General features: G+C 62.9%; 185 protein-coding genes and 6 pseudogenes. 116 read left to right on the top strand and 75 right to left on the bottom strand.

The genetic code is table 11. From position 1 onward, the window contains the following. Positions 1–10 precede the first annotated feature (10 nt). Complete coding sequence (locus ASG57_RS35855; RefSeq protein ID WP_082529128.1) at positions 11–1,198, top strand: cytochrome P450; 1,188 nt, start codon at positions 11–13, stop codon at positions 1,196–1,198. Positions 1,199–1,263: 65 nt separating this feature from the next. Then, positions 1,264–2,400 (top strand): nitronate monooxygenase, encoded by a 1,137-nt coding sequence (locus ASG57_RS35850; RefSeq protein ID WP_057199303.1) that lies wholly within the window; start codon positions 1,264–1,266, stop codon positions 2,398–2,400. A 55-nt stretch (positions 2,401–2,455) separates the two neighbouring features. Here the strand turns inward: ASG57_RS35850 and ASG57_RS37420 are convergent. From ASG57_RS37420 to ASG57_RS35835, 3 genes and pseudogenes are all read right to left on the bottom strand, one after another. After that, a pseudogene (locus tag ASG57_RS37420) lies at positions 2,456–2,743 on the bottom strand (IS5/IS1182 family transposase); the annotation flags it as partial. Between the two features lie 499 nt (positions 2,744–3,242). Beyond that, positions 3,243–3,453: pseudogene (locus ASG57_RS37415) on the bottom strand (SOS response-associated peptidase); the annotation flags it as partial. A gap of 74 nt (positions 3,454–3,527) precedes the next feature. Then, positions 3,528–4,160, bottom strand: coding sequence for a TetR/AcrR family transcriptional regulator (locus tag ASG57_RS35835; RefSeq protein WP_162250102.1), 633 nt, complete (start codon positions 4,158–4,160; stop codon positions 3,528–3,530). A gap of 193 nt (positions 4,161–4,353) precedes the next feature. On the opposite strand from ASG57_RS35835, the gene ASG57_RS35830 reads away from it, so the two are divergent. From ASG57_RS35830 to ASG57_RS35780, 11 genes are all read left to right on the top strand, one after another. Then, the gene (locus ASG57_RS35830; RefSeq protein WP_057199239.1) at positions 4,354–5,541 is read left to right on the top strand and encodes an ABC transporter substrate-binding protein; all 1,188 of its coding nucleotides are present in this window, start codon (positions 4,354–4,356) and stop codon (positions 5,539–5,541) included. Between the two features lie 67 nt (positions 5,542–5,608). Next, positions 5,609–6,466 (top strand): branched-chain amino acid ABC transporter permease, encoded by an 858-nt coding sequence (locus ASG57_RS35825; RefSeq protein ID WP_057199238.1) that lies wholly within the window; start codon positions 5,609–5,611, stop codon positions 6,464–6,466. Next, positions 6,463–7,413: a branched-chain amino acid ABC transporter permease gene (locus tag ASG57_RS35820; protein WP_057199237.1), complete on the top strand. Its 951-nt coding sequence runs from the start codon at positions 6,463–6,465 to the stop codon at positions 7,411–7,413. Before ASG57_RS35825 ends, ASG57_RS35820 begins: the two co-directional genes overlap by 4 nt. Further along, positions 7,410–8,168 (top strand): ABC transporter ATP-binding protein, encoded by a 759-nt coding sequence (locus ASG57_RS35815; protein ID WP_057199236.1) that lies wholly within the window; start codon positions 7,410–7,412, stop codon positions 8,166–8,168. The genes ASG57_RS35820 and ASG57_RS35815 overlap by 4 nt, the downstream gene beginning before the upstream one ends. Continuing rightward, complete coding sequence (locus tag ASG57_RS35810; RefSeq protein WP_057199235.1) at positions 8,165–8,866, top strand: ABC transporter ATP-binding protein; 702 nt, start codon at positions 8,165–8,167, stop codon at positions 8,864–8,866. Before ASG57_RS35815 ends, ASG57_RS35810 begins: the two co-directional genes overlap by 4 nt. 9 nt (positions 8,867–8,875) lie before the next feature. Then, complete coding sequence (locus tag ASG57_RS35805) at positions 8,876–10,111, top strand: thiolase family protein (RefSeq protein ID WP_057199234.1); 1,236 nt, start codon at positions 8,876–8,878, stop codon at positions 10,109–10,111. Positions 10,112–10,120: 9 nt separating this feature from the next. Then, on the top strand, positions 10,121–11,671 hold the full coding sequence (locus tag ASG57_RS35800) for an AMP-binding protein (protein ID WP_057199233.1): 1,551 nt from the start codon (positions 10,121–10,123) through the stop codon (positions 11,669–11,671). A 15-nt stretch (positions 11,672–11,686) separates the two neighbouring features. Next, positions 11,687–13,195, top strand: a complete 1,509-nt coding sequence (locus ASG57_RS35795; RefSeq protein ID WP_057199232.1) for an AMP-binding protein — start codon at positions 11,687–11,689, stop codon at positions 13,193–13,195. Between the two features lie 23 nt (positions 13,196–13,218). Beyond that, positions 13,219–14,397: a lipid-transfer protein gene (locus tag ASG57_RS35790; protein WP_057199231.1), complete on the top strand. Its 1,179-nt coding sequence runs from the start codon at positions 13,219–13,221 to the stop codon at positions 14,395–14,397. A 24-nt stretch (positions 14,398–14,421) separates the two neighbouring features. Next, positions 14,422–15,216, top strand: a complete 795-nt coding sequence (locus tag ASG57_RS35785) for an SDR family NAD(P)-dependent oxidoreductase (RefSeq protein ID WP_057199230.1) — start codon at positions 14,422–14,424, stop codon at positions 15,214–15,216. A gap of 22 nt (positions 15,217–15,238) precedes the next feature. Then, a complete protein-coding gene (locus ASG57_RS35780; RefSeq protein WP_024343234.1) occupies positions 15,239–16,030 on the top strand; it encodes an enoyl-CoA hydratase in 792 nt (263 codons plus the stop codon). A 96-nt stretch (positions 16,031–16,126) separates the two neighbouring features. On the opposite strand, the gene ASG57_RS35775 is transcribed toward ASG57_RS35780, so the two are convergent. Both ASG57_RS35775 and ASG57_RS35770 read right to left on the bottom strand, forming a co-directional pair. After that, positions 16,127–16,771 carry a TetR/AcrR family transcriptional regulator gene (locus tag ASG57_RS35775; protein ID WP_057199229.1) on the bottom strand — a complete coding sequence of 215 codons (645 nt, stop codon included), beginning with the start codon at positions 16,769–16,771 and terminating at the stop codon, positions 16,127–16,129. 96 nt (positions 16,772–16,867) lie between these two features. Beyond that, complete coding sequence (locus ASG57_RS35770; protein ID WP_057199228.1) at positions 16,868–18,025, bottom strand: acyl-CoA dehydrogenase family protein; 1,158 nt, start codon at positions 18,023–18,025, stop codon at positions 16,868–16,870. Between the two features lie 537 nt (positions 18,026–18,562). Between ASG57_RS35770 and ASG57_RS35765 the strand changes: the two genes are divergently transcribed. The 6 genes from ASG57_RS35765 to ASG57_RS35740 are packed head-to-tail and all read left to right on the top strand — an operon-like array spanning position 18,563 to position 25,414. After that, the gene (locus ASG57_RS35765) at positions 18,563–19,387 is read left to right on the top strand and encodes an ABC transporter ATP-binding protein (protein WP_349510078.1); all 825 of its coding nucleotides are present in this window, start codon (positions 18,563–18,565) and stop codon (positions 19,385–19,387) included. Continuing rightward, positions 19,387–21,351 (top strand): AMP-dependent synthetase/ligase, encoded by a 1,965-nt coding sequence (locus ASG57_RS35760; protein WP_057199227.1) that lies wholly within the window; start codon positions 19,387–19,389, stop codon positions 21,349–21,351. The genes ASG57_RS35765 and ASG57_RS35760 overlap by 1 nt, the downstream gene beginning before the upstream one ends. Continuing rightward, positions 21,348–22,232, top strand: a complete 885-nt coding sequence (locus tag ASG57_RS35755; protein ID WP_057199226.1) for a branched-chain amino acid ABC transporter permease — start codon at positions 21,348–21,350, stop codon at positions 22,230–22,232. Before ASG57_RS35760 ends, ASG57_RS35755 begins: the two co-directional genes overlap by 4 nt. A 3-nt stretch (positions 22,233–22,235) precedes the next feature. After that, a complete protein-coding gene (locus ASG57_RS35750; protein WP_057199225.1) occupies positions 22,236–23,288 on the top strand; it encodes a branched-chain amino acid ABC transporter permease in 1,053 nt (350 codons plus the stop codon). A gap of 44 nt (positions 23,289–23,332) precedes the next feature. Further along, a complete protein-coding gene (locus ASG57_RS35745) occupies positions 23,333–24,562 on the top strand; it encodes an ABC transporter substrate-binding protein (RefSeq protein ID WP_057199224.1) in 1,230 nt (409 codons plus the stop codon). A 60-nt stretch (positions 24,563–24,622) separates the two neighbouring features. Next, entirely contained in the window at positions 24,623–25,414 is a 792-nt protein-coding gene (locus ASG57_RS35740; protein WP_057199223.1) for an ABC transporter ATP-binding protein, read from the top strand. 22 nt (positions 25,415–25,436) lie between these two features. On the opposite strand, the gene ASG57_RS35735 is transcribed toward ASG57_RS35740, so the two are convergent. Beyond that, entirely contained in the window at positions 25,437–26,657 is a 1,221-nt protein-coding gene (locus ASG57_RS35735) for a phenylacetate--CoA ligase family protein (RefSeq protein ID WP_024343243.1), read from the bottom strand. Between the two features lie 35 nt (positions 26,658–26,692). Beyond that, entirely contained in the window at positions 26,693–27,469 is a 777-nt protein-coding gene (locus tag ASG57_RS35730) for an enoyl-CoA hydratase/isomerase family protein (RefSeq protein WP_230646578.1), read from the bottom strand. A 72-nt stretch (positions 27,470–27,541) separates the two neighbouring features. Between ASG57_RS35730 and ASG57_RS35725 the strand changes: the two genes are divergently transcribed. Genes ASG57_RS35725 through ASG57_RS35715 form a run of 3 tightly spaced genes read left to right on the top strand, consistent with a single transcriptional unit; the run spans position 27,542 to position 30,772 of the window. Beyond that, entirely contained in the window at positions 27,542–28,687 is a 1,146-nt protein-coding gene (locus ASG57_RS35725; RefSeq protein WP_063997039.1) for a CaiB/BaiF CoA transferase family protein, read from the top strand. 44 nt (positions 28,688–28,731) lie between these two features. Further along, positions 28,732–29,970, top strand: a complete 1,239-nt coding sequence (locus ASG57_RS35720; protein WP_057199221.1) for a thiolase family protein — start codon at positions 28,732–28,734, stop codon at positions 29,968–29,970. A 28-nt stretch (positions 29,971–29,998) separates the two neighbouring features. Further along, entirely contained in the window at positions 29,999–30,772 is a 774-nt protein-coding gene (locus tag ASG57_RS35715) for an SDR family NAD(P)-dependent oxidoreductase (protein ID WP_057199220.1), read from the top strand. Between the two features lie 56 nt (positions 30,773–30,828). Here the strand turns inward: ASG57_RS35715 and ASG57_RS40180 are convergent. Together ASG57_RS40180 and ASG57_RS38305 are read right to left on the bottom strand one after the other, a co-directional pair. Continuing rightward, a pseudogene (locus ASG57_RS40180) lies at positions 30,829–30,879 on the bottom strand ((2Fe-2S)-binding protein); the annotation flags it as partial. A 283-nt stretch (positions 30,880–31,162) separates the two neighbouring features. Next, entirely contained in the window at positions 31,163–31,465 is a 303-nt protein-coding gene (locus ASG57_RS38305) for a hypothetical protein (RefSeq protein WP_156402923.1), read from the bottom strand. Positions 31,466–31,657: 192 nt separating this feature from the next. Between ASG57_RS38305 and ASG57_RS39590 the strand changes: the two genes are divergently transcribed. Next, the gene (locus tag ASG57_RS39590) at positions 31,658–31,804 is read left to right on the top strand and encodes a hypothetical protein (RefSeq protein ID WP_230646577.1); all 147 of its coding nucleotides are present in this window, start codon (positions 31,658–31,660) and stop codon (positions 31,802–31,804) included. Between the two features lie 652 nt (positions 31,805–32,456). Here the strand turns inward: ASG57_RS39590 and ASG57_RS35710 are convergent. The 5 genes from ASG57_RS35710 to ASG57_RS35690 all read right to left on the bottom strand — a co-directional run bounded on the left by ASG57_RS35710 (position 32,457) and on the right by ASG57_RS35690 (position 42,005). Next, on the bottom strand, positions 32,457–33,878 hold the full coding sequence (locus ASG57_RS35710; RefSeq protein ID WP_057199219.1) for an HlyD family type I secretion periplasmic adaptor subunit: 1,422 nt from the start codon (positions 33,876–33,878) through the stop codon (positions 32,457–32,459). Further along, positions 33,865–36,051 carry a type I secretion system permease/ATPase gene (locus tag ASG57_RS35705; protein WP_082529114.1) on the bottom strand — a complete coding sequence of 729 codons (2,187 nt, stop codon included), beginning with the start codon at positions 36,049–36,051 and terminating at the stop codon, positions 33,865–33,867. Before ASG57_RS35705 ends, ASG57_RS35710 begins: the two co-directional genes overlap by 14 nt. A gap of 224 nt (positions 36,052–36,275) precedes the next feature. Beyond that, positions 36,276–39,437, bottom strand: a complete 3,162-nt coding sequence (locus ASG57_RS35700) for an AIDA repeat-containing protein (protein ID WP_057199218.1) — start codon at positions 39,435–39,437, stop codon at positions 36,276–36,278. 320 nt (positions 39,438–39,757) lie between these two features. Beyond that, positions 39,758–41,143: a hypothetical protein gene (locus ASG57_RS35695; RefSeq protein WP_057199217.1), complete on the bottom strand. Its 1,386-nt coding sequence runs from the start codon at positions 41,141–41,143 to the stop codon at positions 39,758–39,760. A 229-nt stretch (positions 41,144–41,372) separates the two neighbouring features. Beyond that, positions 41,373–42,005 (bottom strand): transglutaminase-like cysteine peptidase, encoded by a 633-nt coding sequence (locus tag ASG57_RS35690; protein WP_057199216.1) that lies wholly within the window; start codon positions 42,003–42,005, stop codon positions 41,373–41,375. Between the two features lie 306 nt (positions 42,006–42,311). Between ASG57_RS35690 and ASG57_RS35685 the strand changes: the two genes are divergently transcribed. Next, a complete protein-coding gene (locus ASG57_RS35685) occupies positions 42,312–42,881 on the top strand; it encodes a prepilin peptidase (protein ID WP_230646576.1) in 570 nt (189 codons plus the stop codon). Between the two features lie 6 nt (positions 42,882–42,887). Here the strand turns inward: ASG57_RS35685 and ASG57_RS35680 are convergent, their stop codons facing one another. Next, complete coding sequence (locus ASG57_RS35680; RefSeq protein ID WP_230646575.1) at positions 42,888–43,367, bottom strand: tetratricopeptide repeat protein; 480 nt, start codon at positions 43,365–43,367, stop codon at positions 42,888–42,890. Between the two features lie 52 nt (positions 43,368–43,419). Then, positions 43,420–45,771: a type II secretion system secretin GspD gene (gene gspD, locus ASG57_RS35675; protein ID WP_057199214.1), complete on the bottom strand. Its 2,352-nt coding sequence runs from the start codon at positions 45,769–45,771 to the stop codon at positions 43,420–43,422. A gap of 314 nt (positions 45,772–46,085) precedes the next feature. Between gspD and ASG57_RS35670 the strand changes: the two genes are divergently transcribed. Genes ASG57_RS35670 through gspM form a run of 9 tightly spaced genes read left to right on the top strand, consistent with a single transcriptional unit; the run spans position 46,086 to position 53,530 of the window. Next, positions 46,086–47,768 carry a GspE/PulE family protein gene (locus ASG57_RS35670; protein ID WP_082529111.1) on the top strand — a complete coding sequence of 561 codons (1,683 nt, stop codon included), beginning with the start codon at positions 46,086–46,088 and terminating at the stop codon, positions 47,766–47,768. Positions 47,769–47,772: 4 nt separating this feature from the next. Then, complete coding sequence (locus tag ASG57_RS35665) at positions 47,773–48,981, top strand: type II secretion system F family protein (protein WP_057199213.1); 1,209 nt, start codon at positions 47,773–47,775, stop codon at positions 48,979–48,981. A gap of 39 nt (positions 48,982–49,020) precedes the next feature. Further along, complete coding sequence (gspG, locus tag ASG57_RS35660; protein ID WP_057199297.1) at positions 49,021–49,467, top strand: type II secretion system major pseudopilin GspG; 447 nt, start codon at positions 49,021–49,023, stop codon at positions 49,465–49,467. After that, positions 49,412–49,918: a prepilin-type N-terminal cleavage/methylation domain-containing protein gene (locus tag ASG57_RS35655; protein ID WP_082529109.1), complete on the top strand. Its 507-nt coding sequence runs from the start codon at positions 49,412–49,414 to the stop codon at positions 49,916–49,918. Before gspG ends, ASG57_RS35655 begins: the two co-directional genes overlap by 56 nt. 4 nt (positions 49,919–49,922) lie before the next feature. Next, the gene (locus ASG57_RS35650; RefSeq protein ID WP_230646574.1) at positions 49,923–50,303 is read left to right on the top strand and encodes a prepilin-type N-terminal cleavage/methylation domain-containing protein; all 381 of its coding nucleotides are present in this window, start codon (positions 49,923–49,925) and stop codon (positions 50,301–50,303) included. Next, the gene (locus ASG57_RS35645; protein ID WP_057199211.1) at positions 50,303–50,974 is read left to right on the top strand and encodes a PulJ/GspJ family protein; all 672 of its coding nucleotides are present in this window, start codon (positions 50,303–50,305) and stop codon (positions 50,972–50,974) included. The genes ASG57_RS35650 and ASG57_RS35645 overlap by 1 nt, the downstream gene beginning before the upstream one ends. After that, a complete protein-coding gene (locus ASG57_RS35640; protein ID WP_057199210.1) occupies positions 50,974–51,921 on the top strand; it encodes a type II secretion system minor pseudopilin in 948 nt (315 codons plus the stop codon). The genes ASG57_RS35645 and ASG57_RS35640 overlap by 1 nt, the downstream gene beginning before the upstream one ends. Then, entirely contained in the window at positions 51,918–52,985 is a 1,068-nt protein-coding gene (locus ASG57_RS35635; RefSeq protein WP_057199209.1) for a PilN domain-containing protein, read from the top strand. Before ASG57_RS35640 ends, ASG57_RS35635 begins: the two co-directional genes overlap by 4 nt. Positions 52,986–53,023: 38 nt before the next feature. After that, entirely contained in the window at positions 53,024–53,530 is a 507-nt protein-coding gene (gene gspM / locus ASG57_RS35630) for a type II secretion system protein GspM (RefSeq protein WP_162250100.1), read from the top strand. 5 nt (positions 53,531–53,535) lie between these two features. Here gspM and ASG57_RS35625 read toward each other — a convergent pair whose 3' ends face one another. Both ASG57_RS35625 and ASG57_RS35620 read right to left on the bottom strand, forming a co-directional pair. After that, positions 53,536–54,741 carry an O-antigen ligase family protein gene (locus ASG57_RS35625; RefSeq protein WP_156402921.1) on the bottom strand — a complete coding sequence of 402 codons (1,206 nt, stop codon included), beginning with the start codon at positions 54,739–54,741 and terminating at the stop codon, positions 53,536–53,538. Further along, entirely contained in the window at positions 54,732–57,086 is a 2,355-nt protein-coding gene (locus ASG57_RS35620; RefSeq protein ID WP_057199206.1) for an O-linked N-acetylglucosamine transferase family protein, read from the bottom strand. The genes ASG57_RS35625 and ASG57_RS35620 overlap by 10 nt, the downstream gene beginning before the upstream one ends. 266 nt (positions 57,087–57,352) lie before the next feature. Here ASG57_RS35620 and ASG57_RS35615 point away from each other — a divergent pair, with 266 nt between their 5' ends. After that, a complete protein-coding gene (locus tag ASG57_RS35615) occupies positions 57,353–58,042 on the top strand; it encodes an FkbM family methyltransferase (protein WP_082529107.1) in 690 nt (229 codons plus the stop codon). A 29-nt stretch (positions 58,043–58,071) separates the two neighbouring features. Next, entirely contained in the window at positions 58,072–59,007 is a 936-nt protein-coding gene (locus ASG57_RS35610) for a class I SAM-dependent methyltransferase (RefSeq protein WP_162250099.1), read from the top strand. Between the two features lie 5 nt (positions 59,008–59,012). Here ASG57_RS35610 and ASG57_RS35605 read toward each other — a convergent pair whose 3' ends face one another. Next, positions 59,013–59,942: a glycosyltransferase family 2 protein gene (locus ASG57_RS35605; RefSeq protein ID WP_057199203.1), complete on the bottom strand. Its 930-nt coding sequence runs from the start codon at positions 59,940–59,942 to the stop codon at positions 59,013–59,015. A gap of 216 nt (positions 59,943–60,158) precedes the next feature. Here ASG57_RS35605 and ASG57_RS35600 point away from each other — a divergent pair, with 216 nt between their 5' ends. Next, positions 60,159–61,517, top strand: coding sequence for an MATE family efflux transporter (locus ASG57_RS35600; RefSeq protein WP_156402919.1), 1,359 nt, complete (start codon positions 60,159–60,161; stop codon positions 61,515–61,517). A gap of 3 nt (positions 61,518–61,520) precedes the next feature. Here ASG57_RS35600 and ASG57_RS35595 read toward each other — a convergent pair whose 3' ends face one another. From ASG57_RS35595 to ASG57_RS35575, 5 genes are all read right to left on the bottom strand, one after another. Then, complete coding sequence (locus tag ASG57_RS35595) at positions 61,521–62,930, bottom strand: WcaI family glycosyltransferase (protein WP_082529127.1); 1,410 nt, start codon at positions 62,928–62,930, stop codon at positions 61,521–61,523. A gap of 310 nt (positions 62,931–63,240) precedes the next feature. After that, positions 63,241–64,410 (bottom strand): glycosyltransferase, encoded by a 1,170-nt coding sequence (locus ASG57_RS35590; protein WP_057199201.1) that lies wholly within the window; start codon positions 64,408–64,410, stop codon positions 63,241–63,243. 9 nt (positions 64,411–64,419) lie between these two features. Next, the gene (gene asnB / locus ASG57_RS35585; protein WP_057199200.1) at positions 64,420–66,204 is read right to left on the bottom strand and encodes an asparagine synthase (glutamine-hydrolyzing); all 1,785 of its coding nucleotides are present in this window, start codon (positions 66,202–66,204) and stop codon (positions 64,420–64,422) included. Between the two features lie 53 nt (positions 66,205–66,257). Then, the gene (locus tag ASG57_RS35580; protein WP_057199199.1) at positions 66,258–67,232 is read right to left on the bottom strand and encodes an aldo/keto reductase; all 975 of its coding nucleotides are present in this window, start codon (positions 67,230–67,232) and stop codon (positions 66,258–66,260) included. Further along, entirely contained in the window at positions 67,229–68,878 is a 1,650-nt protein-coding gene (locus ASG57_RS35575) for an FAD-dependent oxidoreductase (RefSeq protein ID WP_057199198.1), read from the bottom strand. The genes ASG57_RS35580 and ASG57_RS35575 overlap by 4 nt, the downstream gene beginning before the upstream one ends. Before the next feature lie 426 nt (positions 68,879–69,304). On the opposite strand from ASG57_RS35575, the gene ASG57_RS35570 reads away from it, so the two are divergent. From ASG57_RS35570 to fcl, 4 genes are all read left to right on the top strand, one after another. Then, on the top strand, positions 69,305–70,312 hold the full coding sequence (locus tag ASG57_RS35570; protein WP_162250098.1) for a hypothetical protein: 1,008 nt from the start codon (positions 69,305–69,307) through the stop codon (positions 70,310–70,312). After that, on the top strand, positions 70,312–71,745 hold the full coding sequence (locus ASG57_RS35565; RefSeq protein ID WP_057199196.1) for an MBOAT family O-acyltransferase: 1,434 nt from the start codon (positions 70,312–70,314) through the stop codon (positions 71,743–71,745). Before ASG57_RS35570 ends, ASG57_RS35565 begins: the two co-directional genes overlap by 1 nt. Positions 71,746–71,872: 127 nt before the next feature. Further along, entirely contained in the window at positions 71,873–72,943 is a 1,071-nt protein-coding gene (gmd, locus tag ASG57_RS35560) for a GDP-mannose 4,6-dehydratase (protein WP_057199195.1), read from the top strand. Further along, positions 72,924–73,877 carry a GDP-L-fucose synthase gene (gene fcl, locus ASG57_RS35555; RefSeq protein WP_057199194.1) on the top strand — a complete coding sequence of 318 codons (954 nt, stop codon included), beginning with the start codon at positions 72,924–72,926 and terminating at the stop codon, positions 73,875–73,877. The genes gmd and fcl overlap by 20 nt, the downstream gene beginning before the upstream one ends. A gap of 63 nt (positions 73,878–73,940) precedes the next feature. On the opposite strand, the gene ASG57_RS35550 is transcribed toward fcl, so the two are convergent. From ASG57_RS35550 to ASG57_RS35540, 3 genes are all read right to left on the bottom strand, one after another. Then, complete coding sequence (locus ASG57_RS35550) at positions 73,941–75,710, bottom strand: carbamoyltransferase family protein (RefSeq protein WP_057199193.1); 1,770 nt, start codon at positions 75,708–75,710, stop codon at positions 73,941–73,943. Positions 75,711–75,842: 132 nt separating this feature from the next. Then, a complete protein-coding gene (locus ASG57_RS35545; protein ID WP_082529106.1) occupies positions 75,843–78,029 on the bottom strand; it encodes a glycosyl hydrolase family 28-related protein in 2,187 nt (728 codons plus the stop codon). A 65-nt stretch (positions 78,030–78,094) separates the two neighbouring features. Next, complete coding sequence (locus tag ASG57_RS35540; protein ID WP_057199191.1) at positions 78,095–79,027, bottom strand: peptidylprolyl isomerase; 933 nt, start codon at positions 79,025–79,027, stop codon at positions 78,095–78,097. A gap of 507 nt (positions 79,028–79,534) precedes the next feature. On the opposite strand from ASG57_RS35540, the gene ASG57_RS35535 reads away from it, so the two are divergent. The 7 genes from ASG57_RS35535 to ASG57_RS35505 all read left to right on the top strand — a co-directional run bounded on the left by ASG57_RS35535 (position 79,535) and on the right by ASG57_RS35505 (position 99,200). Further along, complete coding sequence (locus ASG57_RS35535) at positions 79,535–81,043, top strand: substrate-binding domain-containing protein (protein WP_057199190.1); 1,509 nt, start codon at positions 79,535–79,537, stop codon at positions 81,041–81,043. 552 nt (positions 81,044–81,595) lie between these two features. Then, positions 81,596–82,447 (top strand): hypothetical protein, encoded by an 852-nt coding sequence (locus ASG57_RS35530; RefSeq protein WP_057199189.1) that lies wholly within the window; start codon positions 81,596–81,598, stop codon positions 82,445–82,447. 237 nt (positions 82,448–82,684) lie between these two features. Further along, on the top strand, positions 82,685–95,821 hold the full coding sequence (locus tag ASG57_RS35525; RefSeq protein ID WP_057199188.1) for a filamentous hemagglutinin family protein: 13,137 nt from the start codon (positions 82,685–82,687) through the stop codon (positions 95,819–95,821). A gap of 263 nt (positions 95,822–96,084) precedes the next feature. Then, entirely contained in the window at positions 96,085–96,297 is a 213-nt protein-coding gene (locus ASG57_RS35520; RefSeq protein ID WP_057199187.1) for a hypothetical protein, read from the top strand. Between the two features lie 288 nt (positions 96,298–96,585). Then, positions 96,586–97,794: a polysaccharide biosynthesis/export family protein gene (locus ASG57_RS35515; protein WP_230646573.1), complete on the top strand. Its 1,209-nt coding sequence runs from the start codon at positions 96,586–96,588 to the stop codon at positions 97,792–97,794. Between the two features lie 162 nt (positions 97,795–97,956). Further along, positions 97,957–98,373, top strand: a complete 417-nt coding sequence (locus ASG57_RS39580; RefSeq protein ID WP_230646572.1) for a hypothetical protein — start codon at positions 97,957–97,959, stop codon at positions 98,371–98,373. Between the two features lie 74 nt (positions 98,374–98,447). Then, positions 98,448–99,200: a lytic transglycosylase domain-containing protein gene (locus tag ASG57_RS35505; protein WP_244490953.1), complete on the top strand. Its 753-nt coding sequence runs from the start codon at positions 98,448–98,450 to the stop codon at positions 99,198–99,200. 54 nt (positions 99,201–99,254) lie between these two features. Here ASG57_RS35505 and ASG57_RS39575 read toward each other — a convergent pair whose 3' ends face one another. Together ASG57_RS39575 and ASG57_RS39570 are read right to left on the bottom strand one after the other, a co-directional pair. Then, the gene (locus ASG57_RS39575; protein WP_230646571.1) at positions 99,255–99,518 is read right to left on the bottom strand and encodes a FecR/PupR family sigma factor regulator; all 264 of its coding nucleotides are present in this window, start codon (positions 99,516–99,518) and stop codon (positions 99,255–99,257) included. After that, complete coding sequence (locus ASG57_RS39570) at positions 99,469–100,128, bottom strand: RNA polymerase sigma factor (RefSeq protein ID WP_057199186.1); 660 nt, start codon at positions 100,126–100,128, stop codon at positions 99,469–99,471. Before ASG57_RS39570 ends, ASG57_RS39575 begins: the two co-directional genes overlap by 50 nt. Positions 100,129–100,372: 244 nt before the next feature. Between ASG57_RS39570 and ASG57_RS35495 the strand changes: the two genes are divergently transcribed. The 9 genes from ASG57_RS35495 to ASG57_RS35455 all read left to right on the top strand — a co-directional run bounded on the left by ASG57_RS35495 (position 100,373) and on the right by ASG57_RS35455 (position 110,964). Beyond that, positions 100,373–102,238, top strand: coding sequence for a ShlB/FhaC/HecB family hemolysin secretion/activation protein (locus tag ASG57_RS35495; protein WP_082529105.1), 1,866 nt, complete (start codon positions 100,373–100,375; stop codon positions 102,236–102,238). Then, positions 102,239–104,167 carry a DUF2341 domain-containing protein gene (locus ASG57_RS35490; RefSeq protein ID WP_057199185.1) on the top strand — a complete coding sequence of 643 codons (1,929 nt, stop codon included), beginning with the start codon at positions 102,239–102,241 and terminating at the stop codon, positions 104,165–104,167. Positions 104,168–104,171: 4 nt separating this feature from the next. Next, positions 104,172–104,576, top strand: coding sequence for an ExbD/TolR family protein (locus ASG57_RS35485; RefSeq protein ID WP_057199184.1), 405 nt, complete (start codon positions 104,172–104,174; stop codon positions 104,574–104,576). 9 nt (positions 104,577–104,585) lie between these two features. Then, positions 104,586–105,308, top strand: coding sequence for an energy transducer TonB family protein (locus tag ASG57_RS35480; protein ID WP_057199183.1), 723 nt, complete (start codon positions 104,586–104,588; stop codon positions 105,306–105,308). 41 nt (positions 105,309–105,349) lie between these two features. Then, complete coding sequence (locus tag ASG57_RS35475) at positions 105,350–107,164, top strand: putative porin (protein ID WP_057199182.1); 1,815 nt, start codon at positions 105,350–105,352, stop codon at positions 107,162–107,164. 2 nt (positions 107,165–107,166) lie between these two features. Further along, a complete protein-coding gene (locus ASG57_RS35470; protein ID WP_057199181.1) occupies positions 107,167–107,760 on the top strand; it encodes a hypothetical protein in 594 nt (197 codons plus the stop codon). Next, positions 107,757–108,782: a peptidylprolyl isomerase gene (locus ASG57_RS35465; RefSeq protein WP_057199180.1), complete on the top strand. Its 1,026-nt coding sequence runs from the start codon at positions 107,757–107,759 to the stop codon at positions 108,780–108,782. The genes ASG57_RS35470 and ASG57_RS35465 overlap by 4 nt, the downstream gene beginning before the upstream one ends. Positions 108,783–108,917: 135 nt before the next feature. Continuing rightward, positions 108,918–110,375 carry an undecaprenyl-phosphate glucose phosphotransferase gene (locus ASG57_RS35460; RefSeq protein WP_057199179.1) on the top strand — a complete coding sequence of 486 codons (1,458 nt, stop codon included), beginning with the start codon at positions 108,918–108,920 and terminating at the stop codon, positions 110,373–110,375. A 223-nt stretch (positions 110,376–110,598) separates the two neighbouring features. Next, a complete protein-coding gene (locus ASG57_RS35455; protein WP_057199178.1) occupies positions 110,599–110,964 on the top strand; it encodes a helix-turn-helix domain-containing protein in 366 nt (121 codons plus the stop codon). A 32-nt stretch (positions 110,965–110,996) separates the two neighbouring features. Here the strand turns inward: ASG57_RS35455 and ASG57_RS35450 are convergent, their stop codons facing one another. From ASG57_RS35450 to ASG57_RS35435, 3 genes are all read right to left on the bottom strand, one after another. Next, complete coding sequence (locus ASG57_RS35450; protein WP_200948600.1) at positions 110,997–113,303, bottom strand: GNVR domain-containing protein; 2,307 nt, start codon at positions 113,301–113,303, stop codon at positions 110,997–110,999. A 1,753-nt stretch (positions 113,304–115,056) separates the two neighbouring features. After that, positions 115,057–115,791 (bottom strand): SDR family NAD(P)-dependent oxidoreductase, encoded by a 735-nt coding sequence (locus tag ASG57_RS35440; RefSeq protein WP_057199175.1) that lies wholly within the window; start codon positions 115,789–115,791, stop codon positions 115,057–115,059. 10 nt (positions 115,792–115,801) lie between these two features. Then, positions 115,802–116,842 carry a LacI family DNA-binding transcriptional regulator gene (locus ASG57_RS35435; protein ID WP_057199174.1) on the bottom strand — a complete coding sequence of 347 codons (1,041 nt, stop codon included), beginning with the start codon at positions 116,840–116,842 and terminating at the stop codon, positions 115,802–115,804. Between the two features lie 192 nt (positions 116,843–117,034). On the opposite strand from ASG57_RS35435, the gene ASG57_RS35430 reads away from it, so the two are divergent. The 8 genes from ASG57_RS35430 (at position 117,035) to ASG57_RS35395 (ending at position 125,360) form a co-directional block, all read left to right on the top strand. Next, the gene (locus tag ASG57_RS35430) at positions 117,035–118,333 is read left to right on the top strand and encodes an ABC transporter substrate-binding protein (protein WP_057199173.1); all 1,299 of its coding nucleotides are present in this window, start codon (positions 117,035–117,037) and stop codon (positions 118,331–118,333) included. Between the two features lie 61 nt (positions 118,334–118,394). Continuing rightward, entirely contained in the window at positions 118,395–119,282 is an 888-nt protein-coding gene (locus ASG57_RS35425; protein ID WP_057199291.1) for a carbohydrate ABC transporter permease, read from the top strand. Between the two features lie 4 nt (positions 119,283–119,286). Next, complete coding sequence (locus ASG57_RS35420) at positions 119,287–120,114, top strand: carbohydrate ABC transporter permease (RefSeq protein WP_057199172.1); 828 nt, start codon at positions 119,287–119,289, stop codon at positions 120,112–120,114. 7 nt (positions 120,115–120,121) lie between these two features. Further along, on the top strand, positions 120,122–121,126 hold the full coding sequence (locus tag ASG57_RS35415) for a zinc-dependent alcohol dehydrogenase family protein (RefSeq protein ID WP_057199171.1): 1,005 nt from the start codon (positions 120,122–120,124) through the stop codon (positions 121,124–121,126). A 6-nt stretch (positions 121,127–121,132) separates the two neighbouring features. Beyond that, a complete protein-coding gene (locus ASG57_RS35410) occupies positions 121,133–122,206 on the top strand; it encodes an ABC transporter ATP-binding protein (protein ID WP_057199170.1) in 1,074 nt (357 codons plus the stop codon). After that, positions 122,203–123,162, top strand: coding sequence for a sugar kinase (locus ASG57_RS35405; RefSeq protein WP_057199169.1), 960 nt, complete (start codon positions 122,203–122,205; stop codon positions 123,160–123,162). The genes ASG57_RS35410 and ASG57_RS35405 overlap by 4 nt, the downstream gene beginning before the upstream one ends. Continuing rightward, positions 123,159–124,196 (top strand): tagatose 1,6-diphosphate aldolase, encoded by a 1,038-nt coding sequence (locus ASG57_RS35400; RefSeq protein WP_057199168.1) that lies wholly within the window; start codon positions 123,159–123,161, stop codon positions 124,194–124,196. Before ASG57_RS35405 ends, ASG57_RS35400 begins: the two co-directional genes overlap by 4 nt. Positions 124,197–124,235: 39 nt before the next feature. Continuing rightward, positions 124,236–125,360 carry a mandelate racemase/muconate lactonizing enzyme family protein gene (locus ASG57_RS35395; protein WP_057199167.1) on the top strand — a complete coding sequence of 375 codons (1,125 nt, stop codon included), beginning with the start codon at positions 124,236–124,238 and terminating at the stop codon, positions 125,358–125,360. Between the two features lie 40 nt (positions 125,361–125,400). Here the strand turns inward: ASG57_RS35395 and ASG57_RS35390 are convergent, their stop codons facing one another. From ASG57_RS35390 to ASG57_RS35360, 6 genes are all read right to left on the bottom strand, one after another. Beyond that, complete coding sequence (locus tag ASG57_RS35390; RefSeq protein ID WP_057199166.1) at positions 125,401–126,759, bottom strand: tyrosine-type recombinase/integrase; 1,359 nt, start codon at positions 126,757–126,759, stop codon at positions 125,401–125,403. A 775-nt stretch (positions 126,760–127,534) separates the two neighbouring features. After that, positions 127,535–127,711, bottom strand: coding sequence for a hypothetical protein (locus ASG57_RS38910; RefSeq protein WP_200948599.1), 177 nt, complete (start codon positions 127,709–127,711; stop codon positions 127,535–127,537). Positions 127,712–128,235: 524 nt separating this feature from the next. Further along, entirely contained in the window at positions 128,236–128,880 is a 645-nt protein-coding gene (locus ASG57_RS38295) for a hypothetical protein (RefSeq protein WP_156402915.1), read from the bottom strand. Between the two features lie 427 nt (positions 128,881–129,307). Further along, positions 129,308–130,858 carry a PQQ-dependent sugar dehydrogenase gene (locus ASG57_RS35370; RefSeq protein ID WP_057199162.1) on the bottom strand — a complete coding sequence of 517 codons (1,551 nt, stop codon included), beginning with the start codon at positions 130,856–130,858 and terminating at the stop codon, positions 129,308–129,310. Beyond that, positions 130,851–131,285 (bottom strand): DUF2231 domain-containing protein, encoded by a 435-nt coding sequence (locus tag ASG57_RS35365; RefSeq protein ID WP_502690832.1) that lies wholly within the window; start codon positions 131,283–131,285, stop codon positions 130,851–130,853. The genes ASG57_RS35370 and ASG57_RS35365 overlap by 8 nt, the downstream gene beginning before the upstream one ends. Before the next feature lie 410 nt (positions 131,286–131,695). Continuing rightward, a complete protein-coding gene (locus ASG57_RS35360; RefSeq protein WP_063997046.1) occupies positions 131,696–132,739 on the bottom strand; it encodes an AI-2E family transporter in 1,044 nt (347 codons plus the stop codon). A 650-nt stretch (positions 132,740–133,389) separates the two neighbouring features. On the opposite strand from ASG57_RS35360, the gene ASG57_RS35345 reads away from it, so the two are divergent. Continuing rightward, a complete protein-coding gene (locus tag ASG57_RS35345; RefSeq protein ID WP_082529103.1) occupies positions 133,390–134,268 on the top strand; it encodes a cytochrome c oxidase assembly protein in 879 nt (292 codons plus the stop codon). Positions 134,269–134,283: 15 nt separating this feature from the next. On the opposite strand, the gene ASG57_RS35340 is transcribed toward ASG57_RS35345, so the two are convergent. Genes ASG57_RS35340 through coxB form a run of 4 tightly spaced genes read right to left on the bottom strand, consistent with a single transcriptional unit; the run spans position 134,284 to position 139,577 of the window. Further along, positions 134,284–135,348 carry a sodium:calcium antiporter gene (locus ASG57_RS35340; RefSeq protein ID WP_057199157.1) on the bottom strand — a complete coding sequence of 355 codons (1,065 nt, stop codon included), beginning with the start codon at positions 135,346–135,348 and terminating at the stop codon, positions 134,284–134,286. 30 nt (positions 135,349–135,378) lie between these two features. Further along, complete coding sequence (locus tag ASG57_RS35335; protein WP_057199156.1) at positions 135,379–135,738, bottom strand: hypothetical protein; 360 nt, start codon at positions 135,736–135,738, stop codon at positions 135,379–135,381. Positions 135,739–135,744: 6 nt separating this feature from the next. Continuing rightward, positions 135,745–138,270 (bottom strand): cbb3-type cytochrome c oxidase subunit I, encoded by a 2,526-nt coding sequence (locus ASG57_RS35330; RefSeq protein ID WP_156402930.1) that lies wholly within the window; start codon positions 138,268–138,270, stop codon positions 135,745–135,747. A gap of 50 nt (positions 138,271–138,320) precedes the next feature. Further along, the gene (coxB, locus tag ASG57_RS35325; protein WP_230646569.1) at positions 138,321–139,577 is read right to left on the bottom strand and encodes a cytochrome c oxidase subunit II; all 1,257 of its coding nucleotides are present in this window, start codon (positions 139,575–139,577) and stop codon (positions 138,321–138,323) included. A gap of 903 nt (positions 139,578–140,480) precedes the next feature. On the opposite strand from coxB, the gene ASG57_RS35320 reads away from it, so the two are divergent. Further along, entirely contained in the window at positions 140,481–141,572 is a 1,092-nt protein-coding gene (locus tag ASG57_RS35320) for a c-type cytochrome (protein WP_057199154.1), read from the top strand. A gap of 152 nt (positions 141,573–141,724) precedes the next feature. Here the strand turns inward: ASG57_RS35320 and ASG57_RS35315 are convergent, their stop codons facing one another. The 4 genes from ASG57_RS35315 to ASG57_RS35300 all read right to left on the bottom strand — a co-directional run bounded on the left by ASG57_RS35315 (position 141,725) and on the right by ASG57_RS35300 (position 145,675). After that, entirely contained in the window at positions 141,725–142,270 is a 546-nt protein-coding gene (locus ASG57_RS35315) for a DUF421 domain-containing protein (RefSeq protein ID WP_057199153.1), read from the bottom strand. An 811-nt stretch (positions 142,271–143,081) separates the two neighbouring features. After that, the gene (locus ASG57_RS35310) at positions 143,082–144,077 is read right to left on the bottom strand and encodes an ABC transporter substrate-binding protein (RefSeq protein WP_024342135.1); all 996 of its coding nucleotides are present in this window, start codon (positions 144,075–144,077) and stop codon (positions 143,082–143,084) included. 21 nt (positions 144,078–144,098) lie between these two features. Beyond that, positions 144,099–144,908, bottom strand: coding sequence for an ABC transporter ATP-binding protein (locus ASG57_RS35305; protein WP_057199152.1), 810 nt, complete (start codon positions 144,906–144,908; stop codon positions 144,099–144,101). Then, on the bottom strand, positions 144,905–145,675 hold the full coding sequence (locus ASG57_RS35300; protein ID WP_057199151.1) for an ABC transporter permease: 771 nt from the start codon (positions 145,673–145,675) through the stop codon (positions 144,905–144,907). Before ASG57_RS35300 ends, ASG57_RS35305 begins: the two co-directional genes overlap by 4 nt. Positions 145,676–145,780: 105 nt before the next feature. Here ASG57_RS35300 and ASG57_RS35295 point away from each other — a divergent pair, with 105 nt between their 5' ends. Genes ASG57_RS35295 through ASG57_RS35285 form a run of 3 tightly spaced genes read left to right on the top strand, consistent with a single transcriptional unit; the run spans position 145,781 to position 149,254 of the window. Then, entirely contained in the window at positions 145,781–146,908 is a 1,128-nt protein-coding gene (locus ASG57_RS35295) for a mandelate racemase/muconate lactonizing enzyme family protein (RefSeq protein ID WP_057199150.1), read from the top strand. After that, positions 146,908–148,503, top strand: coding sequence for a GMC family oxidoreductase (locus ASG57_RS35290; RefSeq protein WP_057199149.1), 1,596 nt, complete (start codon positions 146,908–146,910; stop codon positions 148,501–148,503). The genes ASG57_RS35295 and ASG57_RS35290 overlap by 1 nt, the downstream gene beginning before the upstream one ends. A 28-nt stretch (positions 148,504–148,531) precedes the next feature. Then, on the top strand, positions 148,532–149,254 hold the full coding sequence (locus tag ASG57_RS35285) for a GntR family transcriptional regulator (RefSeq protein ID WP_024342131.1): 723 nt from the start codon (positions 148,532–148,534) through the stop codon (positions 149,252–149,254). A 5-nt stretch (positions 149,255–149,259) separates the two neighbouring features. On the opposite strand, the gene ASG57_RS35280 is transcribed toward ASG57_RS35285, so the two are convergent. The 4 genes from ASG57_RS35280 to ASG57_RS35270 form a co-directional block, all read right to left on the bottom strand. Further along, a complete protein-coding gene (locus ASG57_RS35280) occupies positions 149,260–151,050 on the bottom strand; it encodes a chloride channel protein (RefSeq protein WP_057199148.1) in 1,791 nt (596 codons plus the stop codon). Position 151,051: 1 nt separating this feature from the next. After that, positions 151,052–151,360, bottom strand: coding sequence for a formylglycine-generating enzyme family protein (locus tag ASG57_RS40175; RefSeq protein ID WP_200948598.1), 309 nt, complete (start codon positions 151,358–151,360; stop codon positions 151,052–151,054). A gap of 203 nt (positions 151,361–151,563) precedes the next feature. Further along, positions 151,564–152,298: an SDR family NAD(P)-dependent oxidoreductase gene (locus ASG57_RS35275; RefSeq protein WP_024342129.1), complete on the bottom strand. Its 735-nt coding sequence runs from the start codon at positions 152,296–152,298 to the stop codon at positions 151,564–151,566. Between the two features lie 10 nt (positions 152,299–152,308). After that, on the bottom strand, positions 152,309–153,361 hold the full coding sequence (locus tag ASG57_RS35270) for a LacI family DNA-binding transcriptional regulator (protein ID WP_057199147.1): 1,053 nt from the start codon (positions 153,359–153,361) through the stop codon (positions 152,309–152,311). Between the two features lie 190 nt (positions 153,362–153,551). Here ASG57_RS35270 and ASG57_RS35265 point away from each other — a divergent pair, with 190 nt between their 5' ends. Genes ASG57_RS35265 through ASG57_RS35235 form a run of 7 tightly spaced genes read left to right on the top strand, consistent with a single transcriptional unit; the run spans position 153,552 to position 160,710 of the window. Then, complete coding sequence (locus ASG57_RS35265; protein WP_057199146.1) at positions 153,552–154,850, top strand: ABC transporter substrate-binding protein; 1,299 nt, start codon at positions 153,552–153,554, stop codon at positions 154,848–154,850. A gap of 60 nt (positions 154,851–154,910) precedes the next feature. Then, positions 154,911–155,798, top strand: coding sequence for a carbohydrate ABC transporter permease (locus ASG57_RS35260; protein ID WP_057199145.1), 888 nt, complete (start codon positions 154,911–154,913; stop codon positions 155,796–155,798). Positions 155,799–155,802: 4 nt separating this feature from the next. Further along, a complete protein-coding gene (locus ASG57_RS35255; RefSeq protein ID WP_024342125.1) occupies positions 155,803–156,630 on the top strand; it encodes a carbohydrate ABC transporter permease in 828 nt (275 codons plus the stop codon). Positions 156,631–156,635: 5 nt separating this feature from the next. Then, positions 156,636–157,640: a zinc-dependent alcohol dehydrogenase family protein gene (locus tag ASG57_RS35250; protein ID WP_024342124.1), complete on the top strand. Its 1,005-nt coding sequence runs from the start codon at positions 156,636–156,638 to the stop codon at positions 157,638–157,640. 6 nt (positions 157,641–157,646) lie between these two features. Beyond that, entirely contained in the window at positions 157,647–158,720 is a 1,074-nt protein-coding gene (locus ASG57_RS35245; protein WP_057199144.1) for an ABC transporter ATP-binding protein, read from the top strand. Beyond that, positions 158,717–159,676, top strand: a complete 960-nt coding sequence (locus ASG57_RS35240; RefSeq protein ID WP_024342122.1) for a sugar kinase — start codon at positions 158,717–158,719, stop codon at positions 159,674–159,676. Before ASG57_RS35245 ends, ASG57_RS35240 begins: the two co-directional genes overlap by 4 nt. Next, positions 159,673–160,710: a tagatose 1,6-diphosphate aldolase gene (locus tag ASG57_RS35235; protein WP_057199143.1), complete on the top strand. Its 1,038-nt coding sequence runs from the start codon at positions 159,673–159,675 to the stop codon at positions 160,708–160,710. Before ASG57_RS35240 ends, ASG57_RS35235 begins: the two co-directional genes overlap by 4 nt. Positions 160,711–160,877: 167 nt before the next feature. Here ASG57_RS35235 and ASG57_RS35230 read toward each other — a convergent pair whose 3' ends face one another. The 6 genes from ASG57_RS35230 to ASG57_RS35195 form a co-directional block, all read right to left on the bottom strand. Then, a complete protein-coding gene (locus ASG57_RS35230) occupies positions 160,878–161,333 on the bottom strand; it encodes a PaaI family thioesterase (RefSeq protein WP_024342120.1) in 456 nt (151 codons plus the stop codon). 171 nt (positions 161,334–161,504) lie between these two features. Next, positions 161,505–161,828 (bottom strand): hypothetical protein, encoded by a 324-nt coding sequence (locus ASG57_RS35225; RefSeq protein ID WP_024342119.1) that lies wholly within the window; start codon positions 161,826–161,828, stop codon positions 161,505–161,507. Positions 161,829–162,820: 992 nt separating this feature from the next. After that, complete coding sequence (locus tag ASG57_RS35210; RefSeq protein ID WP_024342116.1) at positions 162,821–164,032, bottom strand: ABC transporter substrate-binding protein; 1,212 nt, start codon at positions 164,030–164,032, stop codon at positions 162,821–162,823. Between the two features lie 74 nt (positions 164,033–164,106). Continuing rightward, positions 164,107–165,279, bottom strand: a complete 1,173-nt coding sequence (locus ASG57_RS35205) for an NADH:flavin oxidoreductase/NADH oxidase (protein ID WP_028146008.1) — start codon at positions 165,277–165,279, stop codon at positions 164,107–164,109. 51 nt (positions 165,280–165,330) lie between these two features. Next, positions 165,331–166,542, bottom strand: coding sequence for a CaiB/BaiF CoA transferase family protein (locus ASG57_RS35200; protein ID WP_057199142.1), 1,212 nt, complete (start codon positions 166,540–166,542; stop codon positions 165,331–165,333). 16 nt (positions 166,543–166,558) lie between these two features. Then, positions 166,559–167,404: an amidohydrolase family protein gene (locus ASG57_RS35195; protein WP_057199141.1), complete on the bottom strand. Its 846-nt coding sequence runs from the start codon at positions 167,402–167,404 to the stop codon at positions 166,559–166,561. A gap of 83 nt (positions 167,405–167,487) precedes the next feature. On the opposite strand from ASG57_RS35195, the gene ASG57_RS38290 reads away from it, so the two are divergent. Further along, on the top strand, positions 167,488–167,682 hold the full coding sequence (locus tag ASG57_RS38290; RefSeq protein WP_155248698.1) for a hypothetical protein: 195 nt from the start codon (positions 167,488–167,490) through the stop codon (positions 167,680–167,682). A gap of 190 nt (positions 167,683–167,872) precedes the next feature. Then, a complete protein-coding gene (locus tag ASG57_RS35190; protein ID WP_230646568.1) occupies positions 167,873–168,610 on the top strand; it encodes an IclR family transcriptional regulator in 738 nt (245 codons plus the stop codon). A gap of 392 nt (positions 168,611–169,002) precedes the next feature. On the opposite strand, the gene ASG57_RS35185 is transcribed toward ASG57_RS35190, so the two are convergent. Together ASG57_RS35185 and ASG57_RS35180 are read right to left on the bottom strand one after the other, a co-directional pair. Further along, positions 169,003–169,590, bottom strand: a complete 588-nt coding sequence (locus ASG57_RS35185) for an ANTAR domain-containing response regulator (RefSeq protein ID WP_057199139.1) — start codon at positions 169,588–169,590, stop codon at positions 169,003–169,005. Next, positions 169,587–170,759 (bottom strand): transporter substrate-binding domain-containing protein, encoded by a 1,173-nt coding sequence (locus tag ASG57_RS35180; protein ID WP_057199138.1) that lies wholly within the window; start codon positions 170,757–170,759, stop codon positions 169,587–169,589. The genes ASG57_RS35185 and ASG57_RS35180 overlap by 4 nt, the downstream gene beginning before the upstream one ends. A gap of 411 nt (positions 170,760–171,170) precedes the next feature. Between ASG57_RS35180 and ASG57_RS35175 the strand changes: the two genes are divergently transcribed. The 9 genes from ASG57_RS35175 to ASG57_RS35135 all read left to right on the top strand — a co-directional run bounded on the left by ASG57_RS35175 (position 171,171) and on the right by ASG57_RS35135 (position 180,629). Further along, complete coding sequence (locus ASG57_RS35175) at positions 171,171–172,571, top strand: amidase (RefSeq protein WP_057199137.1); 1,401 nt, start codon at positions 171,171–171,173, stop codon at positions 172,569–172,571. A gap of 17 nt (positions 172,572–172,588) precedes the next feature. Beyond that, positions 172,589–173,584: an acetamidase/formamidase family protein gene (locus tag ASG57_RS35170; RefSeq protein ID WP_057199136.1), complete on the top strand. Its 996-nt coding sequence runs from the start codon at positions 172,589–172,591 to the stop codon at positions 173,582–173,584. A gap of 34 nt (positions 173,585–173,618) precedes the next feature. Then, positions 173,619–174,860 carry an urea ABC transporter substrate-binding protein gene (locus ASG57_RS35165; RefSeq protein ID WP_057199135.1) on the top strand — a complete coding sequence of 414 codons (1,242 nt, stop codon included), beginning with the start codon at positions 173,619–173,621 and terminating at the stop codon, positions 174,858–174,860. Positions 174,861–174,955: 95 nt separating this feature from the next. Continuing rightward, positions 174,956–175,822: an ABC transporter permease subunit gene (locus ASG57_RS35160; protein WP_057199134.1), complete on the top strand. Its 867-nt coding sequence runs from the start codon at positions 174,956–174,958 to the stop codon at positions 175,820–175,822. 12 nt (positions 175,823–175,834) lie between these two features. After that, the gene (locus tag ASG57_RS35155) at positions 175,835–176,905 is read left to right on the top strand and encodes a branched-chain amino acid ABC transporter permease (RefSeq protein ID WP_024342105.1); all 1,071 of its coding nucleotides are present in this window, start codon (positions 175,835–175,837) and stop codon (positions 176,903–176,905) included. A 2-nt stretch (positions 176,906–176,907) separates the two neighbouring features. Next, positions 176,908–177,627, top strand: coding sequence for an ABC transporter ATP-binding protein (locus ASG57_RS35150; RefSeq protein WP_024342104.1), 720 nt, complete (start codon positions 176,908–176,910; stop codon positions 177,625–177,627). Further along, positions 177,617–178,342 (top strand): ABC transporter ATP-binding protein, encoded by a 726-nt coding sequence (locus ASG57_RS35145; RefSeq protein WP_029674454.1) that lies wholly within the window; start codon positions 177,617–177,619, stop codon positions 178,340–178,342. The genes ASG57_RS35150 and ASG57_RS35145 overlap by 11 nt, the downstream gene beginning before the upstream one ends. 45 nt (positions 178,343–178,387) lie before the next feature. Further along, positions 178,388–179,149, top strand: coding sequence for an SDR family NAD(P)-dependent oxidoreductase (locus ASG57_RS35140; RefSeq protein ID WP_024342102.1), 762 nt, complete (start codon positions 178,388–178,390; stop codon positions 179,147–179,149). Between the two features lie 76 nt (positions 179,150–179,225). Then, positions 179,226–180,629 (top strand): amidase, encoded by a 1,404-nt coding sequence (locus tag ASG57_RS35135; protein WP_024342101.1) that lies wholly within the window; start codon positions 179,226–179,228, stop codon positions 180,627–180,629. Positions 180,630–180,686: 57 nt separating this feature from the next. On the opposite strand, the gene ASG57_RS35130 is transcribed toward ASG57_RS35135, so the two are convergent. Continuing rightward, on the bottom strand, positions 180,687–181,466 hold the full coding sequence (locus tag ASG57_RS35130; protein WP_057199133.1) for an IclR family transcriptional regulator: 780 nt from the start codon (positions 181,464–181,466) through the stop codon (positions 180,687–180,689). Between the two features lie 180 nt (positions 181,467–181,646). Between ASG57_RS35130 and ASG57_RS35125 the strand changes: the two genes are divergently transcribed. The 10 genes and pseudogenes from ASG57_RS35125 to ASG57_RS35085 all read left to right on the top strand — a co-directional run bounded on the left by ASG57_RS35125 (position 181,647) and on the right by ASG57_RS35085 (position 193,156). Beyond that, positions 181,647–182,798 (top strand): ABC transporter substrate-binding protein, encoded by a 1,152-nt coding sequence (locus ASG57_RS35125; protein WP_024342099.1) that lies wholly within the window; start codon positions 181,647–181,649, stop codon positions 182,796–182,798. 67 nt (positions 182,799–182,865) lie between these two features. Further along, complete coding sequence (locus ASG57_RS35120) at positions 182,866–183,741, top strand: branched-chain amino acid ABC transporter permease (RefSeq protein WP_024342098.1); 876 nt, start codon at positions 182,866–182,868, stop codon at positions 183,739–183,741. Positions 183,742–183,751: 10 nt separating this feature from the next. Further along, positions 183,752–184,726: a branched-chain amino acid ABC transporter permease gene (locus ASG57_RS35115; RefSeq protein WP_162250097.1), complete on the top strand. Its 975-nt coding sequence runs from the start codon at positions 183,752–183,754 to the stop codon at positions 184,724–184,726. After that, positions 184,723–185,460 (top strand): ABC transporter ATP-binding protein, encoded by a 738-nt coding sequence (locus ASG57_RS35110; protein WP_024342096.1) that lies wholly within the window; start codon positions 184,723–184,725, stop codon positions 185,458–185,460. Before ASG57_RS35115 ends, ASG57_RS35110 begins: the two co-directional genes overlap by 4 nt. Then, positions 185,447–186,154: an ABC transporter ATP-binding protein gene (locus ASG57_RS35105; protein ID WP_024342095.1), complete on the top strand. Its 708-nt coding sequence runs from the start codon at positions 185,447–185,449 to the stop codon at positions 186,152–186,154. The genes ASG57_RS35110 and ASG57_RS35105 overlap by 14 nt, the downstream gene beginning before the upstream one ends. A 21-nt stretch (positions 186,155–186,175) precedes the next feature. Then, positions 186,176–187,492, top strand: a complete 1,317-nt coding sequence (locus ASG57_RS35100) for an aspartate aminotransferase family protein (RefSeq protein ID WP_024342094.1) — start codon at positions 186,176–186,178, stop codon at positions 187,490–187,492. An 84-nt stretch (positions 187,493–187,576) separates the two neighbouring features. After that, the gene (locus ASG57_RS35095) at positions 187,577–189,235 is read left to right on the top strand and encodes a hydantoinase B/oxoprolinase family protein (protein WP_024342093.1); all 1,659 of its coding nucleotides are present in this window, start codon (positions 187,577–187,579) and stop codon (positions 189,233–189,235) included. Then, the gene (locus tag ASG57_RS35090) at positions 189,235–191,292 is read left to right on the top strand and encodes a hydantoinase/oxoprolinase family protein (RefSeq protein ID WP_057199132.1); all 2,058 of its coding nucleotides are present in this window, start codon (positions 189,235–189,237) and stop codon (positions 191,290–191,292) included. Before ASG57_RS35095 ends, ASG57_RS35090 begins: the two co-directional genes overlap by 1 nt. Positions 191,293–191,543: 251 nt before the next feature. Then, positions 191,544–191,723, top strand: a pseudogene (locus ASG57_RS40170) (SCO family protein); the annotation flags it as partial. A 251-nt stretch (positions 191,724–191,974) separates the two neighbouring features. Then, complete coding sequence (locus ASG57_RS35085; RefSeq protein WP_057199131.1) at positions 191,975–193,156, top strand: acyl-CoA dehydrogenase family protein; 1,182 nt, start codon at positions 191,975–191,977, stop codon at positions 193,154–193,156. Positions 193,157–193,216: 60 nt separating this feature from the next. Here ASG57_RS35085 and ASG57_RS35080 read toward each other — a convergent pair whose 3' ends face one another. The 3 genes from ASG57_RS35080 to ASG57_RS35070 form a co-directional block, all read right to left on the bottom strand. Beyond that, positions 193,217–194,428: an ABC transporter substrate-binding protein gene (locus tag ASG57_RS35080; protein WP_057199130.1), complete on the bottom strand. Its 1,212-nt coding sequence runs from the start codon at positions 194,426–194,428 to the stop codon at positions 193,217–193,219. A 32-nt stretch (positions 194,429–194,460) separates the two neighbouring features. Next, the gene (locus tag ASG57_RS35075; protein WP_057199129.1) at positions 194,461–195,987 is read right to left on the bottom strand and encodes an acyl-CoA synthetase; all 1,527 of its coding nucleotides are present in this window, start codon (positions 195,985–195,987) and stop codon (positions 194,461–194,463) included. A 103-nt stretch (positions 195,988–196,090) separates the two neighbouring features. Then, a complete protein-coding gene (locus tag ASG57_RS35070) occupies positions 196,091–197,155 on the bottom strand; it encodes an AraC family transcriptional regulator (protein WP_057199128.1) in 1,065 nt (354 codons plus the stop codon). A 141-nt stretch (positions 197,156–197,296) separates the two neighbouring features. Here ASG57_RS35070 and ASG57_RS35065 point away from each other — a divergent pair, with 141 nt between their 5' ends. After that, positions 197,297–198,286: an NADPH:quinone oxidoreductase family protein gene (locus ASG57_RS35065; RefSeq protein ID WP_024342087.1), complete on the top strand. Its 990-nt coding sequence runs from the start codon at positions 197,297–197,299 to the stop codon at positions 198,284–198,286. 241 nt (positions 198,287–198,527) lie between these two features. On the opposite strand, the gene ASG57_RS35060 is transcribed toward ASG57_RS35065, so the two are convergent. The 4 genes from ASG57_RS35060 to ASG57_RS35045 form a co-directional block, all read right to left on the bottom strand. After that, on the bottom strand, positions 198,528–199,343 hold the full coding sequence (locus ASG57_RS35060; RefSeq protein WP_024342086.1) for an IclR family transcriptional regulator: 816 nt from the start codon (positions 199,341–199,343) through the stop codon (positions 198,528–198,530). A 113-nt stretch (positions 199,344–199,456) separates the two neighbouring features. Further along, entirely contained in the window at positions 199,457–200,551 is a 1,095-nt protein-coding gene (locus tag ASG57_RS35055; RefSeq protein WP_057199127.1) for an extracellular solute-binding protein, read from the bottom strand. A gap of 32 nt (positions 200,552–200,583) precedes the next feature. After that, positions 200,584–202,374, bottom strand: coding sequence for an ABC transporter permease subunit (locus tag ASG57_RS35050; RefSeq protein WP_057199126.1), 1,791 nt, complete (start codon positions 202,372–202,374; stop codon positions 200,584–200,586). Beyond that, positions 202,371–203,525, bottom strand: coding sequence for an ABC transporter ATP-binding protein (locus tag ASG57_RS35045; RefSeq protein WP_024342083.1), 1,155 nt, complete (start codon positions 203,523–203,525; stop codon positions 202,371–202,373). Before ASG57_RS35045 ends, ASG57_RS35050 begins: the two co-directional genes overlap by 4 nt. A 243-nt stretch (positions 203,526–203,768) precedes the next feature. On the opposite strand from ASG57_RS35045, the gene ASG57_RS35040 reads away from it, so the two are divergent. The 8 genes from ASG57_RS35040 to ASG57_RS35005 all read left to right on the top strand — a co-directional run bounded on the left by ASG57_RS35040 (position 203,769) and on the right by ASG57_RS35005 (position 211,518). After that, on the top strand, positions 203,769–204,578 hold the full coding sequence (locus ASG57_RS35040) for a CoA transferase subunit A (RefSeq protein WP_028146011.1): 810 nt from the start codon (positions 203,769–203,771) through the stop codon (positions 204,576–204,578). Further along, positions 204,578–205,336, top strand: a complete 759-nt coding sequence (locus tag ASG57_RS35035) for a CoA transferase (RefSeq protein WP_057199125.1) — start codon at positions 204,578–204,580, stop codon at positions 205,334–205,336. The genes ASG57_RS35040 and ASG57_RS35035 overlap by 1 nt, the downstream gene beginning before the upstream one ends. Beyond that, positions 205,333–207,645: a molybdopterin-dependent oxidoreductase gene (locus tag ASG57_RS35030; protein ID WP_057199124.1), complete on the top strand. Its 2,313-nt coding sequence runs from the start codon at positions 205,333–205,335 to the stop codon at positions 207,643–207,645. Before ASG57_RS35035 ends, ASG57_RS35030 begins: the two co-directional genes overlap by 4 nt. Positions 207,646–207,659: 14 nt before the next feature. Continuing rightward, complete coding sequence (locus tag ASG57_RS35025; RefSeq protein WP_057199123.1) at positions 207,660–208,229, top strand: peroxidase-related enzyme; 570 nt, start codon at positions 207,660–207,662, stop codon at positions 208,227–208,229. 124 nt (positions 208,230–208,353) lie between these two features. Next, on the top strand, positions 208,354–209,013 hold the full coding sequence (locus ASG57_RS35020) for a hypothetical protein (protein ID WP_349510076.1): 660 nt from the start codon (positions 208,354–208,356) through the stop codon (positions 209,011–209,013). Positions 209,014–209,032: 19 nt separating this feature from the next. Further along, a complete protein-coding gene (locus tag ASG57_RS35015) occupies positions 209,033–209,725 on the top strand; it encodes an L-fuculose-phosphate aldolase (protein ID WP_057199121.1) in 693 nt (230 codons plus the stop codon). Positions 209,726–209,757: 32 nt separating this feature from the next. Next, positions 209,758–210,720 carry a carbohydrate kinase family protein gene (locus ASG57_RS35010; RefSeq protein ID WP_024342076.1) on the top strand — a complete coding sequence of 321 codons (963 nt, stop codon included), beginning with the start codon at positions 209,758–209,760 and terminating at the stop codon, positions 210,718–210,720. Positions 210,721–210,771: 51 nt separating this feature from the next. Further along, entirely contained in the window at positions 210,772–211,518 is a 747-nt protein-coding gene (locus ASG57_RS35005) for an SDR family NAD(P)-dependent oxidoreductase (RefSeq protein ID WP_057199120.1), read from the top strand. A gap of 363 nt (positions 211,519–211,881) precedes the next feature. Here the strand turns inward: ASG57_RS35005 and ASG57_RS34995 are convergent, their stop codons facing one another. Next, positions 211,882–212,694, bottom strand: coding sequence for a DUF2478 domain-containing protein (locus ASG57_RS34995; protein ID WP_156402914.1), 813 nt, complete (start codon positions 212,692–212,694; stop codon positions 211,882–211,884). Then, positions 212,694–212,915 (bottom strand): annotated as a pseudogene (locus ASG57_RS34990) (molybdate ABC transporter permease subunit); the annotation flags it as partial. The pseudogene ASG57_RS34990 and the gene ASG57_RS34995, both read right to left, overlap by 1 nt. Before the next feature lie 9 nt (positions 212,916–212,924). Here ASG57_RS34990 and modD point away from each other — a divergent pair. From modD to ASG57_RS34960, 6 genes and pseudogenes are all read left to right on the top strand, one after another. Continuing rightward, positions 212,925–213,659, top strand: a pseudogene (gene modD, locus ASG57_RS34985) (ModD protein); the annotation flags it as partial. Between the two features lie 102 nt (positions 213,660–213,761). Then, positions 213,762–215,123, top strand: coding sequence for a hypothetical protein (locus tag ASG57_RS34980; protein ID WP_057199117.1), 1,362 nt, complete (start codon positions 213,762–213,764; stop codon positions 215,121–215,123). A gap of 12 nt (positions 215,124–215,135) precedes the next feature. Continuing rightward, complete coding sequence (locus ASG57_RS34975) at positions 215,136–215,645, top strand: DUF2249 domain-containing protein (protein ID WP_057199116.1); 510 nt, start codon at positions 215,136–215,138, stop codon at positions 215,643–215,645. Further along, positions 215,642–215,965 (top strand): metal-sulfur cluster assembly factor, encoded by a 324-nt coding sequence (locus ASG57_RS34970; RefSeq protein WP_057199115.1) that lies wholly within the window; start codon positions 215,642–215,644, stop codon positions 215,963–215,965. The genes ASG57_RS34975 and ASG57_RS34970 overlap by 4 nt, the downstream gene beginning before the upstream one ends. A gap of 141 nt (positions 215,966–216,106) precedes the next feature. Beyond that, positions 216,107–216,424, top strand: coding sequence for a hypothetical protein (locus ASG57_RS34965; protein ID WP_057199114.1), 318 nt, complete (start codon positions 216,107–216,109; stop codon positions 216,422–216,424). Between the two features lie 60 nt (positions 216,425–216,484). Beyond that, a complete protein-coding gene (locus ASG57_RS34960; protein WP_057199113.1) occupies positions 216,485–217,342 on the top strand; it encodes an SDR family oxidoreductase in 858 nt (285 codons plus the stop codon). 82 nt (positions 217,343–217,424) lie between these two features. On the opposite strand, the gene ASG57_RS34955 is transcribed toward ASG57_RS34960, so the two are convergent. After that, a complete protein-coding gene (locus ASG57_RS34955) occupies positions 217,425–217,940 on the bottom strand; it encodes a YciE/YciF ferroxidase family protein (protein WP_057199112.1) in 516 nt (171 codons plus the stop codon). A gap of 87 nt (positions 217,941–218,027) precedes the next feature. Here ASG57_RS34955 and ASG57_RS34950 point away from each other — a divergent pair, with 87 nt between their 5' ends. The 4 genes from ASG57_RS34950 (at position 218,028) to msrA (ending at position 222,219) form a co-directional block, all read left to right on the top strand. Beyond that, positions 218,028–218,222: a hypothetical protein gene (locus ASG57_RS34950; RefSeq protein ID WP_057199111.1), complete on the top strand. Its 195-nt coding sequence runs from the start codon at positions 218,028–218,030 to the stop codon at positions 218,220–218,222. A gap of 484 nt (positions 218,223–218,706) precedes the next feature. Beyond that, on the top strand, positions 218,707–221,028 hold the full coding sequence (locus ASG57_RS34945) for a molybdopterin guanine dinucleotide-containing S/N-oxide reductase (RefSeq protein WP_057199288.1): 2,322 nt from the start codon (positions 218,707–218,709) through the stop codon (positions 221,026–221,028). A 114-nt stretch (positions 221,029–221,142) separates the two neighbouring features. Continuing rightward, the gene (locus ASG57_RS34940) at positions 221,143–221,565 is read left to right on the top strand and encodes an OsmC family protein (protein ID WP_024342064.1); all 423 of its coding nucleotides are present in this window, start codon (positions 221,143–221,145) and stop codon (positions 221,563–221,565) included. A 138-nt stretch (positions 221,566–221,703) separates the two neighbouring features. Next, on the top strand, positions 221,704–222,219 hold the full coding sequence (msrA, locus tag ASG57_RS34935) for a peptide-methionine (S)-S-oxide reductase MsrA (protein WP_057199287.1): 516 nt from the start codon (positions 221,704–221,706) through the stop codon (positions 222,217–222,219). On the opposite strand, the gene ASG57_RS34930 is transcribed toward msrA, so the two are convergent. The 6 genes from ASG57_RS34930 to ASG57_RS34905 form a co-directional block, all read right to left on the bottom strand. Beyond that, positions 222,216–223,370: an MFS transporter gene (locus ASG57_RS34930; RefSeq protein ID WP_057199110.1), complete on the bottom strand. Its 1,155-nt coding sequence runs from the start codon at positions 223,368–223,370 to the stop codon at positions 222,216–222,218. The genes msrA and ASG57_RS34930 overlap by 4 nt on opposite strands. A 57-nt stretch (positions 223,371–223,427) precedes the next feature. Next, positions 223,428–224,753 (bottom strand): ATP-binding protein, encoded by a 1,326-nt coding sequence (locus ASG57_RS34925; RefSeq protein ID WP_057199109.1) that lies wholly within the window; start codon positions 224,751–224,753, stop codon positions 223,428–223,430. After that, the gene (locus ASG57_RS34920; protein ID WP_024342060.1) at positions 224,750–225,463 is read right to left on the bottom strand and encodes a response regulator; all 714 of its coding nucleotides are present in this window, start codon (positions 225,461–225,463) and stop codon (positions 224,750–224,752) included. Before ASG57_RS34920 ends, ASG57_RS34925 begins: the two co-directional genes overlap by 4 nt. 90 nt (positions 225,464–225,553) lie before the next feature. After that, positions 225,554–227,518 (bottom strand): MacB family efflux pump subunit, encoded by a 1,965-nt coding sequence (locus ASG57_RS34915; RefSeq protein ID WP_024342059.1) that lies wholly within the window; start codon positions 227,516–227,518, stop codon positions 225,554–225,556. A 1-nt stretch (position 227,519) separates the two neighbouring features. Then, on the bottom strand, positions 227,520–228,749 hold the full coding sequence (locus ASG57_RS34910; RefSeq protein WP_057199108.1) for an efflux RND transporter periplasmic adaptor subunit: 1,230 nt from the start codon (positions 228,747–228,749) through the stop codon (positions 227,520–227,522). Further along, on the bottom strand, positions 228,746–230,233 hold the full coding sequence (locus tag ASG57_RS34905; protein WP_057199107.1) for an efflux transporter outer membrane subunit: 1,488 nt from the start codon (positions 230,231–230,233) through the stop codon (positions 228,746–228,748). The genes ASG57_RS34910 and ASG57_RS34905 overlap by 4 nt, the downstream gene beginning before the upstream one ends. Positions 230,234–230,686: the final 453 nt, after the last annotated feature.

The raw sequence follows: 230,686 nt of genomic DNA, 5'->3' as shown, positions 1-230,686 counted from the left end.
GGAGGCAAAATTGAGTATCCGTCCACCTGTCGAGGATTGGGCAACAGACTTCGATCACCTCGATCCACGATGGATCGAGGACCCCTTTCCGATCTGGGCCGAGTTGCGCAGTTCTTGTCCCGTTGCGCATACCAATCGGTTTCAGGGGGTATACTTGCCTACGCGCTACAAGGACATTCGCGAGATCGCATATGACACGCAAGCCTTCTCCTCGCGCCGTGTGCAAGTACGCGCGACCCCGCCGCCCATAAAATCGCCGGCACCGCCCATCACCTCCGATCCCCCACACCATCGCCTGGCGCGGATGGTGTTGCTGCCGCCTTTCACGCCGGCAGCCATCGACAAGCTAATTCCCGAAACGCGCGTCATCTGCAACGAGCTAATCGACCGGTTCGCCGGCAACAACGAGTGCGACGCGGCGCTCGACTATGCCCAACATATTCCCGTGCGCGTGATAGCAAAATTGCTTGGATTACCGGCGGATCATGGTCAAAAATTCCGCGACTGGGTGCATGGAGTGGTCGAAGCGGCAGTTCTTGATGACGAAGCGATGGTGCGCACGCTGGAGGAAATGACCACCTACTTCCTTGACCAGGTGCAACGGCGGCGAAGGGCCCCATCTGAAGATCTCATCAACTATCTTGTTGCCGCTCGTGTCGACGGGCAACCTCTTACGGACAATCACATTCTGGGAACTCTGCGACTGCTCCTTATTGCCGGCATTGACACGACGTGGAGCGGGATCGGGGCTTGCTTGTGGCATCTTGCCAAGACACCTGAAGACAGGCGCCGGCTTGCAGTGGACCCTTCCCTGATGCCGACGGCGATCGAAGAATTATTGCGAGCTTACTCACCCGTGACGATGGCCCGCATGGTAACCAAGGATACCGTCGTTGAAGGCTGTCCGTACAAGGCAGGTCAGATGGTCCTCCTTTCGTTCCCCGCAGCCAATCGCGATCCTGCAATGTTTCCGGACGCCGACACGGTCATCATCGATCGCAAGGAAAATCGACATGCCGCCTTCGGCCTCGGCGTCCATCGTTGCATAGGATCGAATCTAGCTCGAATGGAGCTTAGAGTGGCCGTCGAGGAGTTTCTCAAGCGAGTTCCCGAGTTTCATATGGCAGATCCCAAGGCGGTGAAATGGTCCGAAGGAGCCGTAAGAGGGCCCCGCGCGCTGCCCTTGAAGCTTGGATAGAATATGGCCGTGAGAATCGTAAGAGCTGTGTCGTGGTGTGATTGACCATAGACGAGAAGAAAAACATGAACTCCGAATTGTGCGACAAGCTCGGTATAGAGTTTCCACTGTTTGCATTTACCCACTGCCGCGATGTCGTTGCGGAAGTGACCAACGCGGGAGGCTTTGGCGTCCTCGGCGCGGTCGGTTTAACACCGGATAGTCTTGAGATCGAGATGGACTGGATCGACAAGAAGGTCCAGGGCAAGCCGTATGGTATTGACTTGCTCATCCCAACCAGGATGGAGGATAAGGCAGGTGTACTAACCGACGACAAGCTCCGCGAGCAGATCCCTATGGGTCACCGCAAGTTCGTTGAAGAACTTCTCGATCGGCATGGAATCGACTCAACTGATTTGTGGAACGGCGAATACGACGGCCGCTCTTCGGACAACATGCGGGAAGTTGGTGCTCTAAAGCTCATTGACGTTGCTTTCAATCATCCGATCAAGCTCTTCGTGAACGCGTTGGGTGTGCCGCCAAAATCGGTGATGGAGCGCGCTCGAGAGAGGGGCATCATGGTTGGCGCGCTGACTGGTGCAAGAGAACACGCTGTCAAGCACGCGCAAGCTGGAGTCGATATTCTAGTGGCCGCTGGCGGGGAGGCTGGGGGTCATTGCGGAGAGATCGCAACGATGGTGCTGATTCCGGAAGTGCTTGAAGCGATCGAAAGTTACAAGGATATCTATGTCTTGGCGGCGGGCGGCATTGCGACTGGCCGGCAGATGGCGGCTTGCATGGCCATGGGGGCTGCGGGTGCCTGGACCGGCTCCGTGTGGCTGACGACGACAGAGGCGGAGACGACACCCACCGTCAAAGAGAAGATGCTGAAGGCGACCTCACGTCAGACGGTCCGTTCTCGCAGTCGAACCGGCAAGCCCACGCGCCACCTGCAGTCAGCATGGTCGGATGCCTGGGCTACAAAAGATGCGCCTGATCCGCTGCCCATGCCACTGCAGGGACTGCTCAGTCGCCCCCCGTTTTCGAAGATCGATAAGCTTGCGGCCGGCGGGCACAGCGGTGCAAAGGAGCTTGCTGCCTATTTCGTCGGTCAGGCAGTCGGTCTGATGAATGCCGAGCAGTCGGCGCGATCCGTAGTTTTGGATTTCAAGCGAGATTTTGCGGAGGCGGTCGAGCGGCTATCCGCAACGTTGGCTGACTGAGCTCTTACGATTGGGAAGACTTCGTACAGTGCTCCCGACCCAAGGTGGTCGTCCGTTAAGAAGCCGAATTGAGCGGGGCTGGACAGGCCAGCGTGCGCCATAGAGCTGACAGGAACAGGCACCAGAGTTCTCTCAGCCAGGCGAGGATGCGGCGGAGGCCCACGGCTGAGAGGACGACGTTGGCGGCGTCGCCGGCGCGGTCTTTGAGGAAGCTGCGGCCGAGATGGCCTTCGGCCTTCATGTGACCGATGATGAGCTCGATGGCGGAGCGACGGGGCAGCTCGCGCTTGATGACACCAAAGACGTCGCGCTTCTGGCCGGAGATGAAGACGCGACGGGGGTTTGCCTGAAAGGCGCTCCCGAAAAACCAGCTCCATAACTGTCCGCGATTTAGCGGAATCCTTGTCCCGCAATTACTGAAATCACTGTCCGCGAATTACCGAAATCGGTGTCCGGGAATTGCCGAAACACGTAAACAGAAGTGCCAACAAGCTGACGGGCGGTATTAGCTGGCTAAAATAAGTCAGCAGGCTCCCAAGCGGCAGGCGCGCCCCATGCCGTTCCGGTATCCACAATGGCTCGGACCGGAATCGAACCGGGTCTGACTCGGAAGCCCGATGGGGTTGACCGACTATAATATCGCGAGGTCAAGGGAGGGCCTTGATGCGTACCCTCATCCATTGTGCTCCATGATGCCGAGCGAGACACTTACCTCGGGCTGGGCGACTTCGGGGGCAACTCGGTTGCGCTGGACGCTGCGATTGTGGGCTGCGATAATGGCACCGGCGGCGATCACCGCGCGCACGGCTTCTGCTTGAGCGCGTCGACCCTGCTCAACGAGGAGGCTTCGATTTTGCGTCACGATCGCCCTTGAACTCAGCACAGCAAAGCACGTGAGCGGCCGATTATCATCGATCGCGAACCAGACGACGTCCTTTTTCTTGGTCTCGAGGTTCGGCTCGGGCGCGTACTCGGCCAACCTATTGGATGGCCCCAGCATCGGTTTTTCGGCTTCAGTCATCCGCGCCAGCGTGGTGACGACGTGTTGCGGATACCCATGGCAATTGTATGCCAGTATTGCTTTCCGTGTTGGTCAGTCCAGCCAGCGCTTTTTCAATTGCCCTGCTTTACCGAGCCGCAGCGCTGCGAAATACATGGAACATCGCAGCCGTGACTTCGTCCGGAGTGGATGCGCCTGTGTTCGAGAACCACTGCGGAGCCCAATTGAACGCACCAAAGATGGCAAATATGAACATTTTCGGATCGTCCACGCAGATGGTGCCATCTTTGCTGCCTTCTTCGAGAATTTTCCGAACGGTGATCTCAAATTGCTTCTTGAGCGAGCGAAGCTTGCGTCGTGACTGCGCGTTAAGCGAGCGGTCGCTGACCAGAGCCAGGCACACCCCGAACTCGGACAGTATGAGTCTGCCATACATCGTGAAGAACTGTTCGAGGCGGTCGATTGCGGGAAGCTTCGCGTCTTGATCGCGAGACAAGGCCTCATTGAGGTCGACGAGAGCCGTATGCGCCACCTGATAGAGCAGGTCTTCCTTACTCTCGATGTAGTAGTAGATCGTCGGCTTGGTTACATTGAGAGCTTCGGCGATCTGATCGATCGTTGTTTCGTGAAAGCCGCGATCCGCGAACAGAAGTGCTGCCTGTTTAAGGATTAGACGACGCTTGGCCTCGTGCTGCTCCTGGCGCAGGTCGACGCTTTCCCAAACATTGGGACGCTTTCTCCCCACTGGTTTTTTCGTCATCCCTGTACTTCCCCAAGTTGCGGCACGATGCAGGAAGCGACACACCGTCGCGCCCTGTCTCCAATGCACATTTCTCCGCCTGCGTTCAAGCCGCAGGTCGCAAGCCGCTCCGCGGCTTGACATTTACCTGGAGGTCAGAGATAGCCTACTCCTCAGTAAGATACATCTAAATGACAGGTTTTTGGGAGGTTTTATGCATCGTCGTACATTTTTGCTGAGCTCGGCCGGTGCGGCGCTGTCGGCCTTTGCTCCGGCGACAGGTGTTCTCGCTGCGGATGAGCCGGCTGATTTTCATATCGCCGGTATCCTGGCGTTTTCCGGCGCTTACGGCATCATCGGCAAGGACATGCGGCAGGGCGTCGAACTCGCCATCGCCGACCGCGGCGGCAAGGTGCTCGGCAAGCCGATCCGGGTGTCGTGGGAAGACGACGAGACCAAGCCGCAGCCCGCCGTTCAGAAGGCGACGCGCCTGCTGGCGGGTGGCGCGCAGATGATGTTCGGCGCAGTCGGCTCGGCATCGACGCTGGCGCTGCAGGGCCTGGCCGACCAGCGCAAGATCCCGCTGCTGGTGACCATTTCCGCCGACGACAAGATCACGCGGCCGAACGGTTCGCGCTACACGTTCCGCACCTCGAACACGCTCGGCATGGAAATCCGGATGTGCATCGAGTTCGCGAAGGTCAAGGGGCTGAAGAAGATCTACGGCGTGACCGCCGACTACCAGGCGACCCGCGACGGCTGGGAGCTGTTTGCCGCCGAAGCCAAGAAGGCCGGCATCGAGATCGTCGGCAATGACTACGCGCCGCTCGGCAACCGCGATTACTCCGTGATCGTCGACAAGATGGCGAAGTCCGACGCCGACGGCATCGCGGTCATCGTCACCGGCAATGACGCGGTCACCTTCCTCAAACAGTCCGGCCAGGTCGGCCTCAACAAGACCAAGACCCAGTTCGGTCCGGTGCTGCAGGACGAGACCCTCGCTGCGGCGGTCGGCCCGGCAGCGGTCGGCGTCTATTCGGGCGTGCGCTACCACTTCACGGTCGATAATCCCGCCAACAAGAAGTTCGTCGAGGCCTACCGTGCCAAGTACAACGAGTGGCCCTCGAGCTTTGCCGGCGAGGCCTATGACGGCATCAGCTGGTGGCTCGATGTCGTCGAGTCGACCAAGAGCTGGGACCGCGAAACGTGGGTCGATGCCTTCGCCAAGAGCACCCGCGAGAATTCGCTCGAGGGCAAGAAGGTCATGCGCGGCTGCGATCACCAGGCGGCGCAGGTCGGCCTGTGGGGTGTCGTGACCGAAGGCCAGGCGCCGTTGCCGCCGCTGACCATGAAGATCACCGACGTGTTCGACGCCTCCAAGCTGTTCGACGTCTGCTCGTGAAACGAGGCGCGTCCCGGGCCGGGACGCGCCTCACTCCTCGTCTTTCCAACCCCCGGATCTCCCTGGCGTGTCGACGATCGTCATCGGCCTGAGCTTGAGCTTTCTGCTGTTCCTGCTGGCGGCGGGCCTGACGCTGATCTTCGGCATGCTGGGCGTGATCAACTTCGCCCACGGCGCCCTTTATATGCTGGGCGCCTATGTCTGCTACCAGATCGTGCACTGGACCGGCTCGTTCTGGATCGGGCTGGCGCTCGCGCCGCTGGTCGTTGCGGCGCTCGGCGCGGCGATGGAGGTGATCACGCTGCGGCCGGTCTACAACCGCGATCACATCTATCAGCTGTTGCTGACCTTCGGCTTCATCCTGGTGATCGAGGAATCGGTTCGCCTGATCTGGGGACTCGATTACAAGCAGGTGCCGACGCCGGCCCTGTTTTCGCAGCCGATTGCACTGTTCGGCAGCCAGATCCCGTCCTATCGCCTGTTCATCATCGGCTTCGGCGCGCTGGTCTCCGTCCTGCTGTTCCTGCTGCTCGATCGCAGCAAGCTCGGCATGGTGATCCGCGCCGCGAGCTCCGATTCCGAAATGGCACAGACGCTCGGCGTCGACGTGGCGCGGGTGCGCACCGCGGTGTTTGCGCTCGGCTCCGGGCTTGCTGCGCTCGGCGGCGTCGTCGCGGCGCCGCTGGTGCCGATCGAACTCGGCATGGGCTTTAGCGTGATCATCGATTGCTTCGTGGTGGTGATCATCGGCGGCCTCGGCAATATCAAGGGCGCGATCTTCGCCGCGCTGTTGCTCGGCATGGCGCGCGCGGCCGGGTTCACCTATGCGCCGGAGTGGGTGGAACTGATTACCTTCGTGCTGCTGATCGTCACCCTGTTGACCCGCCCGTCAGGCCTGTTCAGCCGCAAGGGACGTGCGGCATGAGCATGTTCCGTCTCGACCAGATCCTGATGGCGGCCGCCATCGCCGCCATGATCGTCTTTGCGATGGTTTCGACCAGCGAGGAAAGCCTGAACCTGATCAGCCTGATCCTGATCTGGGGGCTGTTCGCGATCGGCTTCGACCTGATCTTCGGCATGGCCGGCATGCTGTCCTTCGGACATGCCGCCATGTTCGGCGCTGGCGGCTATGCGCTGGCGCTGCTGGCGCCTCAGTTCGGCTTCCTGCCCTCGCTGCTGGTGGCGGCCGTCGCCGGCGCGGCGCTGGCCTTCCTGCTCAGCGTGTTCGCATTGCGTGTGTCGGGCCTGTTCTTTTCGCTGCTGACGCTGGCGCTGGCGCAACTCGTCTACATCCTAGCCAGCACGAAGCTGCGGGCCTTCACCGGCGGTCTGGACGGTATTCCCGGCGTGCTGCGGCCGGCCCTCTTCGGCGTCGATTTCTACAACAACCGCAACTATTTCTACTTCCTTGTCGCGGTGTTCGTGATCGGCTTGGCGATCATGGCGCTGTTGCGCGTCTCGCCTTTCGGCAGCGCGTTGAAGGCGGTGCAGGCCAACGACGTCAGGGCCGAGCAGATCGGTTACAACGTGCAGCGGCTGCGCCAGTGCGCCTTCATGATCTCGGGTGCCTATGCCGGCGTCAGCGGCGCGCTGCTGGCCTCGCTGATGTTCTATGTCAGCCCGCAGATGCTGCACTGGAGCACCTCCGGCGATGTGCTGATCATGACGCTGCTCGGCGGCAAGGGCACCTTGCTCGGTCCGGTGCTGGGCGTCGCGGTGTTCGAGGTCCTCAAGGAGGAACTGAGCCAGTTCACCGAGCACTGGTACGGCATCCTCGGCATCGTCTTCATTCTCTGCACAATCTTCCTGCCGAAGGGAATCGCCGGTCTCTTTGCCGTGTTCGGACGCATCGGGAGAGGTGCGTCGAAATGAGCACCGGCGCCGGCGTTTCCCTGCAGTGCGAGAACATCCAAGTCGCGTTCGGCGGCCTCAAGGCCGTCGCGGGCGTCAGCCGCAGCTTCCTGTCCGGGCGGATCTATGGGCTGATTGGGCCCAACGGCGCCGGCAAGACCACGCTGATGAATGCACTCTCTGGCCACGCGACGCTGGCCGCCGGGCAGGTGACCCTGAACGGGCGGGACATCACGAAACTGTCCATCCATGCGCGGACGCGGGCCGGCCTCGGCCGCAGCTTCCAGATCACCAAGATATTCTCCGGCATGACCGTGCTGGAGAACCTGAAGCTCGGGGCTTTCGCCCACCGCTATCGCGTGCAGCCGTTCTGGATGCCGGCCGGCCGCTTCGCCGAGATCCGGCAGGATGCCGAACGGGTGCTCGAACAGATCGGGCTTGAGCGGCTGGCGCATGCACCGGCCGAGAACCTCTCGCACGGCGACCAGCGGGCGCTCGAGGTCGGCCTCGCGCTGCTCAGCGATCCCAGCGTGCTGCTGCTCGACGAGCCGCTCGCCGGCGTCGGCCATGAGCGCCTCGAGCAGGCCATCGACCTGATCCGGCGGATCGTGGCGGGACGAACCGTCCTGCTCATCGAGCATAACATGGACGTCGTGATGCAGATCTCCGACGAGATCGTCGTGATGGTGCAGGGACAGTTGCTGGCATCCGGTTCACCGGCGGAGATCAAGGCGAACCCGGCGGTGCGCGCCGCCTATCTCGGGAACGACGAATGAGCGCGCTGGCCCTGCAGGATTGCGACGTTTTTTACGGCAAGGCGCAGGCCCTGCATCACGTCTCGATCGACGTGGCGGCCGGCGAGGTCGTGTCCCTGATCGGCCGCAACGGCGCCGGCAAGAGCACACTGCTGAAGGCGGCCATTGGCCTCAATGCCGTTCACAGCGGGCGACGGCTGATCGGCGATCGCGACGTCACGGCGCTGAAGCCCCATCAACTCGGGCGGCTGGGGCTTGCCTTCGTTCCGGAAAACCGGCGCATCTTCCCGAACCTGACGGTCGAGGAAAACCTGAAGATCGCGACCGTAATGGGCCGCAAGGGGCCGTGGTCGCTGCAGCGCATCTACCAGCTGTTTCCGCGGCTGCAGGAGCGCGCGGCGCAGGGCGGCGATACGCTGTCCGGCGGCGAGCAGCAGATGCTGGCGGTCGGCCGCGGCCTGCTGACCAATCCGGAGGTACTGCTGCTCGACGAGCCGACCGAGGGACTTGCGCCGCTGATCGTCGACCAGCTCATCGAGTCCATGCGCGTCATCAATGCCGAAGGTATTGCCATGCTGCTGGTCGAACAGAACCTGAAGGTACCGCTGAAGCTGGCGCGCCGGCAATTTGTTATCGATAATGGCCGGGTCGTCTGGTCGGGCACTACCGCAGAACTGCAGGCGGATCGCGCCCGCATTGAGTCTCTCATCAGCGTCTAGGAGGAAGTCATGGCCGACGTCTACATCATCGGGGTTGGCATGACGCGGTTCGGCCGCTACCTCGACGATCGGCTCGAAACGATCGCGCGCGGCGCGGTGGAAGAGGCGCTCACCGATGCCGGCATCGCGCGGAGTGATGTCCAGGCTGCGTTCTTCGCCAATACCGCGCAGGGCGTCGTGGAGGGCCAGCATCTGGTGCGCGGCCAGCTGGTTCTCAGGGCGCTCGGCTTCGAAAGCATTCCGGTGACGAACGTCGAGAATGCCTGCGCCAGCGCCTCGACGGCGCTCAACGCCGCCTTCGCTTATATCGCGTCGGGGCAGGGCGACATCGCGCTGGCGATCGGCGCGGAAAAGATGAACGCCAATGACCGGGAAAAATCCTTTGCGATCTTCGACGGCGCCTGGGACGTGCATGACGTCGACGGCAGCGTTCGGCGCTTGACGGCGCTTGGCAAGGATCTCGCGCTGCCGCCGGGCGCCGGCCAGAACAGCGGCAAGCGCAGCGTATTCATGGACGTCTACGCCTCGCTGGCGCGCTATCACATGCATCGCTTTGGAACGACGCAGCGCGACATCGCCGAGGTTTCCGCGAAGAACCACCGGCATTCGTCGCTCAATCCGAAGGCGCAGTACCAGGACGCGATGACCGCTGACGACGTGCTGGCGGCGCGCGAAGTGTCGTGGCCGCTGACGCTGCCGATGTGCGCGCCGATCAGCGACGGCGCGGCCGCCGCGATCGTCTGTTCGGCGGAGAAGGCGCGCGCGCTCGGCGCCACGCGGGCGATCCGGATCGCCGCCTCCGTGCTGGCTTCCGGCTCCGACCGCGAGGCCAACGACCTCGAGCGACATCTGTGCCGGCTCGCCTCCAACCGCGCCTACGAGATCGCCGGTGTCGGCCCCGCCGACATGTCGGTGGCCGAAGTGCATGACGCCAGCGCCTTCGCGGAACTGCACCAAGCCGAACTGCTCAGCTTCGCACCGCTTGGCGATGGCGGCCGGCTGGTGCGGGACGGCGACACGGCGCTCGGCGGCCGGATTCCGATCAACGTCTCCGGCGGGCTCGAATCCCGCGGTCACCCGATCGGGGCGACCGGCCTCGCGCAGATCTACGAGCTCGTGAGCCAGCTTCGCGGCGAGGCGGGGGCGCGGCAGGTCGAGGGCGCGCATCACGCCATTGCCGAGAACGGTGGCGGCTTCCATCACTATGAGGAAGCGACCGCCTGCATCACGATCCTGGAACGCTGAGGGCCATTCATGCGGCTGATCGATTTCTTTGACCGCGGCGTCGGCATCAATCCGTCCCGCATCTGCCTGAAGGATGCAACGGTGTCGCGGACGTTCCGCGAAGTGCAGTTCCGCAGCTACCGGATCGCCAACGCGCTCGCGGCAACCGGCCTCAAGCCGGGCCAGATGGCCGCGGTGTATAGCCCGAATGGCGCGACGGCGTTCGAGTGCATTCTCGGCATCATCCGCGGCGCCAATATCTGGGTGCCGATCAACGCCCGCAACTCCGCGGAAGACAACGCCTACATCCTCGATAATTGCGACGTCGAGGTGCTATTCTATCACAGCGAATTCGAAGCCAATGTGCAGGTGTTCCGCAAGGAGTGCCCGAAGATCCGCCACTATGTCTGCATCGACAAGGCGGGCGCGGATGCGCCCTTCCTGCTGGACTGGATTTCGGATGCGCCTGAGACGGATCCCGATATCCCCGAGGATCCCGGCAAGCCGATTTCGGTTTTCTCTTCGGGCGGCACCACCGGCCGGCCTAAGGGCGTGCTCTGGACCAACCTGGTCTGGGAAACCATGATCTCGAACTTCTTCACCTCGATGCCGGTGAAGAAGCCGCCGGTTCATCTCGTCGTGGCGCCGATGACGCATGCGGCGGGCGGCGTCGGCATCATGCTGATGGCGGCAGGAGCAACGCAGATCATCCTGCCGGGCTTCGACGCCGCCAAGGTGGTGAACGCCATCGAGACCGAGGGCGTCACCCACATGTTCCTGCCGCCGACGGCGATCTACATGCTGCTCGCCCATCCCGCCATCAAGCAGCACGACTTCTCCTCGCTCGAGCATTTCATCTATGCTGCCGCGCCGATGTCGGTGGACAAGCTGAAGGAATGCCTTGAGGTGTTCGGGCCGGTGATGACGCAGACCTTCGGCCAGGCCGAAGCGCCGATGCTCTGCACCTTCCTCTCACCGCAGGAGCACATGGTGATCGGCGATCCCGACAAGGAAAAGCGCCTGGCGAGCTGCGGCCGGCCGACGCTGCTGACGCCGGTCGAGATCATGGACGACGACGGCAACCTGATGCCGGCCGGCGAGCGCGGCGAGATCGTGGTGCGCGGCAACCTGGTGATGCCCGGCTACTACAAGAATCCGGAAGCGACCGCGGAGGTGTCCACCTTCGGCTGGCACCACACCGGCGACATCGGCTTCAAGGACGAGGACGGCTACGTCTATATCGTCGACCGCAAGAAGGACATGATCATCTCCGGCGGATTCAACGTCTATCCGAGCGAGATCGAGCAGATCATCTGGGGCCACCCCGCGGTGCAGGATTGCGCCGTCATCGGCGTGCCCGACGAGAAATGGGGCGAGGCGGTCAAGGCCGTCATCGAACTCAAGCAGGGTTCGAGCACCAATTCCGATGAGATCATTGCGCTGTGCAAGGCGAAGCTCGGCAGCGTGAAGGCGCCGAAGTCGGTGGATTTCTGGGACAGCCTGCCGCGCAGCGCGGTCGGAAAGGTCCGTAAGAAGGATATTCGCGAGACGTTCTGGAAGGGACGCACGCGCGCCATCTGAACGGGGAAGAAGCCCATGAATATCGCCATGGTACTCGCCAATGCGGCGAAAGCGTTTGCGGATCGCCCGGCGGTCTGTCTCGGCAGCGCGACGATCCATAGCTATGCGCAGCTTCTGCAGCGCAGCGCGGCGCTCGGCCAGGCCTTGCGCAACAAGGGCTTTGCGCCGGGCTCGCGGGTCGGCGTCTTCCTGTCCAATCGCCCTGAATATTTCGAGATCCTGTTCGGCGCCTGGTTCGCTGGGCTGGCGGTGGCGCCGATCAATGCCAAGCTGCATCCGAAGGAACTGGCCTACATCCTCGACAATTGCGCCGCCTCGGTGCTGTTCACCGACATCGAGGGCGGACTGTCGCAGCCGGGCAACGTCGTCGATGTCGACGGCGAGGCGTATCGCGCGATGCTTGCGACGGTGCCGTCCGATCTTCGGCCGGCACCGGCCGCGCCCGGCGACAATGCGTGGCTGTTCTACACCAGCGGCACCACAGGTTATCCAAAGGGCGCGATGCTGACCCATCGCAACCTTTACAACATGACGATGAGCTTCCTCGCCGATATCGGCCCGGTCGACGAAACCGACGCGTCGCTTTATCCGGCGCCGCTGTCGCACGGCGCAGGGCTGCTTGCGCTCGCGCACCTGGTACGCGGCGCCGCCAATGTCGTGCCGGAGAGCGGCGGCTTCGAGCCGGCCGAAATCGTCGACCTCATCAATCGATACCCGGGCAGCTCATTCTTCGCCGCTCCGACCATGGTGAACCGGCTCGTCCTCTCGCCGTCCATGGCCGACCTCACGGTGGAGCACCTCGATCACATCTTTTACGGCGGCGCGCCGATGTATGTGGAGGATCTCAAGCGCGCGCTGTCGGCGCTTGGCCCGCGGCTGTGGCAGGCCTATGGCCAGGGCGAGTCGCCGTGCACGATCAGCTACCTGCCGCCCCACATGCATCTCGACAATGGCGACGGCCGTCTCGACGACCGGCTGTCATCGGTCGGCATCCCCCGCACGGGCGTCGCGGTCCGCGTCGTCAATGCCGACCGCAACGACATGCCGCCGGGCGAGAACGGCGAGGTCATCGTATCAGGCGATGTCGTGATGGCCGGCTACTGGAACAATCCGGCCGCCACCGCGCAGGCGCTGCGCGACGGCTGGCTGTGGACCGGCGATGTCGGCACGTTCGACGCGCACGGTTTTCTCTATCTGAAGGATCGCTCGAAAGACGTCATCATCTCCGGCGGCTCCAACATTTATCCGCGGGAAGTTGAGGAGGTGCTGCTGCGCCATCCCGCCGTGGCGGAGGTCAGCGTGATCGGTCGCCGCCATCCCGACTGGGGCGAGGAGGTCATCGCCTTCGTGGCGTCGTCGGCGCCGGTGACGGCCGCGGAACTGGATGCCTTCTGCATCGAACATATCGCCCGCTTCAAGCGGCCGAAGTCCTACCGGTTCCTGCCGAGCCTGCCGAAAAGCAACTACGGCAAGATCCTCAAGACCGAAATCCGGAAAATCATCGAAAGCGAAACGGCCGCGTAATCGGCGAACACAAGGAGCGCACAATGACCACGATCGTTGCAGGTGTCGGCATGATCCCGTTCGCAAAGCCGGGCGCATCAGCGCCCTATGACGCGATGGGCGAGGAGGCGGTCAAGCTGGCGCTTGCGGATGCCGGCCTCGGCTACGACGCCATCGAGCAGGCCTATGCCGGTTTCGTCTACGGCGACTCCACCGCCGGCCAGAAGGTGCTCTACCGGGTCGGCATGACCGGCATCCCGATCGTCAATGTCAACAACAACTGCTCCACCGGCTCGACCGCGCTCTATCTGGCGCGGCAGGCGGTCGAAAGCGGCGCGGCGGATTGCGTGCTGGCCGTCGGCTTCGAGCAGATGCGCCCGGGTGCGCTGGGGTCGATCTTCGAGGACCGGCCGTCGCCGTTCTCGGAATTCGACCGCGTCACCGATGAACTTGTCGGCCATGGCGAGATTCCGCTGGCGCTCCGTTATTTCGGCGGCGCCGGCAAGCAGCACATGGACAAGTACGGCACGCAGCTCTCGACGTTCGCGAAGATCCGCGCCAAGGCCAGCCGCCATGCCGCGCGCAACCCGCTGGCGCTGTTCCGGAAAGAAATGACCGAAGGCGATGTGATGCAGGCGCCGGTGATCTGGGAGGGCGTGATGACGCGCTCGATGGCGTGTCCGCCGACCTGCGGCGCCGCCGCCGCCGTGCTCGTCTCCGAGGCGTTCGCCAGACGCCATAACCTGAACGACACAGTTCGCATCCGCGCGCAGGCCATGACGACGGACCGTCCCAGCACCTTCGAGACCCGCGACATGATGCGCGTCGTCGGCTTCGACCTGTCGAAGTCGGCGGCCGAAAAGGTCTACGAGAAGGCCGGCATCGCCCCCGACGATGTCGATGTCGTCGAACTGCATGATTGCTTCGCGCAGAACGAACTCATCACTTACGAGGCGCTTGGCCTCTGCGGCGAGGGCGAGGCCGAGAAGTTCGTTCTCGATGGCGACAATACCTATGGCGGACGTTTCGTCACCAACCCGTCCGGCGGCCTGCTGTCCAAGGGACACCCGCTCGGCGCGACCGGCCTCGCGCAGTGCTACGAACTTGTCCATCAGTTGCGCGGCACCGCCGAGGCCCGCCAGGTCGACGGTGCGCGGCTGGCGCTCCAGCACAACCTCGGCCTCGGCGGCGCGGCCGTCGTGACGCTCTACGAAAAGAACTGAACCAGAAGCGGGAGTAATTCACCGATGTCGCAGCGGCTCAAGGACAAGATCGCGTTCGTCATGGGAGCCGGCTGCGTCGGTGAAGGCTGGGGCAATGGCAAGGCCACGGCCGTCCTGTTCGCGCGCGAAGGCGCGACGGTGATCTGCGTCGACCGCGATCTAGCATCGGCGGAGCGCGCCGTCGCGATCATCACGGAAGAAGGCGGCAGGGCCGAGGCCCTGCGCGCCGACATCACGTCGGCCGCGGACATCGATGCGGCCGTCGGTGCGGCCATCAGCCGTCATGGCCGCATCGACATCCTGCAGAACAATGTCGGCATCGCCGAGCCCGGCGGTCCCGAGCATATCGACGAGGCGAGCTGGGACCGCGTCATGGCGGTGAACCTGAAGGGGTTCTTTCTCACCTGCCAGCGCGTCCTCCCGGAAATGGTCAAGCAGGGCGGCGGCGCGATCGTCAACGTGTCATCGGTCGCATCGATCACCACGATCAGCGTGCCGATGATTTCCTATTATTCCTCGAAGGCCGGCGTGAACCACTTCACCCGCGCCGTAGCGGTCGAATATGCGCCGAAGGGCATCCGCTGCAACGCGGTGTTGCCGGGCCTGATGAACACGCCGATGATCGTCGAGCCATACAAGCACGTTTACGATTCCGTCGACGACATGATTGCCCGGCGCGATGCGATGGTGCCGATGGGCAAGATGGGCACCGCCTGGGACGTGGCGCATGCCTCGCTGTTCCTGGCGTCGGATGACGCGAAATACGTCTCCGGCGTGCTTCTTCCTGTCGATGGTGCGCTCACGTGCCGAACTGGCTAACGAGACTTTCTGGGAACGTGTCATGAGCGAAGAAAAAGAACTTGTTATCCGCGATGATCGGGGTGCGGTATCGTACATTTCCTTGAACCGTCCGCGTAGCGGCAACAGCCTTTCCTTGTCGACAATCGATGAATTGACCCGCCATCTGATGGACCTCCGGGGGCAGCCGTCGATCGCGGTGATCGTCCTGACTGGGATCGGCAAGAAGATCTTCTGCGCGGGGCATGATCTTACCGAATTTGACGGGGAGACGGATCCCGAATTCTTCAAGACGGTGTCGACGCGCTGTTCGGCTCTGATGCAGACGATGCGGGATCAACCGCAGGTCATCATTGCCAGCGTCGCAGGCGTGGCCTCGGCCGCCGGTTGCCAGTTGGTCGCCAGTGCCGATCTCGCGATCGCCTCCAGCGAGGCGCGGTTTGCGACACCGGGCGTGAACATTGGCTTGTGGTGCCTCACGCCCATGGTGGCGTTGTCGCGCGCCGTGATGCCGAAACACGCGATGCAGATGCTCACCACGGGGCGCCTCTACGACGCGGCGTTTGCGCTACGCATCGGGCTGATCAACGATGTGGTCACGCCCGAGCAACTCGAGCAAACGGTCGAGTCGCTGGCAGCGGAGATCGCCTCGAAATCGACCTACACGTTGGCGCTCGGCAAACAGGCGTTCTATCGCCAGCTGCAAATGCCCATCTCCGATGCCTACGAATATTCCGGCGAACTCGTGGTGAGGAACATGGCCCACGCTGATGCGCGCGAGGGCATTGCTGCCTTCGTACAAAAGCGCAAGCCGCTCTGGAAGGGACGAAAGTAACATTGCTCTTGCGCCTCCGTCCGGCGGATCGTTTTCGTGGGTTCCAGGCGTCTTTTGCGAGCAGCGTTTCGGCTCCGCTGGGGCGGCGAGGCGCGATCAGCGGCTCCGCAGAGCTCCCTCTACGAGATCGACAAGTTGCCGGGCGACCTGCTCGCCGGTGAGCGGTCCTTCAGTCGTGAACCATCGCGTCATCCAGTTGATCGACCCCATGAAGAAGAACACCGTCAGCTTGGGATCGACGGCACGCACCGTCCCGTCGGCAATACCTTCAGAGATCAATTTCCGGAAGCCGCGGTCAAACTTGTCGCGACGCTTGCCGATGATCGCCTTGTTCTGCGACTCCAGCGCGTCGTACTCGCCGAGCACCGCGAAAGAGCCCATCTCGCTGGTGATGGTTTTGACGTACTTGTCGATAAGCAGGAGAATTTTTTCAAGCCCGGTCTTGCCATGCTCTTCGCTGTACTTCATCGCCTCGTCGCCGAAGTCGAGCGACATCATGTGGCATTCGAAGAGAATTTCCTGCTTGTTCGTGACGTAGTAGTAAAGCGCGGCCTTGGTGACGTCCAAGGTCTTCGCCACATCCTCGAGCGAGGTGTTGTGATAGCCGCGAAGGCTGAATGCGCGGCCCGCCTCGCGAAGCAGCGCGCCCCGCTTCAGCGAGAACTGCTGTTCCCGGTTGAGGACTACGCTTTTCCAGGCGGAGGCATGGCGGCCGCGCCTTGCTGTCGATGCCTTCTTCATGAGAGCATGCCGAATATCCGGAGCATATAGGGAACGATTCCCTATGCTTGAGGCCCCATAGTCAAAATTATTGCCTCGAAGTCAATTTCTGGAACCTCAGGCCGAAAGGCTGCGCGCGATGATTTGCTTCTGGATATCGCTGGTTCCCTCATAGATCTTGCAGACTCGAACGTCACGATAGTAGCGCTCGACCGGAAAATCCTTCAGGTAGCCGTAGCCGCCGTGGATCTGCAGGGCGTCCGAGCAGACCTTCTCCCCCATCTCCGAAGCGACGAGCTTGGCAATGGCCGCTTCCTTGGCGCAGGACGCTCCGGCCTCGAGGAGCCGCGCGGCGTGGATATAATATTGCCGCGCGACGTCGACCTGAGCGGCCATCTCCGCGAGATGGAAGCTCACCGCCTGCAGTTCAACGATCGGCTTGCCATAGGCCTCGCGCTCGTTGGCGTAGCGGATCGCAGCGTCGAGCGCTGCCTGGGCAACGCCGACGGCCTGCGCGGCGATTGCAATCCGACCGTCAGACAGGCCACCCATGACGATCCGGTAGCCAGCGCCGACTTCGCCGAGCACGTTCTCCGCCGGAACACGAAGATTGTCGAGCTGAATCTGAGCGACATGGGCCGTCCGCTGGCCGAGCTTGTCCTCGACGCGCGCAACATTGTAGCCGGGTGAGGTCGGGTCGACGATGAACGTCGTAAATCCACTTTTACCGGCCTGCGGATCGGTGCGAGCGAGCACGATCGTTGTACCAGCCTCGCTCCCGTTGGAAATGAACTGCTTGGTGCCGTTGAGAATGAAGTGATCGCCTTCGCGGCGCGCGGTGGCACGAAATGCGGCGGTATCCGATCCGGCCTGCGGCTCAGTGAGAAGAAACGCGCCGATCTTTTCGCCGCGCAGCATCGGCGGCAGATACTTCTGCTTCTGTTCCTCGTTGCCGCGCAAGGCGATGGTGAAGGCGGTGACGTTGTGGACGTGGAAAATGGTGCCGACACCCGCGTCGGCCGCAGCGATCTGCTCCAGCGCCAGACAATAGGCGACGAACCCCGCGTTCGAGCCGCCATATTGTTCCGGCGGCAGCATGCCCATGAAGCCAAGATTCGCGAGAGCCTTCAATTCGGCGTGCGGCCACGTCGCGGTGCGATCGCGTTCCGCTGCCGTGGGGGCGATCGCGTCGGTCGCAACCTTGCGCGCGACGTCCCGAACCATCGTTTGCTGGTCGGTTAGGAACGAAAAAGATTTGCTCTCGGCTCCTGCCATCCCGGATTCTCCTCCTGCCTGTCCTTACCGGAAATTGGCAGCGTTGCTGGAGCGACGCGGTTTCGCGAGCGCGCGAAACCGGTGACAGACGTTGCTCACGGAGAGCTGCAGATCTTCCGTATTCGACCACATATTAGGATATTTGACGTTATGGTCAATTCATATTCGAGGCTTTGCCTTTTCGGTTTGGTGCCATTGCAGGTCGAAAAGTCGAGGCCGCTTCGTCGAAAGGCGCGCCTGAATGCGCCCAATCACGAGCTTCCTCCAAAGCGGGAAGTGCCTGCTGCCTGCTGCAACCGGAATCCGTGCCTCTTGATGCGTTCGCGCCGGAGTGTTCGATCTGCCTGTTTCGTCGTGGTGTGTTGCAGGCGCCCGAATGGGCTTGACCGAAATTGACCGTCGAGTTAAAAATAATGCTCATCGGTCATAAAAATCCGCAGAGGATGGGTCGATTTGAGGGTGGGGCGCTGTTCGGTCGAAATGCCGCATACCGTGGGGAGGATGAATGTCGCAGGACTGCGTTGGTGAAGGGGGAGCGTGTTGAGCGCTGTTTCGCCTCTCTATTCAGCATCGCAGAGCCGTGCGGCGCAGAATGCCGCGGTTCTCGTCGCCGACGGTATCCGGATGGCTTTCGGTGGCGTTGTCGCGCTTGACAATGTGTCCATCGCGGTCGGGGTGGACGAGTTGCTCGCGGTGATCGGGCCGAACGGTGCCGGCAAGACCTCCCTGATGAATTGCCTCAGCGGCTTCTATCGGCCGCAGCAGGGCGAGGTACGATTCAATGGCTCGCTGCTGTCCGGCATGGGCGTCCACCATATCGTGAAGGCCGGCCTGGCCCGGACCTTCCAGGGGACGCATATCTTTTCGAACATGACCGTGATCGAAAACATCATGGTCGGCCGTCACATTCACATGAAGAGCTCGATTCCGTCGGCATTCTTTTACTTCGGGCCTTGCAGACGCGAGGAGATCCGGCACCGCGAGGTCGTCGAGGAAATCATCGAGCTGCTCGAAATCGAATCCATCCGCCATCAGCCGGTCGGCAGCCTCGGCTACGGCTTGCGCAAACGCGTCGATCTCGGTCGGGCACTGGCTCAGGAGCCGAGCATCCTGCTGATGGATGAGCCGATGGCCGGGATGAATACCGAGGAGAAGGAGGACCTCGCGCGATTCATTCTCGACGTTCGCGAGGCGCGACAGATCCCGGTGGTGCTCGTCGAGCACGACATGGGTGTCGTCATGGATCTAGCGGACCGGATCGTGGTGCTCGACTTTGGCCGCAAGATTGCAGAGGGGACTCCGCTGGAGGTTCAGAAGAATCCTGCGGTGCTCAAGGCATATCTGGGCGAAGGAAATCGCTGATGCTGCCGATGCGTACCATTCCGCAACTGTTGCTCGAGCGCGCCAGCGCGGCGCCGGACCGGCTCGTTGAGCGGCACAAGTATCGCGGCATCTGGCGCGAATACACCTATGGTGATGTTCTCGAGAAGGTGCGTTCCTTCGCCCTTGGCCTTGACGCGATGGGTATTCGCCGCGGCGAGACCGTGGCCATTATCGGCGAGAACGAGCCGGAGAACTTCTGGAGCGAGTTTGCGGCGTTCTCGATCGGATGCAAGATCGTCTCGCTCTATCCTGACATCACTGCGGACGAAATCGAATACCTCCTCAACGATAGCGATGCGGTCTGTCTGGTAGCGCAGGATCAGGAGCAGGTGGACAAGGGGTTCGCGATTCTCGATCGCGTTCGGCACCTTCGCCAGATGATCTACTGGGACGATACCGGGATGTGGTCCTATCGTCACGAGCGCCTGACGCCGTTCGAGAAGGTGGTTGAGGTCGGACGCGCGCGCCACGCCGAGGATACCGATCTGTTCCGGCGCCTGGTCGAGACAGGCCGACCCGACGACGTGGCCGTGCTGTCTTATACCTCCGGCACCACCGGGCGGCCGAAGGGCGTGGTGCTGACCCACCGCTATCTCGTCGACAACGCGCATCGCGTCATCGCGGCGACCGGCATCAAGCCCGGCATGGAGTATCTCACCTATATCGCCCCGGCCTGGGCGACGGAGCAGTTCTTCGGCGTCACTATCGGCCTCCTGCTGCCGCTGGTGGTGAATTTCCCGGAATCGCCTGAGGAGGTTCTCAACAATATCCGCGAACTCGCAGTCGAGGTGATGGTATTCGCTCCCCGCCAGTGGGAGAGCCTCGCCGCCACCATCCAGGGCCGGATGCTCGATGCCGGCCGGACGCGCAGGGCGATCTATGCCTGGGGTGTCGATATCGGCCACAAGGTCCATGTCGCGCGTCTTGAAGGCAGGCCCGTCCCGCTCGGCGCGCGGCTTGCGCTGCCGCTTGCGGAGATGCTGGTATTGAAGCCGCTGCGGGACAAGCTCGGCCTCACGCGCATCAAGCTCGCATTGTGCGGCGGCTCCACGATGGCGCCGGATGTGTTTCGCCTGTTCCATGCCATCGGCGTGCCGTTACGCAATATCTATGGCGCCACCGAGATCGGACTCCTGACCCTGCATCAGGGGAATCGGTACAATCTCGAGACGGTCGGGCACTGGCTGAGCTCGCACCCCGAATCCGGTGCGGCGCTGGAATGGAAGGTGTCGGAGCAGGGTGAATTGCTCGTTCGTGGCGGCAGTGTCTTTCAAGGCTATCACAAGAAGCCCGACAGCGTCGCCCAGCGCGTTGAGGACGGATGGTATCGCACGGGCGATGCCGTGTCGGTCACCGACAGCGGCGAGCTCGTATTCCTCGAGCGCCTCGACGATCTTCGACAGCTTCGCTCCGGCGAACGGTTTCCGCCTCAGTTTATCGAGACCCGGCTGCGTTTCAGCCCGTTCATCAAGGACATCATGACGCTTGGCGACGATACGCGCGACTATATCGGCGCGCTGATCAATATCGACATGAGCGTGGTGTCGCGTTGGGCGGAGGATCGAAACATCAGCTTCTCCACCTTCACCGACCTTTCGCAGAAGCCAGAGGTGGCCGAATTGATGCGCGGCGAGATTGCGCGCGTCAACACGTTCCTGCCCGAGCACGCGAGGGTCCGTCGCTTTGCCAACTTCCCCAAGGAGCTCGATCCGGATGAAGGCGAATTGACCCGCACACGCAAGCTGCGACGCGAATTCCTCGCCGAACGCTATGCCGTGCTGATCGAGGCGATGTACGGCAGTCGGGATCATCAGAAGCTCGACATCGCGGTGACATATCAGGACGGGCGAAAGGGCGCGCTGTCTGCTCACGTCGCCATCCACGACGTCGTCAAGGCAGGCAAGTCGGCAAACGCCGCTGAACCGTTGCGGGCCATCGCATGATCGATTTCGTCAACTACTTCATCAACGGTGCGCTGGTCGGGCTGCTCTATGCCCTCATCGCCATGGGCTTCGTGGTCATCTATCGGGCGTCGAAGGTCTTCAATTTCGCCCAAGGCGAACTCGTCGTGTTCGGCGGCTTCATCGTCTGGTGGATGGTCGCCTCGCTGGGCCTGCCGCTCTCGATCGGCATTCCGCTCGCGTTCGTTGCGGCGGCGCTGTTCGGACTCCTCATCGAGCGGGTGTTCTTTTCCCGCCTCGCCGGTGAGTCGGTGTTCGCCATGGTCATGGTCACGATCGGACTTTTGATCCTGATCCGCGGCCTGATCCTCGTGCTGTTCGGCCCGCAGGTGCGCTCGTTCCCGATCATCTTTCCGCTTCAGCCGGTGATCATCGGGGAGATCCTCATCCCTCGCTCGCTTCTCATCGGCGGCGCAATCACGGTCATCGTCGGTTTCGGCCTGTCGTGGTTCTTCAACCGCACGCGGGCCGGGCTGCGCATGACAGCGGTTGCCGAAGATCATCAGGTGGCGCTGTCGATGGGAATTTCAGTGAAGCGCTCCATTGCGTTCGCCTGGATTCTCGGTGCCGTGCTGTCGACGCTTGGCGCCATCATCTTCCTCAGCGGAAAGTCGCTGAACTTCCTCGCCTCCGACATCGGCCTTGCGGCGTTGCCGGTGGCGCTGCTGGCGGGTTTCGAGGCGATCGCCGGGGTTCTGCTGGCCGGCCTTATCGTCGGTATCATTCAGGGGCTCGTGACCGCCTACCTCGATCCGATCGTGGGCGGCGCGATCGGCACCGTGTTTCCGTTTATCATCATGCTGCTCATCCTCTTTATTCGGCCGACCGGAATGTTCGGCTGGAAGACCATCGAAAGGGTGTGACCGATGGATCCGGCAGGCGTATTCGCCACCAGCTTCGAACGCGATCAGGCGTTGATCCGCACCCGCGGACAATGTGTCGCGCTCGTTCTGCTTTTCGTCGCGCTGGTCATCCTGCCCCATGTTCTGGGACCGCGGCTCGTCGCCATCTCGACCAATATGCTGATCATGGCCGTGGTCGTGATCGGCCTGCAGATCAACATGGGATATGCGGGCCAGATCAATCTCGGCCAGGCTGCGTTCATGGGAGTCGGCGCCTACGCCACCGGAGCGCTGGCGATCAAATTCAATCTGCCGTTCTGGCTCAGTATTCCGTTCGGGGGCTGCGCCGCCGCGGTGTTCGGGTTCATCTTTGGCTTGTCGGCGGTTCGCATCAAGGGCTTTTACCTGGCGCTCACCACCATCGCGGCACAGACCCTGTTTCATTTCCTCATTCTCAATCTGCCGCAGTCGTGGTTCGGCGGGTCGAACGGGTTGACGCTGGAGCCGGCACAGATTTTCGGCTTCAGTTTCGTCAGTGAGACCTCGATCTACTATCTCTGCCTGGCCGTGACCGCGGCGATGGTGTTCGGCGCCTATGGCATCGTGCGCAGCCGGCACGGGCGCGCCTTCGTCGCAGTCTGCGACGACGACGTCGCTTCCGGGCTGATGGGAATCAACGTCGTGCGGACCAAGGCAACCGCCTTCCTGATCGGTGCGTTCTACGCGGGGATCGGCGGGGGGCTGTGGGCCTACTACGTGCGTTTCGTCGCCGTCGATCAATTCACGCTGTTCCATTCGATCTGGTTCATCGCAATGGTCATCGTCGGAGGCCTCGGTTCGATCACCGGAGCGTTGATCGGCGTCTTCGTCATCAAGGCAATTCAGGAAAGCTTCGTTACACTTGGGCCCAGCATCGTCGCGCAATTTCCCTCGCTCGGTGGCGATGTGGTGTTTGCGATGATGAACGTGTTTCTCGGCGGGATCATCGCAGCGTTCCTGATTTTCGAGCCGCGCGGGCTGATGCACCGCTGGAATATCCTGAAACGATCCTATCGCCTTTGGCCATTTCCCTATTGATGCCTGGGCGATCGGAATTAGAACATTCATGGGAGGAACTGAAGATGACAATCTTGAAGCACATCAAGATCTTTGGGGCGGCCGCTGCGCTCGGTTTGCTGACGATCTCGGCGCCGGCCGGTGCCCAGACGACCTACAATGTGGCGTCGCTTGCCGATTTTACCGGTCCTTATGCGGATGTGATGAAGGACCTGATCGGTGCGCGCCGGCCGGTCATCGAATGGTGGAATGCCGAAGTCGGCAAGAAGATCGGCGTCAAGCTCGGCACCAAGGATTACGATCACCGCTATGATGCGGCGCAGGTGGCGAGCCTGTGGCCCGGCATCAAGGCCGAGCTAAATCCGATTATCGTGCTTGGGGTCGGCGGACCCGACGTCGCCGCGCTTCAGGGGCGGCTGCCGTCCGACAAGATCCCGATGGTGATGTCGACTGCCGCGTATGGCTTTGCCTGGAAGCCCGATCCGTGGATCTTCAACCAGCGCCCGACCTACAGCCATGAGGCCACTGCGTTCTTCGAGTGGTTCCGCCAGAAGCGCGGAGGCAGCGGGCCGCTGAAGGTCGCGATCATCTCGTCGGAAGCCTCGCCGGCCTATGTCGACCAGCACAAGGGTGTCCAGCGATATGCCTCCGACAATCCGGACAAGGTCGAAGTCGTCGAGGTTGTGTTCACGGAAGTTCAGCCCACCGATTTGACCACCCAGGTCAACCGCGTGACCCGTAAGGGAGCCGAAGTGATCATGGTCATGACGAACACGGCCGCCGTGGTCGCCACCAAGCGGGCGCTGCAGTCGCTCGGCAAACAGGTGCCGATTGTCATGAGTTCGCACAACGGACTGGCGGAATCCGGCCGCGCGATCGGCGACGTCAAGCAGATGGAGGGCGATTACGAAGTTTATGCGATGGCTGCGCCCACCGACACAAAGACGCCTGGCCGCGAGTTCTTCGAGATGCTTCAGAGCAAGTACGACCTCAAGGCCAAATGGACGGTTTCGGCTGTCCAAGGTCTTGGTCAGGCGCTGATTGCGATGCGGGCCATCGAAGCTGCGGCCAAGAAGGTCGGCGCGGACAAGGTCACGGGCGAAGCTGTCCGCGAGGCGCTGATGTCGACGACGATCTCCGCGGATGAGACCTACAAGATTCTCGGCAACACCAAGTTCTCGAACGACGGGCCGTTCCCGACGCAGGGGCTGGTCGCGAGTATCGTCACCATCAAGGACGGCAAGTACACGGAGGCTGCTGCCAACGTGCCGGTGCCGTCCATTAACAAGTGGTGAAGTAACGCCATCCGGCCGGGTCCCGCGGGCCCGGTCGGATCCCCTCGGGAGGCTTGCGTTTTGCTCGAGCTGAACAACGTTGAAGTCATCTACAGCGACGTCATTCTGGCGGTGAAGGGCATTTCGCTCGCCGTGCCGGATGGCAAATGCGTTGCGTTGCTCGGCGGCAATGGGGCCGGCAAGTCGACGACGCTGAAAGCGATTTCCGGCATCATACGCGTCGAGGACGGCCGGGTGACCTCCGGCAATATCGGTTTCGACGGCAAGAGAATCGACAGGGCGGACCCGACCGAAGTCGTTCGAGGCGGCATTATCCATGTGATGGAGGGCCGCCGCGTGTTGCGCCATCTGACCGTCGAGCAGAATCTGCTGGTCGGCGGCCACATGGAATCGTCGGGGCGTGAGGTACGCAAGCGCCTTGATCATGTCTACGATCGCATTCGCCGGCTTGCGGCGCTCAAGGATCGGATAACCGGCTATCTGTCCGGCGGCGAACAGCAAATGGTCGTGATCGGGCGCGCGATGATGGCCAATCCCAGGCTGATCATGATTGACGAGCCGTCGCTTGGCCTAGCGCCGTTGATGATCGACGAGGTGTTCGAGCTGCTGAAGGACCTCAAGGCAAGCGGGACCACGCTTCTGATCGTCGAACAGAACACGCGCGTCGCGTTGGATATCGCCGACTACGGCTACGTCATGGAGAATGGACGCATCGTCCTCGAAGGCGCCGCGGAAGAGCTGCGAAACAACGAGGACGTGCGGGAGTTCTACCTCGGGCTTGACCTTAAGGGCGAGCGCAAGAGCTACCGCGACATCAAGCATTATCGACGCCGCAAGCGGTGGCTCGGCTGAGGCGCTGCGTGCCGGTGCGGGGTCAGGCGTCCTTCCGGTCGACGACGAATGGAGCGTCGGCCGGCAGTTCGTCTGTTCCTACCACCTCGATACGGTCGGCCTTCAGACGAGACAGCGCGTTGAAGCGGGCCGGCGCCGCCGCCAGGACGGCGTCGCGGTCCGCATCCGGAAGCAGCGAAAGCCGCACCGTGATCTCTTCCCGCTGTTGCGGGCGGGTGACGATGGCCTGCGCGCGGCCGATTCCCGGAATGGCAATGGCGAGGTCTTCGAGCTGGCGCGGATAGATGAATATCTCGCGCGCCTTCACCGCCTGCCCGACGCGTCCCTGCAGCATGCCGATCCTGCGCACCGTGCCATCGGCGTTCATAGCCGTGGCGACGGCGACGTCGCCGGTACCGAACCGGATCAGCGGCCAGCCCGGCGTCAGCGTGGTAACCACGATCTCGCCGGGCTCGCCGTGCGGAAGCGGAGCCCCCGTCGTCGGGTCACAGATTTGCACGATGCGGTCCTGGTGAACCTCGTAGCCGCCGTCCTGCGCGCCATTTTCGAAGGCGATCACGCCGAAGTCCGCCGTCGCATAGACTGCGAAGGTGCGAACGCCGTACCTGGCTTCCAGGCGACGGCGCTTGCCGAGCCAGTCGCCGAGTTCGCCGCCGAGCAACGCAGTTCTGACCTTCCAGCCACCGGGCAGCGAATGACCCATCGCCTCGATGGCTTCCGCTAGCGTGATGAAGAAGGCGGTCGAGGCGCAGATGCAGGTCACGCCAAGGTCGGTCACCAGCTTCGCCTGCAACTCGCTGCCGCCGGTGCCGGCTGGAATCACCGTCGCGCCGACCGAGCGCAGGCCCTCGTCGAGCAGAAGGCCGGCAGGCACGAGATGATAGGACCAGGTGTTGAGCACGCGATCGCCGGGGCCGAGGCCGGCGGCGGCAAAGGCCGTGCCGAAGCCGCATCCGTCGCGGTCGTGCCTCAGTTGAGGTTCGTTGATGGGGCCGGGAGAGACGAAGATACGGACGATTTCTTCATCCTTTGCTGCAAGGAAACCCCCGAATGGCGGCCGCTGGCGTTGTAACTCGACCAGCGACTCCTTTTTGAATACGGGCAGCCGCGACAGGTCGTCCACGGTCTTGAGATCGGCTGGAGCGAGGCCTGCGCGATCGAACATCTCCCGAATGGCGGGTGCGAGCTGGTGGGCCGCACGCTGGATCTGTTGCAGGACCGTGAAGCGCGTCTCCTGGCTCATTACCGTCTCCTCTTGGCATTCCCGACTTGCTTTTCCTATTTGCCGGTGAAGCGTGGTTTGCGTTTTTCCTCGAATGCGGCAAGTCCCTCCTTCAGGTCGTTGCTGCGGGCGTGGACTTCGCTGGCGAGCAGTTCTTGTCGCAGTGCTATCGCACAAGGTTGCTCGAGGCCATCATCGACCAGCACCTTCATGCGCCGAAGCACGAGCGGGCTCTTGTTGACGAGCTTGGCGACCAGCGCCTCGGTCGCCGGGATCAGCATGTCGTCATCGACGACCTCGTTGACCAGTCCGGCGGCAACGAGCTGTTCGGCTGGCACGAACTCGCCGGTGTAGAGCAGATATTTTGCGCGGGTCGGGCCGATCTTACGCGGCAGCCGCACCGAGCTGCCGCCGCCGGGCAAGAGCCCAAAATTTGCATGGGCGTCGCCCAGCTTGGCCGAGCGCGCCGCGACGACGAGATCGCAGCACAGCATCAGTTCCAAGCCGCCAGCCAACGTCAATCCGTTCAGCGACGCGATCACCGGCATGGGAAACGTCTCGAGCCGGTTCATGACAAGGAGAACGGTATCGAGAAGGCGGCTCAGCGACGTTTCGTTCCCGGCTTCGCCGCGTACGAATTTGAGGTCGGCGCCGGCGCAGAATGCGCGCCCCGTTCCGGTCAGCACTACTGCGCGGACGTCTGACAGCTGAGCCTTGTCGAGCGCCGCGTTGATGCCCGAAATCACCGCGGGAGTGATGGCATTGAGTGCATCCGGCCGGTTCAGCGTGATCCACATCGCGCCACCCCGAATTTCAGAGATAACCGATTCCACCGGACTTTCCTCGGAATTGACTTTCGAGTTAGTTGATTATTCGTAAGGTTATGTTACAGACTGTCGGGATTAATGCAAGTCAAGCCGCTGCCGGAAAGAGCGATCGAGATGAGTCTTCCCCTCGCTGGAATTCGGGTGATCAGTCTGGCTGAGCAGTATCCCGGGCCTTACGCAACCTTGTTGCTAAGTGATCTTGGCGCCGACGTGATCCTGGTGGAACGTCCGGGCGCGGGAGATCCTGCACGGCAGTTTCCGGCCTTTCACGGCGCGCTCAATCGCGGCAAGCGCTCGGTGGCGCTGGATCTCAAGAGCGTTGAAGGCAAGCTGAACCTGCGCAGGCTGGTCGCTTCCGCCGACGTGCTGATGGAAGGATTTCGTCCGGGCACCATGGCGCGTCTCGGCTTCGGCCATGAGGCGATGGCGGAGCTCAACCCAAGGATGGTCTATGTCTCGATCTCCGGCTTCGGGCAGGACGGGCCGTATCGCGATCGCCCCGCCCACGACATCTCCTATCAGGCACTTGCCGGGTTTCTCTTTCGTCACGCCGAGCAAGGCTCGGTGGAGGATCCGGGAAGCATCGCGATCGGCGACCTGTCCTCCGGCATGTTCGCTGCCGTCGGCACGTTGGCGGCGCTGTTCGAGCGCGCACGTACGGGAGAAGGAAAATATGTCGACGTCTCGATGACGGACGGCCTGGTGTCCTGGATGTCGGTGATGCTCGGTCCGGTGATGAACGGTGCGCCGCTCGCCGACATCGGCGCCGAGCCGGCCTATGGCGTCTTCAAGTGTGCCGATGGCCGTCTCCTCACGTTGTCGATTGCTCATGAAGACTGGTTCTGGCGGCCGCTGTGCGAGTTGCTCGGCATGCCTGATGCGGCCGGCTTCAATCGCAGCGAGCGGGTCGCGCGCGGCGATGCCTTGCGAGGCAAGGTCGCTGCCGTGCTGGCGACGCGCGATCGCACCGATTGGGCGCAGAAGCTGGATGCCGCCGGGATTCCATGGGGGCCGGTGAACTCGTTGAGCGAGGTGACCGCCGATCCGCATTTCCGGGCGCGCGGGCTGTTCCGCGAGGTGGCGGATGGGAACGGCGGGCGGAGCCACCATGTGGCGCAGCCGTTGATTTTTTCCGGCGAGCATCCCGGTCCGCGCTCCGGCGTGCCCGGCCTTGGCGAGCATACGGAGCAGGTGCTGCGTGCACTGCCGGAGCTCAAGGACTAGCAGGTAGAGACCAGAGAAGATTCCAATCCTCAAGGGAGGGCGCGATGAGCGACATCTATGTGGTCGGTGTTGGCATGACCCCGTTTGGGCGCATGCTCGATATCGATATGAAGACCCTGTCGCGCAGCGCGGTGGATGCCGCGCTCGGCGATGCGGGATTGCAGAAGTCTGACATCGAAGCGGCCTTCTTCGCCAACGCGTCGCAAGGCCATATGGAGCGCCAGCACATGATCCGCGGCGAGATCCTGCTACGCGAAATGGGAATCGGCGGCGTTCCCGTTGTCAATGTCGAGAACGCCTGTGCCAGCGGCAGCACGGCGTTCAACCTTGCCGTGACTTTCCTTAAGGCGGGTGAGGGGGACGTTGCGCTCGCGCTCGGCGCCGAGAAGATGTTCTCGACAGATCGCAAGCTGATGTTCGAGGCATTCGATAGTGCCTGGGACGTCAGCCGCGACGGCGAAATTCGCGACAGGCTGCTAGCGCTCGGCGAGGGAGTCGAGGTGCCGGAAGGCACGACCTCGGACAAGCCCTACAGCGTGTTCATGGATGTCTACGCCGCGTTCTCACGTCAGCACATGAAGCGCTTCGGCACCACGCAGCGCCAGCTTGCTGCGGTGGCGGCGAAGAACCATCGGCATTCCGTGGAAAATCCGCTGGCGCAGTTTCGCAATGCCTATTCGGTCGACGAAGTGCTGAATGCCCCGCCGATCACCTATCCGCTGACGCTTCCGATGTGCTCGCCGATATCGGACGGTGCGGCGGCTGCGATCCTCGCGACCGAGGCGGGCTTGAAGCGGCTTGGTCTCGACAAGTCGCGGGCCATCCGCGTGCTGGCATCGGTCATCCAGACCGGTAGCGATCGTGATCCGTCCGAAGTGGAGCGGCACTGTACCGCGCTCGCGGCGAAAAAGGCCTACAACAAGGCCGGTATCGGCCCGGACGACGTCGCTGTCGCCGAGGTGCATGACGCGACGGCCATGGGCGAGATCATCCAGATCGAGAACCTCGGATTCTGCGATTTCGGTGAAGGCGGCATCATTTCGGAGCGCGGTGACACCGCGCTCGGCGGACTTATACCGGTCAATCCGTCCGGCGGACTTGAATCCAAGGGACATCCCGTCGGCGCCACCGGCATCGGGCAGGTACATGAACTGGTGGCGCAACTGCGCGGCGAGGCGGGACCGCGGCAGGTCGAGGGGGCGCGCATCGCGCTCGCCGAAAACGGCGGCGGCCTTCAGGGCATCGAAGAGGCGGTAGCCTGCATCACCATCCTTGGCCGCTGATACAGAAGATCGAGCAAGAGGGGCTCTCATGCAGTTGAATGGAAAAGTTGCAATCGTGACCGGCGCGGCGTCGGGGCTCGGGCGGGCATCGTGCGTCACACTGGCGAAGGCGGGCGTGCGTGTCGCCGCCTTCGATCGTGACGAGTCGCGGCTCGCCGATCTTTGCCGGGAACTGGGGAGCGCGGCATTCGGGCGTGTTGTCGACGTTGCCGACGAGACCAGCGTTAGCTCCGCGATCGAGGCTGTGCTCGAAGCATTCCAGGCGGTTCATATCGCCGTCAATTGTGCGGGCGTCGCCGATGCGGCCAAGACCGTATCGAAGGGGCAGCCGTTTCCGCTGGCGACCTGGAACAAGGTCATCGGCATCAATCTCACCGGCACCTTCAACATCATCCGCTTTGCGGCGCTCGCTATGACCTGCAACCAACCGGAGGGCCCGAGCGGCGAACGTGGCGTCATCATCAACACCGCATCCGGCGCAGCCTCGCAAGGGCAGGTGGGCCAGGCGGCCTACAGCGCCAGCAAGGCCGGCGTGGTCGGCCTCACCTTGCCTGTCGCGCGTGACCTCGCTGAACATGGCATTCGCGTCGTCTCCATTGCACCGGGCTTGTTCGACACCGGGATGGTCGCCGGCATGCCGCCGAAGGTTTCGCAGTCGATCGTTGACCGTATGATCCTTTATCCGAACAGGATGGGGCAACCCCACGAGTTCGCCAGTTTGGTCAAGCACATCGCCGAGAATGCCTATCTTAACGCCACAACTATCAGCATTGACGCAGGCGCGCGAATGCAGCCGCGCTAGATGATGCCGCTTCTGGCCCTCCGAAATTTCAACAGCGGTTCAATGACCGCCGCCGATTACTTTGGGCAGGATGTGCAGAATTCAAAGCCGCGATTTCGATAACGAAAGAGTTCGCAGTTTTATTCCGAGTGGTGCTCCACCAAGACACTACTGGCGAACTCTCGTTATGCAACAAGCCCAGGAATTTTCTCGTCGACGAAAAGCAAGAACCGGGTGTTGCGGCCCTCCGCCGCGAGATTCTGGCCGAAAGAGATCCTCGCGTCGTATCGGTACTCGCTCGGCACTGGACGGGTCAAGAACCGCTTCACACGGTCACCCGCGGGTTTCTAGCCATCGCGCTTACCTTGACCGCACGAGAGCACGCTACAAGCTGCCCCCTGAGTCCCGCATTCATTTGGAAACAGCAGCTAAGGTATTAAAATTACTGGAGCGAATTTCGTCCATTTTTCCAAATACGTCTTGAAACAGCAGAATAATCAAGCGGATTTTGATTCCGCCATTCGGAGGTTCGATCCCTCCCGCCCCAGCCAGCGCCAACGCGCTGATTTTGGTATGAAAACAGCCCTGCTCAGGGCGAATTTCGCGCGCATTTAAAAATTCCGCTTGCCACCCATTTGGAAATTCTGTGCTGGTTTCGTTTTTGACTGAAGGTAGATGAAGGCCAGCGCGCGTTGAACGTCGCTCAACTATCAAAATACGAATTGAGCAGATAAACGCTGTCTGCGCGTTGCGAGCTTCCGACCTCTGCCCCTGGAATTGAACAGACTACCGCTTCATCACCGTTCGCTCCAACCTGCCCTTCGTGGCCTGGATGCAAGGGCAAGCCGACTACGCAGCAAGACTGGCTCGCAATGCCGTCGAGGCCGCCGACCGCGGGGACCAAGGGTGTCGCAGTTCAACGCACTCGGACTCGTCGCACTACCCGTCGCGCTCGAAACCGAAAATCTGGACGCGCTCGCGAGCTTCACCGAGCGTCAGGGCGACACGCGGAAAAATGCCGGAACGCCATATCGCTGCATGGCTACACTTTGATCGTCAGGCCACAAGCTGAGAAAGCCCATTGAATAATATCGGTGAGTCCTACTTTGGCGCTATGTTCCGGACGATTTCGTCTTGGCCTACCGCCAAGTTGTCGTAGGCGTCCGCCATCCTTGCTGTATTGGGCCCGTGTCTCCGGGTCGCCCATCAGATCGCTTTTAGCTCGAAATTCGTCCGCCTGATCGCGGTAGCGCTTAGCCTTTTGTTGTGTGGTCCATTATTCGATCGTCCCTGTATGCTTTGCTTTCTGTTCGGCAAATCGCGCTTTCGACTACGCCAAACGAAAGCGCTTCGCGACTATGCAACTGTTCAGCGCCAAAAGATGCGCATGCCGCTTACGGGCGCAGCCAACGCTCGCATCATCGTTTCTTTGGCGCAGGCGCAGCACTGTCTGCTCGGGACGAGCCGGAGCTTGCGCTCAGCAAGTTCGAAGACGCCGTGGAGCTGCCTGAGAACGATCCGTAATTTCTGTCCGGCAACCCTATGCGGGAGGTATATCGCTCACCGGCTTCGCTTGCACATTGGGAGGTGACCGAGACCATCCGGCAGAATGGGGTGGAAATTGGCAGCACTGACTTCATGCTAACCAAGCGTCGCGATGTCTACGCCGACGCAATTCGCGTTACTGGCTTGTCATTGCCGCGCCTCAGCGCTCCCGCAAGCTTTCCTGACCGTAGCGAATGAGCGGTGAGAGCAGATAGCTCAGGATCGTCCGCGTGCCGGTCTTGATTTCAACCGTCACGGCCATGCCGGGCGCCAGATTGACGATGCGCCCATCGACGTCCATTTCGGGGCGGTCGAGGGAGACTCGGGCGGAATAGACGAGTTCCTGACCTTTCGGCTCGCTGGATGCCGCTTCGCTGCCCGATTGCGCGTCGACGGGCTTTTCCCCCGGCTTGTTGCGGACGATGGCGTCCTGCGAGACGCTGAGCACTTTGCCCTGACGCAATCCGTAACGGGTGAAGCTGAACGTATCGATCTTGATCGCGGCCTCTTCGCCCGGACGGACGAAGCCGATGTCGCGATTGGAGATCATGGCTTCGATTTCGAGGCCGCCGCTGGTTGGTACCAAAACCATCAGCGTCTGTGCCGGCGTGACGACGCCCCCGATCGAGTGGACGGCGAGTTGTTGCACGATGCCGTCTTCCTGCGCGGTGAGGCGTAGAAGGCTGGTGCGCTGCTCGGCCTTGACAATGTCCTGGCGCAGCCCTGCCACCTTCTGCTCGGCCTTTGCGAGTTCGTCGAACAAGGCACGCCGGTATTCGGCTTCCGTACGCCGCACGGTCTCTTCGATGCCGCCCACGGCCGCGTCAGCCTCGGCGAAGTGGCTCTTCTGCACTAGCAGTTCCTGCTGGTAGGAGACGAGGTCCTGCATCTCGGTGAGATATTGCAGCTTGGAGCCGAATTCGCGCTCGACGAGATATTTCCGCACGTCGACGCGCTGCTGGAGGATTGGGATCAACGAGGAGATCTTCCCGATCGAGGCCTCGGTGGTGGCCCGCTCCGCTTTTTTTTGCGTGCCCTGCCATTCCAACGTGCTCAGCTTGGCCGCCTGTTCGGCCGTTTGCGAAGCGAGAAACCGCTTGGCGGTTTGGATCTGCTCAGGGGTAGCGCGTTGGGGCGGGACGAATTTGCTTTCGTCGCCACCAGCAAGGGCAGCCCGCAGCCGTGCGATGTCGAGTTCACCGGCGAGGAGGTCGCTCTGGAGATGGCTGAGCTCCGCCTGGCTCATCGTCGGGTCGAGTTCGATCAGGATATCTCCGGCCTTGACGCGCTGACCATCCCGCACGTGGATGGCGCGCACTACGGCTGTCTCGAAGGGCTGGATGACCTTGGTGCGACCATCCGGGACGATCTTCCCGGTTGCAGTAGCAATGATGTTGACCGTGCTGATGCTGGCCCAAATCAGTGCGATCAGGAACACCGCCGAGATCGTGGCGGAAATGGCGCGGCCAATCGGGGAGGGCGGGGTTTCCACGATCTCGAGGGCGGCCGGCAGAAAGGCCAGTTCGTCGCGCGTGCGCGTCGGCCTGCGCAGCGAGGCGAGGATCGCCCTAGCCGACTTCATGGATGCCTGCCTGGACCCGATGAAGGGTCGCATAACGGCCGCCACTGCGGATCAGCTGGTCGTGCGAGCCGTCCTCGACGATGCGGCCGCGCTCGATTGTGATGATGCGGTCGGCCGTGCGCACGGTCGACAGCCGATGTGCGATGATCAGGACGGTACGGCCGGCGGTGATCTCGCGCATGTTCTGCTGGATCACCCGCTCGCTCTCGTAGTCGAGCGCCGAGGTGGCTTCGTCGAAGATCAGCACGCGCGGATTGGTGGTCAGCGCCCGCGCGATTGCGATGCGCTGGCGCTGACCGCCCGACAGCGTACTGCCGCGTTCGCCGATGATCGTGTCGTAGCCGTCCTGCAGTTCGAGGATAAACTCGTGCGCGCCGGCGAGCTTCGCCGCGGCGACCACGCGGTCCATTGGCAGGGCAGGATCGGCCAGCGCGATGTTGTCGCGCACCGAGCGGTTGAACAACATGTTCTCCTGCAGCACCACACCGACCTGCCGGCGCAGCCAGGTCGGATCGACCGCGGCGAGGTCGTTGCCATCGACCAGCACCCGCCCTGATTCAGGAAGATAGAGCCGCTGGATCAGCTTTCCCAACGTGCTCTTGCCGGACCCGGAAGTCCCGACGATGCCGACGATCTGGCCGGCCGGTATTTTCAGGTTGATGTCGTTCAGGATGGACGGTCCGTCGATGCGATAGCGAAAGCCGACGTGTTCGAAGGTGATCTCGCCGCGGATCGCCGGCAGGGTCGCGCGGCCCGGCCGATGCGTCGGCTCCGGCACGGTGTTGAGGATGTCCCCGAGCCGCTCGACCGACAATCTCGCCTGGTGGAACTCCTGCCAAAGTTGAGACAATCTCAGCACCGGCGCGGTAACCCGGCCCGACAGCATGTTGAAGGCGACCAATTCGCCAACGGTCAGATTGCCATCGATGACGAGCTTGGCGCCGAAATAGAGCAGCAACGCCATGTTGATCTTGCTGACGAATTGAACGCCCTGGCTCGCGACATTGCCGAGATTGACCACGCGGAAGCTGGAGGCGACATAGCTCGCAAGCTGCTCTTCCCAACGCCGTTGCATCTGCGGCTCGACGGCCATGGCCTTGAGCGCCTCGACGCCTGTGACGCTCTCAACCAGGAATGACTGGTTCTCGGCGCCGCGCTTGAATTTCTCGTCGAGCCGGTTGCGAAACAGTGGCGTGGCTCCGGCGGAGATGGCGATATAGAACGGAAAGGACGCGATCACGATCGCGGTCAGAAGGGGTGAGTAGAACGCCATCAACGCGAGAAACACGACGGTGAAGAACAAATCGATCACCAGCGTCAGGGCCGAGCCGGTGATGAAATTGCGCAGATTCTCGAGCTCACGGACCCGTGCCACGGTGTCGCCGACCCGCCGCGCCTGGAAATAGGACAGCGGAAGCGCAAGCAGATGACGGAAAAGGCGGGCGCCGAGTTCTACGTCAATGCGGTTCGTGGTGTGCGCGAAAAGATAGGTGCGCAGGCCGCCGAGGGCGACCTCGAAAATCGATATCGCGACGATGCCGACGACCAGCACGTCCAGCGTGCCGAGGCTGCGGTGGACGAGCACCTTGTCGATCACCACCTGGAAGAAAAGCGGCAACACCAGCGCGAAGATCTGCAGGAAGAACGAAGCCAGGAGCACCTCGCCGAGGAGACCCCGATAGCGGTTGATCGCACCCATGAACCAGGTGATGTCGAAGCGCCGCGACAATTCGGCCAACGCCGCCCGCTTGGTCATCAAGATGACGCGGCCGTCCCAGAGTACTTCGAACTGGGCTTTGGTCAGCATCTGCGGACGCGGCGAGCCGGGATATTGGACGATCGCCTTGCCGTCGCCCGCCTTGCCGAGAATCAGGAAGCCGCCGTCGCGCAGGGGGACGATGGCGGGCAAGGGCGTCTTGTCGAGCCGGTCCCAGCTCGTCTTCACCAGCCGCGCCTTGACGTTGAACTGCCTGGTGGAGCGCAGCATCTCAGTGATGCCGACGATGTTGACGCCGAGCTGATGACGAAGTTGCTCCGGCTCGACGGAGACCCCGAGAAACTGAAGCATCATGACCAGTGCGGTCAGACCTGGATCGGCCGCGGGCCTCGCGGAGACCGCAGCGGAGGCCTGATTGGCCGCCGGGTCGCTCGCATTGGTTTCGTTTGCGGTCATGGACTGCAGCTATCCGAAGTCACCGGGTCCGGATGATCGGACATCTCCTGCCGGCGGCAGGCCGCCGATAGCTAACGCTGCTATGTTACGGTTTGATAACTATGTTTGATCCGTGCAGGCAATGTTATTGCTTGCAGATCGCCGATGTGAAGTCGGCGGGCGGCCGCGAGGCCTCCGCCGCTTCTGACGCAAATCAAGGATCGGCAGAACCGGCCGATCGCGGATCAGCCGTGGCTGACCAGCGTGGTCTGCTGCTGGTTGGTGTCCTGCGCGACGAAGCTGCTCTCCGTGCCTGCGTCGGGAACGAGGCTGGCCGACTGCTGCACGAGCAGCGACAGCGAGATGGCCGTCCCGCCGTGGCCGTCGTCAGCGACGTTCAGCTCGGTGCCGGACTGTACGCCGGCAAACTGGTAGGCGTGGGTACCGGCATTCGTTACCAGTGTCAGGGTCGAGCCGTCGAAGGTGAACGAGGAGACCGACGTATTGAGCAGGTCGATCATGTCCCCGACTTCGAAGTTCGAGACGGTGCCGCTGAGGCCGTCGGCATTCTCCAGCTTTAGCGTTGCCGCTGAGCCGGCAAAATCGACGCCATTCTGCACGCCGCCCGCAAGAACGCGTTCCACACCGCCGGCGAGATGCGTGCCCGAGGCCGAACCCGTCACGTCCAGTTCGCCGCCGTTGAGGGTCGTGTTGGAGGCCGTGCCGGCAACCCAGGCGAAGCCGCCATCGATCGTCGTGCCCGAAGCGGTCGCGCCTGTGTCGACGTACAGGAGGCCGCCGGCATTCACCGTGGTCGCCGACACGCTGCCGCCATTGCCGACGTAAGCGTTGCCGCCGGACTGGATCACGGTCTGGTCGGCGGTGGCACCTTCGAGGACCTGCTGCGAGCCGCTGAGGATCGTCCCAGTCACGGCGCCGTGGTAAACGTCTTGGAAGGCGCCGGCTTCGATCGTCGTGCCCGAGGCGTTGCCGCCGTTGTAGACGTGCTGGGCGCCCCCGTTCTTCACCGTTACGTTGGTCGCAATGCCGCCGGTCTGCGACTGGCCGCCGCCGATCGAACCACCGGTCGAGCTTCCGTTGACGAACTGGAAGCCGCCGTTGATGACGGTGTCATCCGTGGTGGCTCCGGTGTCGACGTACTGGAGGCCGCCGGTCTCGATCACGGTGCGTTCAGTGTGGCCGCCGTTGCCGACGTACTGATAACCACCGCTCGTGACGGTGGTGTCGATCGCGCTGCCGCCTGCAAGAACCTGCTGCTGGCCCTTCAGCGTAACGTTGGTGACGGTCGAGCTCGAATAGACGTCCTGGTAGCCGCCGGCTTCCACCGTGGTGCCGTCAGCCTTGCCGCCGAAATAGACGTGCTGCTGACCACCGGCGCGAACGATCGTATCGCTGGCGTTGCCGTAGTCATACTGCACGCCGCCGTTCAGGATTTCGGTGTGCTGGGTCGTCCCGCCGTTGAGAACGACCACGCCGCCATTGCCGATCGTGATCTGGCCGGAGACGTTGCCGCCGCTGACCACGTCGAGAACGCCGCTCCCGAGGACCACGTAGCCCATCGACGTGGTGCTGGCCGAGTTGACCGAGACGGGGGCCGTCGACACCAGGGTGGGGGCTACGAAAACCAGCGAGCCGCCGACGTTGCCGGCAAGATCGGTCGTCTTGGCCGTGAGGCCGTTGGCGCCTTCGACCAGCGTCACGCCGGCAAGGCTCCAGGAGCCGTCATTGCCTGCCACGGTGGTGCCGATCAGTGTGGCCCCGTCATACACTGTGACCTGCAGACCGGGCTCGGTGATGCCGCTGACCGTGAAGCTGGGAAGACTGCCCGTGTTCAGGCTGACCCCGCCAATGGCGACGGCGGGCGCAACCGTGTCGACGGTGACGTTCACCATGGTTGCGGCATCGCTTGTCGCGCCAGTCGTATCGGTGACTTTGGCGGTGATTGCGTGGGTGGCATTGCCGAGGACGCCGGTCTGAAGGTCGATGTAGCCGCGCGCGACGTCGGCGAGCGTGAGCGTCACGCCGGTGCCCAGCGCGGTCTGGCCGTCGAACAGCTGGATCACGTCGCCGGCAAAGTTGCTGCCGGTCGCAATCCGTACCGTCAGGTTGGTGTCGTTGGTGCTGGCACCGTTGCCGATGACGCCGGTGTTCGGGGACACGTCGTCGGTCACCGACACGATGGTCGGCGCGGTGGGTGCGTTGGCCACATTGAAGACCTGGGCCGTGATGCCGTAAGACGAATTGTCGCCGAGCGTCTGGCTGAAGTCCTGCCAGCTGATCACGAAGCCGCCATTGGCGAGCGCCGCGACGGTCGGATAGTACTGATAGCTGGCCGTCTGCGAATTGACGACGTACTCGCCGCCGACCTTGACGCCGGCCGCATCATAGACCTGCGCCTTGATGCCGGAGCCATTGCCGTCAGCGATGCCTTCGTCGGACCAGGTCACGACGAAGCCGCCGCCGGTCAGGGCGGTGATGCTCGAGAAGCCCTGATTTCCGCCGGTCTGCGTATTGACCTGGAATTCGGAGCCGACCTTGGTGCCGGCGGCGGTGAACACTTGGGCCCGAACCTCGCCGCTGGTATCCTCGAAGCTGATGACGAAATTGCCGTTGGCCAGTCCGGTCACGCCGGCAACCATGCGGTTATTGTAGTAAGCTTGGTCGACGGTGAACTCGCTGCCTACCTTGGTCGCGCCGCTGGCGGTCGGGTGGAACACCTGGCCGCGAACTTCCCAGTTGCCGGTGCGAAAGTCATTCCAGGTCACCACGAAATCGCCGTTGCTCAGCGTGGCGATCGATGTGCGTTCCTGATCATAGACATTGCTGGAATTCACCAGGAATTCCGAGCCCACCTTGACGCCGTTCGCGTCGTACACCTGGGCCTTGACGTCGGGGGCGGAGGAGCCTTGGTTGGTCCAGGCGACAACGAAGCCGCCGTTAGGCAGGCCAGTGATGGCCGGCATGTTCTGGTTGTTGGCGGTGACCGCGTTGATTGAGATCTCGCCGCCTACCGGCGTGCCGCTGGCACTGTAGATCTGCGCCCTGATGTCGCCGCTGGTCGAGTTCTGATCCTGCCAGGAGACGACGAACCCACCATTGCTGAGGCCGGTCACGACCGGAGTGGCCTGCGAACCCGTGGTCTGGGTGTTGACGAGGAATTCGCCGCCGACCTTGCTGCCGTCGGCTGCATAGAGCTGTGCCTTGACCGAGGAACCGCTGGTGTCTCCGAGCGAGCTGCTGCCGCTGCCGTTATAGCCCGCGAGACCGTCCTGCCAGGTGACGACGAAGCCGCCATTGGCAAGTCCGGTGACGGAGGGATACCACTGGCCGCCGGTCGTCTGGCTATTGATCTGAAATTCGGTACCTATTTTTACGACGGTCGTCATAACAAACCTCAAATGATGCTGCTGGGAGCGCTGAAGGGCAATTCTGCGCGCGCGGGCGATTCCGGACGTGCCTCAAGACCCACGCCGGATGTAAACGATATCTTTGTTATATTTTATGATACTTTTCTTCTCGTCCTGCGACATTGTGCCCGGCAAGATGATAATTCTGCGCAGGGTGTCGGGGATGAAGGCTGGAAGCAGTGGCCTTTCGCTCGCAGGCCGCACTTCTCGTTTGTCTCTCTTGGCGCCGCAGCATGTCCAAGGGCCGACAGCGGGGACCGTACCGGGGTCTGCCCCGATACGGCCTCCGAGGCGCGCGCTTAGGTCTGCGCGTGCACCAATTGTGTGTTCTGGCCCTCGAAGCCTTGGGGCGTGATGCCTTCACCGGCGTCCGGAACCAACGTGCTGGAGAACTGCGTCAGCAGAGCCAGGGAGATCGCTGTGCCGCCTTGACCGTCGGAGGTCACGTTGATTTCGGTATTGGCCTGGACGCCCGAGAACAGATAGCTGAACGATCCGCCATTCGTGTTCAGTGTGAGGTTGGCGCCGTCGAAGGCGTAGGAAGATACGACCAGATTGCGGAAGTCGATGAGATCGCCGACCTCGAAATTCGAGACGGTACCGGTCAGCCCCAATTCGTTTTCGAGATAGAGTCTCGATGCCGCACCGGCGAAATCCACGCCGTTCTGCACGCCACCAGCATAGACGTAGCCGGTGCCTCCGGCCAGGTGCGTGTTGCTGGCAGAGCCCGCCACGTCGAACTCGCCGCTCGTGACGATGGCGCCAGAGGCCGAACCTGCTACGAAGACGTAGCCGCCGTTCACGCTCGTCGCGGTCGCCGAGCCGCCCACGTCGATGTATTGCAGGCCGCCTGCATTCACGGTCGTGCCGCTCGCCGTTGCGCCCGCGCCGACGTACTCGTTGCCACCGGCAAGAACGACCGTGTCGATCGAGTTGCCCGTCGCAAGAACTTGCAGGCTGCCGCTGACCTGGCTGCCATCAACGGTCCCGCCATTGACCTGCTGGAATCCGCCCGCCTGCACCGTCGTCGTGATCGCCGTGCCGCTGAGGACGACGTGCTGGATGCCGCCGCTCATGACGACGCTGTTGTTGGTCGTGCCGGCAACCTGCTGAACGCCGCCGCCGAAAACGATGGTATCATTGCCGGTGCCCAGAACGTACTGGTATCCGCCATTGTTGATATGCGTGCCGTTCGATGTGCCGTCCGCGCCGACATACTGCAAGCCACCAGACGAAATGGTCGTGCTGTAGGTCGTTCCGCCGGCTGCAACAAAATCGTTACCGCCGCTGACGATGACGGTCGAGTACGTAACGCCACCGACATGGACCTGACGCGAGCCCGCCAAGGTCGTTCCAGTGACGGTGGCGTTCATGACGTCCTGATAGCTGCCGGCGCTGACGATGACGTTGCTTGCCGTGCCGCCATAAACGTGCTGCACGCCGCCGTTCGAGATCACGGCGCCGTTTACGGTCCCATAGCTGAACTGGACGCCGCCGACGATCGTCGAGTTGTTGGCTGTACCGCCGGCCTCAATCACGATGCTGCTGCCTGCGCCGACGGCCGTTGCCCCGGATACCACGCCGCCGTTGGCGATTTCGAGAGTGCCGGGGGCGACGATGATGTAGGTGGTTGTGGTGGAAGAGGAAACTGTCGTCGTGCCGCTCGCTACAAATTCGGTTGTCATATGTGCCTCTGCATGAGAGCCAATGGGGGTGAACACGATATAAGTACAATTCGACAAGCGAATCATTCCATGGCTAATGATATATTTATATCATTGCGGGTAGACAATGTTATTGTGTCGGGAGCGTGTGCGACGCCGAGGCGCACGCTTCGGCCCGGTTGGTGCGCCTCCGCCCGGTTCGTCTTCAGTTTGACGTGAAGTCTGCGGGTGGCGAGGCCAGTCCGGTCGATCAGCGCTGGCTGGCTACGGCCGCTGGTTTGGGCTGTTCGGTCCCGAAAGAGACCCAAAGGTTGGGGTCGGATACGCTTTGGCGGGATAGATAGCGATACTTCGTCTCGTACCAGAACAGGATTTCGGACGTCTGGTTATCGAGGATCATCTCGCCGCGGTCGGAGCGGACCGTCAGAACGGCATGATTTCCGCTGGCGGGAGCGGGCTGTTCGACCGTCGTGATCAGGAGCGAACCTTGCGGCCAGCCTGCCCGGATCAGCAGCTTGCGCTTGAGCAGGACGATATCTTCGCAATCGCCACGATCGAGCGGGAACGTCCAGCGTTCGGCCTTGCCGTACAAGGTCTCATCGCTGGTCCAGGTCACGCGATCGTTCACATATTTGTTGACCCTGTACAGTTCCTGCAGCAGTTCGGGCGTTAACATCAGGTCGCGCGCCTGATCCGTGCCCGGACGGCATTCCTCCGCATTCTCGGTGCAGAATTGCTGCCATCCCGTCGGCGGCTTCGTCGCGGCGCCAAGCGCGGCAAACAGGGCAGGGCGCGCGAGGAACGCCTGCGCGGGCTTTGAAGCGAGGCAGGCTGCGACCAGCCCGGCGGCAACCAAGACCCCAACATTGCTCTTCAGGCTCATGCCGTCCCCCCGGACAATCTCCGCAGGACAGGCTCGCACAAGCAACTCGCGATCCAGCTAAGCCGCTGACTAAAATTGTATCCAATTGGATGGCTCGCGCAGGGTCACGTCCGCCGGGTGCAACTATCGTTAACAATCGATGTGAATGTCACATGCGGGCCGGATCATCGATCTAGTGTGAGGAACGAAAGGTGCTTTCCGCCTGGAGATGTCGGCATGACGGATGGGGTATCGGGTAAGACCGTGATGGTCCGGGCTGCCGGCCGCCAGCCTTGCGGCTTGATCGTTCGAGCCGCTGGAAGCCGATTGGACGGCTGGTACGACAAACGGACGATCCTCTTGGGCTTTGCGGCGGGGATCTCCGGCGTTGCTGCAAGCTTGGCAGTAGGTGACGGGGTGGCGGGGGTCTTCGGCGCTGGCCTGGCGCTGCTGATGCTGTCGATCGCCGCCGTGGACGCGAAGATCTACTTGATACCTGACCAGCTCAACGCGGCTGGTGTCCTGCTGGGCCTTGCCAACGCTCTTGTGCTCGGCCATGGCGATCCGACATGGCCTGCCGAGGCGGCGCTGCGCGCGCTCGTCGTGGTCGGAGCATTCCTTGGGCTCCGGGCCGTCTATCTCGGGCTGCGGCGACGTCACGGTATCGGTCTCGGGGATGTCAAGTTGGCTGCCGTTGCCGGAGCGTGGCTCGACTGGTCGATCGTGCCGATTGCGATCGAACTGGCAGCTCTCGGGGCGCTGGCAGTTTTCGGTTTCAGACGGTTTGTGCTCGGCAAACCCATGTCGCACAATGCCCGGCTGCCGTTCGGGCTCTTCTTTGCGCCCGCGATCTGGGGATGCTGGCTGCTTCGGACCGCGCTCGCGAACGCCGGCTGAACCCGCTCAGAAATGTGATTCCTGGGGCCAGCGCAGCGCATGCCATTGGCCGGCGGCGATCTGACCCGGGCTCATCTTGGAAGCAACGGCGTTGCGAAGCTTGGCAAAGTTCTCGCGCATGCGCTTCGGCGCATGAGCAGCGGCAAGGTTGAGCCATTTGTAGGCGGCCACCTCGTCCTGGGGAACGCCTTGCCCCTTGTCGTAGGCCAGGCCAAGCAGATACTGCGAGGTGAAATCGCCTTTCTCGGCCGAAAGGCGGTACCAGTAGGTGGCCGCATCGTAGGCCTGCGGAAGCCCTTGACCCGTCGCGTACATGAAGCCCACCATGCCCTGCGCTCTGGCGCTGCCACGCTCGGCCTGGGGCAACAACAGCCGTGCAGCCGTGTTATAGTCGCCGCGGTTGAAGGCATGCGTGCCGGCGCCGAGCGCATCGGCGTGAGCAGCGCAAGTCCAGGCGAGACCGCATGCGAGGACGACCAATGCCATTGTGCGCGACCTGAACATACGAAAGCGCTCTCGCTTATGAACCATGTCCCGGTCAACGATACGTCGTTGGTGCATTCGGCTGCGGGCCGATCGCGTTGATCGTGCCGCGAAGCTTGGTGCGCAGTTCCTCGGCGACGAAATGAGCGTCGGCGCCGTCGCGGATGATCTGGGGGCGGATGAAGATGATGAGTTCGGTACGCCTGACCTGCTTGTCGGTCTGGCCAAACACGACCTCGCCGAGACCGGGAATTTGATCAAGCCCGGGGATCCCCGCGCGAGCCTTGGTCTGAGTATCGCTGATGAGTCCTGCCAGCAGGACGGTCTGTCCGCTCGCAACAGCAACCGAACTGCGGACCTTGCGGGTCGATACCGTCGGCGTCAGCGAATTGGTCGAGGTCGATGAGGACTGCGATGTCGATGAATTGTTAACGGGATTGGATATCTCCTGCTCGACGTCGAGCCTGACGTTCCCATTCGCATTGATGCGAGGGACGACGCGCAGGATGATGCCAGTGCTGCGGTAATCGGTGGTATTGGCAATGGTATTGTTGCCGGTCAGGACCGTCGCGCTCCCGGTCTGGATCGGAATTTCGTCGCCAACCTGCAAGGTCGCGATCTGGTTGTCGATCACGACCACCGAGGGGTTCGACAGCACCTTGACATCTGTGACCGCATGCAGGGCATTGAGGACGGCCCGCGGCGTTTGCGCCGAGCCCACCAGAAAATTGAAGCCGGGGATGGCACGTTGAAGCACGACGTCGGCTGCAGCCGCGGCAACCGAGGTCGCTCCGTTGTAACCGAACGAGCCGGTATTCGGCTTGAGGCCGACATCGCGACTCATGATGTACGACTGAACGCCATACTGGAGATCGTCCGTCAGCGTCACTTCGGCGATCGTCGCATCGATCGCCACCTGCAGCTGGGGCTGATCGATCTCCCGGATGGTCTGCTCGATGATGCGATACTGTTCCTGACTGGCGTAGATCAGCAGCGTGTTGTTGACGCTATCGGCGGTGATGCGGACGCCATCGAGCACGTTACTCGCACTCGCGCCGCCGCGGCCGGTGTTTTGCCCGGCGGTGCTGTCGAACAGGCTGGTGGCGGCTTGAGCGTTCGATGATGTCGCGTAGCCGGCCTGACCGGAAGAAGGATCCACGGAGGCGCTGTTTGCCGCGCGGCCTCCGGCATTGGAGCTGAATCCGCCGCTTGACGAAGCGGGCGCCGCCGACAACCGGCTGAGGGCGGATCCTCCGCTGGAGCTCGCGGCAATTCCCGATCCCGGCGCAACCGGCCCGCCCGCGCCATCCAGGGGCGACGTCGATGAACCCGCCCCACCACCCGAGCCGAAGACGTCGTTGAGCACGCGCGCGATCTGCTTGGAATCGCCGAATTTGACCCGGTAAACGTGAACGGCGGACCGGCCGCTGTTCGTGGTGTCGAGGCGGCGTATCCAGGTCTCGACACGCTTCAGCAGCTCCGGCCGCCGTGTCACCGCGAGCACCGCGTTCATCCTGGCGATGGACTGGAACTTGATCAGATTTTGCGTCATTCCGCCTTCGCCGGAATCAACGATCTTCTCAAGCTCGGCAATGATCGGCCCCGGATTGCTGTTCTGGACCGGGAAGACGCCAACCGATTGGCCCTTGAGGAAATCGGCGTCGAAGCTGAGCACGAGGTCGACCGCATTGCGACGCTCGCTGCCCGAGCCCTGAATCAGGATCAGGTTCCGGCCGGTCTCGGCACGGATCATGCCCTGCTTCGTGGCGAAGCTGTCCACCAGCTTGATCACGGTCTGCGCCGAGACATATTGCAGCGGCACAACGGTGACGCCGTAGCCGGGAGTCATGCGGTCGGATGCATCGGCGGCGCCTGCGCCGACCGCGTCGGCCTGCGGCATCAGCCTGTAACCGGTATCGTCCCGCACCAATGCTATGCCGCCGATCCTCAGCGCGTTCTCCAGGGCGAACACCACGTCGGACTTCGGTATCGGACGTCCGGAAGACAGGCTGATATTGCCCTGGACGCGCGGGTCGATCACATAGCCGACGCCGAGGATGTCTCCGAGCACGACCTTGGCGACGGACGCAATCGGTGAATTGTCGAAGTTCAGCTCGAAGCGATCGGCACTGACGCTGGCTTGCTGGGACGACGTCGCGACGGGGGCGTCTTCGCCGGAGGCGCCGGTATAGATCGCGGTCTTTGCGCGGGGACCGGTCGAGAGCTCACGTTGCGGCAGCTGGTTCGGATATCGTGGCAACAGGTCGATGGACCTGACCTTGTCGAAAACGTCAGGATCCTTGGCATCGACGTTGGCTATGCCGCTCACCGTGTTGCACGATCCCAACAACACGCAGAGCAAGCCGCAGTGGACGATCAAGCCGATCCGGAATGCTGTTCGGCTCACTGTCTGCCTCACTCACGCACGCCCCACTGGTTTTAGTTGCGGCGGGCGAGCCGACCAAGACCCTGCTTATCCCTCTCGTGTGACAATCATGTGTTATGAATTGTCCGAGCTTAGTTATTCGATATGATAATACATCATAAGTCTGTCGTGACGCCGGGTTTATGCGGCTATTACGGCAGCTTTCGCAGAAAGGTTTTGATCAAATGAGAAGGCAGTATCGTCGCTGATCATGGCGTCACATTTCCGTTCGTAAAAATGAGGTAAATGGCCCGCTCGCCGCTCTGCGGCCATCAGAGTGACTGCGGTAGACGTATATGGCTTTCCCGAATGCGCGCGAGTTCGCGGCTCGCCTTGGCCAGAAGCCGGGGGTGACGACGGACGTCGATGCTCCGGGCAGCCCGGGAATTGCGCCCGAAGGCGGGCTCCGCCGGCTATGGGAAACGAGCGAACTGTCGGCCAATGAATTCGCCGACGAGGCTTCGTCGTTCTTCGGCGTTGCACGCGTGAGCCTGCAGGAGATGATGGCGGCCCAGCCGTTGGTCCAGCAGTTTTCTCGCCGCTTCCTGCGGGAGATGGCGGTCTTTCCCTACAAGCTCTCGGAAGGCGTCCCCCCGGTGCTGGCGCTCGCCGATCCCACGGATCGCGCCTCGGTTCAGGCCGCCTGCATCGTACTCGACGCCGAGCCCACACTTAAAGTGGCCTCGTTCGAGGACATCGCCACCTTGCTCGACCAGCGCCTCGGCGATGAGGAACCTGCGAGCGCCGGCGCTGCCGCTAGCGCGGCGGTGCATGAGGACGACATCGACAATCTCCGCGACCTCGCCAGCGGAGCGCCTGTGGTGCGGGCGGTCAATGATATGTTCGAAACGGCGGTCGAACTGCGCGCCAGCGACATCCACATCGAGCCCGGCCGCAACGCTCTGGCGATACGCATGCGCATCGACGGGCTGCTGCGCAGCGTAGCGACGCCGGCCGGCATTCCGCCGGCCGCCGTGATCTCACGGATCAAGATCCTGGCAGGCCTCAACATTGCAGAGCGGCGGTTGCCGCAAGACGGCGGCGCGCGGGTCCGCGCCGCACGTTCCGAGATCGACATACGGGTTGCGATCATGCCGACGCAGCACGGGGAGTCTGCGGTCATTCGCCTCCTGCCGCGCGATCGGGCGTTGCTGTCGATCGACAAGTTGGGCTTCCTGCCGGACGACCAGAGCAAGTTGCGCCGGATGCTGGCGCTGCCGCACGGCATGATCATCGTGACCGGTCCCACCGGCAGCGGCAAGACGACGACGCTTGCGACCGTGCTGTCGCTGCTCAACGAGCCGACACGGAAGATCCTGACGATCGAGGATCCCGTTGAGTATGAAATTCCCGGGGTTTCGCAGTCCCAGACCAAGGCCGCGATCGGCCTGACATTCGCCACCGCCCTCCGGTCATTCGTGCGTCAGGACCCCGACGTCATAATGGTCGGCGAGATCCGTGATTCCGAAACCGCCCATGTGGCAATTCATGCCGCTCTCACCGGCCATCTGGTGCTGACGACCCTGCACACCGAGACAGCAGCCGCGGCCGTGCCGCGGCTGCTGGATCTCGGCGTCGAGGCATTCCTGCTGCGCTCGACCCTGCGGGCTGTCATAGCGCAGCGACTGGTTCGGCAGCTTTGCGACCGTTGCAAGAGCAGCCGGCCTTTGACCCACGCCGACCTCGACGCCGATCCTCGCTATGCGGCGGTCGGCCTGTCGCTTGGCGACGTCATCTTCGAGCCGGTCGGCTGCGAGCGCTGCGGCCAAGTCGGATATCGCGGTCGCATCGGGGTGTTCGAGGTGCTGGAAATGAGCGAGGAAGTCCGCGCGCTGATCGAGGAACAGTCCGATTGGGAGTCGATCGACAAGGTCGCCATTCGCAACGGAATGACGACGATGATCGAGGATGGGCGTGCCAAATGCCTGTCCGGCATGACTTCGGCGGCCGAGATCCTGCGCGTGACCACCATCCGGTGACGGCATGCCGAATTTTCGTTATCGGGCGATGACTCAGAAGGGCGAGGTGGTCTCGGGATCGATCGCTGCTGCGAGCCGTGCCGAAGTGGCTCAGCGCATCGAATATCTGGGTCTGGTCGCGATCGATGCCGACCCCGAAATCCAGACAGAGCAGTGGTCGCTGTCACGCGCACTCTCGAGGCCGGGGCCGGCGGAGGTCACCATCTTCACCCGCGACCTCGCCTTGCTGCTGAAGGCGGGTGCCCGGCTCAACGACGCACTCGAACTGCTCGCCAACGACATGGACGCCGGCCGGCTTCGCTCCGTCATCAACGGCATCAAGACCGCGCTTCTGTCGGGCGAGAGTTTTGCCGAGGCGCTGGCGCGCGAGCCGACTTTGTTTCCGCCGATGTACGTTGCGCTGGTCCGGGTCGGCGAGATGTCTGGCGGACTGGACGACATCCTGGAGACCATCGGAACGGAACGGTCGCGCGCCGAGGCGTTGCGCCGCAAGGTCACCGGCGCCCTGCAATATCCGGCCTTCGTGCTGCTCGCCGCAGGCGGCGTCCTGATCTTCTTCGTCACTTTCGTGCTGCCGCAGTTCTCGGCGGTGTTGCGCGACTTCAACGCGAAGACTGATCCGGTGATCGAGGTGTTCCTGGCGCTATCGGATCTTCTGCGAGGTCATGGATTGGAAATCGTCGTGATCGTCGTCGCGGGCGTGACCGGCGGCTGGATGGCTTGGCGGCGGCCGTCCGTTCGGTCCGGCATCGTGACCCAGATCGCGAGATTACCCGTCATCTCGACCGTCGTGGAGTTTCATCGCGCCGCTCTGTTCTCGCGTAATCTTGGTATTCTCCTCGGCAGCGGCGTGACGCTGACGGCGACGCTCCGGATCCTGATCGACATCATGAGCGCAACCGGCAACGCGTCGGCGTGGTCGGCGATGGCCGATCGGGTGCGACACGGTGGAAGGCTCGCGGACGCGCTGGCCGCGTTCGCCGTCCTGCCGCCTGTTGCGGTCCGGATGCTGCGTCTCGGCGAAGAAACTGGGCAACTGCCGACGCTGTCGGGACGTGTCGCCGAATTCTACGAGGAAAAGCTGCAGCGGCAGCTTGATCGCGTCGTCGCCATCATCGGACCTGCAGCGATCATCCTGATCAGTGTCGTCGTCGGTGGTCTGATCGTGTCGGTGATGACGGCGCTGTTGTCCGTGACACAGGTGGTTGGTTGATAAGGGAGGTTGGGCGTGATCGGCTTTTCGAGGAAGGGTCTGAGTCCTCCGCCGAGGTGTCCTCGGCGACGGCGTGGTGAAGAAGGCTTCACGCTGGTGGAGATGCTCGTCGTCATCACCATCATCGGCATGATCATGGCGTTGGTCGGCCCGCGGGTGCTCAACTATCTCAGCGATTCTCGTGTCAAGACGGCAAGGATCCAGATCCAGAGCTTCACCAGCGCGCTCGACCTGTTCTATCTCGATGCCGGGCGTTTCCCCACGAGTTCTGAAGGCCTCGGCGCGCTGGCGCATCCCGTGAGCGGTGTCGCGTCCTGGAATGGGCCTTACCTGAAGGGCGGCAATGTTCCCAAAGATCCCTGGGGCAACCTCTATGTCTACAAGCAACCGGCGGAACGTGCGCCTTATGAAATCCGCTCCCTTGGCGCCGATGGTCAGGAAGGCGGTACCGGCACGGCGGCCGATCTCGTTTCGGGGCAGAACTGAGTGCGGCGAGGCCGGTTTCACGCTGCTCGAAATGGTCTGCGTGCTTGCGATCGTTGCGATGCTTGCGGCAGTGGCGTTGCCACGTCTTCCGTCGCAGACGTCGCGGCCCCGGCTCGAGGCCTATGCGATCGAGGTGGCTGCCCTGCTCAAGGCGGACCGAACGGCCGCGCTGGCGCGTTACGGCGCGGTCAATACTGCGGTGGACGCGCGTTCGCGGACCGTGAGATCAGGCTCCAGCCCTTGGGTCGTCGAGGTGCCGCAGGACGTGGTGTTCGACGCGCTGCTGCCGCAGCGCTGCAATGGCCGCGCCGCCCTATCGACGATCAGTTTTTTCGCCAGCGGTACGTCATGTGGCGGCACGATCCGCCTGACGCGCCTCGGGAATGCGGTCGAAGTGCGTGTCAACTGGCTCACGGGAGGAGTTGAAATTGTCGCCAAGGACCTGCTCTAGGCGCTTGAGAGAGGGCGGCTTCACCCTGGTCGAGGCGGTCGTCGCGCTGGCCTTGGTGGCGGTCGGACTGGCCGCGATCGGAACCCTCGTCGCGACCAATTCGCGCGGAGCCTTGAAACTGAATCAGCACGCCGCGCTGATCAACGCGGCTCGCGTCGTGATAGCGACGTTGCCGCGGGCTGGTGATCCCATGCCTGACGATCTCCGGGGACGTGTTGCGGACCATCGGTGGCAAATGCGCCTAACGCCGTTCGCTGACCAGATTTCCCTCGTCCCGGAATCGCAGTTCGTCCCGCAACGCGTCCAGTTACGCGTGCAGGCCCCTGGAGGCGCGGTGATGTCGTTTGAAACCGTTCGCCTGCAGAACCGGAGTACCGTGCGGTGATGAAACGGACGCGGTGTCGCGCGGAGGAGGGGTTCACGCTTTTCGAGGCGCTGGTCGCGCTGGCGCTCATGGGCCTCATCATGGGCGCACTGGCCTCCGTGACATCGCAATGGCTTCCGAGCTGGAACCGCGGAATCGTCCGGGCGCAACGCAGCGAAGAGGTCGCCATCGCGCTGGATCGGTTGGCGGCGGACTTGTCCGCGGCCGAATACGTGACGAGGATGGACAACACGCCGCTGTTTCGCGGCAGCGAGCGGTCGGTGATTTTCGTCCGGTCGGTGCTTGGGCCAAACAGCCGGCCGGGGCTGGAGATCGTGCGGATCTCGGAGATCAATGACAGGGGCGCGACGGCACTGGTTCGCATGCGGGCTCCCTTCGTTCTGCTGCCGCCCGGAGATCCGCGCAAGGACGAGATCCAGTTCGTCGATCCGGTTGTGCTGTTGCGATTGCCTTATCGCGCGAGCTTCGCCTATGCAGGCCCCGCTGGCGTCTGGAGCAGCCGCTGGCTGAATTCCGGCGAATTGCCGACGGCAGTACGCTTCGATGTCAGGGATTCAGAACGCGGGACGCTGATTTCGAGTGCCGCACGCATTCATGTCGACAGAGCAGCACCGCGGCCGGATCCGTCACTTCTGCAGGAGCCGCCCCGCTCCGGAAATCGGCCAACGTAATGCTCGCCACGCGCACCAGGTCCAGGAAGGTCGCGCCGGCAGAGGACGGATTCATCGTCGTCGTGACCCTTTGGCTGCTTGTCGGACTGACGGCGCTCGTGACGGTCGCGTCGGTCTACATTGGGCAATCGGCTCAGGCGCTTTCGACGCTGGACGCTTCGGCGCAATGGGAGATGCTGAGCTCCGCGGGTGTCGAACTGGCCGCTTACCAGCTGTCGGGCCCGGCGACTATGCGGCGCCCGAGCCATGGCGGGTTTGCGTTCCGCCTCGCAAACGCGACAGTCCGCGTGGAATACATGGCGGAATCGGCGCGCATCAATCTCAATATGGCGCCGACATCGATGCTGGCCGGCCTGTTCAGGGCACTCGGCGCATCGGCCGAGGAGGCCGACATCCATGCCCTGCGCGTCGCCGCATGGCGGAGTGCGCCGAAGCCGGACGGTCAGGACACCGAGCCAGGGAGCTACCAGGCGGCCGGCCTCTCCTATGCGCCGCGGCAGGCGCCGTTCAGCAGCAGTGACGAATTGTGGCTGGTGCTCGGCCTTCCCACAACGCTTGTCGAGCGGGCGATGTCCTTCGTCACCGTCTACAGCGAAATGGCGGAGGTCAACGTGCTCGATGCCGCGCCGCAGGTCATTGCAGCCCTGCCCAACATGACCTCCGCCAAGCTCGAGGCGTTCCTCAGCCAGCGTGCCGAGTTACCACGCGACAACCCGGAATTCGTCATCGGGGCACTCGGAGGAAGACAGGCGGGCGCCACAATTTCGGCCAGCAACGCCTACCGGGTGCGGATGCGCATCACCTTGCAGGACGGCCGGCAACGGACGCCGGAAGCCGTCATCCAGATGTCGGAACCAGGTGATCCAAAGGCCTTTCACGTGTTGTCGTGGACGGATGAGGTCGATCCCGAGCGAGCAGGGCGGCCGCGGCAGCGAGAGGGCAGATGAGCATTCCCGGTCAGATCGCGACCGCATTGTCTTTATGGATCGACAGCGTTGCCGCAACGCTGAGCACGCAACTGGACCGCGCGCGTCACACGCGGCGAATTCTGCTCAGCGAGGACAACCAGGGCGGCTTCTCGATGCGTCTGGCGGACCCCGCCGCCAAGGAGACGGATTTGCCCGAGGTGCGAATCCAATTCGTGGACGGCGCAATTTGCGAAACGATCCCGGATGCGTGGTCGGCGGCGATGAAGGGTGCAATGATCGATATCGTCCTTCGACCATCGCGATTCGTGTTTCGCCCTCTCGAGTTACCCGGCCGCGCCGTCGAATTCCTGGAAGGCATCATCCGCGCCCAGATCGACAGGCTGACACCCTGGAATCCGGATGATGCGGTGTTCCGCTGGACCGAGCCGCGGGCAAAGTCCGACGATCATGTCGAACTGACCGTCATTGCAACAGCGCGAAGAGCCATCGTCTCGTTGTCCCAGTGCTTCCTGGATAGGGGGGCGGCGGCCGTTGAGATTTCGACAAGTGCGGCGGGGGACGAACGTGTGTTGGTGCTTAAGCTCAGCGTCGATGGCGGGACGAGTGCGCTTCGTATCCGAAGGGGCCTCATCGCCGTGCTGGCCTCGACGGGAGTGCTGGCCATGCTGTCGGTCGGGGTGGGCGGCATCGTGACGGATTCGTACGATACCGAGCAGCAGCAAATTCAGCGCCGGATCACGGAAATGCGCGTGATCGCCCGCGGACATCAGGGGCCAGGAAATACTGCGCTCGAACTGCTCGCCCGCCGCAAGCAGACCATGCCGTCGGCGGTCATGGTGCTGGAGGATTTGTCGGCAGTTTTGCCGGACCACACCTATGCGACCGAACTGCGGATCGAAGGTGCAAGGCTGCAGATCAGCGGTATAACCGCTGATGCCGCTTCGCTGATCCAGGTGCTCGAGCAGTCGCCGCATCTGACCGGTGCCGGCTTCTTCGCACCGACAACCCGCGCCGCCGGCGAAGCTGGCGAGCGGTTTCATATCGAAGTCAAGATCAAGCCGCAGTTCGGGTCGGGCACATGAACTGGCCGAAAATCGAATCGTATCTCGCTCGGTACCGGGTGGCTGCCGCCGTCACCTATGTCGCTCTTGTCCTGCTTTTCGTCTTTACGACCATGCAGACGACGATTGAGATACTGGACAGCCGTGACGCGGCGATATCGAGCGGCGAGATCCTCCAGACACTCGAATCCCGTCATCAGACCCCTCGCACGATGGCGCGCACCGAGGCTGGCGTGCCGATCGGATCGCCGTTCCTCGAAGGCCAGACAGCGTCGGTTGCAAGTGCCATGCTGCTCCAGCGGGTGCTCGCTGCGGCCAAACGCGTCAGCGGCAATACGCTCTCGTCGCAGGTCGACATCCAGGGGCCGCAGGCCAAATCCGGTTTCGTTTCGGCGACGTTCAACATCGAGCTCGCCTCGGCATCGCTCCAGGCACTGCTGTATGATCTGGAGGCGGGCATGCCCTTCGTCTTTGTCGACGAACTGGTTGTGCAACCGGTTTCCGGCAATCCCGACCGGATGCGTGTCGTCCTAGGCATATCCGCCCAGCGACGCGCTGCGAAGTGAGGGACTCAGGTTCGGTGAATCTCCGGGGGCGGTCCGGTTCGGAACAGCAGGAGCAACAGCGACATGCCGAATGCATCACCCAGACTGAGGAGCTGCGGTTGAAAGAAGGCCCCGAAGGCGAGGGCGAGCAGACCGGCGAAGTGGGCCGAGGCGAAGCGGCGGTCCCGTATCGTTCTGCGGCCCGACCGCAAGGCTTCAACGCCGGCACGGCCGACGGTCCATGCGAAGAAAAAGATGATCAGGCCCCCGCCGATGACGCCGAACTCGACCAATGTCTTGAGATAGCCGTTATGACCGGCCTGGAAGGCCAAAGCGCGCTTGAAGCCAATGCCGAGCGGATAATTGGTGATGGTGGAGAGCGCCCCATACCAGTATTCGTCGCGTCCCGTGAATCCCGACGACAGGTTGCGGTTCGGATCGTCGAGCGCGAGGATGGTCGCGATGTATGGCGATAATGGTATGATCGCCAGCAGCAGCAGTCCGAGTGCTGCCAGCTTCCATGGGGTCAGAGACCTGAATGTGAGCTCGTGTGCGGCGAATGCGGTGACGCAGCCGATCATCGCAAAGCGCGAGCTGACCAGCGCAACCATCGCGAAGCAGCCGATCCTCACGCCGACGGCGACAAGGCCGGGACGGAATTGGCTGAGGATGAAGGCCATCAGCAATGGCGCAGCGAACAGGTTCGGCTGGATACCGCCCACGTTTCGGTTCTCTGGCAGGCCGAGGATGGCGAGAGCCGAGACGCCGAACACGCAGAAGATCGCCGAGGCGGTGCCGAACGCAATCTCGAGGTCGTCCGACGCGAGGGTCCACATCACCGATAGTGCGAAGGCCGTCAGCACCAGCAGGATCGTGTAACAGATTCCGATGAACGCCGCGCCGTGGTCGCCCTGCAGCTGAAGGATCATGGACAGATAGATGATGACGATGATCGCGGCTTGCGCAACGTCCAGCCGCCCGAAGCTGGTGACGAGTTGGACAGGGCGGGTCAAAGCGATCGTTGCCACGAACAGCACGAGCCCTGCGATCTGACCGATGAGGACGCCGCCACCCGAGCCGAACGCGGTGGGCACGTCGGCAAAGTCTTCGGTCACACCGATCATCGGGAAGCACAACAGGCCGCACCAGGCCCAGAACGCGAGCAGAACTGCAAGGGCCGGGGCGCGGCCGGCAACGGATCGATCCGCCGTTGTCCCGAGGGTCATGGACATGACGGCTCATCCCGAAGGCGGATGTGGTCGGGCGGCAATCCAGCTCGATAACGCCGTATCATGGCGGCATAGGCAGCTTCGAGCTGGCGAGTGTATTCGGCGGTATCATAGAGCGGAGTTCTCAGCCGGTTCACGGCGAGCTTGGCCCTGAGCGCGGCCAGGCGTTGCCGATCATGAGCGAGTTGGATGGCGAGCTGCTCGTAGGCGCCCAGAGACTCTGTGACAAGTTCCGGCAGGCCTGTTGCGCTGAGAAGACTGGCGCCGACACGGCCGGCGAAAGTCTCGCCGCGACAGGTGAGAACCGGCAGACAGGCCCAAAGGGCATCGCTCGCCGTGGTATGGGCGCCATAGGGAAGGGTGTCGAGAAAGAGATCCGCGCGACGCTGCCGCGCCAGATGATCGGCGGGCGGCAGGCGACCGGCAAAGACGAGGCGCCCGGGGTCGATCCCGCGCTGCGCGGCCTCCGCACGCAAATTCACGGCCGCTGCCGGATTATCCTGAAATAGCCAGAGCACGCTGCCCTCGACGGCGCGGAGAATACGCATCCACACCGAGAACACGTCCGGCGTAATCTTGTAATTGTCGTTGAAGCAGCAGAAGACGAAGGCATCCTCAGGCAGACCGTGGTCGGCGCGCGAGCCGGTGTCCTCTGCGATGACCCGGCTGCGATCGTTGGGCTGGTAGCTCTCAGGCATCCAGACGATCTTTTCCTGATAGGCCTCGGCTTCCCTTTCGGGAATGACGTGCCGATCGGCTACGATGTAGTCGATGAAATCCGCTCCCATGGTGCCGGGAAAGCCGAGATAGTTGATCTGCAGCGGGGCCGGACGCCGGGCGAAAATTCCGGTGCGGGCATCCTGCGTGACCCCCTTGAGATCGATCAGAATGTCGATCTCGAGGCGATGGATCAGGCCAGCGATTTCGACGTCCCCAAGTGGCTTGGCGTCAATGAATCTGTCGAACGCGGAGACGATCCGTTGGCGCATCTCTGAACCGTCATCCGGCCCGATCGATATCGCTGTGATCTCGAAAGCCCGCCTGTCGTGGTGTTCGAAAACCCCTGCCATCAAATGCGAGGTCGCATGTTGATGAAAGTCGGCGGAAACATAGGCCAGCCGGATCCTGTCCTGATCCCGGCTCTCGCTGCGGCGGGGCAGGGCCGCTGTTCCGGAATGGTGATGCGCCACCCATGAACGCGCACACTGCAGCTGGTCCATCGGGCTGGAAGGTATGGCGACCAGCATCAAAGGTGCAACGAGGCCAGAGCTCCGCACCGATGACTTCACGGCCTCGCAGCCGGCATCGAAGCCGGCCCAGTCGCAGAGATGCATCCTGACGCGCAGACATGCGGCTGCGACTTCCGCATGCTGGGGATTCAAGGCAAGTGCTCTGTCCCAGGCAGTCAACGCCTCGTCGTAGCGCTTCTGCTGATAACTCACCTGACCTTTGCCCAGCCATGCGCGCGCGAATTGCTGATTGCAGGCGATGGCCCGGTCGAAGGCGGCCGCCGCCTCGTCGTGCTGCCCGAGAAACAGCGCTGCCGTGCCGCGTCCTGTCCACGCCTCCGCAGACCCGGGCTCCGCGGCAATCGCGTTGTCGAATGCCGCGGCCGCGTCCTGTTGACGGCCGGAGCGAAGCAGAACCTGCCCTTTACCACACGAGGCCGATGCAAGCTGTGGTCTCAAGTCCAGCGCCCGGTCGTAGGCCGCGGCGGCTTCCTCGATGCGTCCGAAATCGAGCAATGCATTGCCGCGTCCGACCCAGGCGTCGGCCAGGTCGGGACGCATCGCAATGGCGCGGTCATAGGAAATGAGTGCCTCGCCGTGACGCCCGTTCACGACGTGGATCGTTCCGATGTCGAGGTACGCCTCCGCCAACTGGGGCTGCAGCTCCAGCGCCCGGTGGTAGGCCGCGAGAGCCTGCTCGTAGTGTCCCGTCTTGGCAAGAGCCGAGCCGAGCATGAAGTGCGCGGGAAAATGGCGGGGATGATGTCTGACGAGACGCGTCAGCAGTTCGACCGCTTCGCTCGATTGCCCAAGCGCAAGATGGCCGGCGGCGCCGGCATGCAGAAGGGCAAGACTGGTCGGGGCGAAGGGCAAAGCATGCCGGCAAAGATGAACGAGCTCATCATGCTCGCCCGCACGGTGCAGCACGGCCGCATAATTCTCGATGAACTCCACATTGGTGTAGGTCGACCCCAGGGATTGCTTCATGAGGCGCTTGGCACGCGCAAGGTTTCCGGACGCGGCTTCCGTGACGCCCAGCAGATGTACGGCCTGCAGATTGTTCGGATTTTTCTTGACAATGCGTTCATACAGTTTCGCGGCACCTGCGATATCCCCCATGTTATGCAGGGAAAGCGCCCGGTCTAGGATCTGTGCCTCGTTACGCATTTGAAAAAACAGCGTCCGCTGAAGTCGGCACCAAGCCAATTCCGTTTCGTATTTTGTCAATTGCACAGGACTATGACAGCCGAGAACAGCGAGCGGGATGATGACATTCCGGTGTAATCAGGGGCGTAACATGAGTTACGTTGGCCGCGTTGCATCTTACGTTGTTTCTGTTATGAGCCTGCGGAGCGCAGTTTGGTTGGGAGGCGACCTTGTCGTTGATGTCCAATAGGTATGTCCTGCAACTTCGGCGCGTCGCGCGCGCGGCGGGTGTACCGCGCATGCTCGGCCGGTTCGCAAAGGACTACGAGAGCCCATTCTCGAAGCAATTGATGCTCGCATGCCGTCAGGGGGACGTCGTGTGGGACGTCGGCGCCAATGTCGGACATTATACGGTCAGCTTCTCGGATTGGGTGGGGGTCTCGGGCAAGGTGTTCGCGTTCGAGCCCGACGCCGCCAACCTGCCGAAACTGCAGTCGGCCTGCGCCGAGCGTCAGAACGTCAAGATCCTGGGCTGTGGGCTGTCGGAGAAGACTGAGCGAAGCCGCTTTCTGGGCGACGGAGGCGACGGAACGACGTCGCATGTTGTTCGGTCGGGCGAAAGCATCCCCGAGGGCACGATCGAGGTCCAGCTCAGAACCGGCGACGAGGTCATCGCCAGCGGACAGGCGGCTGTCCCGGACCTGATCAAGATCGATGTCGAAGGTCATGAACTGTCGGTCCTGAAGGGGTTGCAGGAAACCTTGACGAGCCGGCGCCTGCGCAAGGTCTTCGTCGAGGTGCATTTTGGTGTGCTCGATCGCAGCGGCCGCACCGACGATCCGAAGCGGATCGAGGACATCCTGAAGGGCAGCGGTTTCAAGCTGAGCTGGACCGACGCCTCGCACATTCTGGCGTCCCGGTCGGCATGATCGCGCCCTTGGCAACCGGAGCGATACGCATGCTCTCCCCGCAACAGCCGATGAAGGCGGATGGCTCGACCGCTCCCGGCAACTGCCTGTTCTGCCGGCGTCCCGGGCCGACCTACTGGTTCTCGAAGCAGTCCAAGCATAACGGTCAATTCTATCCACTCTTCTGCTGCTCGAGCTGCGGCGGTGCTTTCGCCTATCCAATCCCGACCGAGCAGGAGCTGTACGAGTTCTATTCGGGCACGCAGAGCGCGCTCGAAGTCAGTCTGACGAGCAGCGACGTTCTTCAGCAGTACAATCAGGCCATTCAGGAAGAACGCGACTTTCCGAATTCCACGATCGATGCAGCCAGAATCGCCGACAACTTCCGCCGGCTGGCGCCCGGCCGCAAGGCACTGGACGTCGGCTGCGGCTATGGATTCTTTTCCCGGGCGCTGGTCCAGGCCGGCTTTACGGTCGACGCGATCGAACTCGGAGAAGCCTCGCGCAAGATCCACGCCCGCATGAACGGGTTCGAGGCGCGTGCCGAGCCGTTCAATGCCGACTTCGCGCGTCGCAACGCCGGCATCTACGATGCCGTCCTTCTTTCTCAGGTGCTCGAGCATCTGCCGATGGATGCCGATCCGGTCGGCAGCCTGAACGTTCTGCTGAAGAAAGGAGGCGTTTGCGCGATCGCCGTCCCGCATTTCAGGTCCTATGTGTCGATGCTCCAGGGCAAGAACGACATGTTCATCGTGCCTCCCGAACATCTGAACTTCTTCACTGTGAAAGCACTGACCGCGGCATTCGAAAGCCGCGGTTTCGAAACCGTCAAATGCGAGACGGTCAGCAGGTTCGATTATCGCAAGTTCGGGAGGAGGTACGGAGCGCTGTCCCCCTTGCCATCTGCCGCGCTCAAGGGACTGCTCGGACTCTCGACCCTGATGAACAAGGGCATGTTCGTCAACGGGTATTTCAGGAAGAAGTAGTCGTCCTACAGATCAAGCCCGGTCAGGCGGCGGAGCTCCGCCCGCAGCTGTGATCGATCGTGGATGTGGCCAACGGCGCTTTCGAGCTCCGCCACCTTTGCACCAACCAGGAACCGGTACCAGAGGCCTTGCAGGCCGTGATAGACGAGGCCCTGCTTGCCGTCGAGGATCCCAAGTTGGAAGATCAGGCGATACAGAAAATAGGACGGCGCGCTGATCTGATAGGGTATCCGGTTGTATAGCCTTTCCTTGATCCACCGCTTGAACGCAGCCTGGCGCGAGCCCTGTTTGTCACCGGACGGGGCGGCCCCTGTGCGAAGGCCGGTACGGCTGCTGATGACCTCAACTGCCTCGCGCGTCGCATATTTGTTATGCTTGTCGGTGAAGTGCGTGAGATCGTTGAGATTGTGGTCGGCGAAACCGCCGTCGAAGGTGATCGTGCGGCCGCCCCAAACCACGACGTGTTCGTCCATCCATCGGTCCTCCACCCGGCCGTGACCGCGTCGCCAGATCCGGAGGAGGACCAGGGGGTAGCGGCCGCCATGGCGTATCCAGCGGCCGAGGAAGATGTGCTTGCGCTTGAGGTTGACGCCGACCACGTCTTCGCCGAGACGGGGCAATTCGTCCCTGATACGGGCAGCGAGATCGGCTTCGATCACCTCGTCGGCATCAAGCCGCATGATCCACGTGGCTGAAATCGACTGGTTGTCGAGCGCCCACTGAAATTGCTTGGCCTGGTTGACAAACTTGTTCTGCAGGACGAGAGCGCCATGGGCGCGGGCAAGCTCGACCGTTCGATCGGTGGAGAAACTGTCAACGACGATGGTTTCGCTCGCGATCCCCGCGACGGAGGCCAGCGCCCGAACGATATGTCGTTCCTCGTTATACGTCAGAATGATGACGGCAAGACTCGGAATGTCACTGTCCTTCGTCATATGCTGGTGCTGCTGATCGCTTCGTCATTGGGAGCCTGTCGCCTGATCTAGTGTCACTCCTGAACAGAACTGTGACAGGAGGCGAGTGGGAGTGATACGCGGCGAACACAGTGTGCCGTCGTGTTATCGGTCTGTAACATTGTCAAACCATACGGTGGCGATGCTTGCGCGGTGGTCGCCGCGCGGTCGCGCGAACATCGGCGCATCGGGAATGTCATGCTTGAAACGAGCGCCGCGAAGTCCTCGCCCGGACCGGATCGATCGCCCCCGCGCACGAGCCACGGGCTGGCTGGACGGCTACGACTCGCGTCGGGTCGATGGTCCCAGATCGTCAATGTCGGCATGATGGTGACAGGGCTCGCCCTAGGCCAAGGCGCAATCTTCGCCGTCCAGACCGCTCTCTTGGCCGCAGGCGAATATGAGCTGCTCGCAATCTTCGCGATGCATTACTCCTTTGCCATGCTGGGCATTATTCTCGTCGACGCCGGCGCGAATGTCACGTTGGCCCGCGCCGTCGTGAATCTGTCGCCGGGTGGAGAGCCGAACGGGAAGGTCTGGCAAACATTCGCCGATACCAGCGCCATCAGGATGTCCAACGCCTTGGTCGTTGGAGGGTCCGCCATGCTTTACGCGCAGATCTCGGGCGACCCGCTGGGCCGATGGTACGTGTTCCTCGCGATACCTGGTCTGCTGCTGTGGTCCATCAACGGTGTCGGCCTGCTCGACGGACTGCGACTGAGCGGGGTCAGCGGAATGACCGGTTCGATCGCCTACGTCGTCAACGCGCTCGGACTGCTGATTGCCTCTTATCGCTCTCGAGAAGCCGCCGGGGCCATCCTGGGCGTCGCGTTTTCGCTTGGATATGTCCTGACACTCTTGGCGCAATGGGCGGCTCTGACCTGGAAAGGCTGGCGGCTCCGCGTCCACAAGCCATCAAGGGCCGGGCTGGCAAGGGCGTTCAAGGACGGCATGGCCCTTTCGTTCCAGATCGTCCCGGGGCAAATCAACATGCGTGTCCAGCTGGTCTTGAGCGCGGCCTATCTCGGGGCGGAAACCACGGCTGTGTTCGTCTATGCCAAGCAGATCGTCACCGCCGCTACCCAGGTTCTTCAATTCGTCCTGCGGGTCGAGTTTCCGGACCTTGTCGAGCGCCTTGCGTCGTCTCAAAAACAGAGCCTCTCCGGCATCATGGGGGCCCAGAAGATGACGCTCGCCTGCGCCGTGCTGTTTTCCGCGGGAACGATGCTGCTCGCCGGCGCGGCTGCCGTCTGGTTCGACGGCGCGCTGCATCGTGTTGCGATCGTCATGGTCGGATTTGCGCCGACCATCTTCACAGTCGCGCTGTTGCAGATGACCTGGCAAGGTCTTGCGGCGGCGGGAGCCTATGCAGCGTCGGCCTGGGCGCTGGCGATCGGTGCAGCAGTCGGCGTCGTTGCGAGCTATTGTCTACTTTCGCTGCTTCACGTATTCGCCTTCGCGGCCGCGGAGGTGCTGTTGAATTTCGTGACGCTCTATGTCGGCTATCGCTTTCTCGAGCGCGCGCGCCTGACGATGGGGGCCGCCGAGCGGACCTGAAATTCAGGGGCGCTCCAATTCGGAGGCGCTTCTTGCGGACAGCACGCCACGGCTCGGCGCACGCATGGATTGCCGCGAGAAAAGCCTGCCCGGCGCATCCGGACGGCGCCGGCTTCCGGTCGAGACGTGCTCGATCGAGCGCGCCGGCAGGGCCGGCTGTTGGATGAGCGCCGCGGGCGAGGGGGCACATTGCGGAAGCGCCATGAACTCGCGCTCCAGCGAGCGCATGATCGAGATCCGGTCCCATTTCTGCTCGGCACGCCGGCGCGCAACGGCACCCATTCGAGCCCGGAGCGCGTCGTCGCTGGCCAGGGTCAGGAGGGCTCTTGCGAGCGCGCCTGCGTCGCTTGGCTCGATGACGAGCCCTGCGCCCTCGACCTCTGCCGCAAGGCCGGTGCCGGGCTTTGCCATTGCGACCAACGGGCGGCCCGAGGCCAGCATGCCGGCGAGCTTGGACGGAAGCACCAGGTCCGCAATCTCCGCCTTCTGCGGCAGCAGCTGGATGTCGGCCGTGCTGAGCAGTTCCGAGACGCGATCGAGCGGCTGAAGATCGAGAAAACGAACGTTGGTCAAACCTTGCGACATCTGCATCAGCGCCGGCTTGGCAGGTCCGTTGCCGCACAAGACGAATTTGAGCGACGGATGGAGATCCTCGACGGCCGCGGCGGCTTCCACGATCAGCTCCAGCCCCTGCTTGTTCGACATGGCCCCGGAATAGAGGGCAACGATATCGCCCGCTTCGAGGCACAACTCGGCCCGGAGCGGCGTCTGGCGGCAACCTGGTGTGACGGTGCCGGTATCGATCCAATTACGGAATTCGCGCAACCTGCCTGGCGCGATACCCTTGTGCTCGAGGCGCGCCATCATTTGCGGCGAGATTGTCGAGACCCTCTCGAACGCCTTCAGGATCCAGCGTTCGAATGCCGCCATGATGCGGCGCATGACGCCGCCGCGCAGCAGGCCGACCTCGAATGCCGCGTCCACCTCCAGGTCCTGGACGTGAACCCAGGGCGCCGCGCCGACGAGGCGCGCGGCGAGCGCGGCAACCGGCGCGGACAACAGGGAGGGGGCGACCACGAACACGATATCAGGCCGCCAGAACAAGGCCCCTGACAGCAGCGGACCGGCAGCCGAGACCAGGAAGGACGCATGGTGAAGCAGCCGCCTCAGGCCGGAGGGGCGCGCTGGAACGTAAATCGGTGCCCTGATCACCTCGACGTCGTTCAAACGTTCACGGACATACCATGAGGAACGATATCGCTGCGGGATACTCCAGTCCGGATAATAGGGAGGTCCGGTCACGACGCGGACCTCATGGCCCCACGCGGCCATGCTTTCGCAGAATTCGGTGGTGTATTTCGCAACGCCAATCAGATCGGGAGCGTAATTGATCCCCACCACCAAGATCCGCATGACCGCCCTCATTTCCCCGGCCGAGGCGCTGCCTTCGACCGGCCCAAAATCCCGGCCTGCCGAGCCGGTTGGGCAATCGGGCATGGCGCCCGCAGGGGGAAACGGAATTGGACGTGAAGCAGGAGCGCATTCCGGCCCGGTCCGACGTCAGCGTTCCCGTCTGCGTCTTGGGACCTCTGATATCATTGCGGATGTGACAGTATCACTATAACGATAAGACAGGTAACAATTGAAGGGTATGCAGCTTTCGACGGCATCTGCGTCCCGATGCGAGGACCGGGTCAACAATTGCACTGTGGCGCTTCTGCGGTCACATGCGCGGCGCCGCCTGCAGGTTGCTGACGACGTCGATCAACGCCGACGCCATCCGGTCGACGCTGAAGCGTTCCTGGAACAGCGCGCGCGTCCGCCGCGTCATCGCGCCGCGTTCCTCCGGCGACATCTCCAGCCAGGTTTTGAGGAGATCGAGCGTGCCTGCAGCACTATCTTCGGCGACGAGCCCGGCCTGCGCTGCAACGACCTCCCGCCAGATGTTGACCTTGTTCGAGATCAGGACGGGCAGTCCGCAACCGAGCGCTTCTGCAACGGAGATGCCGAAATTTTCCTGATGCGACGGCAGCATGAACGCTTCGCTGGTGTAGAACGCGCCCCATTTGGCATCGCCCTCCAGCATGCCCGGCCAGGTGATCCGCTCGGCGAGGCCAAGTGTCCTGGCGCGGGCCTTGAGTTCTCCGACCCACCCGGTCTGGTCCGGACCGGCCATCAGCAGGTGCAGGCGCGGCTCCCGGGCGGCGACCTGTGCAAAGGCCTCGACCATCAGGTCGCAACCCTTCTTGGCATGAAGCCGGCCCAGGAACAGCAGCACGCGCTTGCCGCGCAATTCCGGATGACGGGCAAGGAAAGCCTCGCGGAGCGGATCGGCGTCCTGCGGGGGCAGGCGGGTGCCATAGGATACGACACGTTCGCGGGCCTGATAGGGCCAGAACGATTGTCGCGCCAGCAGCCGCTCGTCCTCGCTGGTGAACAGGACGGCCGCCGCGTCGCGCAGCACCCGGTATTCGGCAAAAGGCCAGTAGATCAGCTTCTTGAGGCGCTTGAGCGGATAGGCTCGGTTGAACCAGGGATCCAGCATGCCGTGAGTGAAGATCACGTAAGGCCGCCGCAGTTCGCGCATCACCTGCCAGACTGCGTAGCTGTGATATTGCCAAAGGCCGTTGACGACGACGGCATCGTAGCTGCCCGCATGGGTGCGCAACCAGGAACGCAGCGACGCCGCATAATAATAGCCTCCGCGCCGCGGCGGGCCGAGCGCGTGGACCGGAAGGGGAAAGGCGCTCACATGCGGTGCGACGGGATCATCGGAGGACGCCACTTCGATTTCATGACCCATCTCCCGCAAGCGGAGGCCGCGTTGCAATACGCCCTCGATAGGTCCGCCGAACCTGCGGTCGACCGACGAGACGACATGCAGCAATTTCATCGGTTCACCTCAGGCTGCCGCAAAGTGTCCGTAGAGCTGTTTCGCCCAGTCCCGATATTGCATGACACCGCGGCTCGCTCCGGGATTGAGCCATTGATGTATCGGAACGGAGAACCCCGTTTTGGGTCGATTGAGCACCGATTCCGGCAGGTGCGGCGCCACGCGGCGAACAATCGTGCGCTTTTCATTCGCCGCATCGAGTTCGGGCAGCTCGACGAAGTCGCGAAGCAAGTGCAGGTCGACCAGCGGCACGCGGATTTCGAGCGAATGAGCCATGCCTGCCCAATCGGCGTCACGAAGCAACTGGTTGCGCATGTACCATTGCATTTCAAGCGCCGAGACGGCGAGGCGATCGCGATCAAGCCCATGGATGCTCGCCTTGAGGCGGTCCATCGTCGACAATTCCTGCAAGCCCTCCTTTGCCATTGCGGGGTCCATGAGATCGGCGAGCTCCCAGGGCATGTGAAGCGCTCGCCGCAGGAGATAGGCCCCTGCAAGGCTATGGCCGTACTCGACCAGGCCGGCATATTTCGGCGAAGGCATCAATGACGCAAAGGGTTGGGCGAGACGGCGCAGCAGAACGCCGGCACGCTCGCTGACTGGCGTCCGCTGCATCAGCCTCACGAGTTTCGGCACCTGGTCGAAACTCGGATAGGATCCGAACAGCTCGTCGCCGCCGAGGCCCGAGATGGCCACTTTGAGGCCTTGGGCGGCGGCGGCCCTGGAAACGAACCAGACGTTGATGCCGTCGATCGACGGCTGGTCCATCGCCTCGATCAACCGGCCGCGATCGCTCTCGAAATCATGCGCGGCGATGCGGTGCAGCGTATGTCTTGCATGAAGCAAGCCTGCCACTTCGTCGGCCAGTCCCGCCTCGTCGTGCGGACTATCGGCATATTCATTGAAGCCGAGGGTGAGTGTGCGCAGTTCTCCGCCATGTGCGGCGCACGCCGCGAGCATCGTGGAGTCGAGGCCCGCCGACAGGAACACGCCGACCGGAACGTCGGCCACCATGTGGGCGGCAACGCTGTCTTTCACTGCTGCAGCGATCTGGTCGATCGCGTCGTCCGCGCGGCCTTTCGGGGCCGATGGCAGATGGCTGAGAGCGTCGGTCACGTCCGCGAATTTCACTGGCGGCGTCGCGCGCCCGCTCCCAAAACGCTGCCAATGGCCGGGGGGCAAGGCCCGGATTCCGCGATGGAGCGTGAAGGGTTCGGGCACCGATCCCCAGAGCAGGAAGCCTGCATGCCCGGCTGGCTCGGGCCTTCGGTCGACGGGCGTCAGGAGCAGCGGCTTGACCTGCGATGCGAAGCGCACGGTCCGGCCGTCGTCCGCAACATAGAGCGGCTTTATGCCGAAAGGGTCCCGCGCCAGCAGCAAATCCCGCCGTCCGGCATCCCATAATGCGAAGGCGTACATGCCGCGCAGATCCTCGAACATGCCGGTGCCCCGCTTGGCATAGAGCTTCAGCAGCACTTCGGTGTCGGACTGAGTGCGCGTCGTCACACCCTGGCTGTTCAAGCGGGCGCGCAACGCCTGATGATTGTAGATCTCGCCGTTGAAGCAGATCCAATTGCCGGTTTCGGGATCGAGCATCGGCTGCGCGCCGCCTTCGCTCAGATCGATGATGGCGAGGCGCCGATGCGCGAATCCGACGCGCGCGTCCTCCGACAACCACAGGCCCGCCGCGTCAGGACCGCGCGCAGTCATGGCGTCCCGAACGCGCAGCAGTTCGGACCGGTCGACCGGGGGGGCATCGGGGCCGTAGGCAAACGAGCCGTTGATTGCGCACATGACTCAGTAGTCCCCAGCTGAGAAAGGCCGCGACCGGGCATCAGAGGGATGCATCAGGATGCTCCAGCCAGCGCGTGAGCTGACGTGAGCGCTTGCCGCAAGGCAGAGGCGAGCGCCGGCGCCGGCGCTGCCGCGCATGCCGCCAGGTTGCGCTGCATATGTTCGGTCCGGAACATCGAGACGATTACGATGCCGTCGGGATTGTTGGCGAAAGCAAAGCGCACGAGCAGGTCGGCGCCATCCCGAGGGAATTCGATCCCATGGGCCCGCGCAACGGCACTGACGTGTCTGGCGCGGTCTGCGGAAAGGCCGGCAACGACCTGCCTGGCATCCGTATCGAAAGCCCCGTGCGTCACGAACAGAGGGGGGGAGGAGAGCCGCCCCCGCAGACTCGGTGCGGCATTGTCGAGCGGCGTGTCACGAAACTGCGCGATGTCGATCGGCTTCCCGCTGAGGGCGGCTGCCATCACGCTGGCGGGTTCGCCTGCGACGGATAGCGCGCGCACATATCCCTTGTCGACGAGACGGCAAAGCCTGTCGAAAATGTGGTCGCTCGCGGCCTCGTCGGGTGTCGGGTCGTGCAGCGCAAGAACATCGACATAGTCCGTTCCGAGTGCGCGAAGGCTGTTCGTGACAGACGCCTCGATGGCCTCGGCATCGATGGCCGCGCGCCTTCCGGTCGGGCGCGCCCCGGACGCAATCCGCCGAAGGGCGGGAAACGAGGCAACCGCCTGGCGGGCGGCGGGTCGAAGCAATCGCGCGGTGAGCGACAGCTGCGGCGGGGCGATGCCGAATTTGGTGCAGATCGCGACTTTGTCGCGCCGCCCGCGAAGCGATCGGCCGAGCAGCGCTTCCGCACGTCCGTCGCCATAGGGAGGAGCGACGTCAAACCAACTGACGCCAAGGTGCAGCGCGCGCGCGATCGCACGCTGGCCTTCCACTGCCGAAATGCGCGAGCCCAGCGACGCGCAGCCAAAACCGATCGCCGAAACTTCGAGACCTAGCCTCGGAACACGGACGAGTCTCATGCCGCTACTCCAAGATAGCCGGGTCGCGCATTCTCCGAAAGATGCGCAGCCAGTCTCAACGCGAGAGCTACGGCGGAAAAGGTTGGGTTCGCGTGGCTTGAGGAGACGAATACCGAGCTCGATGCCACGTAGAGGTTTTCGATGCCGTGGACACGGCAGTCCGCGTCGACGACACTGTCCTCGGCGCTCATGCCCATGCGGGTCGTGCCGATTTGATGGAAGCCGTCCTTGGCCTGATCCAGCACGCTGGCGAGGCGCACCCCTGCCGGCACGTGATAGTCGAGACGCCCGTATCCGGACTCTCGCAGTGACCAGTCGAGGATTTCATGGGCTCGAACGACAGACCGTGCATCGGATTCCGAGAAGCGGAGGTCGATGTCGAGGAAGGGCAGTCCCAGCGCATCCTTGCGGTCGGACAGGCTGACACGGGAGTTGCCGTTCGGTCCCTGCTCGGCCAGGAAATGCAGCGCATAGCGACCTTCCGCGCTTCGTATCAGGAAGCCCGGCCGCCGAGGCGTGGCGAGAAAGCGCTCCCGAACGATGGTGGCGAGATTTTGCAATGTTGCGAACGGCGACCGGAACACATTCAGCAGATGCTCGCTCCAGCGATGCGGCGCCGGCCCGACATGTATCGCGCGAATGGCTTCAGGCAGCAGGCGCCGGCCGATCAGCGGCACGGCGAGCGCCATCCAGACCAAGGAGAGAATGCCATTGCGGTGGGCGGCTCTATGGAATGGCGGATTGTCGAGCCAAAAGGCGATGTTGAGAAGTCTCTCGCGCTGCTGTACCTCGGGCGCAAGTGTGAAGCGCCGGCGTACATACACACCCTCGTCGAGAAAAAAGTCGTGAGCCGCCGCGGCGGCAGGGTTCGCGAGAACGACGTCGGCAATCTTGCCGGACGCGTGACCCATGTAGAAACGGCCGAGCGAGCTGCCGAGCAGGCCGGGCCGCTTCTGCTGCGCAACCAGGAGAAGCCGCGTTGTCTCCAGGCCGCCGCACGACAGCACCGACGACCTCGCCGCAATGCGGCAGCTCTTGTGAGCATCGCGAGCGATCAGCTCCGCGACGCGACGGCCGTCGTCAGACAGCTTGATTTCCGTGACGGTTGCACCCAACACCACCTTGATGAGGGTGGATTGCGCGAGACGCGCGCGATGCCTTCGCCCGGCGTCGATGTCAGCCGTCCAACGCTCGAGCTGATCGGTCCGGACCTCGTCGCCGAGCGAGGAAGATGTGGGTGGAGCGGTGAAGCGCGCGGGGCCAATGCCGAAGAAGGCGGCCGCGGCGTCGTACCAGGACGATAGTTCCCGGTGGCCGATCGGCCAAGCGGCGCCCGGAACGTGGAGACGATGGGCGAAATCGACCTGGTCGAACGGAACGCAGCGGCCGCCCCACCAGCGCGACGTTCCACCCAGTCCGCGGCGAATTGCGAGCTGCGTCGGCGCGTGTCGCTGTTCGTCGGCCGAATGGGCGGCCGACAACGAAGCCGCGAATTCGTCAGAGCCTTCGGCTCCCGACTCCAACAGGACCACGGAAAGGCCGCGTTGTTCGCACGCGAGCGCCAGGGCGATACCGACGGGACCGCCGCCGACCACGCAGACGTCACATGGTCCGAGTTCGCCAGCCTCGGCGAATGAGGTCAGCATCCTTGTGCCTCGTCTGGCGCCGCAGAGACCGTGACCGTCACCGCCATGCTCTCTACCCTGATATTACGCGCGAGGCCGTATCTATGCGGCCAGCTGCGCGAGCGAACGCGCGCTTCTCTAGCCAATGTTACTCGTTACCGCAATGCGTCGATGTGTTTGATAATCGACAAACGATATCGTCAAACTGTAATGTTTCTTTGATATCGGCTGCGCCTCAGGAAGCAGGGGTGGGCTGGAACGGTTGCCGCAATACGTGTGCGGCGATGATCCAGGACCGCAAGGTCGGGACGAGTGCCGCTTCGTCATGACCGCCAGGCGTCCTCCCGCTGTCGTCTCGTGAGTTGTTCGGAAATGTCCAAGCCGCGCCGGCACCAAGCTTCCGAACGACTATCGCTGATATCGAATCTGCCGCGGCCGACAGCAGACGTGAATGAGACGCCGGCCGACGAGCTCCGGGCGGTCGATCTTCCGAGCGCAGCTCAGCCGAGGTCATGGATCAAGCGCGCCAGCTTATTCGTGCTGTTGTTCGGCGCAGTCTGGATTGCGCTGGGGGCGGCCTATGTCCTGCTTTCGTTCCTCAGGCCGGGCTCGGTGGTCATCGCGGAAGCAAAGTTCGATACGCTTGTCAAGAGTCCGATGTTCGATCAGCAAGACCGGCATCGAATCATGGTGTTCGGCTACAGCAAGATCCTGTCGGCCTTCCGGCCGCGCGATCTCGACGCCGAACTGGGTCCACGCGTCCGTTCGTACAATTTGGGACTGCCCGGCGAGGTGCGCTTTCTTCCCATTCTGGAGGCCGCGCTGGCGGCGGGCAACATCCCGACGCACGTGCTTCTGACCATTCCTTGGGACGGCAAGGACGAAGCCGACGGATTGGCCGCGCTGCTGCGCGACGACAATCGGCTGGCGGGTACGCTGTTTCCGTTCCGCACGTTGCCCCGTGACGCCGCGCTGTTTATCTTCCAGAACCGGAAACGGCTTGGGGAAGCCGTTCGCGACGTCGAAGCGCAACGGTCGGTCATGATCGATGACAGGGGCTGGTACTTCATCAAGTCGCAGAGCCATTATCCCGATGACCGGCTGCCGCCCGATTATTCGCTGCCGACCGACAACGCCGCGCGAGCCCAACCGCGCCCCATCCCCGAAAGGTCGCATGTGCGCGATCGGCTCGAACAGCTGGCGCGCCAGCACGGCTTCCAGGTGATTTTCGTTCCGGGGCTGTTTCGCACAGGAGAGGCGGCGCCGTGCCCGCCGGGTGACCAACTGCGGATGACCGTGATGTCCGAGCGGCCGCTCATCCGCCTGTTCGGACCGGACTACTTCGTCTATCCGCCGACACTCTTTGCCGATCCGCAGCACATGAATCCGATAGGAGCCAAGGTTTATACTGCGGATCTCGCCAGACTGCTGAAGGCCAGCGGAGCATTCGACTGATGCTCTTCAATTCGTTCGAGTTCCTGGCATTCTTCGTGGCGTTTCTTGCGATCTTCTTCGGTCTGCCGAAGCGGACGCAGCCGATCGTGCTGCTGATTGCGAGCTACGTCTTCTACATGAGCTGGCGTCCGTCGTTTGGGCTCTTGCTCGCGCTGACCACGGCAGTGGACTACACGACGGCGCTGATGATGGCTCGCTCCCGGACGGATCGCGGCCGCAAGGCCGCGATGGTCCTGGCGCTGACCATTAACCTCGGCATCCTCGCAACCGTGAAGTATCTGGACTTCCTGATCGCGAACGTGATCGGTGCGGCCGGACTGTTTGGCTACGTCATTCCGGATTACGCGCTGGGACTCGCGCTGCCGCTCGGTATCTCGTTCTACACGTTCCAGTCGATCGGCTACACCCTGGACGTGTATCATCGCAAGGTCGAGGCCGAACGAGACTTTCTCACCTACGCCCAATATGTCAGCTTCTTTCCGCAACTGATCGCCGGTCCAATCGAACGTGCCGGGCACATGCTGCCGCAATTTCGGACCGTACGTCGCTTGTCCTTTCCGGATCTCAGCGCCGGCTTGTTTCTGATCGGTTTCGGACTGTTCAAGAAGATGTGCATTGCCGACGTCGTGTCGCCAGTGGTCAACGGCATCTATGCAAATCCGGAGCAATATACGGGAAGCTACCAATTATTGGCCGTCGTTCTCTTCGCCATCCAGATCTATTGCGACTTCTCCGGATACTCGGATATCGCCCGCGGCACGGCGCGGATCATGGGCTTCGACCTCATGATCAACTTTCGACAGCCTTATTTCGCGGGCAGCCTGAACGAGTTCTGGCGTTGCTGGCATATCTCCCTGTCGAGCTGGTTTCGCGACTATCTGTTCATTCCTCTCGGCGGAAGCCGCGGCAGCGAGTGGGGCACCGCGCGCAATCTGATGATCGTGTTCGCTGTCAGCGGTATCTGGCACGGCGCTGCGTGGACCTTCGCTGCCTGGGGCGTGTTGCACGGGACCGGTCTGGTGCTCGAGCGCGCATTCACGAGAATCGCAAGGGTGGAGCTTTGGCTCGGCACGACCACCCGACGATTGCTCGGCTGGGTCTGGATGATCGCGATCGTCCTGGCAGGTTGGGTGTTCTTTCGTTCGACCAGCCTCGCGAACGCATTGATCACCTTCAAAAGTCTAGGCGATTTCGGTCCGGTGTCCTACGGCACGATCAAGATGCTCGGGCTCGCGAGCGTGGAACTGGCGATGCTGGGGGTATCACTGATCATCCTGTTCGTCGTGGATTTCCACCTCGCATTCCGTCCGCAGCGGCTTCATGCGCTTGCCGAGATGCGCTGGCTGCCAACTGGCGCCGGGGTGGCGCTCGCTTACTACATCATACTGTTCGGTATCTTTGGACATGCCGAATTTATCTACTTCCAGTTCTGAGCAGGCGAGCGACATGCAGCGAAGTGTCATCAATCGTGATATGTCTTGGGCTGGCCGACGTGTCGAACGGGCCGGAGCGTCGACGGCGTTCCCGTATCGCGAATGTGTAGGCAGGAAGGTGTGAGACATGGGTAAGCGGATCGCTCTCATTACCGGCGTGACCGGGCAGGACGGCGCCTATCTCGCCGAATATCTGTTGTCGCTCGGCTATGTCGTGCACGGCATCAAGCGGCGCTCGTCCTCCTTCAACACGGCGCGGGTTGATCACCTCTACCAGGACCCGCATGTCGGTGACGTGCCGTTCCTCATGCACTACGGCGACATGACCGACTCGACCAATCTGATCCGCCTGGTGCAGCAGATCCGGCCGACCGAGATCTATAATCTCGCGGCGCAGAGCCATGTCGCGGTCTCCTTCGAGAGCCCGGAATACACTGCCAATGCCGACGCCATCGGCGTACTGCGGCTTCTGGAGGCGATCCGCATCCTCGGGATGGAGAAAGAGACGAAGTTCTATCAGGCCTCGACCTCCGAACTTTACGGTCTCGTCCAGGAGATCCCGCAGAAGGAGACCACGCCGTTCTATCCGCGCTCGCCCTACGGCGTCGCCAAGCTCTATGGCTACTGGATCACGGTGAACTACCGCGAGGCCTACGGCATGTTCGCCTCGAACGGCATCCTGTTCAACCACGAGAGCCCGATCCGCGGCGAGACCTTCGTCACCCGCAAGATCACCCGCGGCGTTGCCCGCATCGAGGTTGGGCTGGACGAGACGCTCTATCTCGGCAATCTCGAGGCCAAGCGCGACTGGGGGCACGCCAGGGATTATGTCGAGGGCATGCACAGGATCCTGCAGGCCGACACGGCGGACGATTTCGTGCTCGCCACCGGCGAGACGCGCTCGGTGCGCGAGATGGTCGAGCTGGCCTTTGCGCAGGTGGGCCGCCGCATCGGCTGGCGCGGGAAGGGTGTCGATGAAACCGGCGTCGACGAGAAGAGCGGCAAGACCGTCGTGAAGATCGACCCGACCTATTTCCGGCCGACCGAGGTCGACATCCTGGTCGGCGATGCCAGCAAGGCGCGCAAGGTGCTCGGATGGGCGCCCAAACGCAGCTTCTCCCAACTGGTCGAGGAGATGGTGGCGAGCGACCTCGCCGAGGCAAGGCGGGATGTGGCCAATGGCAAGCGCAGCGTTTGAGCTGAAGGGCAAGCGCGTCTACGTCGCCGGCCATCGCGGCATGGTCGGCAGCGCGCTTATGCGCCGGTTGGCGCAAGAGGACGCCGAGCTCGTTACGGCGGGCCGGAGCGAACTCGACCTCTGCAACCAGGCCGCGGTGCTCGACTGGTTCGCGAAGGTGCGGCCGCAGGCGGTATTCCTCGCCGCGGCGAAAGTCGGTGGCATCGTCGCCAACAACACGCTACGTGCCGAGTTCATCTACGACAACATCGCGATCGCGGCCAATGTGATCTCCGCCGCGCATCGTCATGGCGCGGAGAAGCTGATGTTCCTCGGTTCCTCCTGCATCTATCCGAAGCTCGCTGCCCAGCCGCTCCGCGAGGACTCGATGCTGACGGGACCTTTGGAGCCGACCAACGAGCCCTATGCGATCGCCAAGATCGCCGGCATCAAGATGGCCGAGGCCTTTCGCAGCCAGTATGGCAGCGACTTCGTCAGCGTGATGCCGACGAATCTCTACGGCCCCGGCGACAATTATCATCCCGAATACAGCCATGTGGTCGCCGCCTTGATCCGGCGCTTCCACGAGGCGAAGGTCGCGGACGCCGGGCGCGTGGTGGTCTGGGGCACCGGCACGCCGCGGCGCGAGTTCCTCTATGTCGACGACATGGCCGATGCCTGCGTGCATCTGATGAAAACCTATTCGGCCCCCGAGCTGATCAACATCGGCACCGGCGAGGACATCAGCATCGCCGAGTTCGCACGGGTCGTTGCCGACGCCGTCGGCTATCGCGGTGAGATTGCCTTTGATCCTTCCCGTCCGGACGGTACGCCGCGCAAGCTGCTCGACGTCGGCCGTCTGGCCAAGCTCGGCTGGCGCGCCAAGACGGGCCTCGAGGACGGCCTGCGGCGCGCCTATGAGGCTTACCGGACGACGGCTGCATCCTCCGCCTGATTGACGGACATTTCCACGACGGATCGGCCGGGCATCACGTCCTGTGATGCCCGCAGATCATTCTCACGCGCCTGGCAGGAGATGCGCGTGTTCGGCCTTCACCACGAGATAGCGGCCGAGGCAAATTGCGTCGAGACCGGTCCGCAAGAAGCAGCTCATCGCCTGCTCCGGCGTATCGACGATCGGCTCGTTCTCGTTGAAACTGGTATTGAGCACGATGGGGATGCCGGACAAGGCGCCGAAGCTTTCGATCAGCTCGTAATACAGCTGGTTGGTCTCCCGCGCGATGCTCTGCAGCCGACCCGTGCCATCGACATGGGTGATGGCCGGGAGCCTCTCCCGCCACTCTGACCGCAGCTTGACGACATGCATCATGAAGGGGCTGAAGACGTCCTGCTCGAAATAGGTCGCTACGGCTGGCTGCAGGATGCTTGGCGCAAAGGGGCGAAAGCTCTCGCGCCGCTTGATCTTGGCGTTGATCACGTCCTTCATGTCGGGACGCGTCGGGTCGGCAAGGATAGAGCGATTACCCAGCGCACGTGGCCCCCATTCGGAGCGGCCCTGATACCAGCCGACGACCAGGCCGGCATGCAGCAGTGCCGCGACCGCGCTAGGCACTTGTCCGTCAGCAAGCTCCCGCATCGGACATTGTGATGCTTCGGCGGCGCGCCGCATGGTCTCGTCCGAATGAGATGGACCCCAATAGGCGTGACTCATGTGGAACCGCTCCCGCCCGCCTGCAACATTGTGCCATGCCCACAGACCTGCACCGACGCACAGGCCGTCATCAGCCGAGGCGGGTTGCATGTAGGCCTGCCGGAACGGGGTGTCGCGCAGCAGGCGGGCGTTCATGACTCCGTTGAGCGCGCAGCCGCCCGCATAGGCGACCTGGTTGCTCGGCACGAGGTCGTGCAGCCGCTTGAAGCAATGAAGCGCGATCTCCTCGAACCGCATCTGGCAGGAGCGCGCGATATCCTTCTCCCGCTGCGTCATCTCCTGATTTCGCTGGCGCGGCGCGCCGAACATGGCCGTCCATTTGTCGGTGAACAGACGCATCATGTCGATGCGGTGGTTTTCGTCCATCTTGTCGCCGTCGCCGCCGCGGTGCATGCCGAAATAACCGTCGGCCAGCTTGAACCAGCCGTCTGAACGGACCTGGACGAGGTCGCGCATCTCGCCGAGATACTTGTCCGTCCCGTAAGGGGCGAGCCCCATCACTTTGTATTCCTCGCCGAAACCGTCGAACCCGATGAACTGACAACAGGCGGTGTAGAAGAAGCCGAGGCTGTGGGGCAGGTGGACGCGGTCGATCACCTCGATGCTGTTGCCCTCGCAGCGGGCGGCCATCATGCTGGTGAAGTCCCCGCTGCCGTCGTACGAGAATCCGGCGGTCAGGCTTTCGAACGGCGAACAATAATAGGAGCTGGCGATGTGCGACAGATGATGCTCGACATTCACCAGCTTCGCCTTGACCGTGTCGGGCGCCTCTCCGCACGCTTCTGCAACCATGTCGCTGATGCTGAGATCGACCCGTGCCCGGCGGATGTGCTCCATAGCGGCCATGCCCCCGGAAATGGGGTTGCGCAGCACGTAGGAGACCTGTGCCGCCCGGTTCTGCGAGGGGTCGCGCGCCACCGCTATGAGATCGAGCTCCTTCGCCGAAGTACCGCTCATGGACAGAACGGTGCGGATTGCATTCTGTGGGAACGATGGATCGTGCTTGATGCGCCGACCGAAGCGTTCCTCGGCAGCGGCGGCGACCACTTTGCCATCGAGCACGAGCGCAGCGGAAGCATCGGGATGGTTCAGGTTCAGGCCGAGGATTGCGGTCATCAGGCGGTCTTTCGGTGATACGGCAGGAAAGGAAAGAGAGAGACGTTGCGAAGGTGAGATCCAGGAGCGAAATGTTAACTAACAACGGAACTTATCATTTAGGTGACTGGGGCGGCGCCGATGCCGATCGCGCTACTTCTGGATGCGCCGCTCTTCGTTCCTGCGGGCGATCCACCAGGCGACGCCGCGATCGATCGTCAGTCCTTCGCGCGATGCGCCTGTGATGTTGTCCTCGATGACGACATCGCGGACACCCGGTGAAGCGGGCGCAAATCCCCTGATCTCGATGTGAGAATCCTGATCGAGACGATTGCTCCGGATGATGATCGCCCGGACCATTGGTGGACGGTTCGCAGCGGTCGAGGTTTGGTTTCCCCGCACCAGGATCGAGGCCTCGTTGGAAAAGATCGTGCGTTCGGGACCGGCGCGATACACGTTGCCTTCGAGGATGTGATTGCCGAGGAACTGGGTTCGCCAGACGGGCTGGAATTGCTCGTAGGACAGGCCGAAGGCGGCAAAGCCGCTGGTCCTGTTCGAGCGGTTGCCGGCGAAGACGTGGTCGATGGCCGTTCCATAGGCCTGCACGGCGACGCCGGTATCCTCGAACGAGTTCCCGATCACGAGGTAATTCTGCTGGGCCTGAGTGACCGTGATCTCCGACGTCTCGTCCAGCGCAACAGCGAGGGGACGATCCAGAGTGACTGAAAGACCGCCCGGCCTGTCTTCCCGTGACTTCAAGCGGGCATATTGGCCCGCGCCGCGGCCGTTCACCACCATGACGGCGGCGTTCGTCCAATCGAGACTTGCGGGATATTGATTGGGGCGATCGCGGAGCAACAATGCGTCGGGCGTGGTGCTTTGGGCGCGACCGAAATAATAGCCGCCGGGCCCGTCCGTCGTCATTGCTTCGCGGTCGAGACCGTAGATCGCCTTGAAGGTGTTACCGCCGATGAAGATGTTCTCGGAGGCGCTCACGGACTTGGAGAGAGTCGTGATGCCGCCGCCGCTGGCTTGCAGATCAGCCGAGCTCACGGTGTTGTTCTCGAAAATGACCCGCCGCGATCCGACGAGCGAGTAGGCTCCGTAGCGTCCGTTGATCAGGGTGTTGCCGGTCACGACGGCGTTGCTTGCCTTGAATAGCCTGAGCGAATGTCCTGAGCCAAGGACGTCGCAATCCGTGACCTCGATCCGGTCTCCGCTCAACCGAATGCTGTCTGGCGCCGCCGCGGCGTAGGTCCGCTGAAAATCGCTCATGCGGCGGAGCGTGGCGTCCGGCTCCATCAGGCCGCGAAAGGCCGAGGCGCGGATCCGAACGCGCCTGATGGCGATATCGCCGGCGTCCGGTGCCTGTTGCTCGCCGAACTGGAATCCGCCGGCTATGACATGCGGGTGGTTCGAGGCGTAGATGGTCATGTCCTCGATCGCGAACCGCGACGTTCCGCGGATCAGCGCGGCCGGCAGGCTTTCAAAGTCGGGCCAGAGCAGATTGACGAGATCCGTGCGCTCCCCTCTCAACCTTACGCCCGGCGGGATGCTGATCATGTCCGAAACGAGATATCGACCGCGCGGGAAATAGACTGTGCCGCCGCCGGCGTCACGCGCCGCGTCGATCGCAGCCTTGATCGCCCGGGTGCTATCGAAACGTCCGTCACCGTTTGCGCCGTAAGCCCGGACGTCAAAGTCCTGACCGGTCACCGGCGCGGAAGCGCGGACGGTGAGGGCGCCTGCATCGACGGACCCGCTCTCACCACCATCGCCGTTTGTCAGGCGTAGCGCATAACGCCCGGGTCTGATGTCCTTCGGAATGCGAAAGATGCCGCGCCACAGATCGCCTTTGACCAGAGGTGCGTCGATACGGCCTGAACTTCCTTCCAAAGTCAGGGACAGTTGCGCCCGATTGCCGTCCCGGACGATGTTGCGGCCGAACACCTGAAGCCAGCTGCCCGGCGAGGCGTCATCGCCGAGGTCTGCCTGCTTCCAGTAGATAGTCGGTAGATTAACCCGACCGGAGATCGCACCTTGCGCATGCGTCAGTGTGAACCGGTACAAACCAGCCCCGAAGTTCTGCGGGATGATGAATTTGAGGGAAAGCGGATTCGACTGAAGAATCGGGACTGTGGTTTCCTGTCCGGAGCCGCGATCGGTCGTATCCGCAATCCGGGCTACGGTCGCCGATGTGATCTGATCGAGATCCGCACCGGCAACCATGACGGTCTCATCCGGCCCGACAGGGTCGTTGAACCAGAACATCACCGGTTGCGCAGCTGCGGTCCAACTCCACAGACAGCACAGCAGTGCGGTCAAGCAACCCTTCGTCATGTCGGATGTCCGCAGCGCTGCGCGATGTGCGTGTAGGGCCCGGTGGGGCAGATCATCACCAAACGCTATTTGCGGCCGACGGTTTCCTTGTCCGCTCCCTGTGGTCGGCTGATGTACTCGATCTTGGCCTCGGAACGGATCTTGTCGACGAGTTCAAGTTGTGCGGCATTTGCGACGAGAACGGCCAGGCGATCGCGGATTTTCTCATAGTCGGCAGGCTGCCGGGTCCGCATGTCATCGAGTTTCAGGATGTGCCAGCCGACCGCCGTCTTGAATGGTGCGGAAACCTCGCCCTTCTTTAGCTCAAAGGCGATTTCGGCGTATTCCTTGCCCATCTCGCCGCGCACGCGCCAATCGTAGTCTCCGCCTCGGCTCTTGGTCACGGGATCTTCGGACATTTCGGTGACCACTGCCGCGAAGTCCTCGCCCTTTCTGATCCGGGCAATCGCAGCCTGCGCTTTCTGCTCCGCAGCCTTGACGGCGGCGTCGTCCGCGGGAGGTGCTATCATGAAGACGATATGTCGCAGATGCAGCTCCGGTTCGGTCGACGCTCCCTTCACCACGACCTCCTCATAGGCCTTTCGCATCGCCTCCTCGGTCACCGCTCGCTGGCCGACGACGGTCAGAAAGTGGTTGGCAAGTCCCTGGTTTCGCGTAAACGTCGCGCGACGCTGCAGGTCTACCTCATCCACGATGTTGCGATCCTTGGCGGCCTGTGACAGCAGCACTCCGTCGATCAGGATCTTCACGAGTGTATCGCGGCGCTCGAGCGGCTCGCGCGCGAGAAGGTTGCGGCCGAGAATATCGTCGGCGACCTGAATATCACTTTCGAGGATATTCTGACCGTTCACAACGGCAACGACGGGATCCGCCGTCTGAGCTTGCGCGAGAGCCGGTGCTGCAACACCGAGCAGCAGGGCAAGCCAGAAGCTCGCAGCACCCGCACGTGCCTTGTCGAAGGGGCGGCGAGCCATAAGGGTGGCGGACGAGACGCTCATGTCACTTCCTCTCGTGGGACAGTCGTTGCAGCTCACGCGGTTCGTCATGCGTCCGATCTCGTCGAGGCTGCATGTCGAAGTGCGATCACTTTGCGGGGCCGCTTTTTAGCGGCATGACATTGACGGTGATGTGATGCCGGCAAGACATGTATGTGAAGTCACGTTATTGGCGATCGCAGGACCCCAGCGGGGATCGGACATTCGCAAGAGCGGGTACTGGCGCAGAGATCGCCGAATCTCTTCGGTTCTTGCCGCGGCATTCGCAACGCGTGACGTTGCAGCATGTGCATAACATTTTTCGCGCAGGATCGTGGCAGCGATTCATCGTGTGTTTTCTTGGTATTCTTCGCCGCAATCATTCTCGATCTCACACTGCAATGAGATGCCAATAACATAATTCACAAAATAACAATGAAAGTCTCACATATCGCGGTTAGCTTCCGCGGCGCTCCGGGACCCGGCTGCCGGGTTGGCAGGCCAGGGGGATCCAAACAGGGAGAGCAGACTATGCGAAACTTGAAGGCTCTACTCATGGGATCGGCTGCGTTCGCCGCGATGGGCGTCGCTTCCGAATCCGCACAGGCGCAGTCGCTTGCGTTCGGCGCCGGCGCGACGTTCCCGCAGATCGTCTATCGTCAGCTGATGGACTGCATGTACACCCAGGCTCAGGGCAGCCCCGGCAGGCCGGGTCCGATGGCCAAGGCGGCGAACTGCACCGGCTTCAACACCAGCGGCTTCGGCGGCGTGATCCTGTACGCGGCGACCGGGTCCGGCAACGGCAAGACCGTGCTGCGCACCAACGACAAGACCCAGATCGGCACGCCTTCGTCGTCTGCTCCGGCCTACACCAGCGCGAACTGGAACGTGAATAGCACCGCCGACTATGACGGCGTTCAGTTCGTCGGCAGCGACGACGTCGTCAATGCGAGCGACATGACGCAGTGGAACACCGGCGGCGCCAACAGCCCCCAGTCGAAGTTCGGCAACCTGATCGCTCTTCCGGCCGTGGTCGGCCCGGTTGCGCTGGGCTTCAACGGCAAGGACGGCACCGGTGCGGCGCTGAACATCCTGCCCGCCACCCCCGCCGGCGGCAGCTCCGGCCTCAACCTGTCGCGTAACGCTCTCTGCGGCATCGCGTCCGGCCATATCACCAAGTGGAACAACCCGATCCTCACCGCGCTCAACGGCGGCGTGCTCGGCACCGGCAACATCACCTTCGTGCACCGCACGGACGGCAGCGGCACCACCTTCCTGTTCTCCAATGCCCTGGTCGAACAGTGCCGCTACGAGTTCGGTCCGAACAACGAGACGGACAGCACCGTCGTGTCCTACGCCTTCCCCTGGACCGACCGTGCGCAGGCCTGCACCACCCCGCTCGTTCCGCGTGGTGCGAACCAGCTCAACTGGCCGGATCAGTTCTCGACCAACCAGTGCGGCACCGCCGTCACCAACCCTGGCGGCGGCACTTTCGCCAACGCTTCGGGTAGCGGCGCGCTCGTCTCGCTCGTCACTTCGACCAACGGTGCGATCGGCTACGCTTCGTCCGACTTCTGGCTGCCGGTCAGGGTCGGTGGTCTGAGGACCGCAAACGTGCAGTCGCAGTGGGACCTCACCGCTTCGACCGGCCAGTTCCAGCCGCCGACCCCGGCTGCCGCGCAGAAGGCGATGGCGACCGCCATCCCGCAGATGGACTCCACCAGCCGCACCAACCCGCTGACCTGGAGCCTCCAGGGCGTGAACGCCAACCCGGTGGTCGCCGGTTCGTATCCGATCTCCGGTTTCTCGTGGATCTTTATGTACCAGTGCTACCAGAACCACGCGAACGGCAACAACGCTTATATCTGGTTCAAGACCTGGCTCGATTTCGTGTACGGCTCGGGCGCGGCCGGTATCTTCAACGAGAACGGCTTCGCTCAGGTCCCAGCGGTGTGGCAGAACGAAATCTACGCGCTGCTCAACGATCCGACCAACGGTCCGCAGGGCAGCGGCTGCGCCGGCAAGGTCGGCGCTTACTGATCACGACTCGGGCCCCGGCCCGGTCAACGATCCCAAACTGTGTGCACCCGGCGTCAGCCGGGTGCATTTTTATTAGCTCGCTGACTCATGAAAGCGCAGCTACAGCCCTGATTGACGCGAGTTGAACGAAGGCATTTGTGTGGAGCGACCGCGCAACGTTGCTAGAGGCGAGCGTCCTCTCCGTACTAAGCCATAGCACCTCTCGACAAGGGCCGAGGTGCATCCAAGAGTAGTTACATTGCTCAATATTGCGATCATGCCTGATCCTATGTCGATCGGGTGATCGCTTGTTGTCATTTGAGAAGTTTGCAGAGGAGTTCCTAATAAGCCGCATCGCCGGCTGGCTGCATGTCCGCCGTGACCGAATTAGTTCTATCGTGCACGGCAGTCCCAAGCGGCTTGGCGATATCGACGATAGATCATCCGGATGTCGGCTAGCGACGGCGAAGGATCGACGGAAGGGTGATAGTGCACCTGGGTGAGCTCACCGGCCGAAGAGATCATCGCATCCGCTTGGTGCGATGTCTTTCGCAGGGATGTCACATCATTGATATGACGAAACGTTATCGCTCGAGCCTGACCAAGGACCTCGCTGTCATGCCGATGCGCCGCCACGTTATTCTGCTTGCGGGCGCTCTCCTGGCGGCCGGTGCGCCGGCCATTGGCGCGCCGGCACCGATGGATACGCTGGCGTCCGAACCGGCCGAGGACCTGTTTGCATCCAAGCCGGCCGATCTGCCGCCGGCCGTTCCGGCACAAAGTCCGGCCGCGCCGGCGCCTGCTGCCGACAAATCGGTTCCAGCGCCGCAGCGGGCGCTGAACGATAACCCGCTCTGGGCCATCCCGCTGTCGCGGCTCACCGCGACCCGCGAGCGGCCGTTGTTTGCGCCGACGCGGCGTCCGCCACCGGTCGTGCTCATTGCGACGCCCGCGCCGCCGTCCCCGCCCGGCCCGCCGCCCAAGCCGGCCGAGCCGGAAACGCCGCAACTGTCACTGCTCGGCACCATCATCGGCGCCGAAAAGATCGGACTGTTCGTGGATTCTGCCAGCAAGTCCGTGGTCAGGCTGAGGGCCGGCGAAAATCACAATGGCTGGACGCTGCGCGCCGTCGAGCGGCGTCGTGTCGAGATGGCAAGGGGCCTCGACCAGGCCGTGCTCGATCTGCCGGCGCCGGACCTCAAGACCGGCGGGGCGCCCGCTGCCCCCATGCTGGCCGGCCCGCCGCCGATTCCGTCCGCGCCTCCTGCGGCGATGGCGGCCGTACCGCCGCCGACAAGTGCGAACGGCGGCACTTATGTGCATCCGGGCGCCAACATGAACCTGCCGATCGGCCGCGGAACGCCCGCCAACCTGCGTCTGCCGCCAGGCTTGGTCAGCCCGCTGGCGAATCCGGGCCCGCGCTGATGCAGCCGTTGGTCGGGCTTCTCGTCCTGGAAGGCCGAGCTGCGACCGATCCGCGCGTCAGCCGGCCGGCGCGTGCTGATTCACTCTGTTATTCAATATCATAAAGCCCGCGGAGTCGTTTCCGCCAATGATATAATTTTGACATGACAATGTTAGTAAACAACAGGTAAATGCGCCGCACGGGCCAACCTGTGCGGTTGCCCGGCTGGAACCGTTCAATTTTGAAAGTGCTGCGGCGTGCACCATCCCGATTCTGTTAAGCCGTCCTCGCGCGCGAATGCTCTGGGCGCGCGCCGTGCCTTCCACCGTTCGCTCCTGTGTGGCGTCAGTCTGGTCGCGTTGTCGCTTGCGAGCGGCTTCGGTCATGCGCGCAGCCTCACGCCGGGCGCTAATGCGGTCGCGCCGACGCAGGAGACGCAGCAGGCCGCGATTCAGGCTGCGCAGCAGGCGGCGGGAGCCGCGACGCAGGCGCAGGCCTCGCTGGCCCGCGCTGCCGCCGCGCTAGCCGCCGCGAGAAAATTGCAGGCGGACGCGGCGGCCGCCGCGCGGGCCGCCGGCGGATCCGTGCCGAACGGGCTGGTCACCGGCGGGCTGATGCCGACCGGCGGTACCACCAGCGATCCGCTGGCCGGGATCAAGCTCGATCCGTCGAAATGGACCGGTGCCAACGCGCCCACGCAGACCACCAAGGATGCGAATGGCGTCAAGAAGGTCACGGTCGACATCCAGCAGACCCAGAAGAAGAGCATCCTCTACTGGGACTCGTTCAACGTCGGCGCCAACACCACCGTCAATTTCCAGCAATCGGCTTCGGACTGGATTGCGCTCAACCGGGTGCAGGACGCGAGTGCGTCGCCCAGCCGCATCCTCGGTCAGATCAACGCGCTCGGCGGCGTCTATCTGATCAATCGCAACGGCATCGTGTTCGGCGCCGGGTCGCAGGTGAATGTTCATACCCTGATCGCCTCCAGCCTCGACGTCGGCAAGCTTGGGACTTCGCTCGAGGATCGCGACAAATTCTTCCGCGACCAGGGCATCGCCAACCTGAATTCGTTCTCGATCTACGACAAGGACGGCGGCGCGATGACCAATCTCATCGCGGGGGACATCAAGGTCGAGCGCGGCGCGTCGATCACCGGCAACATCCGCTACGATCAGGTCGCACAGGGCTCCCCCGGTTCGGTCTTCCTTTTTGGCGCCAATGTCTATAATTCCGGGTCGATCACGGCCACCACCGGCGAGGTGGCGATGGTCGCGGCGCGCACCATCGACGTGGTGCCGAACGGCTATTCCGCGTTTCCCAAGGAAGTGCTCGGCAAGGACGACAAGGGCAATACCAACAAGTTCCCCGGCACGGAGTTCAGGCTCTCGCAATTCGCGGCGTCATACAATGCCGATCCAAACGGCGCGGATCCATTCGGCTACCCGCGCACCAACTTCTACCTGCCGGGCACAGGCGAAGCCGTCCACGACGGCGTGATCGATATCGGCCGCGGCGTGCTGGTGATGAACGGCGACAAGGTCAGCATTGCCAATCCGACCGATGCGAACGGCCGGGCGCTCACGGACAGCGCGGGGCATCTGCTCCAAGGGGTGGTTTCCGCCGACACCAGCATCAGCCGCAACAGCTTCGTGCTGTTGCGCGCCGCCACCAGCGCCACGGTGGACGGCGTGATATCGAGCCTGCCGGTCGATGACGGCTCGAAGGGGCTACCCTCCACGCAGAGCTTCGTGCCGACCTACATCGAGGCGTCGGCGCAGACCAGCGTGACCATCGGTGCGAACGGCCTGATCTCTGCCCCGTCGGCGCGGGTCTCGCTCAACGCGAAGACATTTGCGTTGGCGAACGGGGACAACAACCTCCCGCCCAGCCTCTTTCAACAGGGGATGTCGAGCGCGGCGAGTCCGTCGGGCAACAAACAAGGCGTTAGTTCTAATTCTCAGGACCCCCAGTCCGTCCTGCTCGCGCCGGGTGCGACGATCGACGTGGCAGGGCTTCAGAACGTCGAGTTGCCGGCCGGCTACAACGTCATCCCGGTCAGGCTGCTGGCCGAGTTCGCCGACATGCCGCTGCAGCGCCCGCCTTACGCCACCGTGTCTGCGGACGGCAGCGGCGTCGTCTACGGCCAGACGCTGTGGATCGACATCCGCAATTCCGGCACGCGCAGCGACGGCACGACCTGGGTCGGCACGCCGATCGCCGATGCCAGCGGTTACGTCGCCAAGGTGCCGCGCAGTATCTATCAGTTGATGACCGTCGGCGGCAGTATCAGCCTCAACACCGACCTGACGGTCCAGAACGGGCCCGCAGGCGTCACCACGACCGGTTCCGTGATGAACGTCGCGGGCGGCAGCGTCAAATTCCAGTCCGGCATGGTGAACACCACGCGGCTGATCGGCAGCGACGGGCGCATCTACGACATTTCCAAAGCCGACCCGAACATGACCTATCTCGGTATCGCCGGCCAGTTCATCCGCGACCATGCGCGGTGGGGCGTCACCGAATACTGGTCGACGCAAGGCCAGGTCTATTCGCCTGGCTTCACCGAAGGCCACGCTGCAGGCGGCGTAAGCCTCGAGACCGTCAAGATCGCGCCGCTCGACAAAGGCACCATCTATTTCGGCTCGACTGCCGGCGAGCGGCAGATCAGCGGCGGCCAGCTGCCGGCGCAGGGCTCGCTGACGCTGACCACCCCGTCCAGCGTCCAGATCGGCGCCGCGGCTTCGGCCAATTACACTACGCAGAGCGCCTACACCACCAATCTCTCGGCCGAGATTCTGTCGAGTTACGGCCTGAGCTCGGTGTCGGTAACGGCGAACGATTTTGTTCTTTCGGAGGGCAGCGCGCTCAACCTGGCGGCGGGCGGCAGCCTTTCCGTCACTGCGGGCGGAGCTATCGACATCGCCGGAACGGCGTCGGCGGCAGGAGGAAAGGTCAACCTCGTTACTGACCGAGAGTCAGTTAGCAAGAATTTCACGACGTCTTTGTTCAAGGCACCCCAGGACTCATCAGGCAATACGACTGCCGCGAATGTGTTCGTCGAAGGGACGATCGATGTCAGCGGTCGTTTCGTCAACGACACCGGCCGCATGGCCGGTGTCGATGCAACCGGTCCAGCTTTTATCAATGGGGGTTCGATCTCGATCAGCACGACCAAGGACAGCCTTGATGTCACCGGAGGCGTTATCGACACGACCGGCAGCATATTGCTCGGGCAGGGTAGCCTGCTCGATGTGTCGAGCGGTGGATACATTGGCACATCCGGCAAGGCGCAGACCGTTGCGACCGGGACGATGAAGGGTCAGGCGGGGAGCATCTCTCTCAGCCTCTACAACGGCAAGCCTTACACGGTTGATCCTGGACCGCATCCACCGACCGCGAATGTCGCCACGCAAGCTTTTATTGCTCTTGATGGCACCCTGCGCGGCTACGGCTTCGAGAGCAACGGCAGCTTGAGGATCGCCGCGGCGAACACGATCCGGATCGGCGGCACATTGCAGCAGGGAGAGACATCGTCGATCCGCATTGGAGGGGTTGCAACGACGCTGCCTGCTTCGCTGCTCACAAGCGGCGGCTTCGGCTCGTATACGATCGGATCGGTTGAAGATCAGTGGTCCGGCGCAAAGGCCAGTATCGTCGTTTCCGCCGGTACAAATCTGACGCTTCAACAAAGAAATCTGGCAAGCCTTTTTGATTACTCCACGACACCGGCCGGAACCAAGCTCGGCCAGTCAGCCACGCCGCAGCTTGCGCTGCTGCCGGACAATCAGCGCAAGTCCGTCGATCTGACGCTGAAGGCCGACCATATTACGCTTGATACCGGATCGGTGATCACCACCGATCCCAAGGCGAACATCGTGCTGGCGGCTGTGAATGACAACCGCGTAAACCTCAAGCCGTCTGACCCACTTTGGACCGTTCCTGCACAATCGGTCGAACTGCGCGGCACGATCATCAATCACGGCGGATCCGTCTTCATCAATTCGACGAGCACGCATCTCTCGTCCGGGGCTAGGGTCGATCTGTCGGGGACGTTCGTCGGAAACTCGCTGTTCGGAACGGTCAATGGCCCCGTGACCAGCGGGAGCTACATTGCAGGCGGAACATTCGCGGTCGAAGCCGGTGAACTGAGCTTGGTGTCCGGTCAGACCTATTACGCTTATGCCGCCCGATCGGGCTCTCTCGTTGCCGATGCCGGTGCCGTGGTCGACGTCTCCGGAGCGGCCGGCAGCATCCAGGTGGCCAATGGCCGAAACGCGTCGACCACGCAATGGACGTGGAGCGACGCCGGCACAGTCAGCGCGAATGTCTCCGGGTTCGCCTGGGGCGGCAGCTTTGCAGCGGCCGGCGGCCGGTATGTCGCAAGCGATGGCAGCGTGAAGTCGGACACGCGTGCGAGCGGCGGTACGGTCCTGATCGGTGGCGGCGCGATCAAGCTTCGCCAGGACGCGTCCGAGGTGACGGCCGCGGTGAATGCCTACGCCTCGGGATTTCAGCCTGGATCTCTGTTCGTAGCGGCAGACCAACTTGCCCCGTTCGACAACGTCTATCTTTACGCGGCGAGCGCGCAGGGAGGGGCGAGCCGCATCTTTACCGACCGCCCCGGCAACATCTACGGCATCACCTCGCCCTCATGGGCCAGCCTGTCGATCTCGGGTTCGCTGAACTGGAGCGTGAACGGTCGCCTCGAAATCGCGGCAGGCGTCATCAATGCGCCGGCGAGCGCAGCCGATATGCGCATCTCCGCGCCTTATGTTCTCCTCGCTGGAAGCGGCAGCGCGCCGGCCAGCGGCAGCAGCACGCTGACCGTCAACGCGCAGACCATCGACCTGCAGGGCGAGCAAGGGATTGCGAAGACCGGAACTCCGACCAAGGGTCTCGATTTCTCTGGCTTCGGCCAGGTCAATCTGATCGCTAGCCAGGATATCCGGCTCGGCACGCTCAAGGTCGCCAACGGGCTCAAGACGAAGAACGACGACAACGCGGCCACGGCCGAGCAGTCGAGCTTTACCGGCAATCTCGTCACGGCCGGCGATCTGCTGTTCTCCGCCCAGCGCATCTATCCCGTCACCGCCGTCACGTTCGGCATCGAAACGCCCGGCAACGTCAAGTTCACCGCGCCTGCGGGCAGCGGCACCACCATTCCGCTCTCGGCTGGCGGCGGTATCACGGTTCGTGCGGCGACCATCGAGCAGGCGGGCAATCTGTTTGCGCCGCTCGGTACCATCACGCTCGGCAATACCGATGCGTCCGTTTCGCCGATCATCACCCAGTCGGTGGTGCTGGCGCCGGGAAGCCTCACCTCGGTCACGCTGGCCGACACCACCGTGCCCTATGGCGCCACCTCGGACGGCACCAACTGGTACTACAACGCGAACCTCAATCCGCTGTCGGCGCCGCCGTCCAAGGGACTGATCCTGTCGGGATCGACGGTGACGCGCGCCGACGGCTCGACCATCGATCTGCGCGGCGGCGGCGATCTCCAGGCCATGGAATGGGTCCCGGGCAAGGGCGGATCGCGCGACGCGCTGACGACGACGCCCTCGGGTCAGACCGTCTATGCGCTGGTACCCTCGCGCGGCGATTCCGTTGCGGCCTATGACATCCATTTCGCTTCTGCGCGCAGCGCCGACAACGGCGTGACGATCACCGCCGGTGACAACGTGCCTCTGGCGGGTCAGCAGATCACGATCGATGGCGGCAACGGCATCCCGGCGGGCACGTACACGCTCTATCCTGCGCACTACGCGACGCTGCCCGGTGCGATGCGCGTCGTCGTCTACGCCCAGGACAACACCGGCAAGAACATCCCGACCGGCACCAGACTGACCGACGGCACCGTCCTGGTCACGGGCAATTACACGCAGTCGACGGCGCCCGGGAAGCAGTCATCGGGGCAGACGGTGTTCGCCGTGCAGACCAGTCCGGTGTGGCAGCAATACAGCGAATACAGCTTCAACGGGGCCAACTCCTATTTTGCGCAGGCCGCAGCCAAGCAGAACAAGACGCCGCCGCGACTGCCGATGGACGCCGGCCGTCTTTCGGTGTCGGCCCTACAGACCATTATCCTCAACGGAATTGCGCTGACCCAGCCCGGCAGCGACGGCAAGGGTAATATCGGCCGCGGCGGCGAGCTGGACATCAGCGCGCCGAAACTCGCCGTGCTCAGCCATGCGGCTTACGAGGCCAACGACGTTCCGGCCGGCTATGTCGGACTCGATGTCGGCCAGATCAACGGATTCGAGAGCGTTCTGATCGGCGGCAGCCGCAGCGACATCGCCGCGGGCACCCTGATCACGCCGACGGCGAGCAACGTGGTCGTCGATACCCGCGGCGAGGCCCTGAGCGCGCCGGAGATCCTGCTGGTCGCTCAACAGACCGGAGAGTGGCAGCGGGCCCAGCAATATGTGACGGTCGGATCCAGCTCGGTCCTGATCGACGTGCCGGTCTATGTTCCGGTCGAGGGTAGCGGAACGGTGACTGTCCAGTCCGGGAGCGTCATCGAGACCAAGGGCACTGTTCACGCCGGCCTCGGGCGCCAATACATCGTCGTCTCGGACCAGCAGGCGGCAATTACCGCCCAGAGCGTCGCCACCGCGTTGGGAGGCACGCTGTCGGGCACGACGATCACCGGCGCAGACCTGACCAAGCTTCCGGCGTTTAGCGCGGCTAACCAGCAGGTGCTGGGATACTATGCCAATGGTGGTGCGCAGCAGCCTGGGCGCGGCGCATTGTTCGCGGCCAGCAACGATCCCACGCTCCAACTCACCGGACCATCCAAGACCGGCGTCTCGGCGCCTTCGCTCACGATCAGCTTCAAAGACGTCACGACGAACGTGCCGGGCCTGCCGACCGGACAGGTCACCGGAAGCCTGACGCTGCCGGGGGGCAACACCAGCGATAGCGGCAACGTCGTGGTCGCCGACGGCGTCACCATCAAGACCGATACGCTGACGCTGCAAGGCACCGCCGCCAACAAGGCCATCACCATCAATACGACGGATCTGCACGCCAGCCGCGTCAACTTGGTCGCCCCGAGCATCGGGGTCGGCACGGCCACCCCGGTCGCCGGCGTGAGCCTGGTGCTGCCGGCCAACAGCGTTCAATTCGCTGACGTCCAGACGCTCGCGCTGCGCGCGCTGTCGGCACCGATCGCCGTCTACGGCAGCTTCAATTCGGGAACGCGCAACCTGATCCTCGATGCAAATGGCCTCGCGCAGGGCCTCGACGGCGGCGTCGCGCGCGATGCCACCATCACCGCCAGCGAGACCATTACACTCACGAACACGGCCGGACCGGCCTTCAGTGGCGGCGCGACTGCCGGTGGCAACAGCCTGCAACTTGTCGCCAAGGACATCGAGTTCGGCAACGTCCCGGTCAACGGCATCACGCAGGCCGCCTACATGACGATCGCGGGCTATTCCAGCGTCGGTATGTCGGCGAGCGAGCGTGTCCTGATCAAGGGGCCGGGCGCCCTGGCGTTGGGCGTCAACAATACCGACAAGGTCGATCTTGCGATCACGACGCCAAGCGTGTTGGTTGCCGGCGCGAGCGGTGCGAAGTCGCAGAACTTCTCGATCACGGGTTATGCCGGCAACGTCACGATCCGGGACAGCGTCACCCGCACCGGCGCGGTCGATCGACCGGCGGACAGCACCGAGGTCGGCGGCAGCCTGAAGGTGACAGCCGCCAACGTCACGATCGCCAGCACGATTCAGGCGCAAGGCGGCACGATCACGCTGAGCGCGATCGCCGGCAATCTCGAGCTCGAGAAGGGCGCCTATCTGTCGGCGGCCGGCTACAAGAAGACCCTCGTCGACGTCGATACCTACGCGCCCGGCGGCAAGATCGTGCTCAATGCCGATATCGGCACCGCGTTCCTGCCTTTCACGGGGGAGGGTAAGGTCAAGATCGATGCCGGCAGCGTTATCGACGTTGCGCAGCCCGCAGGCGGTCTCGGCTATGGCGGCGAGATCAACGTCAATGCCACTCGCAGCAGCGCCACGATCGAGGGCACGCTGCGCGGCGCTGGCGCCGCGGGGCTCGGCGGTCGTTTCAAGCTCGATACGCTGGGCAGAGTCGACCTGACCTCGCTCGCCGACATCCTGCTCTCGGGCGGTCTTACCGGTTCGGTCGACATCCACACCCGCACCGGTAATCTCGAACTGGAGGCCGGCCATACCCTCAAGGCCAATGCCGTGACGCTGACCGCGGACGATGCCGCGTGGGACAGTAGCGACGCGAGCAAGCAGTTCGGGCAGGTGAAGATCCGCGGCCTGATCGATGCGACCGGCTATGGCGGCAAGACCGCCGACGGAACCGGACAGACCGGCGGACAGGTTGCACTGTACGGTGCCAACGCGGTTCTCCTCGCCAGCAGCGGCGTGATCAACGCCTCGACCACGCATGCCGACGAGCGCGGCGGTGACGTGACCATCGGCATCGGTTGGGACGCGAAATCGAAGATTTACCTGCAGCAGGGCACGCAGATCAACGTCTCCGGCGGCACCAAGGGCGGCCTCAGCGGCGGTACCGTGACGTTCCGCGCGCCGCTCGACGGCAACAATGACGTCAAGGTCGCGGCCATCAGCAATGTCGCCAACGCGGCCGGCGCACAGGGGCCCAAGTTCTACGCCGACGGCGGCAAGACTTTCGACGAGCTGCCCGTGCTCGACGCCACCAACAACGTCAACGATCGCACCAGGACCAGCATCGTCGGGGCGCGCTCGGTCGCCGTCAACGGCTACATCGCGTTCGACACCGCGGCCGGCAAGAACGGCATCGACGGATCGAGTCTCGGCTGGTTTGGCACGATCGACACGTCCGGCTGGTACAAGGGCGTCGATACGAACGGGAATCTCATTCCCGCGACGACTGGCTCGTGGACCAATGTAAGCGGCTTCACGTTGAATCCGAGCAGCGTCTTTGCCGGATTCTCGGGTGTGCCCACCACGACCGCGAGCGTCCGAGACGGTACGGGTCAGGTCATCGCGACCATCAGTGGATACGTGATGGGGCTCAACGCGTTCAGCGCGTTGCCGCCCTCTGACCCCGGGTTCGTCTTCGACGGCAGCACCACCTACAAGATCACCTTCGAAGGAGGGGCGCAGGGGACAGTCTCGACCCTGGCGTTCGGAGGCGCTCTGAACATCGTCATCACAAGTCCCGGCAGCGGATATACGGCTGCGCCGACCTGGGCGGACATTACGAGGTCCGACGGTCAGACCGTGAGGGTCACTGCAACCCGCTCCAACCTGAAAATCGTCTCGGCCCAGATCAACCTCGCCGATGGTTTTACGGGGTATAGCGGCTCCACGCCGTCGAACATTGTCGTCTCGGGCGCCGGAGGTATTCAGGTCATTTCCTTCGCGACGGGGACGAGTTTCTCCGGCAAGACCGTCGCGTCGTCTGACGGAAAACTCACCTTCGTACCGGACACGCCCAACTTCATCCCGCTGAAGTCCAGCGGCGTCTACGATCCTTTCAACCCGGCGACACAGGGTACCGCAGGCATTGCCACCTTCACCGGTGGGGTCGGTACCGGGAACGCTTTCTTCGGGGACATCGTCTCGCAGATCACCAAGGGCAACTGGACCCACAACGGCCAGAACTACGGCTTCAGCAACCTATTCACGCGGCTTGCGCCGCTCGTAGCCAGCCTCGGCGCCGATGTGGTGCATGTGCAGCCCGGGGTCGACCTCGTCAATTCGAAGGGCGACATCACCGTCAGCAGCAACTGGAATCTGGCCGCAGGCACTGCAGGCGGACTCAAGGACGGCAAGTTCGACCCGACCTCGAGCTATATCGATTTCAAGTACCGGCTCGTCACGCCTTGGGGCGGCCTTGACGCCGGCGCGCTGACGCTGCGCGCATCCGGCAACATCAATGTCAACGCCTCGATCTCCGACGGTTTCTTCCAATTCGGAAACTATCTTGGCACCAGCAGCGGCTCCACCCGCTATTTCGACGAGAACACCATCACTCGGTCGAACGGCGCGTATACCTACTATTTGAACACCCCCGGAAGCGCGAGCCCGGCAGCTGCGCCGTATAATCCGGCGGCTAACGGCGTTAGCCCGTCCAGCCTTGATCTCGCCGCGGCGGACCTGTTCCCGCACAGCTTGCTGGTCTGTACCGTCGATTGCAGCGCCGCCAACATCAAGACGATCACGGCGCCGTCGTCGTGGTCCTATAATCTTACCGCGGGCGCCGACATCTCCAGTGCGAATGCGAGCGCTCGCGTTTCGCTCGCTCGCGATGTCGGCGACGTCATCGTGGACAAGCACGCCAGCTACTCCCAGACGCTTGTGCAGGACAGGTTGTCTAACTCCACGGTCACAGTCGACATCCCGACCATGATCCGCACCGGGACTGGCAACATCAATATCGCGGCGGCGCGAGACGTGATCCTCAAGGACACCAGTGCGCCCGGCGTGATCTATGCAGCCGGCGTCAACACGGCGGCCTACGCCAATCCGTACAGCGTCCAAGCCGATGGGACGATCGTCGTGATCGATCCTAACGGCTTCTACGAGCCCCGCGTGCTGGGCTATGGCAACGCAGCCGCCGCAGATGCCCCCGATCTCTATTATGGTCCGCCGACTGCAGCGGCCTTCCCGGAGAAGGGTGGCGACGTCGTCATCGACGCGCAGCGGGATGTGATCGGCAATGTCACCGTCGACAAGAAAGTCCCTCAATATTATCAGCCCTGGCTGCTGTCCAATGCCGCGATCACCCAGAGCGGCAGCGCGGCGATCGTCGGGGCCGGGGTGTTCGCCCCCGCGGGGAACACGATCGCGTCGCAAACCGCTTGGTGGATCCAGTACGGCAGCTTTCAGCAGGGTTTCCTCAGCGCTGGCGGCAATATCAGCGTGTTCGCGGGACGCGACCTGGTCGACGTCTCGGTCTCGGCGCCGACGACGGGCCGCGTCACCGGCGGCCTTGCGGCGAGCAGCACGCCTGTTACGCACGTCTATGGCAGCGGCAACATGATCGTGCGCGCCGGCGGCGATATTCGCGGTGGATCCTTCTACGAGGGCTCAGGTCATGCCCGGATCGAAGCTGGCGGCGACATCCGCGACAACGGCACCATCTACCGCTATGCCAACAGCACGCTGGCGCTTCCGAACTCGCCGCAACTTGCGGTCGACACCGGACAAATCACGCTTGTGGCCGGCGGCTCGCTCGCGGTAGCCGGGGTCGTCAATCCGGCGGCGTTGCATGCCCAGCAGCCGAGCAGGGCCAATCCGCTGGAAACCGCCACCGATCCGACGATGGCTCTGTACTTTGACACCTACGGCCCAGACAGCAAGATCAGCCTCCTGTCCAAGTCGGGCGACGTGTCGATCGGTCTTTCGTCCCCCACGATCACGATGACGGCCGCGCCTGGGACCGCTGCCGCTTATCCCGCCAGTTTCGAGGCCATCGCCTTGCAGGGCGATCTGGTCACCACCGGCATCGGCGCGATCATCAACCAGAACGTGCCCGGATCGCTGGTGAGGACGCCCGGCATGGTGCTGAGCGCGTCCGATCACGGGACCTTCGCCCTGCTGGCGGCGGGAGATATCGATCTGACCTTCGGTTATCCGAAGCAGTCGAGCGGCGCTCTGGAAAAGTCGCCGCGTCCGCTGATCTCCGCCGGACCGGCTTTGTTCGACGCCGCGTTCGATCCCTACCGGCCGAACAGCGGTAACACCGAATCCTCCAGCCGAGCCGTTCTGGCGCATGCAGACGATGAAGGCCTCGACACCACGGCCCGGATCTACGCCGCCACGGGCACCATCACGGCGACGGGGACCTTCGGTGAACGTCTGAAGGGCGACCTACTCAAGATCTACCAGCACATCGAGATCAATCGGCCGGCAAGCATCTACGCCGGCGACAACATCGTCGATCTCAACCTCATCGTGCAGAACATCCAAGTCAACGACGTCAGCAAGATCGTAGCGGGCGGGGACATCACCTATACTGGCTATGCCAATGGCGGGGGCATCCAGGTCGCGGGGCCGGGTTATCTCGTGGTGCAGGCGGGCGGCGACATCGGTCCGTTCCTGCCTGCGGCGTTCAACAACGCGACACAGGCCCCGGTGCAGGAAGGTATCGTTTCGGTCGGCAATTCGAGCGCGACTCCGGTAGGAAATTTCTACGTCCCCAGCGCACCGTCGGGCGGCTCGGTGGGCATCTACAACCAGTCGCTGCTCGGGCCCGCGAACAACCAGCGGCGCAACGCGGCCTTGACCGAGGCTGCAGGCACCAAGGAAGGCGCCAGCATCGACGTGCTGTTCGGTGTCAGGTTCGGCATCGACTACGACGCGATGATCAGCAAGTATTTCGATCCTGCCAGCCCGACTTTCGTGGCCAACGTGAAGATGAAAGACGTCGCGACGGGCGAAATGCTGCCCCTGACGTTCGACCAATTCAAGAGCTTGCCGAAGGACCTCCAGCACGTACTCATCGATGAGGCCTTCTTCGGAATCCTGAAGGAGGTCGGTAAGGGTGCCTTCAAGAGCGCGTTCGGCTACGAGATGATCGACACCATGTTCCCGGCGAAGTTTGGCTACACCAGAAATACGCTGGGCGGCGGTGTGAGCGGTGCCAGCGAGCTCGTCAAGACCGGCGACATGAACTTGCTTCACGCGACCGTGCAGACCCAGCTCGGCGGCAATATCTCGATCTTCGGACCGGGCGGCAGTCTGATCGTCGGCTCCCTGGGGGCCGAGTCCAACGCCGCGCTGAAGCTGCGCGATATCGGTATCCTCACGCTCGGTGGCGGTGCCATCAACACTTTCACCGACCAGAACGTGCTGGTGAATTCGAGCCGCGTTCTCACCACCCAGGGCGGCGACGTTACGATGTGGAGCTCCAACGGCAATCTCGACGCCGGCCGCGGCTCCAAGACAACCCTGTCGGCGCCGGCGCTCCAGGTGCTGTATGATCAGGACGACTACCAGTTCATCGATCTCGGCGGCTATGTCACTGGCGCCGGCATCGGAACGCTGAAGGCCTCGGACGTTGCCGCAAGCTCCAATCTCTATTTGCTCGCGCCGCGCGGCACGATCGATTTCGGTACGGCAGGCGTGCAGTCCTCCGGCGATGCGGTGTTCGTCGCTCCCGTCGTCGCCAACTTCGGCAATGCGTCGGTCCAGGGTACTTCGACCGGCGTTCCCACCATTTCCGTTCCCAACATCGGCGCATTGACCGCCGGTTCGAACACGGCCGGGGCCGCCGCCAAGACTGGGGACGCGCCGACCGCCGGGGGGGCGAGCAAGCCGGCGTCGATCTTCATCGTCGAGGTCATCGGCTATGGCGGAAGCGATGGCCAGGATGACGGCAAGGAAACCAATGACAATTCGGAGCGGGACAGCAAGCAATGATCGACGCGATCATCCTTGTGGGGCGCGTGCCGCTCGATTTAAGAGCGCTAAGCCGTCGAATGGGGAGCAATGTTCCTTCCGAACGAAAAGCTTCGGAGACCCGACAACGGGCCGAGTCCGGAATCTGACACGTTGTTTAAATATCGGTCACAGCAACGATAAGAAACATACCTAAAAGTTCGGCATCGGCTTCGTTAAGGCAGAGGGCTGCTGTCCTGCGAAGTTCCTAAGTTTCTTTCTGATTTTGCGTTTTGGGGGTTGAAATGCGTGCGACACATCCGATTGAACAAATCTGCTCGGAGTCCGCACTGAACAAGTCGAAAGCCGAGGTCTATGATCTCGGTCTGCGGCAGGACGAAAGCGGCCGTCTGCGCCGGATCAAGAACCTCAAGCACGAGAACGCGTTATTGATGCGCATGGTCTCCGAGACGCAGATCGAGATCGCACGCCTGCGCGATCTGCTGGAATCGAACTGACACACATCGCATTTGTCGCTCGCGGCGGTGGCGAGTTGTAAGCCTGATCCAATCATCACGCTCGTCTCGGCGATCGCGGGGGGAAACTCTGCCCCCTGCGATCGAGCTTGCGCTGGCCCCTGACATGGTTGTCAGCCGGCCTCGCGAATAGCGCTGCCCGGAACCCTTGTTTTCGCGGGTGCACGCCGCGCGTCGTCTATCAAGCAGGACGATCCATCGTATCCCGGAATGGTGCAGCGTCCTGACGGTCGTCCGGGCCAACATCAGCTTGGTGTGAAACGAAGAGTCATGCGGTTTTGGAAGATTGCGACGATCGCATGTGCCGTGATCGCCTCGGCTGGTCTGGGTGGCTGCGGCTTCATACCAATGGCTGGGCCGGCCAGCCTCGACGTGAGGAACGAGAACACCAAGATTCTTCCTTTCGCGATGGTGCAGCTCAATCCGGATGTCGTGCAATTGCTCGAGAAATACGAGCCCAACGGACTGGCGGGGGTCATCGCCGACTCCCGTCCCCCCTCGAGTATCAAGTTCGGTATCGGCGATATCATCAGCGTCACCATCTTCGAGGCGTCGGCCGGCGGGCTTTACGTGCCGCTCGAGGCGGGCGTACGCCCCGGCAATTTCGTGAATCTCCCGGACCAGGCCGTCGACAATGACGGCAACATCACGGTCCCCTATGCTGGCCGCATTCGCGCCGCGGGCCGCACCAACGTGCAGGTCCAGGATGACATCCTGGCTCAGATCAAGAGACGCGCGATCGACCCGCAGGTCGTCGTCACCTCCAGTCAGCAGCGTTCCTCGCTCGTCAGCGTGTTCGGCGAGGTGAGGACGCCGGTACGTTTCCCGATGCCATCGGCGGGCGCGCAGGACCGCATCACCGACGCGATCACGCGCGCCGGCGGCATCAGCGGTGCCGGGTGGGAAACCTGGGTCGTGCTGGAACGCAATGGTAAGCGGGCGACAGTTCCGTTCGGCAATCTCGTCTATTTCCCGGAAAGCAATGTCTTCGTGCAGCCGGGTGATCGCATCTATCTGTACCGCGAACCGATGAAGTTCATTGCGTTCGGCGCAACCGGACAGCAGGGCGAGTTCAATTTCGACGCCTGGCGTATCAACCTCACCCAGGCTGTCGCCAAGGCTCGCGGGCTGCTCGACCTTCAGGCTGATCCGGCTTCGGTGTTCATTTATCGCCGCGAGCCGAGGGATGTCGCGGAGCGGCTGGGTGTCGACTGCTCGAAGTTCGACGGCGACACCGTCCCGATCGTCTTCAACGTCAATCTTCAGGATCCGGCTGGCTATTTCGTGGCGACGAGGATGACGATGCGTCCGTTCGACGTACTCTATGCCGCCAACGCGCCTCAGGTCGACGTGACCAAGGTTCTCTATTTCATCAACACGACCCTCGTGACGGCGCAGAGCGGCGTGAGCCTCGTCAACAACATCCGCTTCCCGGGCGCGACGACGTCGACGACGACGATCACGACCAGCGGTCCCTGATTGTCTCGGAACGTGACGGCGATGTGGGCTTGCATCTGGTGGCTTGACGCCCGGTCGGTAAATGTTACTCATCACATCGGACTGCGTCCTTCGCTAACTGATGATGTTACGAGGCGCTTCCGGCCGGGGCATCACGATGGGCCGGCGAGCAGGGAGAGCGGCATGAGCCGGGCTTCGCACCGACGTGGATGGTTGGCCGGGCAGGCGTTCGCTTGCCTGATTGCAATGGCCGGTTCCGGATACGCGCAATCTCCCGGTCCGGGGCCGCTCGACCTGCCGCCGCCGCCGCGGCAGGGCACTATCATCGGCGGCCAGCCTGGGCCCAACTTCGAGCGCTGTCTGGACGTGCAGATCGGGAACGAGGGCGCGTTCGGGTGTCTCAACCAGAAGCTCAGGCGCGAGGTGGACAAGGTGAATCCGTCGCTCAACTTGCCGCCCATCGATGCGCGCTCGCCGGACGTGCGCGTCGGCAATGTGAACGAGGCCGCTGTACGTCAACAGTATGGCCCGAGCTACGGTCGCTCGGCCATACCCTACCGGCCCCCGAGCTTTCCCACCAACGTTCTGCCGCGGCGATGATGTCAGAACGTTACCGACAGGTTCATGATCGTCGCGGGCGGCCGCTTCTATGGCTGCTGGCCGCCGTCTGTCTGTTGCTGTTGCCGGAGCGGGCGCGTTCCCAGGACGATGTCGCCGGAGGAAGCACCAAGGTCGATGCAGTCACCGACGTCGCGGCAGGCGATGACGAGGTGGCGCCGCTGGAGCTCGAACGTTTCGCGCCTCGACCGCTCACTGCCGCGGATTTCCCCCCGGCCAATCCGCTGCTCGGTGTGTCCGCCTATCGCACCGGCGCGATGTTCGGTCGCGATTGGCGCGCCGGCCGTGCCGAATACCGCCCGTTGATCGAGCGTGAGTCACTTGCCTTCGGCCTGCCGCCGGCCCTGGTCGACGCCGTGATGGCGGTGGAGAGTCGTTACAATCCGGGCGTGATCGGCATGGACGGCGAGGTCGGCCTGATGCAGGTGATGCTGCCCACGGCCCGGATGATGGGGTTTGCTGGCACGCCCGCCGAGCTGGCGACGCCGGAGATCAACGTGCACTACGGGGTACGCTATCTGGCCGGCGCTTGGCGCCGTGCCAACGGAGATCTCTGCACAGCGGCAATGAAGTATCGAGCCGGCCACGGAGAGACGCGGTTTTCTCATCTGTCGGTGGAGTATTGCACGCGAGTCCGCGCGCACCTTGCAGCCAGCGGAGTTCCCGTTACCGGCTCAGTGCCGCAGCCGACGTTCGGCCGCCCGTCGGGCAGTGGTAGCACTCGTACGCGCGTACGGACTGCCGGTGCAACGATTGACTTCGCCGCACTGAACACACGGCTGCGGGGGGCGGTCGAACGCAGGCCTTGATTGATCCAGGTTGGCTCGACGGCGCGTGGCACGGCAGCCGATCAGGCGGCCGCTTCACGAGCGGGGCTTGCCCGCGGGGGCACGCCGACGCCGTGGCGGCGGCCTTGCCGGGCCGTTCGCGAGCGCCTGGCCGATTGCGCGCCAGCATTTCACCGCATCGCGAAATGCATGCTCGTGAGCAGGGCTTCGCCCGCGCCAGTCGATCAGTTGCTCGGCGTCGCCGACCGTTGCCTCACCCGACTTGAGCCGCAGGATGAACGACAGGGCTTCACGAGTTAAGGGATCTAAGTGATCGACCTGATGGCTTCGCTTCGTCACGATCCAGCGCTTTCCCGCACCCGCCGACCGTGAGCGGATGCTCGCGATCGACGTATCTCTGTACGTATGACGAAGCTGGACGCTGAAAACCGAATTTGACTCGGGCGGGACGTTGCAGGCGATCGGCACAGTGTTCGACCGCCTGCTTGAGGTCTGTTTCGACCGTGCGGACGGTGACGCCGAGGAGGGCGGCGATCTCCCGGTTCGGCATGCCATCGATGCGCGAGAGCATCAGCACGCGTCTGCGGCGCTCCGGCAGCTCGGCAATCGCGTGCTTGAGGCGATTGACCTCGGATCGATCCTCGATCACCCGCGCGGCATCCGGCTGGTCGTCTGGAATGTCGAGCAGGGCATCGACCTCGACGGAGGTGAGGCGGCGCTTCTCGGCCCGACGGCGGTCGGCGGCGATGTTGAGCGCAATGCGAAAAAGGTAGGCCTTCGGGCTGCGCACCTGGCCGAGTTCGCGCATCCCTTCCAGGCGAAGATAGGTTTCGTTGAGAGCCTCTGAAGCGAGATCCGGCGAGCCCAGGCGGCGCGTCAGCCTTCGATCGAAGTCGACATACTCTGCCAGCAGAAGAGTCCGCAAGCTGCTGATGCTGTCGATGGTCATGCTACGCCCCACTTCACTCAGTCCCCATTTGACGGCGGGACGGTAGTTAGGCCGCACAACGATATTGTGACGAATTGTTAGTGAATAACAGCTGCATCACGTTAGTTGCGTTATGTTGCGCGGAATCATCACGTGGGTGCCGAGCGAGCCGCGAAAAAGTTTTTCGCTGCAGCGTGGGGCGTGACGTCTAGCGAATAAGGCCCATCAGACCGAGCTTTCGGTCGGGTTCGGGTTGACCGAAATAATGCTGCGAACCGTGGCGAGCGGGGCGCAGTGCGAGAATGATATCGAGGCCGAGGTGAATTCGCGTGGTCTGTATCATAACGGTGCGCATCGACGTGCGCCCTGGCTGCTGCGCGGCGGAAGAGCCGAACTTGCCCGCGCGTCGCGCCTGGCTTCTTGCGGACTGATCATCTGCGCGATCTGCACCACGAAACCGGCGGCAGCGAAATCCGAGACCGAGACCGCCAAGGTGACTGCAAAGCCTGCTGCCGCCGCACCTGCAACCGCAAAGCCGGGCAAAGATGCATCGAAGAAGGGTGAAGCCGCGAAGGATGCGGCCCCGGCCAAGCCGGCTGCGCCGGAGGCGCGCTTCGATATCGACGAATATCGCGTCGAGGGGGCGGACAGTTTGCCGCAGATTGAGATCGAGGCTGCTGTCTATCCGTTTCTCGGTCCCAACAAGACCGCGGACGAGGTCGAGAAGGCCCGGGCGGCAGTCGAGAAGGCTTATCACGACAAAGGCCTCCAGACCGTCGCTGTCTCGGTCCCGCAGCAGGATGCGCAACGCGGCTTCGTCGTGCTCAAGGTCGCCGAAAATCGCGTCGGACGGCTGCGTGTCAAAGGATCACGCTATTTCGATCTCGCGAACATCAAGAGCAGCGCGCCTTCGCTCAAGGAAGGAACCCTGCCGAATTTCCAGTCGGTGACGAAGGACATCGTTGCCCTCAACCGATGGCCGGACCGTCGCGTGACGCCGGCGCTGCGGGCCGGTGTCACGCCCGGGACGATCGACGTGGATCTTAACGTCGAGGATACGTTTCCGCTTCACGGCAGTGCCGAGCTCAACAACCGGCAGAGTCCCAGCACCACGGCGCTGCGATCCAGCGTGTCGCTCCGTTACGACAATCTATGGCAGCTCGGCCACTCGATGACGTGGAGCTTCCAGTGGGCGCCGCTCAATCCGAAGGATGCGATGGTGGTGTCGGGCTCGTATTTGGCCCGGACGGAGCTCGACTGGCTCAGCGTGCTCGTCTACGGCCTGAAGTCGGACAGCTCGGTAGCGACCGTCGGCGGCGCGAACGTCGTCGGTCCCGGTCAGGTCGTCGGCGGCCGCGCCGTGTTGACCTTGCCCGGCAAGGGCGAGCTATTCCACACGCTGTCGCTCGGCATCGACTACAAGGATTTCAAGCAGACGCTGCGGCTCGGCAGCGATGCTTTCGATTCGCCCGTGACCTACACCCCGCTCGTCGCGAGCTATGGAGCGAACTGGCAGGCAGAGGGAAGGCTGACGCAGCTCAATGCCGTCGTTACCGCGGGCTTGCGAGGGATCGGCAGCAGTCCGCAAGAGTTCGACGCCAAGCGCTACAAGGCGACCGCCAGCTTCGTGCACCTGCATGCCGACATATCTCACACCCAGGAGCTGGCCGAAGGCTTCCAGCTTTACGCCAAGCTGCAGGGGCAAGCCTCCGATCAGCCGCTGGTGTCCAGCGAACAGCTGAGCTTGGGCGGACAGGATACGGTGCGCGGATATTTGGAGTCCGAGGTGCTTGGCGACTATGGCGTGGCGGGAACGCTCGAAATCCGCAGCCCGAACCTTGCGCCCTACATGGCGCAAAACCTGCCGAACCCGACCGGTGAGCCCATCAAATTCAACGCTTTCGACGACTGGCGCTTCTTCGCATTCGCCGACGCCGGCCACGCGCGCATCCACGAGCCCCTCGTCGATCAGCAATCGCACTTCGACCTCGCCAGCTACGGGGTCGGAATGCGGATGAAGACACTTCGCTACTTCAACAGCATCGTATTCGTCGGCGTGCCGCTGACCAACCAGCAGGTCACGGTCGCCAATCATCCACGGTTCGGCTTTCGACTCTGGGGAGAATTCTAGATGTCGCTCCTTCGCTTCGGATCACATCCCCGATTTCGCCTGAGCGCGCCGTTGATGCTCGCTCTGCTGTTCCTTGCGGCGCTGTGGCCGAGTTCGGCGTCGGCGTGGTGGAACGAGCAGTGGACATTGCGTAAAAAGATCACCATCGACGCCGGCCCTTCGGGTGCCGGCATCAGTGATGCGATCGGCCCGGCTCCGGTGCTGGTCCGTCTTCATGTCGGCAATTTCCGTTTTGGCACGGCGAGGGAGGACGGCGGCGATCTGCGCTTCGTCGCCGCCGACGACAAGACGCCGCTCAAGCACCACGTCGAGAAATACGACTCGCTGCTTGGCGAGGCGCTGGTCTGGGTCGGCGTTCCCGATCTGAAACCGGGCGCCAAGAACGACATCTGGCTGTACTACGGCAACCAGAAGGCGCCTGCTGCGGTCGACGCAAAGGGCACCTACGATCCCGACACGCTGCTGGTTTATCATTTCAACGATCGCTCGACGCCGGCGCAGGACGTCACCGCCTGGGCGAACACCGCGCAAAATGCGGTCCCCGCCGCGGACGGCGCCATCATCGGCCAGGGCGCGCGCCTCGACGGCCAGACCGCGCTCATGCTGCCCGGCTCGCCCTCGCTGGTGGTCGCCGAGAATGGTGAGCTCACTTGGTCGCTCTGGGTCAAGATGACCGCGCCGCAGGCGGGCGCCGTGGTGTTCTCGCGCAGCGAAGGTGCCAACGGGCTCACTGTCGGGTTGGACAACGGCGTCGCCTTCGTGGAGGTCACGAATGGCGGCAACACGCAGCGCAGCGCCGGCGGCGCGGCAATTGCGCCCGGCACATGGCACCAGATTGCGTTCACCGCGAAGGCTGCCCAGATCACGCTTTACGTCGACGGCAATCAGGCCGCCACGCTCGCCGCCAGTCTGCCCACCATGACGGGCCCGGCGCAACTCGGTCGTGCCGCATCTGCAGTTGCCCCCCCTGCGGATGCGGCCGCCCCTGCCACCGATGCGGCTCCACCGGCGGCGCCGGCCAGCGCTGCCGCAGGCTTTGCCGGCGACGTCGATGAATTCCAGATCGCCAAGGTCGCGCGTCCGGCCGGATTCATCAAGCTCGGCGCGATCGGGCAGGGGCCCGATCAGGCCAAGCTGATCGCGTTCAGCGTCGATGAGGAAAACGCGGGCTGGTTCAGCGGCGGCTATTTCGGCGTGCTCCTGCGTGCGGTGACGCTCGACGGCTGGATCGTCATCGGCCTGCTCGCGATCATGGCGTTCGTCAGCTGGTACGTCATGGTCGACCGCGTCTCCTATCTGAATCGCGCCGCGGCCGGCAATTCCATCTTCCTCAAGCATTTCCGCGAGAGTTCGACCGACGTCGGCGGCCTGCTTCAACTCGACAGCCAGGAGAACGATCCGAATTTTGGTGGCGAGCTCGGCAAGAAGCAGCGTAAGGCGGTCCATGCCGCGCCGCTCTATCGCCTGTTCGCCGCCGGCGCGCAGGAAATCCGGCGGCGCTTTGCCGGCGGTGGTTACCGCCGGCTGTCGCCGCAGGCGATCCAGTCGATCCGCGCCGTGCTCGACAGCGGCTTCGTGCGTGAGAGCCAGCGCCTCAACCGGCTGATGGTGATGCTGACGATCGCGATCTCCGGCGGCCCGTTCCTCGGCCTGCTCGGCACCGTCGTCGGCGTGATGATCACCTTCGCGGCGATTGCGGCGAGCGGCGACGTCAACGTCAACGCCATCGCACCCGGCATCGCGGCGGCGCTGGTCGCAACGGTCGCCGGCCTCGGCGTCGCGATCCCCGCGCTGTTTGCCTACAATTATCTGACGATCCGCATCAAGGATGTCTCAAGCGAGATGCAGGTCTTCGTCGACGAGTTCATCACCCGGATCGCGGAGTCCTACGAGATACCGGACGAGCCGGTGAAGCAGGCGGCGGAGTAGACCGATGCAAGTCCAGTCCGAAAGCAAGCCGTACGACGACATCAACATCACTCCGATGCTCGATCTCGCTTACGTGCTGCTGGTGATCTTCATCATCATGACCACGGCGACCGTGCAGGGCATGAAGGTGAACCTGCCGAAAGCAAGCGCGGCGCCGAGCCTGGCGCAGCAGACCACCAAGGCGATCACGGTCGCCAGCGACGGCAAGCTGTTCCTCGACACGATTCCGGTGACGCTGCCCGAGCTCGAGCAGCGCCTGGTGCAGCAGCGTGCGCTGACGCCGGAGTTTCCCATCGTCGTGCGCGGCGACAGCCAGACGCCATATCAGAACGTCGTCGACGTGCTCGATTTGCTCGGCCGCCTCAACTTCACCCAGGTCGGCATGGCGACCAAGCCGTCGGCGCGATGAGACGGGACGATGGCGTGGGACGACGACAGCAACGAGGACAGTGGTCCGGCATGGCGGCGCTATCTGCTGCTCGGCGGCTCGGCGCTGGTCGTGATCGCGCTGACCGTCGGCGTCGTCGTCATGGTGATCAGCGGCGACAAGGATCCGCCGCGCAAGGTGAACGAGCTTCAGGTGACGATGGTGCTTCCACCGCCGCCTCCGCCTCCGCCACCACCGCCGCCTCCGCCCGAGCAGCAGCCGGAACAGCAGCCCGAGCAGAAGGTGATGGAGCAGACTCCGATCAAGGACGTCGTCGAGGAGAAGCCGGTCGACATTCCCAAGGATGCGCCGCCCGACTCCGGTCCGGATCCGACGCCGGGTCCGCCGGATCTCGGTCTCGGCAACGGACCGGGCAGTGGTGGGCTCGCACAGGGCAAGGGCCGCGGCGGCGGCGGGGGCGGCGGCAACAGCCGGTTCGGTTGGTATGCGAGCATCGTGCAGTCGCAAATGGAGGCGGCGCTCCAGGCCAACGAGAAGACCCGCTACGCCTCGATGCAGGCGGTGATCCGGGTCTGGCTCGACAGCTCGGGCAAGGTCAGCCGGGTGCAGCTGTCGCCTTCGACCGGCGACGGCGCTCTCGACGCGACGATCCGAGATCAGGTGATCGGGGGCATGCGCATGCGCGAGCCGCCGCCCAGGGACATGCCGATGCCGATCATCACCCGCATCACGGCGCGCAGCCGGGCAGGATGATGTCGAGTGACGACGAGTGAGTTGAGAGAAGAGGTGACGTCATGTGGCGTGAATTGAAAACGCGAGAGCTGGCGACGACGGCCCTGATGCTGATCGCATGCGCAGCCCCCGCTGCGGCGCAGGACGACGGCCTGCCGCAAGGCAAGCGCCCGACCGTATCACGCGCCGCGCCGCCGTCGTCGAACGCCACGGTCAATCTGATCAATCTGCTGGTGAAGCAGGGCACGCTGAGCGAGGAGCAGGCGGCCGCCTTGATCAAGCAGGCCGACGACGAGGCCTATGTCGCCCGCCAGGCGACGCGCGATGCCGCGACAAAGGCGGACAGCGCCGAAAAAAAGGCGACCGGCGCGGCGGACGCCGTCTCGCCCCCCGGCACCAAGCGCGTGACCTACGTCCCCGAGATCGTCCGCAAGCAGCTGCGCGAGGAGATCCGGGCAGAAGTGATGGACCGCGCGCACAAGGAGGGCTGGGCCTCGCCGGGGCTTTATCCGGAATGGGCGCAGCGGATCAAGTTCTACGGCGATATCCGCACGCGCTACGAGGGTGACTACTTCCCTCCGGGGAACGGGCCGCTCCAGAACTACAACGCCACCAATACCGGCAACCCGTTCCTCGAAGACAACACGAACGCGGTCAATCCGTATTTTCCCCCGACGTACAACACCAGCCAGGACCGCAATCGTTTTCGCTTTCGAGCGCGGCTCGGAGCTGACGTCAATCTATTCGAAGGCTTTACCGCAGGGTTGAGGATCGCGACGGGTGAAAGCAGTTCGCCGGTCTCGTTGAACCAGACCTTCGGCGGAAACGGAGGCAACTTCTCGAAATATGCGCTGTGGCTGGACCGCGCTTTTGTCAAATATCAACCAACGCAGGACATCGTCGCATCAGTGGGCCGGTTCGACAACCCGTTCTGGTCGCCCACCGATCTCGTTTGGTACAGGGACCTCGGCTTCGACGGCCTCGCTGTCCAGGTCAAGCAGGAAATCGCCGAAGGGCTCACGCCGTTCTTTGCGGGCGGCGCTTTCCCTGTGTTCAATACGGATTTGAACGCCGGCCTGAATACGTCCAATCTTTCGGGTCCGATCAAGCTGGCGAGCCGCGACAAATGGCTGTTCGGTGCGCAAGGCGGATTCGCAGCCAGGTTCGATCCTGAAACCACCCTCACAATGGCCGCGGCATACTACAACTTCACGAATGTTCGGGGGCGTCTGTCGAGCCAGTGTCTTGTCTATGCAGCGAGCGACGTGTGTGACACGGACCTGCTGCGTCCCTCGTTCGCCCAGAAGGGCAACACCTACATGCGCTTGCGCAACATACCCGTCGTCCTGCCCGTTTCCCCCGACGATAGCGGCACGCTGAATTACCAGTACTACGGTCTTGCCAGCGATTTCCGGCCGGTCGTCGCAAGCGCTCAACTCGACTTTGCGCACTTCAATCCGATCCACGTCGTTCTCGACGCGGAATACGTGTGGAACACCGCCTTTGATCCATCGGCCGTGGCCGCCGTGGCCGTGAACAACTTCGGATCGACCACCACCGGCGCACCCGGCTCCTATAACGGCGGCAACCAGGGCTGGCTTGCGCGCCTGACGGTAGGCAACAAGCAGATCAAGCATCTCTGGGATTGGAATGCTCATGTCGGTTACAAATATCTGGAATCCGACGCGATGGTGGATGCATTCGTCGATTCAGACTTCGGGCTAGGCGGCACCAACCTCAAGGGCTATTTCATTGGTGGCAATGTAGGCCTTGGCGAGAACATCTGGGCGTCGGTGCGCTGGATGAGCGCCAACAACATCGCGGGCCTGCCCTACGCCGTCGATATCGTCCAGCTCGATCTCAACGCGAGGTTCTGATCATGCGGGCTTTGCGTTTGTCGACCGCAACCGCGTTGGCATTGGCGATCTCCAGCGCCGCCCACGCCGATCAGGAATCCGACCGCCTCCGCGAAGCACTGCGCAGCGCCACGGCTCAGGCGCGGGCCGCCGAGGACCAGCGGGCCGCGGTGCAGGCCAAGCTGACCGCGGCCGAGCAGGAGCGGGATCGCCTGCGCAAGCAGAACGAGGCCTATCGTGCCCAGGTCAAGGAGGCCGAGCAGGCTTATCGCCAGGCCGTGAAGGACTTCAACGAGCGCATCGCCGAGCGTGACGATTCGCTGGAGAAGTGGAAGGCGGCCTATGGCGAGGCGGCCAGCGTCGCCCGCACCAAGGATGCGGAGCGTACCAAGTTCGAAGGCGAGGCGACGACCTGGAAGGCGAGCGCCAAGGCGTGCGAGGCCAAGAACGTCAAGCTCGTCAAGATCGCCGACGACGTCGTCAAGCAATATGAGCGGATGGATCCCTTGGAGAAGGTGCTCGACCACGATCCCGTATTCGGGCTGAAGCGCGTCGAGCACCAGAACGCCGCGCAGGAGTTTCGCGACAAGATCATCGAGCAGAAGGCCAAGCCATGACCATCTCCAAGTCCACGCTGCTTGCTGCCGCGCTTCTGACAGCCCTTTCGTCGATGACGATGGCGCAGGCCCAAACGCAGACGCGCAATTCGCCGCCCACCGCTCCGCGCCCGGCCCCCGCGCCGGCTCCCGCCGCGCCGGCACAGACTGCTGCGCAGGACAGCACGGCGGCGAAGGGCGGTGAAGTCATCGCCCGGGTCGGCGACAGCGACGTCACGGCCGAGGAGGTCCGCGCCACCATCCAGATGCTGGACGCGCGACAGCAGGCGGCAATGGCGCGCGATCCGGCGCTGCTGAGCCAGACAGTGCGCGCTCTCCTGGCCAATCGCCTGGTGTTGAAGGAAGCGACGGCAAAGAAGTGGGACCAGCAGCCGGGCGTGGTGACGCAGCTTGCGCGCGCCCGCGACAGCTTGATCGTCGAAACCTATCTGCAGTCGGTCACCGCGGTTGGAGACCAATATCCCAGCGAGGCCGAGATCAAGAGCGTCTATGAGGCCAACGCCAGCGCGTTCCTGGTCCCGCGCCGCTTCCGGCTGGCCCAGATCGTGGTCAATCTCGCGAAGGATGCTGACAAGGCCGCGGAAGATGCCGCGCGGCGCAAGCTGGACGACATCATGCGCAAGGTGAAGCAACCCGGCGCGGAGTTCGGTGCGATCGCGCGTGCCTTGTCGGAGGATACGGCGACCGCGGGCCGGGAAGGCGAGATCGGCTGGGTCGCCGAGCCCGACCTGCGCACCGAGATCCGCGCGCAGGTCACGGGCTTGCCCAAATCCGGGATCGGCGATCCGATCCGGCTCGAGGACGGCTGGCACGTTCTCAAACTGGTCGACACCGAGGCCTCGCATACACGGCCGCTCCCTGACGTGAGAGAAGCCCTGGTTCAGCGCATGCGCGCCGAGCGCGTCGAGGCGAACCGCCGCGCCTATGTGGCGGAGCTCCTGAAGCAGACCCCGCCGGTCGTAAACGAGATCGCGTTGTCGCGTCTGCTCGAACCCAAGCCCGACGCAGGGCCGTCGCGCTGAACGCCTGCTGCGACGACGGCGCAGCGGCCCATCCGCTGCAGCCGCCATTGATGGTTAACTAACAGTAAAAGTATCATAAATATGGTACAATGCGCGTGTTATCGGGATCGCGACTTCGATCCCGGGGGTGCAATTTTGACCGACTTGACCAACACGGGTAGCTCGACCTCGGCCTACGAGATCCGATCCCGGGCGCGCATTGCCCTGCCGTTCGTCCTGATCGAGCCGCTGTTCGCAACTCTCGATGCCGCCATTGTCATCGCTATGGGCGCGCTGGGGGGCATCGGTTATCAGCGCGTTCTCGGGGGGACCCTGGAGGACGTGGGCTTCTATGCCGGACTGGGGCTGGTAGCGGGGCTTGCCCACGTTCTCGCCGCCCATTTCCTCGGTCTGTACCGGGTCAACCATCTGCTGGACGATGAGCGCGATGCGGGCCGCGTCCTGGCCGGCTGGTGCATCGCCGCGCTGGTCCTTCCGGTGATGCTGTTTCTGTTCAAATCCGGCGACGAGGTCTCGCGCGGATCGGTGATTTGCTTCGTCACGCTCGCCGCCGGCGGCCTGGTCTGCAGCAGGTGGCTCGCACGACGCAGCCTCAGGGCGGCGCTTCTGTCCGGCACGATTCGCGGCCGGCGCGTGGTCGTCATCGGAACGCCCGCGGAGCTGGCGCAGTTCGGCCGGGCTGATCTGCTCGCCCGCTTCGGCCTTCAAGAGATCGAACGTGTGACGCTGCCGCATGCCGACGACTTGCTTCCGGGGTCCGGGGCGAAACAGCGAGGCGAGGCCCTGATGGCGCGGATTCGCCAGCTCGCTGCCGAGGAAATCGTTCTGGCGCTGCCCTGGTCGGCTCCGCACGCCGTCGCGGCCCTGCTTGAGCATTTGCGTGCGATCCCGCTTCCGGTCCGCCTGTTGCCCGATTGCGCGGTCTCCACGGTGCTGCGCCACCAGACCTCGATGCCGCAGAGGCTTTACATGGTGGAGGTGCAACCCGCCCCGCTGTCGGCACTGGATCGGCTGAGCAAGCGCCTGCTCGACATCGTCGTGGCCGCGACGTCACTGGTTGTTCTCATTCTGCCGCTCGCGATTGCCGCCATCGCCATCAAGCTGGAGTCGAGAGGGCCGGTGATCTTCCGCCAGCGCCGCCACGGGTTCAACGGAAAGCCCTTCGTCATCTACAAGCTGCGCAGCATGAGCGTGCAGGAGGATGGCGGGGCGGTGGTGCAGGCAACCAAGCGCGATCCCAGGGTGACCCGGGTTGGGCGGATGCTGCGGCAGACCAGCATCGACGAGCTGCCTCAATTGATCAACGTGCTGCAGGGCCACATGTCCATCGTCGGGCCGCGACCCCATGCCCTGGTGCACGACTACGAATACGGCCGGATGATCGCAAACTACGCCTTCCGCCATCACGTCAAACCGGGCATCACCGGCTGGGCCCAGGTCAACGGATACCGCGGGGGCACTCCACAACTCGATCTGATGAAGCAGCGGATCGAACTGGATCTATGGTATATTGATAATTGGAGCCTGACGCTCGATATCCATATCATGTTCAGGACGGCATTCGAGCTGGTCCGGCCGCGCAACGCATATTGATGCAGACGCTGTACGCGTTGGAGCGGCCAGCGCGTCATCGGGAATCATCGATGCCGTCGCCACGCCGGGAATGGAGCTGAGGCAGTCGAGCTGATCGCGCAGGTTGCAGGGCTGTGGCATCTGGATAACGATGACGGGGGAAGTCCGCGGGGCCTATTGAAAAGGTTCACGATTCGCGCTTACTAGACTTGGGCTAGCGCATTCGGGCCTGAAAGGACCCATTATGGTTGGGAAAAGGCATGCCTCTGACGAAATTTCGGCCAAGCTAGCGCAGGCCAACGAGCTGGCGGCAAAAGGTAAGACCCAGCGCGAGATATCCAAGGCCCTCGGCGTCAGCATCATGACCTACCATCGCTGGAAGAAGATGCTCAAATCGTCACCGGCGGCTGACAATGGTGTCCGCGCCCTCGAGACCCTGCCGCGATCCGGAGCCAACGATGTGAGTTCGGAGGAGACGATCAGGCGGCTGGAGCTCGAGAACGCTCAATTGCGTCGACTCGTAACCGACATGCTGCTCGAGAAGCTGAAATACGAAGAGGAGCTTCGCTCGCGGGAGAGTACCCGTATGCGACGCCCGGACAACGGATGAGCCAACGCTTGCGCCGCTAAGCCTCTGCGCCCTTAGGCTCCTCTCATGTAGTAGCCGTTCTGGTAAATGCCGGGATGCTCGAACCGCTGCAGCAGTCGGGGATTGGCCTTGTTCAGCACCACGCCCAGCAATCGGTCGTGCAGTTCCGTTTCCGGAAGCAGGTGACGGCGTACCGTCTTGACGCTCGTTGCACCCCATTCCACCACGAACACGAAAGAATCGATGGCCGGCACGGTGGCGCGAACGTCGACGACGGGTGCGAGCGGCGGCAGATCCACGATGATGTAGTCGTAGCTCTGGCGCAGCCGCTCCAGGAGATCGCGGAATCCCTGCGAGGCGAGGATCTCGTCGGAATGGACGGGAGCTTCGGTCAGGAGCAGCGGCAGCAGCGCCAATCCGGTCGTCGGCTCACGGCCGATGGCTTCGGTCAGATCGAGCTTTCCGCCGATCACGTCCAGCCAGCCCGCTTGCGGGCGCGGCGACAGCGATCGCGCTAGGGTGGGGTTGCGCAGATCTGCGTCGATCAAAACCACGAGCCGACCTGCGTCGGCCATCAGGTTTGCAAGATTGGCCGCAACGGTCGACTTGCCCTCGGCCGGCATGGCCGAGGTGACGCCGATCACCTTGGTCTGGCGGACATTGGCCTGCAGCCATGCGCTGACCTTGATGGCGCGAAATGCCTCGGTGAAGACCGAGATCGGGTCGTCGACGGCCCGGCGTTTCAGCGCATCGCCAAATGCAAAGCTGTGCGGGCTGGCGGAAGCGGCTTCGCTTGTGTCCGAGGACGGGCCGGGCAGGGCGGGAACGGACGACAGCTCCGGCGCGGCGACCGCCCCGGTCCGCATGAACCCAGCAACCGGCTCCGATACCTGCGGCACGATGCAGATGCACCGGGCGCCGAGCTCCTGTTCAACCTGGCGGCTCGTCCGGAAAACGCCGTCGACCGCTTCTCGCAAGGCTGCGATCCCGATGCTCGCCATGATGCCGAGTGACAGCGAAATGGCCAGCACGAGCGAGGTGACCGGCTTGCTCTTTTTCGTCGGTGCCACCGCCGGGCTGATGATCCTGGCATCGGTGATCGGGAACGATTGCTGCTGGATCGACTCCATGTAGCGCTGCAGGAAATTGTCGAACAGCGTATGATAGACTTTCGCCGAGCTCTCGAGCTCAGCGAGCCCCAGCCGGTCGCGGTTGGTGAGCTGTCCCTCGGACACCAGCGCGGCCAGCGCGCGCTCCAGATTCTCTTCGCGCGTTTTGGCGATCTCATAGTCGCTGCGGTAGCTTCCGGCGATCCGTCCGAGCTCGGCCGCAATGTTGCGGCGGATCTCTTCCATCTGGTCGCGCAAATTGGCGGCGGCGGTGTGATCCGTGCCGTACCGACCGGAGATGTTGGCCTCGCGCGCGGACAGATCGATGAACTGGTTGCGCAGACGCGTGATCACGTCGTTCTTGAGCGTATCGGCGACGGTGCCCTCGCCGACGTCCATCTTGCGCACTTGCTCGATGCGGTCGAGCCGCGCCTTCGCCTCGCTGGTCGCCCCGCGCGCGGCTGCAAGCTGGCTGTTCAGTTCATAGAGCTGCTGCTCCCCGATCAGTCGGCTGAACGTGCCGGCCCCCCCGGCGGTCGAGCCAGCGCCGCCGAGATCGACGATCTTGTTCTTTTCCTTGTATTCGAGCACGGCGCGGTCGGCCGCAGTGGCCTTCGACCTCAGTTCATTGATGCGGTCCTGCAGCCAGGCGCCGGCGCGAGTCACCGTCGCGTACTTGGCGCCGAGTTGGTCATCGATATAGGCTTCCGCGATCGCGTTCGCGATTTTCGCGGCCTTGGCGGGGCTTTTTGAGCTATAGGAGATGTTGAGCGCGTAGGTCTTGTCAGTGCGGCTGATGGCGCGGTGGGCGAGAAATTCGTCGAGCGCGTGCTGCTCGCGATCTTCGAGGCTTGCCCCCCCGGATGATGCGAACGGATTCCAGCTGGACGAGACGGCAAACTCCGGATCATCGGCAAGACGCAGATTCCGCACGACATCGAGGCCGAGCTTGCGTGATGCCAGGATCTCGACTTGTGATCCCACTTGGAGCGTGTCCAGCGGCACGTCCCCTTGCGGCTGGAGCTGGTTCTGCAGGACTCGGAGGGTGGTGCTGTCGATCAGCAGGGTGGCGGTGGCCGTGTATTGCGCGGGGGTCAGCAAGAGGTAAAGCAGGCCGATTGTGAGCGCGGCGGCAGGCACGATGAGAAAGACCCGGTACTGCCGCCGGGCCAGACCGGTCAGCTGCTCGATCAGTGCCGACATCGATCCCGAGGCTTCGCCCGCTGCATGGTTGATAGAGGGGCGGCTCACCAGCATATCCATCGTGATTCAGTTCCTCGGCCCCCGACCGGGGAAGGCAGGTGTCGGCTGCGCCTCGCAGGCCGCGACCACGAAAGGCGGTTGGCCACACCGAAACTCAGCAATGGCGACCACGGCTTTGAAACGAAATTGGTCTGGGCCGCTGCAGCGGGTCCATAACATTGTCACGTTATCTCTAACCGAGAAATAATACATATTTGCAACAGGGCGGTGGCCCTCGACCCTCGATAGCTTGCGTGCCCTTAACCTGGCGTCTGGCGTTTTCATTGCGCGACCGGGACAGTGAGCCCACGATCTCCGGCTTTGGTGATCCTTCCTGTATTGTGGCCATCATCAATCGGTTGTCATCGATCAGTTCAGCAGCACGGACTATCACCGGCCGGTTGGCGCGGAGGCACACGCCGTGCTCGCGACCTTCGCGTAGTTCCTGCGACCCCGTTACGGCCATGCCGATGGTGCTCACTAGTGGCTCAGAGTTGGCAAGTTTCTTTCTCGCGGCATCACAATCCGAGAGCTTTGCGCCATTGATGAGCCGTCTCTCGCATTGGTTTCTAAGGTCGCGAACGTATGGTGTGGGCCGTGCATTGCGACAGAGTTCGCCAACTTGGCAATTCATGCCGTCTCGCATGAATAACTCCTCTTGCCCGGTGCCGCCGGTATCGACGCAAGGCCCAAGTAGCGCGAGGAGCAAACAGCAAAGAAGATGCTCTCGTTAACTCATAGTTCTCGTATCTCGACGATATGAGCCTGCTCTTGCCAGTCACGGTGGCGATCATCACGGCCAGGGCCGTTGCCAGCTTGTTGCCGCTCAGCCGTGGAGCTGCGTTCTGCAGCCATGCTACGATGCTGAATCGATTCCAGTTGTGCGGGCGCATCAGGATGACGATTGAAGGATCTGATTGATGGTCGCCGTTCAACGCGCTGGCCTGTTGCGGTCCGCACCTACCACGTTGATGGCGAACTCATTGAAGGAACCGACCATCCGGAGTAGCGGCATGCCGCGTCCGATAGCGGACGGCGCCCCGACCTTGTCGAGCTACGCTTGGGCGGAAGTTGTAATCCGCAGGCTCGAGGTCACACTGCCTGCCGAGCTCTACGTGGTCCTGCGTCTCGGAATCGATCCTCGCGGGAGATGCGCTCCTGTTTGGAAATGGCTGCTAAGTAATTGATGTTGCTCGAGGTCGACTCCGACATCTTTTCCAAATGCCAATTGAAATCGTTGAAGAATCAAGCAGGTTTTGATTCCGCCATTCCCATCTTCGGCCGTTCCCCTCAGCCAAGACTGAACGCATTGAGCTTGTTGCGCAAAGACCAACGCATCGGGGCGAGGGTTTGAGCGAATTTGGAAGCTGCTGGGTATGCTCCTCTTTCCGAGCAGATCTGGCGTTGTTGATTTCGATCCTACTCGGGTTGCCTTGCCACGCTCACTTTCGATGTCACGGCGATCGGCGTTCTCGATGCGAAAGGCCGCAATGAAATCGCAAGGAATTGGGCGAAACAACCGTGAACAAAACGGGACGGGGAGGATCCGCACACCAAGAAAGATCAATAATAGAAGATGCTCATTGCGTTGGGGACGCAGGGCGCGGCGTGGATTAAATCGCAGACTCTCGACGAGTTCTCACGTCGAGACCACGTCTGCAAACACAGCCATGTTGTCGAGGGTGCGAATTCATTCCTGTCGTTTTGCAAAGTCTCTTGGCTCACGCCGCACGAACCCGTGGTTCAATTGTGCGTCAGCCCCTCATCCCGCAAGAAACCCGCCATCCACGGCGACAACGGTGCCGGTCGCATATTGCGAAGCCGGCATGCAGAGGAAGGCGACGGCGCCCGCGATGTCTTCCGGCTGCCCCCAGCGCTTGAACGCGGTGCGGTCGGCAATGCGCTGATAATGTGCGCGATCGGCGCGGCCGCCGGCGTTGATCGCGGTCTCGACATAGCCGGGCGCCACCGAGTTGACGCGGATGCCTTGCTCGGCCCATTTCAAGGCCAGCGCTTTGGTCAGCATCACGACGCCGCCCTTGCTGGCGCAGTAGGCGGGAATCCGCGGCAGCGCCAGCGTCGCGTTCATCGAGGCGATGTTAACGATCGAGCCCTTCGTCTCCGCGAGCTGCGGCTGAAACGCCATGCAGGTTCGGAACGTGCCGGTGAGATTGACGTTGAGCACCTTCATGAAGGTCTCGATTTCGAATTCCTTGTCGCGCGCGAGGATCCCGGCGCAGTTGATCAGGGCGTCGACGCGCCGGTGCTTCCCCGCAAACGACGTGACGGCAGCATCATCGGTTACGTCGAGCGTCGCGAGCGTCAAGCCCGCGCGCTGCTTGAGGAGAGTGCGGGCGAGATCCGCCTCATTGGCGCCCGTGGCCGTTACCGTCGCGCCGAGGTCGCAAAACTGGTTGCTGATTGCTGCACCAATGTCGCCAGCGCCGCCAATCACGATGGCATGGAAGCCGGGCGCGAGGGAAAAATTCGAACTCATGGGCAGGGTCTCACTTCAGGGGTTTCGGAGGCGGAGCTGTCGACTCACGAACCACCAGCGAGAAGTCGATCTCGCGATGCATGATGGTCTGCTCGCCGGCGAAGCTGCGCACCAGATATTCGCCGGCGCGCTGCCAGGTTTCTCCGGTCGGAACATGGATCGTGGTCAGGCTCGGCCGCAGATGCCTGCTCCAGTCGAGGTCGTCGAAGCCGATGACGGACAGGTCGCGCGGCACGGAGAACCCGTCGCGCTCCGCCTCGAGCAGCACGCCATAGGCGATGACGTCGTTGCCGCACACCACGGCCGTTGGGCGGTCCTTCAGGTTCAGGAGATGGCGTGCCGCCTCGCGTGCGTCGTCCAGCGTATAGGGCACCTCGACATGCCATTGCGGCGGAAGCTCGATGCCGTTCTCGGCGAGCGCGCGGCGAATGCCCGCGACGCGGGCGCTGGCGCGGTCGTTGTTGCGCTGGAGCGCCGAGACGATGCCGATACGGCGATGGCCGAGCTCGATGACATGCGCGGCGGCGCGATGGGCGGCGGCTTCGTTGTCGGTGCCGACGCAGGGGTAGGGCCGGTCAGGCTGGTAGATGCCGACATTGATGAAGGGCACGGCGTTGTCGGCGAGCAGTTTTCGCAGGCCGTCGTGATGGCAGTCGCCGCGCAGCACAAGGCCGTCGACGCCGCGGCTGATCAGATTGCGCGCCTGCTGCAATTCGACGTCGAGGTCGTAGCCGCTGGTGGTGAGGAACAGCATGTATCCGACCGACGACAGATACTGCTGCAGCGAGGCGATGCCGCGCGCGAACATCGTGTTGTCGATCGTCGGCACGATCGCGCCGAGCGTGCGCGAACGCCGTGACGACAGGATGCGCGCCGGCGCATGCGGGATGTAGCCGAGCGCATCGATGGCCTGCTCGATGCGCGCGCGCAGGGACGGGCTCACCGCATCGGGATTGTTGAGAGCGCGCGAGACCGATGCGGTCGAAACGCCGGCCCGGGCCGCCACGGCGCGGATGCCCTGTTTCACAGACTTGGCGTTGGTCAACCCCATGAATGTAACGTTACATCCTGTGCTGCGAGCAGCGTGGTAGCGAACAGATCACAAATCTGCCGCAGATTGTGCGACTTGTCCATCGCTTGACACGGCCGATGTGAGGTCTATTTTGTAACCGTTTTCAAGTGGTGCTCAAACGCGTTCAAAATGGTTCGCCAGCTTAAGGCGGCCAGCCGGGAGGAGAGTTCGATGAAGGCCAGGATGCTCGCGACCCATGTCGCGCTGCCCGTTCTCGCGATTGCCGTCAGCGCGCAGGCGCACGCGGCCGATTTCGACTGGATGAAGTTCAAGGGTAAGACCGTCACCTTTCTCGCCAACAACAATCCGGTCTCGCAGGCGCTGCTGACCTACAAGGCTGATTTCGAGAAACTGACCGGCATGACCTTGAAGGTCGACGGCTATCAGGAACAGCAGATGCGCCAGCGTCTGGTCACGGTCATGAACGCGAACAGCGACGAGGTCGACGTGTTCATGACGCTGCCCTCGCGCGAGGGCGAGCAGTTCGCCGCTGCCGGTTGGTATGGCGATCTCACCGCGATGGCCAAGAATGACGTTGCCAAGGATTACGATCCTGCCGGGCTGAGCCAGGCTCTGCTCAAGGCGGCGACCTTCGGCGGCAAGCTCACCAGCATGCCCATGAATCTCGAAGGTCCGATCTTCTATTACCGCACCGACATCTTCAAGAAGTGCGGCCTCGATGCGCCGAAAACGATCAGGGACGTCGAGGCTGCGGCCGAGAAGATCAAGACATGCGACAGCACGGTAACGCCGTTCGTCTCGCGCGGCCTCAAGCCCGCGGTCGCCTACACCTTCAGCAACATGCTGCACAATATCGGCGGCAGCTACATCGCCAACGGCAAGTCGAACCTCTGCTCGGCGAAGGGTAAGGAGGCGCTGGACACCTACAGCCGCCTGCTGCGCGATTACGGACCGCCCGGCGTCGTCAACTACAGCTTCCAGCAGATTTCCGCTTTGTATCGCGGCGGTCGCGCCGCGATGGCGTTCGAATCCTCGAATGAACTGCGCACCGTGATGGAAGGCGGCGCACGGCTCAAGGACACCGGCCTGCTGCCATTCCCGGCGGGCGATGCCGGCCAGGTGCCGACCACGATCGGCTGGGGCATGGCGGTGTCCTCGCACAGCAAGCAGCCGGACGCGGCCTGGTACTTCGTGCAATGGGCGACCAGCCCCGAGGTGCAGAAGAAGATGGCGCTGCAGGGCATCGCACCGCCGCGCCCGTCGGTCGCCAACGATCCCGAATATCGCAAGTGGATCGATGAGGAGCCGGTGCGGAAGGAATGGCAGGCTGCGCTCGACGTGCTCGCCACCAAGGGCTCGTCCGAGGTCGGCTATCCCATCGTCGCCAATCCGCAATCGCGGGAGTTCATCGGGCAGGCGGTGCAGGATCTGATCCTGAAGCAGAAGCCGATCGACCAGGCTTGCGCCGATGCCGACAAGGCGCTGGACGCGCTGATCGCGCTAAACTGACCGCCCGATGCCGGCTGGCTTGCTGCCTGCCGGCACCCATCTCGATCGAGGACAGGAACACATGTCGGATACGGCTGCGACACTCACGCAGGACCGGCAGAAGCTGGAGATGGCGGCGCTGTCGGCGCCGGCCGTGGTCTTCACGGTCGCGATGATCGCGTTTCCGGTCGTGTATACGATCTGGCTGAGCTTCCAGACCTTTTCCTCAACGGGCAAGCAGTCCTTTGCGGGTCTCGCCAATTATTCGAAGCTGATCTCCGACGTCGAGTTCTGGCACGGACTGTGGGTCACCATCGCGCTGTTCGTACTGTCGCTGGCGCTGCAGCTCGTCTTCGGTATCTGGCTGGCGCTGGTGCTGTTCCACGCCAAGCGCCTGCCGGGCATCGTGCGCTCGCTGTTCATCTCGCCCTTCATGATGCCGCCGGTCGTGGCCGGCATGATGTGGCTGGTGATCCTCGATCCCTCGCTGGGTGCCGCCAATTTCATCCTCCAGTCGCTCGGCCTGCCGCCGTCGGACTGGCTGGCCTCGCCGATATGGGTCATTCCGACCGTGGCGCTGATCGACAGCTGGCAGTGGACACCCTACGTCGCCCTGATCGTGCTGGGCGGATTGCAGTCGCTGCCGCCGAGCGTCTACGAGGCCGCGCAGATCGACGGCGCGTCCCCTTTCAAGACGTTCCAGCGCATCACGCTGCCGTTGCTGCTGCCGACCATCGTCACCGCGGCGATCCTGCGCAGCGTCGATCTCCTGCGCTTCTTCGACATCATCTACATCACCACCCAGGGCGGGCCGGGCAACGCCTCGAACACGCTCAACATCTACGGCTTCCGGGTCGGCTTCGAGTTCTTCAACATCGGTTATGCCAGTGCGCTGATGCTGACGCTGACGGCGATCGTGTTCGGCGCCGTGCTCGCCTTCAACCGCCTGCGCGGCGCAGTGGCGTGGTGATGTCATGAACGATGCCGCCAACACCGGCCGCTGGATCCGCTGGCTCAACACCGTGCAGCTCGTGCTCGCCGGCGTGCTCATCATGGCGCCGACGGTCTGGATGGTGCTGTCCTCGTTCAAGCCGTCCTTTGAGGTCACCGCCTATCCGCCGACGCTGATCTTCTCGCCGACGCTGGACAATTATATCGAACTGACCAGGACCACGCCGTTCCTGAGCTACGCGCTCAACAGCCTCATCGTCACCGTCGGCTCGACCGCGCTCGGGCTGCTGTTTGGAATCCCCGCCGCCTTCGCCGTCTCCTGGACACGGATCTCATGGCCGGCGATCCTCACACTGGCGGCGCGCATGGCACCCGGCACGCTGTTCCTGCTGCCCTGGTACGTAATGTTCCGGCAGATCGGCATGATCGGTTCCTACACGGCGCTGATCCTCAGTCATGCCGTCATCACCCTGCCGATCGTGATCTGGGTGCTGCTGCCGTCCTTCGATGCCATCCCGCGCAGCGTCTTTGAGGCCGCGCAGGTGGACGGATGCAGCGTCACACGCATCCTCTGGCGCATCGCGATGCCGCTGGTGGCATCCGGCGTCGCGGTCTCGGCGATCCTCGCCTTCGTGTTCTCGTGGAACTACTTCCTGTTTGCGCTGGTGCTCTCCAATGGCGACACCAAGACGCTGATCGCGGCGGCCTTCAACTTCATCGGCGAAGGCTCGACGCAATGGGGCGCACTCATGGCGGCGGCAACGCTGATCGCGTTGCCGCCGCTGGTGTTGGCCGCCCTGGTTCAGCGCTGGCTGGTGTCGGGACTGACGCTCGGGGCGGTGAAAGGCTAGGTAACTGATGAACATATCATCCCGCCCGAATTCGATCATGCAGGCCGCGGTCTTCCACGGCAACGACCGCATCACCATCGAGCGCGTGGCAATGCCTGATGTCGGTGCCGGCGAAGTCCTGGTCCGTGTCTCGCGCACCGCGCTATGCGGCTCCGACTTCAAGCTCTGGCACAAGGGCGCCGAGTTCACCGCCGGCCACGAAATCTTCGGCGTCGTCGAGCAGCCGGGCCATCGCCTGCACGGCCGTCGCTGCGCCGTCTATATCCCGCTGCATTGCGGTCACTGCGCCGCCTGCAAGCGCGGTGATACCCAGATGTGCCTCGAAGTCTCCAGCCTGATCGGCTGGAACAGGCCGGGCGGTTATGCCGAATATGTGCCGGTGCCGGAGAACTGCCTGCTGCCGGTGCCCGATGACATCGAGGACAGCCTCGCCCCGCTGCTGCTCGACACGATCGGTACGTCAGGCCATGCCGTGCGCTTCGTCAGCCGGGTGGTGCCGGCGAGTGAGGCCGGACCTGTTCTCGTGATGGGCGCGGGGCCCGTCGGCCTTGGGGTCGTGCTGGCGCTCCGCGCACTCGGTTACGACGATATCTACGTCGCCGATCCCAATGCGGGGCGTCTGAAGATCGCGCTATCCTTCGGCGCGAAGGCGCACCCCGTCGGCAATACCTCCAAGCGCTTCGCCCTCATCATGGAATGCTCGGGCGCGCACGCGGCGCGTAACCTCGGCATCGAGCTCGTGCTGCCGCGCGGCGCGCTGGTGCTGGTCGGCGAGAACGCCGCGCCCTGGACCATCGAGGAAGGCAAGGTCTTCCGCCGCAAAGACTTTTACATGATCAGGACCTTTTACTTCCCGGTCTCGGATTTCGAGCCGAATGTCGAGCTGCTGCGCAAGTACAAGGACGAGTACCGCGTCCTCGTCGACGGCGAGTTCGGCCTGTCGACTCTCCCGGAAAATTTCGCCCGCTTCGCCAAGGGCGAGCTGATCAAGCCCGTGCTGGCGCTGGACTGAGCGATCATGGCCTCGATCTCAATCCGCAACCTCACCAAACGCTACGGCAATTTCACCGTGATCCCCGATCTCAATCTGGAGATCGCGGACCACGAGTTCGTCGTGTTCGTCGGCCCGTCCGGCTGTGGCAAGTCGACCCTGCTGCGGATCATCGCGGGCCTCGAGCCGATCTCGTCGGGCGACCTCTATATCGGCGACAAGCGCGTCAACGGCGTGCAGGCCGCCCAGCGCGACATCGCCATGGTCTTCCAGGACTACGCGCTCTATCCGCATATGAGCGTCTACGACAACATGTCGTTCGCGCTGGAGCTGCGGGGCACGCCGAAGGCGGAAATCGACGGGCGGGTGAAGCGCGCCGCGGCCCTGTTGCACATCGAGCCGTATCTCAATCGCAAGCCGAAAGAGCTGTCCGGCGGTCAGCGCCAGCGTGTCGCCATGGGCCGCGCCATCGTGCGTAATCCCAAGGCGTTCCTGTTCGACGAGCCGTTGTCCAATCTCGACGCCAAGCTGCGCGGGCAGGTCCGCGCCGAGATCAAGGCGCTGTCGCAGGAATTGAAGACCACCATGGTCTTCGTCACGCACGACCAGATCGAGGCCATGACCATGGCCGACCGGATCGTGGTGCTCCAGAGCGGCACGATCCAGCAATACGACACTCCGGAGACGGTCTACGAACGGCCTGCCAACCAGTTCGTCGCCGGCTTCATCGGTTCGCCTGCCATGAACTTCTTTCCGGTCGAATGGCGCCAGAAGCGTGCCGTCCTCTCGCAAGGTGGAACGGTGATGCCGCTGGACGGCGAGCCCGCAGCGCGCCTGAGCAAGGCCGGCAATGCCGTGCTGGGCATTCGTCCCGAACATTTTGCCGTCGCGACCGATGCCGCCGATGGCATCGCGATCAACGTCAGGCTGGTCGAGCCGCTCGGTTCGGACACGCTGATCCATTTCGATCTCGCCGGCGTCTCGGCCATCGCGCGGGTCGATCCGTCGCTCCGGCCGAAGGTCGGCGATCGCATCAATCTGCGTCCGCAGCCCGGCAAGACGCATCTGTTCGATGCCGCCAACGGACAGGTGTTGCGGTGAGCGCGCTGGTCAACATTGCCGATCTCTCGGCACTGGCGGATGTCGCATCCAGGGCGAAGCCTGTGCAGGTGATCTGCCTGGGACTGTCCGCGCTCGACCAGGTCTGGCGGGTCGATCGGCCGTTCGCGGGTGGAAGCGAGAAGATCAAGGCTGTCGAGTACGGCACGCTCGGCGGCGGCATGGCCGCCAATGCGAGTGTGGCGGTGGCCAAGCTTGGCGCGTCGGTCGCATTCTGGGGGCGGGCCGGGAATGACGCCGCCGGCCATGAGATGAAGTCGGCCTTCACCGCCGCAGGCGTCGATGTCGAGAACTTCCGGCTGTTTGCCGAGGGCCGCTCGTCCGTCTCCGGGATCATCGTCGATAGCAGTGGCGAACGGCAGATCGTCAACTTCCGCGGCCTCTATCCCGAAGGCGCGGATTGGCTTCCGCTCAAAACCGTCGCGCGCGCGTCCTCCGTGCTGGCCGATCCGCGCTGGGTCGAGGGTGCGGCAACGCTGTTCCGCGAAGCGCGGGCGCAGGGCATTGCGACGGTGCTCGATGGCGACATGGCCGACGCCGAGGTGTTCGAGCGGCTGCTGCCGTTGACCGACCACGCGATCTTTTCCGAGCCCGCGCTCACCGCCTTTGCCGGTTCGGCCAAGGATGAATCTCTCGCGGCGCTCGCGCGCTTCGGCTGCCGCGTCATCGCGGTGACGCGCGGCGAGGGCGGTGTGAGCTGGTATGAGAACCGCGAGCTGCATCGGCAGGGCGCCTATGCCGTCGACGTCGTCGACACCACGGGCGCGGGCGACGTCTTCCACGGTGCCTATGCGCTGGCGATCGGCGCCGGTCTCGACGTGCGCGCCGCCATGGCGTTTTCGGCGGCCACGGCCGCCATGAAATGCCGCCACGCCGGCGGCCGCAATGGAATCCCCACCATCAACGAGTGTCTTGTATTCATGAGGACGAAGCCATGAGAACGATTGGAAAGAACCGCGGCCTGGCACGGCTTGCTGACGCGGATGGCCACTTTCGCATGGTCGCGCTGGACCAGCGGCCGCCCTTGTTCGATGCCATCGCGAAAGCAAAGGGCATCACGCGGGACCAGGTCGAATATTCCGATGTGACGGCGGCGAAGCGCCTCCTGGTCGAGAATCTCGCGCCGCATTGCAGCTCGATGCTGTTCGATCCGAACTTTGCGGTGCCCGCCGCAATCGATCTGCTGCCGCCACGGTGCGGCCTGATCATGACGCTGGAAGAGCACCGCGTCGAGGAGACCGCGGGTGGCCGCAAGTCGCGTGCGATCAGCAACTGGAGCGTGGACAAGATCCGCGCCATGGGCGGCGATGCCGTCAAGGTGCTGGCCTGGTACCGGCCGGACGCCGATGCCGCGGTGAACGAGCACCAGAAGAAATTCGTGCGCGAGATCGGCGAGGACTGTGCCCGCCACGACATTCCCTATGTCCTCGAACTGCTGGTCTATCCGTTCCTCGGCAGCGCCAACCACACTGCCGATTACGTGGAATCGCCCGGCAAGCTGCCCGCCCTCGTGATCGACAGCGTGCGCGAATTCGCCAAGCCGGAATACGGCGTCGATCTCCTCAAGCTGGAGAGCCCGCTCGCGGCCAACGGCCTGCCGGCTCGCGACGGCGGCGCTGAGGCGAAAGCCGCGCAGAAGGAGTTCGATGCGATCGGCGATATCTGCCGCGAGCGCAGCATCCCCTGGGTGCTGCTGTCCGGCGGCGCCGCGCCGGAAAAGTTCGAGCGCGTGCTTGAGTACTCCTATGCCGCCGGCGCGAGCGGCTTTCTCGCGGGCCGCACCATCTGGCTCGACGCCGTCCTGAAGAATTTCCCGGACCGTGCGGCGGTCTCGGCCAGCCTGCGCAAGGACGGCCTCGGTGTGCTTGAGCGTCTCAGCGAACTGACCACGGCCAAGGGCACGGCCTGGAAGGCGCGTTATCCTGTCTTCACCGACATCAAGCAGGAAGGTGACTTCGCGCGCGCTTACTGAGATGGTGTTAGCTCCGCGTCGTCTCGCAGGATCTGCAACATGACTGACAGCTTCACCATCCGCTCGATCGAGGCGTTCTGCTATCGCTATCCGCTGGCCACGCCGGTGGTGACGTCGTTCGGCAAGATGCTCAACCGTCCTGCGGTCTTCGTTCGCGTGATCGACGAAGACGGGGTCGAGGGATGGGGCGAAGCCTGGTCCAATTTTCCAGCCCCGGGCGCGGAGCACCGCGCCCGGCTGGTCACCGAAATGCTGGCGCCCGGCCTGGTCGGACGCAAATTCGAGGGGCCCGCCCAGGCTTTCGAAACCCTGACCAAGGGCACCAAGGTGCTGGCGCTCCAGTGCGGCGAGCCCGGTCCGTTCGCGCAGGCGATCTCCGGCATCGATCTCGCGCTGTGGGATCTCGCGGCGCGACGCAAGCGCCTGCCGTTGTGGCGGCTGCTCGGCGGCCAATCCGGCAAGATCAAGGTCTATGCCAGCGGGATCAATCCCGGCGGTGCCGCGCAGACGGCGGAAGCCGCGCTCAAGCGCGGCCATCGCGCGCTGAAGCTGAAGGTCGGGTTTGGCGCCGAGACTGATCTGGCCAACCTCACCGCGCTGCGCGGCATCGTCGGCGCGGGCATGCTTGCCACCGACGCCAATCAGGGCTGGTCGGTGGATCAGGCCCTGGAGATGCTGCCGCGCCTCGCCGCGTTCGATCTGCGCTGGCTGGAGGAGCCGATCCGCGCCGACCGGCCGCGCGAGGAATGGCGCAGGTTGCGGGCAGCCGCGAAGATGGCGATTGCCGCCGGCGAAAACATCTCCAGCGTGGAAGATTTCAACGAGGTCCTGGCCGAAGACGTGCTCGGCGTAGTCCAGCCCGATATCGCCAAATGGGGCGGGCTTACCGTTTGCGTAGAACTCGCCCGCCAAATCCTGAGGGTAGGCAAGACGTTCTGTCCGCACTATCTCGGCGGAGGCATCGGCCTGCTTGCGTCTGCACATCTCCTCGCGGCTGTCGGCGGCGATGGCTGGCTGGAGGTCGATGCCAATGATAATCCGTTGCGCGATTTGTTTTGCGGCCCGGTTGCCGATGTGAGGGAGGGCGGGATTGAATTGAACCAAAATCCCGGGCTTGGAATACTGCCTAATCTCTCCGCTATCGAGCGCTATCGCAGCATCTAGGCTAGAAGATGAGTCTCCCGAGTTTTCGGCGGCCAAATCGTCATGCGGCCTGCCGAATTCTTTCTTGCTGCTCGCCCAGAGTGTTTGGTTCCAACCGGAATTGGGGTACGGCTCTTCGACTAGCTCCGCGGCCAAGCCAATTGATCAGGGCTTCCTGTTCCGTGAGCGACTTACCGAGTGCGGAAAACACGACGGTACTGATAGCTTGTTGCTGGCTGCGCAGGTGGTCTTCAACCAGCTTGTGTCGAGTGACATAACCTGCGTTCACACCAGGGATAGAATGGTTCATGAGGAGCTTGGCATCGAACTCCGAAACGCCGGCAGCGGTGGCAATCGTCCGAAATGTTTGACGAAGGTCATTGCCCCATTTTGACAAGATATTTCGATCCTCCTTCGTTTCCGCTAAGTGCCCTGAGGCGCTGTCAGCCGGGAATAGCCATTTTCGCGCCTGCGACGGATGCATTTGTCTGCCGAAACGAAGCACCCGAATGAGGCTCATGATCATTTCACGAGACAGCGGGATGTCGAACGCTCGCTTAGTGCCTCCTTTGGGCCTAGGGATGTGGAGCGTTCGGCGCCGAAAATCGATGTGTTCCGGCTTAGCCTGCTGCAATGCGGTTGGCCTAGATCCACACAGCAAAGTCAAAAGATGGAATTCGCGCCGGATTGGATTGTCCAGATTGGCAAGCTCTATAAACCATCCTTTTAAATCGCCGGTGCCCATACCGGTGTTCCTGCGCTCCTCCTGATTCCAATCGACAGCATCCGCAGGATTGTCACGCGGCAGCGATCGATTGGTCTTCCTCGCATGATTGTAGACGGCTCGCAGCGTCCGCATGCTCCCATTGGCCATGTAGGGACCGTTCTCCCTGGTAAGCTGATCATGCTTTTTGGCGACGCGAGCCGGATCATTCGCGAGATCGAGCAGAGGGGTGTCAAGCCATTCCGAAAAGAGACGTTCGACGTGATCCCGATAACCACCTATCGTTTTCTCGCTACGGCCTTTTCGGATTAGGTGGGCTTCCAAATAGCGTTGCCAGGCCTGCTTCAGGGTAGCGCCCGTTAAGCCACTATTCCCATCGGTCTCGGCCTGTCCGGTCTTTCCGTTTAGCCTCGCTTTCGGGTGCTGTCCCTTGCTGATCTGAGCAAGGTATTCCTTGGCAATTGCGCGAGCCGCTCGAGTCGTTAATTCGGTGGCATCTCCAATCGACACTCTTATGGAAGAGGCCCGCTTTCCCTGTTGTCTGAGGTCACCTTGAACCGTGAAGGTCCTTTTCCGCTTCCCCACGACCACGAAGAAGCCTTTCAACTCGGTGTCGCGAGCCAGATACCAACCATCTTCAGGAGTCGGTAGCTGAGCGATGGCTTTGTCGCTGAGAGCAATGCGAACGTCGGTCATGGGACGGATGTGAACTGCTAAAACGGTTTTCAAACGGTTTTGGCGAGCCAAGGTGTTTGAAGGTCTGGGTTCGCTGGACTGCGAAGCTATGCGATAAGTCCCTAGAATAAAAGGCCTTCTTGGCCGCTGTCGTGGCGTGGCGCAGATTCAGAAATCGCAGAGAGGCGCCGGCTTTGAACTCTTAATCAGCGGGTCCCAGGTTCGAGCCCTGGTGCGCCCACCATATAAAGTCCTTAGCGCGAGAGACCGTTTGAGAAGGCAGAACTAAAACGGTTTTTCAAACGGGTGTTTTTTGATCGGCTAGCAGCCCACTCTCGATAATGTAGTCAGGGTTGCGGGCAAGCAAACCCGTTCGTAGAGGTTGAAAAGCAGCGATCCGAGTGCCGGTCATTGTAGACGGGCCGATGATGAAGAGGGGCGAGTGGCCGTGCTCTCTCCGTAGCCTAGCAGGAACTCGGCCCCGCGATCTCCCTTTCCGCTCCTGCGGTCCCGACCCGTGTCTCTCTCCCGACCCGAGGAACCGGCGCCACCGCAACGGGCTCGTTATCTAGTAGCTTGGCGGAAATCTAGCTTGGCGGAGCGGCGCTGGAATCCCGGCTCGAGCTTTGGTCACAGCGCAAAGAGGAGCTCGTGCTCCTTCGCAGGCGATGTTGCCGTTTTCGTCACACGTTCTTGCAACTCGCTGCATTTCGTCAGCCGAGGCCTGGCAGTCGGGCTTTTCGCCGCTGCAAATGCTGCAACTGTCTTCTCTCAAGTAGGCCAACGCGAGGCAGTTCTAGAGGGCCCAGCGATCCTCTCGTTTGCGCGCTGCGTTCTCGTTGAGGCGTTGCGCTATATCTTCTGCCAACCGGACCGACTGCGCGTCGGCGACCTTCGTTCCATCTTGGGTGACCAAGGCATTGCCATCGAGCATGAGAGGAAAATCTTCAGGAGGCAGTTCCGTCTTCTCCATGTTAGTGCTCCAGCTTGTGCTCTCTCCAATCAAGCAAATGGGGCGCGCTCCCGTTGCCCTCGCGAAACGTGTCAAGTGGCAGCACTGGACGTCCGCATGCATGTTCGCTTCCAGTTCGCCTAATGCGCGTCAACCCGGACATCGACCGTTCGTTTCGAGCGGCTTTTGCCGCGCCTTGTGACCTAAGAGCGCACTGCCATCGCGTGCTTTCAGCGCTCGTAAGCAGCCATCCCGCTGCGGTGCTTCATGATGATGACGGAAGGACACGGCCTTGACGGGTTATCGAACGTTTCTCGATCGAGTGTGCCTCGCCCTTTTTGCCGAACCTTAAGCTCGGAATGACCTAGTCTGATCCTGCGCTTGGGTCCTTCTGGGCTCTGCCGCGCCGGTCGCCCGTGGCACCGTCAAGACCTTAGCAAGCTTTTCTCCGGTCCGGGCGGATGTGCGCGGGAGCCGCCCTGCCGTGACAGGGCAACCACCCGCGGCGTACAGACGAATGTTGTCGCGCAAGCATCGGGATCGCATTATTTCCGGATGCGAACCGATTGAGCATCGTCCAGCACGGAGCTGTTGGGAAGGCGGTCTTCCCAGTCCTGCATATTGTCGATGTCCTGGTCGGTCAGGCCGCTGACGACAAGGCGGTCTCCGCTTGCGCGAAACCGTTCGACGGGCAGTGCGACTTCGTCCTGGAACAATCCGAGAAAACCACCGCTCGCGAGGATCACGAATCGTGCATTGCCGCGCACTGGTTTGCGCATGCGATGACTGGGCATGCTTCCGCTCCGCGAGCTAGCCGCCTGCTGCTGCCGAGTGCTGGCCGCCTCCTGTCGTTCGGATTCGTAGCGGACCTTCGGCTCTTGCTCGGTGGGCCGATAGACGACGCGAGGTTCACCGGCCCGTTCGAACTTCACTTGAGGGCGCGCGCGCTCATATTGCACTTGGGCCGCGTCGTCAGATCGACTTTGCACCTGCACGCGCGCGGAACCCCCTTGTTGCTCAACATGGACTTGTGGTGGCGGTACATTCACTGACACTCCCGGATCGCGGTCCTGCACGTCCACCTGCGGCTGGGGCATGTGAACAACGATTTCAGGAGGCGGTTGATCGATGGTCACGGTCGGAGCTTGCTGGCGCACCGTGACCCGCGGTTGGGGCTGCTCGATGTTCACCTTCGATCGCGGGTCAGTCACCGTAACTCGGGGCCTTGGTTGCTCCACGACAAACCTGCGGGCGGTATTGCCGTCCCGCGTGCGGGATTGCTCGGAGCGCCCATCCGTAGAGCTCCGCTGGGACTTGGATTGCTGGTTGGCAGCAACATCAGGCCCGGATTGCATGGTCTTTCTGATTGACCGTGCCGATCTCGGGTGACCCTCCAACGCTGGCAGGTTCTGTTGTGCGAATTGAAGAAGGGGCGACCCACCGCGGCCATCTCGCTGTGTCGCTGCCTGGGGCAGACTGATCTTGCCCGATCGGCGGGTGCTGCAAGATTGGCAAGCGACGAGTGGTCACCAAAGCCCTGGCGACATCGGGACGAGTGGCATCAGCATTCGCGACCGCAACTAGGCCAGACACGCGGTCCAGTTGACCTATGATCCATCATTGACGCTGCATCTCAGGCGTTCCCGAGCTCGCGCCGGGTGGCAGTACGGCGGGAGCGATGTTCGTCTGCGGTGGTTGTGGTGGAGTCGCATCGCTGGGAGAGCCGGCAGAGGAAGTGGCCTCTTGCTGCCCAGTCGCGCTCTGCCCGCGACCTCCGGCAAGGCCGACCGTAATCTGATCAGTGCCGACCGGCTCCGGTGTGGAGCTGCCATCGGCAGCTGCTACGCGCCAGACCTTGTTCCCGGCGTCGTCCGCAACGAGAAGCGCGCCGGTGCCGTCGATCCCGAGGCCAACTGGCCGACCGCGCGCCTGATCGCCGTCAAGGAAGCCGGTCACCACGTCTCGTGCCTTGCCGGCGGGCGTGCCGTTCTGAAAGGGAACGTAGACCACCTTGTAACCGGAAAAGGAGTTGCGGTTCCAGCTGCCGTGCTGACCGACGAAAGCACCACTCCGATATTCTCCCGGAAGGGCTGAATTCAGCGTGAATGTCATTCCCAGCGCGGCAACGTGGCTCCCCAGCGCGTAGTCAGGAGCGATCGCCCTTTCGACCATGTCAGGACGTGGCGGGTGGACGCGCTCGTCGACATGGTTGCCGTAGTAGCTCCATGGCCAGCCGTAGAACGCCCCTTGCTTGACCGAGGTCATGTAGTCGGGGACCAGATTGGGACCAAGTTCGTCTCGCTCGTTTACCACGGCCCAGAGCTCGCGGGTTTGCGGATGGAATGTCAGGCCGTTCGGGTTGCGCAGGCCAGACGCATAGACCAGGGATGCGCCGGTCTGCCGGTCCACCTGCCAGATGGCGGCGCGTCCCTTCTCGGCCTCCAGCCCTCTTTCCGCTACATTGGAGTTGGAGCCGACCGACACGTAAAGAAAGCGGCCGTCCGGACTGAGCGCGAGATCCTTGGTCCAATGATGGTTGATCGGTCCGCCGGGCAACGGCGTGAGCACCTTCGGCTGCGCGGCAATATTGGTATCGCCGAGCCGATAGGGATAGGCCAGGATCGCATCGGCGGCGGCCACATAGAGCGTATCGTCGTGCCACGCCACGCCGAAGGGTGAATTTAGGTCCGTGAGCAGGTCACGGCGCTCGTCGACTTCGCCGTCGCGGTTCGTATCACGCAAGAGAGTGATGAGATTGCTCTTCTTCTGTTCGCCGCCACCTCCCTGCGCGTACGACATGATCCAACCGCGGATGAGGTCTTTGGGGCGCGCCACCGGCTTGCCTGGCGGAGTGCGTGACTGAACGACGAGAACGTCTCCGTTCGGCAGGGTATGTATCGTGCGGGGGTGAACCAAGCCGCTGGCATAGGCCGTGATCTTGAGCCCGCCCGCGACAGCCGGCGTCTGGCCTTCACTCCAGCCGACCACTTCGGCCACCTTCAGGTTCGTCAGAAGGGAGTGGCTCGGTTTCGGCAGGAGAGGCTCAGGTCCAATCTGTTGCGAAATGTCGAAATCCGTGCCGCCGTCGCTGCAGCCAGCAAGGACCGCGACGAGCAGGGAATTGCTGACAAACGCGGCGGCGCCCCGCAACCGAATGCATCTAGTCATGTCGTCTCACTCCTACGCCGTAGTGAAATACGAGTGCACGGCCAAGCCAGTTGCTGATGACCATGGCGATGATCGTCGCAACGGAGAGGACGAGGCCCCAAGGTACAACAGCGATCCAACCGTCTCGGGCGTGAGCAAGGCTGTTGAGGAAGGCCAACGCGAGGACAACCACGCCACCAATGGCATGGGGCCATGCGGGTTTCGGAGCACGCACAGCCGAACCGAACAGAAAATCGATGAGGCCCGCAACCAAGGCAAGCACGCCGGAGACAAGTCCGGCCAAGAGGAGCCAGGACGAGAACTCCTGCCACATGAGATAGGATGTTCGCCAGTATACGATGTCGGTGAGTAGCGTCAGCGTGAAACAGACGTTCGGAAACTGCGCGAGCATCGAGTGGATCGGTTGACCGCCGATTGCCGCGGTCACGGGGGTATGTAGATGCGTCATCAGTGGTGTCCATGACGGTTGGTTCAAGACATCCGAATGTCCGGGCGGGCGCATCGTTCCTCGGAGCAGCGAGTTAGGTCTGAGAGCGCACCTTCAACTGCTGAAACATAGTCTGCTCCCTTCGCGCCCTGGATCGCGCGCGACGTCGTCCTGAGGATTCGCGAAACCTGACGTTTGCGTCGCCACAAATCTGGTGAGCTGCATGACGCAATTGTGAGCCGGTCAGGTTCTGTGCAGAGAATTGGCCGCCGGGAAGGACGAATTGTACGGTATCGCGCCGAATTTCGCCGACCTACGACCTTCGGCGGAAGAACAAGACGAAGGTCACGAGATCGCTGAGAAGAAGAAATCGTGGTTCGGCGGGCTCGTCGCGGGCCTGGAAAGGGCAATTAGTTGGAGCGTCTCTCTCCAGGTATCGTGGTATTCTCGCCGAGGGTCTCGCGGATCCACAATTTCTGCACGAGGACCATGACAACGACGGTAAGAGGCGTTGCAAGAATGACGCCGAGCATGCCGCCCAGCGCTCCGAAAGCCGAGAGTCCAAGCAAAATGAGCGCGGGCGGTAACTCCACTGCACGCTTCTGAATCATCGGAGTGATAACGTTGCCTTCGAGCTGTTGAATGACGAGAACAGCGCTCACTGTCCACAATACGACGCTAAGGTCCTGCGTTAGTGCGAACAGGACTGCCGGCAGCGCTCCGATGATCGGGCCGATCAAGGGAATGAAGTTCGTCGCACCCGCAATTGCTCCAAGACCGACGGGCGAAGGCAATCCGATCGCCCAAAAGGCAAGCCCGCATAGCAGGCCGACCAGCGTCATGGATGCGAGCTGCCCGAGAAACCAGAGGCGAAGTGCTGAGGCGGAAATATCCAGCGCGTCTGCGATGCGGTCATGCTGCTCGGAAGGGAATAGCTTGATCGCGCCCCGACGATAGACGCTCGGGTCAGCCGCGAGATACACTGCTACGACCGTGACCAGCAAAAGATCACTCACCACGCCAAGCGCAGTATAGCCGACGCGGGCCGCTCGGGACAGCAGCTGCCCGCTGCCTTCGTTGGAAAGAGTTTCCTGAAGCTGTTTGAATGCATCTGCAATGCCCAGCGTCGCGCCTGCAACATTGATTGCGCCAGGAAGCTGATCGAAAACCCCTGATATCTGCCCGATGATCTGTGCTCCGAATAAGCTGAGCAAAATGCCGGCAAGGGCTGCCAATGACACGCAGCTCACGGCAAGTGCCCAGCCGGATGGGAGCCGGCTGTATCTTGCAACCGCGGCGGCAAGTCCTCCGAGCAGAACCGACAGGAGAACGGCAGCGAAGAGGAGGATGAATAGGTCAGCAAGCTTCCAAGCGATGTAGGCGATCGTGGTCACTGCCAGCGTGATGAGTACGCGGCGGAGAAAAATCCAGTCGGAGGCGGGGGCGTAGCTCATGTGCATGACTCGGTTGTGAGGTTTCGGCTCGCGGTGCCTTCAGCACGCAAATGCGGTCAACCGAGGCGCTACCCATGGCTGATGAGCGTCCTTCGTGTACACCGTCGGCCATCACACTGCCCGGAAGGCGCGATATCCCAAGGCTATCGGCGGCTGGCCGCAATCGATTGTCTCTACCGCTTGTCGCTGGCCCACTGCCGCTTTCCTGCCCATGGGCGGAACCATCCTGGTCCGATCGTGACACAGCCGTGTCCTCGCCAATCCGAAGGCCGGTTCCTGTAACGGGCCATCCTGGAGGTGCATGTCTGCGACGATGAATACCGCGCCAGCCCCCTCGTGACTTCCGATAGCGAGCCCTTTGCGCCAGTTGCGCTCGCCGTCGGGCTTCGCCTCGATGACGCCAGGAAACGGTGGCCGGCAGCCAGGGCGAACCGGAATTGCTACGGCGGAGGAGGTGTCACCCAGTGTTACCGGAGGGATGATTGCCGGCGTGAGCAACCGCGCGTTCATGTTACTTCCTCAATCGTTGGTCGCGGAGGAACTGCGGATCGTCGCGCTCGTTCCATTAGACGCAAACAACGTCGACGCCGGGGAACTGACAAGGAGCCGCTCTTTGGCCAGGCTCGCACCGCGCTCCGAAGGGGCTGTGAATGAGCGATCCCGCAAATGCCCTGGTTTCAGTTTGGTCGCTTTGCCTTGCGTCCGGCAACTCGGTCGCTTCAGCGACGATCTGGTCGGCGTGGAGCATCGCGCCCGCCGTGACGGTTCCGCTGATTTTGTTCGGTGCCTTCTATGCTGCGGGTGTCTTTCGGCGCGCCGCAGAGCCGCATGATTCAGGAGCGTTGTCCTATGAGATAACGGCCGCGGCAACGGCCATGTTCCTGCTCGCGATTGCGGTGGTGAGCCCGCTCTGCCGGCTTTCCGCCGCGCTCGCTTCGGTCCACATGGTTCAGCACCTCGTGCTGGTCGTCTTGGCTCCGCAGCTCATTGTCATTGCGGCTCCGGTTCGAACGGTCGGAGCCGGATTGCGCGGTACCACGCGCACGACCTCAAGCAATCGCAGGCGAGAGCTTCAGTGGAATCGGCCGTTGCTCGCCGCTGGCGCTTACGGCTTTCTGATCTGGTTCTGGCACGCTCCCGCGACGTACGAGCTTGCGTTGACTAGCGCGGGCTGGCACCTCCTCTATCTCGGATCTCTCGTGCTGGTCAGTCTCTGGTTCTGGACCTGCGTGGTTCGCGCGAGATCGACTGGTGCGGCCGCGCTCGCTCTGCTCCTGACGATGGTTCACACCGGTTTGCTCGGAGCGTTGCTGACATTCGCTCCGCGGCCGCTTTACCCCATCATGAGCGGAGGAGCGATCGCGTTCGGACTTTCGCCGATCGAAGATCAACAGCTGGCCGGCCTCATCATGTGGGTACCCATGGGTTTGATCTATCTGCTCAGCGCGCTCTTGGTCATAAGCCGCGGACTCTCCGCGCAGTCACTAGGGCAGTCGTCTGCGACGACGGGTAACGCCGACTGGAAGTAAAGCCCGAGGCCGCTCTTAATTTTGGACAAAGTAGAGAAGCATGACGCCAGCCGCAAACGTTAGGAGTGCGACAAGAGCGTCATAGCCCATCCGCAGGAATGTCTTGTTGGCCCGCTCGAGCAGACCAACCAAGAAGATTCCCGTCAGGATAATCCCGAGCGTTGCCGCGATCGCTTCGAAGCGGCCGGCCTGGTTCAGGACCGGCTCACCTGCATAGACGAGGTCGGCGAGGAAGACGAGTCCGAGCGTGAGAATGTTAGTGCCGAATACATCGCCCAACGCCATCTCGTAGCGTCGCAGCCGCACCGCCGAAATAATGGAGCTCAGTTCCGGGAGCGACGTGGCAAATCCGACCAGAACAAGCCCGACAATGCCTGATCCCAGACCGGTGAGTTTGGCGATAGCATCACCGCTCTGGGCGAGACCGAAGCCCGCCACGAGAATGGCGATTGCACATAGAACGGTCAGCAGCACCAGTGTGGTAAGCGACGAGTGGGACCCGCCGCCGCCTTGATCACTCCCTCCTTCCTCGGGCTGGTCCGAACGGTGCCCTTGGCGTCGCTCGGCGCGCCAAGGGGCACGTCTCCCATATCGTGCCGACATCCAGAACGCAAAGACGGCGTAGGCTAGAAGTGCGAGCGACCAGGCGCCAAACGGACCAAGACTTACATCGCCCGCTAACACCGCAGAAATGGTAAGCGATAGAGCGACGATGACAAGTACGCCCTGCATAAGCGTTGTCGGCCGGCCGATGGTGGAAGTGATGGCGTCGCGACCGAGCACGGCGTCGGCTGCTGCGATCAGTACGACGTTGATGGAAACGCTGCCCAGCAGATTATTCGTAGCAAGGGCTGCGTTCCCGACATATGCCGACGTCGAAACTGCGGCAATCTCCGGCAGGGATGTAATCGTGCCCATGAACAGCATTCCGACGAATGCCTCGCTCAATCCGGTACTGTCGGCGATTGCGTCAAGATATTGCGCCAGCTTGTAGCCGGAGAACCAGACAATACCCGCAGCTGACACGAAGATCGCAAGATTGGCGAAAAGACCCAGACTGCTGAGATCGCCGAGGTTCATTGCATCGTTCTCCTGGCTCCAGTCTCAAGGCTAGCCGCAAGGTGGCACGATAACTGCCGGCAATCCAATCCAGCCGATCGCGAGGAGCGACAACAACGCGACCCCCACCGCTAGGTGTCGAAGAAAGTCGGCGGATGAATCCCGGGTGTCTTCGACGTGGTCGGGTGCTCGGAGCGCAATGAACATCAGAACGAGAACGCCAGTCGCGGCTATTGCTGCACCCGATAAAATCGTCAGAGGAACTACGCTGAATCCAAGGAGATGCAGACGATGAAAGCTGCGGGCGCAGGCGAGCGCGTTGAACACGTATACGAAGCCAAAATACGCAGCCCAGATGAGCAGCCCGCCCAGCACGGAAAACGTTTTGCGAATGAATGATGCATTGTCCATGCGCGCTTACCCGAGCAGGCGCGGAAACAGGTGAACGATCACGAGCGACACGATCCCCTGTACGATGGTGTACTGCCAAAGCAGCTGGGTGTTGTCGAAGGTCACGCGACGTTCGGCAGACAGGCGTCCCGTGAGCGAACGAGCGGCCGTGTAGACTCCCATGACCATGAGCACAGCTGCGAAGAATCCCTGCCATGAGACAACCGCGTACACAGTGGCGCCGTAGCTCGACGCCGACGGCGACAAGCCAACCGAGCGATGAGCGAGCACCTCAATGGCGACAGGCAAAGGGATGAGCAGTGTAGCGGCGACGAGAGCGAAAACGACGGGAGCGGAGCTTCTGCTCGGCACGCGCGTGAGCAGCCGGCTCGCGCCAAACACTCCTGCGCCGCTCAGCAGGTACACTACAGCCGAAGCAACCGGCCAGGCGAGATCCGGCAAATCGGCAGGTTCGCGCGGCCAAAGTTGCGGGTTCACGGTCCACAGATAGAAGTACGAGAACAGCAGGCAAGCAAATGCGGTAGCAGCGACCAAGATGAGTACTATCATCGCCCACCAGCTGTGGCTGACGGAACCCGTTACGTAGGCCGGAAGCACAAGGCCCCCGCCGATATCGACTGTCGGCACATCCGGACCCGGGTCCGTGTCCCATAGCCACCAAAGAACGCAAGCAGTCGCGAGTGCGCCGCAAGCGAACGCCGGAATATAGAGTTTGAGAGTTAGTCCAAAGAAGAAGGCGGCAGTAAACAGCGCCGCCAACACGGGCGGCCAACTCGGACCTGGCATCCTCAGCACATATTGTGGCCGCGCCTCGATGGGACTAGTCACAATGGTCTCGCGCGACCGCGTCGGCGCGCCCGGCAGGTAGTACCGCCCCTCCTGCACGTCTGCGGCAAGGTTGGGCTGGTCCCAAAGCGGCTCGCGGCTGGTGACGATGGGGATCGACCGCGTTTGGTAGTTGCCGGTAGGTAGCCATTCAAGCGTTCCTGCGTTCCATGGATTCCCGGCACTTGCTCCGAATGGACGGAAGTTCCTTGCAAGGTCGATCAGAAAGGTCAGAACTCCGGTCGCGATCATGAATGCGCCCACCGTCGAGATCATGTTCAGCGGGCCCCAGCCCATCGCCGCGATGTACGTATAGGTGCGACGCGGCATGCCCATCAGGCCGGTGAGGTGCATCGTGAAGAAGGTGACATTCACGCCGACGAACATCAGCCAGAACGCGGTCTTGCCGAGTCGTTCGGAGAGCGGCTTACTCGATATGGTGGGCGCCCAATAGTAGAAGGCGGCAAACAGCGGAAAGACCATCCCGCCAATCAGGACGTAGTGGAAGTGAGCGACCACAAAGTAAGTGTCGTGTGCCTGCCAATCGAACGGGGCCATTGCCACCATCACGCCGGTCAGGCCGCCAAGTGTAAAGATGAAGAGAAAGCCAAGAATGAAGTAGGATGGAGTCTTCCATTGCAACGTACCCAACGCGAAAGTCGAAATCCATGCGAAGACCTGGATTCCGCTTGGTATCGACACGGCCATGCTCGCGGCAGAGAAGAAGCTGACCGAAAGAGCCGGAAGGCCAGTCGTGAACATGTGGTGCACCCACAGCCCGAACGACAGGAAACCTGTGCCGATGACGGCCAACACCACAAGCCGGTACGCCACGAGGGGCGCCTGCGCCATCGCCGGCACGATCATCGACACCATGCCCGCGGCGGGCAGGAAGATGATATAGACTTCGGGATGGCCGAAAAACCAGAAGAGGTGCTGCCACAGCAACGGGTCGCCGCCCTTCTCAGCGAGGAAGAAAGGCCAGTGGAATGCGCGCTCGAGCTCGAGAAGCACTGTGGCAATTATGATCGCGGGGAAGGCAAAGACGATCATCAGCGCGAAGATCAACATTGCCCAGGAGTACACAGGAAGCTTGTCGAGCGATTGTCCCGGTGCGCGCGTCTTCAGAACGCCGACGATGATCTCGATCGCACCCGCGATGGCCGAGATTTCGATGAACCCGATGCCGAGAAGCCAGAAGTCGGCATTGATCCCGGAAGAGAACGTATAGCTCGTCAGTGGCGGATACATGAACCAGCCGCCATCTGGAGCCAGTCCGAAGAAGAGACTGCAAAAGAAGGCAAGGCCACCGACGAAATATGCCCAGAATGCATATGCCGACAATCGTGGAAACGGGAGATCGCGTGCCGCCTGCAAATTCGGAAGCAGATACACGCCCATGGCCTCGACTGCCGGCACAGCGAACAAGAACATCATCAGCGTGCCATGCATAGTGAACAGCTGATTATAAAGTGCGTGGCCGATAAGCCTGCTTTCCGGGACCGCCAGCTGCGTGCGCATCATCAGCGCCAGAATCCCCGCCAGAACAAAGAACAACATCGATGCTCCGACGTACCAGACGCCGACATAGCTGTTGTTCACAGCCGAGATCAGATGGAAGCCGCGCGGTGGTGCCCAGATTCGCTCCAGCTCGTCGAGCTCGCCCTCTGGGCGCGGGACCGCATTCGGAAAGCCGTCAGTCCCGATGGATCTTGTCTCCCGCGAATTCGCGATAGCTGGGTGTTCTGCAGTCGTCGTCACTTGAGACCCTCAAGATACTCCGCGATCGCGCGAAGTTCCTCCCCGCGCAGGTTGGCGAATGACGGCATCAAGTTGCCGGGCTTCAGATGCTGTGCGGACGCAATCCAACCCGCCACCGTGCCGGCGTTGTTGGGGAAGCTTCCGGCAGCGATTGATCTGCGGCTGCCAAAGTGGGTGAGATCGGGACCGATCTGGCCCGAAGCCGCCGTACCGCGTACGGTGTGACAGGCGCCGCACCCGGTGGCGATGAACAGGTCCTTTCCCTTGACGCCCAGCTCGGTCACGGGATCGTCTGCCGGCCTTCTCTGATCCGCAAGCCAAGTCGGATAATTCTCGCGCTCCACCGCAACCACGTAGAACGCCATCAGGGCATGCTGAGCGCCGCAATACTCTGCGCACTGGCCGCGATAGACCCCGGGCCGCGCGGCCGAAAACTGATACCTGTTGACGCGTCCCGGTATCATGTCGAGTTTGCCGGCCAGGCTCGGCACCCAGAATGAGTGGATGACGTCGTTTGATCTCAGAATGAATTCGACAGGCGCGCCCACCGGAACACGGATTTCGTTTGCGGACGCGAGCTGCCGCTCGCCCTGCGGATCGAGATAGTTCACTCTCCACCACCAGCGCTCGCCGACGACTTCGATGCGGGCCACGGGATTCTCGCGAGCCGCCGAATGATCCGTAAGCATCAGCCCGTAGACCAGAAGAATTGTGAGAACAGCAATCGGCATGGCCACACCGAAAACGATGACGAAGCGATGCCCGCTCATCCAGCCGCGCCTCGTCCCGCCAAACACTGCATGCGCCGTGAAGGTGAGAACTAGCAGAAATATTGCCGCACCACCTGCAAACATCACCCAGCTCAGGGTGCGGATGGCTTCAGCATTCGGACCAGACGTGATCAGCGCTGACTGCAGCCACATTAGTGACGGCCGGCTGCCATGGCTTTCTTCCGGCAGCATCCAGGTGCAGCCCGAGACGCCGGCGCCAGCAGCAAGAACTGCGAATGACGAGAGCGCTTTCATTTTCTTAGAGTGTACAGGTAGGCGGCGATATGCACCGCCTCTTGATACAAGATCGGCAATCGCGGCATGGCCGTCCGCTGTGACAGCGACGGCGCATCGCGCACCCAAGCGACAAGCACAGTAGGTTCGTTCGGAATCATACCCGCGATGTACGTTCGCTTGGCGAACGTGTTCAGTGGGGGGCCGACAATCCCATTGGCGCCCGGAACGCCGGGAATTGCGTGGCAAGTCCCGCATCCGACCGCCGCAACGAGCTCTCGGCCTTTTGCCGCATCTCCATTCACGAGTCGGCGCTCATCAAAGTAGGGTTTCTGCTCAGCTGCTTGCTGAAGATCGGAACAGCCGCTTAGAACCACCGTCGTAGCGCCCACGACAGCGCAGATCACCCCGCGCCCGTGCCGAGTCGCTCCAGAATTGCCAGTATGGTGGCCTTTCACTTCGTTCCTGTGATCTGGCGCCCTGGCACGAGATCTCGATACTGGGCATAAGCGCCCGGCAAGCGACCATCCGTCCGGATCCATTGAGCTGCCACCTTCCGCCTCTGCATTCTTCAACCCCAGTCGCGCTCTCGAGCTGCCTGAGGCGGTCATCCATCGGTAATGATCGATCGTCTGTCGGCACCTCCCTTGCCATTGCTGCGGTAGCGGAACAGAACTGACTCAGGTGTGCCCGACCGCAATCTCGCGACCCTCCTCGGGCTTCCGCGCCCGAATGATCCCTAAAGCCCTCCGGATCGACGATTGTTCCTAAGCGGAGTGGCAGCGACCTCGTCCTGGCCAGAATTCGTGCAGCAAACGGAGGTTTTCTTGTACGGTAACGTACATTTCCCATCCTCATCTGGAATTGGCTTCCATCGATTGTTCTGCGGAGGGTCTTCTTTTGACAGCTGCGACTTTCCTCCTACCCGGCGGATCACTGATATGCTGTTGCGAAGGTGTTCTTGTTGCAGGCTGACGTGAGCGGCCGCCCCGTCGATCATAAGACAAGCTTCGCAGCATCAATCTGACTTGCGGTCGAGGCGCGCTCTGACTCCGGGCCCAGGAACCAGCCTTCGAAGTGTAGGTTGGTAGACCGCGGTTCCGCCGCTTCCGCGGAAGGGTTCGCTGATCATGTGCGAGTTGGGAAGCCACTATGCGGAAGCTATTGTGGGGTGCGCTGATCTCTATCTGTGCTGCGGTGACGGCAGCATTCCTGTTCGCTTGGTCTGGCGTCTACAATATCGCTGCTTCCAGTGGTCATCTTGCCGTCGTTGGCAAATTTCTCCAGTTCGGCATGCAGAACTCGGTCGAGACGTATGCGGCCGGAATAGAAGTGCCGTCACTCGGTCCCGCTCACGTAGAACAGGGTATGCTATACTTCCACTCCGGGTGCGCGCCTTGTCACGGGGCGCCCGGCCTGTCGCGCAATCGGGTGGCGTTGGGGATGCTTCCGCAGCCACCGGATCTCACGCGTGCCTCCAATGACTGGTCGGGCGCGCAGCTCTTCTGGATCGTAAAGCATGGAATAAAGTACACTGGCATGCCGGCGTGGGCAGCGCCAAGCCGCGACGACGAAGTGTGGGCACTTGTCGCATTCCTTAGACGCATGCCGCAGATTCCAGCAGGAGAGTACCGGGCCGCCACCCGTCTGCGCGACGGCGAAAGCCAGGGTGCTCGGACAATAGCAAACGAAGGATTGATCGTCGGGCCGTTTGCCTGTGGCGGTTGTCATGGAGCGCGCGGCGAGGGAAGCTCGCTCGGTGGGGTTCCAAGGCTTGCGGGTCAGAAAACTGCGTATCTTGAGATGGCGTTGGAAGATTTCGCAGCGGGGACCCGATCGAGCGGGATGATGGAGCCACCGGTCGCCAACCTGGACCGGCAACAGCGAGGCGAACTCGCGCGCTACTATTCGTCCATAAATCTCGACGAGGTAGCAGAACACAACATCGGAGAAAGAATCGACGAGCCGCGCCAGCTTGGAGCCATACTTGCCGAACGAGGCGCGCCATCACGCGGAATTCCTGCTTGCCAAGCCTGTCACGGTAGGGATGGGCGTGCAAGCGACAACACTCCCCAATATCCTGCACTTGCAGGACAGCATACCATCTATCTGACCAATCAGCTGCGGCTCTTTCGGGCAGGCAAGCGAGGTGGCCGCTTGGCGGAAGTCATGTCGGCTGCGGCGCGTGGCTTGACTGATGAAGACATCGAGGGAGTCGCAATGTACTACAACGCACTCAGATAAGGTCCGCGAGGGAAGGCTGCCGACCGATTGATGATGACAGTGACGAGCGACGGCCGTCTTGTGAAAGCCGATTGGCTTCAGGACTGACCTGGCCGATCAGGTCTCCTTGCGATGCGCACCCAAGCTGCCGTGTGCCACCCCGATGTGAAATTTCATGGGGCCGCGGCACTCTCGCTCGTCGAATGGTGAATGGCCACGCCCTGGAGCGTGTTGTTGGCCGCCTTGCCGGCAACCCCTTCAGATAGAACGCTTACCGATCCGTCCGTCTCAAGAATCGCGGCTGCAACTCTCCTGACGTCGGTGACCCCGTGCGATCGGAGTGCGGCAAGCACCTCCTCATGTGTCACGCGTTCCCTTCGCAGAGCATTTTCCAAGAATGAGCCGTCTCTTATGATCAAGGTCGGCTCAGCTTTGACCAGACGTTGTACTTTTTCAGAACGCACCGACAACCACGTGATAGCAAGTTGAAGGAAGATCAGCAGAGCCATCGCGAGCACGCCTTCCGACAAGGTCACGGATTTGTTGAGCAGAACGGTCGCTAAAGTCGAGCCGAGCGCTACCGTAATGACAAGGTCAAATGCATTCAGTTTGGTCAGCGTTCGCTTGCCCGAGATGCGGAGCAGAACCACCAGGGCGAGATAGCTGGTCGCTCCGACGCTCAGAATGCGCACCAAATCCGTCCAACTGCCAAAAAACATCACAATTCTGTTCCGTCCAGCACTGACGATCGTATCCGGAAACTGCTTGTCCGGTGATTGGTTGCTGTCCTGACCGGCGTCGCCTCTGCGGTCGGCAGAAGGCAACGGTGCAATAATGTATGTTAGGATCATCAAACGCCGGGAACGAAGAAAGCCTCGCGAAACACTGGCATATGGTAACGCTGCTCATTGGCGTGGTGATAGAGTGAGGATCTGACCTCAACGTGTGGCTTTTCAGATGCTTGGGCCCGCCATACTTCTAACTGAAGACCTGCAACAGCTATTCGCCTGATGCTCGACGAACTGCCGCGGTCAACCGGCATGATAGTGCGTCCCGTGCACATGTTGCCGAACTGCTCGAGGCAGCCGCCCTGCCAGGCCAGACTATTGACGACGTCAAGACAATCGGACCTATGGCGCTACTCCGACGAATTCGGACAACGTCTGGCCATTTCAGGCCGTTGTCGCCGGTCGCTGGGCGGCCGGCGATGAACATTGGGAAATGGGCCGTGCAAGTTGTTCAACCCGGAGAGTCCCGGCTCTACAGACCCCCAAGACATGCACCTGATCGCCCCCGCGATATCAATGAGGGTCTTGAGACCGACGCCAAAATGGAGGCCGACGCGCAGACCGGATGGATGAGACCTCCATAGGAAAGGGCATAAGGTCGGGACAAATGCCGCGTCGGATTTGGATTGAACCGGCGCGGGTCGGATCTCCTCTGCGATCTGCGCCGCTTCATGCTCGGAGCTGTCACGGAGTCGGCTGTCATACTCCTTGGGATTGGAGGACTGGTGATCGTGACGTCGAGCTAAGCGATGGTTTTGAGGTAGAGGCTCGGATCGAAGTATTTGCTCGCCGGCGTGAAGTCCTTGATGCCCGCGTTGGCCATGAAGAAGTCTGTCGACTGCTGCAGCCAATTGGTCACGGTCCCGTCCGAGTACATGCGTTTCCAATCCTTGGACGTGAACATCTTCTGGGCTCTGAACGACTCGTTGATGTCCGCAAGGGGCGTCTGGCTGTAGTGGCCCTTTTGCAATTTCTCCATTGCTTCAGTGCTGTTCGCGACGATGTAGTCATTGGCATCGGCCCAGCCGCGGATCAACTTCGCCAAGGTCTCCTTGTTGGGCTCGTAATAGTCGTTCGCCGCCGCCCAACCGCCGATGATCGCGGCTTTTGGATAATAAGCAGAAGCGTCGGCGAGCTTGACCGCGCCCGGGACCTTGTCGCGAACCGTGACGTTGAACGGCACCCAGAGGGCGACGGCAGGTACCGCGCCGGAAATGAAGGCGGTTACGGCCGCCGGCATGGTCTGATTGACCAGCTCGATCTCCTTGGGATCGACCTTGTTGGCGCGAAGCGCGGTGTCCAGAAATACATGCGCAGTTGTGCCGGTCGCGGTCGCAATGCGCTTGCCCTTCAGATCCTCGAACGACTTGATGCCCTGATCGCCGCGGACCCAGAGCTGAGCAGTTGCCACCTCGATGTCATTGATAAGAAACACCTTGCCCTGGCCACGCGCCGGGAAGTTCGAGAGGACCGCGCCGGTCGACAGCACGTCGAGGCTGCCACCGATCAGTGCCTGAAAGATTTCCAGGCCGGTGTTGAACTGCCGCAGCTCGAGATCGAGGCCCTGCTTTTCGAAGGAGCCGCGATCCATGCCGGTCCATATCTGGCCATCGACGGCGACAGTGTGAAGATAGCCGACGCGGACCTTTGTCTTTGCCTGCGCGATCGCAGGTGCCGAGGCCGCGAAGGTGCCGAGCGCAAGGCCCGCCGTTGTGCCCAGAAATTGACGACGATCCATGGTGTTTCCTCCGTCTGCTTGTTATTCCGAGAATGAGACCGGACGCATCTGCGCCTGCTGGGCGCGATATTCGTCCATCACGAGCTGTCTGATATGGCCTCGCAGCTCGGCGAATTCCGGCCGCTCCTGGATCGACTCGTCGCGCGGGTAAGCGAAGGGAACGTCGATGATCTCCTTGATCCGCGCCGGTCGCGCCGTCACCACCACGATGCGGGAGGCGAGGTAGATCGCCTCCTCTACGGAATGGGTGATCAGCATGACGGTCTTGCCTTCGGTCTCCAACACCTTCAGCAGCAGGTTCTGCATGTTGGAACGGGTCTGGGCGTCGAGCGCCCCGAACGGCTCGTCCATCAGGAGGAATTGCGGCTTCACAGCATAAGCCCGTGCGATCGCGAGGCGTTGCCGCATGCCGCCGGACAGATGCTTCGGGTAGGAATTGGCGAAGTCGGACAGACCCATCAGGCCAAGATAATGATCGCAGATCGCGTCGCGCTCGGCGGTCGCGACATGGTTGGCGTTGAGGGTCAGCCCGAAGGCGATGTTCTGCTTCACCGTCAACCAGGGGAATACGCCATATTCCTGGAAGATGACGCCGCGTTCGGGGCCGGGACCGGCGACAGGGCGCCCATCGAACAATACGTTGCCCGTCGTCGGCTTCTGGAAGCCGGCGAGCATGCTCATCATCGTCGTCTTGCCGCAGCCGGACGGCCCGATCACTGCGATGAAGTCGCCGTCGTTGATGTCGTAGGTGACGTCCTCGACGACGTTGAGGCGGCCTTTCGCCGTGTCGAAGGACAGTGAAACCCTGTCGAACTGTGCGCGCTTGGTCATGCGATGGCCCGATCCTGCCAGACCAGCAACCGGGCCGTTACCTTGCGCAGGATCAAATCCATGATCAGCGCGATCAGGCCGATGCAGATGATGCCGACATAGATTACGTCGAGCAGGAAATAGGTCGAGGCATTCTGGATCATGGCGCCGAGTCCGCGCTGCGCCGCGATCAGCTCGGATGCGACCAGCGTCGCCCAGGCCACGCCCAACGCCACGCGCAGCGCCGTGAGGATGTGCGGGACGGTGAGGGGAATGATGACCTTGCGAAAGATCTCGGCCTGGTTTGCTCCGAGTGTCTGCGCCACACGGATATAGAGTGGCGTGATCTGCGACACGCCCTCATACATCACGATCACGCCGGAGAAGAACGAGGCATAGAACAGGATGACGAGCTTTGCGAGCTCATCGACGCCGAAATAGACGATCACCAGCGGTATCAGTGCGATCGGCGGCAGCGCGCGAAAGAAGTTGATCATGGGGTCGGCGAAGGTGCGGGCGGGGCGATACCACCCCAGCAGGAATCCGACTGGCACGGCCACGAGGATGCCGAGCGCAACGCCGAGAAAGACGCGCCGGGTCGAGACGAAGATGTCGATCAGCAGGCCTTCCCTGGTGAGAAGCTCGAAGAATTTGGCGGCGACCTGGTGTGGCGCCGGGATCAGCGATACGTTGACGAAGCCGCTCCAGCGCACGGCGTACCAGAGCAGGATCGCACCGATCCATGGGATCAATCCGAGACCGAGGCGTCTCAGGCCGGCTCCGTTCATTCGACGCGTCCACCCAGATTGCGGTTGATGTTTTCAGAGGTCATATTATAAATAGGATGACCATACAAGTGGCGCCTTAGTCTTGGGCGTCGCAGGCTTTCCCGCATGACACCGCCGCCTTTCACCATTCGAAGCGTCCAGGCGTTTGGCTATCGCTATCCGCTGACGATGCCGGTCATCACGTCCTTCGGGCGGATGAACGATCGGCCTGCTGTCTTCGTTCGCGTCGAAGATACCGATGGATATGTCGGCTGGGGCGAGGTCTGGTGCAATTTTCCCGCACCAGGTGCCGAACATCGTGTTCGGCTCGTCAACGAGGTGCTTGCGCCGGCTCTGGTTGGATTTCATGCGACCGAGCCGTCCGCTGCGTTCGAGCATTTGACGCAGGGAACTTCTGTGCTGGCGCTGCAATCAGGCGAAGCCGGCCCGTTTGCGCAGTCGATCGCCGGCATCGATCTCGCCGTCTGGGATCTCCACGCGCGTCGCCAGAACCTCGCGCTGTGGCGGCTGCTCGGCGGGGCGAAGCAGAAGATCAAGGTCTACGCCAGCGGCATCAATCCGATCGGTTCCGAGCGGACGGCCGAAGCGGCCTTGAGCCGCGGCTACCGCGCGTTGAAGCTGAAGATCGGCTTCGATCCGGCAGGTGACCGCGCCAACCTCGCTGCGCTGCGCCGCCTTGTGGGCGAAGGCCTGCTTGCTGCCGACGTCAACCAGGGCTGGATCATTGCGCAGGCGCTGGAACTTGCGCCGCACCTCGAGCGCTTCGGTCTCGCATGGCTGGAGGAGCCGATCCGTGCGGATCGCCCCCGCGAGGAATGGAAGCAGTTGCACGAGATCGTCCGCTTTCCGCTCGCAGCCGGCGAGAACATCGCCAGCCGCGCCGGATTCGCTGAGGTGCTGCGCGAGCCGGTTCTTGGTGTTGTCCAGCCCGACATCGCCAAATGGGGCGGGCTGTCGGCGTGCGCGGGCATTGCACGCGACATCCTGGCATCGGGAAAGATGTTCTGCCCGCACTATCTCGGTGCCGGCATCGGCCTTCTGGCATCCGCGCATCTTCTTGCCGGTGTCGGCGGCGATGGGCTGCTCGAAGTCGACTGCAACGAAAACCCGCTGCGCGACCGCTTCTGCGGTCCCGTGCTTGATGCCCGTGACGGCGTGATCGAGCTCGGCGACGAAGCGGGCCTCGGCATCACCCCCAATCTTGCCTCCATCGAAGAATACCGGACGGTCTGATGCCAGCAGGCGGCTACGACTACATCATCGTCGGCGCGGGCTCGGCCGGCTGCGTGGTTGCGAATCGCTTGTCGGCCGATCCGTCCTGCCGCGTGCTGTTGCTGGAAGCCGGCGGATCGGATCGCAATTTTTGGTTGAAGCTTCCGGTCGGCTACTACCGGACCATCTATAACCAGCGATACTCGCGCCTGTTCAGGACCGAGCCTTCGGAAGGGAGCGGCGGTCGAGCCATCGTCTGGCCGCGTGGTCGCGTGCTCGGCGGCTCCTCGTCGATCAACGGGCTGATCTTCATCCGGGGCCAGCACGAGGACTTTGATGATTGGGAGCGCCTTGGCGCCGATGGCTGGAGCTATCGCGAACTCCTGCCCTATTTCCGACGCCACGAACGCTACCGCGGTGGCGAGAGCCAGTTTCATGGTGGGCTCGGGGAGTTCGAGGTATCCGACCTGCGCAACGACAATCCGGCATCGAAGGCCTGGGTCGAGGCGGGTGTGCAGTTCGGCCTGCCGCGCAATCCCGACTTCAACGGCGCCACGACGCTGGGCGTCGGCACCTACCAGCTCGGCATCGGGCGGCACTGGCGGACCAGTTCCGCCTCGGCATTTCTGCGTCCCATCGCCGGCCGCCCCAACCTCACCATCATCACCCACGCACAGGTCAGCAGGGTTGTCTTCAACGGTCGCGTCGCGACCGCCGTCGAATGGATCAGCAAGGGACAGGTCCACAGGGCGACGGCTGATCGTGAAATCATTCTATCCGGCGGCGCGCTGCAGTCTCCCCAGATCCTTCAGCTTTCCGGCGTCGGTCCGGCCGACCTGCTGCGCAAGCTCGGCATTCCCATCGTTGCCGATTCTCCGGAAGTCGGCGCCAATCTTCAGGACCATTATCAGGCCCGACTGATCGTCCGCCTGAAGCAGCGAATTTCGCTCAACGACCAGGTCCGCAATCCCGTCGGCCTTGCGAAGATGGGCTTGCAGTGGATGGTGGCAGGCAGTGGTCCGTTGACGGTCGGCGCCGGGCAGGTGGGCGGCGCGGCCTGCACGGAATACGCCGTCGGCGGCCGGCCGGACGTGCAGTTCAACGTGATGCCGCTCTCGGTCGACAAGCCTGGCGAGCCCTTGCACAGCTATTCCGGCTTCACCGCTTCGGTCTGGCAGTGCCATGGAAAATCGCGCGGACAGCTTGCGATCAGCTCGACCGATCCGTTTGAACAGCCGAGGATCGTACCGAACTATTTCGCCGAGGAGATCGACCGCAAGACTATCGTCGCGGGCCTGAAGATTCTTCGCGAGATCTATCAGCAGAAAGCGTTTCGTACGCTCTGGGACGTCGAGATGGTGCCGGGCGAGGCCGCAAAGGATGATGCCGGGCTGTGGGAATTTGCGCGCAACACTGGTGGTACCGTGTTCCACTGTGTCGGGACTTGTCGCATGGGCCGGGATGCGGGGGCCGTGCTCGATCCGCAGCTGCGCGTGCGCGGCGTCGAGCGGCTGCGTGTGATCGATGCCTCGGTGATGCCGCGGATCACCTCAGCCAACACCAATGCGACCAGCCTGATGATCGGCGAACGTGGCGCCGCGCTGGTCACGGCGTGACCGCGCGGCCTGAGTTCGGGAGGACGAGATGGAATTAAGTTCCGACAGTCACATCCCCAAATACGCGCAGATTGCCGACATCTTCCGGCAGCGCATCGCGCGCGGCGTCTGGACTCAGGGATTTCGCCTGCCGGCCAACGAGGAGCTGGCAGCCGAGTTCGGTGTGTCACGCGTCACGATCAGGCAGGCGGTGGAGCTGCTCGCCCGCGACGGCGTGATCGAGGCGCAGCAGGGCCGAGGCACCTTCGTCACGGGGACCGTGCGGCAGGATCGCTGGCTCAAGGTCGAGACCACGTTGTCCGATCTCGCCGACATGTATCGCGACACCTCGCCCGAGATCATCAATATCTCGGAAAGCCGCAGCGATGCGCCGCTGCTTCCCGGGGATGGCAAGCCGGCCGAAAAGTACGTTTTCATGCGTCGGCTGCATTCGCGGGAGAAGCAGCCCTACTGCGTCATTTCCATCTATCTCGACGAGAGGATCTTTCGCAGGTCGCCGAAGCGTTTTCGCAACGAGACCGTGATTCCGATCCTGAACGATCTCAGGGATCCCACCATCGCCAGCGCGCGCCAGACCCTGACGATCGGTACCGCGGATATCGAGGCGGCGCGGCTGCTGCACGTGCCCCTGAACTCGCCAGTGGCCGAAGTCCGCCGCATCTTCACCACGCAGGACCGCACCGTGATCTATCTCGGCGAAGTCACCTATCGCGGCGACTTCGTGCGGATCGACATGGATCTGCGGCCCTAGCGCCCTCAACGCGAAAACAGCTCCTGGTTCCGGCGCTCGAGCTCTTCGCCGTAAGTGCGCAGAACGTGAGCTTCGCTCAGGGTGCCGATCGTGGCGCGGTGGTCGGGGCGGTCGACGACCGCGAGCACGTCGGCTTCGCTGCGTTCGAAGGCCTTCAGGATCTCGCGAACCGGCGTGGTCGGAAGCAGGTATTCATCCTGTTGTTGCGCCAGCGACCCGAGGAGTTCGTCGTCCTGGTTGGACACGGAATGCAGCGCGGCGGCAGGCACGATACCCGCATAGATGCCGTTAGGATCGCGCAATACGATCTGGCGGACCAGCGCCGGCGAGAATTGCCTCTGCGCCTCGCCGATCGGCATCGTCGTCAGCGCATTCTCAAAGTCGGTGCGCATCAGGGATGCTGCGCTCATCTGACGGACCCAGCCGATGTCCTGCGGGCCGCGGATCGCCTCGCCGCGCAGATGAAAGCGCCAGGTCGCGAAGCTATAGCCGAACAGCTCACGGACGATCAGCGCGCAAACCGAGGAGGCGACCACCGCGCCAACGGTGACGGAGAAATCGCCGGTGATCTCGAGCGCGAGACAGACCATGCTGAAGGGTGCTCCGAGCACGCCGGTTCCGAGCGCGGCGAGCGCTGCGATCGCGGCGGTGCCGGGCTGAAGCGCGATCGTGGGAAGGAGGCCTGTCAGCACGACACTGTAGAGCTGCCCGATCAGCGCGCCGAGCAGGAGGGAGGCGAAAAACAGGCCGCCGCGAAAGCCCGAGCCGAGCGAGATGGCGGAGGCCAGGATCTTGAACACGATGGTGGTTGTGAGCAGGAGCCAAGTCGGATTGCTGACCAGCAGAATCTGCATCGCACCGTGGCCGGCGCCGAGCACGGTCGGCGTCAGCAAGGCGAGGCAGCCGAGGAGGAAGCCGCCGAGAATCGGCCGCAGCAGGCCCTTGAGCACCGTGATGCGCTGAAAGCAGCGCTCGGAGAATGCGACGGCGAGCATGACGAGGATGCTTACGAAGGCGCAGATGATGCCGATCAGCACCGTCTGGCCGATCATTTCGACGGAAACCGGTGAGGGGAATCCAGGCACCATCAGGAAGGACTGGTGCGTCAGTTGCCGTGCGACGAGCCATGCGGTGACGGCGCTGGCGATAACCGGTACAAGAGCGGCAGACGTGTAAGCACCGAGCACGACTTCGAAGGCGTAGAAGGCGCCCGCCAGCGGTGCAGAAAATGCGGCGCTGATGGCTCCCGCGGCGCCGCAGGCCACCAGGAGCCGCATGTCATTGCGCCGGGCGGCCAGGCGCTGGCCGACGTGAGAGCCGAACATCGAGCAGATCTGGGTGTAGCCGGCTTCCAGTCCAACCGATCCGCCGAACCCGTTGGACAGCAGTGTCTGGATCGAGATCAGCAAGCTGCCGCGAAAGGACACCCGGCCGCCATAGAGCGCGTTGGCCTCGATGGCGTCGGCGAGCTGCTGTCCCTTGACGCGCCGGGCGAAGTAAAGTCCGATCAGCGCAAGCACGAGGCCACCGAGCACCGGAACAAGCAGCGTGCGCTGCCACGAGATCACGCCGGTTGCGCTGAGGTGGGCGTCGAACGGAATGTCGAACAGCAGTGCGTGGGAGACCTGGCTGAGGTTCGAGATCGCTGCCACGAGCACGCCGCTGAGCAGTCCGACGACGATGGCGACCAGCACAAGGCCGGTCTCGCGATTGCGCACGAAATTGCGCAGGAACAGTGGCAGTAGCCGGATGCCGGGGGCAGCGGGCGGCCTCGCAGGATGTGGTGCCGGTTCCATTCTATGAGGGATCCCGCAGCGGCTCGATGCGCACGACGCGGAAGCCGATATTGCTCGAGGAGGAATCGGGCGTATTGGAGCTTCGCGCCGTGACGCGATAGCGGTTGCAGCAGGATTCGTGGCAGAGGAAGGATCCGCCACGCATCGATCGGTTGGGAGCTGGCGCGCGGTTCAAGGGGTCTCGCGACGGTGTGAGGCGGTGATAGCTTGGCGAAGAATGCTCCTCGCACCATTCCCAGACATTTCCGGCGACATTGTGCAGGCCACATCCGTTGGGCGAAAAGTGTGAACGGGTGCCGTGCCGAAGCAACCATCATCTACGGGAAGCATTAAGAACATTTGCCTGAACGCTATAGCAAGTGAACCGCGGCAAAGTCGCCGTGCGTCGTTGCTCTTGGAAAGACATCGCGCAGCCTTGGAAGTCCGGATGCGCTTTTCGATAGAGATGGTGTGAAGGTGACGATGTGCCGCTTGCGTCTCAGTCACCGTATGGCCGCCGGCGCTTCCGCGATGTCAACCGGCGAGAAAGCCGCCATCGACAGCAATGACAGTGCCGGTCGCATATTGCGACGCCGGCATGCAGAGAAACGCAACCGCGCCGGCAATATCCTCGGGCTTCCCCCAGCGCTTGAACGCGGTACGGTCCGCGATCCGCTGGTAATGCGCAAGGTCAGCGCGGCCCGCGGCGTTGATGGCGGTTTCGATGTAGCCGGGCGCAACCGCATTGACGCGAATGCTGTCCTCGGCCCATTTCAAGGCCAGGGCCTTGGTCAGCATCACGACGCCGCCCTTGCTGGCGCAATAGGCGGGGATGCGTGGCAGCGCAAGCGTCGCGTTCATCGACGCGATGTTGACGATCGAGCCCCTGGCTTCCGCGAGCAGCGGGTGGAACGCCATGCAGGTCCGGAACGTGCCGGTGAGGTTGACGTCGAGCACCTTCATGAAGGTTTCGATCTCGAATTCCTTGTCACGCGCCAGGATGCCGGCGCAATTGACCAATGCGTCGACGCGCGTGTGCTTCCCGGCGAAGGACGTGACGGCCGCGTCATTGGTGACGTCCAGCGTCGCCAGGGTGAGGCCGGCGCGCGGCTTCAGCAGCGTGCGGGCGAGATCGGCCTCGTTGGCGCCTGTTGCCGTCACAGTCGCCCCGAGATCGCAAAACTGATTGCTGATCGCGGCGCCAATGTCGCCGGCGCCGCCAATCACGACGGCATGGAAGCCGGGGGCGAGAGAAAAATTCGAAGTCATCGGCAAGGTCTCACTTCGGGGATTTCGGCGGTGGGGCGGTCGATTCGCGGACCACAAGCGAGAAGTCGACCTCTCTGTGCATGATGGTCTGCTCGCCGGCGAGGCTGCGCACCAGATATTCGCCGGCGCGCTGCCAGGTTTCTCCGGTCGGAACATGGATCGTGGTCAGGCTCGGCCGCAAATGCCGGCTCCAGTCGAGGTCGTCGAAGCCGACCACTGAAAGGTCGCGCGGCACGGAGAACCCGTCGCGCTCCGCTTCGAGCAGCACGCCATAGGCGATGACGTCGTTGCCGCAAACTACGGCTGTCGGACGGTCTTTCAGGTTCAGCAGATAGCGGGCCGCCTCGCGGGCGTCGTCGAGCGTATATGGCACCTCGACATGCCATTGCGGAGGCAACTCGAGTCCGTTCTCGGCGAGCGCGCGGCGAAACCCGGCGACGCGGGCGCTGGCGCGGTCGTTGTTGCGCTGGAGCGCCGAGACGATCCCGATGCGGCGATGGCCGAGCTCGATGACATGCGCGGCGGCGCGATGAGCGGCCGCTTCGTTGTCGGTGCCGACGCAGGGATAGGGCCTGTCGGGCTGGTAGATACCGACATTGATGAAGGGCACGGCGTTGTCCGCGAGCAGCTTTCGCAATCCGTCGTGATGGCAATCGCCACGCAGCACCAGGCCATCGACGCCGCGGCTAATCAGGTTGCGCGCCTGCTGCAATTCGACATCGAGATCATAGCCGCTCGTTGTGAGGAACAGCATGTATCCGACCGACGACAGATAGTGCTGCAGCGAGGCGATGCCGCGCGCGAACATCGTGTTGTCGATGGTCGGCACGATCGCGCCAAGGGTGCGCGAGCGACGCGACGACAGGATGCGCGCGGGCGCATGCGGGATGTAGCCGAGCGCATCGATGGCCTGTTCGATGCGCGCACGCAGAGACGGGCTGACCGCATCCGGATTGTTGAGCGCGCGCGAGACCGAGGCGGTCGAAACGCCGGCGCGGGCCGCCACGGCGCGGATGCCCTGTTTCACGGATTTGTTCACAGAGGTGGCGTTGGTCAGTCGCATGAATGTAACGTTACAAAGCGCGGCGCGAGCGGTCAGATCGTGGAATTAATCGCAATCTGCCGCAGATTGTGCGGCTTGTCCATCGCTTGACATGGCGGATGTGAGGTCTATTTTGTAACCGTTTTCAAGTTGTGTTCAAACGTGTCAAAATGGTCCGCCGGCTAAGGCGGCCAGCCGGGAGGAGAGTTCGATGAAGGCCAGGATGCTCGCGACCCATGTCGCGCTGCCCGTTCTCGTCATTGCCGCCAGCGCGCAGGCGCAGGCTGCCGATTTCGACTGGATGAAGTTCAAGGGCAAGACGATCACCTTTCTCGCCAACAACAATCCGGTCTCGCAGGCGCTGCTGACCTACAAGGCTGATTTCGAGAAGCTGACCGGCATGACCCTGAAGGTCGACGGTTATCAGGAACAGCAGATGCGCCAGCGTCTGGTCACGGTGATGAATGCGAACAGCGACGAGGTCGACGTGTTCATGACGCTGCCCTCGCGCGAGGGCGAGCAGTTCGCCGCCGCCGGCTGGTACGGCGATCTCACCGCGATGGTCAAGAACGAGGTCGCCAAGGAGTATGATCCGAGCGGATTGAGCCAGGCCTTGCTTAAGTCCGCGACCTTCGGCGGCAAGCTGACCAGCATGCCGATGAACATCGAGGGGCCGATCTTCTATTACCGCACCGACATCTTCAAGAAGTGCGGCCTCGAAGCGCCCAAGACCATCAAGGACGTCGAAGCCGCCGCCGAGAAGATCAAGACCTGCGACAGCACGGTAACGCCGTTCGTATCGCGCGGCCTCAAGCCCGCGGTCGCCTACACGTTCAGCAACATGCTGCACAACATCGGGGGCACGTACATCGCCAACGGCAAGTCGAATCTGTGCTCGGCCAAGGGCAAGGAAGCACTCGACACCTATAGCCGGCTGCTGCGCGACTTCGGGCCGCCCGGCGTCGTCAACTACAGCTTCCAGCAGATTTCGGCGCTGTATCGCAACGGCCGTGCTGCCATGGCGTTCGAATCCTCCAACGAACTGCGCACGGTGATGGACGGCGGTGCGCGGCTGAAGGACACCGGCCTGCTGCCGTTCCCGGCAGGCGAGGCTGGCCAGGTGCCGACCACGATCGGCTGGGGCTTGGCCGTGTCCTCACACAGCAAGCAGCCGGAGGCGGCCTGGTACTTCGTGCAATGGGCCACCAGCCCCGAAGTGCAGAAGAAGATGGCGCTCCAGGGCATCGCCCCGCCGCGCCCGTCGGTGGCCAAGGATCCTGAATATCGCAAGTGGATCGACGAGGAGCCGGTCCGCAAGGAATGGCAGGCGGCGCTCGACGTGCTCGCCACCAAGGGATCCTCCGAGGTCGGCTATCCCATCGTCGCCAATCCGGAATCGCGCGAATTCATCGGCCAGGCGGTGCAGGACCTGATCCTGAAGCAGAAGCCGGTCGATCAGGCCTGCGCCGATGCCGACAAGGCGCTCGATGCGTTGATCGCTCAGAAGTAAACTCCTCATGCCGGCGGGCTTGCCGCCTGCCGGCTCTTCACTCCCCGGGGACAAGGACGCATGTCGGACACGGCTGCGACATTCACGCAGGACCGGCAGAAGCTGGAGATGGCGGCGCTCTCGGCGCCGGCCGTGCTGTTCACGGTCGCGATGATCGCATTTCCGGTCGTCTATACGATCTGGCTCGGTTTCCAGACATTCGCCTCGACCGGCAAGCAGTCTTTCGCGGGCCTCGCCAATTATTCCAAGCTGATCTCCGACGTCGAGTTCTGGCACGGGCTGTGGATCACCATCGCGCTGTTCGTGCTGTCGCTCGCGCTGCAGCTCGTGTTCGGCGTCTGGCTCGCGCTAGTGCTGTTCCATGCCAAGCGTCTGCCGGGGATCGTGCGCTCGCTGTTCATCTCGCCCTTCATGATGCCGCCTGTCGTGGCCGGCATGATGTGGCTGGTGATCCTCGATCCCTCGCTGGGCGCGGCCAACTACATCCTGCAATCGCTCGGCCTGCCGCCGTCGGACTGGCTGGCCTCGCCGACATGGGTCATTCCCACTGTTGCGCTGATCGACAGCTGGCAGTGGACGCCATACGTCGCCCTCATCGTGTTGGGCGGATTGCAGTCGCTGCCGCCGAGTGTCTACGAGGCCGCGCAGATCGACGGCGCTTCCCCGTTCAAGACGTTCCAGCGCATCACGCTGCCTCTGCTGCTGCCGACCATCGTCACCGCAGCGATCCTGCGCAGCGTCGACCTCTTGCGCTTCTTCGACATCATCTACATCACGACCCAGGGCGGCCCGGGCAACGCCTCCAACACGCTCAACATCTACGGCTTTCGGGTCGGCTTCGAGTTCTTCAACATCGGCTATGCCAGTGCCCTGATGTTGACCCTGACGGCGATCGTGTTCGGCGCCGTGCTCGCCTTCAACCGCCTCCGCGGCGCAGTGGCGTGGTGATCTCATGAGCGATGCCGCCAACACTGATCGCTGGATCCGCTGGCTCAACACGCTACAGCTCGTGCTTGCCGGCCTGCTCATCATGGCACCGACGGTGTGGATGGTGCTGTCGTCGTTCAAGCCTTCCTTCGAAGTCACAGCCTATCCACCGACGCTGATCTTCTCGCCGACGCTTGAGAATTACGACGAGCTGACCAGGACCACGCCGTTCCTGAGCTACGCGCTCAACAGTCTCATCGTCACCGTCGGCTCGACCGCGCTCGGACTGCTGTTCGGGATTCCCGCCGCCTTCGCCGTCTCCTGGACGCGGATTTCGTGGCCGGCGATACTGACGCTGGCGGCGCGCATGGCGCCGGGCACGCTGTTCCTGCTGCCGTGGTATGTCATGTTCCGGCAGATCGGCATGATCGGCTCCTACACCGCGCTGATCCTCAGCCATGCCGTCATCACGCTGCCAATCGTGATCTGGGTGCTGCTGCCCTCTTTCGACGCCATTCCGCGCAGTGTCTTCGAAGCCGCGCAGGTCGATGGGTGCAGTGTCACGCGCATCCTCTGGCGCATCGCGATGCCGCTGGTGGCGTCCGGGATCGCGGTCTCGGCAATCCTCGCCTTCGTGTTTTCGTGGAACTACTTCCTGTTTGCGCTGGTGCTGTCCAATGGTGACACCAAGACGCTGATCGCGGCGGCCTTCAACTTCATCGGCGAGGGCTCGACGCAATGGGGCGCCCTCATGGCCGCGGCGACGCTGATCGCATTGCCGCCGCTGGTGCTCGCGGCCCTCGTTCAGCGCTGGCTGGTGTCCGGACTGACGCTCGGCGCGGTGAAAGGCTGAATCCGATGAACCTATCCCTCCATCCGAATTCGATCATGCAGGCCGCGGTTTTCCACGGCAATGACCGCATTACCATCGAGCGCGTGGCGATGCCCGACGTCGGCGCCGGCGAGGTGCTGGTGCGCGTCTCGCGCACCGCCTTGTGCGGTTCGGACTTCAAGCTCTGGCACAAGGGTGCCGAGTTCACCGCCGGTCACGAGATCTTCGGCGTCGTCGAGCAACCCGGCCACCGCCTGCACGGCCGCCGTTGCGCCGTCTATATCCCCTTGCATTGCGACCGCTGCGCGGCGTGCAAGCGCGGCGACACCCAGATGTGCCTGGAAGTCTCCAGCCTGATCGGCTGGAACAGGCCGGGCGGATATGCCGAATATGTGTCGGTGCCGGAAAACTGCCTCCTGCCGGTGCCCGATGACATCGAGGACAGTCTGGCGCCGCTGCTGCTCGATACCATCGGTACCTCTGGCCACGCCGTGCGCTTCGTCAGTCGCGTGGTGCCGCCACGCGAGGCTGGTCCGGTGCTCGTGATGGGGGCAGGACCCGTCGGTCTCGGAGTCGTGCTGGCGCTCCGCGCGCTCGGCTTTGACGACGTCCATGTCGTCGATCCCAATGCGGCGCGTCTCACGATCGCGCAATCCTTCGGCGCAAAGGCCCACCCCGTCGGCGACACATCGAAGCGTTTCGCACTGATCATGGAATGCTCCGGCGCCCATGCGGCGCGCAATCTCGGCATCGAGCTCGTCCTGCCGCGTGGCGCCTTGGTGCTTGTCGGCGAGAACGCCGCGCCCTGGATCATCGAGGAAGGCAAGGTATTTCGTCGCAAGGACTTCTACATGATCCGTACCTTCTACTTCCCGGTCTCGGACTTCGAGCCGAATATCGAGCTGCTGCGCGAGTACAAGGATGAATATCGCGTCCTCGTCGACGGCGAGTTCGGCCTGTCGGCTCTCCCTGAGAATTTCGCCCGCTTCGCCAAGGGCGAGCTGATCAAGCCTGTGCTGGCGCTGGACTGAGCGATCATGGCTTCGATCTCGATCCGCAATCTCACCAAGCGCTACGGCAATTTCACGGTGATCCCCGATCTCAATCTGGAGATCGCGGACCATGAGTTCGTCGTCTTCGTTGGCCCGTCCGGCTGCGGCAAGTCGACCTTGCTGCGGATCATCGCGGGTCTTGAGCCGATTTCGTCGGGAGACCTCTATATCGGCGACAAGCGCGTCAACGGCGTGCAGGCCGCGCAGCGCGACATCGCCATGGTGTTCCAGGACTACGCGCTCTATCCGCACATGAAGGTCTATGACAACATGTCGTTTGCGCTGGAGTTGCGGGGCACGCCGAAGGCCGAGATCGACGCCCGCGTGAAGCGCGCTGCCGCACTGCTGCACATCGAGCCCTATCTGGACCGCAAGCCGAAGGAGCTCTCCGGCGGCCAGCGCCAGCGTGTCGCCATGGGCCGCGCCATCGTGCGCAACCCCAAGGCCTTTCTGTTCGACGAGCCGCTGTCCAACCTCGACGCAAAACTGCGCGGGCAGGTGCGCGCCGAGATCAAGGCGCTGTCGCAGGAGCTGCAGACCACGATGGTCTTCGTGACCCACGATCAGATCGAGGCCATGACCATGGCCGACCGGATCGTGGTCCTCCAGAGCGGCACGATCCAGCAATACGATACGCCGGAGGGGGTCTACGAGCGGCCCGCCAACCAGTTCGTCGCCGGTTTCATCGGCTCGCCCGCGATGAATTTCTTTCCGGTGGAGTGGAGTGGCGAGGGAGCGATCCTCTCGCAAGGCGGAGCGGCGGTGCCGCTGGATGGTGAGACTGCGGGCCGCCTCCGCCAAGCCGGCAGCGCCGTGCTCGGCATTCGCCCCGAGCATTTCGCCGTCGCCGCCGATGCGGCCGACGGCATGGCTGTCAACATCAAGCTGGTCGAGCCGCTCGGCTCCGACACGCTGATTCATTTCGATCTCGCCGGCGGCCCCGCCATCGCGCGCGTCGATCCGGCCCTGCGGCCGAAGGTCGGTGATCGCATCACGCTGCGCCCGCAGCCGGGCAAGATGCATCTGTTCGATGCCGCAGGTGGACAGGTCTTGCGGTGAGTGCGTCAGCGGACATGGGAGATTTCTCGGCGCTGGCGGAGGTTGCTTCCAGAGCGAAGCCTGTGCATGTGATTTGCCTCGGCCTGTCCGCGCTCGACCAGGTCTGGCGCGTCGAGCAGCCCTTCGCGGGCGGAAGCGAGAAGATCAAGGCCGTCGCGTACGGCACGCTTGGCGGCGGCATGGCGGCCAATGCGAGCGTCGCGGTGGCGAAGCTCGGCGCGTCCGTCGCATTCTGGGGGCGGGCAGGGAATGACGCCGCCGGTCACGAGATGGCATCGGCTTTCACCGCCGAAGGCGTTGACGTCGAGAATTTCCGGCTGTTTCCCGACGGCCGTTCGTCCGTCTCCGGAATCATCGTCGACAGCCTCGGTGAACGGCAGATTGTCAACTTTCGCGGTCTTTATCCGGAAGCTGCGGACTGGCTTCCGCTGGACGCGGTGGCGCAGGCGTCCTCCGTGCTGGCCGACCCGCGCTGGGTCGAGGGCGCCGCAACGCTGTTCGGGGAAGCGCGCGCACGGGGCATTCCGACGGTGCTCGACGGCGACATGGCCGACGCCGAGGTGTTCGAGCGGCTGCTGCCGCTGACCGACCACGCGATCTTCTCCGAGCCCGCGCTGACAGCTTATGCCGGTTCCGCTGATGACAGATCCCTCGCGGGACTCGCGCGCTTCGGCTGCCGCGTGGTCGCCGTCACGCGCGGCGAGGGTGGCGTGAGCTGGTACGAGCAGGGACGGCTGCACCGGCAGGCCGCCTATGCCGTCGACGTCGTTGACACGACCGGCGCGGGCGACGTCTTCCATGGTGCCTACGCGCTCGCAATCGGCGCCGGCCTCGATGTGCGCGCCGCCATGGCGTTCTCGGCAGCCACGGCCGCCATGAAATGCCGCCACGCCGGCGGGCGGAACGGAATCCCCGATATCAACGAGTGTCTTGCATTCATGAGGACGAAACCATGAGAACGATCGGAAAGAATCGCGGCCTGGCCAGACTTGCTGACGCGGACGGCCACTTTCGCATGGTCGCGCTTGATCAGCGGCCGCCATTGTTCGACGCTATCGCCAAGGCGAAGGGCATCACTCGGGATCAGGTCGAATATTCCGACGTCACTGCGGCGAAGCGCCTTCTCGTCGAGAACCTGGCGCCGCATTGCAGCTCGATGCTGTTCGACCCGAACTTCGCCGTGCCCGCCGCGATCGATCTGTTGCCGCCCCGCTGCGGCCTGATCATGACCCTGGAAGAGCACCGTGTCGAGGAGACCGCCGGCGGCCGCAAGTCGCGCGCCATCAGCAATTGGAGTGTGGAGAAAATTCGCGCCATGGGCGGCGATGCAGTCAAGGTGCTGGCCTGGTATCGGCCGGACGCCGATGCCGCGGTGAACGAGCACCAGAAGCGATTTGTGCGAGAGATCGGACGGGATTGCGCTCGTTACGACATTCCTTACGTCCTCGAGCTGCTGGTATATCCGTTCCTCGGTAGCGCCAACCACACCGTCGATTACGTGGAATCGCCCGGCAAGCTGCCGGGCCTCGTCATCGACAGTGTGCGCGAGTTCGCCAAGCCGGAGTATGGCGTCGATCTGCTCAAGCTGGAGAGCCCGCTTGCGGCCAACAGCCTCCCGGCTCGCGACGGCAGCCCTGAAGCCAAGGCCGCGCAGAAGGAGTTCGACGCGATCGGCGCCATCTGCCGCGAGCGCAGTATTCCCTGGGTGCTGCTGTCCGGCGGCGCTGCGCCCGAAAAGTTCGAGCGCGTGCTGGACTATTCCTATGCTGCTGGCGCAAGCGGCTTTCTCGCCGGCCGCACGATCTGGCTGGATGCCGTCCTGAAGAACTTCCCGGATAGTGCGGCAGTATCGGCCAGTCTGCGCAAGGACGGCCTCGGCGTGCTGGAGCGATTGAACAAGCTGACCACCGCCAAGGGCACGCCATGGAAGCCGCGCTTTCCGGTATTCACCGACATCAAGCAGGAAGGTGACTTCGCGCGCGCCTATTGAGATAGCGGCTCTGAATTGTTCGTCCCGACCGCAAGATCCGCGACACGACTGACGACTTCACCACGAGTGGTGAAGCCCGAGAATGTGCTGACGAAACCGTCCGCAGGAAGATCCTGATAGACAATTGGACCGGCTCTACGGCCTGAGGGCCGCGGGCCGTGCAGGGATCACGCCGGGCTGGTCCCGGCTGGGTTCTTGGCGCGCAAAGCCGCCGTCGAACTTGCCGTTGCGATGAGCACGTCGTTGGCGTCACGCAGCTCGGCCTCCATGAAGCCGATGCTGCGGCCCTGCCGAAGGACTTTGCCATGGGTGCGATACAGGCCGGGATGCGCCGGAAGCAGGAATGCGACCTTGATCTCCAGACTGGCGACGGCGATCTGGTATTCACCGTGCAACAGGCTCGCGGTGGCCATCGCGGCGTCGAGCCAACCCGTAACGATACCGCCCTGGACGATGCCGCCCTTGGGATGCCCTTCGACCGAATGGCAGTGACGCTGTTCGGCATGCCATTCGATCGTAACGCGATTCAGGAGCTGATCATAGCTGACCCCTCCTACACCCAGAAGCTCCCATGCCGGCGGACGGCGAGCCTGGATCTGCCTGATTAGTTCTGAATAGGACATGTGTCTTTGATTGCCCGACGATCGGATGTGCACGAGGCGAGCCAAGGCACGCCCTGCAGGCAATCACCACAGGCGGCGCGGCTCTGCAACTGCGCTCAGCGGAGATCAGCCATCCGCCGCGATGCCCTTTGCCACGCGGAGGGATTTCCGCCAGAAGCCGCGGCGGACCCGCTATTTTGTCTCAGGATAGCCTGCAAAAATCGCCGCCAAGGCCTTTCCTGATTTCGCGAGGATCTTCTCCCTTGCTGCCGCGATCTGTTCGAGAGGCGGCGCCATCTGCCGCAACCCCATCTCGACCCCAAGATCGTTGAGGGCTCTCTGATCAAACGCGGTCGAGTCGTCGGCCCAGCGGCTCATCTGCTCCGCCCACAGCCTGGAAAGATCGTCGGCAGAGAGCTGTTCGTACCGGCGGCCACGCACGAGATAGGATTGCCGGTTGTCCGATTGACGGTTTTTCAGCAGAAGCTGCACAGCCTCTCTCGCCTGATCGGTCATGGACCCGCCCCCGATGCGTATCGTCGAGATCCAAACTTGGATTCGTCGTTAGATAAGCACAAGATTCGGGGAGCCGGAAGTGAAGCCGGACCTTGGGTACCATCCGCTCATTCCGGACTGGCGTCCATGTCCTTGGGGTGTGATCGAGGTGGCTCGATCCCCATGGCGTCGCCAGCGGCGAGAGCTCTGCGTCGGATCAACTGAAGAAAGGGCCGCCTCTCGGCGACCCTTTCCCGTGCCAAAAATTTGGTGCGTTCAATCCAGCCCCGGGTGAAAATTTCTAAGGATACAAACGCCATGCCCGGACGGGCCAACTAAAGCAGCCGATTGTTTCACGAAGATTTCGTCGCATGATAATCGCCATTTCGCTCGCGACGCGTGCGCTCTGCCGTTTCGAATGCTGCAGTGCAGTTTGGGCGCGATAAAGTCGCCAAACAGGGGTGCGGGAGGGTGGCCCGCCGGCCGGGCACCTTTATGGCACTGCGCGGCGGCCGCTGCGTCAGTTCGGCGACAAGCCATCAGCGCTCAGTCCTGACCTAAGTTCCATCTTACTGTCCGCAGGCAGCTGTTGCATAATCTTCCCGGTTTCGGCTTGCCGTTCGCTACGGATGCAGATTCTTGAATGTGGGGTTGTGTCATGTCGAGTGCGATCGAGTTGATTGTAGATAGCTTCACTAGACTGAGGGACCGCCAGTCACTGGAGGACATGAGAATGCATCGCCGGCGCTTGGTCGGCGACCTGAAGGCAAGACCAGGCTTTGACTGCCGGTCATCGATCGCTCAGGTCGAACAGGACATCGCGACCATAGAGGCGGGGCTGGAGAGGATTTCGGGGTCGAGCGACGCGTAAGCTCCCGGACATCTCGGGCCGGAGCATCGCTGCCAACCTCGCCAGCGATCGAGAGAAGAGCAGGCCGGCGGGGTTGAACGTCCTGAGCGGCAGCGAAGGCGGCGGCCGCTCAGGCGTTGGCTTGTCGATCACGCCTTGAAGATCAGGACTTCTTCATCAGCGAGCACTTGCTCTGTTCACGAGGAATGTTGGCGTCTTCGGCTGGGGTGGTTGCGACAACGTCGTAGAAGTCCCACGGACCCTTGGACTGCTCCACCGTTTTTGCGCGCAGCAGATAGTAATCGTGGATGTGCATGCCGTCCTCGCGCACATAGCCCTTCTCCGAGAAGAAGTCGTTCACGGGCATCGAACGGAATTTTGCCAGCACGGCGGCAGTATCGAGCGTGCCGGCCGCTTCGACGGCCTTCAGATAGTGCATGGTCGCCGAGTACATCCCGGCCTGAACCATGGTCGGCATGCGGCCGACCTTGTCGAAGAACCGCTTCCCGAACGCGCGCGATGCATCGTTGCGATCCCAGTAGAAGGCTTCCGACGTGTACAGACCCTGCATGTTCTTCAGGCCGACCGATTTGGCATCCGTGATCTGAAACAGCAGCGCCGCGACCTTCATCTTGCTCTTGAGGCCGAGCAAGCCGAATTCGTGAGCCTGCATCAGCGAGTTGGAGGTATCACCGCTGGCATTGGCGAGCGCCAGCACATTGGCACCGGAGCTCTGGGCTTGCAGCAGAAACGATGAGAAGTCGCTTGTGTTGAAGGGATGGCGCACCGATCCGACGACCCGGCCGCCGTTCGCTTTGACCACGGCCGAAGCATCCGCTTCGAACGCGTGACCGAAGGCGTAATCGGCCGTCAGGAAGAACCATTCGTTACCGCCCTGGCCCATCAATGCCTTGGCTGTGCTGCGCGCGAGCGTGTTGGTGTTGTATGTCCACTGAAAAGTGTTCGGAGAGCACTTTTCGTTGGTGATCGTCGAAGCGCCCGCCGACGACACGATCATCATCTTGTTCTTGTCGCGGACGAGGTCCGCCAGGGCCAGCGCGACCGCGGAGTTGCCGATGTCGAGAATGACGTCGACGTTTTCGGTGTCGATCCAGCGCCGCGCGATGCCCGAAGCGATATCGGTCTTGTTCTGGTGATCGGCGAAAGTGAGCTCGATCGGCTGTCCCAGCAGCTTGCCGCCGAAATCGGCGATCGCCATCTTGGCGACTTCGACCGCCGCAGGCCCGGCGGCGTCCGCATATTGCCCCGACTGATCGTTGAGCACGCCGAGCTTGACCGGCTTCGATGCAGGCGCCTGCGCATGAGCCGAAGCAAGGCCCAGGAGAACCATCGACGCTGCCAGCATACTTCTCATTTTTTCACTCCCTTTGGAAATTTTGATGCTTGAAGTCAGAATTGATCATGCGGAGTTACCCGCGCCGTGAGGCTCTATTCGGCCGCCTCGCGGTATCGCTCCAGCCCGTCCAGGCTTTCGCCATTGGCACGAAGGGCACCGCCCCATTTGGCAAGCCACCAGCCATACTGCTCGGGCCATTTCTCAAAGTTGCCGGTCAGCCCGAAATGTTCTGCGGCGTGGAGCGCCCAGAATGGATTGAACAGCATCTGGCGGGCCATGAAGATGAGGTCGGCACGGTCGTCCTGCAGGATCTTCTCCGCGAAATCCGGAGTCCTGATCATGCCGACCGCACCCGTCGCAATGTCGGCCTCACGGCGAATGCGTTCGGCAAACGGGACCTGGTAGCCTGGACCGCGACCAAGATTGGCATTGGTCGATCCGGCGCGAAGATTGCCGCCCGTCGAACAGTCGACCAGATCGACGCCGAGTTCCTTCAGCTTACGGGAGAAGACGATGCTGTCCTCGATCTCCCAGCCTCCATCAATCCAGTCCGTCGCCGAGATGCGTACGAAGAGCGGCGTCGAGGAGGGCAGCGCAGCCCTCACCGCGCGCGTCACTTCGAGCGGAAACCGCATCCGGTTCTCGAGGCTGCCGCCATATTCATCGGCCCGGAAATTGGCGAGTGGTGATAGAAACGATTGCAGGAGATAGCCGTGAGCCATGTGGAGCTCGATCACGTCGAAGCCCGCAAGCATGGCCCGGCGCGCCGCCGCCACGAATGCATCCCGCACGCCAACAAGGCCTTCCTTGCTGAGGGGAATGGGAGTCTGGAAGCCTTCGGAGAACGGGACATCCGATGGGCCCGTAGGCACCCAGGTTTCCTCTCCCATCTCGATATCGCGATCGGTCAGATGGCTATTGCCCCGGAATGCGCGCTGCTGGCTGGATTTGCGTCCGCCGTGATTGATCTGGATCGCCGCTTTGGCTCCATGCGACTTGATGACTTGAACAATCTGACGCATGCCGTCGATCTGGCCGTCTTCCCACAATCCGGGATCGCCGTTGGTGATGCGCCCTTTCCGGGTGACCGAGGTCTGCTCGACGAAGACGAGGCCGGCCCCGCCCATGGCGAACTTGCCGTAGTGAACCAGATGGAACGGCGTGACGTAGCCGTTCTCGGCCGAATACATTCCCATCGGCGAGACGACGATGCGGTTGCTCAGCTCGACGCCACGGAATGCAATGCTTTCAAACAGCTTGACCATTGTGATCTCCCCCTGAATTCGCGGACCAGGGCATTCGCCCCGTGACGTTCGTCATGCTTGTGCGATGGCGCCAGCGCGGCGCAACGCATCGATCTCGCCGTCGGACAGGCCGAGATATTGCGACAGCACCTCGCCATTGTGCTGACCGAGACGCGCGGACGGGACGTAGTCCGGCGCCGCGGTATCGTGCAGCACCAGCGGACTGCGATGAACGAGGATGTCGCCGTATTCGGGATGCGCGATCTCGCGCAGCATGCCGCGGACGTGGAGATGCTTGTCTTCGATCACCTCGCGCAGGTCGCGAACCGCGGCGCAAGGCACCCGGTTGACGCGGCAGAGCTCGGTGATCTCGTCGCGCGTGAGCTGCGAAGACCAGTCGGACACGATCTGGTCGGTCAGGTCGATGTGCTTCAAACGGTCAAGCACCGTCTTGAAGCGCGCGTCGTCGGCCAGTTCCGGCTGCCCCATCGCGCGCGTCAGTCCGGTCCAGTGGGACTCGTTGACGCTGATGATGGCGACATAGCCGTCGGATGCGGGATAGACGTTATAGGGTGCCTCCGCGAGCCCGCCGTGACGGTTGCCGGTACGCGGGGCGGCGGCCTTGCGGTTGAAGACATCAGCGAGGTTCGAAGCCATTGCCGGATAGACGGCCTCGACCATCGCGATCTCGACCAGGCGGCCGCGGCCGCTCTTCTCCCGGTCGTAGAGCGCGGTGAGGATGCCAGCGTAAAGATGCACGCCGCTGATGAAGTCGGTGATGGCTGGCCCCGCCTTGACCGGGGGACCATCGGCAAAGCCTGTCACGCTCATGATGCCGGACACGGCCTGGATGGTCAGGTCCATCGCCAGATTGTCCCGGCTGGGACCCGACAGGCCGTAGCCAGAGGCCGAGCCGTAGATCAGCCGCGGATTGACGGCGCTGAGCGCGGCATAGCCGACGCCCAGCCGATCCAGCACCCCCGGGGCATAATTCTCGATCAGCACGTCAGCCTTGGAGGCGAGCTCCTTCAGGACTCTGGCTCCGTCCGGCGACTTCAGGTTCAGGCTGATGTTGCGCTTGTTGGCGTTGAGCATAGCGAACGGTACGGCGTTGCCCTTGCTGATGCGGGCGCGATGACGCACCGGCTCACCGTTTGGCGGCTCCACCTTGATGACGGTCGCGCCGGCCTGCGCCATCAGGAAGCCGGCATACGGACCCTGATAAACCTGGCCGAGGTCGATGACGATCACGCCTTCGAGCGGCAGCTTCTTGCTGTTGTCCAAGGTACCCTCGGTTCTGTCAGAAGTTGTAGAGACGCGCAGGATTGGCGATCAGGATCTTTCGGCGAGTGGCTTCGTCGGGGACGCATTCGTGCAGCAGACGAAGCAGATCCTGAAGATCTGGCATCGTCTCGGCGCTGTGGCCGACATGGGGCCAATCGCTGCCCCACACGACCTGATCGGGCGCAGCCTGAACGATGGCGCGCATGAAAGGTGCCGTGTCCGCATAGGGACGGCCGATACGCGTGTTGCGGTCCGCGCCCGAGATCTTGGTCCAGTAACGGCCGGTCTTCAGCCGATCGGTGAAGGCACGGAAATCCGGATGATCGTGGCCCTTGTCGGCCATGGTCCGCGACATGTGATCGATCACGTAGTTCAGCGGCAGCTTCTCGAGCTCGGTTGCGGCGGCCGCCAGATCCGAACTCTCGATCCAGAGCTGAGCATGCCAGCCTCGCTCCGCGATGCGAGGGGCGAGCTTGACCAGATCGTCGTAGCTGGTGCCGAGTGTCGAGACCGGTTTGCCGTCCTGCCGGATCATGGTGACGCGCACCGCCCTGAAACCGGCGTCGGTGAGTTCATCGAGCCGGTGATCCGAAACGTCGGGCCGCAGGATTGCGACGGCACGAAGCCTGTCGGGATAGCGATGCAGCGCGTCGTAGGTGACGGCGTTGTCTTCGCCCGATCCCACGGCGTGAACGATGACCCCACGCGTGATACCGAGCTCATCCCAGATGGCGAAGGCGTCTTCGATCGTGAATGGTTTTGCAGCGGTAAAGCGACCTTCGTTTCCGGGCGGAAACCGATCGAAGGGGCCGTAGATGTGAAAATGACAATCGCAGCTGCCTTCAGGCAATCGATAATCCATGCCGCAAATCCCTGTTCAGTTTTGAGAAGGTGTTACCGCCGCTGCGCACAGTGGCCTGGCCAGTGTCGCCGTCGTGAAACGAGATGAGTGATCTCAAGGAGAATGGTCGCGGGGAGCTTCGACGTGGCGACGAGGAGCTGGTGCACGACCTGTCGAGATCAGTTGATCGCAGCAGAAAAATTCATTCCCGGCTCCATGACGTCTCCCTGCAGCGCGCCCACCTGTGGTGGGACGTCTTGTTTTTTGAGCGGCCACGACGCCGCGGCCTATCGGCCTGAAAGAACACTAGGAGCGGCGCGGCCTGGAGTCCATCTATTACAGATATGTAGTTCTATTTACATATATATGGAAAACAGGTTTGCGAATGAAGCCGAATGGCTCTAGTTTGCGGCTTCGCGCAGGCGGCCCTTTGAGTATATCGAGGTATTGGTCCGCGCCCCGGAATTTACTTCCACCTACGTGTAAATGATGGATTCCAGCATCAAGTCGGCCAAGCGGATCTTCGAAGTTCTCGAATACTTTGAGGATGTGAAGCGTCCGATTTCCCTGAAGGAAGTCGCGACGAAGTGCGGCTATCCGACGTCAAGTGCCGCGGCCTTGCTGAAGAGCATGGCGATGCTGGGATATCTGTTCTACGACAGCTACAATCGCACCTACATGCCGACGATGCGCATCGCGCAGATGGGCCGATGGCTGGACACCGGGCTCTTCGGCGACAGCGCCATCCTTGCGCTCGTCGATTTCGTCCATGGGAGACTCGACGAGCTCGTCAGCATCAGCACACAGTCCGATCTGCATGCACAATACATTCACGCCCTGCAAACCAGCAAGCGCCTGCGCTTCGAAGTGAAGCCAGGGGATGTCAGGCCGCTTGCGATCAGCGGAATCGGACGCACGCTGCTCAGTGGTCATACTGACGTCGAGATTGAAAGGCTCCTGCGTCGCATCAACGCCGTTTGCCCGCGGGAGGAGCACTTCGAACTGAACGCGTTGATGAAGATCGTTAACGGCATCCGGCGCGACGGCTACATGTTCTCAAAACACATCATCGTTCAGGATGCCGGCGTGATCGCAGTCCTGTTGCCAAAGCGTGACTTCGGACGCAACCTCGTCCTCGGCGTCGGCGGGCCGGTGTCCCGTCTTGAGGAGCGGCAGGACGAAATCCTCGCTTGTATCCGCGAAGGCATCGGCCGGTTCCTACCGTGACCTGACCGGTTTGGCAGAGCAAAGGCTTGCTCCATACCCACAGATGAAAGGTCTGTCGGCCTTCACGGCCGATTGCGCTGAGAGGGCATCAAGGAGAGTCTCGCCGTCATTTGCACAGCGAGTCAGCTTTGGAGAGCCGGCTGACGACTGCAGCAAGGGCAGAACGACCCGTTCTCGGCTTGGAGGCGGACCCTTGCTCCGCGCTTGGCCGGAGCAGCGTCGAGCCAGAAGCTTAGGCCAAGGCTTGGCCGAGGGGTAGCAATCAGACGAGGCGTCAGCCGCGCTACGCGATGCGCGTGCTGCGGCTTATTTCCTGTCTGACAATCCAAAGGCAAGGGTGGCAGCACAGCATAGACGATTGCAGCCCGGTCCCCGCCCCGACAGAAGGCGCTCTAGCCTGCTGCACGCGGGAGCATGCCTTTTGCCGTAATCTCCGCCGAAAGCTCTTCGATCGTCTTGCGTTGCTCCATCGCGGCTTTGCGGATCAGCGCAAAGGCGGCCGGCTCGGCGAGTGCGTGCAAATGCATGACCTTGAGGACGGCGGCAAGCACGACGCGACGAGATTTCAAACGGTGCTCCAGCTTGAGAATCTGTTGCTTCAGTTCGCTTGTGCGTTCGCTTCGCTCGAATGCCATGACGAGCGCTGCATAGATGCCTGCCGATCGCAACGGCTTGATCAGGAATGAAGCGGGGTCGAGTTCGAACACCAGTTTCAGGCGGCTCGGGGTCTCTGTGCCGAGCAGCGCGATGACAGGTGATCGCGCCAGGGACGCGCGTTGCGCCGGTTGCAGCAAAGGCAGGAACTCGTCGTCGATCAGCGACAGATCCGGTGTGAAGCCGACGGGCTCAGCCGGCGTCCACGCGACGCCCTCGATCCCGAGACGCTCGAACTGGCGCCGCACGATAGTCGCGTCGCGCTCGTCCTTGATTGCAACGAGTGCCTTGCGTCCGCGCAGCGAAAACGAAGACGGTCTGCTCATTTCACAACCCGCAAATGCGGCGCATTTGGCAAGACGCCCGCCGAGGCTTCCCTCAAGGGGCTGACGGCCACGTCGAGCTGCGTCAGGTAAGGATCAGGCTTAACAGGCGCGTCGGCTTCCCAGAAGATATCAAACTGTCCTTGCGGATTGGATACGGCAAGCCGCGGTGTAAGGACGCAATGATTGTTGCCGCCGTCGATCCACACCGGTCCTTGCGGCGAATTGTAGCGATACCCGGCCGCTGCGCGCCGCACCTCCGCTATGTCGGACGTGCCCGCGCGCTGCAGCGCGCGCGCCAGCAGATAGACTGCGACATAGGCGGATTGCCCGTCGACGGAGGGACTGCTCTCCTCGCCATAGCGCGCCTTCCAGCGCGCGACGAAGGCACGATTCTCGGGCAGGCGGATGCTCTCGAAATATGCCGACGACGTGATGCAGCCGGCCGACGCCGGCCCGACGATCGCCAGTTCCGGCTCGCAGAGGCTGCAGCTCAGCATGGGAATCTGCAGCCCTGCAGCCTTGGTACCTGCGTGAAATGCCCGGATGAAATCGTAGCTCGAGCTTCCGACCAGCGTATTGAACACGATCGGCGGCTTGCGGCGGACGATCTCCTCGACGATGTGACCGACGGCGCTTTCCCCGAGCTCAAGCAGACGTTCGGCGAGAATATGGCCATCTGCCGCGCTGACCAATTCACGGGTAACGCGATTGGTCTCCCACGTCCACACGTAGTTGGAGCCGACGCAGAAGATCTCCCGCGACAGATTGTCGAGCACGTAGCGGACGAGCGGCAGCACATTGTGATTAGGCGACGCGCCGACATACATCACGTTGTCAGAGCACTCGAAGCCTTCGTAGCGGGCGGGATACCAGAGCAGTCGATCGGTGCGCTCGACGATCGGAAGCACCTGTTTGCGGGAGGCGGAGGTGTAGCAGCCGATGATGTGCTTGACGCCGACATTGCGGATGAGGTCGTCGCACACCGTATGGTATTCGGAAACAATGCCGCGAGGATCGCGAATATGGGGTGCGATCGCGAACTCGAACTCCGCATGGTTGTTGATCTCGTCGACTGCCATCATCGCGCTCTTGAGGATCTCGCGGCCCATTGCCTGATAAGGCCCGGACTGTGAGCAGATGATGCCAACGGGAACAGACGGCTTGGTCATTGACGGCTTTCGATCGCGGAAACGCGGAGATGAAATCATCATCGCCGATGAAAGGGCAAGTGGCTTGCCGCTTTGCTGCGCAGCACTCTCTAAATTTAGGCAGACAGCATCGTTGACAATGCGATGGGCAGTTACTTAGACTTTTCTCATACAGGGCTACCTGTCGAACCTCGCGTGCGCCGAACTGGCCGATGACGTCCAGCTCCTTGCACTAAGTGCTTCGTTCGATCACGGACCCTGAAGCGACAGATCATAGCCGCGGCATTTGAGCCATTCGTCACCTCATTCGGGAGGGACGGGTGGCTTTTTTCGTTTGCCGCCGGGGAAAGCTGGCGATGCGTCCGCATCGCCAGAACGGTGACGCGTGCTCGGGGGAGATCGTGCGTCATGTCGAGCAGAGGATGAAGAGCGATGACGGCAACAGACCTCCACTATCTCGGGCTCGTCGAAGTCGGGCAGAAGATCCAGGCGAAGGCGTTGTCACCGGTCGAAGCCACCAAGGCGATGCTGCAGCGGATCGAGAAGCTCGACGGCCAGCTGAAGAGTTTCGCGTATGTGATGGCTGACTCGGCGCTCGCTGATGCCACTACGGCCGAACAGGAGATCGCTTCCGGAAAAATCAAGGGCGTGCTTCATGGCGTGCCGGTTGCGGTCAAGGATCTCTGCTGGGCCAAGGGTGCACCTGCGGCCCATGGCATGACGATCCACCGCGACTTCCGTCCCACCGAGGACGCAACGGTGGTCGCACGATTGAAGGACGCCGGCGCGATCATCCTCGGCAAGCTGCAGCAGACCGAGGGCGCTTACGCCGATCATCACCCGAAGATCGACCCGCCGAAAAATCCGTGGAACGCGGATCTGTGGCCCGGCGCATCTTCCAGTGGCTCCGGCGTCGCCACCGCCGCGGGCCTCTGCTTCGGTTCGCTCGGCACCGATACTGGCGGGTCGATCCGTTTCCCGTCCGCGGCCAATGGTGTCACCGGGCTCAAGCCGACCTGGGGACGAGTCAGCCGCTACGGCGCATTCGAGCTCGCGGCGACGCTGGACCACATCGGTCCGATGGCGCGAAGCGCGGTCGATTGCGGCGCCATTCTTGGCGTGATCGCGGGGCAGGATCCCAAGGATACGACGTCGGTGCCGCTGACGGTGCCGGATTATCTTGCTGGCCTGACCGGGGATCTGCGCGGCGTGACGATCGGCGTCGATCGACGATGGACCAGCGAGGGCACCGACGCCGATTCAGCCAAAGTGCTGGCCGAGGCTTTGCGGGTGGCGGCTGATCTCGGTGCGAAGATCAAGGAAATTGCGTTCCCCGATCCGGCGGCGGTTATCGATGACTGGTTCCCGCTCTGTGGCATCGAAGTCGCGGTGGCGCACGAGGAGACCTATCCAGCGCGCAAGGACGAGTATGGTCCGGCCCTTGCGGGCCTGCTCGAACTCGGCCGGCAGCAATCCGGCATGGACTATCAGAAGATCGTGCTTCGGCGTGAAGCGTTTCGCGGCGCGGTGCGTCTGCTGTTCGAGACGGTCGATCTCATCGCGGTCCCGGCCCAGGCGTTCGCGGCGCCCACGCTTTCAAAGATGGCGGCGCTCGGCGAGGACGCCTCGCTGATCGGCGGCCTGCTTCGCTTCACGTGCCCTTTCGATATGACGGGAAGTCCGACCGTGACATTGCCCGGCGGCTTCGCGGCGAATGGTGGTCCGGTCGGCTTCCAGTTCGTCGGCCGCCATTTCGACGAGGCTGGCCTCGTTCGCGCAGGTGATGCGTTCCAGCGCGTCACCGACTGGCACAAGCGTCATCCCGCGATTTGAGCCGAGGAGCCGACTACATGTCCGAAGACTGGTTGAAGACATCCATCATGGCCAAGCGCGCTGTCGCCAAAGGCGCGGCGGGCGCAACGCATAGTCTGACGATCGAGCAGCAGGGCGGTTTCCACTACGTTTACGGCCCTTATGCCAAGCCGACGCTGTCGATCGACCCCGGCGAGGTGGTCGTCGTCGAGACCGAAGATGCTTTTGGCGGCGTGCTGACCAAAGAGACTGATAGTCCCACCGCCAAGCTCAACTTCCCTTATCTCAATCCACAATGTGGGCCGATCGCGGTGAAGGGGGCCAAGAAGGGCGATTGCCTTGCGATCTACATCCGCGACGTCGAGACCCGGGGCGAACAACCCGCTGGCACGACCTGCATTATTCCGGAATTCGGCGGACTGGTTGGGACGGGCTCGACCGCGCTGCTCAATCCGCCGCTCCCGGAACGCGTGAAGAAGCTGCATGTCGACAGGAACGGCATTCGCTGGAACGACAAGCTCACGCTGCCCTACGAGCCGTTCATCGGGACCATCGGCGTCTCGCCTGAGATCGAGGCGATCTCCTCGCTGCAGCCGGACTATCACGGCGGCAACATGGATCTGCCCGACGTCGCTCCGGGTGCAATCATCTATTTCCCGGTCCATACCGACGGCGGAATGCTCTACGTCGGTGATTGCCACGCAACGCAAGGCGACGGCGAGCTTTCCGGAGTGGCGCTGGAGCAGCGCGCGACCGTCACGCTGCAGGTCGACCTGATCAAGAACTGGAGCTTTGCCTGGCCCCGGCTTGAGACCGAGGATTTCATCATGACGATCGGAAGCGCGCGTCCTCTCGAGGACGCAGCGCGCATCGCATATCGCGAACTCGTGCGGTGGATGGCGGCCGATTACGGGTTCGACGAGATCGACGCCTACATGCTGCTCAGCCAGGCCGGCCGCATGCGCCTCGGCAACATGGTCGACCCCAAATACACGATGGGTGCGTCGATCCTCAAGAATTACCTCAAGCCATGACATCCAACCGATTCCAATGAGAGGGGACATCACGATGAGTTCGAGACGCAAGTTAAGGATGGTTTTGCTCGGCGCCATGCTTGGCGCGGCGGCATCGACAAGTCTTGCCCAGGCGGCCGAGCCACCGCTGAAGGTCGGCCTGCTCGAGGACGTGTCGGGCGACCTTGCCTTCATGGGCATGCCGAAACTGCACGGCTCACAGCTCGCCGTTGAGGAGATCAACAAGAGCGGCGGTATCCTGGGTCGGCAGATCGAGCTCATCCACCTTGATCCGCAGGGCGACAATGCGCGCTACCAGGAGTTCGGACGCCGGCTGCTCAATCGCGACAAGGTCGACGTGCTCATCGGTGGTATCACCTCGGCCTCGCGCGAAGCTCTGCGTCCGATCGTCAATCGTACCTCGACACCGTACTTCTACACCAACCAGTACGAAGGCGGCGTTTGCGACGCCAGCATGATCAGCATGGGCGCGGTACCCGAGCAGCAATTCTCGACGCTGATTCCCTGGATGGTCGAGAAGTTCGGCAAGAAGGTCTATGTTATCGCCGCCGACTACAACTTCGGTCAGATATCGGCAGAGTGGAACCGCAAGATCATCAAGGATCTCGGCGGCCAGGTCGTCGGCGAGGAGTTCATTCCGCTTGGCGTGTCGCAGTTCGCGCAGACCATCCAGAACATCCAGAAAGCGAAGCCGGACTGGCTGCTCACGATCAATGTCGGCGCCGCCCAGGATTCGTTCTTCGAGCAGGCAGCGGCGGCCAATCTCAACCTGCCGATGGGCTCATCGATCAAGGTCATGCTTGGCTTCGAGCACAAGCGGTTCAAGCCGCCGGCGCTGAACAACATGCATGCGACCGCGAACTGGTTCGAGGAGATAGACACGCCCGAGGCGACCGAATTCAAGAAGCGCTGGCGCGCCAAGTTCCCCGACGAGCTCTACATCAACGACATGGGGTACAACGCCTACAACGCGCTCTACATGTACAAGTCGCTGGTCGAGAAGGCGAAGTCGATCAAGCTCGAAGACATGCGGAAGGTGATCGCGAGCGGCGACGCCTGCATCGACGCTCCCGAAGGCAAGGTCTGCATCGATCCCAAGAGCCAGCACACCTCGCATCGCATGCGGCTGATCTCGGTCGGGCCCAAGCACGAGGTGAAGGTCGAAAAGGACTATGGAACGATCCAGCCTTACTGGCTTGGCGAGATCGGGTGCGATCTGACCAAGAAGAACGACAAGGATCAGTACACGCCGAGCCATCTGCCGAAGAAATCGTGATGCTCGGGCACAGATCTTGCTCGTGTTGAATGTCACGATCTTGAACAAGGCCGGCGCCGCAACGATGCGGCGCCGGGAGCGGCAAGGGGATCAGGATGTCGGCTGAAGTGTTCTCGGTATTCTATCAATTCGCCGACGTGTTTGCGTTCCTCATTCTCTCGGCCGCAGGTCTCGCCATCGTGTTCGGCATGATGGGCGTGATCAACATGGCGCATGGCGAGTTCATCATGTGCGGCGCCTACGTCACCGTTGGCCTCGTGAACCTCGGCGTGCCGCTTGCGCTCGCCCAGATCCTGGCCGCGGTGACCGCGGGCCTTATCGGTGTGATCGTCGAGTTCCTGGTCGTGCGGCGTTTCTATAAGCGGCCGCTGGATTCGCTGCTCGCAACCTGGGGCTTGAGTCTCATCGTGACGCAATCGATGCTCCTGATCGTCGGCTCCGCCGTGCGAGGTATCGGAACGCCCGAGGGAAGTTTTGCGATCGGTGGCTACACGTTTTCGACCTATCGCCTGGTGCTGTTCGGTTGCGCGGTAGCCGTGCTGGTCGGCCTCTACATCATCTTCATGAGGACGCGGTTCGGCGTGATTGCCCGCGCGACAATGCAGAATGCGGCGATGGCCAAGGCGCTTGGCGCGCGCACCGGCAGGATCTATGCAATCAGCTTCGGGATCGGGACCGGCCTCGCCGGGCTTTGTGGGGCGCTGTACGCGCCGACCATGACGCTGATCCCGACCATGGGTGCGACCTTCGTGGTCGAGAGCTTCGTGACCGTCGTCATCGGTGGAGCCAACGTGCTGCTCGGAACGGCGCCGGCGGCCGTGCTCCTGGCGATGATCCGGATGACGCTGAACGCAAGCTACGGTCAGATCATCGGACAGATCGGCATGCTGGTGGCCGTCATCCTGATCATTCGCGTGTTGCCCGAAGGGCTCTCAAGCGTGCTGGTTCGTCGTGGGCGCTAGGGGGAAACATTGATGTTCAAGCTGCTGGAAGGTCCACAGACGCTCGGGCGCGGCAGGATGTTCTGGACCTGCTTCCTCGTTGTGTTGGGGGGAGCGCTGGCTTACCCGCTGTTCGCCGACTCCTACGACGTCGGCAATTTCGCCTACTTCCTGATCTGGATCTTCATGGCGCTCGGCCTCTGCCTGATGTGGGGCTATGGCGGCATGCTCTCGTTCGGCCAGACCTTGTTCTTCGGCATCGCCGGCTACGGATACGGCGTGCTCGCGATCAACATGGGCGGCGGCACCGCGACGATCGCCGCGCTCGTGCTCTCGGTCGCCCTCGCGATGATTGCGGCAGGCATCCTCGGCTACTTCATGATCTGGGGCGGCATCAACGGGATATTCTTCGGCATCGTGACGCTGTCCGCAACGCTGGTGCTGGCCTTCTTCCTCGGCCAGACGGCCGGGCCCGAATGGCATATCGGTCCGGCGCGGCTGAACGGCTTCAATGGCATGAAGGGCATGGACCCGCTGACCGTGGGTGACTTCTACATCGAGGGATCGGCGCTTTACTACGTCCTGGTCGCGCTGATCGTCATTGTATATCTGGCGCTGCGGATGCTGTTGAATTCGGGTGTCGGCAACGTCATCGTGGCGACGCGCGAGAATCCGCAACGCGCGGAGATGCTGGGCTATGATGTCCGTAAATATCAGCTTCTGACCTTCGTGATCGGCAGCGGCCTCGCGGGGTTGAGCGGTGCGCTCTACACGTCGTGGGGGCAGTTCATCACGCCCTCCAGCATCGGCCTCCCTGCGGCTGCGATGCCGATCGTATGGGTGGCGTTCTCCGGACGGAGCGACCTGACGGCGACGCTGGTCGGATCGTTCCTGCTGCTGTTCGGCTTTCAGACCATCACCGTCTACAGCCAGCAGGCCGCGCTCGTGCTGATGGGGGCGCTGCTGCTCGCAACGGTGATGCTGGCGCCGCAGGGCTTTGTTCTCGGCATCGGTAAACTCGTTGCGGACTGGTGGCGCGACCGACGTCGAGGTGACGATGCCGTCGTCACGGAGGCCGGTCGCTTGCAGTCGGAAGAGGCCTGATCGTGGCGCTGGTCGAAGTCAAGGGCGTATCCAAGAGGTTCGGCGGGCTGACCGCCGTCTCCGGGGTCGATCTCACGGTCAATGCGGGCGAGGTCCACTGTCTGATCGGGCCCAACGGCGCCGGCAAGAGCACGCTGTTCAAGCTGATCGTAGGGCTCTATCCGCCGACCGAGGGCAACATCCTGTTCGATACCGTCGACATCACGACCGAGCGTCCCTATGCGCGCGTGCAGCGGGGCATGAGCATCAAGATGCAAGCTCCGAGCGTGTTCAAGGAATTGCCCGTTCGACAGAACATCCAGACGGCGCTCCAGGAACGATTGTCCGGCGCGGAGCGCATCGCCGAGGAGGATCGCCTGCTGACGCTGCTCAACCTCGCACCGGACAGCGGCAAACTCGCCGGTGCGCTGTCGCATGGTCAGCAGCAATGGCTGGAAATCGGGATGGCGCTGGCGCTGAAGCCGCAGCTCCTGCTGCTGGACGAGCCGACGGCCGGCATGTCGCCGGAAGAAACCTACAAGACAGGCGAGCTGATCAAATCGTTCAATGCCGAGGGAATGACGGTGCTCGTCGTCGAGCATGACATGGCCTTCGTACGGCAGGTCGCGCAGCGCGTCACGGTGCTGCATCTCGGCAAGATCTTTGCGCGGGGCAATCTCGAGAGCATCTTGCAGGACGAGAAGGTCGCTGAAATCTATCTCGGTAAGACCCATGCTCACTAAGCCCAATCCCACCGACCGGATCCTGGACGTATCGGAGCTGTGGGCCGGATACGGGGCAACGCCGATCCTGCAGGGGGTTACCATGTCGGTCTCGCGCGGCGAGATTGTCGGCGTGATCGGCCGCAACGGCGTCGGCAAATCGACCCTGATGCGCTGTCTCATCGGCCTGCTACAAACTTGGCGCGGTACGATCAGCTTCATGGAGGAGGACGTCACAGCGCTGGAGGCCGACGCACGGGCGAGGGCGGGTTTCGGCTACATCCCGCAAGGGCGTGACGTATTTCCACAGATGACGGTCGACGAGAATCTTCTGGTCGGCGAACTGATCGGTGGCCCGCGCAGCAAGAAGCTGCCGGAGCTCGTATATGAATACTTTCCACGGCTGAAAGAACGTCGGCGGCAGGCCGCGGGCACCATGTCGGGCGGCGAGCAGCAGCAACTGGCCATAGGCCGCGCGCTGATCGGCAATCCGTCCCTCATGATTCTGGACGAGCCGTCCGAAGGCATCCAGCCGTCGATCGTCCAGCACATCTGCGAGGCGCTGAGGTCGTTCCGGAACGAGCTCGGAACGACCATCATCTTCGTCGAGCAGAACCTGGACACGATCCTCGCGATCGCGGAGCGCTGCTACATCATGGAGAAGGGCAGGATCACGAAGTCGCTGGCCGGCGGCGAGGTCAACGAGGACAACGTCCGCGAACAGCTGCTGCTCTGAAAGGCCGTTTCGGCGTATTCAAGCGTCAATTGGGAGGGAATGAACATGGATCTGGGACTCAAGGGAGCAAAGGTTCTCGTCACTGGTGGCACGAAGGGCATTGGCAGGGCGATCGCCGAGACCTTCGCGGCCGAGGGGGCCAATGTGGGCATTTGCGCGCGCAATCAGGCTGACGTCGACAACGCAGTCACCGCGATCAAGGCGAAGGGCGTCGCTGCATTCGGCAGCTCGGTCGACGTCTCCAATGGACCGGCGCTCAAAGCCTGGGTGGAGGATATGGCCTCCAAGCTGGGCGGCATCGATATTGTCGTCGCCAATGTCAGCGCGCTGTCGATCGGGCAGGACGAGGAGAGCTGGGAGAAGGAGTTCTCGACCGACATGATGGGCACCGTGCGGCTGGTCAATGCAGCAATGCCGTATCTGGAGAAGAGCAAGGCCGCAGCGATCGTCACCATCTCCAGCGTGTCGGGCCGCGAAGTCGACTTCGCCAGCGGCCCCTATGGCACGTTCAAGGCCGCGATCATCCACTACACGCAAGGGCTGGCTTTCCAGCTTGCCGGCAAGGGCATTCGCGCCAACTCGGTCTCGCCGGGCAACACCTACTTTGAGGGCGGGGTCTGGAATCAGATCAAGGACGGCAATCCCGAGCTTTACAAGACCGCGCTCGCGCTTAACCCGACCGGCCGCATGGGTACGCCGCAGGAAATGGCGAACGGTGCGGTATTCCTTGCCAGCAAGGCCGCGAGCTTCATCACGGGGACCAACCTCGTGATCGACGGTGCGCTCACGCGCGGCGTGCAGTTCTAGACGCATCCGGAGCCACGCAGCAACGGGGGCGCGGCACGTGGGGCGAAGCCATTTCCGATAACAACAGGGCTGTCAGATGTCAGCAGATCCAATTCACTATAAGTCGATCACAGAGCTCTCCGGGCTGTTCCGCCGGGGTGAGCTCCTGCCGTCGAAGGTGACCGAGGCCATGCTGGGACGGATTGAGAAGCTCGACGGCAGGTTCCATAGCTATGCACTCGTACTCGCCGATCGCGCCATGGCTCATGCGAAACGCCATGACGCCGAGTTCGCGAAAGGCATCTGGCGGGGGCCGCTGCACGGCGTGCCGATTGGACTAAAGGATCTCTGTTACACCACCTTTGCGCCGACGGCGGGCGGCACCACGATCCACGCCAAGTTTATCCCGTCCTTCAACGCGACGATCGTGGACCGGCTCGAACTCGCCGGCGCCGTCGCGCTCGGCAAGCTGAAGATGACCGAGGGCGCCTACACCAGTCACCATCCGAACGATCAGGCTCCGCTCAATCCTTGGAACATCGAATACTGGGTTGGCTCCTCCTCGAGCGGATCGGGCGTGGCAACGTCGGCGGGGCTCTGCTTCGGTTCGATCGGCAGCGACACCGGCGGCTCTATCCGATTTCCGTCCGCTACCTGCGGGCTGACCGGCATCAAGCCGACCTGGGGACGCGTCAGCCGTCACGGCGTTTTTCCCCTCGCGGACTCGCTCGACCATGTCGGGCCGATGTGCCGAAGCGCGGCGGATGCGGCCGCCATGCTCGGCGCCATCGCGGGCGCCGATGTCAACGATCCCACGGCGCTGCAGGAGCCGGTACCGGACTATCTGACCGGGATTGGCGGCGGCGTTCGCGGCTTGCGGATCGGCGTGGACCGCAGCTACACCCAGGATGGTATCGATCCGCAGGTTGTCGCCGCGCTGCTGGAAGCTGAACGCACGCTTGCGGAGCTCGGCGCAGACATCCGCGAGATCAAGTTCCCCGCATACGAGAAGCTCGTCAGCATGTGGATTCCGATGTGCTCGATCGAGACCGCAGAGGCGCATCTTGAGACCTATCCATCGCGGAAGTCGGAGTACGGCCCCGATCTGGCGCAGCTGATCGAGCAGGGGAGATCCATGAGCGGCGTCGAGATCGCGCAGATCCATCACGAGCGCTTGAAGTTCTGCGGAAGCCTCGCGGCCTTGTTCGGTGAGGTCGATTTGCTGCTCATTCCCACCATGCCCGTGCCGATCCCAACGCTGACCAAGATGGGCGAATACGGCGCCGATCCGACTGTGCTGCTCAGCATCCTTCGCTTCACCGCGGTGTTCGACTTCTCCGGAAGCCCCACCATCACGCTGCCGAATGGCATGGCGTCGGACGGCCTGCCGCTCAGCATGCAATTGGTCGGCCCGCATCTATCGGAGGATGTGCTCGCCCGCGCCGGGCATGCCTTCCAGTCGGTGACGGATTGGCATACCCGGCGCGCGCCGATCGACTGAGGGTTATTCTGGCTCGGCCGCGGGCAAAGCGGCTGCAGCGCCCTTCGTCGCGAAGTCTCAACGCCGACGATTTACAGCCATTCCTCGGGATAGGGCTTTCGAGAGAGCTGCTGCAGTCTTCCGGAGAGCCGAAAGCCGTTCCTCCATCTGCTTGTTCATGATGCGCTCAAGCGGCCCGGTCATGCCGACGGATTGAAGGACTGTGCCATCCGAAAGCGTGACGGGGACCGCAAGTGCCGCAAGTCCTTCGTCGATCTCCCCGATACAAGTGGCGTAGCCCGATCTTCTGACTTTTGCGAACTCCTGGTCAATCCACTTTCGGCTGGTGTGCGAATTGACGGTCGGCTTGGGAAGCTCATTTGAAAGGGCCTCAGCGATCAGCTCCTTGCTCTGAAAGGCCATGATGGCCTTGCCAGTCGCTGCGGCATTCACGGGCATCTCGATTCCCGGCTGAACATATCCGCGCCACCTCACATCGGGCGAATATGAAACGGCTACGAGGACGCGCGACCCAACGAGGCGTGCGAGATAGCAGGTCTCGGAGGTCGCCTCCGTCAAAGCATGAATGTGGGGACCGGCGAGCGACGCGTACCAGCCATCGTCCGCGCTTGCATGAAGCAAACGCGTCAGCCGATCGCCCACGGAATAGGTGCGTCCTGCTTCCGCTTCGACTGCCAGCCCTGATCGAACCAGCCCTTTCAGCAGTCGATGTGCGGTTGTCTTGGGGAGTTCGAGGATCGATGAGACGTCGGCGAGCGTGATCGCGCCGGGGAAGGCGGCAATCACTTCGAGCACGTCGATGTATCGAGCCAGCGGGCCGGGCGAGTTGTCATCCATTTGCATGTGATCCGATCAATCTTTGTGCGACGCAAGCAAAAATGAACGGCTTGACTCCTGGCGAGGCGGCCGTTTACCGTTTCATAATTCGGGATTATGTTCCGAAAAACGGAACGACTGTCAAGCCCTCGTGAAATCCGCTGGGTGCGATGGAGAGATTTTTTCATTCTAGGAGGCGACATGAAGATTACGCGGAAGGCTGGTCTCGGCGTGACGATCGGAGCGGCGATGCTGTCGTTCGTGAGTGTGGCTCAGGCTCAGCAGGGCAGCCCTATCCTGATCGGCGCGACTGTGCCGATGACGGGGCCACTGTCCCTGACCGGCAAACAGTATCAAAACTCCCTTTCCATGGCCGAAGAGGACATCAACAAGGCCGGGGGCATCAACGGTCGCCATATCAAGATCGTGTTCGAGGACACGCAGGCGTCCAACGGAACTGCTGTCAACGCGTTCGTAAAGCTGGCCCAGGAAACCAAGCCAGCATTCTTCTTCCTGTCGAGCTACTCCACGCAGAATCTCGCAACGGCGCCCGAGCTAAGCAAAGTTCAGGTACCGGCGATGTATGCCGGCGGTGCCGACGTCGTGGCCGATAAAGGCAACGAATGGATGTTCCGGATCCGTCCGGCGGACAGCGTTTCGGCCGAAGGAATGGTGAAGGCCGCAGTCGACGTCATCAAGGCAAAGAAGCCCGGAATTCTCTACATCCAGAACGACTTTGGTCAGGGCGGTGCGCAGACTGCCGCCAAGCGCTTCGAGGCCGCCGGGATCGCGGTCGCCGGCATGGAAGCCTATGGCCAGAACGACAAGGACTTCTCCGCGCAGCTCCTCAGTCTCCGCAATAAAGGCGCCGATGCCATTCTGATCTTCAATTATCCGCAGGATGGCGCGCTGGTCCTCCGCCAGGCGAAGCAGCTCGGCTTCAAGATGCCGCTCGTTACGTCCTCTGCTGCGCTGGTGCCCGCGGCGACGCAGCTTCTTTCGCCGTCGGATCTCGAGGGGGTCTGGGGCGTGGTCGATGCCTTCATGGACGTCAGCGTCGGCGGCCGGATGAAGGACTACGTGGAGCGCTTCAAATCGAAATTCGGGGTTGATCCAGATCCCTACGGGCTCGCGTATTATGACGGTGCGATGCTGATGGCGGACGGCATGCGCAAGGCCGGAACCGACCCGAAGGCGCTGCGCGAATGGCTGTCCTCGGTCAAGGGGTGGCAGGGCATTGGCCACGTCTACTCGTATGACAACAAAGGCAATGGGGTTCGCGACCTCGCGGTCGTGAAGGCAAAGCCGGGCACCAAGACCTTGGAACTGGTCCAACCTGTCTCGCTCAACTGATCATTCGAAACGAGTTGGTCTGCGGTCCGACAAGTCGGCCGCAGACCGGGATCGTGCAGGGAACGTCATGGCGGACTTCGTTCAGCTCATCATCAACGGTCTGGCGATCGGTAGCGTCTATGCGCTCGCTGCGATCGGCTTCGTGATCGTTTACTCTGCTACCGGCGTGGTCAATTTCGCCGCCGGTCAGTTTGTAATGTTTGGAACGTTCGCGGGCGTTGCGACGCTCGTCAACGCGCAGCTGCCATGGCCCTTCGCCTATGGTGCGGCGCTCCTCATCATGGCGCTGTTCGGGGCCCTGTTCTTTGTCTCGGTTTATCTGCCTCTGCGGCGCGGTTCGATAGTGACCATCATCATCGGGACCGTTGCCGTCAGCATCACGATGCAGAACGCCGCCTTGCTATCCTTTGGATCATGGCCATTCCGGCTGCCATCTCCCGTCGAGGACAGCGCGGTTTCGCTTGGGGGTGCGATCATTTCCCTGCATGCCCTGGCGGTGGTCGCGGTGACCGCGGTGATGGTGGCCGGGCTATGGCTTCTTTTCAATCGTACTTCGGTTGGCGTGGGCATGCGAGCCGTAGCGCAGGATGTACAGGCTGCCAGATTGATGGGTCTTAAAGTCAACCGCCTGCTGGCGTTCTCATGGATCCTCGCCGCGGTACTCGCGGGCGTCGCGGGATTGATGCTCGGCCCGATGTGGTTCGCGGACGTCAACATGGGGGATCCGATCGCATTGAAGGCCTTCGCCGCGACCATCATCGGTGGTTTTGGGAGCCTGCCGGGAGCGATCGTGGGCGGCCTTTTCGTCGGCTTGAGTGAGGTCCTCGGCGCATCGTATGTCTCGTCTGCGTACAAGGATCTGATCTCCTTCGGCATAATGATCGCCTTTCTGCTTGTGCGTCCGCAAGGCGTGTTCGGCGAGAAAATTCAGGATCGAGGCTGAGAGGATGGCGATGCGCATTCCCCTGCAGATCGCGACGGCGATCATTGTGCTCGGCGGGATCTCCGGTATGGTCCTGCCGGAATATCATCTTCGCTTGTTGAATCTCTCGCTGATCTCCGCGGTCGCGGTGATTGGGCTCAACTTTGCGTTTGGCTATGCCGGTTTGATCTCGCTTGGCCATGCGGCTTTTGTTGGCATGGGCGGCTATGGCTTGGCCATCCTGACGACCACTTGCGGATGGTCACCGTGGCTCGCTGCGCCAGTAGCGATTGCGGCGACAGCCATTTCTGCCGGCCTGATCGGGTACCCATTGCTTCGCCTGCGCGGGCACTACCTGGCACTGGCGACGCTCGGCCTCAACGTGTCGTTCTATATCGTAACGTCCAATTGGATTGCGATGACAGGGGGGACCAACGGGATCGCGCGGATCCCGGGATTGGCGCTTGGCTCGTTCAGCTTCTCCGGGGAGCACCAGTTCCTGTGGCTTGCGCTTATGGTTCTGGCGCTGATCGCCGCCGCCGCGGCCGCATTGCACAAGTCCCGCCTGGGCCGCGAAATGATAGCTGTGCGCGATGATGAGATCGCGTCCGAGATGACCGGAATCGATACGACGCGGATCAAGATTGAAGCGTTCGTGCTTTCCGCCATCTGCGCTGCCGTTGCCGGGTGCCTGTTTGCCCTGCACATGCGCTTCGTTGCGCCGGAGGATTTCACCTATGCGCACTCGATCACATACCTCGCCATGTTGATCGTCGGCGGCGAAGGCACAATCGTCGGTGCTGTCCTCGGAGCGGTGCTGCTGACGTTTCTGCCGGAATGGTTGCGCTTTCTCGGTACCGCCTACCTCTTCTTCTTCGGCCTGCTGGTGCTTGGGATTCTGGTGTTTCTGCCCACGGGTCTCGTTGGCCTCGGCCAACGCTTGAGCCGTCGGTCAGCTAAAACTCCGCTTCTCGCATCTGCTCGCGCTCCGGAGGCGACGTCATGAACGCCTTGGAAGCACGAGGCATTCACAAGCGCTATGGAGGTCTCGCTGCGTTAGCGGACGTGGATCTGACCGTCAAAAACGGGCAGTTCGTCGCTGTCATCGGGCCTAACGGCGCTGGAAAGTCCACCCTGTTGAACGTTCTGACTGGCCTGGCGATGCCAGATGAAGGGCAGGTGCTTCTCGCCGGGCAGGCGATCACGCGGATGGCCACCAACAAGCGTATTCGTGCCGGCCTCGGCCGTACGTTCCAGCACGGACGGGTATTCGCACGCCTTAGCGTGCTAGAAAACGTGATGACGGGTGCGGCGATACGCGGCCGCCTAAGCGAGTCTGACCTGCGCGACTTCTCGATGGAGATCATCGAGCAAATGGGATTGGCAGACGTGGCGCACGAAGCCATTATGTCGCTCTCGTACGGTCGGCGCCGAATGGTGGAGCTCTCACGTGCGTTGGCGTGCCGGCCGCACGTCCTCCTGCTGGACGAACCGGCGGCCGGCCTCAATTCAGGCGAGGTCGATCAACTAATCGATCGCCTGGCGGAGTTGCGGGCGATGCACGGACTCGCCGTGGTGCTGATCGAACACAATATGGGGATGGTCATGCGGCTCGCCGAGCGCATCTTCGTTCTCAATTTTGGTTGCAAGATCGCCGAGGGAACTCCAGCGGAGATACAAGCAGATCCGGCCGTGCTGTCTGCTTATCTGGGCGAAGGATATGCTCATGCTGTCGTGTAACGATCTCGTGGTCGCGCATGGCGATATCGTGGCGCTGCAGGGAGTGACCCTCCAGGTCGAAGCTGGCGAAACGGTCGCGCTTATCGGTGCCAATGGCGCCGGCAAGACGACCTTGCTCCATGCGATCTCCGGCCTCAACCGAGTTTCGTCGGGAGACATAAGATTCGAGAGACGCTCGATCGCCGGATGGCCCACCGACGCACGCGTTTCCGCTGGCATTGCGCAGGCGCCCGAAGGCCGAAGGATATTTCCTGGATTGTCGGTCGAGGAGAACCTGACCCTTGCGACCGTCAGCTGGCGCCGTTGGAGGCAGTCGATTGCGGCCGATCTCGATCGCGTCTTTGGATTGTTTCCGCGCCTTAAGGAGCGCCGACGACAACTGGGATGGTCATTGTCGGGCGGAGAGCAGCAGATGCTGGCGATCGGACGTGCTCTGATGGCCCGCCCCAAGTTGCTGTTGCTCGACGAGCCATCGCTCGGCTTGGCGCCGCGGCTTGCCGAAGAGGTTTACGAACAGGTCAGGTGCATTGGCGAGACCGGTCTGACCATTCTGGTAGTGGAGCAAAATACGGTACTCGCGCTCTCGGTCGCCGATCGTGCCTATGTGCTGGAGACAGGGCGCATTGTGCTGGAAGGACCGGCAGACGAACTCAAGCACAATGCGCGCGTTCGCGAAGCTTATCTGGGGCGCTGAACCCAGGATCAAGGAGGCAAGATGTATCCCGCCAATCATTCTCAATCGCGAGATCTCTATCAACGAGCGCTCAAGAGCCTGCCGGGTGGCAATACGCGAACCACCGTCTATATGAAGCCGTTCCCGATCTACGCAGCTTCGGGCGCCGGCTGCCGTGTCCGGGACGTCGATGGCAATGAGTATATCGACTGCATCAACAACTTCACGTCTCTCATCCATGGCCACGCTCATCCCGCATTGATCGAGGCGGCGACCAAGCAACTCGCTCTGGGCTCCGCCTTCGGCATGCCGACGGAGTCCGAAGTCGAACTCGCGGAGTTGCTGGCAGCAAGGCTTCCATCCGTAGATCATGTCCGCTTCTGCAATTCGGGCACCGAGGCGGTAATGATGGCGCTAAAAGCGGCCCGCGCCTACACGGGTCGCCCGAAGATCGCGAAGTGCGAGGGTGCTTATCACGGCTCCTATGACTACGCTGAAGTCAGCCTCGACCCGACACCCGCGGCTTGGGGAGGCAACGCCCCGGTATCGGTAGCCTATGCCAAAGGCACGCCCGACAACGTGCTCGCGGACGTCGTGACCATTCCGTTCAACGACGTCGAAGCGGCCGTGAGCCTGATCCGCGAGCATGGTCCCGAACTCGCTTGTGTACTCGTTGATCCTATGCCGAACCGGGCGGGTCTGGTTCCGGCGGATCGAGCCTACGTGGAAGCGCTCCGTCAGGTCACGCGGGAAGTCGGCGCGCTGCTTGTCTTCGACGAAGTCATCACATTCCGTCTCGGCTATGAGGGCGCACAAGGGCTCTGGGGCATCGATCCGGACCTGACGACGCTCGGCAAGATCATCGGTGGCGGCTTCCCGGTCGGCGCGGTCGCCGGCGGCAAGACGTTCATGGCGGTGTTCGATCCATCTTCCGGCAAACCGGCGCTCCCGCACGGCGGCACCTTCTCGGCCAATCCCGTCACCATGCGCGCCGGTCTTGCCGCCATGATGTTGCTCGATGCAGCAGCCTATTCACGCCTCGATCGGATCGGCACTGCGGTACGCGACGGCATCAATGCGGCCTTCCGCAAGACTGGCGTTGCCGGGACCGCAGTCGGATTGGGCTCGCTCCTCAAGGTTCATTTCACCGACCGCAACGTCCGGGATTATCGTTCGGCTTACTCGAGCGAGGTGGAAGCGAAGCGCCAGGCCGTTTTCACCGCCGGGTTGCTCAATCGCGGGATTTTCGTCGCGAGCTATGGCCTGATGGCGCTGTCGTTGCCGATGACCGATGCTGACGTCGATACGATTGTGAAGGCGGCCGCGGAGTCCTTGGAGGAGGTCGCCGCGTTCGGCTGATCAAGCTCCCTGTAGCGCGAACTGTTCCGACTGGCGCCCGCTTGACATCGGATTGAGATTTTAATTTCTACCAGCAGGCTTGCGATGACCTCAAAGATCGACCCCATCACCCGCTCCGTTGTCCAGCATCGTCTAAGTTCGATCGTGAACGAAATGGGCGAAGCGATGCTGCGTACATCTTACTCGCAGATCCTGAACTCCAGCCGTGACTTCTCGCTGGGGATCTGCGACGTGAATGGGCGTTTGATTGCGCAGGCGGACCATATTCCGGTTCATGTCGGCGCGCTGTCCTGGGCGACGCTTGCGATCGAGGAGCGCTTCAAGGACATCAAGCCAGGCGACGTTCTGCTGCTCAACGATCCCTACCATGGTGGCAGTCACTTGCCCGATCTGACCGCGTTCGTGCCAATCTTCGATGGGGAACGGAGGCTGTACTGGACCATCGTGCGTGCACACCAGAGCGATATCGGCGGGGCGACCCACGGCGGCTACAATCCGGGCGCGACCGACATTTGGCAGGAAGGATTGCGGGTACCGCCGATCCGGCTTTATGAAGCGGGCAGACTTCGTGACGACCTGCTCGACATGCTGGCACTCAACGTGCGGAATTCTCGAGATTTCCGCGGTGATCTTGCTGCGATGATTGGTGCGGCGCACCTCGGCGAACGCCGTGTCAGGCGGCTGCTCGACGAGTTTGGTGGACAGGTCGTCGAGGCCGCCGTCGAAGCAATTCTCGATGCTGCCGAACAACAGACGCGGGCAGTCCTAGCGACATGGCAGGACGGTACGTTCTATGGAGAAGCGTATCTCGACGATGATGGTCATGGTCGAAGCGATATCAGAATCGCCGCGAAGGTGACCAAGAAGGGATCTGACATCGAGATTGATCTTTCGGAGTCGGACCCTCAGTCGACGAGCTTTGTCAATTCGTCGCACGCCAATATGCAGGCTGCGGTCGTCATGGCTTTTGCCTATCTCATCGATGCGGATATTCCCAAGAACGCCGGCGCACTTCGGCCGCTGAAGGTCGTTGCCAAACAGGGCACGATCGTATGGGCAGATCCCGGCCGGCCGGTCACGATGTGCACCAGCCATCCTTCGAATGAAATTGTGGAGGCTATCGTCAAGGCACTTTCCCAGTCGTGTCCGGATCGTGCGATGGCCGGGTGGAGCCGCAGATTCCGCATCGCCATCCAGGGTGAGAATCCGCGGACAGGGCGCAATTTTATCTGGCATTTGTTCCAGGCCAGGCCCGGAGGAGGGGCGTCGTCGGCGGGCGATGGTTGGTCATCGATTGGTGAATGGCATACGGTCGGGGGTATCAAATTCGGCAGCATCGAGGTCGATGAAGCCCGCTTTCCGCTCTATTTCCGGCATCACGAATTTCGTCCGGACTCCGGCGGAGACGGCAAGTTTCGCGGCGGCCTGGGCGTGTCGTTGGATCTCGTCGTGGAAACGGCGAAGCCTGCGCGAGCGAACACCGCAGGCGAGGGCACGAAGCATGGCGCATGCGGGATGCTCGGCGGCAGTGATGGCCTTCCCCATCAGTACACTCTCGTGTCGCAGGGCCGCGCGCCGCGGGTGCTGCGCACGAAGGAGGTCGGCATCGAAGTCCTTCCCGGCGACTGCTTCGAGGTGCGCTCCTCAGGCGGCGGAGGATGGGGCCCCCCTGGTCAACGGTCTGCTGAAGCGCGCGAAGGCGACTTGATGCAGGGCCTGACGACAAAGCTCACGACGATTTAATGGATAGCCTGAAGATGTTTACCATCGGAATCGATGTTGGCGGAACGTACACTGACCTCGTCGCGGTCGATCGCGACGGCAACACCGTGTTCGCAAAATCGCCGACAACGCCGGCGGACCAGTCTGTAGGCGTCATGAATGGACTTGAGGAACTCGCAAGCCGGCTGAAGATGCCACGAGCGGAGATGCTCGCCAGGACGGACCGCCTGGTGCACGGGACAACAGTGGCGACGAACGCATTGCTCGAGCGGAAGGGGGCAAAGGTCGCGCTACTCACGACGGAAGGCCATCGAGACGTCATCGAAATGCGCGAGGGTCTGAAGGAAGATCGCTACAACCTCCGCATCCCACCTCCGGCCCCCCTGGTTCCGCGCCAACTACGCTTCGGTGTACGTGAGCGCGTCAGGCCGAACGGCGAGGTGCTGATTCCACTCGATCAAGACTCCCTCGGTAAGGCGATCTCGGCGATCCGCGCCGCCGGAGCAAGCTCCGTGGCCGTGTGCTTCCTGCACGCCTACCGCAATCCAGCGCACGAGATTGCGACCGTCGAACGACTGAAACGCGAGCTTCCAGAGCTCAACGTCTCTCGGTCGAGCGATGTGTTGCCGCAGATCAAGGAGTATGAACGCGCTTCAACAACGATCGTGAACGCTTACGTTGCTCCGCTGGTGCGGCGCTATCTGACCAATCTGGAAGCCCGGCTGAGGGACGCGGGCCTGACCAGCAGCCTTTTTGTTATCCTTTCGCATGGCGGGATGGCCCCGCTTGAGGAAGCCGCGCGGCTCGCTGCAGGCACCGTACTTTCCGGCCCCGCGGGTGGTATCTCGGGATCCCGGCGCTGTGCGGAACAGCTCGGAATTCCCAACCTTGTCCCTTTCGACATGGGAGGAACCAGCACGGACATCTCGCTGATTACTGATGGTCGCGCGTCGCTGTCCGCTGAGGGAGGGCTCGCCGGTCAACGTATCGCGCTAAGGAGTCTCGATATCGCGAGCATCGCCGCCGGTGGAGGGTCGATTGCTACTCTAGATGCGGGTGGTACGCTCCGCGTCGGGCCAGAGAGCGCTGGGTCGGTGCCAGGGCCGGCTTGCTACGGCAACGGTGGTGTTGAACCGACGGTTACCGATGCCAATGTCATTCTCGGATATCTGGACGCGTCTGCGTTCATGGGCGGAAAGCGGCCGCTCGATCGTGCAGCCGCAGAAGCGGCAGTGGATCGTATTGCGAAAGCGCTGGAGCTGTCGCGGGACGATGCAGCGGCTGGAATCTATCGAATGGTCAATCTGCGCATGGCGGACGGTATCCGTCTGATGACCCTGCGTCGCGGTGTCGACCCGCGACGCTTCGCGCTGCTTAGCTTTGGTGGCGCTGCCGGCCTGCACGCGGCCGAAGTTGCGCGGGAACTTGAAATCAAGCGCATTATCGTGCCGACGGCGGCGTCAGTCCTGTCCGCCTGGGGCATGTTGACCAGCGATCTGCGGTACGAGGTGAGCCATACGCATTACAGCGCCGGCCAACGGATTACGGCCCAGGAGGTCAGGGCCATCTTCGCCAACCTGGAAAGAGAGGCGACGGGTCGCCTGAAGTCGTGGTTTGGCGGCGATGTGGCAATCGAACGTTCCGCCGAGATGCGGTACGGCGAGCAGATCTTCCAGATTGATGTCCCGCTAAACAATCTTGATTGGGCGTCGGACGACATCGTCGATCGGATAGAGGATCAGTTCCATCGTCGCCACGAAGAGCTATACACCTACTCGTCCCCGGATCAGGAAGTGGTGTTCGTCAATGCGCGGGTTTCTGCCCTAGGCGCTGTCCCGAGCGTCGGACAAGTCGCGCGTGGGCAGGAGACCGAAGCGCCTTGCAAACCAAGAGAACGTCGAAAGGCGTTCTTCGGCCAATGGCGAGAAGTTGATGTTTTCGCCGCCGATCAGCTTCGTCCGGGGAACAGGATCGAAGGTCCAGCAATTGTGGAAGCGGAAACGACGACAGTCGTCATCGGCGAGGGCGATCAAATCGAGGTAAACGATCTGGGCTGGCTCGACATCAGGCTCAGGTGACTGAATGACGAGTCTGCTCAGGCTTCGAGACCGCTACTTCCGCTCTGGGACTTGGGTGTATGGAATCGGACGGGTCAGAAGCGACCGTGGTCGACGATCATTGCAGGCCGCCGATTTCTTTGCGCCGGTGGTCCAAGTAGGGGAACTGTGGTTATAGCGACGCGCGTCGGCGCTTTGGGCGCGCTTTACCACCTTCGAATGGCTCGGATGGCTGCAATCAGGTTCGGTCTCCCGACGGTCGGCTCGGACCGCTAGCGTCGCGGCTGCCGCCGCATTATGTCGCCGTCGATCCGGAGCGCGATACGCCGGGGATCCTGAAAGGGTCTCCCTGGAACGCGGCTATGCGCATTGTACCTGGCCTGACCGGCTCGCGCGAGAACATCGGGATATTCAGCCAGTGCCGGACGGCGGCGAGAGAACACCGCCCGTGAGCGCTCTTCGGGATCGGGTCCGCTGCGCGAACCTCTCCAGATCGTCGGCCGAACCGGAATTGATTCAACCGGTTTACCCGCGGACTGCATCCCTGCAAGTCCTCCTTGGTAGCCGACGCCGGCATCCGACGCCGCCGGACGGGCAGCCGGCCCGATGATCCAATCGGCCAACCAGATTGGCCTACGGCGCCATAACGGCCGCGAGACAGGGGTCTTAGGCTCGCTTCACTGAGCAAAGGTTGGAGATCGCAGTGGATTTTGAACTTTCTAGGGAGCAGCAAGATATCAAGGCGCGTGCCGCCGCGTTCGTGGACGAGGTGTGCCGGCCACTGGAGGATCGATGGGGAACGGACGACTACGCCGTTCCCCACGACATCTTCATGGACGTGGTGCGCAAGTTTCGCGAGTACGGGTTCAGGGGCATCGCAGTCCCGAAGGAGGCCGGCGGCCAAGGGCTCGGGACCATCGCGAAGTGCCTGGTTTATGAGGAAATCGTCAGATCGCCCGTCATGCACGGCCTGCTTGCGACCTGGTCGGGATTCCTCGATCCACATCCCGCACTGTACGTCGCCCCTGAATGGCAGCGAGAGGCCTACCTCTACCCGATCCTCAAGGAAGACAAGTTCTATCACATCAACATCTCGGAGCCGGGAGCAGGTTCGGACGCGGCCGGTATCCAGACGACGGCCGTTCGCGTAGGCGACAGCTATGTCATCAACGGCATCAAGCGTTGGGCGCCGCCGCCGAACCATCCGGGCATCACGCCGAAATATCTCCTGTGCTACGCGGTAACCGACCCCGGGAAGGGGTACGAGGGGATCAGCCTCTTCCTCGTCGACTATCCCAACCCCGGCGTCTCCGTGCTGCGTGAATACGAGACCATGGCGCCAGGCACGTATCTGGGGAGAAGCTGCGACTACCAGTACAAGGATTGCGTGGTGCCGGCGAGGAACATGCTCGGTCAGGAAGGCATGGGATTCCGCTACATGATGGACCAGCTCAATCGCAACCGCACGGTGATCGGCGCGCGACTGACCGGTACGGCTCGCTGGGCGCAGGGCGAGGCGGCGAAACGGGCGCGCGAGCGCGAGACCTTCGGCAAGCCGCTTGCCGAGCGGCAGGCCATTCAATGGATGCTCGCCGAATCCGAGATGGATCTCGAGCAGTCGCGCCTGATGGTCTACAAGACAGCCTGGATGCTCGATCGCGGCATGGATGCGCGCAAGGAGGCGGCCATGGTCAAGTGCTTTGCGCCGCTGGCCGCCTGCAGGGTGATCGACCGGGCCATCCAGATCCATGGTGGGCTCGGGGTGCTCAGGGAGAACCGCTTCGGTCAGCTCTACTTCCAGAGCCGGATCGCCCAGGTAGCGGAGGGCACGACCGAGGTGATGAAGATGACGATCGCGCGAGAAGTTCTGCGCGCAACGGATTAGCGCTGATATCCGGCTAGAAGATGCACGCCCGGCTCGACCGGGCGTCGCTCTGCTTCGCCGCTATTTCTCCGCGTCGATCACTTCGCCGATGGGCTTCCATCGTGTTCCATCGAATTGCATGAGCTGTTCCTGGCTCATCGGCGTGTAACGGGTCGCGCTGGTATTGAGCTTGATGCCGGGGAGCATCATCGGAAGCTCGAGGTCCTTGATGCTCGCCGCCTGCTTCATCAGGTTCTCGCGGGTGAGATCGTCGCCGCAGTTCTTCAATACGTGGACTAACGTCTGAGCCGTGGCATAACCAAACACGTGATAGGTCTCGGACGGATTGGCGTCGGGCATGTACTGCTTCATGAAGGCCAGATAGTCCTTCATGCCGGCATCATCAGCCCAGGCGGGATCGTTCGGATCCTTGCGGAAGGCGACCGTGATCACTCCCTTCGAGTTCTCGAGCCCCGCCGGCACCAGCGTGCTCGAGATCGAACCGGCAGCGTCGCTGAGCAGGTGCAGTGCCTCCCATTTCGTTTCGGCCATCTTCTTGATGGCCTGGGCGGTGAATTTCGGCGTCGAGATGTCGAGGAATACGTCCGCTCCGGCAGCCTTCAAAGTCAGGACTTGAGAGTCGACGGTCGGCTCGGAGATCTCATAGCTAAGCTCCTTGACGATCATCGAGGCAGCCTTGTCACCGAGCCCGTCGCGAAACCCCTTGGCATAGTCTCGCCCGAAATCATCATTCTGGTACAACACGGCGATCTTCGCGTTGGGGCGCTCCTTCAGAACATATTTGGCATAGATCACGCCCTTGGCGTGATTGTTGGGCTGCCAGCCCATCGACCACGGATAGTTTGCGGGCTCGGAGACGCGATTGGCGCCGGTGCCGAGAAACAGGCCCGGGACTTTCTTGGCGTTGAGATATTTCTGGATGGCGAAGTTGGTCGGCGAGCCGAAGGTCCCGACGATCGCCAGGACTTCATCGCTCTTCACCAGCCGGCGCGTCTGTTCGACGGCCTTCGGGGGACTGTAGCTATCGTCGAGCGAAATCAGGTTGATCTTGCGGCCATTGACGCCGCCTTCGTCATTCACCTTGCGGAAATAGGCTGTCATGGCGCGGCCGATGGCCGCAAAGCTGGAGGCCGGGCCGCTATAGGGCATGGTTTGACCGATCTTGACCTCGCTCTCGGTGACGCCTGGTCCTTGTTTGCCGCTCTCGGCACATGCGATCGGGGAGAGGACGGCGCATGCCATTGCGCAGGTCGCGGCGATGAGCTTATTCATGCTCCATTCCTTGTCTGGTTGGTCGAGGGGTATCAGGCGGGCTGCAGGTAGCGCTGCTTCAGCACATGCTTGAATAGCTTCCCATTCTCCTGCCGCGGCAGTTCGAGCTCGAAGTCGATCGAGCGCGGACATTTCACGTGCGAGAGCTCCGCCCGGCAGAACGCAATCAGATCCTGTGCGAGCGCGGGCGAGGCCTGCGACGGATTCTTGAGCTGGACGACTGCCTTGACCTCTTCGCCATATTCCGGGTTCGGAATCCCGAATACCGCTACGTCGGCGACCTGCGGGTGCAAGGCCAGGCGGTGCTCGATCTCGGCGGGGTAGATATTGACACCGCCGGAAATGATCATGTGCGATCGACGGTCGGTAAGATAGAGATAGCCTTCTTCGTCGACATAGCCGACATCGCCGATGGTCGACCAACCCAGCGCGTTGCGGGATCGCGCGGTCTTCTCGGGATCGTTGTGATAGACGAATTGCGGGCCGTCAAAATAGACGTCGCCGATCTGGCCAGGTCCGAGCTCGTTCTGCGCCTCGTCGAGAATGTGGATGGTGCCGACGCAGGCGCGACCGACCGAGCCGCGATGAGCGAGCCATTCTGCAGTCGAGATACAGGTGGCGCCATTGCGCTCTGAGCCTGCATAGTATTCCCACACGATAGGCCCCCACCATTCGATCATCTGCTCCTTCAGAACTGGCGGGCAGGGTGCGGCGGCATGGATGGCGCAGCGATGCGATGACAGATCGTAGCGGGCGCGTATCTCGGCGGACAGCGCCAGCAAACGGAAGAACATCGTGGGGACCCATTGGCTGTGGGTGACGCGGTAGCGCGCGATGGCGGCAAGCGCCGGCTCGGCCGCGAACTTCGTCATGATGACGGCGGTCCCGCCGCTTTCCAGCGTGCGCATGGTGAAGCGCAGCGGCGCGCCGTGATACAGGGGTGCGGGCGAAAGATACACGGTGTCCTGCGCAAAGTTGAAATTGCTGCGGACCCAGTCGCCGGAGGCCTGGGCCTGCCGGACGCTAGAGAACAGCGGCTGCTTGATGCCTTTCGGCTTCCCGGTCGTGCCGGAGGAGTAGAAGAAGTCCTTGCCCACGGGACCGTCTCCGATTTCGATCATGCGGTCGAAACGCGAGAGCTCGGCGGCATAATCGAAGCTGCCGTCATCGGAGCCGCCGATCACGAAGATGGCGCACCGGTTAGTATTGTTGGCCTTGAGCGCGCGCACGGTGTCGGCGAAGCGCGCTGCGACAAAGAATATCTTCGCGCCGCTGTCCCGGACGATGTAGGCGGCCTCGTCGGGCTGCAGATGGGTGCTGACGGGCGTGTAATAGACGCCGTGCCGCCGAGCGCCCCAGAGAAGCTCGAAATAGGTGAGGTCGTTGTCGAGCATGATGGCGACGCCATCGCCGACGGTAAGGCCCATCCAGACGAGGATCTGGGTCACACCGTTCGCTCGCCGGTCGAGTTCGCCATAGGTGAGGATGTCCTTCGAGAAGGCGACGCGCGCTGCGATTTTCTCAGGATGACGCTCGGCCCATTGACGCAAGATCGGCATTTCTTCCCCGCTGACGCCACGTCGGTGGCCCATTGGCGGGTAGTATCAGGTCAATGGCGCGGCCGTTGAAATGACCAAGCATGCCAATCGGGTTGGCGGAATCCTACCGCGCGTCCGCCGCGGCGGCGTGACGCTCGCGGAATTCGCCCGGTGTCAGCCCTGTCCACCGCCGGAATGCACGGTGAAACGTGCTGAGCTCCGAGAACCCCAGCGACAGCGCAATCTCCTCGAGCGGCAGGCGGGATTTCTTGAGCATATGTGTCGCAATGTCGCGCCTGACGCGATCCTTGAGCTCCTGGAAGCCGCACTGCTCCTCCTCGATCAGGCGACGGCGCAGGGTCTGCGGCGAGACGGCGAGCGTCTCCGCGACGTCCTCGAGCGACATGGGACGTTTGAGGTTGCGGCGCAGAATGGCGCGAACGCGTTCGGCAACGCTGCTGTCGTCCCTGTAGCGCACGAGCAGCGCGTTCGGCATGGAGGCTAGAAACCGCCGCAGCCGTTCTTCGTCGGGCATGATCGGCAGATGGAGCAACTCGGCGTCGAAGCGAATTTCGGTGCGCGGCTGATCGAACAGCATGGGAGCCCGGTAGAAAGGCTCGAGCTCGGAGCTGAAGGGCTCCTCCGAGAAGACGTAATGCACGGTGATCAGGGGCAGACGACGGCCCACAAGCCAGCACATGAGGCCGTAGGTGAACAACAGGATGGCGCCATTGACCATTCGCCGGCGGTTCGGCTGGTCGATCCTGTCGGTCACGTAGACCGAGGCGTCGTGCTCGCCTTCGGCGAGTCGAACGGCGAAGTCGTCTACGACGAGATGATAGAACTGGCAACCTATCCTGATGGCCTCGCGCAGGTTGGTGCAGCGGATGAGCAGGCGGCACATCATGCGAAACGTGCCGGGCTTGATGGGCCTGCTGCACAGCAGCCAGAGTTCGTCACGCGTTTGGCGAGTCAAGGTTGCGATCATGCGCGCGAACTGCTCCTGCGGCAGACGGGTGCCCGGCCTGTCAAGCTGACCGTTCGCGATTCCCGCGCGTCTCAGGAGCCGATTGATGTCGAGCCCGGCCTCCCGCGCACCGCTCAGCACCAGGCCGACATAGCCGGTGTCGATTGCCGAACGCGGCGGCGTTTGAGCTGATCGGCTTCTGGCCTGTGAGGTTCCCGACATGACGCATCATGTTAACGGCCGGATCGCCGTCACGCCAGCATTCCCCTGGCGTCGATGGTCAATGCGTCTGATCGTTTTCGTCATTGCGGCGAGCCAGCTCCGCTTCATTCTCCGCCGCAGGATTCAGCCAAGAGAGACCAGATGCGGGCGTTGATGAGCTGCGAACCGGGCGGACCCGAGGGCCTGCGGCTGCTCGATGTACCAGATCCGGTCCCCGGAGCCGGCCAAGTCCTCGTGGCGGTGAGGGCGTGCGGCGTGAACTACCCGGATGTACTCACCATTCAGGACCGCTACCAGGTCAAGACACCTCGCCCCTTCGCACCGGGCGGCGAAGTCGCTGGCCTCGTGTCAGCGGTGGGACCGGGCGTGACGGCGTTCAGCGTCGGGGATCGCGTTGCCGCCCGTACCGGGACAGGGGGCATGGCAGAGTTGGTCGCCGTTGCCGTCGACCGCTGCATTCCGATTCCGGACGGCATGTCCTTGGCCGACGGCGCGGTCATGCAATTCACATTCGAGACGGCCTACTATGCGCTTCATACCCGCGCCCGGCTTCAAGCAGGCGAGACGGTGCTTGTGCTCGGCGCCGGCGGAGGTGTCGGCATCGCTGCGGTTCAGGTTGCTCGCAATCTCGGAGCCCGCGTGGTCGCCGCAGCGTCGTCGGAAGAGAAGCTTGCCTTCGCCTGTCAGCACGGGGCTGCTGAGGGGGTATCCTATCCGGTGGAGATGCCAAAGCAACGCAGCGAGGTTGCCTTACGTTTGAAGGCTGCAGTCGGTCCGAATGGTGCCGATGTGATCATCGATCCCGTTGGAGGCTGGCTCGCGGAGGCCGCTATCCGAAGTGTCGCAGAAGGCGGACGTTATCTCGTTCTTGGCTTCGCCGCCGGCATTCCGTCGTTGCCGCTCAACCTTCCGCTCCTGAAGAACTGCGACGTGCTGGGTATCAATTGGCGAACATTCACCCTGTCGGAAGATCCGCGGATCGTTGCTAACCGGCGTCAGCTCCAGGACTGGTATGAACAAGGCCTGTTATCGCCAGGAATTACGGCCGAGTTCTCGCTGCGGGAGGGCGGTGAGGCGATCCGGCGTCTTGCCTGCCGACAATCGGTCGGGAAGATTGTCGTAGTCATTTGAGCGATTGACAATTGCTCGACAGAAAAGCTCTCATGACATCTATGATGCCCTCTTCAGCAACGACCAGGTCCTTCTGAGGCGTTCCCGTACAGAAAGCCCCCATCGAATCCGCCACGTAGTTGGTCCACCAATAGAAGGATCTCGGGAGGAACGTCTCAATGAGAAGCACGAACTTGGAATCTTGATTGGATTCGGCAGCGCATCGCGCCACTGCCTGCTACGGACACCGCGGCCGGCAAGATCAAGGGGTGCGTCGTGGTTGATGTGACGGCATCGAATCGCTTCTCGGGGCAGGGTGCGCCGCCGGCCTGTTGGAATAGCCGAGGGCTGCGCCGATGGCCCGGGCTGCCTCCATTACGTGGACCGAGTACTCCTTGATCTGCTTGCGCTTGATGCGGGTGTCGGGGCCGGATACGCCGATCGCCCCGACGAGTTCGCCGGAGCGGCCGAGGATGGCGCAAGCGCAGGCTGCGATGCCCTCGCGCCACTCGCCATGGAGGACGGAGGAGTAACCCTGCGTGCGCGCCAGCTCGATGTCCTCGCGCAGCTCCTCGATCGTCGTTCGCGTCGTTTCCGTATACCGCTTGAGATGCGGCCGGAAGCGTTCCAGATAGTCATCTGGCATATGGGCGAGCATCGCCTTCCCTGTCGCCATGGTGAACGCAGGTGCGCGCATGCCAACGCTCGTATGGGCGCGGATATGGTGAGCGCTCTCGATCTTGTCGACGTAGACGACGTCGGTATCTTCGAGCACGGACAGGTGGATGGTTTCGCCGGTGATCTCGGCAAGCTTCGTCATTGCCGGCCGCGCGATGTTGATGAGATCCATCCGGTGGATGACATGGCTGCCGAGCGCCCAGATCTTGGTCGTGAGCTCGTAGGTGCTGTGCGGGGGAATCTGGCGCACATAGCCCTGGGACTGCAAAGTCATCAGGAGCCGATGCACGTTGCTCTTGGTGAGCTTCAGCTCGCTCGCGAGGTCCGTCACCCCGCGGGGCTGCTCGCTCAGAGCAAGTGCTTCCAGGAGACGCAGCCCCTTGGTGAAAGCCTTATCCATCCACAAGCCAAAATAGAATGATCTTTCACCGCGTCTAGCATGGTCGCGCGATCCGCAACAGCCCGCGTGTGGGATCGGCCCCGATCCTCCTGGATCGGGGCCGATCAGCCTGCCTATTGCGCCAGCAAGGCGTTCAGTTTCTCCTGGCCGTACTCTTCATTGGTGGAGTTTCCGGCCGGCGAGGGTGCGCCCCAATAGTCCGGGCTCCATTCGATTGCCTTCGAGACGTTGTCCGGATTGTTGGCCCAGTAGCGGGCGAGCTTCTTGTCCGTCGCTGCCTCGAACACGACCTGGGAGGGAAGCGCGACCGGGAAGGTCGAGGTGAGCTGCGCTGCGCGCTTGGGATCGAGCCGCCAGGAAAGCAGTTTCAGCGCGTTATCGTAGTTCGGCGCTCCCTTGGGGATCGAGAAGAAATCGTAGTAGACGAAGCCCTGGTTGAAGGTCAGCTCGATCGGGGCGCCCTCCAGGGCGAGCTTGCTCATCGAGCCGGTGTAGGCCATGCACATGTCGGCCTCGCCGTCGAGCAGGAGCTGCGGCGGCTGTGCGGATGTGGTCCACCATTTGGCGATGTGTGGCTTGATTTCCTTGACCTTCTTCAGCGCCCGCTCCATGTCGATCGGGTAGAGCTTGCTCTTCTCCACGCCGTCGGCCATCAGCGCCGCTTCGAATACGAAACGCGGCCAGGCGGGCATGCAGCGCCGTCCGGGAAATTTCTTCACGTCCCAGAAGTCGGCCCACGTGGTCGGTACGTTTGCCCCCTTGTACTTGTCCTTGTTGTAGACGAGGCCGACGCCGATCACCTGCAGTGCCACGCCCTTCTTGCGCTTCAGATTGTCCGGCATCGCCGCCAGCGTCTGTTTCGCCGCGTCGGACAGCTTGGAATAGTCGATATCGGCCAGGCAGCAGTCGCCGAGCAACTTCGTCTCCTGGTCGAAGATGAACGTCAGGTCCCATTGCGCCTTGCCGGCTTCGGCCTGAGCCTTGATGCGGGGGCCGCTGCGGGCCTCCTGGACGGTGACCACCTTGATGCCGGTCTCCTTCTCGAACGGATCGTACATGACCTTGCGCAATGCATCGCCATATCCGCCGCCCGGATCCTGCATGATCACGACGTTGCTCTGCGCTTGAGCCAGGCCCGTCCCCATCGCGATGAACAGGGCCGAAGCCAATACGGAAGCCGTCAATCGCCAGCGTTTCATTCCCAGCATTTTCTCTTTCCTCCAGTTGAAGTTGATCTGTGTCACGTCGCCTTCCGCGACGTGGCGAGAACGGGTCGCGCAAGGACGAGCCCCGCGACCACCAGCAGCACCTCCAGCGTCGAGACCACGGCCAGCACCGGATTGAGCCGATAGTTGATGTCGCCCCACAGCATGAGCGGGAGCGTCTTCAGCTCCGCGCTCGACAGGAACAGCGTCAGCACCAGTTCGTCGAACGAGTGCAGGAAGGCGAAGAATGTCGCTGCAGCCAAGCCCGGCATGATGGCAGGCAGCGTCACCAGGCGGAATACCGTCAGGGACGATGCGCCATGGACGGCGGCGGCCTGTTCGAGCCTGGTATCGACGCCTTGAAGCGATGCGGACAGGATCACCACGACAAGGGGAAGGCCGCCGATCGCATGCGCCGCGGCAAGGCCGAAGACGGAGCCGACCAGATCGAAACGCAGGAACAGGCTGTACAGCGACAGGCCGAGCACGACGGGAGGGACGATGATCGGACTTACGAGAAGCAGCATGATGGCGGATTTGCCGCGAATGCTGCTTCTGACGATGCCGAGGGCGGCCGAGGCGCCCAGCACGATCGCGATGCCGGCTGACATCGCCGCGACGACCAAGGATGTCCAGAATGCCCGCATCCAGTTCGAGTCGGAGAAGAACTGCTCGTACCAGCGGAATGAGAAGCCCGGCGGCGGGAACGTCAGATAGCTTGCGCTGCTGAAGGAAATGATCATCACCACGATGATCGGCAGGATGAGAATGGCAATGACCAATCCGCCCACGAGACGAACGGTCCAAGTTCCGAAGCTCGCCGGCAGCCGCCCGAAAAGCCTCAGAAGCGGCCAGCCGACAAAGTCGGCAGCTGTGGCGCTGAGGCTGCGGCGGCCGACATCGGCTGCGGGGCGGTCAGTGGTTCTTGGTGTTGCCTCGGTCAGCTTGCGGCCACCCCATATGAACTCGAAACCGAGGAAGCGTCCCGCCACCGCGACGACCGCCAGCGTGATCGTCAGCAGCACCACGCCCAATGCCTGCAGGAAGCCTTCCGATGTGACCGAGTCTGCCTGCTGGGTGATATGCATGGCGAACATCTGGTCACCGGGTCCCCCGAGCAGCGTAGGGGTTATGAAGAAGCCGATCGCCGCGACGAAGACCAGCAGGAAGCCGGCGCCCATGCCGGGCAAGGTCAGCGGCAGCAACACGCGCCAGAACGCCGCAATGGGCCCGGCGCCGCTGGCCAGCGCCGCGCGGGTCAGGCTTTGATCAAGGCGCGCCACGCTGGAATAGATCGTCAGCACCATCAGCGGCAGCAGCACGGCGGTCATGCCGAGAAGCACGGTGCCGCGATTGAAGAGCAGCTGCACGGGCTCGCTCAATATGCCGATCGAAACCAGCAGCTTGTTGACCGGCCCGTTGCGGCCGAGCAGGACCATCCAGGCGTAGGTCCGGATCAGGATGGCGATGAAATAGGGCAGCACGATCGCAGTCGCGATCAGGACCTGGGCAATGCCGCGACTGCGGTGAATGAGCAGCGCAGTCGGATATCCGAACAGCAGGCACAGCCCTGCGACGGTGACCGAGATCTGCATCGTGCGGACGAGCGAATCCCAATAGAGCGGGATCGCAAACACCCGCTCGAAGTAGGACGACCACGACGGCCCGCTCACGCTGATACGGATGAGATCGATCAGCGGCAGGAGATAGATGAAAGCCAGAAACGCGAGCGCGGGCAGGAGCAGCAGCGCCGGATCCTTCAACCTCCTGACGAGATCGAGAGTCCCAGGGCGCCCCGCCAGGGCGCCGAGCGATGCCGAGGTCATGCGAGCACCCAACAGTCCGCGGCGCCCCAGCTCACATGCAGACGATCCCCAACGGCCGGCAGGGGCCGGTCGGCCATGTCGGTGCACCGGATCAGGAGCGGATCTCCCCCATCCATTTGCGCCTCGATCCGCAGGATCTCGCCGAGGAAGATCGCAGACGTGACGCTGACGGGCGTGGAATTCGCAGCCGGCTCGTTCGACACGGCGATGCGTTCCGGACGCACGAGCACAGTTGCGCGCCCGACGTCGATCGTATCCCGGCTTTCGGCGCTGAATACGTATCCTGCACGGTTCTTCATCGTCAGTGTCGATCCGCGCTTCTGCAGAATTTCCGCCTCGATCAGATTGCTCTCGCCGACGAACGAGGCGACGAAGCGATCGGTCGGATGCCGGTAGATGTCCAGCGGTCGGCCGATTTGAACGATCTTGCCGGCGTTGAGCACCGCGATGCGGTCGCTCATCGTCAGGGCTTCGCCCTGGTCGTGAGTCACGAACAGGATCGTACTGCCGATGGTCTGGTGAAGGTCGCGGATCTCGATCTGGATCTGTTCGCGCAACCGCCGGTCCAGGGCGCTGAGGGGTTCGTCCATCAGCACGACCTTGGGCCTCCTGACGATGGCCCGGGCGATCGCGACGCGCTGCTGCTGTCCGCCCGACATCTGGGAGGGAGATTTCGCCGCATGCTCCGTCAGCCGCATGATCTCCAGCGTTTCGGCGACACGGCGCTCTGCAGTTGCCCGGTCGACACCCGCCATGCGAAGCGGAAACGCGACGTTCTGGCTGACCGTCATGTTCGGAAACAGCGCGTAGCTCTGGAAAACCATGCCGAAGCCGCGCTTGTGCGTGGGTACGTTGTGGACCGGCTTGCCGTCGACGAGAATCTCGCCGCTGTCGAGGCTCTGGAATCCGGCCACGAGGTTGAGCAGCGTCGTCTTACCGCTGCCGGATGGTCCAAGGAGCGTGATGAACTCGCCCGGCTCGATATCGATGCTGATCCGGTCGACGGCATGGAAGCTGCCGTAGGTTTTCACCGCCTCGCGGACGGAAATGCTCGATCCGATCGCGTCGCGGTCCCGGAGGCGGCCGGTCGGCAATGTCCGAACGTTCGCATCGCCGGAGCGCATCGCGCGCTGAGCCGCAGGCTCACCCATTCTTTCCTCCCGACATGTTCTATATTGTAGAACGCTATTCCAATTATTCTTGGCGTAGCGCATCGTCTTGTCAAGTCGAGCCGCCCGATCGCGGCGCAATCATGCGCTGCTGCGGTCGGCTGCGCACGGGAAAGTCCTGCAAATCAAGGCTCCGGCGGCGAAGTCAGATTGACAGCATCGTCGAAATCCGCCTAGATTAATTTGGAATTGCGTTCTACAATATAGAACAAGACGGGGAGGATGATGGTGTTGAGCGAGCCTCGCGCAATGGCGAAGCACATCGAGCCGGGCATGCGCGTGGCGCTGCCGGTCGACTACGCCGGCGTCTCCATGGCCATGACGCGGCCAATGATCGAGCATGGTGCGGGTGATCTCGATCTCGTCTGCGTGCCAACCGGCGGATTGCAGGTCGACCAGCTTATCGGTGCGGGTCTCGTCCGGACGGTGGAGACCAGCGCCGTCTCGCTCGGTGAAGCGGGTGGAGCGCCCCGGTTCAATGCTGCGGTCAAGGATGGCGCGGTTCGACTGAAGGACGCGACGTGCCCCGCCATCCATGCGGGCCTGGTGGCGGCGCAGAAGGGCAGTCCCTTCATGCCGCTCCGAGGGCTGATTGGAACGGATCTGCTCCGCCATCGTGACGATTGGCGCGTGGTCGACAATCCCCTGGCGGACGGCGGCGATCCGATCGTGCTGATTCCCGCGATCAAGCCCGATGTCACGATCTTCCACGTTCCCATGGCTGATCGTTTCGGCAATGTCTGGATCGGGCGGCGCCGCGAGCTCGCCGCCATGGCCTATGCTTCGCGAACCGTTCTCGTCACGGTAGAGCGCATCGTCGAAGAAAACCTGCTCGCCGACGAGATGAGCGCTGCCGGTGTGTTGCCGGCACTCTACGTCACGGCAGTCGCGCGCGCACCGAAGGGCGCGTGGCCGTACGGTCTTTGGGGCGAGTATCCGGCCGACAGCGCCGAGATCGCGCGCTATGCGAAGGCCGCGCGAACGGCTGAAGGCTTCTCCGCCTATATGGCGCAGGCGCAGATGGAGCCGGCGTGATGGCGGACGTTCTCCCTCGCGAAGTGCTGATTTGCACGATCGCGCGGCTGCTCGATGGGGTCAGGCATGTCGCTGTAGGCGCCTCCTCTCCGATTCCTGCCGCGGGTGCGATGCTTCTGCGCGCACTGAAGGAAGCGGGCGGCGCCGTCGGTCCACGCATCTCCATTCTCGGTTCTGTCGAGCATAATTTCTTTACCAACGGTTCGGCCGAGCTGTTCGATTGTGCAGGTCAAGGACGGATCGACGCGTTCTTCCTCGGTGGTGGCCAGATCGACGGCTTCGGCAATGTGAACCTCGTCGGCGCCGGTGATTATCCGCGCTCCAGCGTGCGCTGGCCCGGCTCGTTCGGGTCGGCCTATCTCTACTTTGTCGTGCCGCGGGTCATCCTCTTCCGCGAGGAGCATACGCCGCGCGTCTTCGTCGAACATGTGGACTTCATCAGTGCCCCCGGCGTCAGCGCAGAGGGAGTCTTTCGGAGCGGCGGTCCCGTTGCTCTCCTGACGGGCAAGGGTCTCTTTCGGTTCGACAAGACACGGCCGGGATTCGAACTCGAGAGCATTCACCCCGGGCATGATCTTGCCGAGATCAAGCAGGCGACCGGCTTTCAGTTTAAACATGACGCCGAGCCGCGGCAGACCCCGCTGCCGGACGGGTCGACGCTGGAGCTGCTCCGCGGCCGCGTGTTCGACGAACTCGCCGAGACCTATCCCGAATTCGCCGCGCAAATCCGGCGCGATCTGGTGGCGGTCGACGCATGAGCAGGATCAAGCGGGTCCCGCATTGCAGCCATTGGGGTGCTTACACGATCCTCGTCGAGGATAATCGCATCGTGGGCGTCGAGCCGTTCGAGCACGATCCGGCGCCTTCCCCGATCATCCATTCCGTTGCCGAATGGGCTAATCCCGACCGGCGCGTGCTGCGGCCGATGGTTCGTTCCGGTTGGTTGGACAAGCGAGAAAAGAGTGATCGCCGCGGTCGTGGCCGGGACAAGTTCGTCGCTGTCAGCTGGGACGAGGCGACGACGCTGGTCGCCGACGAAGTACGCCGTGTGGCGGGCACGTTCGGCAATGCGTCGATCTTCGCGGGCTCCTATGGCTGGACCAACTCGGGTCGCCTGCACCATGCCTCGTCGCTTCTGAAGCGCATGCTCAACCTGGTTGGCGGCTTCACCAGGCATGTCGACACCTATTCCATCGCCGCGGGTCCCGTGATCCTGCGCCACACGCTGGGCAGCGACGACGCATGCGGCGGCCGCGCCAATACGCTCGACACGATCGCGCAGCATACCGAGACGCTGGTGGTGTTCGGCGCTCTGTCGCCGCGAACCGCGCAAAACGAGGCCGGAGGAATCGGCAGCCACCGCCTCGAGACTTATCTCAGGAAGATCGTCGAGCGCGGCGTCAAGATCATCCACGTCTCGCCGCTGAGGGACGATCTGCCGGACTGGGTCGATGCCGAATGGTGGCCAATCCGGCCGAACACGGACGCCGCGCTGATGCTAGGCCTTGCCGGCGAGATCGTGAAGGCGGGCCGGCACGACACGGATTTCCTCGCGCGCTGCACCAGCGGCGCGGATCGTTTTCTTCGCTATCTCGAAGGCCAGGCCGATGGCGGTCGAAAGGACGCCGCGTGGGCCGCCGGCATCTGCGGGCTCGATGCAGGCCAGATTGCCGAGCTCGCAAGCCGCCTGGTCGACACGCGGAGCATGCTGACGGTGAGCTGGAGCCTGCAGCGCGCCCATCATGGCGAACAGCCGTTCTGGGCGGCGCTCGGACTTGCATCGGTTGTCGGCCAGATCGGATTGCCGGGCGGCGGCGTCGGCTACGGCTACGGATCGCTGGGCGGCGTCGGGGCCCCGATCAACGTCGGCAAGTCTCCGGCTATTTCGCAGTTGGCGCGACCGATCGACAGCTTCATTCCCGTGGCTCGGATCAGCGATATGCTGCTCAATCCCGGCGCGTCGTTCAGTTACGAAGGAGAGACACGCTCCTATCCTGACACGCGGCTGGTCTACTGGGCTGGCGGCAACCCCTACCATCATCACCAGGATCTCAATCGCTTATCGGAGGCCTGGACCAGACCGGAAACGATCATCGTGCAGGATCCGATGTTCACGGCGACGGCCCAGCGCGCCGACATCGTCCTGCCCGCAACCACGTCGATCGAGCGGAATGACATCGCCGGCAACAGACGCTCGGATTTCATTCTGGCGATGAAGAAGGCGATCGAGCCGCTGGGCGAGGCTCGATCCGACTTTGAGATCTTCAATGAGATTGCGGCCAAGCTCGGGATGGCCGATCGATTCAACGAAGGCCGAGACGAGATGGGCTGGGTCCGGCATCTCTACGAAGCCTGCCGCAGTGACGCATCGCAGCGCTTCGGCTTTGCGATGCCGGATTTCGATGCGTTCTGGGAAGCCGGCTATGCCCGCTGCCCGGTCAAGACGGAGCATACGTTCCTGGCTGACTTCCGCAACGAGCCGGAGGCGCATGCGCTCAAGACCGAGAGCGGAAAGATCGTGCTCGGCAGCGAAACTCTGGCCAGGCTGGACTATGCCGACTGTCGCCCGCATCCCGCGTGGATCGAGCCGGCTGAATGGCTCGGCAATGCCGCCGACGCAGGCCAAATGCACCTCATCTCGCACCAGCCGGCCGGTCGTCTTCACAGTCAGCTCGAAACCGGCGCGTCGAGCCGGGCCATGAAGCGCAATGGCCGTGAACAGGCTCGCCTTCATCCTGACGACGCGGCAGCTCTCGGCATCGATGACGGCCAGACGATCCGCATCTGGAATGGTCGCGGGGAATGCCTCGCGACGGCTGAAATCACCGACAAGGTCCGTCAGGGCGTACTGGTGCTTCCGACCGGTGCCTGGTTCACGCCGACAGGCAATAGCGGCCTGGAAATCGCCGGCAATCCGAACGTGCTCACGCTCGATATCGGCACGTCCCAATTCGGCCAGGGCTGCTCGGCCCATACCAGCCTCGTGCGAGTCGAGCCGTACGCCGCCGATCAGCGCGACGCGTTCGGGGCCTATCAGGAATCGCTCGTCGCGCTCGCGGCAGTCTAACAGGAGCTTGCAACATGTCTGCGCCCGCCATCAGCCGCTTTCCCGTCCCCGACATCGCGACGCTTCCTACGGATATCCGCTCGCGAATCGAGGCGGTTCAGGAAAAGTCCGGCTTCGTCCCCAACGTCTTCCTGATACTCGCGCATCGTCCTGACGAGTTCCGGGCGTTCTTCGCCTATCACGACGCTCTGATGGACAAGCCCGGGCCGATCACCAAGGCCGAGCGCGAGATGATCGTCGTCGCGACCAGCAGCGCCAATCAATGCCAGTATTGCGTCGTGGCACACGGCGCCATCCTGCGCGTGCGCGCAAAGAATCCGCAGATTGCGGACCAGATCGCCGCCAATTACCGCAAGGCCGACATCACCGCGCGGCAAAGGGCGATGCTCGATTTCGCGATGAAGGTCTCGGCGCGGGCCTATGAGGTAGACGACTCCGACATCCAAGATCTCAAGGCACACGGATTCACCGAGGAGGACGTCTGGGATATTGCGGCCATCGCTGCATTCTTCGGCATGTCGAACCGCCTCGCCAATGTCACCAGCATGCGTCCGAACGACGAGTTCTTCTCGATGGGGCGATGAGCGACGCGGACGAACTGCAATGGTATCGCTGGTCATCGACAGACGCTTCCGGGGGCCGCCCAACTCCGGCAACGGAGGCTATGTATGCGGATCTCTCGCAAGGCACGTCGCCGGAGACGCTGAAGTGACGTTGCGCGCCCCGCCGCCGCTTGAGCGGCCGCTCGATGTGCTGACAGGGACCGACGGCGGGATCGAGTTGCGCGAGAGCGGCAAGCCGCTCGCGACGGCGCATGCAGCACGCGTCGATGTGCCGGACGTTCCCAGGGTGAGCTACGAAACCGCCGAAAACGCGGTCGGCAGAACGCCCTACGACGAACAGAGCCACAACCTTCCAGGATGCTTCGTCTGTGGCCCCGCACGCAGCCATGGCGACGGTCTCCGGATCTTCGCAGGTCCGCTCGAGGCAGGGGCAGTCCCGGGCAAGCCGGTCGTGTTCGCTGCCTCCTGGGTGCCTCATGGCAGTCTGTCCGGCGAGGACGGTCATGTCGCGCCCGAATTCCTCTGGGCTGCTCTTGACTGCCCGACCGGCTATTGCAGCGTGGGTGCCCGGCACCTGGGACTGAATGGTGACGAGACGGCCCTGCTCGGACGAATGGCAGCGCGGATCGATCGTCGGCCGCGTCCCGGAGATCGCTGCGTGGTGGTGGCGTGGCCGACCGGGCGGGCCGGCCGCAAGCTCTTTGCCGAGAGTGCCTTGCTTGATGCGGAGCAGGAGGTGCTGGCGACCGCCCGAGCGACGTGGTTGTTGGTCGACCGGCAGGTCCAGCTCGGAGCAAGTGCATGAACGGGGACGGGACCAACATATGAGCGGGCGCGAAGCAGAGTTCGAACTTCGTCAATCCATCATCGACGCGTGCCGCGAGATGGCGGCGCAGGGCATCAACCAGGGAACGTCCGGAAACATCAGCGTCCGAACCGATGGCGGCATCCTGCTGACGCCGTCCGGCCTTCCCTACGACCGCATGAAGCCTGAAGATATCGTGGCCATGAACTGGGACGGCTCGTGGACAGCGTCGGCCGGCAACGTTCCCTCGACGGAATGGCGCTTTCACCTCGACATCCTGAGGTCGAAGCAGGAGGTCGGCGCCGTCGTTCACGCCCATCCGATCTTCTGCACGATCATCGCGATCATGAACCGCTCGATCCCCGCGATTCACTACATGATCGCCGCTGCCGGCGGAAACGACATCCCTTGCGCGCCCTATGCTCAATACGGCACGGCCGAGCTGTCGCAGGCGGCCCTGAACGCGCTTCGCTATCGCCGCGCTTGCCTCCTCGCTCATCACGGCCTGATCGCCATCGGTCCCAACCTGCGCAAGGCCTTGTGGCTCGCCGTGGAGGTCGAGGTGCTTGCCAAGCAGTATCACGGCTGTCTTCAACTCGGCTCTCCTCCGCTGCTGCCGGACGAGGAAATCGACAGCATCCTGAAGCGATGGGGGCAGTACGGCTTGCGCGATAACGACGGCAAGCCCGAGACCCGCCATCCGTCGAGCTAGATCACGACCAAACCACTGTCCTGCGAGAAATCATGGCTCACACTCACGATGTCAGCGTCTGCGGTACTTACATTCTGGACATTCTAGGCGTCCCGGTGACGGAGATTCCGCCCGGTGGCGGCCGCTTGCTGATCGAAGAAATTCGGCTCGCAGTCGCAGGCACCGCCGGCGGAACGGTCGTTCCTTGCGCACGTCTTGGTCTCAAGGCGCTCGCGGTCGGCGCAGTCGGCTCCGACGAGAAGGCGGATTGGATGCTGAACGCGCTTGAGCGTGAAGGGATCGACATCTCTCTCATGGAGCGGATGGCCGACAGCCCGACCTCGGCCACGATCCTGCCGATCCGGCCCGATGGCTCGCGTCCGGTCATGCATGCAAGGGGCGCCTCGGCGCGCTGGCGGATCGCACCCGAAACGCAGAAGGCGGCTTGCCGCAGCAAGGTTCTGCATCTCGGCGGAGTCGGCTCCCTGCTCGCGATGGACGGAGCGCCTTCCGTCGCATTGCTGCGCGACGCCAAGGCGGCCGGTTGCATGACGACGCTCGATCTCATCCAGGCGCGGCGTGAAACGCTGGCGCTGGTCGAGCCGCTGCTGCCTTATGTCGACTTCTTCATGCCGAGCATCGATGAGACCAATGCCATGGTTGGAACCGACGATCCGGCCGCGTGTGCGCGCTTCTTCATTGAGAAGGGAGCGGGGGCCTGTGCCATCTCTCTTGGGGCCGACGGATCGTTCGTGATGACGCGGGACGGACGTCAATTCTCCGTGCCGGCTTTCGAAGTTGCGGTCCGCGATACGTCGGGATGCGGCGATTCCTACACGGGCGGGTTCATTGCGGGTCTGGTCCGCGACTGGGACCTGCTCGACTGCGCCAGACTTGCGACCGCCACCGCCGCGATCGTCGCAACGGGTCTGGGCTCCGGCGCCAACCTCGTATCATTCGAGGAGACCGTGAAAGCCATGAACACCTTCCCGGTCCGCAAGTCTGCTCGCGCCTGATCTTTCTACACCGCAAGAACAATTCGTCCGAACAACAGGGGAGAACGTAACATGGCCCGACATGCGATCGTGACGGGAGCAAGCCGCGGAATTGGCCGCGCCATTGCCATCGGCCTTGCCAAACGCGGCTACGATCTCGCGCTGACCGACATCGCAGCGCAGGAGAAGGTCCTTCTGGAGACCGTCGCCGAGATCAAGGAGATTGGCGGCCGCTGCATCCCGGTGCTGGGCGACGTCAGCGCGATCGGCGATTGCAGGCGGGCCGTGGCGGAAGCCGTCGGGGGCTTTGGGCACATCGACGTCCTCGTCAACAATGCGGGTATCCTCAGGCTGGCGACCATCGACGAACTGACGACCGATACATGGGATCAGACGTTCGCCGTCAACACCCGCGGCGTGTTCCAAATGACCCAGGCTGTGGTTGGGCACATGAAGGAGCGCAAGTACGGGCGCATCGTAAACATCGCTTCGCTCGCTGCCCGAACAGGCGGCCCGGGACAGTCCCACTATGCCGCGTCGAAGTCCGCCGTGGTCGGCTTTACACGGGTCTCGTCCATGGAGTTCGGAGGCCACGGCATCACGGTCAATGCGGTATGCCCGGGCATCATCGTGACTGAGATGGGGATGAACAATCTCCGCGATCCCGAGCGCGTCGCCTATTTCGAGAAGGTCACGGACTTGCACCGGCTCGGACAACCGGAGGACGTGGTCGGTCCAGTCGCATTCTTTGCGTCCGATGATTCTGCCTTCGTCACCGGCCAGGCCCTTAACGTCGATGGGGGTATCTTCTACAGCTAAGAGGAGGGCCGACCGCAAGAGAACTCGCTAGTGCCTGCTTCCAGTGCGTCGGTTCTGATCCGAAACCGGCGCGGTCTTCGTCGGCTCAGGCATTATTCGTCGGCAATGGTGTCGCGACCCTGCATGCTGATCGCGGACGGAGAGCGGTTCGATTCCGTAGCTTTCTGGAAGCTCTCGTGCTGGGCCGCGGGTAGGAAAGTATGGAGAAGCTTGAGATTGATCTTCGTCTGGCCCGGGTTTGCGCTAATGCACCGGTTGGCCGCAGCCGTGCCCCGGAAGCTTTACTCTCGTGGCATACGCTGACTCAGGTTAGCAACGGGTCATAGGGGTCTCGGCCAGTGAAAACTGCTATCGGTGATCAAGTCATCCGACGTGATGATCGGCAAGTAACGCCGCAGGCGCATCGGCGGGCGCGTGCGCCGTGCGGGCCTGTTTCAACCGTGACGACAGCTCCTGCCACCAGCCCTCGATCGCTGCTCGCTCGCACAAGAGAGTTGTGCCGATCCCGCCGGTAAAATCATTCCAGGCGTCCAGGCATTTTTCCGGCACTGCCGTGAGCACGGGGATACCGGCGGCGATGGCGCAGGCCAGCTCGTCGCGCAGGCCTTCGCCGGCTGCCTCCTGCTTGGAGAATTTGTTGATCACGACGAGATCGACGTCGGCCGCGATCGCGCGGGTGACGGCGACCGCCGCCTCAGCAAGGCCCGCAGCGTCGAGCCTGCAGGCCATGGCGCCCGAGCCGAGTGGCTGGCAGATCGAGATCTCCGCGCCGGTCATGAGGTCGATGGCCTGCATGCCAACCTGGCAGTCGGCGCCATCCTTGACGTTGCGCTGGACCACGCCGCCGATCCGGCCGCCCGACCGCCCGAGGTTCTGTGCAAACTCGGCAAGCAGGGCGTCGACGTCGTCCTGCGGACGATAGAGGATCGCGGCGACGCGGTTCGGGTCGATGTCGTGAAAGTCGATCGGCATGGTCATCCTCGTCGGATTATCTACGCGGTTCCGTCGAGCCGAGCAATGTCCGTACCGATCACGGCTCCCGACCAGCGGTATCGGATGGAGGCTGTGCAGCGGGCCGGAGTCGACGACGCGGCCACTCTCCATCAACATCAGATGATCGGCGAAGCGCTCGATCTCGGCCATGTCGTGGCTGATATAGAGTACCGGCAGCAACATGCCGCACCCCTTGCGGCCCACTTGTCGGCGATTGCCATGGTCAGGATCACCGCGAAGGCGAAGATCACCATGAGGCCTGCGAGCATGCTCGCTTCACGCCACCGGGACGTCTCGACACAATCGAAGAGCGCGACCGACAGCACCTTGGTGCGATCGGGAATGTTGCCGCCGATCATCAGAACGAGCCCGAACTCGCCGACCGTGTGTGCGAAGCCGAGCACCGTTCGCCGGGGGCGGCGCTGGAGCAGGGCGCCCCGATCCTCCAAGCGCGCGGTTCGGCCCCGGATCTGCTCTGGAGCTGGAAGGTGGCGCAGACCTTGATCGAGATCTGGTCGGGCGTGGCCAGCGAGGCTCGCGTCATCATCGCTGCGGCGCGGGCGGTTGCACCCGAGATTGCGGTCGCCTGCACGCGCAAGAACGTGCCGGGGACCAAGCGCTTTGCAGCGGCGGCCGTGAAGGCGGGCGGCGCCGTGATGCACCGGCTCGGCCAGTCCGAGACCGTGCTGGTGTTTCCCGAGCACCGTGCGTTCCTCGGCGAACTGCCGCTGTTTCAAGCGGTCCAGCGATTGCGCCGGGCGGCGCCGGAGAAGAAGCTGGTGATCGAGGTGAAGACCGCCGACGCCGCACTTGCCGCGGCGGTTGCCGGCTTCGACGTGATTCAGGCCGAGAAGTTTTCGCCGACCGAGATAGCTGCATTGGTCAAGCGCATGGCATCCATGGCCTATACGCGTGCTCGTCCGATCGTCGCCGCCGCGGGTGGTGTCAATGCGGCGAATGCCGCTGCTTATGCAGAGGCCGGGGCCGATGTCCTGGTCACATCCTCGCCCTACTTGGCGAAGCCGAGAGACGTCGAGGTGCGGATTGCGGCAACGGTCGAAAGCAGCCGTCCCGCATGGACCGGAAGAGACGCGAGCGTTCCTGCGAGCCGGCATGCCCGAGAACCAGAAGGGCGTGTTGAACTCTGACGCGACGAGTTGCCAAAGGCGCCAGAGTTTGCGCCTCGACAAAGAGGTCGTGACTGCAGCTGCTTACCGTTCCTGAGCGCTGGCACGGGATGTGTGCCGGCGATGGGAAGCAAGCCGGTGATCGGAACCAGCGTCTGCAAATGGACCGTCAGTTACTTCGCGCTCGCAGTCGTGTGGCTGCTGCTCGCAGAAGTCCTGATGGTTGCCGGCTTCGGCTTTCCGCACAGCGACATCGGCGGACCGGATACGCTCGTCATCGTCCACATGGTTTGCGTCGGTTGGTTGAGCACCGCGTTGTGCGGCGCGCTGTTCCAGTTTGTGCCGGTGCTGGTCGCAAAGCCGCTCTATGCGGAACGCTGGACGCCGCTGGCTCTGGCGCTGCTGACGCTTGGGCTGATTGTCCTGCTCGCTGGCTTTCTGGCGCTCGGCGGCCACCTCAACGGGCCGAGCTGGCTGCTACCGCTCGGCGCGGGCCTGTTGGTTGCAGGCTTCGCGTTGGTCGTTGCCAATCTCGGCATGACGCTCTGGTCGGCCCGGCCGCTGCCGGCGGCTGCGCGGTTTACTGCCGTCGGGCTCGCCTGCATCTGTGTCACGGCCGCATTCGGCGGCACTTTCTCGCTGGTGCTGTCCGGAACGGGCGTCGGAGCGTTATGGCCGGACCTGCTGCCATCGGGCGTTTCGATCCACGCGATTGCGGGGCTTGGCGGCTGGCTGACGTTCACTGCCATGGGCGTCAGCTATCGGCTACTTGCGATGTTCATGCTCGCGCCCGATGGTGATGCGGAGCTAGGCCGGCTTGCCTGGCGCAGCGGAGCCGCGGCCCTGGCGGTCGTTGTCGTCGGCGGGGTGCTTGCACTCTGGCGCGCGACCGGGCTGAACCTTGTGCTTCTGCTTGCAGGAGCTGCGGCCCTTCTATCGCTCGCCGCATACGGCAGCGACGTATTCGGTCTGTACCGCACCCGCAAACGCCGTGCGCTCGAGCTCAACACGCGCATGAGCCTGCTGTCGCTGGGGAACCTCGTTGCGGCTGCAATCCTTGGCGCAGCGTCTGCCGCGGCCGGTTCGTTGCAGTCGCATGCGGGAGCGCTGGCCTTCCTCGTCGCGTTCGGCTGGCTCACCGGTCTCGTGCTCGCCAATCTCTACAAGATTGTCCCGTTTCTGACCTGGCTCGAGACGTACGGCCCGGTGATGGGCAGGGCGCCCACGCCTCGCGTACAGGATCTCGTCGCCGAACGTCGCGCCTCAAAATGGTTCGTCCTGTTCTTTGCCGGAACTTGGGCGGCCGTGTTCATGCTGTCGATCGACAGCGCGCTCGGCTTCCGCATTGCTGTCGCGCTTGTGACGCTGGCAACGCTCGGACTCTGTGAGGAGCTCGTCAGGGCCAGGCGGCTTGCGGATGTGGCGGAGTCGCTACGCCTGCCGTTGGGAGCCACAGTCCCCCATCTTCTGGTCTCGCGCAATTGAAAGGAGACTGCCATGACTGATTTCATCGACGTCGATGTCCGGCCGATTCTGCGTGCGGGCGGCGAGCCGTTCTCGATCATCATGGCCGCGCTCGAACGGCTGGAGCCCGGAGAAGGCTTGCGGCTCCTTGCTCCCTTCAAGCCGGTTCCTCTGTTCGACGTTATGGCGAGCAAGGGCTTCGCGCACCGCGATGCCGAGCTCGAAGGCGGCGACTGGGAGATCCTGTTCAAGCCGCACGATGGCTCGCTCGAAGCGGGCGAACCCGCGCCCGTGGCGTTGAGCGATGACGATTGGCCGGAGCCCGCCGTTCGCCTCGACAACCGCGACCTGGATCCGCCGGAGCCGATGGTTCGGATTCTCGCGTCGGTGGAGCGGCTCGCGCCCGGGCAGACGCTCTCCGCCTTGCTCAGTCGCGAACCGGTCTTCCTGTTTCGGGAGCTGACCAAGCGCGGCCATCAGTGGCGCGGCGGCTTCACGCCGCAGAGGGACGCCTATCAGCTGACGGTGAAGGTGCTCGCATGAAGGCCGATGACGACGATGTCGTGGCGCGGATAAGGCAGTCGCTGAAGGTCGTGATCGATCCGGAACTCGGACACAACATCGTGGACCTCGGCTTTGTCTATGATGTGTCGGTTGACGATGGCGTTGCGCACATCACCATGACGACGACGACGCGAGGCTGTCCCGCCACGTCCTTCCTCAAGGAGGGCGCCGCCAACAGCGCGCGTCTTGTTCCGGGCGTTGAAGCGGTCGAGGTCACCATGACATTCGAACCGCCCTGGCAGCCCTGCATGATCTCGCCGGGCGTGAAAGCCTCGCTTGGCTTCGCCGAGGTGAATTGATCCGGCGGGACGGTTTCGACGAGCTAGTTGCTTTCCGGACCTGGGCCGGACCAGATCTTTTGCCGGTGCCCGCGATCGGATACGAGCCGCTGGCGATCGAGGCGCCGACGTCTGAATGAAATTGTCGCTTCGTCTGCGAGAATGACCTGCGCCAATCTGCTGGGCGAGGCGGGAGTACTGCACGAGAGCCACATCGGCTCGCTGCGCCTGTTGCCGCAGGATTGCGACATGGTTGCTGTCGTCCAAGCGTTTCGCGACGTGCTGGACGGGCGTGATGATGTCGACTGCGGCAACCGCCGCATTGCCGCGGCCTATCCAGGTGTGCCTTTCTCGTACGGGTTCCTGCGAGCGGAGCCTGGGCACGTCTACCGCCTTGACCGCGCAGAGCCGGCGCAGGGCGCGACGTGGCAAGCCGGAACTCTGTTGCCCGAGGTAACTGCCGCGTTATGCGACGACTGAGTCCACGCAGGAACGCTTTCGGCAGCGCTCCGTTAGCGCAGCAAACGCCCGGAGTTTTCCATGACCGACTATCCAAAGCCGCCCTATCCTTCACAGCAGCAACCGATGCCCGGCTCGACGCGGGCGATGCAGCCGCGACCGGATCATGGCGAGGAGAGTTACAAGGGCGCGGGGCGCCTGGCCGGAAAGAAGGCGATCATCACGGGCGGTGACAGTGGCATCGGCCGCGCGGTCGCGATCGCCTACGCGCGTGAGGGCGCAGACATCGTCATATCTTACTTGAACGAGGACGAAGATGCGGCCGAGGTGAAGGCGCTGGTGGAACGGGAGAGACGCAAGGTCGTCCTGATCCCCGGCGATATCCGCAATCCCGAGCACTGCCGCGCCATCGTGCGCCGCGCCGTCGAGGAGCTCGGGGGAATCGACATCCTGGTCAACAACGCGGCGCATCAGGCCACGTTCAAGGATATCGCCGACATCAGCGACGAGGAGTGGCAGTTGACGTTCGAGACCAACATCCACGCCATGTTCTATCTGACCAAGGCTGCCGTTCCCCACATGCGGCCGGGAGCCGCGATCGTCAACACGGCCTCGGTGAACTCGGACATGCCGAACCCGAGCCTGCTGGCTTACGCCACGACCAAGGGGGCCATTCAGAATTTCACGGGCGGGCTCGCCCAGATGCTGGCCGAGAAGGGCATTCGGGTGAACGCGGTGGCCCCCGGTCCGATCTGGACTCCGTTGATCCCCTCGACCATGTCGGAGGAAAGGGTCAAGAACTTCGGCAAGCAGGTCCCGATGCAGCGCGCCGGCCAGCCGGCGGAGCTCGCGACCGCCTACGTCATGCTGGCCGATCCGCTCTCGAGCTACACTTCCGGAGCAACGCTGGCTGTCACCGGCGGAAAGCCATTCATCTGATCGCACGTGCCTCACTCCCGTCAGCAAGACCCGTGGGCGGCACCGGAAGGCCGGGCCGCCACGTGCAATCAGCAGCATTCGATCACGCCGCGTTGGACGCCTTGGCGTTGACCCCTTTGCGAAGTGCCACAGTATTCAGCTTGGTGTTGGCGGCCTTCTCCTCGTTCAGATTGGTCGTGAGGAAGCGTACGATGTCGTCGTGGCCGAGCTCTTCGGCCCAGGCGATCAGCGTGCCGTAGCGGCACATCTCATAGTGCTCCACCGCCTGCGCGTTCGCCACGATAGCGGCATCCAGCACGGCCTTGTCCTCGATCTCCCCGGCGGTTTCGTCGGCTTCCTTGATTAGGCCGTCGATGGCCGGGCAATTGGTGCCGCTCGGCTCCTTGCCGAGCTTCGCGAACACCTTGTCGAGGCGCTCGACCTGCTTGTTTGTCTCGTCCAGATGGGCCTTCAGCCCGGCAACGAGATCCTTGTTGGTCGCCTTGTCGATCATCTTCGGCAGCGCCTTCAGGATCTGCTGCTCCGCGTAGTAGATGTCCTGCAGCACGTGCAGCAGCAGGTCCTCCATCGATTTGATGTCCTTGGTGAAGAATCCCATAAAAGACGCCTTCCTTTCACAATGATGGCAGTGGAACGCCGTGCGGCCACCGCTGTTCCATTCCCATGTGCAGATCGGGAGAGCCGAATGAGTGATGGAGTGGATCATTTTGCGAGCCTGCTCGGACGTGCCGCACTGGACGTGTGGGGCGACATACCCCGAGACATTCAGGAAGCGCTGTTCGAGACCGCGATGAAGGGGCGCGAAGCGGAGCGCGAGGATCTGGCGCGGTTGCTGCATGAGCGGCATCCGCGCACTCTTCATCCAGACCGGCCCGGCTGACGAAGCCGGCGGGAACGATCCTACGAGCTTCTGATTGGTGAAATGGGTGGCGCGTCGCCGAACGGCTCGAATGAGGACCGCACGAGGCGCATCGCACAATCGCGATCAAATCTGTGAGCCGGGCGACGTGACTGAGATGAATATGGGAAGATGGTACGACCCGATTTCAGAGCGATGGATTGCGCCGCGGGAAGCGCCCGCCATTGCTGCTTATGATCGGCCAAGCCCGGAGAAGGGGCCGGAGGCTCACAAGAGGGAAGAGGTGCAGCGGATCTGGAACTTGCTGGTCGATTGCTGCGCACGCGGGTGATGTAGGCGAAGGTTCTTGCCGCGCGTGCGAGCCCGTTCGGCGACGTCTCAGCGTCAAGGGACGTCATTGCGCGGGACTGCCCAGCGTTTCCGTCAACCCTGATCTCGACGACGTCCGGTACGGAGCGGTATATTACCACCCGGCCGCAGAGCGGCGCCGGACAAGGATCAGATGATGGACGACACGATTGGCTTCCCCGACCCAGGTCTCGACCTGTCGGACGGCTTCAAGCCGCATACCTCGCATTGGGGCGCGTTCTCTGCGCGTCAGGGCGCGGCCGGGCTGGAGGTCAGGGCCTATGCGGGCGACCCCGATCCGAACGGCATCATCGACAATTTTCCCGGCGCACTCCGGCACCAGGCGCGCATCGCCCAGCCGGCGATCCGTCGCGGCTGGCTGGAGCGCGGGCCGGGCCCCGACGATCGCCGCGGCCGCGACGACTTCGTCTCCGTCAGCTGGGAGAAGGCGCTCGACCTCCTCGGCGACGAGCTGGGCCGGATCCGCGATACCCGCGGGCCGGGCGCCGTGTTCGGCGGCTCCTATGGCTGGTCGAGTGCCGGCCGCTTTCATCACGCCCAGAGCCAGGTGCATCGCTTCCTCAACATCGCGATGGGCGGCTATGTGCGCTCCGTCAATTCCTATTCCTCGGGCGCGTCCTCGGTGCTGCTGCCGCAGATACTGGCCGGCTACGAAGACATTACCAAGCGTAATGTCACCTGGGAGCAGATCGCGACCGACACTGACATCGTGCTGGCCTTCGGCGGCATGGCGCTGAAGAACTCCATGGTGGCCGGCGGCTCGATCAGCAAGCATGTCGAGCGCGGGGCGATGGCAGCGGCACGCCGGCGCGGCTGCGAGTTCGTCCTGGTCAGCCCGCTGCGCGACGATCTGCCTGTCGAGGCCGGGGCGGAATGGATTGCTTGCGTGCCCGGCACCGACACTGCGCTGATGCTCGGCGTCGTCCATACGCTGGTCAGTGAAGGCCTGCACGACCAGGCCTTTCTCGATCGCTACACCGAGGGCTGGCCGGTCTTCCTGCGCTATCTCACCGGCGAAAGCGATGGCCAGCCCAAGCACGCCGAATGGGCCGGGGCGATCTGCGGCGTAGAGGCGGAGGCGATCCGCAACCTTGCGCGGCGGCTTGCCGGCAAGCGCGCGCTCATCACCGTCTCACACTCGCTTCAGCGCGCCGAGCACGGCGAGCAGCCGGTGTGGATGGGCATGGTGCTGGCGGCAGCGCTCGGACAAATCGGTCTTCCCGGCGGCGGCTACGGCTATTCGCTTGGAGCGATCGGCTATTACGGCCGCCGCGTCAACGACGTGCCGGCGCCGACACTAGGGCAGGGGCGCAACGGCGTCGCCGATTTCATTCCGGTAGCCCGCATCGCCGACATGCTGCTCAATCCCGGCAGTACCTATCGCTACAACGGCGAAACTCGCAGCTATCCGGACATTCGTCTGGTCTACTGGGCGGGTGGCAATCCCTTTCACCACCATCAAGACATCAACCGTTTGCGCAAGGCGTTCGCGCAAGTGGACACATTCGTGGTGCACGAGCTCGGCTGGACCGCAACGGCCCGCCACGCCGACATCGTGCTGCCCGCGACGATGACGCTGGAGCGCGAGGACATCGGCTATTCCACCAACGATCCGCTGATGATCGCCATGCACCGCATCGCCGAGCCGTTCGGCCTTGCGCGCGACGACTACGATATCTTCGCCGATCTCGCCGAACGTCTCGGGGCACGCGAGCCGTTTACGGAAGGGCGCACGTCGCGACAATGGCTAAAGCACCTCTACGAGCCGACCCGCGCATCGCTTGCGAAGCGCGGCCTGGAAGCACCGAGCTTCGAAGAATTCTGGGCGCGCGGTAGCCTGGTCGTGCCGCAGCAACCCGATGACGGTGGCCGGCTGCGCCGCTTCCGCGAAGATCCCATCAATCATGCCCTGCCGACGCCGAGCGGACGCATCGAAATTTTCTCGGCCAAGATCGCAAGTCATGGCGATGCCGATTGTCCCGGCCACCCGGTCTGGCTCGAGAAGACCGATATGCCCAGGCCGGAGGCGCCGTGCTTCCTCGTCGCCAACCAGCCGGCGACGCGCCTGCACAGCCAGCTCGATTTCGGCGGACACTCGCTGGCCGCAAAGCATCGCGGCCGAGAGGTCGCGCGCATGAACCCGATCGATGCGAACGCGCGAGGCATCAAGGACGGCGACATCATCCGCCTGTTCAACGAGCGCGGCGCGTGCCTCGCCGCGGTCCATCTCACCGACGGCATCGCGCCCGGCGTGGTGCAGCTTCCGACCGGCGCCTGGTACGATCCGATGGACCCGGAAGACGAGGCGCCGCTCTGCGTTCACGGTAATCCCAACGTGCTCACCCGCGATATCGGCACCTCGTCGCTGGCGCAGGGCTGCACCGGCCAGCTGACGACCGTCGAGGTGGAGAGGTTCATCGGAAATCTGCCGCCGATTCGGGCGTTCGACCCGGTGTAGGGGCTAACGGAACCGCTGCGGCGCGCCGCCGGTTTGGGAGGGCAGGCGGTCACGCCGCTGCCGCCTTCGACGGGTACCGAGCGCCGGTACTGAGACCAAACGAGGAGAACTGAAATGATCCGCAAGGCAACGGCAGTCTGGAAGGGCACCGGTCGCGACGGGACCGGTCATCTCACGAGCGAATCCGGCGTGCTGGCGCAGACGCCCTATTCGTTCAAGACCCGCTTTGAGAACGAGAAGGGTACCAATCCCGAGGAGTTGATCGCGGCGGCCCACGCAGGTTGTTTTACCATGGCGCTGGCGTTCGGCCTTCAGATGGCCGGTTTCACGCCGGAGGAGCTCTCGACGGAAGCCGCGGTGACGCTCGAGCCGGAAGGCAAGGGCTTCAAGATCAGCAAGTCCGCGCTGACCTTGCGTGCAAAGGTGCCGAACCTCGACGAGGCCGGCTTCGCGAAGATCGCAGGCGAGGCCGAGAAGAACTGCCCGGTATCGAAGGTGCTCAACGCCGCGATCACACTCGACGCCAAGCTGGGCTAGCGGCGCGTGCTCGCCTCGGTCCACCCGGAAGCGCCGGGTGGACGCGCGTGCAATGCGTGGCTTTCGGACTAGCCGCCGAAAGCCTATATGATGCGGCAGCTGCAGAACCGACAGAGCGATCGATTGGGAGCACATCAGATGACGACAGAACGTGCAGTCTTGGCCGGAGGTTGTTTCTGGGGAATGCAGGATCTCATCCGCAAGCAGCCGGGCGTGGTCTCCACCCGGGTCGGCTACACCGGTGGTCACGTGAAGAACGCCACCTACCGCAATCACGAGGGCCACGCCGAGGCGATCGAGATCATGTTCGATCCGGCCAGGACCAGCTTCCGAACCATGCTGGAGTTCTTTTTCCAGATCCATGATCCCACCACGCTCAACCGCCAGGGCAATGATCTCGGCACCAGCTATCGCTCCGCGATCTTCTACACGAGCGAGGAGCAGAAGCGGATCGCCGAGGATACCATTGCCGATGTCGAAGCATCGGGCCTGTGGCCCGGCAAAGTGGTCACTGAGGTCGCGCCCGCGCGCGAGTTTTGGGAGGCCGAGCCGGAGCATCAGGATTACCTCGAGCGCTATCCTGACGGCTACACCTGTCACTTCATCCGGCCCGGCTGGAAGCTGCCGCGCCGTGCGGCTGCGTTGGGCGGCTAGGTCGCCGTGCCCTGACGTGCGCTCGTCGTGACGATCCGCGCAGATAGCGTGACGAGGCCCATCAGCGCCGCCAGCAGCCCGAACGCCAGCGGCAGCCCGCCGATCTGTGCAATGAAGCCGACGCCGGCCGGACCGATGAGGACGCCGGCATAGCCTGCGGTCGTGACGGCCGCGACGGCCAGGCCGGCAGGCATCACCTTTTGCCGCGCCGCGCGTCTGAACAGCACCGGCACGAGGTTCGAGGCGCCGAGCCCGATCAGCAGGAAACCACCGATGGCAGCCGCTGCAAAGGGTGCGGTGAGCAGGATCACAAACCCCGCGATCGCGATCAGGCTGCCCCAGAGCAATGTCGCGCGGTCCCCGATACGCGCTACCACCGCGTCGCCGCCGAGCCGGCCTGTCGTCATCGCGATCGAGAACACGATGTAGCCGGCTCCCCCTTGCGCCTCCGTCACGAGCCCCGCGCCGATCAGGAGCAGCGCGCCCCAATCGAGCATCGCGCCTTCGACGAGGAAGGTGACGGCGCCGAGCAGCGCAAGCAGCAGGACCGATCCGTGCGGAAGCACGAACAATGGGCCCTCCTGCACTGACACGGACCGCAGCAGGCGCGGCCAGGTCACGAGCATGGCGATCAGCATCAGGACGGAGCAGATCAGCGTGCAAACAAGCGCCCGGAGTTGCAGCGATAGCAGCGCCGTCATCAGCGCAGATCCGGCGAAGCCGCCGATGCTGAACAGCGCGTGGAAGCCGGACATCAGCGGTCGTCCTGCGGCGCGTTCGACCTCCACGGCGTGGATGTTCATGGCGACGTCGATCGAGCCGAGCGCGGCGCCGAAGGCGAACAGCGCCAGCGCGAGCGTCGTGGGGGATCCGGCCATCGCCAGCAGCGGCAGCACCAGCGTGAGACCGAGCCCGCCTGCGATGATGATCGGTCTGCTGCCGTAGCGCGCGCTGAGAATGCCGGTCAGCAGCATCGCGAGGACGGAGCCGATGCCGAGGCTGAGCAGAAGCAGCCCGAGAACGCCGTCGTCGACCGCGAGCCGCGCCTTCGCGAACGGCACCAGCGGCGCCCAGCACGCGATGCCGAAGCCCGCGACGAGAAAGGCAAGCCTGGTCGCTAGGCGGGTCGCCGGCCGATCGGCAGAAGACATGAGAACTCCGGGAAAGCAGAGGCGGGGCGGAGCAAAAACCCGACAAATGTCGCGGCTTTATGTCCGAGACGTGCCCGCATTGTCGCGACTTGCGCCGAAGAGCAGCAAACGGACGCGTAGGCCCGTGGGCGCGTTGTCCAGCAGTTCAAGCGTTCCGCCATGCGCGGTCACGATCGCCTGTGCAATCGAAAGACCAAGGCCAAATCCAGCCGTCTCGTCCATGGTGCGGGCGTCCTCTCCGCGTACGAAGGGTTCGAGCATCGCCGCCTTCCTCTCATCGGGAATGCCGGGGCCGTCGTCCGAAACCTCGATGACAAGCCGATCCTCCGATGTTGACAGCGCGACCTCGACCCGGGTTCCGAAGCGCGTCGCATTGTGGACGAGGTTGCTGACCGCGCGGACGATCTCGTCCGGCCGCAACACGAAGGCGGCCCTGGCGGGGCCCGAATAGCTCACCGCGTGGCCAGAGTCGGTAAACTGCTCGCACACCATCTCGAGCAATGCGGCGACGTCCACAAGCGTCGGCTTGACCGGGCTTTCACTGCGCAACAACGAGAGCACCGACTCCAGCATCGACTGCATCTGGTCGAGATCGCGCACCGTCTGGGTGCGCTGAGCCGGATCCTCGATCAATTCCGAGCGCAGCCGCAGCCGCGTGAGCGGGGTACGCAGATCGTGGCTGATGGCCGCGAGCATGCGCGTCCTGTCGTTCATCAGCGCACCGATGCGCTCGCGCATCCGGTTCAGCGCTCTGGCTGCGGACCTGATCTCCTCCGGCCCGTTCTCCGGCAATGGCTGCGATGACTGATTCAGGCTGAAGCTCTCTGCCGCGCGCGCGAAGGCCGACAAAGGCGAGGAGAGCGCCCGGCCCGCCCAGATGCCGAGCAGCGTGACGCTCGCCACCAGGAACAGCAGCGTGGAGGTCCAGAGGCCGCTGACGAAAGCTGGCATCTTGGGCGATCCGATCGTGGCCTCGAGCACGTCGTCGTTGCCGAGATCGAACCAGAGGCGGTTGTCGTCGGAGGTGGCACCGCGAATGAGGTCGACCTTGCCGGCCAGCGGCGAGGGGACGTTCAGCGGCGACCGCTCCGGCATGGGCGAGGCGGAGACGCCTTCGCGCAATTGCAGCTTCAGTGCCGGATAGGTTCGGCGGATGTTGTCGAGCACCATGGCGCGCTGTGCTTTCGGCGTGTTGTCGATGATCTCCACGATCAACTCGAGCTGCTCGACCGGTCTGTCCGTCAGCATCTTCGGCCGGCTGAGCAGGAAATATCCGGCAATCAGGATGTGGATCAGGACCAGCGACACCAGCACCAGCGCCGCGATCTGGCCGCTGATCCGCCTGAGGCTGAACAGCGCCACGATCTCGGCTGAGCGGCTCATGCTTCCTCCACCACCGGCGTGAAGATGTAGCCGCCCGTGCGAACGGTCCTGATCACGGACGTCTCCTGGGTGCGGTCGAGCTTGCGTCGCACGCGGCTGACCAGCACGTCGATGCTGCGGCCAAAGTTGCCGCCGGGACGGCCGCGCGTCATGCTCAGCAGATTGTCACGGGTGAGGATGCGGCCGGCCCGTTCGCAGAACGCTTGCAGCAGATCGAACTCGGCGCTGGTCAGCGGCACCTGCGCGCCCTCGGGGTCGCGCAATTCCCGCAAGCGAAGATCAATGATCCAGCCCTGGAACTTGAGGCGCGTTGCCGTGGGGCCGGCGGCAAGTCCGCTCGCTTGGCGGCGCAGCACGGCGTGGATCCTGGCAAGAAGCTCGCGCGGATTGAACGGCTTCGGCAGATAGTCGTCGGCGCCCATCTCGAGGCCGAGGATCCGGTCGAGATCCTCGCCCTTCGCGGTGAGGATGATGATCGGCGTCATGGACTCCATGCGCACCCGCCGGCAGAGGCTCAAGCCATCCTCGCCCGGCAGCATCAGGTCGAGCACGATCAGGTCGATGCGGTTCTGCGACAATTGCCGGTCCATCTCGCGGCCATTCGTGGCCGCGTGGACCGCGAAGGAATGCTCGCCCAGATAGCGCAGGATGAGGTCGCGGGTCTGCCGATCGTCCTCGACGACCAGGATGTTCGGGGTGCCATTGGTCATGATCGAACTCGCATCGGGAGTGCCGATCGTTGGTCGATTTGAGGACGTTTGTCTCGTCCGAAGAACTACGGTCATGGTGCAATCCTACGGTCAGTCGCGGCTCAGCGCCACTACGGGATCGAGAAAGGCGGCGCGGCGCGCGGGGAAGAAGCCGAAGGTGACGCCGATACCGGTTGAGGTCAGGAACGCCGCGCCGATCGAGAGCGGCGAATAGCTGATTTGGAAGTCCGGCACCGCGATGTTGACGGCAGTGCCGAGCAGGACCGCGATCAGAATGCCCGCGATGCCGCCGATGGACGAGATCAGCATCGCCTCCACGAGGAACTGCTGGAGGATGTCGCTGCGCCTCGCGCCGACCGCCATGCGCACGCCGATCTCGCTGATCCGCTCCGACACGGATACCAGCATGATGTTCATGACGCCGATTCCGCCGACGACCAGCGAAATTACCGCGATTGCTGCCACCAGGAATGCCAGCGTCTGCGTCGTGCTGGTAATGGTGCGGCGGATGTCGTCGGTGTTGAGGATGACGAAGTCCCTGGTGTTGTGCCGCTGGGTCAGCAGCGTGGTCACCGCGTCCTGCGCCAGATTGGTCGAGATCTCATCGCTGATTCGCAGGAGAATGCTGCGCAACGCGCGGTCGCCGGTGAACTGAGCCTGCACCGTGGTGTAGGGCAGGTAGACCGAGAGGTTCTGGTTCGAGCCGAACCCGCCCTGCTGCTGCGCGATCACGCCGACGATGCGGCATGGCACCTTGCCGAGCCAGATCACGCGGCCGATGCCGGACGTCTGGTCGTCGGCGAAGAAGGTTTTCCTCGTATTGTCGTCGATGACCGCCTGCCGCTCGATGTTGCGGACGGCGTCTGCGTCGAACAGGCGGCCCATCGCCAGCTTGGCGCCCTTGACCAGAAAATAGCTTTCGCCGACCCCGTTCACGAGCACGTTCGACTCGTTGCCGCGATAGCGCACCGTCGTGCTGGTCGACACGGTCGGCGTGACACCGGCGATGAAGCTCTGGCGGGCGAGCGCGCGGGCATCGCCGAGCACCAGCGTCTTGATCTTGGCGGCGCGGGCGTCGCCGAAATCCTTGCCCGGAAATACCTCGATCGTGTTGGTACCGAGACTTGAGATGTCGGACAGCACCTTGCGCTGCGAGGCGTTGCCGAGCGCGACGACGGACGAGACCGCCGCGATCCCGATGATGATGCCGAGCATAGTCAGGAAGGCCCGTAGCCGGTGCGCGGCCATCGCCACCAGCGCCATGCGGGACGCCTCGCGCAGCCGCCGCAAGGCGCCGGACCAGCCGGGGCGGCTGTCCCATGTGGTGGTTCGGGCGGCGGGAGCTACGGGCCCCGCCGCGGCCGTGGTCTCCGTGCGGCGATCCGAAACGATCCTGCCGTCCCGCAGCTCGATGATGCGCTCGGCCCGGGCGGCGACATCGGCATCATGGGTGACGATGATGATCGTCCGGCCCTCGCGGTGCAGCTCCTTGAGAATCTTCAGGACCTCTTCGCCGCTGCGCCGGTCGAGCGCGCCGGTGGGCTCATCCGCCAGGATGACCTCGGCGCCGTTGATCAGCGCCCGCGCGATCGAGACGCGCTGCTGCTGGCCGCCGGAGAGCTGATTGGGGCGATGGCCTCCTCGGGCGCCGACGCCCAGCCGTTCGAGCAGCGCGTTCGCACGTATCCGGCGCTCGCGGGCATTGACGCCGGCATAGACGGCGGGGATCTCGACATTTGCGGCAGCCGAGAGGTCTCCGAGCAGATGATAGCGCTGGAAGATGAAGCCGAAATGCTCCCGGCGTAGCGCCGCCAGCGCGTCCGCATCAAGCTTGGAGGCGTCCTTGCCGGCGACGCGATAGGTGCCCGACGTCGGCCGGTCGAGGCAGCCGAGGATGTTGAGCAGCGTCGATTTGCCCGAACCGGACGAGCCGATGATCGCCACCATCTCCCCGGCGCGGATGTCCAGAGAGAAGCCGTCGAGGGCCACCACGCTGGTGTCGCCGGCCGTGAATTCGCGCCGGACGTTCTCGAGCGAGATGATGGAATCGGTCATCTCAGGGGCCTCCCGGCGGGCCGCCCGGCATGCCGCGCGATACAATCTGCTCGTTTGCTTCTCCCGTGACGACCCGTTCGCCCTCGGACAGTCCTGACCTGATCTCGACCATGGTGCGGTCGTTGAGGCCGGTCTTGACCTCACGCTCGCTGACCTCGCCGGACGCGTCCAGGGTGCGGACGGTGCTGCGGCCGTCGGATTTGCGCATCACCGCCAGCGCCGGAATGACCTTCACGCGCTTCGCGTCGCCGGTGATGATATGCACTTCCGCGGTCATGTACGTCCGCAGCGCATAGTCCTTGTTCGGCACGTTGAAGACGCCGATGTAGTAGATTGCCGTGCTGGTCGAGCTTGATGAACTGGACGAGCCCGAACTCGACGTCGTGGTCGAGGAGAAGCTCGCGTCGTTCTTGATCGATTCGGGCGCTGGCTCGATCTGCTCCAGCCGAGCCTCGTAGCGATGGTCCTGGTCTCCCAGTATCGTGAAGTAGAGCGATTGTCCCGGCCGGACCTTGACGATGTCGGCCTCGGAAATCTCGGCCCGCACCGTCATTGTCTCGAGCTGGCCGAGCACGACGATGGTCGGCGCGGACTGCACCGCGTTGACCGTCTGGCCCTCCTGCACCACGGTGGCGAGCACCGTGCCGTCGATGGGCGCGGTGATGCGCGTGTAGTCGAGGTTCACCCGCGCCGTCTCCACGCTGGCTTCGGCGCCTACGATCAGCGCCTCGAGAGCTGCGATCTGGGCGCGGGTCTGCCGCACCGTCGAATCCGCACTGTCAAAATCGCTGCGCGAGGTGGCGCGCTGCGCCAGTGTCGCCTGCTGGCGCGCGAGATTCGCCTCGGCCAGCACCAGGGCAGCCTCCTTCTCGGCCTTCTGCGCGCGGTAGTTCTTCAGTGCGGCTTCCGAGTTGCGCAAGTCGTTCTGCTTGGTGACGGGGTCGATCTGGGCGATGACATCCCCGGCCTTGACCGTGTCGCCGACGCGCACGTTGAGCGCGGTGATCCGGCCCGACACTTGCGCACCGACGGCCGTCAGCCGCGCCGGCTTGAGAGTGCCGCTCGCGAGCACCTCTTCCCGCAGATCGCTCACGATCACGGGCGCAGTAATGTAGGACTGCGTCTTGCTCGACGTGCCGAGGAAACGTGTGGCCGCCAAGACGGCGGTTGCGACGATGACAATCAGGGCCGCGGCGATTTTCAGGCGCCTGGCGGTGATGATATCAGTCACTTCACCGTCTCCCGGAAGTGAGGTCCCGTGTTGGTGTCCACGATGATGGGCGTCGACGTTTCGACCGGATCGGTCCAGCCGCCGCCGAGCGCCTTGGCGAGGGAAATGTAGTCCTTGGCGGCCGACACCTTGCTCTGGATCAGCGAATCCTCCGCCGAATAGAGCGAGCGCTCGGCGTCCAGCACGTCGATGAAACTGGCACTGCCGGTCTCGAACAGCGACCGGGATAGTTGGGCGGCCTCGCGATAGTTCTTCGCCGCTTCAGTCAGCTTGGCCGCCCGCACGCGCTCCTGCGACAGCGACACCAGCGCATTCTCGACGTCTTCGAGCGCGGTGAGCAGGGTCGAATGGAACGTGGCGAACGCCTGATCGCGCTGCGCTTCCGCGATCCTGACGGTCGCGAGGCGCTTGCCTGCATCGAACACCGGCACCGTTACCGAGGGCCCCACCGACCAGCTCACGCTGGAATATTTTGCGAGATCGCCTGCGCGCAGCGCAGATGTGCCGACCGAGCCCGTCAGCGACACCGCAGGGTAGCGGTCGGCCTCGGCCGCGCCGATCTGGGCCGTGGCTTGGGCGAGCTTGCGCTCAGCGCTCGCAACGTCCGGACGGCTGATGAGAAGGTCGGCGGGCAGGCCCGTGGGGAGCGGCATGCGCGGCGCCGGCACCGGCATGGGCCGTGCCATCAGCGAAGCGACGGCGTCGGGCGGCCGTCCGAGCAGGATGCCGAGCCGATGGATGTCGGCCGCGAGCGCCGCGCGGTAGGTGGGAACGTTCGCTTCCGTGCTCGCGGCTTGCGCGGTTGCCTTGGCGAGATCGACGGCGTTGCCGCTGCCGGCCTCGTACTTGCTGCGGGTGAGCTTCTCGGTGTCGCGCTGCGAGACAGATGTGCGCCGCGCCAGCTCGATCCGGGCTTGGTATCCCCGCGCGTCCACATAATAGGCGGCGACGTCGCCGATCAGCGTGACGAGGCTGTCGCGCAAATCCTCCTCGGCCGATTGCTGCCCGCGCACCGCGGCTTCAATGTTCCGCTGCGTGCCGCCGAACAGGTCGAGCTCCCAGCTCGAATCGAAGCCGGCCTGGTGAAGCGTGTAGGGCGCCGTATCGACCACGGCGGAGGCGGAGCCCGCGCTGGTTTTGTTGCCTGTCACCGAGGCAGAACCGCTGACGGAGGGGAGCAGGCCGGCGCTGGTCTGTTGCACCGTTGCGCGCGCCTCGCGCACGACAGCCTTGGCTTTGGCGACATCCGGGTTGGCTTCGACTGCCTGTTCGATCAGCCGGTTGAGTACGGGGTCGCGCAGGCGAAGCCACCAGCGATCGAGCGTAGCGGTCTGGCGGCGCGATCCCGGCTTGACGCTCCACTCCCGGGGCATGTCGAGCTTCGGCGGCCCGGTATAGTCAGGCCCGACTGCGCAGCCAGCCAGTGTGCAGCCCAGCAACAGCGCTGCGCACGCCGATCCGGCGCGCGAGAGGGCGGCGTGCAACAGGGGCCTCGTCGGGCAATGGTCCTCCTCTGCGGATGGCGCGGGAATCGCGTCGGACAAGTGTGGCTGCATCGAATTGGCTTGAGACCCATTGGCCTTACCGCGGTACGGGCGGTGCCCATGGCCCTTGGAAGGAAGAAGGAATAGCACGCCTCAATAGCCGCGCGATCGTGGCCTTTCGGCAGCCCGAATGTTGCTGAATGTAAACAGATGTTGCGGGGCATCACGTCGCCAACAATGCAGGACTTCAGGCCTGTTTCTCCTACGCGTCAAGCCCTCTTCGAGAAAATATTCCGCTTTACCGAAATTCGGAAACGGCGTATGTGTGGCCCATCCCGGCTCATCCTTGAGGGGCGATCGTGTGGTCGTCATGTTCGCGAGCCGGGCTTGCGGTGGACGCGGCAGCGTCGTGCACGAGAGGTCAGGGGCAGGGCGGATTGCTCTCCGTGAGCC

The sequence above is a fragment of the Bradyrhizobium sp. Leaf396 genome (assembly GCF_001424605.1).
Classification (GTDB): Bacteria; Pseudomonadota; Alphaproteobacteria; order Rhizobiales; family Xanthobacteraceae; genus Bradyrhizobium; species Bradyrhizobium japonicum_C.
The sequence above is the reverse complement of the archived record's forward strand: the minus strand, read 5'-3'. Positions and strand labels throughout refer to the sequence as shown.

Coding starts and splice junctions, on each gene's coding strand:
- ASG57_RS35850 (WP_057199303.1), top strand. CDS start 1,264: ATGAACTCCGAATTGTGCGACAAGCTCGGTATAGAGTTTCCACTGTTT.
- ASG57_RS35835 (WP_162250102.1), bottom strand. CDS start 4,160: ATGACGAAAAAACCAGTGGGGAGAAAGCGTCCCAATGTTTGGGAAAGC.
- ASG57_RS35830 (WP_057199239.1), top strand. CDS start 4,354: ATGCATCGTCGTACATTTTTGCTGAGCTCGGCCGGTGCGGCGCTGTCG.
- ASG57_RS35820 (WP_057199237.1), top strand. CDS start 6,463: ATGAGCATGTTCCGTCTCGACCAGATCCTGATGGCGGCCGCCATCGCC.
- ASG57_RS35815 (WP_057199236.1), top strand. CDS start 7,410: ATGAGCACCGGCGCCGGCGTTTCCCTGCAGTGCGAGAACATCCAAGTC.
- ASG57_RS35810 (WP_057199235.1), top strand. CDS start 8,165: ATGAGCGCGCTGGCCCTGCAGGATTGCGACGTTTTTTACGGCAAGGCG.
- ASG57_RS35805 (WP_057199234.1), top strand. CDS start 8,876: ATGGCCGACGTCTACATCATCGGGGTTGGCATGACGCGGTTCGGCCGC.
- ASG57_RS35800 (WP_057199233.1), top strand. CDS start 10,121: ATGCGGCTGATCGATTTCTTTGACCGCGGCGTCGGCATCAATCCGTCC.
- ASG57_RS35795 (WP_057199232.1), top strand. CDS start 11,687: ATGAATATCGCCATGGTACTCGCCAATGCGGCGAAAGCGTTTGCGGAT.
- ASG57_RS35790 (WP_057199231.1), top strand. CDS start 13,219: ATGACCACGATCGTTGCAGGTGTCGGCATGATCCCGTTCGCAAAGCCG.
- ASG57_RS35785 (WP_057199230.1), top strand. CDS start 14,422: ATGTCGCAGCGGCTCAAGGACAAGATCGCGTTCGTCATGGGAGCCGGC.
- ASG57_RS35780 (WP_024343234.1), top strand. CDS start 15,239: ATGAGCGAAGAAAAAGAACTTGTTATCCGCGATGATCGGGGTGCGGTA.
- ASG57_RS35775 (WP_057199229.1), bottom strand. CDS start 16,771: ATGAAGAAGGCATCGACAGCAAGGCGCGGCCGCCATGCCTCCGCCTGG.
- ASG57_RS35770 (WP_057199228.1), bottom strand. CDS start 18,025: ATGGCAGGAGCCGAGAGCAAATCTTTTTCGTTCCTAACCGACCAGCAA.
- ASG57_RS35760 (WP_057199227.1), top strand. CDS start 19,387: ATGCTGCCGATGCGTACCATTCCGCAACTGTTGCTCGAGCGCGCCAGC.
- ASG57_RS35755 (WP_057199226.1), top strand. CDS start 21,348: ATGATCGATTTCGTCAACTACTTCATCAACGGTGCGCTGGTCGGGCTG.
- ASG57_RS35750 (WP_057199225.1), top strand. CDS start 22,236: ATGGATCCGGCAGGCGTATTCGCCACCAGCTTCGAACGCGATCAGGCG.
- ASG57_RS35745 (WP_057199224.1), top strand. CDS start 23,333: ATGACAATCTTGAAGCACATCAAGATCTTTGGGGCGGCCGCTGCGCTC.
- ASG57_RS35735 (WP_024343243.1), bottom strand. CDS start 26,657: ATGAGCCAGGAGACGCGCTTCACGGTCCTGCAACAGATCCAGCGTGCG.
- ASG57_RS35725 (WP_063997039.1), top strand. CDS start 27,542: ATGCAAGTCAAGCCGCTGCCGGAAAGAGCGATCGAGATGAGTCTTCCC.
- ASG57_RS35720 (WP_057199221.1), top strand. CDS start 28,732: ATGAGCGACATCTATGTGGTCGGTGTTGGCATGACCCCGTTTGGGCGC.
- ASG57_RS35715 (WP_057199220.1), top strand. CDS start 29,999: ATGCAGTTGAATGGAAAAGTTGCAATCGTGACCGGCGCGGCGTCGGGG.
- ASG57_RS35710 (WP_057199219.1), bottom strand. CDS start 33,878: ATGAAGTCGGCTAGGGCGATCCTCGCCTCGCTGCGCAGGCCGACGCGC.
- ASG57_RS35705 (WP_082529114.1), bottom strand. CDS start 36,051: ATGACCGCAAACGAAACCAATGCGAGCGACCCGGCGGCCAATCAGGCC.
- ASG57_RS35700 (WP_057199218.1), bottom strand. CDS start 39,437: ATGACGACCGTCGTAAAAATAGGTACCGAATTTCAGATCAATAGCCAG.
- ASG57_RS35695 (WP_057199217.1), bottom strand. CDS start 41,143: ATGACAACCGAATTTGTAGCGAGCGGCACGACGACAGTTTCCTCTTCC.
- ASG57_RS35690 (WP_057199216.1), bottom strand. CDS start 42,005: ATGAGCCTGAAGAGCAATGTTGGGGTCTTGGTTGCCGCCGGGCTGGTC.
- ASG57_RS35680 (WP_230646575.1), bottom strand. CDS start 43,367: ATGGCATTGGTCGTCCTCGCATGCGGTCTCGCCTGGACTTGCGCTGCT.
- ASG57_RS35670 (WP_082529111.1), top strand. CDS start 46,086: ATGGCTTTCCCGAATGCGCGCGAGTTCGCGGCTCGCCTTGGCCAGAAG.
- ASG57_RS35665 (WP_057199213.1), top strand. CDS start 47,773: ATGCCGAATTTTCGTTATCGGGCGATGACTCAGAAGGGCGAGGTGGTC.
- ASG57_RS35655 (WP_082529109.1), top strand. CDS start 49,412: ATGGTCAGGAAGGCGGTACCGGCACGGCGGCCGATCTCGTTTCGGGGC.
- ASG57_RS35645 (WP_057199211.1), top strand. CDS start 50,303: ATGAAACGGACGCGGTGTCGCGCGGAGGAGGGGTTCACGCTTTTCGAG.
- ASG57_RS35640 (WP_057199210.1), top strand. CDS start 50,974: ATGCTCGCCACGCGCACCAGGTCCAGGAAGGTCGCGCCGGCAGAGGAC.
- ASG57_RS35635 (WP_057199209.1), top strand. CDS start 51,918: ATGAGCATTCCCGGTCAGATCGCGACCGCATTGTCTTTATGGATCGAC.
- ASG57_RS35625 (WP_156402921.1), bottom strand. CDS start 54,741: ATGTCCATGACCCTCGGGACAACGGCGGATCGATCCGTTGCCGGCCGC.
- ASG57_RS35620 (WP_057199206.1), bottom strand. CDS start 57,086: ATGGGGGATATCGCAGGTGCCGCGAAACTGTATGAACGCATTGTCAAG.
- ASG57_RS35615 (WP_082529107.1), top strand. CDS start 57,353: ATGTCCAATAGGTATGTCCTGCAACTTCGGCGCGTCGCGCGCGCGGCG.
- ASG57_RS35610 (WP_162250099.1), top strand. CDS start 58,072: ATGCTCTCCCCGCAACAGCCGATGAAGGCGGATGGCTCGACCGCTCCC.
- ASG57_RS35605 (WP_057199203.1), bottom strand. CDS start 59,942: ATGACGAAGGACAGTGACATTCCGAGTCTTGCCGTCATCATTCTGACG.
- ASG57_RS35600 (WP_156402919.1), top strand. CDS start 60,159: ATGCTTGAAACGAGCGCCGCGAAGTCCTCGCCCGGACCGGATCGATCG.
- ASG57_RS35595 (WP_082529127.1), bottom strand. CDS start 62,930: ATGCGGATCTTGGTGGTGGGGATCAATTACGCTCCCGATCTGATTGGC.
- ASG57_RS35590 (WP_057199201.1), bottom strand. CDS start 64,410: ATGAAATTGCTGCATGTCGTCTCGTCGGTCGACCGCAGGTTCGGCGGA.
- asnB (WP_057199200.1), bottom strand. CDS start 66,204: ATGTGCGCAATCAACGGCTCGTTTGCCTACGGCCCCGATGCCCCCCCG.
- ASG57_RS35580 (WP_057199199.1), bottom strand. CDS start 67,232: ATGAGACTCGTCCGTGTTCCGAGGCTAGGTCTCGAAGTTTCGGCGATC.
- ASG57_RS35575 (WP_057199198.1), bottom strand. CDS start 68,878: ATGCTGACCTCATTCGCCGAGGCTGGCGAACTCGGACCATGTGACGTC.
- ASG57_RS35565 (WP_057199196.1), top strand. CDS start 70,312: ATGCTCTTCAATTCGTTCGAGTTCCTGGCATTCTTCGTGGCGTTTCTT.
- gmd (WP_057199195.1), top strand. CDS start 71,873: ATGGGTAAGCGGATCGCTCTCATTACCGGCGTGACCGGGCAGGACGGC.
- fcl (WP_057199194.1), top strand. CDS start 72,924: ATGGCAAGCGCAGCGTTTGAGCTGAAGGGCAAGCGCGTCTACGTCGCC.
- ASG57_RS35550 (WP_057199193.1), bottom strand. CDS start 75,710: ATGACCGCAATCCTCGGCCTGAACCTGAACCATCCCGATGCTTCCGCT.
- ASG57_RS35545 (WP_082529106.1), bottom strand. CDS start 78,029: ATGACGAAGGGTTGCTTGACCGCACTGCTGTGCTGTCTGTGGAGTTGG.
- ASG57_RS35540 (WP_057199191.1), bottom strand. CDS start 79,027: ATGAGCGTCTCGTCCGCCACCCTTATGGCTCGCCGCCCCTTCGACAAG.
- ASG57_RS35535 (WP_057199190.1), top strand. CDS start 79,535: ATGCGAAACTTGAAGGCTCTACTCATGGGATCGGCTGCGTTCGCCGCG.
- ASG57_RS35530 (WP_057199189.1), top strand. CDS start 81,596: ATGACGAAACGTTATCGCTCGAGCCTGACCAAGGACCTCGCTGTCATG.
- ASG57_RS35520 (WP_057199187.1), top strand. CDS start 96,085: ATGCGTGCGACACATCCGATTGAACAAATCTGCTCGGAGTCCGCACTG.
- ASG57_RS35515 (WP_230646573.1), top strand. CDS start 96,586: ATGCGGTTTTGGAAGATTGCGACGATCGCATGTGCCGTGATCGCCTCG.
- ASG57_RS39580 (WP_230646572.1), top strand. CDS start 97,957: ATGAGCCGGGCTTCGCACCGACGTGGATGGTTGGCCGGGCAGGCGTTC.
- ASG57_RS39570 (WP_057199186.1), bottom strand. CDS start 100,128: ATGACCATCGACAGCATCAGCAGCTTGCGGACTCTTCTGCTGGCAGAG.
- ASG57_RS35495 (WP_082529105.1), top strand. CDS start 100,373: ATGCTGCGAACCGTGGCGAGCGGGGCGCAGTGCGAGAATGATATCGAG.
- ASG57_RS35490 (WP_057199185.1), top strand. CDS start 102,239: ATGTCGCTCCTTCGCTTCGGATCACATCCCCGATTTCGCCTGAGCGCG.
- ASG57_RS35485 (WP_057199184.1), top strand. CDS start 104,172: ATGCAAGTCCAGTCCGAAAGCAAGCCGTACGACGACATCAACATCACT.
- ASG57_RS35480 (WP_057199183.1), top strand. CDS start 104,586: ATGGCGTGGGACGACGACAGCAACGAGGACAGTGGTCCGGCATGGCGG.
- ASG57_RS35475 (WP_057199182.1), top strand. CDS start 105,350: ATGTGGCGTGAATTGAAAACGCGAGAGCTGGCGACGACGGCCCTGATG.
- ASG57_RS35470 (WP_057199181.1), top strand. CDS start 107,167: ATGCGGGCTTTGCGTTTGTCGACCGCAACCGCGTTGGCATTGGCGATC.
- ASG57_RS35465 (WP_057199180.1), top strand. CDS start 107,757: ATGACCATCTCCAAGTCCACGCTGCTTGCTGCCGCGCTTCTGACAGCC.
- ASG57_RS35455 (WP_057199178.1), top strand. CDS start 110,599: ATGGTTGGGAAAAGGCATGCCTCTGACGAAATTTCGGCCAAGCTAGCG.
- ASG57_RS35440 (WP_057199175.1), bottom strand. CDS start 115,791: ATGAGTTCGAATTTTTCCCTCGCGCCCGGCTTCCATGCCATCGTGATT.
- ASG57_RS35435 (WP_057199174.1), bottom strand. CDS start 116,842: ATGGGGTTGACCAACGCCAAGTCTGTGAAACAGGGCATCCGCGCCGTG.
- ASG57_RS35430 (WP_057199173.1), top strand. CDS start 117,035: ATGAAGGCCAGGATGCTCGCGACCCATGTCGCGCTGCCCGTTCTCGCG.
- ASG57_RS35425 (WP_057199291.1), top strand. CDS start 118,395: ATGTCGGATACGGCTGCGACACTCACGCAGGACCGGCAGAAGCTGGAG.
- ASG57_RS35420 (WP_057199172.1), top strand. CDS start 119,287: ATGAACGATGCCGCCAACACCGGCCGCTGGATCCGCTGGCTCAACACC.
- ASG57_RS35415 (WP_057199171.1), top strand. CDS start 120,122: ATGAACATATCATCCCGCCCGAATTCGATCATGCAGGCCGCGGTCTTC.
- ASG57_RS35410 (WP_057199170.1), top strand. CDS start 121,133: ATGGCCTCGATCTCAATCCGCAACCTCACCAAACGCTACGGCAATTTC.
- ASG57_RS35400 (WP_057199168.1), top strand. CDS start 123,159: ATGAGAACGATTGGAAAGAACCGCGGCCTGGCACGGCTTGCTGACGCG.
- ASG57_RS35395 (WP_057199167.1), top strand. CDS start 124,236: ATGACTGACAGCTTCACCATCCGCTCGATCGAGGCGTTCTGCTATCGC.
- ASG57_RS35390 (WP_057199166.1), bottom strand. CDS start 126,759: ATGACCGACGTTCGCATTGCTCTCAGCGACAAAGCCATCGCTCAGCTA.
- ASG57_RS38910 (WP_200948599.1), bottom strand. CDS start 127,711: ATGGAGAAGACGGAACTGCCTCCTGAAGATTTTCCTCTCATGCTCGAT.
- ASG57_RS35370 (WP_057199162.1), bottom strand. CDS start 130,858: ATGACTAGATGCATTCGGTTGCGGGGCGCCGCCGCGTTTGTCAGCAAT.
- ASG57_RS35360 (WP_063997046.1), bottom strand. CDS start 132,739: ATGAGCTACGCCCCCGCCTCCGACTGGATTTTTCTCCGCCGCGTACTC.
- ASG57_RS35345 (WP_082529103.1), top strand. CDS start 133,390: ATGAGCGATCCCGCAAATGCCCTGGTTTCAGTTTGGTCGCTTTGCCTT.
- ASG57_RS35340 (WP_057199157.1), bottom strand. CDS start 135,348: ATGAACCTCGGCGATCTCAGCAGTCTGGGTCTTTTCGCCAATCTTGCG.
- ASG57_RS35335 (WP_057199156.1), bottom strand. CDS start 135,738: ATGGACAATGCATCATTCATTCGCAAAACGTTTTCCGTGCTGGGCGGG.
- ASG57_RS35320 (WP_057199154.1), top strand. CDS start 140,481: ATGCGGAAGCTATTGTGGGGTGCGCTGATCTCTATCTGTGCTGCGGTG.
- ASG57_RS35315 (WP_057199153.1), bottom strand. CDS start 142,270: ATGTTTTTTGGCAGTTGGACGGATTTGGTGCGCATTCTGAGCGTCGGA.
- ASG57_RS35310 (WP_024342135.1), bottom strand. CDS start 144,077: ATGGATCGTCGTCAATTTCTGGGCACAACGGCGGGCCTTGCGCTCGGC.
- ASG57_RS35305 (WP_057199152.1), bottom strand. CDS start 144,908: ATGACCAAGCGCGCACAGTTCGACAGGGTTTCACTGTCCTTCGACACG.
- ASG57_RS35300 (WP_057199151.1), bottom strand. CDS start 145,675: ATGAACGGAGCCGGCCTGAGACGCCTCGGTCTCGGATTGATCCCATGG.
- ASG57_RS35295 (WP_057199150.1), top strand. CDS start 145,781: ATGACACCGCCGCCTTTCACCATTCGAAGCGTCCAGGCGTTTGGCTAT.
- ASG57_RS35290 (WP_057199149.1), top strand. CDS start 146,908: ATGCCAGCAGGCGGCTACGACTACATCATCGTCGGCGCGGGCTCGGCC.
- ASG57_RS35285 (WP_024342131.1), top strand. CDS start 148,532: ATGGAATTAAGTTCCGACAGTCACATCCCCAAATACGCGCAGATTGCC.
- ASG57_RS35280 (WP_057199148.1), bottom strand. CDS start 151,050: ATGGAACCGGCACCACATCCTGCGAGGCCGCCCGCTGCCCCCGGCATC.
- ASG57_RS35275 (WP_024342129.1), bottom strand. CDS start 152,298: ATGACTTCGAATTTTTCTCTCGCCCCCGGCTTCCATGCCGTCGTGATT.
- ASG57_RS35270 (WP_057199147.1), bottom strand. CDS start 153,361: ATGCGACTGACCAACGCCACCTCTGTGAACAAATCCGTGAAACAGGGC.
- ASG57_RS35265 (WP_057199146.1), top strand. CDS start 153,552: ATGAAGGCCAGGATGCTCGCGACCCATGTCGCGCTGCCCGTTCTCGTC.
- ASG57_RS35260 (WP_057199145.1), top strand. CDS start 154,911: ATGTCGGACACGGCTGCGACATTCACGCAGGACCGGCAGAAGCTGGAG.
- ASG57_RS35255 (WP_024342125.1), top strand. CDS start 155,803: ATGAGCGATGCCGCCAACACTGATCGCTGGATCCGCTGGCTCAACACG.
- ASG57_RS35250 (WP_024342124.1), top strand. CDS start 156,636: ATGAACCTATCCCTCCATCCGAATTCGATCATGCAGGCCGCGGTTTTC.
- ASG57_RS35245 (WP_057199144.1), top strand. CDS start 157,647: ATGGCTTCGATCTCGATCCGCAATCTCACCAAGCGCTACGGCAATTTC.
- ASG57_RS35235 (WP_057199143.1), top strand. CDS start 159,673: ATGAGAACGATCGGAAAGAATCGCGGCCTGGCCAGACTTGCTGACGCG.
- ASG57_RS35230 (WP_024342120.1), bottom strand. CDS start 161,333: ATGTCCTATTCAGAACTAATCAGGCAGATCCAGGCTCGCCGTCCGCCG.
- ASG57_RS35225 (WP_024342119.1), bottom strand. CDS start 161,828: ATGACCGATCAGGCGAGAGAGGCTGTGCAGCTTCTGCTGAAAAACCGT.
- ASG57_RS35210 (WP_024342116.1), bottom strand. CDS start 164,032: ATGAGAAGTATGCTGGCAGCGTCGATGGTTCTCCTGGGCCTTGCTTCG.
- ASG57_RS35205 (WP_028146008.1), bottom strand. CDS start 165,279: ATGGTCAAGCTGTTTGAAAGCATTGCATTCCGTGGCGTCGAGCTGAGC.
- ASG57_RS35195 (WP_057199141.1), bottom strand. CDS start 167,404: ATGGATTATCGATTGCCTGAAGGCAGCTGCGATTGTCATTTTCACATC.
- ASG57_RS38290 (WP_155248698.1), top strand. CDS start 167,488: ATGAGTGATCTCAAGGAGAATGGTCGCGGGGAGCTTCGACGTGGCGAC.
- ASG57_RS35190 (WP_230646568.1), top strand. CDS start 167,873: ATGGATTCCAGCATCAAGTCGGCCAAGCGGATCTTCGAAGTTCTCGAA.
- ASG57_RS35185 (WP_057199139.1), bottom strand. CDS start 169,590: ATGAGCAGACCGTCTTCGTTTTCGCTGCGCGGACGCAAGGCACTCGTT.
- ASG57_RS35180 (WP_057199138.1), bottom strand. CDS start 170,759: ATGACCAAGCCGTCTGTTCCCGTTGGCATCATCTGCTCACAGTCCGGG.
- ASG57_RS35175 (WP_057199137.1), top strand. CDS start 171,171: ATGACGGCAACAGACCTCCACTATCTCGGGCTCGTCGAAGTCGGGCAG.
- ASG57_RS35170 (WP_057199136.1), top strand. CDS start 172,589: ATGTCCGAAGACTGGTTGAAGACATCCATCATGGCCAAGCGCGCTGTC.
- ASG57_RS35165 (WP_057199135.1), top strand. CDS start 173,619: ATGAGTTCGAGACGCAAGTTAAGGATGGTTTTGCTCGGCGCCATGCTT.
- ASG57_RS35160 (WP_057199134.1), top strand. CDS start 174,956: ATGTCGGCTGAAGTGTTCTCGGTATTCTATCAATTCGCCGACGTGTTT.
- ASG57_RS35155 (WP_024342105.1), top strand. CDS start 175,835: ATGTTCAAGCTGCTGGAAGGTCCACAGACGCTCGGGCGCGGCAGGATG.
- ASG57_RS35145 (WP_029674454.1), top strand. CDS start 177,617: ATGCTCACTAAGCCCAATCCCACCGACCGGATCCTGGACGTATCGGAG.
- ASG57_RS35140 (WP_024342102.1), top strand. CDS start 178,388: ATGGATCTGGGACTCAAGGGAGCAAAGGTTCTCGTCACTGGTGGCACG.
- ASG57_RS35135 (WP_024342101.1), top strand. CDS start 179,226: ATGTCAGCAGATCCAATTCACTATAAGTCGATCACAGAGCTCTCCGGG.
- ASG57_RS35130 (WP_057199133.1), bottom strand. CDS start 181,466: ATGGATGACAACTCGCCCGGCCCGCTGGCTCGATACATCGACGTGCTC.
- ASG57_RS35125 (WP_024342099.1), top strand. CDS start 181,647: ATGAAGATTACGCGGAAGGCTGGTCTCGGCGTGACGATCGGAGCGGCG.
- ASG57_RS35120 (WP_024342098.1), top strand. CDS start 182,866: ATGGCGGACTTCGTTCAGCTCATCATCAACGGTCTGGCGATCGGTAGC.
- ASG57_RS35115 (WP_162250097.1), top strand. CDS start 183,752: ATGCGCATTCCCCTGCAGATCGCGACGGCGATCATTGTGCTCGGCGGG.
- ASG57_RS35110 (WP_024342096.1), top strand. CDS start 184,723: ATGAACGCCTTGGAAGCACGAGGCATTCACAAGCGCTATGGAGGTCTC.
- ASG57_RS35105 (WP_024342095.1), top strand. CDS start 185,447: ATGCTGTCGTGTAACGATCTCGTGGTCGCGCATGGCGATATCGTGGCG.
- ASG57_RS35100 (WP_024342094.1), top strand. CDS start 186,176: ATGTATCCCGCCAATCATTCTCAATCGCGAGATCTCTATCAACGAGCG.
- ASG57_RS35095 (WP_024342093.1), top strand. CDS start 187,577: ATGACCTCAAAGATCGACCCCATCACCCGCTCCGTTGTCCAGCATCGT.
- ASG57_RS35090 (WP_057199132.1), top strand. CDS start 189,235: ATGGATAGCCTGAAGATGTTTACCATCGGAATCGATGTTGGCGGAACG.
- ASG57_RS35080 (WP_057199130.1), bottom strand. CDS start 194,428: ATGAATAAGCTCATCGCCGCGACCTGCGCAATGGCATGCGCCGTCCTC.
- ASG57_RS35075 (WP_057199129.1), bottom strand. CDS start 195,987: ATGCCGATCTTGCGTCAATGGGCCGAGCGTCATCCTGAGAAAATCGCA.
- ASG57_RS35070 (WP_057199128.1), bottom strand. CDS start 197,155: ATGTCGGGAACCTCACAGGCCAGAAGCCGATCAGCTCAAACGCCGCCG.
- ASG57_RS35065 (WP_024342087.1), top strand. CDS start 197,297: ATGCGGGCGTTGATGAGCTGCGAACCGGGCGGACCCGAGGGCCTGCGG.
- ASG57_RS35060 (WP_024342086.1), bottom strand. CDS start 199,343: ATGGATAAGGCTTTCACCAAGGGGCTGCGTCTCCTGGAAGCACTTGCT.
- ASG57_RS35055 (WP_057199127.1), bottom strand. CDS start 200,551: ATGCTGGGAATGAAACGCTGGCGATTGACGGCTTCCGTATTGGCTTCG.
- ASG57_RS35050 (WP_057199126.1), bottom strand. CDS start 202,374: ATGACCTCGGCATCGCTCGGCGCCCTGGCGGGGCGCCCTGGGACTCTC.
- ASG57_RS35045 (WP_024342083.1), bottom strand. CDS start 203,525: ATGGGTGAGCCTGCGGCTCAGCGCGCGATGCGCTCCGGCGATGCGAAC.
- ASG57_RS35040 (WP_028146011.1), top strand. CDS start 203,769: ATGGTGTTGAGCGAGCCTCGCGCAATGGCGAAGCACATCGAGCCGGGC.
- ASG57_RS35035 (WP_057199125.1), top strand. CDS start 204,578: ATGGCGGACGTTCTCCCTCGCGAAGTGCTGATTTGCACGATCGCGCGG.
- ASG57_RS35030 (WP_057199124.1), top strand. CDS start 205,333: ATGAGCAGGATCAAGCGGGTCCCGCATTGCAGCCATTGGGGTGCTTAC.
- ASG57_RS35025 (WP_057199123.1), top strand. CDS start 207,660: ATGTCTGCGCCCGCCATCAGCCGCTTTCCCGTCCCCGACATCGCGACG.
- ASG57_RS35015 (WP_057199121.1), top strand. CDS start 209,033: ATGAGCGGGCGCGAAGCAGAGTTCGAACTTCGTCAATCCATCATCGAC.
- ASG57_RS35010 (WP_024342076.1), top strand. CDS start 209,758: ATGGCTCACACTCACGATGTCAGCGTCTGCGGTACTTACATTCTGGAC.
- ASG57_RS35005 (WP_057199120.1), top strand. CDS start 210,772: ATGGCCCGACATGCGATCGTGACGGGAGCAAGCCGCGGAATTGGCCGC.
- ASG57_RS34995 (WP_156402914.1), bottom strand. CDS start 212,694: ATGTTGCTGCCGGTACTCTATATCAGCCACGACATGGCCGAGATCGAG.
- ASG57_RS34980 (WP_057199117.1), top strand. CDS start 213,762: ATGGGAAGCAAGCCGGTGATCGGAACCAGCGTCTGCAAATGGACCGTC.
- ASG57_RS34975 (WP_057199116.1), top strand. CDS start 215,136: ATGACTGATTTCATCGACGTCGATGTCCGGCCGATTCTGCGTGCGGGC.
- ASG57_RS34970 (WP_057199115.1), top strand. CDS start 215,642: ATGAAGGCCGATGACGACGATGTCGTGGCGCGGATAAGGCAGTCGCTG.
- ASG57_RS34965 (WP_057199114.1), top strand. CDS start 216,107: ATGACCTGCGCCAATCTGCTGGGCGAGGCGGGAGTACTGCACGAGAGC.
- ASG57_RS34960 (WP_057199113.1), top strand. CDS start 216,485: ATGACCGACTATCCAAAGCCGCCCTATCCTTCACAGCAGCAACCGATG.
- ASG57_RS34955 (WP_057199112.1), bottom strand. CDS start 217,940: ATGGGATTCTTCACCAAGGACATCAAATCGATGGAGGACCTGCTGCTG.
- ASG57_RS34950 (WP_057199111.1), top strand. CDS start 218,028: ATGAGTGATGGAGTGGATCATTTTGCGAGCCTGCTCGGACGTGCCGCA.
- ASG57_RS34945 (WP_057199288.1), top strand. CDS start 218,707: ATGGACGACACGATTGGCTTCCCCGACCCAGGTCTCGACCTGTCGGAC.
- ASG57_RS34940 (WP_024342064.1), top strand. CDS start 221,143: ATGATCCGCAAGGCAACGGCAGTCTGGAAGGGCACCGGTCGCGACGGG.
- msrA (WP_057199287.1), top strand. CDS start 221,704: ATGACGACAGAACGTGCAGTCTTGGCCGGAGGTTGTTTCTGGGGAATG.
- ASG57_RS34930 (WP_057199110.1), bottom strand. CDS start 223,370: ATGTCTTCTGCCGATCGGCCGGCGACCCGCCTAGCGACCAGGCTTGCC.
- ASG57_RS34925 (WP_057199109.1), bottom strand. CDS start 224,753: ATGAGCCGCTCAGCCGAGATCGTGGCGCTGTTCAGCCTCAGGCGGATC.
- ASG57_RS34920 (WP_024342060.1), bottom strand. CDS start 225,463: ATGACCAATGGCACCCCGAACATCCTGGTCGTCGAGGACGATCGGCAG.
- ASG57_RS34915 (WP_024342059.1), bottom strand. CDS start 227,518: ATGACCGATTCCATCATCTCGCTCGAGAACGTCCGGCGCGAATTCACG.